The organism is Bosea sp. (in: a-proteobacteria) (genome assembly GCF_023953965.1).
Classification (GTDB): Bacteria; Pseudomonadota; Alphaproteobacteria; order Rhizobiales; family Beijerinckiaceae; genus Allobosea.
Genome location: NZ_JAMLIX010000001.1, coordinates 1014527 through 1242969, shown reverse-complemented (window position 1 = coordinate 1242969; position 228443 = coordinate 1014527). Strand labels below are relative to the sequence as shown.

The following is a 228443-nucleotide window of genomic DNA, read 5'->3' as shown; positions in this document are numbered from 1 at the left end:
GGTCGCGGTCGCGGTCGTCTGGTGCGGCGTCGGCTCCTTCGTCCTGTTCAAGATCGTCGACGCGGTCATCGGCCTGCGCGTCACCTGCGATGAGGAGCGCGAGGGCCTCGATATCGCCGAGCACGGCGAGCGCGCCTACAACATGTGATTGCTTCGCGCGCTTCACCTGAAGCAGGCCCCGGCGGGCGACCGCCGGGGCTCTTTCATGCCCGCCTGCCGGCAAGGTTAAGCGGGTCTTAACCTGCGCTTCCTAAGCTTTCGCGGATGGCCGGAACGATGCGGCCCTGAAGCCCGGACAGACCTCGTAAACCGCATGCGCACGATCCGCCGCTCCCAATCGCTCATGGACCGCCTGCCCGACCCGCTGCGCGATTTCCTGTCGCGCCGCGCCTCGGAGCTGACGGGGCTCGGCATCCTCGCCATGATGGTCGCGATCTCGGCGGCGCTGGCGAGCTGGTCGGTCGACGATCCCAGCCTCAACAACGCCACCAGCGGCGCCGTCCGCAACTGGCTCGGCCGGCCGGGCGCGATGGTCGCCGATCTCCTGATGCAGCTCATCGGGCTCGGCGTCATCGCGCTGCTGTTCCCGCCGGTGATCTGGGCGCTCCGGCTCGTGCGCTTCCACCTCTTCGATCGCGGCGCGCTGAAGCTCGGCCTCTGGGTCGTCGGCGTCGCCGCGGCCGCCGCCGTCGCCAGCGCGCTGCCCGCGACGCCGCGCTGGCCCTTGCCCACCGGCATGGGCGGCGTGATCGGCGACGGCCTGCTCTTCGGCAGCCGCAACATCGCGGGCATCGCCGGCAGCGCGGTCGGCAGCCTCGTCGGCTTCCTCTATGCCGGCATCGCGATCCTCGCCGTCACCGCCGCCGCCGGCTTCGGCTTCGTCACCGACGAGGACCCGGCCCTCGACGGCGACGAGAGCGAGGACAGCTGGTCCGACGGCGAGGAACGCCGCGACGACGAGCCCGGCATCACCGTCATCCTGATCGGCTGGCTGGCGCATGGCGCGATGGCGCTGCGCGCCGCGATCCTGCGCCGCCTGCCGCAGCCGCCGGAACCGGTCGTCGACACTGGCCCGATGCCCGCGCGCGACGGCGGCCGCGTCCGCCGCGAGCCGCAGTTCGGCGAGGCCCCGGCCGCCCGCCGCGGCCTGCCCGATTTCGATCCGCCGCCGCTTCCCGCCGCGGCCTCCGACGATGGCGACGCCCCCTTCGACCTCGACGACGAGCCGCAGGACCTGCGCGATCTCAATGCCCCGCGCGTGACCATGCCGCGCCCCGCGCCCAAGCCCGGCAAGCGCATGCAGCGCGAGGCCCAGCCCTCCCTGCTCGACCGCGACACGTTCGAGCTGCCGCCGCTGACCTATCTGGCCGAGCCGAAGAAGGTCGCGGCCCACACCGTCTCGACCGACGCGCTGGAGCAGAACGCCACGCTGCTCGAGGGCGTGCTCGAGGATTTCGGCGTGCGCGGCGAAATCTCGCAGGTGCGCCCCGGCCCTGTTGTGACGCTTTACGAGCTGGAGCCTGCGCCTGGGACGAAGAGTTCGCGTGTGATCTCGTTGGCGGACGACATCGCGCGGTCGATGAGCGCGGTCTCGGCGCGGGTGGCTGTGGTTCAGGGCAAGAACGCCATCGGCATCGAACTGCCCAACGCACGGCGCGAGACCGTCTTCCTGCGCGAGCTCCTCGCCAGCCAGGACTTCGAGACCACCCGCCACAAGCTTGCGCTCTGCCTCGGCAAGACCATCGGCGGCGAGCCCGTCATCGCAGACCTCGCCCGCATGCCCCACCTCCTCGTCGCCGGCACCACCGGTTCGGGCAAGTCCGTCGCCATCAACACCATGATCCTGTCGATCCTCTACCGGCTCAAGCCCGAGGAATGCCGCCTGATCATGGTCGACCCCAAGATGCTCGAACTCTCCGTCTATGACGGCATCCCGCATCTGCTCACCCCCGTCGTCACCGATCCCAAGAAGGCCGTCGTCGCCCTCAAATGGGCCGTGCGCGAGATGGAGGAGCGCTACAAGAAGATGTCGAAGCTCTCGGTGCGCAACATCGACGGCTTCAATGCCCGCGTCCAGGAGGCGAAAGCCGCCGGAGAGGTCATCACCCGCACCGTCCAGACCGGCTTCGACAGGCACTCGGGCGAGGCGATCTACGAAGACGAGGTCATGGACCTCGAGCCTCTGCCCTATATCGTCGTCATCGTCGACGAGATGGCCGACCTGATGATGGTCGCCGGCAAGGAGATCGAGGGCACGATCCAGAGGCTCGCCCAGATGGCGCGCGCCGCCGGCATCCATGTCGTGCTGGCGACGCAGCGCCCCTCGGTCGACGTCATCACCGGCACGATCAAGGCGAACTTCCCGACCCGCATCTCCTTCCAGGTGACGAGCAAGATCGACTCGCGCACCATCCTCGGCGAGATGGGCGCCGAGCAGCTGCTCGGCCAGGGCGACATGCTCTACATGGCCGGCGGCGGGCGCATCACCCGCGTCCACGGGCCCTTCGTCTCCGACGCAGAGGTCGAGAAGGTCGTGGCTCACCTCAAGACGCAAGGCCGGCCGCAATACCTCGACGCCGTCACCTGCGAGGACGAGGACGGCGCCGACGACGAGGGCGGCGCGGTCTTCGACAAGACCGGCATGGGCGCCTGCGACTCGGACGACCCTTACGAGCAGGCCGTCGCCGTCGTGCTGCGCGACCGCAAGGCCTCGACATCCTACATCCAGCGCCGCCTCCAGATCGGCTACAACCGCGCCGCCTCCATCATGGAGCGCATGGAGAACGAGGGTATCGTCGGGCCAGCTAACCACGCAGGTAAACGCGAGATCCTGGTCGAAGGCCAGAATCAGCACGACGAATGAACCTCCAGGCCACCGCGCGCCCTTGCGGCGGCCGGCGCCGATCCTCAAATTGCCATGACGATGCTGCAACCTTGAGCCCGGATCGGGCCTTGGGCGAGGGCGCGGCAGAAGGAATGGATGAGCCTTGCGCGACAGATTGACCCCGGCCGTTCGGACTTCGGTTCTGGTGGCGATGTGTGCCGGCTTCGCGCTCGCGGCCGGCCCGCTCGCGGCCCAGCCCCTGCAGCTCCAGCCGCCCAAGCCCATCGCCGCCAAACCCGCCCCGCGCCTCGTGCTGCCGCCGCCCCGGCCCCCGGGCCTCGGCCAGCCGCGCGCCGCTGCGGCCGAGACGGCGCCCGCCCCGCCGGCCGCGGCCGGCCCCGCGGCGGCGGCTGCACCGGCCCCGGCGGCGCCCGTCAGGAGCAAGCCCGCCCCGCCCGCGACCCAGGAAGAGGCGATCGAGCGGCTGAACGCCTATCTCAACAGCTTCACCACCCTGCAGGGCAACTTCATCCAGCACGCCGCCAACGGCAAGCGGCTGGAGGGGCGCATCTATATCCAGCGCCCCGGCAAGATGCGCTTCGAATACGAGCCGCCGGCGACCACGGAGGTGATCGCGGACGGCACCTCGGTTGCCGTGCGCGACAAGCGCCTGGCGACGCAGGACATCTATGCGATCGGCCAGACGCCGCTGAAGTTCCTGCTGCGCGAGCGCATGGACCTGACGCGCGAGGGCACGCTCAAGGGCGCCAGCATCGACGGCGATCTGCTCTCGGTCAGGCTGGAGGACCGCACGACGCTGGGCGGCACCTCGAAGATCACGCTGAAATTCGACCTCGTCGCCAACGAGCTCAGGCAATGGGTCGTGGTCGACCCGCAAGGCTACGAGACCTCGATCTCGCTCTACAACCTCGACACCCGCCGCCGGCCCGATCCGGGGAATTTCGTGATCGACTACCAGCGCACGCTCTGACGCAAGGCCCACGAAACACCTTGCCTTTTGCGGCGCGACGACCCAGTTTCCGGCCTCCTTCCCGCCGGGATCCTCGCGTTGAAGCTCACCGTCACCAGTTGGAACATCAATTCCGTCCGCCTGCGCATCGGCATGGTCGGCGCGTTCCTCGAACGTCACGCCCCCGACATCCTCTGCCTGCAGGAGACCAAGACGCCGGACGAGCAGTTCCCGGCCAAGGCCTTCCACGAGCTCGGCTATGTCCATCAGGCCTTCATCGGCCAGAAGGGCTATAACGGCGTCGCCATCGTCTCGAAGCTGCCCTTCAGCGAGAAGGACGCGATGGCGATGTGCGGCCGCAACGACGCCAGGCATATGACGGTGACACTCGACAAGGCGGCCGGCGCCGCCGCCGGCATCGCCATCCATAATTTCTACATCCCGGCAGGCGGCGACATCCCCGATCCCGAAAAGAACGAGAAATTCGCCCATAAGCTCGCCTTCCTCGACGAGATCGGCGCCTGGGGCGTGGCCAAGAAGCCGACCGACCGGCCGGCGATCCTGCTCGGCGACCTCAACATCGCGCCGCTGGAGCACGATGTCTGGAGCCACAGGCAGCTTCTCGACGTGGTCAGCCACACGCCGATCGAGACGACGACGCTGGAGCGGCTGCGCAGCGAGCTCGGCTGGACCGACGCCGCCCGCGCGCTGCGCCCCGAGCCCGAAAAGCTCTATTCCTGGTGGAGCTACCGCGCCCAGGACTGGCAGGCCTCCGATCGCGGCCGCCGGCTCGACCATATCTGGCTCTCGGACGCGCTGAAGCCCGCGCTCCGCGACCTCGCCTTCCTGCGCGAGGCCCGCGGCTGGGAGCGCCCCTCCGACCATGTCCCGGTGACGGTGACGCTGGAGCTGTGAGCGCTTAACCGCGGTCGATCGCATCGAGCGCGGCCCTGACGGCCGCGAGCTCGTCGACGAAGCCGCGCAGCCGATCGCCGATCGCCGCCGCGATCGCCTCGGCCGAATCCGGCGATTCGCCGAGCACGCGCCGCATCACGCTGCGCGGCAGCCGCATCACCTGGGCCGGCTCGCGCGCGATCGCCGTGACCTGGCGCGGCACGGAGGTGAACAGCGCGAGCTCCCCGATCAGCGCGCCGGGGCCGGCGATCTCGTCCGCGGGCTTGCCATCCTCCCCCGCCGTCAGGGCGACCGACCCCGAAACCACCAGCACCGCCCCGTCCGAAGGCTCGCCGACGCGGAACAGCACGTCTCCGGCGCGCAAGGTTCGGCTTTCGGCTGCGAAGGCGAGCAGCCTCAGCGCATCGCGCTCCATCAGGTTCAGCAGCGGCTGCCGGGCGAGCAGCGCCATGTCGTCATCGAGCGCCATCCGTCAGGGATTCAGCCGGTAGCCGCCGGCATCGGTGACGAGCAGGCGGGCATTGCCGGGATCGGGCTCGATCTTCTGGCGCAGGCGGTAGATATGGGTTTCGAGCGTATGCGTCGTCACCTGGCTGTTGTAGCCCCAGACCTCCTGCAGCAAGACCTCGCGCGCGATCGGCTTGCGCCCGGCCCGGTAGAGGAAGCGCAGGATCGCCGTCTCCTTCTCGGTGAGCTTGGTCTTGGAGCCCTTCTCGCTGACGAGCAGCTTCGACCCCGGGTGGAACGTGTAGGGGCCGACCTGAAAGATCGCGTCCTCGCTCGCCTCGTATTGCCGCAAATGCGCCCGGATGCGGGCCAAGAGCACCGCGAACTTGAACGGCTTCACCACGTAATCGTTGGCGCCGGCCTCGAGCCCGAGCACGGTATCGGCATCCGAGCCCTGCGCCGTCAGCATCACGACCGGGCTCTTGAAGCCGTTCCGGCGCATCTCCTTGACGGCCTCGCGCCCGTCCATGTCGGGCAGGCCGACATCCATCACCGCAAGGTCGATACGCTCTCCCTGCACGGCTTTGATCGCCGCCGCCGCGGTCTCGGCGCTCGACAGCCGGAACTCCTCGTAGAGCGCCAGCTGCTCGCAGAGCGTGTCGCGCAGGATCTGGTCGTCATCGACCAGCAGGATATGATGCACGGCGGACATGGACGGTTCGCTCGAAAGCCAGGATTGCGGCAACATGAGCCTGCCGAGTCGTCATCGCAAGTGAGGCTGCCTGGAATTCCCGTGAGAAAGCGATCGAACCTCACTGTGCTGCGCGTCTTCGCCTCGGTCCGCGACCGGCGCAAGGGCTTCCTCGTCGCGGGCCATGCGGTGTTTCCCTGCGCGCTCGGGCGCTGCGGCATCGGCACGGTGAAGCGCGAGGGCGACGGGCGGACCCCGCGCGCCGCCCTGCCGCTGCGTGGCGTGTTCTACCGCGCCGACCGCCTGTCCCGGCCGCGCACGCTGCTGCCACTCAGGCGGATCGGGCCGCGCGACGCCTGGTGCGACGATCAGAACGACCGCCGCTACAACCGCCTGATCGACCGTCCGCCGGGCGAGGCCGAGGAGCGGCTGCAACGCGACGACCATCTCTACGACATCGTCGTCGAGCTCGGCTGGAACGACCGGCCGGTGATTCGCGGGCGCGGCAGCGCGATCTTCTGGCATCTCGCCCGCCCGGGCTTCACGCCGACCGCCGGCTGCGTCGCGATCGAGGGCCATGTCTTCGCAAAAATCCTGCCGCAGCTGGCGCGGCATTGCGTGGTGAGAGTGCGCTGAACACCGCCGTCGTTCTCAGGCGAGGCGAAACGCGGACCTGGGAATCTCCTGTCGAGCATGACGCCCGGATCAGCCCCGCTCTCCGAAGATCGCGCTGCCGACGCGCACATGCGTCGCGCCGAGCTGGATCGCCGCCTCGTAATCGGCGCTCATGCCCATCGACAGGCCGGCAAGCCCGTTCCGGGCGGCGATCTTGGCCAGCAACCCGAAATGCGGCGAGGGCGGCTCCTCTGCCGGCGGGATGCACATCAGCCCTTCGATCGCAAGACCGTGAACCGTGCGGCAGCGCGCGAGGAAGGCGTCGGTCTCGGCAGGCAGGACGCCGCCCTTCTGCGGCTCCTCGCCGGTATTGACCTGAACGAACAGGCGCGGCGCCTTGCCGGCCCGCGCGATCTCACGCGCGAGCTCCCTCGCCAGGCTCTCGCGATCGAGCGACTGGATGACGTCGAACAGCTCGACCGCCTCGCGCGCCTTGTTCGATTGCAGCGGGCCGATCATGTGCAATTCGGCATCGGGGAAGCGCGCCTTCAGCGCCGGCCATTTCGCCTTGGCCTCCTGGACGTAGTTCTCGCCGAAGATACGCTGCCCGGCCTCCAGCGCCTCGAGGATCTGCTCGGCCGGCTTCGTCTTGGAGACCGCGACCAGCGCAACCGAGCCGGCCTTGCGCCCGAAATCGCGCTCGGTGCGGCCGATCGCCGCCCGGATCCCGGCCAAACGCGTAACCGTATCGCTCATCTGCCAGCCTCTCATGCCTCACGCGCCGTTGACCGCGTGCGCGCAATGGTGTCCTAGAGCAGATTGCAAGAATCCGGCATCCGGTTTTTGCAGTGTGCCCCTGCGCCGGCCTGCCTCCGGGAGCCGGCAACACCAGGAATTGCCTGCTGACATGGCCGTCGAACGCTATAATCCGAAAGAGTCCGAGCCGAAATGGCGCGCCGTCTGGGAAGAGCGCAAGCTCTTCGAGACGCGAAACGACGACACGCGGCCGAGCTATTATGTCCTCGAGATGTTCCCCTATCCGTCGGGGCGCATCCATATGGGCCATGTCCGCAACTATGCGATGGGTGACGTGGTCGCGCGCTACAAGCGGGCCAAGGGCTTTGCGGTGCTGCACCCGATGGGCTGGGACGCCTTCGGCCTGCCGGCCGAGAACGCCGCCAAGCAGAAGAAGGTCCATCCGCGCGAATGGACCTATGAGAACATCGCGACGATGCGCAAGCAGCTCAAGTCGATGGGGCTCTCGCTCGACTGGAGCCGGGAGCTGGCCACCTGCGACCCGAGCTACTATCGCCACCAGCAGAAGATGTTCCTCGACTTCCTCGAGGCGGGGCTCGTCGACCGCAAGACCGCCAAGGTCAACTGGGACCCGGTCGACGAGACGGTGCTGGCGAACGAGCAGGTCATCGACGGCCGCGGCTGGCGCTCGGGTGCACCCGTCGAGATCCGCGAGCTGACCCAGTGGTTCTTCAAGATCACCGAGTATGGCCAGGAGCTCAACGACGCCCTCGACGGGCTGACCCGCTGGCCCGACAAGGTCCGGCTGATGCAGAAGAACTGGATCGGCCGCTCCGAGGGCCTGCTGGTTCGTTTCGCCCTCGAATCGAACACGACGGGCGAGGGCGAGGTCGAGATCTACACCACCCGCCCCGACACGCTGTTCGGTGCGAAATTCGTCGCCGTCGCGCCCGACCATCCGATCGCCAAGGCCATTGCCGCGAAGAATCCCGGGCTGCAAGCCTTCATCGAGGAGTGCAAGCGCACCGGCACGGCGCAGGAGGCGATCGACAAGGCCGAGAAGCTCGGCTTCGACACCGGCTTGCGCGCCGTCCACCCGCTCGATCCGAGCTGGACGCTGCCGGTCTATGTCGCGAACTTCATCCTGATGGAATACGGCACCGGCGCCATCTTCGGCTGCCCGGCGCATGACCAGCGCGACCTCGATTTCGTCAACAAATACGGGCTGGGCAACATCCCGGTCGTCGCGCCGGAAGGCATCGACCCGGCCGGCTTCACCATCACCGACACCGCCTATGACGGCGACGGCCGCATGATAAACTCCCGCTTCCTCGACGGCCTGACCATCGCGGAAGCCAAGGAGGAGATTGCCCGCCGCCTCGAGGGCGAGAGCCGCGGCGGCCGCCCGGTCGGCCGGCGCAAGGTCAATTTCCGCCTGCGCGACTGGGGCGTCTCGCGCCAGCGCTACTGGGGCTGCCCGATCCCCGTGATTCATTGTTCCGGCTGCGGAACGGTGTCGGTCCCGGACGCCGATTTGCCGGTGACGCTGCCCGACGACGTCTCCTTCGACAAGCCGGGCAATCCGCTCGACCATCATCCGACCTGGAAGCACGTCGCCTGCCCGCAATGCGGAAAGCCGGCGCGCCGCGAGACGGACACGATGGACACCTTCGTCGATTCGTCCTGGTATTTCGCCCGCTTCACCGATCCCTGGCGCACCGAGAGCCCGACCGACCGCAAGGCGGTCGACCGCTTCCTGCCGGTCGACCAGTATATCGGCGGCGTCGAGCACGCGATCCTGCACCTGCTCTATTCGCGCTTCTTCACCCGCGCCATGAAGAAGACCGGCCATGCCGGGCTGGACGAACCCTTCGCCGGCCTGTTCACGCAAGGCATGGTCGTGCACGAGACCTACCGCGCCGGCAACGGCGACTGGGTCGAGCCGGGCAACGTCCGCATCGAGGTCGTCGGCAACGAGCGCAAGGGCTTCGACGTCGAGACCGGCGCTCCCGTCGAGATCGGCCCGATCGAGAAGATGTCGAAGTCGAGGAAGAACGTCGTCGACCCCGACGACATCATCGCCTCCTACGGCGCCGACACCGCCCGCTGGTTCATGCTCTCCGATTCGCCGCCCGACCGCGACGTGATCTGGACCGACGAGGGCGTGCAGGGCGCCGCCCGCTTCGTCCAGCGCCTGTGGCGGCTGGTGGCGGAGATCGCCGAGCGCACCGGCGGCAAGGCAGCGAAGCCCGCCACGATCGGCGAAGCGGCCCTGGCACTGCGCAAGGCGAGCCACCGCGCGCTCGACGCCGTCGGCGCCGATATCGAGCGCCTCGCCTTCAACCGCTGCGTCGCGCATGTCTACACGCTGACCAACGCCATCGGTAAGACGCTCGACGCCGCGGCCGAAAAGCCCGCGCTCGATGCCGATATCGCCTTCGCGCTCCTTGAGGCCGCCACGATCGCCACGCAACTTGTCGCGCCGATGATGCCGCATCTGGCCGAGGAATGCTGGCATGCGCTCAGCCTCGAAGGGCTCGCCGGCGAGGCGCCTTGGCCTAAGCTCGATCCGGCGCTGCTCAAGGATGACGCGATCACGCTGCCAGTCCAGCTCAACGGCAAGAAGCGGGCGGAGGTGACGGTCGCCGCCGATGCCGATACGGTTGCGGTGGAGGCGGCCGTGCGCGCGAGCGAGGCCGTCCAGCGGGCGCTCGAAGGCCGCCCGATCCGCAAGGTCATCGTGGTTCCGGGGAGAATCGTGAATGTCGTGGTCTGAAGCCGATCTCCCCCGCCGTACAGTGCTGGCGGCCGTGCTGGCGGCCGCTGCGCTCGCCGGCGGCTGCTTCCAGCCGCTTTACTCGGATTACACCACGAGCACGGTCGGCGGCAGCGTCAAGACGGCGTTGCGCGGCATCGAGATCCCCGAGATCAAGGGCCTGATCGGCCATTATTTCCGCAACGAGCTCGTTTTCGAGCTCGACGGCAGCGGCGAGCCGGACGCCCACAAGACCCTCAGGCTCGAGGCGGCGATCACCGAATCGATCCAGGTCATCACGGTCGACTATGCGAACGGCCGCGCCGATTCGGCCGCCCTCGTCGCGACCGCGACCTGGAAGCTCACCCGACAGGGCTCCGACGAGGTCGTCTCCTCGGGAACGAACTCCGTCCGCATTCCCTATGAGCGCTCCGCCCAGCGCTTCGCCACCGTCCGCGCGGCGCGCGACGCGCAGGTCCGCGCCGCCAAGAACCTCGCCGCCATCGTCCGGGGCCAGATCGCCGCCGATCTCACCGCCTGACCGGCCATGGTCGCGATCAAGGCCCATGAGGCCGAGCGCAGCCTCGCCCGTCTCGATCCCGCCTGGCGGCTCGTCCTGATCTACGGCCCCGATGCGGGCCTCGTCTCGGAGCGGGCGGCGGGGCTTGCGCGCGCGAGCGTCGACGATCCGCAGGACGGCTTCCAGCTCGTGCGGATGGACGGCGACGCCGTCGCCGCCGACCCGCTGAAGCTCGCCGACGAAGCCAACACCATCGGCCTCTTCGGCGGCCGCCGCGCCATCCGCGTCTCGCCCACCACGAAACCGCTGCTCGCCGCCGTCGAGCCTCTGCTGGCGACGCCGTCGCAGGATGCGCTCGTCATCGTCGAGGCGGGCGACCTGCAACGCAGCAATCCGCTTCGCACCGCCTGCGAGAAGGCGAAGACGGCGCTCGCCGTTCCCTGCTATGGCGATGCGGCGCGCGATCTCGGCACGATCATAGACGAGATGGTGCGCGGCGCCGGCAAGTCGATCGACCGCGCGACGCGCGATCATCTCGCGGGGCTCCTCGGCGGCGACCGCCAGACCTCGCGCCGGGAGATCGAGAAGCTCATGCTCTATGTCGGGGCGGAGCCGGCCGTGCTGACGGAGCATGTCGAGGCGATCGTCGGCGACACCGCCCAGCGCGAGCAGGCGATGCTGGTCGATGCGGTCTTCGCCGGAAAGCTCGCGGTCCTCGACCTCGCCCAGGCCAAGCTCATGAGCGAGGGGCTCGATCCCGGCGTGATGCTCGGCGCCGTGCTGCGGCAGGCGCTGGCGCTCTTGAAAGCGCGCCAGAGCGTCGATGCCGGGCGCGGCGTCAAGGATGTCGTCGCCACGATGCGGCTGCCCTATCCGCGCATCGCCACGACGGAAGCGGCGCTCGTCGCCTGGTCGAGCCCGAAGCTGACGGAAGCCGTGACGCTGATCGGCAACGCCGTCCTCGCCACCCGCCAGGACAGCGAGATGGGCCGCGCCATCGCGACCCGCGCGCTCTGGACGCTGGCCCGGCTCGGCCGCGCCGGCCGGTCGGAGTGATCAGGCTTTCAGCCGGCGGCAGAGGGCGTCGAGCTGCTCGAGCGTCTTGTAGCCGATCCTGACCTCGCCCGAGCCGTTCGGCCGGTGCCCGATCGAGACCGTGAGGCCGAGCGCTTCCTCCAGCGCGGCTTCGAGCGCCCGCGTATCGGCGTCCTTGACCGGCTTCGGCCTGCCCGTGGCCGCGCTCTTCACCTCGCCGCGGGTCTCCTGCTGCACCACGCGCTCGATATCGCGGACGCTCAGGCCCTCGTCGACGATCTTGCGGGCCATGAATTCCGGGTCCGAAACGGAGAGCAGCGCGCGGGCATGGCCGGCGGACACCGCACCTTCGCTGACCATCCTGCGCACCGGCTCCGGCAGCTTCGACAGGCGCAGCGTATTGGCGACATGGCTGCGGCTCTTGCCGATGACGCGGGCGAGGTCGTTCTGGGTATAGCCGAATTCGGCGATCAGCCGCTCATAGCCCGCCGCTTCCTCGATCGCGTTGAGATCCGTGCGCTGCACGTTCTCGACGATGGCGATCTCCAGCGCCTCGCGGTCATCGGCCTCGACGAGCAGCACCGGCAGGTCGTGCAGCTCGGCGCGCTGCGCCGCGCGCCAGCGGCGCTCGCCGGCGATGATCTCATAGGCATCGATCATGCCGGGGATGGTGCGAACGATGATCGGCTGCAGGATGCCACGCTCGCGGATCGAGGCGGTCAGATCCTGAAGCTCCTCCTCCGCGAAGCTGCGGCGCGGATTGCGCGTGCTCGGCCGCAGGAACTCGACCGGGACCCGCCGCTGGCCGCGCGCCCGCTCGATCGCCCCGATCTCGTCGCCCACATCGCCGATCAGCGCCGCCAGACCCCGGCCAAGGCGGGACCGCCCCTGTTCTTCGGCCATCGCCATCTTCGTCAACCTCTCAAAGCATTTTCAAGCGGAGTGGATACCGGTTCGCATGAAGAAAATGCGGTAGAATAAAGAACTTCACGCGGCGGCCCTGAGCGCCCGCTCGCGCTTGATCACTTCCGAAGCCAGCCTGAGATAGGCCTGCGAGCCCGAGCAGCGCAGATCGTAGAGCAGCGCGGGCTTGCCGTAGGACGGTGCCTCGGACACCCGCACATTGCGCGGAATCACCGTGTCGTAGACCTTGTCGCCGAGGAAGCTCTTCACATCGGCCATGACCTGGCCCGACAGGTTGTTGCGCGGATCGAACATCGTCAGCACCACGCCCTGGATGATCAGGCGCGGGTTGAGCCCGGCGCGAACCTGCTCTACCGTCTTGAGGAGCTGGCTCAGCCCCTCCAGCGCGAAGAACTCGCATTGCAGCGGCACCAGCACCGCATCCGCCGCCGTCATCGCGTTGATCGTGATCAGGCTGAGCGAGGGCGGGCAATCGATCAGGATATAGGTCAGGTCCTGGCAGCGCTGGTCATAGACCAGCTCGTCGATCGCGTGCTTCAACCGATGCGCCCGGTCCTTGGCCGAGGCGATCTCCAGTTCGACACCGAGCAGATCGAGCGTCGAGGGCGCCAGCGACAGGCCCGGAACCGCCGTCGGCTGCAAGGCCTGCCCCAGCCCGACGTCGCCGCAGAGCACGTCATAGGTCGAGGATTTGCGGTTGCGCCGGTCGACGCCGAGCCCGGTCGAGGCGTTGCCCTGCGGGTCGAGGTCGACGATCAGGACTTTTTCGCCTATCGCCGCGAGCGCCGTGCCGAGATTGATCGCCGTCGTCGTCTTGCCGACGCCGCCCTTCTGGTTGGCGAGCGCGATCACGCGCGGGCGGCGCGGCATCGTCACGGATAGGGCTTGCGTCATCGATCGGCTCGTCTCTCGGCCGAGCGGACCATCAGGATTCGCGCGGCATCGTCAGTCACGGAGGAAACCGTTGTCGCCTGAATCTTCCAATATCTGGCCGAGTCGGTCAATTCCGCATCTAGATGTTGTCCCTTGGGAAAGAGAGCGAGCGTGCCGGTTCTCAACAGCTCCTCGCACCAGGCGAGCAGCTGGGGAAGCGGCGCGAGCGCCCGGGCCGTCACCACATCGACCTTGCCGGTGAAATCGCCGATCACGTCCTCGATGCGGGCGGCGTGGACCTTGACCGGCGCGCCGGTGATCCGGGCGGCATGGCGCAGGAAGGCGCATTTGCGGGCATTGCTCTCGATGAGATCGATCCGGCCTTTCCCCGCCTCCGCCAGGCAGATCCCGATCACCAACCCCGGAAAACCGCCGCCGGAACCCAGATCGAGCCAGCGCTCGCGGCCCTTCGCCAGGCTGAAGATCTGCAGCGAATCCGCGATATGGCGGGTCCAGACATCGGCGAGCGTCGCCGAGGAAACCAGATTCTTCGCCGCCTGCCAGCGCCCGAGCTCCGCGACGAGAAGGGCGAGACGCTCCTCTGTTTCACGTGAAACAGGCGTCAAGCGCAAAGCGCGCTCCCTGTCGGTTTTATCAACAGTCACGTCGCGCCTGTGGATAAAGCGGTGCGACTCTTGCGGGAATGGGCCGCGAGCAGCGTCAGCGCGGCCGGCGTCATGCCTTCGATCCGGCCCGCCTGCGCCAGATCGGCGGGGCGCTGCGCCGCAAGCTTCAGCTTCAATTCGTTCGACAGCCCGGAAATCGCGTCGAGGTCGAGATCGGCCGGAACCTTGAGGGCCTGATCGCGACGATAGGCCGCAATCTCGGCCGCCTGCCGGTCGAGATAGACCGCATAGACCGCATCCGCCGTCACCCTTGCGACCACGCCCTCGGCATAGCCGTCGAGCTCCGGCCAGAGCGCCGCCAACTGCGCGAATGAGACATCCGGATAGGACAGGATCTGGTAGGCGCTGCGGCGCAAGCCGTCCTGGTTGAGCTGTAGCCCTGCGGCCTGTGCCTGCTGCGGCGTCAGCGTGAGACCCCGAAGCCTCTCGCGCAGCGCGGCGATCTCCCGGTCGCGGACCTCGAAGGCCGCGCGGCGCGCCGCGCCGACGATGCCGAGCCGTAACCCCAGCGGGGTCAGGCGCTCATCGGCATTGTCGACCCGCAGCGACAGGCGGAACTCCGCCCGCGAGGTGAACATTCGATACGGCTCCGTAACGCCATGCGTCACGAGATCGTCGACCAGTACGCCGATATAGGATTGCGTGCGGTCGAACACGGCCGGATCCGCCCCGCCGGCCAGGCGCGCCGCGTTCAGCCCGGCGAGCAGCCCCTGCGCCCCGGCTTCCTCATAGCCGGTCGTGCCGTTGATCTGCCCGGCCAGGAACAGCCCCGCGATCGCGCGCGTCTCCAGCGTGTTCCGCAGCGCCCGCGGATCGACGAAATCATATTCGATGGCATAGCCCGGCCGCAGCATCGCCGCCCGCTCCAGGCCGGGAATGGTCTTCAGCAAGCCGAGCTGAACATCCTCCGGCAGGGAGGTCGAGATCCCGTTCGGATAGACCGTGTCGTCGTCGAGCCCTTCCGGCTCGAGAAAGACCTGATGCCCGTCGCGGTCGCCGAAGCGCCCGACCTTGTCCTCGATCGAGGGGCAATAGCGCGGCCCGCGCCCCTCGATCTGGCCGGAGAATAGCGGGGCGCGGTGAAGATTGGCCCGGATCAGATCGTGGCTCGCCAGCGTCGTGCGCGTGATCCCGCAGGCGATCTGCGGATTGGCGATTGTCGCCGTCAGAGCCGAGAACGGCTCCGGCGGATCGTCGCCCTGCTGCATCTCGAGCGCGGCCCAGTCGATGCTGCGTCCATCGAGGCGCGGCGGCGTGCCGGTCTTCAGCCGGCCGAGCGGGAAGCCGTGGCGCTCCAGCGTCGCCGATAGGCCGAGCGAGGGAGCCTCGCCGGCGCGCCCGGCCGGAATCCGATTTTCGCCGATATGGATCAGGCCGCGCAGGAAAGTCCCGGTGGTCAGCACGACCGTTCCGGCAGCGAATCGACGCCCGTCGGCCAGAACGACACCGGTGACGCGGCCGGCCTCGACCGTGAGATCGAAGACCTCCCCAGCCACGATGGCGAGGTTCGGCTCAGCCGCCAGCAGATCCTGCACGGCCAGGCGATAGAGCTTGCGGTCGGCTTGCGCGCGCGGCCCGCGCACGGCCGGGCCCTTGCGACGGTTGAGCATGCGGAACTGGATGCCGCCCAGATCGGCGGCGCGCGCCATGATGCCGTCGAGCGCATCGATCTCGCGGACGAGGTGCCCCTTGCCGAGGCCGCCGATCGCCGGGTTGCAGGACATGACGCCGATCGTCTCGGGCTTGTGCGTCACCAGGGCCGTATGCGCGCCGTAGCGCGCCGCAGCCGCGGCAGCCTCGGCACCGGCATGGCCGCCACCGACGACGATGACGTCGTAATGTTGCGTTGACATGGGCTAAGTCGCTAGCGAAGCCCGGCCGGCGGGTCAACGATCTCCTCATTTCCCGATGCAGAATCCGGCAAAGAGCCGGTCGAGCACATCCTCGACATCGATCCGGCCGACGAGCCGCTCGAGCGCGACCACGGCGAGGCGAATGTCCTCGGCCAGCAGCTCGCCTTCCTGGTGCCGCGCCGTCACCGCCCGTTGGAGCGCGGCAATGGCGTCCGCGACGGCGATGCGGTGCCGCTCCCGCGTCAGCAGGGCGGGCTCGCCCGGATCCAGCCCCCGCAGCCGCGCCGCGATCGCGTCGAGCAGCTCCGTCAGGCCAGCGCCGGTCCTCACCGAGATCGGAAGCTCCCCCGGCAGGACCGGCCCCGCGAGATCGGCTTTCGTCGCGACCGCGAGCAGCCGGGATGCGGCCTCGATTCGATACGGCTCCGAATCGACCCCGCGCAGGCCGAGAACGAGATCGGCCCGTGCGACCAAAGCGCGGGCGCGGCCGACGCCTTCCGCCTCGACCGGATCGGCGCTGTCGCGCAGGCCCGCCGTATCGATCAGGATGACCGGCAGCCCCGCCAGATCGAGCCTGACCTCCAGCGCATCGCGCGTCGTTCCCGCGACGGCCGAGACGATCGCGACATCACGCCGGGCGAGCGCGTTGAGCAGGCTCGACTTGCCGACGTTGGGCGGCCCCGCCAGCACCACGACGAAACCCTCGCGCACCCGCTCGCCCATGGCGAAGCCGCCGAGCGCCCGACGCAGCGAATCCAGAGCCTCGGCGGCCAGGCCGAGCGCCTGCTGCTGCAACGGCCCGCCGACATCGCCCTCGTCGGAGAAGTCGAGCTCGGCGGCGAGCAGGCTCATCGCCTCGATCAGCGCGGCGCGCCATCGCCCCACGAGATCGCCCAGGGCGCCGTCCATCTGGCGCAGCGCCTGCCGCCGCTGCCATTCCGTCTCCGAATCGATCAGATCGGCCAGTCCTTCGACCGCCGCGAGATCGAGCTTGCCGGCCTCGAAGGCCCGCCGGGTGAAACCGCCCGGTTCGGCCAGCCTGATGCCCGGAAAGCCGGTGAGCACGGCCAGAAGCCGCGCCAGCACGGCGCGCGCGCCATGAACATGGAACTCGGCGACATCCTCGCCGGTGAAGCTGGCGGGAGCGGCGAAGAACAGCACGAGCGCGGTGTCGATCGCTTCGCCCTGTGGATCGACGAGCCGGCGCAGCGTCGCAACGCGCGGTTCGGGAACGCCTCCCGCGACCGTTTCGAGAACGAATCGAACGCGCGGCCCCGAAATCCGGATCACCGCGACCCCGGCCTTGCCCGCCGCCGAAGACAGCGCGACGATGGTGAACTCCGTCATGCCCGTCGCAACCCTTCGGGGGAGACCCGATGAACCGTCTTGCCGAAGCCGCCAGCCCCTATCTGCTCCAGCATCGCGACAACCCCGTCGACTGGTGGGAATGGAGCCCCGAAGCCTTTGCCGAGGCGAGGCTGAGCAACCGGCCAGTCCTGCTCTCGATCGGCTACGCCGCCTGCCACTGGTGCCATGTCATGGCCCATGAGAGCTTCGAGAACCCGGCGACCGCCGCCGTCATGAACGAGCTCTTCGTGAACATCAAGGTCGACCGGGAGGAGCGGCCGGATATCGACCATGTCTATATGAGCGCGCTGCACAGCCTGGGCGAGCAGGGCGGCTGGCCCCTCACCATGTTCCTGACGCCGGAGGGCGACCCGTTCTGGGGCGGCACCTATTTTCCGCCCGAGCCGCGCCACGGCCGCCCCTCCTTCACCGGCATCCTGCGCCAGCTCGCCACGATCTGGCAGGCCGAGCCGCAGCGTATCGCCGGCAATGCCGAAGCCATCCGCGCCGCGCTGAAGCAGATGGAGACGACTGCCCCGGCCGAGGCCGGCGTGCCCGATCTCGATCAGCTCGCCGGGCGGATCGCCGCAGCCTTCGATCCCGTCGACGGCGGCTTGCGGGGCGCACCGAAATTTCCGAATGCCGGGCTGATCGAGCTTACCTGGCGGCGCGGCACGCAGGATCCCGCCGCATCCGCCAGCCTCACGGCCGCGACGCTGACGCTGCAGCGCATGGCGCGCGGCGGCATCCGCGACCATCTCGGCGGCGGCTTTGCCCGCTATGCCGTCGACGAGCACTGGCTCGTGCCGCATTTCGAGAAGATGCTCTACGACAATGCCCAGCTCCTCGGGCTCTACGCGCTGGAGGCCGGGCGCAGCGGCGATCCCTTGGCGTGGGAAGCGGCCGAGGGCATCGTCGCCTGGCTGGAACGCGAGATGCTGCTGCCGGAAGGCGCCTTCGCCGCCAGCCTCGATGCCGATTCGGAAGGGGTCGAGGGCAAGTACTACCTGTGGACCGAACAAGAAATCGTGGCACTACTCGGCCCTACCGAGGCTGCCCTCTTCGCCCGGCACTACGATGTCCGTTCCGGCGGCAACTGGGAAGGCGCCAATATCCTCAACCGGCTCGACACGCCGGACCCGGATGCCACGGAAGCCGCGCGGCTTGGCCGATCGAAGGCGCGCCTGCTCGCGGAGCGGGCGAACCGCATGGCCCCGGCACGCGACGACAAGATCCTGGCCGACTGGAACGGCCTGGCGATCGCCGCGCTGGCGCGGGCGGCCGGCCTGCTCGACAGACCTCATTGGCTCGCGCTTGCGAAAGATGCCTATCGTTTCGTTGCCGAATCGATGGCTGATGGCGAGGGGCTGGCGCATTCCTGCCGCACCCGGCGCCTGATCCGCCCCGGTTTCGCGCTCGATCACGCCGCCATGATCGATGCCGCGCTCGCGCTCCATGATGCGAGCTTCGACCCGCATTATCTGAGCGATGCACGGCGCTGGTCGCAGCATCTGTGGCGGCACTACCGCGATCCGGATTCCGGCCTGATCGGCATGACCCGGCTGGAATCCGCAGGACTACCGGTCGCGCCGAGGCCGAGCCATGACGACGCCGTGCCCAATGCGCTCGGCGTCCACGCCGCCAACCTGGTCCGGATCGCCCGCAAGACCGGCAGCGACAAGGACCGCGCCCGCGCCGAAGAGCTGATGAAAACCGCGCTCGCCGCGGCGGCCCGCGCGCCGATGGCCCATGGCTCGGTGCTCAACGCCTGTGACCTCGCCCGCAATGGCGTCGAAATCGTGCTGGCCGGCCCGAAGCGCGAAGCTCTTCATGCCGCGGCCCGCCGCTTGCCCTATACCCTGGTCACGCTGGTCGATGGCGAGGCGGGCGAGGCACTGCCCGCCGATCATCCCGCCGCGGCCATGCTCCGGCAGGCCGGCGAAGGCGCAGCCTTCATCTGCTTCGAGGGCCGCTGCCTGCCACCCGTCACGGATCCGAATCGATTGGCGGCGGCGATCGCGGCAGGGGTTTGAATCGGCCTCGACACGGCGGGTCTCAACATGATTTCGCCGCCGCACCGACCCTGGGACCGGTACGGCGGCGAATCGAATCACCGATGGGGCAGTGCCTGCCTCAGGTGTTCATCGAATCGAAGAATTCCGAGTTCTGCTTGGTCTGGCGCAGCTTGTCGATCAGGAACTCGATCGCGTCCTGCGGCCCCATCGGGTTGAGGATGCGGCGCAGCACATAGGTCTTCTGCAGGTCCGAGCGCGGCGTGATGAGCTCTTCCTTGCGCGTGCCGGATTTAAGGATGTCGATCGCCGGGAAGATGCGCTTGTCGGCAACCTTGCGGTCGAGCACGATCTCGGAGTTGCCGGTGCCCTTGAACTCCTCGAAGATCACCTCGTCCATGCGCGAGCCGGTATCGATCAGGGCGGTGGCGACGATGGTCAGCGAGCCGCCTTCCTCGATGTTTCGGGCGGCGCCGAAGAAGCGCTTCGGCCGCTGCAGGGCATTGGCGTCGACGCCGCCGGTCAGGACCTTGCCGGAGGATGGCACCACCGTGTTGTAGGCCCGGCCCAGCCGCGTGATCGAATCGAGCAGGATCACGACGTCGCGACCATGCTCGACCAGGCGCTTGGCCTTCTCGATCACCATCTCGGCGACCTGGACGTGGCGGGAGGCCGGCTCGTCGAAGGTCGAGGAGACGACCTCGCCCTTCACCGAACGCTGCATGTCGGTGACTTCCTCGGGCCGCTCGTCGATCAGCAGCACGATCAGATAGCATTCGGGATGATTGCTGGTGATCGACTGGGCGATGTTCTGGAGCAGCACGGTCTTGCCCGTGCGCGGCGGCGCGACGATCAGCGCGCGCTGGCCCTTGCCGATCGGCGCGACGATATCGATGACACGCGGCGAGAAATCCTTCTTGGTCGGATCCTGCACCTCGAGCTTCAGCCGCTCGTTCGGATAGAGCGGGGTCAGGTTGTCGAAGTGGATCTTGTGCTTGATCTTCTCCGGGTTCTCGAAATTGATCGAGTTGACCTTGAGCAGGGCGAAATAGCGCTCGCCGTCCTTCGGGCTGCGAATCGGCCCCTCGACCGTGTCGCCGGTGCGCAGGCCGAATTTACGGATCTGCGAGGGCGAGACATAGATGTCGTCCGGCCCGGGCAGATAATTCGAATCGGGCGAGCGCAGGAAGCCGAAGCCGTCCTGCAGCACCTCGACCACGCCCTCACCCAGAATCTCGGTCTCGCGCGCCGCGAGTTGCTTCAGAATGGCGAACATCAGCTCCTGCTTGCGCATGGTGCTGGCGTTCTCGACCTCGACCTGCTCGGCAAAGCCGAGAAGCTCGGTCGGCGACTTGCTCTTGAGCTCTTGGAGCTTGATTTCCCGCATGGGGCACCCGGATCGTGAACGCCCTGCCTGAAGGCAGGGTCGGGGACGGTACTGGATCTGATCGACATCGGCCCTGACCGGGCCTGCGCAGAGGTTGCGCGACATGAACCGCTGCTGGCGCAGGCCGCTCACGAACAGTCGACAACAGGGAGGACGCTGGAGAAGCGCAGCGCCCTGATAGCGGGATTTGGGTCCGGGCTCAAGCGGAAAGCGCGGAAGGCCTCAAAACGGCTTGACGATCACCAGGATGACGATGCCGACCATCAGCACCGCCGGTACCTCGTTGAGGATGCGGAAATAGCGCGGCGACTTGACGTTGCAGTCGGCGGCGAAGGCACGCACATGCTTCACCAGCATGCCGTGGATCGCCGACAGGACGAGCGCCAGCAGGATCTTGCCGTGCAGCCAGCCGCCCTTGAAGCCGAAGCCCTCCCAGGCGAGGTAGAGCCCGATCACCCAGGCGATCGTCATCGCCGGGTTGATGATGCCCTTCAGCAGCCGGCGCTCCATGATCTTGAAGGTCTCGGACTGGATCGAGCCGATCTGCGCTTCCGCATGATAGACCATCAGCCGCGGCAGATAGAGCATCCCGGCCATCCAGGAAATGACGGCCACGACATGGAAGGCCTTGATCCATTCATACATCGCCCGCTCCCTCCCGCACGCGTTTCAGCAGGCGCTCGACATGCGCGATCGGCGTATCCGGCAGGATGCCGTGGCCGAGATTGAAGATGAAGGGGCCGCCCGAGAACGCGGCCAGCACGGCATCGATCTCGCGCTCGAGCTCCACCCCGCCGGCGCGCAGCGTGAGCGGATCGAGATTGCCCTGCACCGGCACCCGCGACTGGATCGCCTCACGGGCGAAATCCCGGTCGATATCGGTTTCGAGCCCGACGGCATCGACCCCGGTTCCCGCGACGTAATCCGGGATCAGGCGCCCGGCCCCGCGCGGGAAGCCGATAATTCGCGCTTGTGGATGCGCCGCCCGCACGCCCTCGACGATCCGCCGCGTCGGCGCGATGGACCAGCGCCCGAAATCTTCCTCGCTCAGCGCGCCGGCCCAGCTGTCGAAGATCTGGACGACATCGACGCCTGCCGCGATCTGCGCATCGAGATAGGCGATAGAGGCCGTGACGATCCGGTCGATGATCGCCTGGAACAGGGCCGGATCGTTGCCGAACAGGGCCTTGGCCGGTCCCTGGTCCGGCGTCCCGCGCCCGGCGACCATATAGGTCGCAACCGTCCAGGGTGCCCCGCAGAAGCCGATGAAGCCGGTCTCCCGCGGCAGGGCGGCACGGACCCGGCGCACTGTCTCGAGGATCGGATCGAGCTTGCGCTGATCGGCTTGCGCGTCGATTTCAGCCAGCCGCCCCGCATCCGCCACCGGTTCGAGCCTGGGACCTTCGCCCTCCACGAACCAGAGCTTCTGGCCGAGCGCCTGCGGCACCACTAGGATATCGGAGAACAGGATCGCGGCATCGAAGCCGAAGCGTCGGATCGGCTGGAGCGTCACCTCGGCGGCGAGCTCGGGATCGTAGCACAGGGACAGGAAGCTGCCGGCCTTCGCTCTCAGCGCGCGATATTCCGGCAGGTAACGGCCCGCCTGCCGCATCAGCCAGATCGGCGGAACGGGCAGGGCTTCGCCATCGAGCACGCGCAGCAGGGCAGGGTTCTCGCTTTTCGTCATGCCCACCGGGCCATCCATCCCGCTTTCTTAAAAGAAACTCCTTGAAGAGAATCTTTTGTTTTGACTCCTGGGGGCAGGGAGATAGCCCGCCGCAATCGGGTCCACAACCGCTCCACAGCCGGTGGGACAGGGAGTCGCGGATCGGAGGGCCTCCCGATGGGGCGTTAAGACTCTATTAACCAATTGGAATCGGCTGCGGCCGTGGCGGCGCCCCCAATGATTCACGTGAAACACTTTCTTAACCATACACAGCCGCGCGGCTGTTGACCGCGGGAACGGCTTATACAGGCCGCCCGCCCGCGCCCCGTTTCGGGCCCGGTTGTCCACACTCCTCCCCATCGGCCGGGCCCCTTGGTTTGCTTCGCTCACCCGCGACGACGGCGCGTTTCCGGCAGGCATTTTCGCGATTCGGAGAATCGGGAAATTGCTGTAGAGGACGAGGAACCGCTTCAGGCCGGGGGATGCCGTGGTCCGCAATTATTTCCATCTGCATCTGGTCTCGGATGCGACGGGCGAAACGCTGATCGCCGTCAGCCGGGCGGCGGCCGCGCAATATGAAAGCGTCTCGGCGATCGAGCACGTCTATCCGCTGGTGCGCTCGGAAGCGCAGCTCGCCCGTGTCCTCGCCGAGATCGAGGCTTCGCCCGGCGTCGTGCTCTACACGCTGGTCGAGCCGGAATGGCAGGAGAAGCTGGAGACTTTCTGCCGCGATCTCGGCTGTCCCTGCCTCTCGGTGCTGCAGCCGGTGCTGTCGCTGTTCCAGTCCTATCTCGGCCAGGCCTCGTCCGAGAAGCCCGGCGCCCAGCATGTGCTCAACACCGAATATTTCCGCCGCATCGACGCGATGAACTACACGCTCCTGCATGACGACGGGCAGCTCGGCGGCGATCTCGACAATGCCGACGTCATCCTCGTCGGCATCAGCCGCACCTCCAAGACGCCGACGAGCATCTATCTCGCCAATCGCGGCATCAAGACCGCCAACATCCCGCTGGTGCCGAACATCCCGCTGCCGCCGGAGCTGGACAGCGCCAGGAAACCCCTGATCGTCGGGCTGATCGCCAGCCCAGACCGCATCGTCCAGATCCGCCAGAACCGCCTCCTCTCGCTGCGCGCCGACGACGACACGTCCTACGTCGATCCCGCCGCCGTCGCCGACGAGGTCACGCAGTCGCGCCGGCTCTGCACCCGCAAGGGTTGGCCGGTGATCGACGTGACGCGCCGCTCGATCGAGGAAACGGCAGCCTCGATTCTCGACCTGCTGCGCGACCACCGCATGAAATTCATCGCGACATGAGCGCCGCGTCCGGCCTCTGGCTCGCGCCCGAGCCGCTGATCCTCGCTTCCGGCAGCACGACGCGGCGCGACATGCTGATCGCCGCCGGCATCCCGGTCGAGGTGGTGAAGCCGGAGATCGACGAGCGCGCCGTCGAGAAGCCGCTCGTCGATCGCGGCGTGCCGCCCGATCAGGTCGCGGCGGCGCTCGCCTGCGCCAAGGCGCTCGCCGTCTCGCGCGAGCATCCCGGCCGCCTCGTCCTCGCCGCCGACCAGACCCTGACCTGCGGGGGCCGGGCCTTCCACAAACCGGCGGATCTCGCCGCGGCGGCGGACCAGATCGCCGCGCTCGCCGGCCGGACCCATCAGCTCCATTGCGCCTTCGTGGTCGTGCGGGATGGAACGCCGCTGGCCGAGGGGCTCGCGGTGGCGAGCCTGACCATGCGCCCGCTCCAGGCCGATATCATCGCGCGCTACCTTTCCGTCGTGGGTGCCGGCGCGCTCGCCAGCGTCGGTGGCTATCAGCTCGAAGGGCCGGGCGCGCAGCTCTTCGACAAGGTCGAGGGCGACCATTTCACCATCCTCGGCCTGCCGCTGCTGCCGGTCATCGCCGCGCTGCGCGACCTCGGCTGCCTCGCCCGCTAACGGATTCCATTTCATGGCGCCTCGCTGCTTCGTCATCGGTCACCCCATCGCGCATTCGCGCTCGCCTTTGATCCATGGCGAATGGCTGCGCGCCCATCGCCTCGCCGGTTCCTACGAGCGGATCGATGTCGCTCCCGCCGATCTGCCGGCTTTCATCGGCCGGCTGCGCGAAGGCGAATTCGCAGGCGGCAACGTCACCGTGCCGCATAAGGAAGCGGTGATGGCGCTGGTCGACGGGATCAGCGAAGCCGGCCGGGCCGTCGGCGCGGTCAACACGCTCTGGCGCGAGAACGGGCGCATCGTCGCCGACAACACCGACGTGTCCGGTTTCCTCGCTCATCTCGATGCCACCGTGCCGGGCTGGCAGGGCCGGGTCGGCACCGCGCTCGTCCTCGGTGCGGGCGGCGCGGCGCGGGGCATCTGCTATGGCCTGAAATCGCGCGGGGTCGCGCGGATCCTCGTCGCCAACCGCAGCCGCGGCCGGGCCGAGGAGCTTGCCGCGGCGCTCGGCCACCCGCTCGAAGCCGCCGACTGGGCAGGGCGCCATGCCCTGGTCGGTGAGGCCGATCTGATCGTCAACACGACCGCGCTCGGCATGCAGGGCAAGCCGCCGCTGGAGATCGATCTTTCGGCCTTGCGGCCCGGCACCATCGTCGACGACATCGTCTATGTCCCGCTGAAGACGGCGCTGCTCACCGAAGCGGCGCGGCGCGGCGGCATCCCGGTCGACGGTCTCGGCATGCTGCTGCATCAGGCCGCGCCCGGCTTCGCCCGCTGGTTCGGCGTGATGCCGGCGGTGACGCCGGCCCTGCGCGCGCTGATCGAAGCCGATATCCTGAAAGCCTGATTCGACGGGTGAGCCATGACTTTCGTGCTGGGCCTGACGGGCTCGATCGGGATGGGGAAATCGACAACGGCGGCGCTGTTCGTCCAGCGTGGCGTGCCGTTGCACGATGCCGACGCGGCGGTGCATCGCCTGCATCGCGGCCGGGCCGCGGGCCCGATCGAGGCCGCCTTTCCCGGCACGGTCGTCGATGGCGCGGTCGATCGCGCGAGGCTTGGCGCCGCCGTTCTCGGCAAGCCGGAGGCGCTCGGCCGGCTCGAGGCGATCATCCACCCGCTGGTGCGCGAGGAGAAGGACGCCTTCCTCGCCCGCTGCCGCCGGGAGGGGGCGGGGCTCGCGGTGATCGACGTGCCGCTCTTGCTCGAGACCGGGGGGCAGGCGCATTGCGACGCGGTCCTCGTCGTGACGGCGCCTGCGCAGGTGCAGCGCGCGCGCGTCCTCGCCCGGCCGGGCATGAACGCGGAGAAGCTCGACGCCATCCTGTCGCGCCAGATGCCGGATGCCGAGAAGCGCCGCCACGCCCATTTCCTTGTGGACACGTCGCGCGGTCTGATGGCCGCCGAGCGGCAGGTCGGCTCTATCCTGCGGGCGCTCGCCGGCCGTCCCGGGCGCGGCGCTGCGGCGAGGTCCTGACACGATGCGCGAGATCGTCCTCGATACCGAAACCACCGGCGTCGAAGCCAATAACGGCGACCGCATCGTCGAGATCGGCTGTGTCGAGCTGATCAATCACTGCCCGAGCGGGCGCACCTTCCACGTCTACATCAATCCCGAGCGCGCGATGCCGGTCGAGGCGTTCAACGTCCACGGCCTGTCGGAGGCGTTCCTCGCCGACAAGCCCGTCTTTGCCGCGATCGCCGACGAATTCGCCGATTTCATCGTCGGCGCGAAGCTCGTGGCCCACAACGCCGCCTTCGACGTCGGCTTCATCAACATGGAGTTCAGGCGCCTCGGCCTGCCGCCGGTCGAGCAGGCTTTCGTGGTCGATACGCTCTCGATGGCCCGCCGCAGGCATCCCGGCGCCTCCAACAGCCTGGACGCGCTCTGCACCCGCTACGGCATCGACAACAGCCGCCGCACCAGGCACGGCGCGCTGCTCGATTCCGAGATCCTGGCCGAGGTCTATATCGAGCTGATCGGCGGCAAGCAGGCCTCGCTCGGCCTCGGGGTCGAGGCGGCGGCCGGCCGTGGCGATGTCGTCATGGCGGCGGCCGAGAAGCCGCAGCGCCGCCACCCGCTGCCGCCGCGCCTGGACGAGGCGGCGTTGCAAGCGCACGAAGCCTTCGTCCTCGGCTCGCTCAAGGCGCCGCTCTGGAAGGGCTATCTCGGCATCACCGACGAGGCGGCGCAGTAGCCTTGCGCCGCGACAGCATGTTGAGCGCCTCGATCAACGCCGAGAACGCCATCGCGGCGTAGATGTAGCCCTTCGGCACATGCACGCCGAAACCCTCGGCGATCAGCGTGGCGCCGATCATCAGCAGGAAGCCCAGCGCCAGCATCACGATGGTCGGGTTCCTGTCGATGAAGCGCGCCAGTGGATCGGCGGCGAGCAGCATCGTCAGCACCGCGACGATGACGGCGACCACCATGACCGGCACATGCTCGGTCATGCCGACGGCGGTGATGATCGAATCGACCGAGAACACCAGGTCGAGCAGCAGGATCTGGAAGATCGCCGCGCCGAAGCCGAGCGCCGCAGCTTGGGTGGCACCCGGGACGAGGGCCGATTCCGGGTCGGGATCGACCTTGTGGTGGATCTCCTTCGTCGCTTTCCAGACCAGGAAGAGGCCGCCGGCGATCAGGATCAGGTCGCGCCAGGAGAAGCCCTGCCCGAAGATCGAGATGATCGGCTGGGTGAGCTTGACGATGAAGGCGACGGTACCGAGCAGGAAAAGCCGCATGATCAGCGCAAGCCCGATGCCGATCCGGCGGCCCTTCGAGCGCTGATGCTCGGGCAGCTTGTTGGTCAGGATCGAGATGAAGATCAGGTTGTCGATGCCGAGCACGACCTCCATGGCGGTGAGGGCCCCGAGCGCCGCCCAGACGGCGGGATCGGCGGCGAGCGTCAGAAGGGCGTCCATCGGGTCTCCATCGGATGAAAAAAGGCGGGCGCCCGGCCGGGGCGTCCGCCATCAATGGTTTGACATGGAGAGAGGTTCCAGCCCCACACGGACAACAATCAGGCGCAACAACGAAAAAAGGCCCCCGAGGGGGCCTTGTCCGCCGCTGTGCCGGGCTTGGCCGGTCAGTTGGTCGCTGCGCCCGGCTGGCCCTCGAGCTCCTGCATGCGCTGCTGGAACAGCGCGGCGAAGTCGATCGCCGGCACGTAGAAGGGCGGGAAGCCGCCGTTCTGCACGGCCTCGGCGATGATCTGCCGGGCGAAGGGGAAGAGCATGCGGGCGCAGTCGATCACCAGCACGGGGTGGACGTGCTCCTGCGGGACGTTCTGCAGCCGGAACACGCCGGCATAGCTCAGGTCGAAGGCGAACAGCGTCTCGCCCTTGACCTCGGCCTTGCCCTCGAGGCGCAGCACGGTCTCGTAATCGTTGTCGCCGAGAGCGGTCGAGCCGACATTGACCTGCAGCGACATCTGCGGGCCCTGCTGCGCCTCCTGCTGGGCGAGCGAGCGCGGGGCCTTCGGGTTCTCGAAGGAGAAATCCTTGGTGTACTGGATCAGGGCGTTCAAGCTCGGCGCCGTCTCGGCGCCGGTGCCATTGCCGTTGGGAAGTTCGTTGGCCATCGGTCCCATCTTGTTCTGGCAGGCTTTATCGGGAAATCCCGCGCCATCGCCGGCATTCGGGACGGCGCTCCCTGCTGTGGAGCGTCACGCGCGTCGGCTATCACGGACGCTTCCCCGGCACAAGAAGCCGCCTTCACAAGCGCGGGGGTGGATGTTACGAGCCAGTCACACCATATGAAGGTGAAGGCCCGGCGCGGGAGGCGTTGAAGGGCCACGAAACGGGGAGCCGCGGGTCAGCTTTCGATGCAGAATTCCTTCGACATGCAGACTCTGGTCTTCCTGGCGCTCGCCGTCTTCGTGGCTTGGAAGCTGCGTTCCGTGCTCGGCCAGAAGACCGGCCACGAGCAGCCGCCCAAGGACCCCTTCGCCCGCCGCGAGACGCCGCCGCTGCGGCCTGATCAGCAGGGCGCCGACAAGCGCGACAATGTGATCCGCCTGCCCGGCGCCGCTAATGACCCGGTCGCGCCCGAGCCGCTCGCCGCCGAGCGCTGGAAGGATCTCGCCCCGCCCGATTCCCCCGTCAGCGCCGGCATCGAGGCGGTGATCCGCCAGGAGCCCGGCTTCGATCCGCATGATTTCGTCAACGGCGCCAAGGCCGCCTATGAGGCGATCGTCACCGCGTTTGCCCGCGGCGACCGCAAGACGCTGAAGGGCCTGCTCGCCAAGGAGGTCTATGACGGCTTCGAGCAGGCCATCACCGAGCGCGAGAAGCGTGGCGAGAAGGCTGAATCCAATTTCGTCTCGATCGACAAGGCCGATCTCGCCGCCGTCGAGGTGAAGGGCAAGGCCGCGCAGATCACGATCGCCTTCGTGTCGCAGCTGATCAGCGTCACCCGCGACGCGCAAGGGGGCGTCGTCGACGGCAGCGCCGAGCAGGTCTCCGAGGTCAACGATATCTGGACCTTCTCGCGCCAGCTCGGCAGCCGCGATCCGAACTGGCTGCTCGTCGCCACCGAATCCGCCGCGTGAGCCGCGGCGGCGCCGGTGCCGCCCTGGCGTTCGTCGCGGCCCTGGGCCTCGCATCCGTGACCGCCGCCGCCCCATCGCCGCCCTTGCCCCCGGGAGCCCGTGCCGAGGCGCTGTCGCCGGCGGCGCTTCCGGGCTGGGCTGAGGACGATCACGCCGCCGCCTTCGCCGTCTTCGCCCGCGGCTGCGCGGCCGATCCGCCCCTGCGGCAGGGTGTGCCCGTGCCGGAACGGCTAGCCGCCGTCTGCGACGCGGCAAAGGCGCTGGTTGTGGCGGGACCGGTCGGCCGGGCTGAGGCGCGGGCTTTCTTCGAGCGGCACTTCTCCTTCTGGCGCATCCGGCCGGAAGAGGGCGCGACCGGCTTCACCACCGGCTATTTCGAGCCGGAATTCGAAGGCTCGCTCAGCCGTTCGGACGCCTTCCCGACGCCGCTCTACGGCCGGCCGAAGGATCTTGTGACGCGCTTCTCCGAGGACGACTGGCCAGGCCTCGACAAGCGGCTTTCGGCGGCGCGCCGCACCGCCGCCGGCTTCGAGCCCTTCCCCGACCGCACCGCGATCGGGACCGGCGCGCTCGACGGGCAGGGGCTCGAGATCCTCTGGCTGCGCGATCCCGTCGACCGCTTCGTCCTGCAGGTGCAGGGCTCGGGCCGCGTCAGGCTGCCGGACGGCGCGGTCACGCGGCTGACCTATTCCGGCCGCAACGGCCACCCCTACACCTCGCTCGGGCGCGTGCTCAGCCGGCGCGAGGCCATCCCGCCCGAAGAGATGACGATGGACCGGCTGATCGCGCGGCTGAAGGCCGATCCCGCCTTCGCCCGCGACCTGATCCGCCTGAACGCCTCCTTCGTCTTCTTCGCCCGCCGCGACGACCTGCCTCCCGAAAGCGGGCCGATCGGCGGCGCCGGCCTGCCGCTGACGCCGCTGCGCAGCATCGCCGTCGACCGCACCGCCTGGCCCTATGGGCTGCCGGTCTGGATCGACGCGACGATTCCCGACGGAGCCGGAGGCGACGAGCATCTGGCCCGGCTCGTGGTCGCGCAGGACACCGGCTCCGCCATCCTCGGCCCCGCCCGCATGGACCTCTTCGTCGGCTCGGGCGCGGCGGCGGGCCATCGCGCCGGGCTGATCCGCCACCCCGTCGCCTTCACCGTGCTGTGGCCGCGCTGACCATGCGCGCGCGCCGCGGAAAGACGCTGACCGAGGCCGACCTCGCGCTCTGGCGCCAGGTCGCGCGCACGGTCGCGCCCTTGCCCGGCCGGGCGCCGGTCGCGCCCGAGCCCGCCCCCGAACCCGCTGCCGCCGTGCCGACGCAAACCGCCGCGCGCGCCATCGCGGCCGCCGTGCCGGTGAAGGCGCAGGCCCCGCCGCTGGCGCCGCTCGAGCGGCGGCTGCGCACGCAGCTGCGCCGGGGCCGGCAGGATGTCGATGCCGCGATCGACCTTCACGGCCTGCGCCAGGACGAGGCGCATCTGGCGCTCGACGCCTTCCTGCGCCGCGAGCAGCGGCGCGGCTGCCGCATCGCCCTGGTGGTGACCGGCAAGGGCGGCGTCGCCCCGGCGTTGTTCGGCGACGAGCGTGGCGTGCTGCGCCGGATGGTGCCGCATTGGCTGCGCCTGCCCGAGCTTCGCCCGCTCGTCCTCGGTTTCGAGGAGGCGGAATTGCGCCATGGCGGCGCCGGCGCCCTCTATGTCCGCCTGCGCCGGCTCAGGGGAGAGGGGCCGTGACGCCGTTCGGCCGGCGCGTCAGGGCCCTGCGCGAGGCACGCGGCATGAGCCTCGCGCAGATGGCGGAGGGGCTCGGCGTCACGCCGGCCTATCTTTCGGCGCTGGAGCACGGCAAGCGCGGTCGCCCGACCTTCACCCTGGTCCAGGGCACGATCCATCTCCTCGGCGTGATCTGGGACGAGGCCGACGAGCTCGTTCGCCTCGCCGATCTGTCGCATCCGCGCGCGGTCGTCGACACCGCCGGGCTCGCGCCGGAAGCGACGCTGCTCGCCAACCGCCTGGCCCATGAGATCGCCGCGCTCGAAGGCGAGGATCTGCGGCGCCTGACGGCGATCCTCGACGAGGCGGCCCGGCGCGGTTCGGGCTGATCGGCGGGCTGTGCTTGACCCCGCGCCGGGCGGATGCGACAGGGCCGGCATCTTTCTTATCGGCCCGATCGCCGCGCAACCCGGATCCGCCCATGACCCAGACCCGTACGGACGTCCTCGCCCTCGGCAATGCCATCGTCGACGTGCTGGCCGTGGCCGAGGAGGATTTCCTCATCGCCCAGAAGCTGACCAAGGGCGCGATGATGCTGATCGACGAGGCGCGCGCCGAGGCGCTCTATGCCGCCATGGGCCCGGCCCGGATCGTCTCCGGCGGCTCGGCCGCCAACACCATCGCCGGCCTCGCCTCCTTCGGCGGCAGGGGCGCCTTCATCGGCAAGGTCCGGGCCGACGAGCTCGGCAAGCTCTATCGCCACGACCTGACCTCGCTCGGCGTCGCCTTCGGCACGGCCGACGCGGCGCAAGGCCCGGCCACGGCGCGCTCCTTCATAATCGTCACGCCGGATGGCGAGCGCACGATGAACACCTATCTCGGCGCCTGCCAGGGCCTCTCGGCCGCGGACGTCGACCCGGCCGCCGTCGAGAGCGCCGACATCGTCTATCTCGAGGGCTATCTCTGGGACCCGCCGGCGGCGAAGGAGGCCTTCCGCAAGGCTTCCGAGATCGCGCACCGGGCCGGCGGACGCGTCGCCATCACGCTGTCCGATTCCTTCTGCGTCGACCGCTATCGCGACGAGTTCGTCGGCCTGATCCGCAACCGCGTGGTCGATCTCGTCTTCGCCAACGAGCACGAGCTCAAGAGCCTTTACGAGACCTCGGATTTCGAGACCGCCCTGTCCTGGCTGCGCTCGGAGAACGTGCTCGCCGTGGTCACCCGCTCCGAGAAGGGCGCGCTCGCCGTGACGCCGGACGGCATCGTCGAGGAGCCGGTCTTCCCCGTGGAGCGCGTGGTCGACGCGACCGGCGCCGGCGACCTCTTCGCCGCGGGCTTCCTCTACGGCCTGACCACGGGCCGGGAGGCGCGCGATTCCTTGCGTCTCGGCGCGCTGGCGGCGGCCGAGGTCATCTCGCATATCGGCGCCCGGCCGGATGTCAGCCTGAAGACGCTGGCGGGGAACGAAGGGCTGCTCTGAGGCGCCTGTCCTTTGTCATTCCGGGTTCTTCGCCTAAGCGAAGCCCCGGAATGACGGATGGAGACAAAGCAAAACGCCCCGCATCGGCCGATGCGGGGCGTTTCGTTTGACATGAAGGCCGATGCTTACTCGGCCGCGCCCTGCTTCTCGCGGGCCTTCTCGGCGTCGCGCTCGGCCTTGAGCTTCTCGGTGATGTCCTCGCCGGTCTGCTGGTCGACGACCTTCATCGAGAGGCGGATCTTGCCGCGCTCGTCCTGGCCGAGGAACTTGACCTTGACCTTGTCGCCTTCCTTGACGACGTCCGAGACCTTCTGGACCCGGCGCGGGGCGAGCTCGGAGATGTGCACCAGCCCGTCCTTGGCGCCGAAGAAGTTCACGAAGGCGCCGAACTCCATGATCTTGACGACCGTGCCGTCATAGATCATGCCGACCTCGGCCTCCGAGACGATCGACTTGATCCACTTGATCGCGGCTTCGATCGACTTGCCGTCGGCCGAGGCGATCTTGATGGTGCCGTCGTCCTCGATGTTGACCTTGGCGCCGGTCTTCTCGACGATCTCGCGGATGACCTTGCCGCCCGAGCCGATGACTTCGCGGATCTTGTCGACCGGGATCTTCATCGTCTCGATGCGCGGCGCGAACTCGCCGAGCTGGCTGCGCGAGGCGCTAAGCGCCTTGGCCATCTCGCCGAGGATGTGCTCGCGCCCGCCCTTGGCCTGGTCGAGGGCGACCTTCATGATCTCCTCGGTGATGCCGGCGATCTTGATGTCCATCTGCAGCGAGGTGATGCCCGAGGCGGTGCCCGCCACCTTGAAGTCCATGTCGCCGAGATGGTCCTCGTCGCCGAGGATGTCGGAGAGCACGGCGAAGCGCTTGCCTTCCAGGATCAGGCCCATCGCGATGCCTGCGACCGGCGCGCGCAGCGGCACGCCGGCATCCATCAGCGAAAGCGACGTGCCGCAGACCGTGGCCATCGAGGAGGAGCCGTTCGACTCGGTGATCTCCGAGACGACGCGCAGCGTGTAGGGGAACTCGCTCTTGGCCGGCAGCATCGGGTGGATGGCGCGCCAGGCGAGCTTGCCATGGCCGATCTCGCGGCGGCCGGGCGAGCCCATGCGGCCGGTCTCGCCGACCGAATAGGGCGGGAAGTTGTAGTGCAGCAGGAAGGTTTCCTTGTAGGTGCCTTCCAGCGAGTCGATGAACTGCTCGTCGTCGCCGGTGCCGAGCGTGGTGACGACCAGCGCCTGCGTCTCGCCGCGGGTGAACAGGGCCGAGCCGTGGGTGCGCGGCAGGACGCCGGCTTCCGCGACGATCGGGCGCACCGTCTTGCCGTCGCGCCCGTCGATACGGATGCCGTCGTCGAGGATGTTCCAGCGCACGATCTTGGCCTGGGCCTCCTTGAACTGCGCGCCGACCTTGTCCTTGCTGAAGGTCGTGACGCCGTCCGGCGCGTCGGAGACCAGCGCGGCGACGACCTTGGCCTTGACGGCATCGACCGCCTTGTAGCGCTCGGCCTTGGCGGTGATCTTGTAGGCGGCGCGGAGTTCCGCCTCGCCCAGCTTCATGATCGCGTCGAGGATGGCCTGGTCGTCCGGCGGGTTGAAGTCGCGCGGCTCCTTGGCGGCCTTCTCGGCCAGGCGGATGATCGCCTCGATCACCGGCTGGAAATGCTTGTGGCCGAACATCACGGCGCCGAGCATGATCTCCTCGGAGAGCTCCTTGGCCTCGGACTCGACCATCATCACGGCGTCCTGCGTGCCGGCGACGACGAGGTCGAGCGCCGATTCCCTGGCCTCCTCGATCGTCGGGTTGAGCTTGTAGGCGCCGTCGATATAGCCGACGCGGGCGCCGCCGATCGGGCCCATGAAGGGCACGCCGGACAGCGTCAGCGCCGCCGAGGTCGCGACCATGGCGAGGATGTCGGGATCGTTCTCGAGGTCGTGCTGGAGCACGGTGACGACGACCTGCGTGTCGTTCTTGTAGCCTTCGACGAAGAGCGGGCGGATCGGGCGGTCGATCAGGCGCGAGACCAGCGTCTCCTTCTCGCTCGGGCGGCCTTCGCGCTTGAAGTAGCCGCCGGGGATGCGCCCGGCCGCGAAGGTCTTCTCCTGGTAGTTCACGGTCAGCGGGAAGAAGTCGAAGCCCGGCTTCGGCTCCTTGGCCGAGACCACGGTCGCGAGCACGACGGTCTCGCCATAGGTGGCCATCACGGCGCCGTCCGCCTGGCGGGCGACCTTGCCGGTTTCGAGGACGAGCTTGCGGCCGCCCCAGATCAGTTCTTCGGTTTGGATGTCGAACATGGATTTTCGTCTTTCGGTCGGATGTCGACCCGTCCGGCGCCTTCAGGCCCATGGGCAAGACGGCGGAACGCCCGGATGATGCGGATGCGCGTCCGGGCGCTCGGCGATCCTGCCATGGACGTCTCGGGCGCCCGGCGGGTCACGCGGGAGGCCGCCCCATGCGGCCGCCGCGGCAGCTCAGGCCGGCGCCCCATGGCGGCCGCGCCTGAAAAGAAGCCGCCCGGAGCAGCTCGCGCCGGGCGTAAACGAAACGGCTGTCGATCAGCGGCGGATGCCGAGCCTCTCGATCAGCGTCTTGTAGCGGGGCTGGTCCTTGCCCTTCAGGTAGTCGAGCAGCGAACGGCGCTGCGAAACCAGCTTGAGCAGGCCGCGGCGGGAATGGTTGTCCTTCGCATGCGACTTGAAGTGGCCGGTCAGGTTGGTGATGCGCTCGGTCAGGATCGCGACCTGGACTTCCGGCGAGCCGGTGTCGTTCGGCTTGGTGGCGTATTCCTTCATGAGCGCGCTCTTGCGCTCGGCAGTGATCGACATCGGGAGATCCTCGTGTTCGGGTTGATCTGGCGGGCCAGGCCGGGATGTCGTCCAGCAGGGTCCGAAGTCCGCGAGCCGCCTCATCGCGGAGGGGTCGCGCCGCCGGCTGGTTCAAGCCGGTTGACGGGGCATATACACGAAATCGGCGGAAACGCCAGCGCTCCCACGAGCGCGGCGGCGGAAACGCGAACGGCGCCCTTTCGGGCGCCGTGCCTGGCGACCGGATCGGGTCCGCGCCTTCAGAACTCTTCCCAGCCGGTATCCTGCGAGCGGCCGTTGGCGGCCCGGCGCGGCGCCGGCGCGGCCCTGGACTGGGCGAAGGCGGCCTCCGCCAGCCGGCGCAGCCGCTCCGGCTCGCCCGCCTGCGTCGCGGCAGGGGCGGGCCTGGCCGCGCGCGGCGCCTCGCGCCCGGTGCGGAAGGTCGCGACCAGCGCGTTGAGCTGCTCGATGCGGCCCGACAGCGCATTGGCCGAGGCCGCGCTCTGCTCCGACAGCGCCGCGTTCTGCTGCGTCATCTCGTCGAGATGCGCCACCGCCTGGCTCATCTCGTCGATGCCGTTGGCCTGCTCGCCCGAGGCCGCCGAGATGTCGGCGATCGTCGCCGCCACCTTCTGCGAAGCCGTCAGGATATGGGCGAGCTGCTCGCCGGCCCGGCGCACCAGCTTCACGCCCTCGCCGACCTCGGCATTGGACGAGGAGATCAGCCCGGCGATGTCCTTGGCCGCCTCGCCGGAGCGCTGCGCGAGCGTGCGCACCTCGGAGGCGACGACCGCGAAACCCTTGCCGGCCTCGCCGGCGCGCGCCGCCTCGACCGCGGCGTTGAGCGCCAGCAGGTTGGTCTGGAAGGCGATGTCGTCGATCACCCGGATGATGTCGGAGATCTTCTGCGAGGCGCTTTCGATGCGGGCCATGGCCTCGACCGCCCGGCCGGCGATGGTGCCGCCGTTCTCAGCCGCCTGCATCGCCTCGTCGGCGATCTGGGCGGCCTGCTTCGACGCCTGGGCGGAGGCCTTGACCGACGCCGCCAGCTCCTCGGTGGTCGCCGCGGTCTCCTCCAGCGAGGAGGCCTGCTCCTCGGTGCGCTTCGACAGATCGTCGGCGCCCGTGTTGATCTCGCGCGCGGCCAGGCCCACATCGGCCGATGTGGTCTGGATCGTGGCGACGGTCTCCGAGAGGCGGTCGACCGTCTCGTTGATCGCGCCCTTGAGATCGGCGAAACGGCCGCGATAGGCGGTCTCGACCCGGCTCGTCAGATCCCCGCCCGCGATCGCCGACAGGACCGCCGCGAACTCCGTCGTCGCCCCGTCCACCACCGCGTTGATCTCGTTGATGCCGCTGACCAGCCGCTGCATCTGCTCGTCGCCCTCGGCGAGCCGCAGGCGCGCCGAGAAATCCCCGGCCGCCGCGGCCGCGACCACCTCGCTGACATCGCCGACCACGGCTTCCATCGACCGCGCCCGCGCCAGATGCGCCGCCGCGGCGGCGCGTTCCTGCGCTTCCAGCTCCTTGAGCCGCAGCCCGTGCTCCTTGAAGACCTGCACGGCCTTGGCGATGCTGCCGACCTCGTCGTTCCGCTCCGTGGCGGGAACCGTGCCGGAGAAATCCCCCGAGGCGAAGCGGCCGATCACGCCCGACAGCGCCACCACCGGCGCGGTGACGTGCCGGCCGAGGCTCGTCGCGATGACGGCGTTGCCCAGGATCGCGGCGAGGGCGATGCCGATGAGCAGCATCAGCGGACCCATCAGCTTCGTGGTGGTGTCGTCGGTATAGACGCCCGAGCCGACGATCCAGCCCCAGGGCGCGAAACCCTGGACATAGGAGATCTTGCCGACGGGCTGCTCGGCGCCGAGCTTCGGCCACATATAGCTGACGAAGCCGGCGCCATCGCGTTTCACGACATCGATCATCTCGATGAACAGGCGCTTCCCGTTCGGATCGGCCATGTCGCCGATCAAGGTGCCGTCGAGCTCCGGCTTACCGGGATGCATGATCATCCGCGGTTCCATGTCGTTGATCCAGAAATACTCGCTGGTGTCGTAACGGAGCTTCCTGATGACGGCGATGGCGGCGCGTTGCGCCTCGGCCTCGGTGAGCTTTCCGGCGCGCTGTTCGGAATGAAAGTGCTCCAGGATGCCATAGGTCGACTGGACGAGCTGGCGGGTCTTCTCCGCTCGCCCGTCGGTGATCTCGCTGCGCAGGCTCGTGCCCGCGAACCAGGCCACGATCGCCATCCCGATCAGTGTCGAGATGGTGATGATCTGGATTTTCATTCCGATCTTGTTGAGGATATTGAGCCGGATGGATTTCATGAAAGACGCCCCGAGGCGGTTCCCTAACGGTGTGAACTGTTTCAGCCTTCGACTTCTGGCGGTTAATGCTGAAAAACTGCTTAAAGCGCGTCGGATAAAACGACGCCTGTTCCGCGGCTGCCGTGGGGAGCGCCCCTTTGCCGGGGTGGCATGCGGGCCCGCCCCTTGATAGAGCGGGCTTGCCTGAACATGTTGGCGTCATCCGTCCCGCCACGATCCCCGGTCAGCCACCCCATGCCCGAACCCAGCAACGCCCCCGTCATGCACGCCACCACCATCCTGATGGTGCGCAAGGGCGGCCGCGTCGTCATCGGCGGCGACGGCCAGGTCTCGCTCGGCCAGACCATCATGAAGGGCAATGCCCGCAAGGTGCGCCGCCTCGCCAAGGGGCAGGTGATCGCGGGCTTCGCCGGCGCCACCGCCGACGCCTTCACCCTGTTCGAGCGGCTGGAGAAGAAGCTCGAGCAATATCCGACCCAGTTGCTGCGCGCCTGCGTCGAGCTCGCCAAGGACTGGCGCACCGACCGCTATCTGCGCCGGCTGGAGGCGATGCTGCTCGTCGCCGACAGGGAGGTCTCGCTCCTGATCTCCGGGACCGGCGACGTGCTCGAGCCGGAGGCGAGCGAGCACGGCGCGGTGATGGCGATCGGCTCGGGCGGCAACTACGCGCTGTCGGCGGCGCGCGCGCTCATCGACGTCGAGCCCGATGCCGAGGCGATCGTGCGCAAGGCGATGAGGATCGCCGGCGACATCTGCGTCTACACCAACCATTCCCTCGTCATCGAGACGCTGGAAGCGGCGTGACCGCCGGCGCCGCCCTCCCGTTCATCCGGATGCAATTCTCTGCAATGACCAGCTTTTCCCCCCGCGAGATCGTCTCGGAGCTCGACCGCTTCGGCGCAAAGGCGAGCGGCAGCGAAGCCGTCCGATTTCGCAATCCGACGATGAAGCCCAATAGCGAGCGCCAGCTGTGACCAGTTTCTCTCCTCGCGAGATCGTCTCGGAGCTCGACCGCTTCATCGTCGGCCAGAGGGACGCCAAGCGCGCCGTCGCCATCGCGCTGCGCAACCGTTGGCGCCGCCAGCAGCTCGAAGGGCCGCTGCGCGAGGAGGTAAGCCCCAAGAACATCCTGATGATCGGGCCGACCGGCTGCGGCAAGACCGAGATCGCGCGGCGTCTCGCCAAGCTCGCCAACGCGCCTTTCATCAAGGTCGAGGCGACCAAGTTCACCGAGGTCGGCTATGTCGGCCGCGACGTCGAATCGATCGTGCGCGATCTCGTCGAGGTCGCGATCGCGCTGGTGCGCGAGAGCCGGCGCAAGGATGTCGAGGCCAAGGCCCATGTCGCGGCCGAGGAGCGCGTGCTCGACGCCCTCGTCGGCGCCAATGCCAGCCAGGCGACGCGCGATGCCTTCCGCCGCAAGCTGCGCAACAACGAGCTCGACGACAAGGAGATCGAGGTCGAGATGGCGGCGGGCGCAGGCGCTGCGACGCCGATGTTCGAACTGCCCGGCATGCCCGGCGCCTCGATCGGCGCGATCAACCTCGGCGACATGCTCGGCAAGGCCTTCGGCCAGAAGGGCAAGCCGAAGCGCGTCCTGGTCAGGGACGCCTATAAGCCGCTTCTCGCCGAGGAGAGCGACAAGCTTATCGACCAGGAGGCGATCGTCCAGGCGGCGATCCGCGAGGTCGAGGAGAACGGCATCGTCTTCCTCGACGAGATCGACAAGATCTGCGCCCGCGAGGGCAAGGGCGGCGCCGACGTCTCGCGCGAGGGCGTGCAGCGCGACCTCTTGCCGCTGATCGAGGGCACCACCGTCGCGACCAAGCACGGCGCGGTGAAGAGCGATCACATCCTCTTCATCGCGTCCGGCGCCTTCCATGTCTCGCGCCCCTCCGACCTCCTGCCGGAACTGCAGGGGCGGCTGCCGATCCGCGTCGAGCTCAATCCCCTCGACATCGAGGATTTCAAGCGCATCCTGACCGAGACGGAAGCGAGCCTGATCAAGCAGTCGGTGGCGCTGATGGCGACCGAGGAGGTCACCGTCACCTTCACGCCCGACGCGATCGACGCCATCGCCCGCATCGCGGTGGAGGTGAATGCGACCGTCGAGAACATCGGCGCCCGCCGGCTCCAGACCGTGATCGAGCGCATCCTCGACGAGATTTCCTTCACCGCGCCGGACCGCTCGGGCGAGGCGGTGACGATCGATGCGCCTTACGTCGAGGCGCGCATCGGGGACCTCGCGAAGAACGCCGATCTGAGCCGGTTCATCCTCTGATGGAGAAGCCGGCCGCATCAGGGCCGGAATCCTCCCGCCTCGCCCGCGATTCGGCGATCGTCGGCGTCGCCACGGTCGCCTCGCGGCTGCTCGGCTTCGCGCGCGACGTGCTGATCGCGCGGCTTCTCGGCGGCGGGCCGGTGGCGGACGCTTTTCTCGCGGCGCTGCGCCTGCCCAATCTCGTCCGGCGCGTGCTCGGCGAAGGCGGGCTCAACGCCCCCTTCGTGCCGCTCTATCTCGCGATCAAGGGCGAGCGCGGCGCGGCGGCGGCGCAAGACTTCGCCGGCGCGGCGGCCGGGCGGCTCAGCCTGCTGCTGCTGGTGCTGGTCGGGCTTGGCGAGCTCTTCGCGCCCTGGCTCGTGCTCGGCCTTGCCGGCGGCTTCGCGCAAGCGCCCGAAACGCTGGCGCTGGCGGCCTCCTATACGAGGCTGATGCTGCCCTTCCTCTTCCTGACCACGCTCGCGGCGATGCTGGCGGCGCTGCTCAACGCCGAGAAGCGCTTTGCCGTCGCGGCGCTGGCGCCTGCGCTGATGAACGCGATCCTGCTCGCCGTGCTCCTCATGCTGCACGCGCGCGCCACCGCGCCGGAGGTCGGCGCGCGCTGGCTCGCGCTCGCCACCAGCCTGACCGGCCTCGCCCATCTCGCCATGATCCTCATGGCGCTGCGCGGTCGCGGCCTGCCGCGCCCGAGCCTGCGCTGGTCGCCGGACATGACGCGCTTCCTGCGCACCGGCGGGGCGACGCTCATCGCCGCTTCAGCCGCGCAGCTCGTCCTCCTGGTCGCGACGCAGATCGCCTCGACCGGCCCCGGCGCGGTCGCCGCGCTCTATTATGCCGATCGCGTCTTCCAGCTCCCGCTCGGCTTCGTCGGCGTCGCGATGGGCACCGTCGTGCTCTCCGACATGGCGCTGGCAGCGGAGCGGGACGGCCCCGACGCCCTGCTCGGGCAGGCGCTGGCGCTCGGGCTCGCGCTTGCCCTGCCGGCCGCGACCGCGCTCGTGGCGCTGGCCGATCCGATCGTCTCGGTGCTGTTCGAGCATGGCCGCTTCGATGCCGCCGATCGCGCGCGTACCGCGGCAGCGCTCGCCGCTCTCGGCTGCGGCCTGCCCTTCGCCGTCGCGGCAAAAGTCTTCGGCCAGGTCTATTTCGCCCGCCGGGCGCCGTGCCTGCCGCTTCTCTCCGGCGTCGTCGCGGTCGCGGTCGCGGCCCTGTTCGGGTTTGGCCTCGCGCGGGCAGGCAATGCGGCGCGGATCGCCGCGCTGGCGGCGACGCTCGCCTTCGTGGCGCAGGCTCTCCTGCTCGGCGGCGCGCTGCTGCGCCAGCGCATCTGGCGCCCGGGCCTTTCCGGCTTGCGGCCGATCGCCGCCAGCCTCGGTGCCAGCGCGATCATGCTCGCCGTGCTCGCATTGCTCATGGCGCTGCTGGCGGGCCCCCTCGCCGTCGACCGGCCGGTCCTGCATCGGGTCGGCGCGCTCGGCCTCATCTGTCTTGGCGGGCTTGCAAGCTATGGCGCGGCCGGCTGGATGCTCGGGGCCTTCGGCGCTCTCCCCTTGCGCAAGCGGCGGGGTTGAGCCAGAAGCGCCGCTTCCCTTCTCCATCGTGACGACGGAGCGCCCCATGTCGGGTTTTCATCAGCGCGTATTCTCAGGCATGCAGCCGACCTCGACGCTGCATCTCGGCAACTATCTCGGCGCGCTGACCAACTGGGTGGCGATGCAGAAGACGCATGAATGCGTGTTTTGCGTCGTCGACATGCATGCCATCACCATGTGGCAGGACCCGGCCGACCTGAAGCGCGCCATCCGCGAGGTCACGGCGGCCTATATCGCCGCCGGCATCGATCCGAAAAGCAGCATCATCTTCAACCAGAGCCAGGTCCCGGGCCATGCCGAGCTCGCCTGGGTGTTCAACTGCGTCGCCCGCCTCGGCTGGCTCAACCGCATGACCCAGTTCAAGGAAAAGGCCGGCAAGGACCGCGAGAACGCCTCGGTCGGCTTGTACGCCTATCCGAACCTGATGGCGGCCGACATCCTGCTCTACAAGGCGACGCATGTGCCGGTCGGCGAGGACCAGAAGCAGCATCTCGAGCTTTCCCGCGACATCGCCCAGAAGTTCAACAACGATTTCGGGGCGCAGATCGCGGAGCTCGGCCTCGGCACCGGCGAAGAGGGCTTCTTCCCTCTGCCGGAGCCGATGATCCAGGGCCCGGCCCCGCGCGTGATGAGCCTGCGCGACGGCACCAGGAAGATGTCGAAATCGGATCCTTCCGATTATTCGCGCATCAACCTGACCGACGATGCCGAGGCCATCGCCCAGAAGGTCCGCAAGGCCAAGACCGATCCCGAGGCGCTGCCCTCCGAGGCGAAGGGGCTGGAGGGCCGGCCCGAGGCCGAGAACCTCGTCGGCATCTATGCCGGCCTTTCCGGCACGTCGAAGGAGGCGGTGCTGCGGGAGTTCGGCGGCGGCCAGTTCTCCGGCTTCAAGACGGCATTGGCCGATCTCGCGGTCGACAAGCTCGCTCCCATCGCCGGCGAGATGCGCCGGCTGCTGGCGGAGCCGCGGCATATCGATGCGATCCTCGGCGCGGGCGCGGACCGGGCCGATGCGATCGCGGCGCCGATCATGCGCGAGGTCAAGGACATCGTCGGCTTCGTGCGCAGCCGCTAGATCATCACGCGTCCTGTCGGACGCGATAACGATGATCTATCTCATTGTCGGAGCATCGGATCTTTCCGAAAAGTGGATTCCACTTTTCGTATCCGATGCTTAGGCCGGCGGGCTTGCGCCGGCCCCCCGGCGCAGGCCACCATGCCCGCTCCCGAAGCGGCGGCAGGACAGTTCATGGTCAAGAGACGGCGGTCCTACGAGACGGGCCATCGCCCGAAATTCCTCGCCGTGGTCGACGGCAGCGAGGAGAGCGGCAAGGCGATCCGCTTCGCGGCGCGCCGCTGCGCCCGCGTCGGTGCGGCGATCGTGCTCCTCGGCGTCGCCACCCCGCCCGAGCATGAAACCTGGCTCGGCGTCGGCGAGATGATGCAGGCCGAGGCACGCGCCGAGGCCGAGAAGCGGCTCGAGGCGGCGGCGGCGGCGGTGCGCAGCCTGGCCGGGCTCGAGCCCGAGAAGCTCGTGCGCATCGGCAACAAGGCCGACGAGCTGATCAGGCTGATCGAGGAGGACGAGGACATCTCGCTGCTCGTGCTGGCGGCCGGCACCGGGCGCGAGGGGCCGGGCCCGCTCGTCAGCGCGCTCGCCGGCAAGTCCTCGGCGAGCTTCCCGATCCCCGTCGCCATCGTGCCGGGGCATCTGGAGGACGAGGAGATCGACGCGCTGGCGTAACGATATCGCGCCGCGCTTCCATGCCGCTGGAATGATTCCGGCCGGCGGCCTATATCGGAGCCAGGAACGGCGACCTTGAATCGCCGGTACCGGAGGCAAGTCCATGTTCATCCAGACCGAAGCCACGCCGAATCCGGCGACCCTGAAATTCCTCCCCGGCCGCGCCGTCATGCAAGACGGCACGCTCGATCTGCGCGATGTCGACGAGGCCGGGCGTTCGCCGCTGGCGCAGCGCCTCTTCGGCGTCACGGGCGTCACGGGCGTCTTCCTTGGCTCCGATTTCATCACCGTCACCAAATCGGACGGCGAATGGCCGCATCTCAAGCCCGCCATCCTCGGCGCGATCATGGAGCATTTCATGTCGGGCGCCCCGGTCCTCGCCGCCGGCGAGGCCGCGGACGTGATCGAGGAGGGCGAGTTCTTCGATCCCGCCGATGCCGGGACCGTCGAGACGATCAAGGACCTGCTCGAGACCCGCATCCGCCCGGCGGTCGCCGGCGACGGCGGCGACATCACCTTCCGCGGCTATCGCGACGGCACGGTCTATCTGGCGATGAAGGGCTCCTGCTCGGGCTGCCCCTCCTCCACCGCGACGCTGAAGCACGGCATCCAGAACCTGCTGCGCCACTTCCTGCCGGACGTGCGCGAGGTCGAGGCGATTTGACGAAACGTGGAATCTTTCGCGGAATGACATCCTGATGCGCATTCTCGCGATCGACACCGCGCTCGGCGCCTGCTCGGCCTGCGTGCTGGAAGCCGGCGAGGCCGAGCCCCTGGCGAGCGAGGAACTCGCCATGGAGCGCGGCCATGCCGAGGCGCTGATGCCGCTCGTCGAGCGTGTCATGAAGGCGGTCGATGGCGGCTTCGGCTCGCTCGGGCGCGTCGCCGTCACCGTCGGCCCCGGCAGCTACACGGGCCTGCGCGTCGGCGTCAGCGCGGCGCGCGCGATTGCCTTCGCGGCGGGCATACCGGCGGTCGGCGTCACCACCGTCGCCGCTTGCGCCGCGCCCCTGATCGGGCGCGAATCGGGCCGCGTCATCGCCGCCGCGCTCGATGCCAGGCACGGCCAGGTCTGGTTCCAGGCCCTGACGGCGGAGGGCAAGCCCCTGGTCTCGCTGCGGCAGGTCTCTTATCGCGACGCCGCGCGCGCCATCGGCGCAGGCCCCGTCAGCCTCGTCGGCTCCTCGGCGCTGGCGGTCGCCAACGAAGCCTGGGCGATCGGGCTCGACGCGCTGGTGATCGACGACGCGCGCGCGCCCGACATCGCCTGGGTCGCAAGGCTCGGCCTCATCGCCGATCCCGAAAGCGCGCCGCCCCGCCCGCTCTACCTGAAGGCGCCGGAGACGACGCCGCAGGACAAAGCCCGCCTGCCGCGACGGTGAGCGCATCCTTCAAATGGTGGTCGCCCTTGCGTCAGTCTGTGCGAACAGGCGGCATGGATTGGCTCCACAGACTGCTCCACCCCGATTCGGCCCCGCCCCGGACGATGCGGCTCGATGCCGGCCAGGCCCGGCATGTCGCGGCGCTGCACCATCGCGGCGGTTTCGCCCGCGGCTGGGAGCCGGCGGAATGCGCGGCCCTCATCGCCGACCCGGCGGTCGCGGCCGATGGCGTCTTCGGCGGCGCCGGGACGGGCCCCGAGGGCTTCGTCATCTCGCGCAAGGCCGCCGACGAGGCGGAGATCCTGAGCATCGTGATCGCACCGGCCCGCCGCCGCGCCGGCTTCGGCCGCGCGCTGCTCGCCGCTCATCTCGCGCGGCTCGCCGAAGCGGGCGTGGCCCATGTCTTCCTCGAGGTCGAGGACGGCAATCTCGCGGCTGAGCGGCTCTACCGCCATTTCGGCTTCCGCGAGGTCGGGCGGCGCAAGGGCTATTACCCCAAGCCGGACGGGAGCCGCGCGACGGCGATCGCGATGCGGCTCGATCTCGCATGACCGGATTGCGCCTCGGCGCGCTGGCGCGGCTGGCGACGCTGTGCACCGGCACGCTGGCCCTCGTCCTTGCCCAGCTCGTCGTCCAGCGCGCCGCGCCGCGGCGGCGGGGCGCCCTGCCGCTGCGCTTCCACCGCCTGACCTGCTGGTGCCTGGGCGTGCGCCGGCAGGTGCGCGGCAGCCCGCCCCCGGCCGGGACGGGCGCGCTGATCGTCGCCAACCATGTCTCCTGGCTCGATATCGGTGTCATCGGCGCCGAGCGTGAGCTCGCCTTCGTCGCCAAGAGCGAGGTCGGCACATGGCCGGTGGTCGGCTTCCTCGCCGATCTGCAGCGCACGGTCTATATCGACCGGCAGCGCCGCGGCGCGACCGCCGGCGTCGCGGAGGCGATGGGCGCGCGCATCGCCGCCGGCGAGGAGGTCGTGCTCTTCGCCGAGGGCACCACCGGCGACGGCACGCGCATCCTGCCCTTCCGCTCCTCCCTGATCGGCGCCGCGCATCGGGCGATGGGCGACGAGGCGGCGGATGTGACGGTCTACCCGCTGACCATCACCTATACCGGCCGGCAGAACCTTCCGGGCGGGCGCGACGGGCGTGCCGCGCTCGCCTGGTACGGCGACACCGAGCTCTGGCCGCATCTGAAGCATGTGCTGGACTGCGGCGCGATCGACGTCGAGCTCACCTGGGGCGAGCCGATCGTGATGGGGAGGGCAACCTCGCGCAAGGAGGCCGCCCGCCTCGCCGAGGCATCGGTGCGCAAGGCGCGCCGGCAGGCGATCACCGGCCGCCCGGAGCCCCCGGCCGTTCCCAAGCCGCGCGATCCGCAGTAAAGCATGCGTTTTGGAGACCCGATCCGCGCCGATGAAGAAAGTCCACATCAAGTCCTTCGGCTGCCAGATGAACGTCTATGACGGTCAGCGCATGGCCGACATCCTGAGCCATCAGGGCTATGAGGAAACCGCCACGCCCGACGGCGCGGACCTGATCCTGCTCAACACCTGCCATATCCGCGACCGGGCGGTGCAGAAGGTCTATACCGAGCTCGGCAAGCTGCGCGAGCTGAAGCAGGCGCAAGGCGCGCAAGGCCAGGAGACCAGGATCGTCGTCGCCGGCTGCGTCGCCCAGGCCGAGGGGGGCGAGATCCAGCGCCGCCAGCCCGCCGTCGATCTCGTGGTCGGCCCGCAGGCCTATCACCGCCTGCCGGAGCTGCTGGCAGAGACGGGCAAGCGCCGCGTCGTCGATACCGACCTGCCGGCCGAGGACAAGTTCGGTTTCCTGCCGGCGCCGAAGCCGCAGGCGATCCGCGCGCGCGGCGTCTGCGCCTTCGTCACGGTGCAGGAGGGCTGCGACAAGTTCTGCGCCTTCTGCGTCGTGCCCTATACGCGCGGTGCCGAATTCTCCCGGCCCGTCTCGCAGATCATGGCCGAGGTCGAGCGGCTGGCCGAGGCCGGCGTCCGCGACGTCACCCTGATCGGCCAGAACGTCAACGCCTATCACGGGCAGGGGCCGGACGGCGCCGTCTGGAGCCTGGCGCGGCTGATGCACCGCGTCGCCGAGGTGCCGGGCATCGCCCGCATCCGCTACACCACCAGCCACCCCAGGGACATGGACGACGACCTGATCGCCGCCCATCGCGACCTGGCCGCCGTGATGCCCTTCCTGCATCTGCCGGTGCAGGCGGGCTCGGACCGCATCCTCGCCGCGATGAACCGCAGGCATACCGCCGACGAGTACCGCCGGCTGATCGCGCGTATCCGCGAGGCGAGGCCCGATATCGCGCTGTCGTCGGATTTCATCGTCGGCTTCCCCGGCGAGACCGACGCCGATTTCGAGGAGACGATCCGCCTCGTCGACGAGATCGGCTTTGCCTCCAGCTATTCCTTCAACTATTCGCCGCGCCCCGGCACGCCGGCGGCCGATCTGGAAGCGCAGATTCCGCGCGAGGTGATGAACGAGCGGCTCTACCGGCTGCAGGAGCGCATCGAGCACCACCGGCAGGCGTTCAACCGGGCCATGGTCGGGCGCACGGTGGATGTGCTTCTGGAAAAGCCCGGCCGCTATCCCGGACAGCTTGCCGGCAAGTCGCCCTATCTGCACGCTGTGCAGATCGAGAGCGAATCGAATCGGATCGGCGAGATCGTGCGGGTGGTGATCGAGAAGACCAGCACCAATTCCCTGTTCGGCCGGGTGCCTGAGCCCGGCGAGGCCGCCGGAAAGGGCCTGGCCGCTTGAGCGCGCCCCGCCTCCGCCGGGGACGGGCGGCTTCCTGTCGTCAGGTTGACATCGTTGCGTCCGGTTATGCTGGAAGACGACCCGGCCGGGCGCTCCTGCCCGGCGGCAACGGGCGCCGGGGCCGGGCGATCCGCCCCCCGGGCCGAGAGCGAGGCGACGCATTTGGCACAGGCTGATTCGACGACGCAGAGGCCGGACCGGAATCCGCGGCGCGACCTCGCGCCAGCCCGCGACGGGCTGGCGGCGGCCGAGGTGGTCCTGTCCTTCGACGACAACCGCCTCGCCAGCCTCGTCTTCGGCCAGTACGACCAGAACCTCGCCCATCTCGAGCGCCGGCTCGGGGTCGTGGTCAGCCCCAACGGCAACCACGTCACCGTCAAGGGCGCCCGCGAGACCGCCGAGCAGGCCGGGCGCGTGCTGAAGACGCTCTATGCCCGCGCCAAGGCCGGCGCGCCCGTCACGCTGGGCGAGGTCGACGGCGCGATCGAGGAAAGCAACGTGCAGCGCTCCCTCTTCCCGACGGCCGATGCCGGCAAGGCCTCCTTCGACGCGGTCGTTACGAGGAAACGTGGACCTGTAAGGGCCCGCAACGCCGCGCAGGACGCCTATCTGCGCCAGCTCAAGCGCCACGAGCTCGTGCTGGCCGAAGGCCCCGCCGGCACCGGCAAGACTTGGCTCGCGGTCGGCCACGCCGTCTCGCTGATCGAGCAGGGCGTGGTCGAGCGCATGATCCTGTCGCGCCCGGCGGTGGAGGCCGGCGAGCGGCTCGGCTTCCTGCCCGGCGACATGCGCGAGAAGGTCGATCCCTATCTCAGGCCGATCTACGATGCGCTCGGCGATTTCATGGAGGCGCGCCATGTCGAGCGGGGCCTGCAGACCGGCATGATCGAGATCGCGCCGCTCGCCTTCATGCGCGGGCGCACGCTCAGCAACGCCGTGGTGCTGCTCGACGAGGCGCAGAACGCGACCTCGATGCAGATGAAGATGTTCCTCACCCGGCTCGGCGAGGGCTCGCGCATGATCGTCACCGGCGATCCCTCGCAGATCGACTTACCCGCGGGCCAGCGTTCCGGCCTGGTCGAGGCGGTGAGGCTGCTCAAGGATGTCGAGGGCGTCGGCTATGCCCGCTTCGAGGAAGGCGACGTCGTCAGGCATGAACTGGTGCGACGCATCGTCATGGCCTATGAGGACGCTGCGCGCCACGAGCGCGCGGACCGGGAGCGCGCGCGCGATCCCGATGCGCCGCCCGATCTCCACCGGGAAGGCGACAGCGAAGGGCTGAAGCGGATGTTGGCGCGGGAGCGGCCGCGATGAACGATCGACCTCGCGGGCGGCGCCAGGCGCCGCCACCCGAGAAGACCTCTGCGGAAATCCATCTCGACGTCAGGGCGCAGTCGCGCCGCTGGCACGGGCTCGGCAGGCTGGCCGATCTCAGCGCGCTGCTGAACGAGGCGCTCGCGGCCGCCATCGCGGTCGCGCCGCGAAAGCCGATGCCGGGCGCGGAGCTCAGCCTCCTGCTCACCGATGACAGGCGCATCCGCATCGTCAACCGCGACTGGCGCGGCTTCGACAAGGCGACGAACGTGCTCTCCTTCCCGGCCGCGCCGCCCGCGCGCATCGCGCAAAGCCCGCTGCTGGGCGACATCGTCATCGCCTACGAGACGGTCGTCCGGGAGGCCGATGCCGAGGGCAAGAGCGTGGCGGACCATCTGCGCCACCTCGCCATCCACGGCCTGCTGCATCTCCTCGGCGAGGACCACGAGACCGAGGCGCAAGCCCGCCGCATGGAGGCGCTCGAGGTCGCCGCGCTCGCCCGCCTCGGCATTTCCGATCCTTACGCCGGCGCCGAGCTCGTCGCGGTGCTCAGCCCTTCTTCGACGCAACCCGCATGACCATGAGCGACGACAGTCGACAAACCCAGAACGAAACCGCCGGCCGGGGCCTCGGCCGCTGGCTCGGCCAGTTCCTCGACCGCCTCGGCCTGCGCGGCGGCGGCACCGCGCGCGAGGAGATCGTCGAGGCGCTGGCCGAGGAGAACGGCGAGCTTGCCGATCTCTCGGCCCAGGAACGCGCCATGCTCAGCAACGTTCTGAGCCTGCGCGAGCGCCGCGTCGGCGACGTGATGGTGCCGCGCGCCGACATCGTCGCCGTCCCGGCCGAGGCGACGCTGGACGAGCTGCTCGCGCATTTCCGCACCGCCGGCCATTCGCGCCTGCCGGTCTTCGACGACACGCTCGACGATCCGCGCGGCATGGTCCATATCCGCGATTTCCTCGAATACATCGCCGAGAAGGCCCATCCGGACGAAGGCGAGCCGGCGGAGGAGAACGGCAGGCCCGCCGCCCCGCATGAGCTCGCGGCGGTCGATCTCTCGACCCGGCTGTCGGAGACCAAGCTCCTGCGTCCTGTCCTCTATGTCCCGCCCTCGATGCCGGCGGTCGACCTGCTCGTGCGCATGCAGTCGACCCGCACCCATATCGCGCTGGTCATCGACGAATATGGCGGAACCGACGGCCTCGTCTCGATCGAGGACCTGGTCGAGATCGTCGTCGGCGACATCGAGGACGAGCACGATCTCGAGGAGACGCCGATCATCCCGGCCGGCGAGAACTGCTTCACGGCCGATGCCCGCGCGACGCTGGCCGAACTCAAGGATGCGACCGGCGTCGACCTCTCCGACACCGAGGTCGCCGAGGACATCGATACGCTCGGCGGCCTGATCGTGACGCTGGCCGGCCGCGTGCCGGCCCAGGGCGAGACGGTGCAGGGCCCGGACGGGCTGAGCTTCGAGATCCTCGACGCCGACCAGCGGCGGGTCAAGCGCCTGACCATCCATTGCCGGAGCGAGCCCGGCTCCGAGGACGCGGCGATGGAGCCGGGCTGATGGGTTTGCCTAAGGCCGCGGAGGCCGTCATCCTGAGCTGGGGCTGGCGCCGGCGCCTGATCGCGCTCACCGCCGGCGCGAGCGGCGCGCTCGCCCTGCCGCCGCTCGATCTGTGGCCGCTCGTGGTCGTGCCGATGACCGTCGCGGTCTGGCTGATCGACGGCGCCGTCGGCGTGAGCGCCGGCCGCCGCTTCCGGGCCGCCTTCGCCACCGGCTGGTGGTGGGGCTTCGGCTTCTTCCTCGCGGGGCTGTGGTGGCTCGGCGCCGCCTTCCTGGTCGAGGCCGACAAATTCGCCTGGGCGATGCCGCTCGGCGTCGTCGCCCTGCCGGCGTTCCTGGCGCTGTTCCCGGCCGCCGCCTTCGGCTTCGCGCGGCTGATCTGGCCGCAAGGCGCCGGGCGCATCCTGGTGCTCGCCGCGATGCTGGCGCTCACCGAATGGCTGCGCGGCCATGTCCTGACCGGTTTCCCCTGGAACCTTTACGGCGCGATGCTGACGGGCGAGATCCATCTCGCGCAATTCGCTTCCGTGGTCGGGCTCTACGGCCTGACCCTGCTCGCGGTGGCGATCGGCGCGGCCCCGGCGGTGATGGGCACGGCCGCGACGCCGGCAGGCCGGCGGCTGCCGGCGCTCCTCGCCCTGGCGGCGCTCGCCGGGCTCTTCGCCTTCGGCTATTGGCGCATCCCGGCCGGTCCTTCCCCGGTCGTGGCCGGGGTGAAGCTCAGGCTGATGCAGCCCAACCTGCCGCAGGACGCCAAGTTCAACGCCCGCAACGGCGAGGCCATCCTCAACCACTACCTCGCGCTCAGCGACCGCGCGACCAGCCCGACGACGCCGGGCCTGCAGAACGTCACCCATCTGATCTGGCCGGAATCGGCCTTCCCCTTCCTGCTCGGCCGCACGCCCGGCGCCCTGTCGCGCATCGCCGCCGCGCTCCCGCCCGACGTGACGCTGATCACGGGGGCGGCGCGCGCCGGCGAGATGCTGCCCGGCGAGAGCCGGCCGCCGATCTTCAACGCCATCCAGGTGGTCGATGACGAGGGCGTCATCGTCGCCGGCTACGACAAGGTCCATCTCGTCCCCTTCGGCGAATATCTGCCCCCGGTCCTGGATACGCTGATCCGCCGGATCGGGCTTTCCCAGTTCGTCGCGATTCCCGGCGGCTTTTCGGCCGGAAACGCGCGCGCGCCGCTGTCGATCAAGGGCCTGCCGACGGCGGCGCCGCTGGTCTGCTACGAGGCGGTTTTCCCGGGCGAGGTTTCGGTGCGCGGCCCGCGTGCCGGCTTCATCCTGAACCTGACCAATGACGGCTGGTTCGGGCGCACCAGCGGCCCCTATCAGCATTTCGCTCAGGCGCGGCTGCGCGGCATCGAGGAGGGCCTGCCGCTGGTGCGCGTCGCCAATACCGGCATCTCCGCGGTGGTCGATGCCTATGGGCGTATCCTCGCCAGCCTGCCGCTCGGGGTGGAAGGCGTGCTGGACGTAAGCCTCCCGCGCGGCGGCCCCATCACTTTCTACGCGCGGCTGGGCGATGCCGCTTTCCTGGGCCTCCTGCTGCTTTTTCTCGCATTGTCCCGTTTTCGCGCCTGGAAGTGAGATGGAGTGGAACTTTTTCGCTGCGCATGAGTGGATTAGCCTCGCAGCCTATAATACATGACGGGGTCCGCGCGCCGACCGGGATGGGTGGCTCCGGGTCATGACACGAATGCCGGAGCAGGTGAATCATGATCAAGAAGGTCCCTAATCCGATCGACCGGCATGTCGGCAGCCGCGTCCGCATGCGCAGGATGCTCGCGGGCGTCAGCCAGGAGAAGCTCGGCGAGGCGCTGGGGCTGACCTTCCAGCAGGTGCAGAAATACGAGAAGGGCGCCAACCGCATCAGCGCGAGCCGGCTGCAGCAGATCGCCAAGATGCTCGACGTGCCGGTCTCCTTCTTCTTCGAAGGCGCGCCGACGGGGGACATGCCGGAGAGCGGCTTCGCCGATGCCGCCGCGACGACCTACATCTCCGAGTTCCTCGCCACCAGCGAGGGCGTGCAGCTCACCAAGGCGTTCACGCGGATCAGGAGCGGCCGGGTGCGCCGGCGGATCATCGATCTCGTCGAGGCGCTGGCCGAGGAAGACGCCGGATCGGCGTGATTTCGCTTCGTTTTGTTCGACGAGCCGAACGATCCTCCCGATAAACGGATTTTCCCCTTGACGGCGGACGTGTCCGCTGCAATGACGCGCCGTCCGTCGGCCGGCCCCGTTCTGCCGGCCTTTTCCATGCGCCGATCCAGGGAAACCGCGACCGTGTCACGCCAGAATTACCTGTTCACCAGCGAGTCCGTCTCGGAGGGCCACCCCGACAAGGTCTGCGACCGCATCTCCGACGAGATCGTCGATCTGTTCTTCAAGGAGGCGCTCAAGGCCGGCTATGAGCCCGCCAAGGTGCGCGTCGCCGCCGAGACGCTGGCCACGACCAACCGCGTCGTCATCGCCGGCGAGGTCCGCACCCATCTCGACGAGAAGCAGATCAAGTCGAAGGTGAAGTCCGTGGCGCGCAAGGCGATCCGCAGCATCGGCTACGAGCAGGACGGCTTCCATTGGAAGAAGGCCAAGATCGACGTGCTGCTGCACCCGCAATCGGCCGATATCGCCCAGGGCGTCGACGAATCCGGCAACAAGGATGTCGGTGCCGGCGACCAGGGCATCATGTTCGGCTATGCCAGCCGCGAGACGCCGGAGCTTTTGCCCGCGCCGATCTACTACGCCCACAAGATCCTCGAGAATATCTCGCTCGCCCGCCGGAAGGGCGAGGGCGACGCCGCCAAGCTCGGCCCCGACGCCAAGAGCCAGGTCACGGTGAAGTACGAGAACGGCAAGCCGGTCGGCGTCACCCAGATCGTGCTCTCGACGCAGCATCTCGACGAGACGCTCTCCTCGGCCGACGTCCGCAGGATCGTCGAGCCCTATATTCGCCAGGCCCTGCCTGAGGGCTGGATCTCGAAGGATACCGTCTGGCACATCAACCCGACCGGCAAGTTCGTGATCGGCGGCCCTGACGGCGATGCCGGCCTCACCGGCCGCAAGATCATCGTCGACACCTATGGCGGCGCGGCGCCCCATGGCGGCGGCGCCTTCTCGGGCAAGGACCCGACCAAGGTCGACCGCTCGGCGGCCTATGCGGCGCGCTATCTCGCCAAGAACGTCGTCGCGGCCAGGCTCGCCGACCGCGCCACGATCCAGCTCTCCTATGCGATCGGCGTCGCCAAGCCCCTGTCGATCTATGTCGACCTGCACGGCACCGGCAAGGTCGACGAGGCCAAGCTCGAGGACGTGCTCGGCCGGATCGTCGATCTCTCGCCCAACGGCATCCGCAACCATCTCGGCCTCAACAAGCCGATCTACGCCAAGACCGCTGCCTACGGCCATTTCGGCCGCAAGGCCGGCCGCGACGGCTCCTTCTCCTGGGAGAAGACCGATCTCGTCGACGCGCTGAAGAAGGCCGTCGCCTGAGCGGCTTTCCCATCCGGGACGAAAGGGCCGGAGCGGATCGCTCCGGCCTTTTCATTTTTGAGACGTTTTGAATGACCCACGATCCCGACCATGACGACCGCGCCTTCTATGGCCGGCGCAAGGGCAAGGCGCTGCGCGACGGGCAGAGCGATCTGATCGCGCGCGAGCTGCCGCGCCTGCGCCTGCCCGAAGGCGGGATCGCCGATCTCGCCGCGCTCTTCCCTGGGCCGGTCGAGGCGGTCAGGCTGGAGATCGGCTTCGGCGGCGGCGAGCATCTCTTGACGCGCATGCGCGAAAGCCCCGGGATCGGCTTCATCGGCGTCGAGCCCTTCATCAACGGCATGGCCAAGTTCCTGGCGGTCGCCGCGCGTGAGGGGCTGACGAACATCCGGGTCTGGGACGGCGACGCGGCGCTCCTGCTGCCGCGGCTGCCGGCCGGCGGGCTCGAGGCGATCGACCTGCTCTATCCCGATCCCTGGCCGAAGCGCCGCCAGCGCAAGCGCCGCTTCGTCTGCGAGCGCACATTGTCCCTCATCGCCCGCGCCCTGCGGCCGGGCGGGCGCTTCCGCTTCGCCAGCGACATCGACGACTATGTCGGCTGGACGCTGGCACGGCTCCTGTCCTCGCCGGATTTCGACTGGACCGCCGAGCGGCCGGCCGACTGGCGCACGCCCTATCCCGGCTGGATCCGCACCCGCTACGAGGCGAAGGCGGTCCGCGAGGGGCGTATCTCCAGCTATCTCACGGCTTTACGTCGCGCATCCTGAGGAAGCCGAGCACGCGCTGGGCGGTGCTCTGGGCGAGGTTGCGGAAAGAGTCGCGGGCGCGGTCGAGGGCGGCCTGCGATTTTCCGAGATCGCGGCGCAGCGAGATCAGCGCCGCCGTCGTCTCCCACGACCAGCCGAGCGCGCGCGCCATCAGCAGCACCGCCTCGCGGTCGCTGCCGAGGATGATCTGCTCGCTCGCCGGCAGGCTGAGCTGCGCCAGCACGGCGACGCCGCAGATCGCATGCTCGCCCGCTCCGTCGCGGGCGAAGCTGCGCACCTTCGCCTCGTCGAGCAGCCCCGCCTCGTTCAGCTCGCGGATTTCGACCAGCGCCGCGCTGATCGCGCCGAGCTCGCCGGGCATCTGGCCCTGGGCGGCGATGGCGTCCGCGCCGCGTTCGACCGCCTCGTCGACATCGCCCGCCAGGGCCGGCTCGATCCCCTCGCTCAGCCGGCGCCGGGCGGAGTTCTTGGCGGCGACCATGAGCTGGTCGACGAGCTCGGTGGGGATGTCGCGCCTCAAGCCCAGCGTGGCCTGGAGCGCGTCGTCCTGGATCGCCCGCATCACCAGCACGCCCATGCCGTGCCGCGAGAAGCGCGCGCTCTGGTTGGCGGCGACCGCATGGGTGACGACGCGCCCGCCGCGCAGCACCAGGAAATCGGTGACCGGTTCGCCGAGATCGGGCCGCTCGGTGATGGCGAGCATGTGATCGCGCCCCTTGGAGGCGGAGATCGCCACCAGGTCCTGGTCCGAGAGGCGCGGCGACTGGACGAGCACGGCGCGCGCCACGGCGATCTCGTCGAGGGCGAGCTGGCGCACCACGCCGGCGGGCGCGTTCGGCACCGGCGCGATCCGCTCCGACAATTCGATGCGGGCCCGCAGCTCGATGGCGCGCGACAGGCGCCCGATCACCACGTCGAAGACGCCGACCTGCTCCTCGTCCATATGGACGGCAGTGGCCAGGAACAGATCCGTCAGCCGCGAGAGGATGTCGGCGCGCTCGTCGCTGGAGCCGCGCAGCATCGTCGATTCGAGGTCCCGCAACAGCGAGCCGACCGCACTCATACTTTGTCCTCAACCGCTATCCCGTCACGCAATCTGGCATGGAAGGATGACCATTGAGTTAGCGCGGTCGCAGGAAGCCTTGCATATCGCGGCGATGCGGACTAAAGCGGGTCAACAGCTCTGGTATCGGTTAACGCCGATGATCAAGAGCGGGCCTGCCGGCCCGCTCTTTTTTATTGGCCGCGAGCCGCCGGGGACAGATTGTGAACGGTCAGGGCCATGAGCGAGCCTACGCAGGCGCCGACGACAGAACCCGCTTCCGAAGCCCGCCTCGTCGTCGAGAGCGGGGTTGCGGCGCGCGTCGCCGCGATCATCGAGCCGGCGATCGTCGATCTCGGCTACCGGCTGGTGCGCGTGCGCGTCACCGGCCAGAACGGCTGCACCGTGCAGATCATGGCCGAGCGGCCGGACGGCACCATGACCGTCGAGGGCTGCGAGGCGATCAGCCAGGCGGTCTCGCCGGCGCTCGACGTCGACGATCCGGTCCAGACGGCCTATCATCTCGAGGTCTCCTCGCCCGGCATCGACCGGCCGCTGGTGCGCGTCAGCGATTTCGAGCGCTGGGCCGGCCATCTCGCCAAGATCGAGACGGGCGAGCCGGTCGCCGGTCGCAAGCGCTTCCGCGGCATCCTGCGCGGCGTTTCCGGACAGGACGCGCTGCTCGCGCGCGACGACGCCAAGAGCGAGGAGGAGCGCGACGTCGCGATCCCGATCAGGGCGATCACTGACGCCCGCCTCGTCCTGACCGACGCGCTCGTCACGGAGTCGCTGCGCCGCGGCAAGTCCGGCCTGCCGCCGCAGATGCCGGCCGCCGAAGAGATCGCCGGCCCGCCGAAGGGCCGGGGAAAATCGCTGGGACCGCGGCCGGGGAAGGCCGCCCCGAAAGCCGATAACGAACAAGACGATAGCGAAGAGGAGTGAGCGTCATGGTTGTCAGCGCCAACCGGCTCGAACTGCTGCAGATCGCCGACGCGGTCGCCCGCGAGAAGTCGATCGACCGCCAGATCGTGGTCGACGCCATGCAGGACGCCATCGCCAAGGCCGCCCGCTCGCGCTACGGCGCCGAGACCGACGTCCATGCCGAGATCAACACCAAGACCGGCGAGCTGCGCCTCGCCCGCCATCTCCAGGTCGTCGACCATGTCGAGAACCCGGCGATCGAGATCACCGTCGACGAGGCCAAGCGCCACAACCCCGCCGCCCAGGCCGGCGACGTCATCGCCGATCCGCTGCCGCCCTTCGATTTCGGCCGCATCGCCGCCCAGTCGGCCAAGCAGGTCATCGTCCAGAAGGTGCGCGAGGCCGAGCGCGACCGGCAATACGACGAGTACAAGGACCGCATCGGCGAGATCGTCAACGGCGCCGTCAAGCGCGTCGAATACGGCAACGTCTTCGTCGATCTCGGCCGCGGCGAGGCGATCATCCGCCGTGACGAGATGATCCCGCGCGAGACCTTCAAGGTCGGCGACCGCGCGCGCGCTTATCTCTACGACGTGCGCCGCGAGCCGCGGGGCCCGCAGATCTTCCTGTCGCGCACCCATCCCCAGTTCATGGCGAGGCTCTTCGGCCAGGAAGTGCCGGAGATCTATGACGGGATCGTCGAGGTCAAGGCGGTCGCCCGCGATCCGGGCTCGCGCGCCAAGATCGCCGTGATCTCGCGCGATTCCTCGATCGATCCGGTCGGCGCCTGCGTCGGCATGCGCGGCTCGCGCGTCCAGGCCGTGGTCGGCGAGCTCCAGGGCGAGAAGATCGACATCATCCCCTGGTCGCCCGACGTCGCGACCTTCGTCGTCAACGCGCTCCAGCCGGCGGAAGTCGCCAAGGTGGTGCTGGACGAGGAAGCCGACAAGATCGAGGTCGTGGTGCCCGACGAGCAGCTCTCGCTCGCCATCGGCCGGCGCGGCCAGAACGTCCGCCTCGCCTCGCAGCTCACCGGCTGGGACATCGACATCCTCACCGAGGCCGAGGAATCGGAGCGCCGCCAGAAGGAGTTCGTGCAGCGCACCGACCTGTTCATGAATGCGCTCAACGTCGACGAGACGGTCGGCCAGCTCCTCGCCTCGGAAGGCTTCCGCAACGTCGAGGAGGTCGCCTATGTCGACCTCTCCGAGCTCGCCTCGATCGAGGGCTTCGACGAGGATACCGCAGCCGAGATCCAGAGCCGCGCCCAGGAGCATCTCGCCGCCCTCGAGGCCGAGCTCGACGAGAAGCGCCGGGCGCTCGGCGTCGAGGACGCCTTGCGCGAGGTCGAGGGCGTCACCACCTCCATGATGGTCGCGCTCGGCGAGAACGAGGTGAAGACCGTCGAGGATCTCGCCGGCTGCGCGACCGACGATCTCGTCGGCTGGACCGAGCGTGCCGATGGCGAGACCACCCGCCATGCCGGCTATCTCGACGGCTTCGACCTGTCGCGCCAGGAGGCGGAAGCCATCATCATGGCCGCCCGCGTCCATGCCGGCTGGATCGAGGCGCCGGTCGGGGAGCCCGAAGGCGAGGTCGACGAGGCGGAAGGCGCCTGAGCGGGGTCCAGGAGCATTTTCGAGCGAAGTGGATACCGGTTCGCGTGAAGAAAATGCGATCGAACAGAGAAATCGAGCCTAGCCGCAATTCGGAGAAACGCGGACATGCTCCCGCGGTGAAGGCGGCGACGGGCAGGGACGGGCCGGAACGGAGCTGCGTCGTGACGCGGGCCGTGAAAGCGCCCGACGACCTGATCCGCTTCGTCGCCGGGCCCGACGGCGTGCTGGTGCCCGATCTCAGGCGCAAGCTCCCCGGGCGCGGCGTCTGGGCGAGCCTGAGCCGCAAGGCGGTGGCCGAGGCGGTTCGCCGCAAGGCTTTCGAGCGTTCGCTCAAGGCGAAGGTCACGGTTGCGCCGGACCTTGCCGAGACGGTCGAGGCGCTGATGCTGCGCGATGCGCTCCAGGCGCTGTCGATGGCGAACAAGGCGGGGCTCGTCACGGCGGGCTTCGCCAAGGTCGAGGCGCTGATCGGCTCAGGCTCCTGCCTCGCCGTCGTCGCGGCGAGCGATGGCGCCGAGGATGGCCGGCGCAAGATCGGCCAGGCCGTCCGGCGGGCCGCCGCGGCCCGGCAAGCCGCGGGGCTCAAGGCCCGCGAGATGCCCGTCGTCGCGATTTTCACGGCGGCGGATTTGGAATTGGCGTTGGGGCGCGCACATGTGATACATGCCGCCCTAGCTCCGGGACCGGCGGCCGAGGGTGTCCTCTCCCGCTGGCGTCGGCTCGTCCGTTATCGGACGGACGATACCGCCGCATCCGACCAGAACGATACCGAAGACTGAGACCGAACCGGCAGGACCGAACGCGGAATGACCGATACCAAGAATCCGGGCGACAAGACTTTGACCGTCAACCCGCCCAAGACCCTGTCGCTGAAGCGGCCTGTCGAGCAGAGCACTGTTCGCCAGAGCTTCTCGCATGGGCGCTCGAAGCAGGTCGTCGTCGAGGTCAAGCGCCGCGTCGCCGGGCACGAGACCAAGGAGCCGGCCGCCCCGCGCGCGCCGCAGCCCCCGTCTTCGCAGCCCGCTCCCGCGCGTCCCGCCCCCGCCGCGCCGCAGGCGTCCCAGCGGCCGCCGCTCGGCCTGTTGCTGCGCACCCTCTCCGACGAGGAGAAGGACGCCCGCCAGCGCGCGCTCTCGGAAGCGCGCAACAACGAGGCCGAGGCCCGCCGCGTCGCCGAGGACCAGGCGCGCCAGCGGGCGCTCGCCGCCGAGCGCGAGCGCCAGGAGCGCGAGGCCGCCGCCGCCCGCCAGCGGCAGGAGGAAGAGCGCCGCCGCCAGGAGGACGACCAGAAGCGCCGCGCCGAAAGCGCCGCCCGCCAGCGCGAGGATCAGCCCGCCCGCCCGTCCGCCCCGCCGCCGGCCCGCGAGGCCGCGCCGCAGCCGACCCAGTATTACGGCCGCCCGGCCCCCTCCGGCCCGCGCGAGTTCGGCGCGCGTCCGCCGATGCGCGATACAGGCGCGCGCCCGCCCCGGCTCGACGGCCGCCCGCCGCGCTCGGATTCGCCGCGCCCGCCCCGGATCGATGCCTCGGCCCCGTCCGAGCCGGCGGTCGCCCGCCCGGCGCGCCAGGCGCCCTCGGCCAACACCTCGCGCAACCGCTCGGACGATGTCGACGTCAAGGCCGCCTTCCGCCGCCCCGGCCTGAGCGCCGGCGCCGGCCGGGGGCCGGCTCCCGCCGCGCCCAAGACGCCGAAGACCGCCAACGACAAGCCGCGCGGCCGCCTGACGCTCGCCACCGCCACCGGCGGGGACGACGAGCGCACGCGCTCGCTCGCCTCCTTCCGCCGGCGCGTGCAGCGCATGACCGGCCACCGGGCTTCCGACGCGCAGAAGGAGCGCGTGATGCGGGAGGTGATCATCCCCGAGACGATCACCATCCAGGAGCTCGCCAACCGCATGACCGAGCGCGGCGTCGACGTCATCCGCCTGCTGATGAAGCAGGGCGCGATGCACAAGATCACCGACGTGATCGATGCCGACACCGCCCAGCTCATCGCCGAGGAGATGGGGCATACCGTCAAGCGCGTCGCCGAATCCGACGTCGAGGAGGGCCTGTTCGACACGCCCGACACCGACGAGACGCTGGAGCCGCGCCCGCCGGTCGTGACCATCATGGGCCATGTCGACCACGGCAAGACCTCGCTGCTCGACGCGATCCGCAAGACCAAGGTCGTCACCGGCGAGGCCGGCGGCATCACCCAGCATATCGGCGCCTATCAGGTGACGACGCCGCTCGGCGGCAAGGTGACCTTCATCGACACCCCCGGCCACGCCGCCTTCACGGCGATGCGCGCCCGCGGCGCCAAGGTGACCGACATCGTCGTGCTGGTGGTCGCGGCCGATGACGGCGTCATGCCGCAGACGGCCGAGGCGATCAATCACGCCAAGGCCGCCGGCGTTCCGCTGATCGTGGCGATCAACAAGGTCGACAAGGCCGACGCCAACCCCGAGCGCGTCCGCGCCGAGCTGCTGCAATACGAGATCCAGGTCGAGACGCTCGGCGGCGAGACGCTGGAGGTCGAGGTTTCCGCCAAGACCGGCCACAATCTCGACAAGCTGCTCGAGGCGATCTCGCTCCAGGCCGAGCTGCTCGACCTCAAGGCCAATCCGGAGCGCGCCGCCGAAGGCACCGTCATCGAGGGCAAGCTCGACCGCGGCCGTGGGCCCGTGGCGACCGTGCTCGTCCAGCGCGGCACGCTGCGCACCGGCGACATCGTCGTGGCCGGCGCCGAATGGGGGCGCGTGCGCGCGCTGATCGCCGATACCGGCGCGCAGGTGAAGGAGGCGCCGCCCTCCATGCCGGTCGAGGTGCTCGGCTTCAACGGCACGCCCGAGGCCGGCGACCGCGTCGCTGTGGTCGAGTCGGAAGCGCGCGCCCGCGAGATCACCGATTACCGCGAGCGTCAGCGTCGCGACCGCCTCGCCGCCCGCGGCGCGGCCTCGGGCGCCGGCCGCTCGCTCGCCGAGATGATGCGCGAGCTCAAGGAAGGCGCCGGCCGCAAGGAGTTCCCGCTCGTCGTCAAGGGCGACGTGCAGGGCTCCGTGGAAGCCATCGTCGGAGCGCTCGAGAAGGTCGGCAACGACGAGGTGAGGGCGCGGGTGCTCTCCTCCGGTGTCGGCGCGATCACCGAATCGGACATCACGCTCGCCCAGGCATCGGGCGCGGTCGTGGTCGGCTTCAACGTCCGCGCGCACAAGGAAGCGCGCGAGGCGGCGGAGCGGGCCGGCATCGAGATCCGTTACTACAACATCATCTACAACCTGATGGACGATGTGAAGGACGCGATGTCGGGCCTGCTGGCGCCGACGCTGCGCGAGACCATGCTCGGCAACGCGACGATCCTCGAGATCTTCAACGTCTCGAAGGTCGGCAAGATCGCCGGCTGCCGCGTCACCGACGGCACGATCGAGCGCGGCGCCAATGTCCGCCTGATCCGCGACAACGTCGTGGTCCACGAGGGCAAGCTCGGCCAGCTCAAGCGCTTCAAGGACGACGCCAAGGAAGTCGTGGCCGGCCAGGAATGCGGCATGGCCTTCGAGAGCTACCAGGATATGCGCGTCGGCGACGTGATCGAGTGCTATCGCGTCGAGGAGATCAAGCGCAGCCTGTAAGGGCGGCGCTTCCTTAAGCAGTGCGTCATGGCCGGGCTGCCCCGGCCATGATTTTTTTCATTCCCCCGTCCATCCGGTCCGATCCCGGAGAACGAGAGCCATGGCAAGACCAGCGAAACCCTCAGGGCCCTCCCAGCGGCAATTGCGCGTCGGCGAATTGATCCGCCACGCGCTCGCCGAGATGCTCGCGCGCGGCGACATCCATGACGAGGTGCTGGCGCGCCATGTCGTCACCGTGCCGGAGGTACGCCTTTCGCCGGATCTGAAGCTCGCCACGGCTTACGTCATGCCGCTCGGGGGTGAGGACATCGCGCCGGTCATCAAGGCGCTCGACGGGCACAAGCGCTATATCCGCGGCGAGATCGCCCACCGCGTGAACCTCAAATATGCGCCCGATATCCGCTTTCGCGCCGATGAGAGCTTCGCCGAGGCCGAGCGCATCGACGCGCTGCTCGATTCGGACGCGGTGCGCCGCGACACGCAAGCTCAGCGCCTGAAGATCGACCGGGACCAGGCAGACGATGACCGCTGAGAACCCATCCGCGACCGCCCGGGACGCCGCGCCGGCGCCGCGCCCGAAGAAGCGCGACGTCCATGGCTGGATCGTCCTCGACAAGCCGATCGGCATGACCTCGACCCATGCGGTCAGCGTCGTCAAGCGCGCGTTCTGCGCCAGGAAGGCGGGGCACGCCGGCACGCTCGATCCGCTGGCCTCGGGGCTCCTGCCGATCGCGCTCGGCGAGGCGACCAAGACCGTTCCCTTCGTGATGGACGGCCGCAAGGCCTATCAGTTCACCGTGGCCTGGGGCACGCAGACCGATACCGACGATGCCGAGGGCAGCATTATCGCGACCTCCGACGAGCGGCCCGACGCAGGCGCGATCGCGGCGCTGCTGCCGCGTTTCACCGGCACGATCCTGCAGACGCCGCCCAAGTACTCGGCGATCAAGATCGCCGGCGAGCGCGCCTACGATCTCGCCCGTGACGGCGAGGAGGTCAGGCTGGAGGCGCGCGCGGTCGAGATCGATGCGCTCTCGATCGTCGGCCATGCCGGCGCCACCACCACCTTCGAGGCCGAATGCGGCAAGGGCACCTATGTCCGCGCCATCGCGCGCGATCTGGGCCTCGCGCTCGGCTGCCTCGGCCATGTCGCGCATCTGCGCCGCACCCGCGTCGGGCCGTTCACGGTCACGGATGCGGTAAGCGTCGAGAGCCTGCGCGAGGGGGCGCAGAGCGCGCTTTCGGCGCTGCGGCCGGTCGAGGCGGCGTTGACGCTGATCCCGGAGATCGTGCTCCACCGCGATGCCGCCGCCCGCCTCAGGCGCGGCCAGAGCGCCCTGCTGCGCGGTGCCGGCGCTCCCGTCGCGCTCGAAGCGGCCTATGCCACCTGCGCCGGCACGCTGGTCGCGACCGGTTCGGTCGAGAACGGCGAGTTCGTCCCCCACCGCGTCTTCAATCTCTGAGGGGAAGCGGCCTCAGGCCGCCCGCTTCAGCCCGTCGCGGGCCCAGATCGCGCTGAGCGCCGCCACCAGCGCGTCGATGTCGGCATCGGAATGGAAGGGCAGGGGCGTGATCCGCAGGCGCTCCGTGCCGCGCGGCACGGTCGGGTAGTTGATCGGCTGGACATAGATGTCGAAGCGGGACAGCAATTCGTCGCTGATCGCCTTGCAGGCCTTCGCCTCGCCGACCATCACCGGCACGATATGGCTGGGATTGTTAAGATGCGGGATGCCGGCCAGGTCGAGCTTTGCGCGCAGCGCCGCGACGCGCTCCTGCTGCTGCTGCCGCTCGACGGAGCTTTCCTTCAGGTGCCGGATCGCCGCGATCGCGCCGGCCGCCACCGCCGGCGGCAGCGAGCTCGAGAAGATGAAGCCGGAGGCGAAGCTGCGGATGAAGTCGCACAGCGCCGCCGAGCCGGTGATGTAGCCGCCGATCACGCCATAGGCCTTCGCCAGCGTGCCCTGGATCAGGCTGAGCCGGCCGGAAAGCCCCTCCCGCTCCGCGATGCCGCCGCCATGCGGCCCGTAGAGGCCCACCGCATGGACCTCGTCGAGATAGGTCAGCGCCCCGAACTCGTCGGCGATGTCGCAGAACTCCCGGATCGGCGCGATGTCGCCGTCCATCGAATAGACCGATTCGAAGGCGATCAGCTTCGGCCGGGCCGGATCGAGCCCGGCGAGCCGGCGGCGCAGGTCGCCGGCGTCGTTATGGGCGAAGACCTGCTTCTCGGCGCGCGAATGCCGGATGCCTTCGATCATCGAGGCGTGGTTCAGCGCGTCCGTCAGCACGATGCAGCCGGGAATCTGCGCGGCCAGCGTCGAGAGCGAGGCCCAGTTCGCCATGTAGCCGGAATTGAAGATCAGCGCCGCTTCCTTGCCGTGCAGGGCGGCGAGCTCGCGCTCCAGCAGGACGTGGTAGTGGTTGGTGCCGGCGATGTTGCGGGTGCCGCCGGCGCCGGCGCCGCTGCCGTCGAGCGCCTGATGCATCGCGGCGAGCACCTTGGGATGCTGGCCCATGCCGAGATAGTCGTTCGAGCACCAGACGGTGACGTCGCGCGGGCCGCCCTCGCCATGATAGGTCGCGATCGGGAAGCGGCCGGCCTGGCGCTCCAGGTCGGCGAAGACGCGATAGCGGCCCTCGCCGCGCAGCCCGTCGAGTTCCCGGCGGAAGAACGTCTCGAAATCCATGCCCAGCCTCCTGCGGCGCGCCCCTCTCCTAAGCCCTTCCGGCCCTTGAAGACATGGTGCGCGGTGTCGCGGCTGGAATTCTTCTACTTCGAGTGCCCGGCCAGTTCCAGAACCGTTTCGAGCAGGACCCTGACGGCGGCGCCGGCATCGGCCTCGCTCAGGACGGCGGCGGAGGGGAGTGCTTGCGTCATGGCGTTCAGTAGGTTGCCCGGCCGCCGGAAAGGTCGAACACGCCGGCGGTGGTGAAGCTGTTCTCGGCCGAGGCGAGGAAGGCGACCATGGCGGCGACCTCCTGCGGCAGGAGGAAGCGCCCGCGCGGGATCTTGGCCAGCATGTAGCCGATATGCTCCTCGCTCATCTGGTCGAAGATGCGGGTGCGCGCCGCCGCGGGCGTGATGCAGTTCACCGCGATGTCCTTGTCGGCCAGTTCCTTGCCGAGCGATTTCGTCAGCGCGATCACCGCCGCCTTCGAGGCGGAATAGGCCGAGGCGTTCGGATTGCCCTCCTTGCCCGCGATCGAGGCGACGAGGACGATGCGGCCGTAATTGCGGGCGATCATGCCGGGGATCACCGAGCGGCAGCAATGCAGCGTGCCATCGACATTGAGCCGCATCACGCGCGCCCAGTCCTCCAGCGGATATTCCCAGGTCCTGTGGTTGGGGCCGGCGATGCCGGCGCTGGTGACGAGGATGTCGATGCGGCCATGCGCCGCTTCCAGCGCCGCGCCCGCCTTCCGCACGGCCTCGGCGTCGGTCACGTCGACGCCCGTGCCGATCGCGCCATGGCCGATCTCGGCGGCGGTCAGCGCGGCGAGCCTTGCGTCCACGTCCCAGATCGCGACGGTCGCGCCGCTTGCGGCGAAGCGCTCGGCGACGGCCCGGCCGATGCCCTGCGCGCCCCCGGTCACGATCGCGACGCGGTCCTTCAGGTCGATCTGGTTCATCCTCGGCGCTCCCGGCATCGCCGGGGCTACCCTAGCGGGGCGGATCGGCACCCGCCAGAGGACCATTTACCTTGCGGCCGGCTTTGCCTTGACCGGGCCGCGGGTCGACCAACACAATCGGCCCGATTTCGATCCTCGCCGCCGTGTTCCGAATCGGGAAATCCGTGTCCGCAACCGCCTCCATCCTGGTCGCCCGCGACGCCGGCCGCCGCAAGCGGCCGGGCTACGCCAAGCGCGACATCGGCGGCATCGGCATCGCGGTGATGGGGCGCGAGGCGGCGATCGCCGAGGTGATCGACGCGGTGGCGACGGGCGGCCATGTCAAGCTCGCCTTCTGCAACGCCAACCTCGTGAACGTCGCCGCGGGCGATGCCGCCTTGCAGCGCAGCCTCTCGACCTTCCTCGTGCTCGCCGACGGCATCGGCGTCGATCTCGGCAGCCTCCTGCTCTATCGCCAGCCGTTCCCGGCCAACCTCAACGGGACGGATTTCTTCCCGGCCCTGTTCGACGGGGCGGGGCGCAGCCTTCGCGTCGCCCTGCTCGGCGGCCGGCCGGGCGTCGCCGACCGGGCCGCCGCGGCTCTCGCCCGGCGCTACCCGGCGCACCGCTTCACGGTCGTCTCGCACGGCTATTTCGCCGCCGAGGAGGAAGGGGCGCTGCTGGACGGGCTGAAGCGCGCGCGGCCGGACCTGCTCCTGGTGGCGATGGGCAACCCGCTGCAGGAGCGCTTCATCGCCGACAGGCTCGGGCCCCAGCATTGCGCGGTCGCCGCCGGCGTCGGCGCGCTGTTCGATTTCTTCGCCGGCGAGGTGCCGCGCGCGCCCGAAGCCTTGCGCCGGGCGCGGCTCGAATGGATCTACCGGCTCTGGCGCGAGCCGCGCCGGCTCTGGCGGCGCTACGTGCTCGGAAATCCCGCTTTCCTGATGCAGATGGCGCGTCAATACGCCATGGGCGGCAGGCGCAGCCGGTGAGTTCGACGCGTTTCGCGCTGGCGACGCCGAGCTACCGGGGCGATATCGAGCGCTGCCGGCTGCTCTGCGCCAGCATCGACCGCTTCGTTTCCGGCCACGCGGTGCATTATCTCCTGGTCGAGGATCGCGACGTCCCGCTCTTCCGCGAGCTCGAAGGGCCGCGGCGGGCCATCCTGCCGGAATCGCAGCTGCTGCCGGGCTGGCTGAAGCCCTGGCCCGATCCTTCGAGCCTCGGCCGGCGCCGGCTCTGGACCGGGGTGCGGGCGCTGGCGCGCGGGCTTCCGCCGCTGCGGGGCTGGCATGCCCAGCAGCTCAGGAAATTCGCCCTCGCCAGGCTCTGCCCCGAGGACGTCGTCCTCTTCGCCGATTCGGACATGCTGTTCGTGCGGCCCTTCGACCTCACGCAGCTGGAACGGGACGGAGAGATCCGGCTCTACAGCAAGCCCGGCGCCATTACCGCCGACATGCGCGAGCGGCATGTGCCGTGGTGCGAGAACGCCGCTTCGCTGCTCGGGCTCGACCGGCCGGCCTTCCCCTGCCCCGACTACATCAACATGGTGAGTTGGCGCCGCGAGGTGGTGCTCGGGCTCCTCGACCGGATCGAGGCGGTCGGCGGCGAGGACTGGGTCTCGGCGCTCGCCCGCCGGCGCCGCTTCTCCGAATATGTGATCTACGGCTATTACGTCGAGCGCCTCGTCGGGATCGAGGCGGCGCGCCATTGGGCGGCGCCTGAGGAATTGTGCAAATACTACTGGTTCAGCGAGGACACGGTCGGTTTCGAGCGGCTGGAATCCTTCGAGGAGGTGTTGCAGCCCGGCCAGGTCGCGGTCGCCGTGCAGTCCTTCATCGGCCAGCCGCTCGCGCGGATCCGCCGCCTGTTCGAGCGCCAGGCCGCGCTTGCGCCAGCAGGCGATAGGTGAAGGCCGCCGAGGCCAGATAGACCGCGGCGAAGACGCCGTTCATCCAGAAGGCCCAGCTCCCGTCCGCGGAAAGCTGCGTCATCACGATGGTGATCAGCCCCGCCTTCAGGGCGGTGAGCAGGCACAGGAGCGTGATGCGCGCGCCGGTGCGCTCGCGGGCATAGAGCAGCTCGGCGTGATATTCGACGAGGTTGCGGAAGGCCGGGACCAGCAGCATCGGCGAAAACAGATAGGCGGCTTCCGAGACGTTGCGCCCGAGCAGATGCGGGAAAGGCTTCAGCGCCAGGATGACGGCGGCAAGCCCCGCGACCGAGATGAGCGCGATGCCGATCTCGTAGCCGGCGAGGCGCTTGAGCCCGCCGATGCCGCGCTCCTGCATGATCTTCTGCACCAGCATCTGGTTGAAGCTGCGCACCGGCATGGCGGTGAGGTCGATCACCCGCAGCGCGATGGCGTAGAGCCCGGCCGTGCGCTCGCCCGCGAGGCCGAGCACCAGGAGCTTGTCGAGCTCGGACTGGATGTAGAACACGATGTCGGCCGTGCCGGCGAAGACGGCATCGGCCATGCGGCGCGGATAGAGCCGGCGCACGAAGCGCCAGCGCACCCGGGGCAGGAAGACCGTAAAGGCGATCAGCGCGCTCGCCATCGTCGCGCCGCAATAGGCGAGGACCCAGATCTCGAGGTTTGCCTGGCCGAAGCCGGCGAAGGCGAGGGCCGCGAGCGTCCTGAGCGCCGAGCCGATCACGACCAGCGTCGCCGCCTGCCGGAAGCGCCTGAGCCCGTTGTTGACGATGGCGACGACCTCGACGAGCCGCCAGCCCACGACCTCGGCGAGGATGATCACCGCGAAGGGCAGGGCCGCGAGGCGGCCGGCGAAGAGCACGTGCCAGGCGCCCGCCGCCGCCGCCGCGATCAGCGGCAGCGACAGGACGGCGAGGACGGAAAAGCCGGAAAGATAGGCGCCGATCAGACGCGGCTTGACGGTGGCGACGCGGTAGAGCGGCGAGATGAAGCCGAAGGCGAGCATCCGCGACAGGATCAGCCCGGTGGCGGAGGCGGTGGCGAACAGCCCGAATTCGCCGAGGGTCAACGTATTCGCAACGATGAGGAAGTAGACAAGGGAGATCGCGAGCCGGCCGGCGGAGCCGCTCAGGATGGTGAGGTAGGCGAGGATGGTGGCGCGATCCGGCAGCATGTTCCGTTTCCGCGGCGGCTGGCCCGGCGCGTGCCTCGAGATGAAGTTGTCTTAATCCAGAGGCGTTGAACGACCCTAAACGACACGGAAGCGTCCCGATTGATCGAGCGGCACAGCCAAACGGACTGGAATGAGGCGCAGCCGACGCGCCGCGCCCTGCTGCGCGCCGCCGCCGGCGTGGCGGCGGGCACTGTCGCGGGCGCGGGCCATGCCGCCGTGGCCTCGGCCCCGATCCCGCTCGGCTCGGCGGCGGAGATCGGCGCCTTCCGCGCGGATAGCCGCTATCGCGCGGCGCTGAAGCGCCATTGCGACGTCGTCGTGCCGATGAACGACCTGAAATGGGAGGCGCTGCGGCAGGACCGGTCCCGCTTCGATTTCTCCGGCGCCGACGAGATCGTCGCCTTCGCCGAGGCGAACCGCAAGGCCCTGCGCGGCCACGCTCTGCTCTGGGGCGAGGCGCTCCCGGCCTGGGCGAAGGCGATGACGACCCGCGCCGAGGCCGAGCGCGAGCTTATCCGCCACATCGAGGTCGTGGTCGACCGCTACAAGGGCCGCATCGCCACCTGGGACGTGGTCAACGAGGCGATCCGCTGGGAGCCGAGCCCCCGCCAGCCCTATCGCGACACGATCTGGCAGCGCCTGCTCGGGCCGGAGCATGTCGAGATCGCCTTCCGCACGGCGGCGCGGGTCGATCCCAAGGCGAGGCTCGTCCTCAACGACTATCATTTCGAGGAGCCGGTCGCGGACGCCGCCGCCCGCCGCAGGATCGCGCTCGATATCTGCCGGCGCCTGAAGGACAAGGGCATCCCGGTGCACGGCATCGGCATGCAGGCCCATCTCTATGCCGAGAAGGGCATCGACGTGGACGGGGTGCAGCGCTTCATGCGCGAGCTCGACGATCTTAACCTCGATGTCGAGATCACCGAGCTCGACGTGATCGACTGGAAGATGCCAGCCGACTCAGGCAAGCGCGATGCCGCCGCCGCCGCCCTGGTCTCGACCTTTCTCGAGGCGGTCGTGGCGGTGAAGCGGCCGAAGGCGATCGTCACCTGGGGGCTGACCGATCGCTATTCCTGGATCCACGAGACCTTTCCGCGCAGGGATAGCGCCCGGGCGCGACCCCTGCCGCTCGATGCCGACTATCGGGCAAAGCCGATGCTCGCCGTGCTCGAGCGCTACCGGGCCGGGCTCAGCTGATGCGCGACCGTGAAGCCTAGCGCCATGTTCACCACCGAGCCGGCTCACAGTGAAGCTGAGGGCGCGCCGCAGCCGCCCGCGGCGGCCGGGCCCGCCCGCTTCGCCCGCCTTGCCGATCCCGCCTGGATCGCGGCTGTGCTGTGGGCGCGGCGCCGGCTGATTCTCGCCATGGCCGGGCTCGGGCTCGGGCTCGCGATCCTCGCCGGGCTGGTGATGGCGCCGAAATACGTCTCGACCGCGCAGCTCTTCATCGACCCGCGCGATTTGCGCGTCATCCAGAACGACGTCTCGCCCAGCGCCGTCGGCAGCGATCCGACCTCGATCACCGGGTATCTCGAAAGCCAGGCGCGGGTGATCGCCTCCGACAGCATCAAGTCGCGGGTGGTCGAGCGGCTCGGCCTCGACCGCGATCCCGATTTCGGCGGCGCCAGCGGCGGCCTTCTCTCCCGGCTCCTCGGAGCCGAGCCCGGCTCCTCCCCGAAGGCGCTGCTCTATGCGCTGGCGGCGCTCGACCGCACCGTCGCGGTCCGCCGCGGCGAGCGCACCTTCGTCATCGACATCTCCGCCACTGCGCGCGACCCGGACAAGGCGGCCGGAATCGCCAACGCGCTGGCGGAGACCTATCTGGAGGATCAGGCGGCCGTGCGCGCCGAGGCCGCGCAGCGGGCGACCGCCGCCCTGACCGGCCGGCTCGAGGAAATGCGCAACAGGCTGCGCATCGCCGAGGAGAAGGCGGAGAAATACAAGGAGGCCCACAACATCGTCGGCCTCGGCGGCCGTTCGCTCGGCGAGGACCAGCTCGCGCTCAACAGCGCCCAGCTCGTCGCCGCCCGCACCCGCGCGACCGAGGCCAGGGCCAAATACGAGCAGATCGCTGCCACCCGCGCCTCAGGCATCGAGGCCGGCGCCATGCCCGAGGCGATCGCCTCCAACACCATGACGGCGCTGCGCGCCCAGCTCGGCGCGGCGCTGGCGCGGGAGGCCGATCTCGTCTCCTCGCTCGGCGCCCGGCATCCGGCGCTGGCGGCGGCGCAGGCGCAGGTGCGCGACGCCCGCCGCCAGATCGCCGAGGAGCTGTCCCGCATCGCGCGCGCCGCCAAGGCCGAATACGACCGCGCGGTCGAGGCCGAGCGCGGGCTCGCCCGCCGCGTCGAGGAGCTCACGGCCGGGCAATACGCCGCGGGCCGCGCCTCGGTGCAGCTGCGCGAACTCGAACGCGAGGTCGAATCCTCGCGCGCCGTCTACGATGCCTTCCTCCGGCGCGCCCGCGAGACCGGCGAGCTCGGGGGCATCGACACCACCAATGCCCGCATCATCAGCCCGGCCATGCCGCCGCTCGAGAAGAGCGGCCTCAGCCGCAGGACGCTGGCGCTGATCGGCGCGGTCGGCGGCGGCGGCGCGGGCGCCCTGCTGGCGCTGGCGCTCGCCCTCTTCGCCGCCCCGCCTGCGCCGGAGGGCGCGCCGGCCCCCGCGCGCAAGCCGTTCTGGCGCCGCGCGCCCCGCCCCGGCCCGGTCGAGGCGAAGGAAGACGGGCCGCCCTCTCCCGCCGCTCCCCAGCAGCCGCCTTCGCCGCCTGCGTCGGCGCCCGCTGCCGCGCTGGGGCCTTCGGGCTGGCGCCGCCTCATGGCGATCCAGGGCGGGCGGGCCGAGCCGCTGCGCCGCTCCGTCCCCGCGACGATCCCCGCGCCCGAACCCGTTCCCCTGCCGAAGCTCGGCACCCTGCCGGCGGTGCGCCACCGCCGCTGGCGGCGCGAGGCGGCGGAGCTTCGCTCGGTCTTCCAGGGGCAGGCGCATCTGGTCGACGTCATCGACAAGCCGAAGGCCGGCTTCGCCGCGGCCGTCGCCGGCATCCGCCGCGCGCTCGCCGAGGCGGCCGGGGGCGACGAGCGGCGCCGGATCCTCGTCCTCGCCCTGGAGCCGCAGGCGGGCGCGACGACGCTCGCGCTCAACCTCGCCCTGGATGCCGCGCTCGCCGGGCTGCCGGCCCTGCTCGTCGATGCCGGCGGCGGCGCGCGCGGCCTGACCGCGGTCTTCGCGGCGGGCGCGCCGATCGGCTTCGGCGACGTCATCGCCGGGCAGGCGCCGCTGGCGCGCGCGAGACTGACCGACGAGGGCACCGGCCTGACCTTCCTGCCGCGTTCGGGGGCCCTGCCCTCGGCGGAAACGGGCTCGTTCCGCACCGGCCCCTTCGCCGCCGCGCATCGCTTCGCGCCGATGATCGTCGACGGCGGCAGCCTGCCGGTGGCCGGGCTGATCGCCCGCTTCGCCGAGGCGGTGGACGATATCGTGCTGGTCACGCGCCAGGACAGCCTCGCCAAGGCAGAAGGCGGACGCTGGCTGGAGGAGCTCGGGCCGCATGCGGCGAAGCTGCGCGGCCTCGTGGTCAACGCCGCCTGAGCGCCCGGCTCAGTTTTTCTCGGGCTTGCGGTACTGCTCGTTGGCGACGCCGAATTCCGACAGCAGCCGGCCGATCGCGACCTGGGCGTGGTAGAGGCCGATCAGCCCCGAGCCCGTGCGCAGGCCGAGGACGAGCCCGCGCGGGCCGGCGGCGGCGAGCAGGGCGAGCGATTTCGCCAGCACCCGCACCCGCCCGGCGAGGCCGGGGTTCCGGCGCCTTTCGATCGCGGCCGAGATCGCCCCGTTGCGCAGGCCCCGCGCCGCGATCCAGCCGGATTCGCTGCGCCGCGCCGGCATGGTCTCGCGCTGGGCCGCCTCCTGCACCCACCAGAAGCGGAAGCCCGCAGCCTTCGCGCGGCTGAAGAAATCCGTGTCGCCGCCGCCGGTGAAGTCGAAGCTCTCGTCGAGGAAGGGGAAGCCGAGCCGCGCGAGCACCTCGCGCCGGATCAGGTAGTTGGCGCTCGAATAGAGCATCGGCACCGGCCCGGAGGCGTCGTAGTGCGAGCGGAACACCGGATGCGCGCTAAGCCAGGCGCGCGCGTGATCGGCGAAGACCGGCGTGACCGAGCCGCCGAACAGCTCGGCCGGGGCCGTGCGGGCGGCCGTGACGAAGGCGTCGAGCCAGCCGGGCTCGGCTTCCTCGTCGTCGTCGATGCCGAGGATTTGCTCCAGCCTGGGAAAGCGCGTCAGCGCGCAGCGCCAGGCGGCGTTGTAGGCCTTGCAGTTGCCCTGGCGCGGCTCGACGATGACGAGCCCCTTGAACAGCCCGGCCGCGAGCAGCGCACTGGCGCGTAGCGCGCCCGCGCGCTCGATCCCCTCGTTCTCGACCACGATCACCGCGAAGTCGTGGCCGCCGCGCTGGCGGGAAAGCGAGCGCAGCGTCGCCTCCAGCATGTCGGGGCGCCTGAAGGTCGGGACGCAGACGACGCTGACGATCTCCGCCAGCGCCTCCGGCGCCGAACTCGCCATGACCTCGAAGCTTTCGGGCGTGTCGAAGCCCGGCGGGGCGACATGCTTCGCTCCCGTCCTGTTCGCGCTTCCCTGCCCGGCCGTCGTCATCGCGCCGCAGGCTAGGCCGCGGCGGCTTAAGGTTCGGTGTTCGCCGTCGTCGAAACCGGGGTCTGTTCCATGAGGTCGCGTTGATCATGGCCGGCGATGTGGCTTGACCTCCCCCGGCAATGGGGCGAGTGGAGGATTTTCCCCCCGGGCCCGATCTCTTGCGCCTCGCTTTCCTGACCTCGCTCATTCCGGTCGGCCGGCCGCAGACCGGCTTCGAGATCGCCAATGCCGCGATCCTGTCGGCCTTGCGCGAGGCCGGGCACGATGTCGTCGCGATCGGCTTCCTGCGCCCCGGCGAGGTGCCGGACGAACCCGAGCAGGCGGTCGTCGTCGCTAAGGCCGATATCGAGAATGCCGTGGTGCCGGCCGCGCGGAAGCTGCGCTGGCTGATCGCGGCCTTCCGGTTCGGGCTGCCGGTGGCCTGCGCCAAGCTCAGGCTCGCCGGGGCGGGCAGCCTGCTCGAGGCCGTGGCGGCGCGGGGGCCCTTCGATGCGCTGGTGCTGAATTCGGTGCTCCTGCCCGGCGCCTTCCCGGATTTGATGCGGATCGCGCCCTGCATCCTGGTCGAGCACAATATCGAGCATGTCTCGGCCGGGCAGAACGCCGCCCATGCCGCAAACCCGCTCCTGCGCCGGCTCTACCGGCGCGAGGCGCGGCTGCTGGAAGCGCTCGAGCGGCGGCTCTGGGACGAGGCGCGTTTCGTCTGGACGCTCTCCGAGGAGGACCGGCAGGTGCTGGGCGCGGGCCGTCAGGCGAAATCCTGCGTGCTGCCGCTGGTCTCCGGCCGGCCGGAAACCGCGCCCGAGGACGCGGACGGGCGGCCTGCCTTCGATGTCGGCCTGATCGGCACCTGGACCTGGGGCCCCAATCTCATCGGCCTCGAATGGTTCCTGCGCGAGGTCTGCCCGCTTCTGCCGGCGGATATCCGGATCGCCGTCGCCGGCCGCGTGCCGCCGGAGCTTGCCGCGCCGCCGGGCGTGACGCTCGTCGGGCGCGTGCCCTCGGCCGGTGAGTTCCTGCGTTCCTGCCGGCTCGTCGCCCTGTCGAGCCGGGCCGGGACCGGCGTGCAGCTCAAGACGATCGAGGCGATCGAGCTCGGCCTGCCGGCGGTCGCGACGGCCTGGTCCTGCCGCGGCTTCACGGCGTTGCCGGCCAATTTCATCCTCGCCGATACGGCGGCCGATTTCGCCCGGGCCGTGACGGAGGCGGTCGCCGCGATCCGCGCCGGCGACCGGCGCCGCCTCGACGGCGCGGCCTTCATGGCCGGCCAGCGCGCGGCGCTGGCGGAAGGGCTCGCCCGCGGGCTTGCCGCCGCCCTGGCCTGAAGGCGGGCGGGATTGCGCCGGCCCCGCTCCGATGCTCTATGACTGGGCGCACGCCTCTCCGCGCGCAGCGAGATCCGGAAGGCCCGATCATGCGCATCGAAAACGACCCGAAGCTCGATTTCCGCGATGTGCTGATCCGGCCCAAGCGCTCGACGCTGGGCAGCCGCGCCGAGGTCGATGTCGAGCGCTCTTTCCGCTTCGCCCATACCGGCCGGGAGTGGACGGGCTTTCCGCTGATCGCCGCCAACATGGACGTCGTCGGCACCATGGCGATGGCGCGCGCGCTTTTGAAGCACGGCGCCATGGTCGCGCTGCACAAGCATTACGGCGTCGAGGAGCTTGCCGCCTTCTTCCGCGAGCCGGGCGCGGCCAACGCCTTCTATTCGCTCGGCACGACCGAGGCCGACCATGACAAGCTGAAGGCGGTGCATGCCCGCTCGCCGATCGACAAGATCTGCCTCGACGTCGCCAACGGCTATACCGAGAAGTTCGTCGACACGGTCAAGGCGACGCGTGCCGCCTTCCCGGATGCGGCGATCATGGCCGGCAACGTCGTCACCGGCGACATGACCGAGGCGCTGATCCTGGCCGGCGCCGACATCGTCAAGGTCGGCATCGGCCCGGGCTCGGTCTGCACCACGCGCAAGATGACCGGCGTCGGCTATCCGCAGCTCTCCGCCATCATCGAATGCGCCGACGCGGCCCATGGCCTCAAGGGCCTCGTCTGCGGCGACGGCGGCCTGACCGTGCCGGGCGACGTCGCCAAGGCCTATGGCGGCGGCGCCGATTTCGTGATGATGGGCGGCATGCTCGCCGGCCACGACGAATGCGAGGGCGAGATCCGCTACGAGGAGCGCGCCGGCGAGAAGGTGCCGGTGGCGATGACCTTCTACGGCATGTCCTCCGACACGGCGATGAACAAATATTCCGGCGGCGTCGCCAAATACCGCGCCTCCGAGGGCAAGACCGTCGAGGTGCCCTATCGCGGCCCGGTCGAGGGCACGATGCAGGAGCTGATCGGCGGGGTCCGCTCGGCGATGACCTATATCGGCGCGGTCCGCCTGAAGGAGATGTCGAAGCGCACCACCTTCATCATGGTGGGCAGCCAGCTCAACACCGTGTTCGGCAGCTGATTCGGCGGCCGTTCCGCCCGGCCGTCCACTCGTCTTTCGACGTGCTATCGCTTTCCGATCGGCTGTTGCATAGTTGCCCCTGCAACGGAGAAAGCCGCCGACGGCTTCGGGGAGACGGACAGATGACCTTCAGGATCTTGGGTGCGGTGGCGCTGCTCGCCGCGGGGACTTCGATGGCGCAGGCGCAGCAGTTGACGCCGAGCCCGACGCTGGACGCCGTCAAGGCGCGCGGCAATCTCGAATGCGGCGTGCATCTGGGCCTGCCCGGCTTCTCCTTCGCCGACGACAAGGGCGAATGGACCGGGCTCGACGTCGAATACTGCCGGGCGCTCGCCGCCGCCGTTCTCGGCGACGCCAAGAAGGTGAAGTTCACCCCGACCTCGGTGCAGCAGCGCTGGCCGATCCTGCAATCGGGCCAGGTCGACGTGCTCTCGCGCAACTCGACCATCACCTTCTCGCGCAACGCCACGCTCGGCCTCAATTTCCAGGGCATCAATTTCTACGAGGGCCAGACCTTCATCGTCCGCAAATCGGCCAACGCCAAGACGGCGGCCGATCTCGACGGCGCCTCGGTCTGCGTCGCCGCCGGCTCGACCGAGGAGAAGAACGCCGCCGACTGGTTCCGCGAGCGCAACCTCAAGGTCACCATCACCAACTTCCAGAAGAACGACGACGCCATCGCCGCCTATGACGCGGGCCGCTGCGACGCCTACACCGCCGGCGTCGGCGCGCTCGCCGGCCAGCGCGCCAAGCTCAAGACTCCCGACGAGCACGTCATCCTGACCCAGCCGATCTCGAACGATCCGCAGGGCCCGGTGACGCGCTGGGGCGACGAGCGCTGGCAGCTCATCGTGCGCTGGGTGCTGAACGGCACGATCGCGGCGGAGGCGCTCGGCGTCACCTCCAAGAACGTCGACGAGATGAAGGCCAACTCCAAGAATTCGGAAGTGCGCCGCCTGCTCGGCGCCGAGGGTGGCTTCGGCGCGATGATGGGCCTCTCGGACGACTGGATGTACAACGCGATCAAGCAGGTCGGGAACTATGGCGAGAGCTACGAGCGCAATGTCGGCATGGGCTCCGGCCTGAAGCTGGAGCGCGGCCAGAACCAGCTCTGGACCAAGGGCGGCCTGCTCTTCACCCCGCCCTTCCAGTGAGCGCGGGAAAGGCTCGCCGCCCGTGAGATGAAACGCTCCCGCCATTCCGGATGAGCTGCGCAGCGGCGCTGATCCGGAATCCATCGTAGAGCCTATCGCCCTATGATGGATTCCGGGCCTGCGCTTCGCTTCGCCCGGAATGACGGATGGACCTTTCCTCCCAGCCTTTCGCCGGAGGACTACCTTGGCCAAAGCTCTCGCCCTCATCAACGACAAGCGCGTCCGGGACTGGCTCTACCAGATCGGCCTGATCGTCCTGCTCGTCGGCCTCACCGTGTTCTTCGTGCGCAACGCCTCGGAGAACATGGTCAAGGCCGGCATCGCCTCGGGCTTCGACTTCCTCTGGCGCACCTCTGGCATCGAGGTGCCCTTCGTGCTCACCAGCTATACCCAGGCCGACAATATCCTGAGCCTGTTCTGGGTCGGCGTCGCCAACACCATGCTGGTGACCGTGATCGCGATCGTGCTGGCCACGCTGCTCGGCTTCGCGGTCGGCATCGCGCGGCTGTCCTCGCACTGGCTGCTCTCGACCATCGCCGGCGCCTATATCGAATTCGTCCGCAACATCCCGCTCCTGTTCTTCGTGCTGTTCTGGTATTTCGGCGTCATCGCCGCCCTGCCGCAGCCGCGCCAGAGCATCGGCCTGTTCGGCGTCGCCTTTCTCAACAACCGCGGCATCACCATCCCGTTGCCGGATCAGCCGGGCAATTTCCGCTGGGCGGCGCTGGCGATCCTGATCTCCTGGGCGGGCTACTGGCTCGTCAGCGCCTGGGCGCGCCGGCGCAAGGAGGCCACCGGGCAGGACGCGCCGCTGCTCGCCATCGGGCTTGCGCTGATCGTCGCCGTGCCGGCGCTCGCGCTCGCCTGGGCGAGCCTCGCCACGGCCTGGGACATTCCGGTGCTGCGCGGCTTCAACTATCGCGGCGGCTTCGTCGTCATCCCGGAATTCGTCGCGCTGCTGGCAGCCCTCGTCACCTATACCGCCGGCTTCATCGCCGAGATCGTGCGCGGCGGCATCGAATCGGTGGCGAAGGGCCAGACCGAGGCCGCCGCGGCGCTGGGCCTGCGGCCCCGCCGGATCCTCAGCCTCGTCGTCATCCCGCAGGCCTTGCGCGTGATGACCCCGCCGCTGACCAACCAGTATCTCAACGTGCTGAAGAACTCCTCCTTCGGCGCGGCGATCGCCTATCCCGACGTGGTCAGCCTGTTCATGGGCTCGGCGCTCAACAACACCGGCCAGGCGATCGAGATCATCGCCATGACGCTCGCGGTCTATCTCGTCATCGGGCTTGCCGTCTCGGCCCTGATGAACTGGTACAACGCCCGCATCGCCTTGGTGACGCGATGAACCGCGCTTCCTCCCTCTCGCTCTGGCGCGAGCGCCTCTTCGCCACGCCCTCCACCGGCCTCGTCAGCATCGCGCTGGGGGTGCTGATCGCCTGGATCGCGGTGCCGCTGATCCGCTGGGCGCTGATCGATGCGAACTGGGTCGGCTCGACGCGGGCCGATTGCACCGGCGGCGGCGCCTGCTGGGTCTTCATCCGCGCCCGCTTCGGCCAGTTCATGTACGGGCTCTACCCGCTCGACCAGCGCTGGCGCGTCGACATCGCCGGGATTCTCGCGCTTGCCGGCGTGCTGGCGGTGGTCTTCGCGCCGCGGCGCCTGCGGCTGAAGCTCGCGCTCGTGATGCTCGTCGTGCTGCCGCCGCTCGGCATCTGGCTGCTCTCCGGCGGCTTCGGGCTCAGCTATATCGAGACGCGCGACTGGGGCGGGCTGATGCTGACCCTGTTCATCTCGATCTATTCCGCCCTGATCGCGATCCCGCTCGGCATCCTCTTCGCGCTCGGCCGGCAATCGGAATTGCGCATCGTCCGGCTGATCAGCGTGATCTTCATCGAGTTCTGGCGCGGTGTGCCGATCATCGCCGTGATCTTCCTAGCCTCGCTCCTGCTGCCGCTGATCCTGCCCGGCGGCATCGGCATCGACCGGCTGGCGCGCGCCGTCATCGGGCTCGGCTTCGTCATCGCCGCCTATATGGCCGAAGCGGTGCGCGGCGGCCTGCAGGCTCTGCCCAGGGGCCAGCGCGAGGCTGCGACCGCGCTCGGCCTCAACTACTGGAAGGCGACGGGGCTGATCATCCTGCCGCAGGCTTTGCGCATCTCGCTGCCGGCGATGACCAACGAGTTCATCGCGCTGATCAAGAACACGACGCTGGTGCTGGTCGTCTCGATTCTCGACCTGCTCGGCATCGCGCAAGCCTCGCTCGCAGATCCCAACTGGGTCGGCATGACGATGGAGGCCTATGCCTTCTCGGGCGCGATCTACTGGCTGATCTGCTTTGCGCTCTCGCGCTGGAGCCGCGCGCTGGAGAAGAAGCGCAGGCTGTAAGTGTTGCTGGCGAAGATGCTCTACCGGAACGGCGGCTCGTCGAAGCTCCTGAGCTTGCGCGAATGGATCGTCGCGCCGGCCTCCTTGAGCTTCTCCAGTGCGTCGAGCCCGATGCGCAAGTGCTCGCCCACCGCCCGCTCGTAGAAGGCGTTGGCCGCGCCGGGCAGCTTGATCTCGCCGTGCAGCGGCTTGTCGGAGACGCAGAGCAGCGTGCCGTAGGGCACGCGCAGCCGATACCCTTGAGCCGCGATCGTGCCCGATTCCATGTCGACCGCGATGGCGCGCGAGAGGTTGATGCGCCGCCGCTCCTTGGTCCATTGCAGCTCCCAGTTGCGGTCGTCCTGCGTCACCACGGTGCCGGTGCGCAGCCGCTGCTTCAGCCGGTCGCCCTTCTCGCCGGTGATGTCGGCCGCCGCCTGCTGCAGCGCGACCTGCACCTCCGCCAGCGCAGGGATAGGGATATCGGGCGGGACGAGCTCGTCGAGAATGCGGTCCTGCCTGAGATAGGCATGGGCGAGCACGTAGTCGCCGATGATCTGGGTCTGGCGCAGGCCCCCGCAATGGCCGACCATCAGCCAGCAATTCGGTCTCAGAACGGCCAGATGATCGGTGATGTTCTTGGCGTTGGAGGGGCCGACGCCGATATTGACCAGGGTGACGCCCTCGCCGCCCGCCCGGATCAGGTGATAGGCCGGCATCTGGAAGCGGTGCCAGGGCGCCGTCATCACCCGCTCTGCGGCCGTGACGTCGATGCCGTCGCGGTCGATGCGGATGCCGCCGGGCGCGACCAGCGCCTGCGCCGTCCCGGCCTCGATCTCGGCGAGGCCGAGCCGGACGAACTGATCGACATAGCGATGGTAGTTGGTCAGCAGCACCCAGGGCTGCACGGCGCGCCAGTCGGTGCCGGTATAGTGCACCAGCCGCCGCAGCGAATAATCGACCCGGACCGCGTCGAACAGCGAAAGCGGGCGCGGCTCGCCCTCGACCAGCGCATAGGTGCCGTCGGCGATCTCGTCGCCGACCAGCGCGAGCAGCGGCGTCGGGAAATGGCGCGCGAGCTCGGCGGCGGTGATCTTGCCGCGCCCGAGCTCGTCGCCGCCGTCGAGGGCATAGGGGTAGGGGATCTCCTGCGTGCTGATCCCGGTTTCGATCGTCGCGCCGTATTCGGCGACGAGCGGCCTGAGCTGGTCGAGGAGATAGCCGCGGAACTCGGCCGGATGCGTCACCGTGGTCGAATAGACGCCGGGGACGGCGAATTTGGCGTAGCCGCGCCGCGTCGCCGCCGGCAGCTTCGCCGGCTCGTAGGTGACGCGCAGCATCGGGTAGCGATAGCGCTCCCGCTCCTCCGGCGTCGGCGCCGTGCCGCTCTCGAAGAAGCGCTGCAGGTCGCCGCGGAGCGCCGAGCGGGCCGCGTCATAGAGCCGGTCGAGCCGGTCGACGGCGGCCTCGGGGGTCTCTGCGATCTCGAAGCTCATGAATCCATCCCTGTCCTTCGCCCGGTTCTAGAGCATTTTCGCACGAAGTGGTCACCGCTTCGCGCGAAGGCCATGCGACAAACGATGGCGGCGGCAGGTGAAAGAAGCTCTCGACAAGGGCGGTGCCATCCCTCTAGCTCGGCGCGATGAAGCGCATGAACCACAGCCTCGACGGCGCCCGCGTCGCCGCGATCCTCGCAGCGGTGGGCAGGCTGCGCCCGCGCGTCCATTGCCTGACCAACACGGTCGCGCAGAACATCACCGCCAACATGCTGCTCGCCTGCGGCGCCGTGCCCTCGATGGCGAGCCATCCCGGCGAGGTCGGCGCGGTGGCCGCCGGCGCCGGCGCGATCCTGATCAATCTCGGCACGATCAGCCCCGAGGGCGAGCGCGCCATCCCCGCGCTCGTCGCCGTCGCCCGCGAACGCGGCATCCCGCTGGTGCTCGATCCCGTCTTCGTCGAGCTCTCGCCGCTCAGGCTGCGCCTGGCCGAAGCGGTGCTGGGCCTGCCCGGCGTGACGGTGCGCGGCAATGCCACGGAAATGGCCGCGCTCGCCGGTCTCGTCGGCGAGGCGCAAGGCGTCTTGCGCGTGACGACCGGCAAGATCGACCGGATCGAGGGCGAGGGCCGCATGTTCGCGGTTGCCCATGGCCATGAATGGATGACGAAGGTCACCGGGCTCGGCTGTGCCGCGAGCGCGCTCGTCGCGGCTTGCCGGGCGGTCGAGCCGGACGCGGCCGTCGCGGCGGCGGCGGCGCTCACGGCCTATGGCATCGCCGGCGAGATCGCGGCCGGGCAGGCCGCCGGCCCCGGCAGCTTCGCGATGCATCTGATCGATGCGCTCGCCGGGCTGAATGAGGCCGCGCTCACCGCGCGGATCGGATAGCGGCTACTGCGTCGGTGCCGGCGGCAGCGCGGCGGGCTTGGCAGCCGCCGGGCGTGGGCGCGGCTTGGCGGCGGGCTTCGGCTCGGCATCGAGGCCGAGCCGGGCGCGTAAGGAAGCGGCGCGGGCCTCCGTGATCCGGGCGGCGCAGAAGCCGAGCTGGCCCTCGCGCTGGAAGTCGCGGCAGATCATCTCGCGCTCGGCCGAGAAGCCCGCCTGCTCGCGCGCGATCGTGCGCTGCTCGACCGCGTCGGATTTCGCCGTCAGCGTCCGGTAGCCCTCGCGCACGGCGCGCTCGGCGCTGCCGCGTGCCTTCTCGATCTCCTTGGCCTGGCCGGCGAGGGTGCGCGCATCGGGGCCCCACAGCCCGCGCGGGTCGATCCGGCATTGCGCCGCCTCGACGATGCAGGGCTCGGCCGGCTCGACCACGAGGAAGGCGCCGTCGAGCACGTCGAGGACGATCGGGCAGACCGGCGCCTCGAGGCGATAGCGCGGCACGCCGTCCGGACGGCCGAGCGGGGTGACCGGAACCGGCGTCTCGCCGAAGGAGACCGCGCAGGACTCGATCAGATTGGCGCTCTGGAAGCCGTCGAGCGCGAGCCTGAGGCCGTAGCCCGCCGCCGTCTTCGAGAAGACCGCCTCGCCGCGATGGCCGTGGCGGTGCAGGACCTTGCCGAGGATGGCGTCCTCGCCGGCGACCCTGATCGCGGGCATGGCGGGCGGCTTCGGCCCCGCCGGGGCGCCGGGCTGGGCGGGGGCGGCCTGCTGGGTTCCGGGCGGGTTGAACGGCTGGGCGCCCGGCAGCTGCAGCGGCTGCGCGAACGCGGCCGTCATGGTGGCGGCGAGCGCCGCCGGGGCGAGGATGAGGCGCGTCGGTCGTATCATGTCGATCGTGTCGTGGCGGCCTGGCAAAACCGGGACGGCCTTTCTGCATGGCGGGATGAGCCGGGTCGCGCAAGGACGGGAAGGCCACACCCGGGCGGAAAACGCAGCGCGCCCGCCTTTGCGGCGATTCCGCGACTCTAATCGGCGCGCCTGTCTTGCAAGGGCGGGAACACCCTCACTATATACCCGGCCAAGGGGCGGTTTCACATGCCGCCCGACGTGGAATGCCGGTTCGTTCGCCGCTGGAGCGGGGGCGGGCCGGTCCATGGGCCGGCAGGCGGGGCGAAGGCGCCGCAGGCCGGCGATCTGCTCAATCGAAAGGGATCCCATCCATGGGTAAAGTCATCGGCATCGACCTCGGCACGACCAATAGCTGCGTCGCAGTGATGGAAGGCACCACGCCGAAGGTCATCGAGAACTCGGAAGGCGCGCGCACCACGCCCTCCATCGTCGCCATCACGGATGACGGCGAGCGTCTGGTCGGCCAGCCGGCGAAGCGTCAGGCCGTCACCAATCCGGAGCGCACCTTCTTCGCCATCAAGCGCCTCATCGGCCGCACCTTCGACGACCCGATGACGCAGAAGGACCTGTCGCTCGTTCCCTACAAGATCACCAAGGCGGCCAACGGCGACGCCTGGGTTTCCGCCGACGGCAAGGATTATTCACCCTCGCAGATCTCGGCCTTCACGCTCACCAAGATGAAGGAGACGGCGGAGTCCTATCTCGGCCAGCCCGTCACCCAGGCCGTCATCACGGTTCCCGCCTATTTCAACGACGCCCAGCGCCAGGCCACCAAGGACGCCGGTAAGATCGCCGGTCTCGAGGTGCTGCGCATCATCAACGAGCCGACGGCGGCGGCCCTCGCCTATGGCCTCGACAAGAAGCAGGCCGGCACCATCGCGGTCTACGACCTCGGCGGCGGCACCTTCGACGTCTCGATCCTCGAGATCGGCGACGGCGTCTTCGAGGTGAAGTCTACCAATGGCGACACCTTCCTCGGCGGCGAGGACTTCGACATGCGCCTGGTCGAGTACCTGGCGGACGAGTTCAAGCGCGAGCAGGGCATCGACCTGAAGAAGGACAAGCTCGCGCTCCAGCGCCTGAAGGAGGCGGCCGAGAAAGCCAAGATCGAACTGTCGAGCGCGGCCCAGACCGAGATCAACCTGCCCTACATCACGGCGGATGCCTCGGGCCCGAAGCACCTCGCCATCAAGCTCTCGCGCGCCAAGTTCGAGAGCCTGGTCGACGATCTGATCCAGCGCACCATCGAGCCCTGCAAGAAGGCGCTCAAGGATGCGGGCCTGTCGGCCGGCCAGATCGACGAGGTCGTCCTCGTCGGCGGCATGACCCGCATGCCCAAGGTGCAGGAGGTGGTGAAGCAGTTCTTCGGCAAGGAGCCGCACAAGGGCGTCAACCCCGACGAGGTCGTCGCCATCGGCGCCGCGATCCAGGCCGGCGTCCTCCAGGGCGACGTCAAGGACGTGCTGCTGCTGGACGTGACCCCGCTCTCGCTCGGCATCGAGACGCTGGGCGGCGTGTTCACGCGCCTGATCGACCGCAACACCACGATCCCGACCAAGAAGAGCCAGGTCTTCTCCACCGCCGAGGACAACCAGAACGCGGTGACGATCCGGGTCTTCCAGGGCGAGCGCGAGATGGCGGCCGACAACAAGCTGCTCGGCCAGTTCGACCTGATGGGCATTCCGCCGGCCCCGCGCGGCATGCCGCAGATCGAGGTGACCTTCGACATCGACGCCAACGGCATCGTCTCGGTGACGGCGAAGGACAAGGCCACCAACAAGGAGCAGCAGATCAAGATCCAGGCTTCGGGCGGCCTCAGCGAGGCCGATATCCAGAAGATGGTGAAGGATGCCGAGGCCAACGCCGCCGAGGACAAGAAGCGCCGCGAGCTGGTCGAGGCCAGGAACCAGGGCGAGAGCCTCGTGCACTCGACCGAGAAGTCTCTGAAGGACTATGGCGACAAGGTTGCCGCCGCCGACAAATCGGCGATCGAGGCCGCCGTCGAGGCGCTGAAGACCGCGCTTGGGGCTGAGGACGCCGAGGCCATCCAGGCACGCACCAACGAGCTGATGCAGGCTTCGATGAAGCTCGGCGAGGCGATGTATGCGGCAAGTCAGGCCGAGGCCGGTGCCGAGGGCGCTGAGCCCGAGGAGGCCGCGAAGGACGACGTCATCGACGCCGACTTCAAGGACGTCTCGGACGACAAGAAGAAGAGCGCTTAATCCGCGCTCGCCTTTCATCGGCATGTCATGGCCGGGCTTGCCCGGCCATGATGCGCATGGGAAGGCGCAGGGGCTGTTCGGTCGATGTCGAAACGCGATTACTACGAGATTCTGGGCGTCAGCCGGACCGTCACGGAGGTCGAGCTCAAGAGCTCCTTCCGCAGGCTCGCGATGCAGCACCATCCGGACAAGAATCCCGGCGACAAGGAAGCCGAGATCAAGTTCAAGGAAATCAACGAAGCCTATCAGATCCTCTCGGACGGGCAGAAGCGCGCGGCCTATGACCGCTTCGGCCACCAGGCCTTCGAGAACGGCGGCGGCGCCGGCGGCAACGCCGATTTCTCCGACTTCATGTCGGACATCTTCGATTCCTTTTTCGGCGATGCCCGCCGCGGCGGCCCGCGCGGCGCCAATACCCGCGAGCGCGGTGCCGATCTGCGCTACAACCTCGAGGTCGGGCTGGAGGAAGCCTTCACCGGCAAGAACGCCTCGATCCGGGTGCCGACCTCGGTCTCCTGCGAATCGTGCTCGGGCACGGGCGCCAAGCCCGGCTCGAAGTCGCGGCCCTGCCCGACCTGCGGGGGGCACGGCCGCGTGCGCGCCAATCAGGGCTTCTTCTCGGTCGAGCGCACCTGCCCGACCTGCTCCGGCCGCGGCGAGGTGATCGACGACCCTTGCAAGAACTGCCAGGGCGCCGGCCGCGTCACCCGCGAGCGCACGCTCTCGGTCGCGATCCCCGCCGGCGTCGAGGACGGCACGCGCATCAGGCTCGCCGGCGAGGGCGAGGCCGGCCTGCGCGGCGGGCCGGCGGGCGATCTCTACATCTTCCTGTCGATCAAGCCGCATGCGATCTTCCAGCGCGACGGCGCCGACCTGTTCTGCCGCGTGCCGATCGGCCTGGTCTCGGCGGCTTTGGGCGGCGAGATCGAGGTGCCGACGCTGTCGGGCGAGCAGGCGCGGGTGAAGATCCCGGAAGGCACCCAGACCGGCAAGCAGTTCCGCCTCAAGGGCAAGGGCATGAGCGTGCTGCGCTCGCGCGAGGTCGGCGATCTCTACATCCAGGTCGTGGTCGAGACCCCGCAGAAGCTGACGGCGCGCCAGCGCGAGCTGCTCGAGGAGTTCGAGCGCGAGAGCTCGAACAGCAACCATCCCGAGACGGCGGGCTTCTTCGGCCGGGTCAAGGATTTCCTCGGCGGGCTCGGCGGCACGGCCTGAGCCTCGCCTGGAAAAGGGCCGCCTGCGCGGTCCTTTCCCGTCTTGGCTGCTTGGCCGGTGTCAGACCTTGTCGACGGCCTTCTTGACCGCGTCCTTGCCCTTGCCCAGCGCCTGCTGGGCTTCGCCCTTCAGCTCCTGGGCCTTGCCCTCGGCTTCGAGCCCCGGCTTGCCGAGCGCCTTGCCGGCGGCCTGTTTGACGTTGCCGGCGGCCTCGTTGGCCATGCCCTTGATCTTGTCGGTGGTGCTGCCCATCGTCTTCGGCTCCTGAAGGTTCGGCCCCCCAGCCGTTCGCCGGACGGAAAACCGGCGCGGTGCGGAAAGGTTCCGCCCGCGAGGCCCGCCTCACGAATCCAGCCGCGCGGAGCGGCGCCGGGGCCGGCCGGCGAGCCGGCGCGCGGCGGCTTCCGCGGCGATGGGCGTGGCGAAACGCCGCCCGTCCAGGGAGCGAAAGGCGGCGCAGGCGGAGACGAAGGTGAAGTCGCGCTCGTCGGCGCGCCGGTTCACCAGCCCGATCTGGGCCTCGCCGAGCTCGATGACATAGGCTTGCTGCGCCGGGCGGGCCCGGCCGGAAACGGAATGAAGCTCAGACATGGTTCTGCCTTTCGCCGCCCGGGCGGCGTTCGTCGAAACGGTTGGATGGAAACGGCCTTGCGGCCCAACTCAGCGTCGACAACGGCAGAGGGTGCGGAAGCGGGTTCGGCTTCGGCGGGAATGCGGAACGGTCATAGCGGTCTCCTCGATCCGGAGCCCACGACCTAGTCGTGGCGCTTTAGCGTTTGATGACGCGGCGCAAGCTGCTCGCTCAAATCTCCGCGGCTCCCCGAGCGTTCCGGGAACGAAAGCCAATCTGAGGGGGATCGTCCTTTCTGTCAACCAAACTGTTCTTTTAAAGAAACGACAGGATGGAGCGAAATCGCCTCCGGCTGTTCTTTGCGCCGCGGCAAAGCCGCGGCGAGGGGTGGCTTGACGAAGCGGCGAAAGCGGCGCCATCTGCGACCATGCCGGCTCCCGCCACCCTTCTCGATCGTCTTCGCCGCTCCGGGCTCGGGGCCTGGGCGGCGACGCTCTATGCGCTAGGCGTCCTGACGCTCGCGCTCGCGCCGGCTCCGGCCCTGGCGACGCTCGGCGGCCATGACGGCGCGGTGCTCTGCTCGGGTGCGCCGGTCCCGGGCGAGGACCCGCCGGCGCCCGCAGGCGACGTCCTCCACTGCAAGGGCTGCCCGCTCAACCCCGTCCTCGCCGGCCCGCCGGCCGAGGCAACGCCCGAACCGGCGCGGCTTGCCGTATACCTGCCCTCGAGCCGGCCGCCGGCCGCGGGGCTGCCGCATCGTTTCGCGACCGGGCTTGCGCAATCGCGCGCGCCGCCGGCGGGCTGAAGCTTTCGCCCGTCCATCCGCATCGTCATCCGGCCTGTCCGCTCCGCCATGGGGCGAGGGCCCTTTCTCACGAGTCTGCCATGAAGCTTTCCCATTCGCTCGCCGCCGCCGTGGCGCTGGCGCTGTCGGCCACCCTCGCCTGCGCCCACGGCTCCAAGCTCGGCGCGCTCACGATCGTCCATCCCTGGGCGCGCGCCACGCCTGCCGGCGCCAAGGTCGGTGGCGGCTATCTCGTGATCGAGAACACCGGAACTGCGGACGACCGGCTCGTCTCGGTCTCGGCGCCCTTCGCCGCCCGTACCGAGATCCACGAGATGGCGGTGAAGGACGGCATCATGACGATGCGGCCGCTGGAGCAGGGCGTCGCGCTGCCGGCGGGCGCCAAGGTCGTGTTCAAGCCCGGCGGCTACCACATCATGTTCATGGAGCTGAGGGAGCCGCTGAAGCAGGGCGAGATGGTGAAGGGCACGCTGACCTTCGAGAAGGCCGGCAGCGTCGAGGTCGAGTTCAAGGTCGGCGCGATCGGGGCCAAGGACGGCGGCGAGCACGCGGGGCATTGAGCCCCGCACCCATCAGGCGATGCGGGTACGCACGCTGCCGACGCCGGCGATCGCGCCCTCCAGCACGTCGCCCTTGTTCACGGCGCCGACGCCTTCGGGCGTGCCGGTGAAGATCAGGTCGCCCGGCTTCAGCGCGACGAGGCCGGAGAGATAGGCGATCGTCTCGGCGACGTTCCAGATCTGCCTGGAAAGGTCGGAGCTCTGGCGCACCGCGCCGTTGACGGAAAGCTCGATCTTGCCGGCGGCGGGATGGCCGGCCCGGCTAGCCGGCACGATCTCGCCGATCGGCCCGGAGAGGTCGAAGCCCTTGGCCATGTCCCAGGGCCGCCCGGCCTTCTTGGCCGCGGCCTGCAGGTCGCGCCGTGTCATGTCGAGCCCGGCGGCATAGCCGTAGACATGGGCGAGCGCCTGCGCTTCGGGGATGTCCCGGCCGCCGGTGCCGATCGCGACGACGAGCTCCATCTCGTGATGGAGGTCCCGGGTCTTCGCCGGATAGGGCATGTCGGCGCCGTTGATCACCAGCGCATCGGCCGGCTTGGTGAAGAAGAACGGCTCCTCGCGGTCGGGATCATGGCCCATCTCGCGGGCGTGCTCGGCATAGTTGCGCCCGACGCAGAAGACGCGCCTGACCGGGAAGGAGCCGCCGCCTGCGACCGGAACGGCCGTCACGGCCGGCGCTTCGATCACGAAATTACTCATCCTGCTCATTCCTCGCTCATGGGCTCGCCCCGTTCATGAGCGAGTGGCGGGCGAACCGCAAGCGGATCGTGTCGCCGGCAGGGCTCAGCGGCAGGCATCGCGCGCTTTATTTCGCAGGCGCGGCAAAGGTTGTGCGGCGCGTCGTTGCAAGCAGGGCGCTTTGCTCCCTACAGTGCCGGGCCGGACATAACCGGCGAGCCAGAGAAGGAACGGCATGTGAGTACGGGAACCGTGAAGTGGTTCAACGAGACCAAGGGCTATGGCTTCATCACCCCGGATGGCGGCGGCAATGACGTCTTCGTCCATATCAGCGCGGTGACGCGCGCCGGTTTGCGCAGCCTGAACGAGGGCCAGAAGATCAGCTACGATCTCGAGCCGGACCGCAAGACCGGCAAGAACTCGGCGGTGAACCTGCAGACGAGTTGAGCGCCGTCGCGCTTGCGGGAGGGCGGGCGAGCGCCCTCCTCAGCCCCGGCCCGGCGCCGGATGGAACAGCCGGCCTCTCTCCACGATGAGCACGGTGGCGAGGGCCGCGATGCCGCAGAGCGCGAAACCCATCGTCAGCGGCACGACGCTCCCGTCGAAATGCTGGCCGATGAAGAAGCCGAGCAGCGCGCCGACGACGGTGGTGACGAAGCCCTGCACGGAGGAGGCCGTGCCGGCGACATGGCCGAGCGGTTCCATCGCCATCGCGCCGAAATTCGGGCCGATCAGCCCGAAGCAGAACATCGCCGCGCCTTGCAGGATCGCGAAGATCCACAGCGTCTCGTGGCCGGTGAGCGCCACGAGCGCATGAACGCTGGTGAACCCGATATAGCCGATCAGCGCGCCGTGCGAGACCCGGCGCATGCCGAGCCGGCCGACGATGCGCGAGTTCAGCAGCGAGGCCGCCACCATGAACAGCGCGATCAGCGCGAAGATGGTGGTGAACAGCTCCGGCGTATGGAAGACGTCGACGAAGACCTGCTGCGCCGAGTTGATGAAGCCGAACAGCCCGCCGAGCATGAAGGCCATCGCCAGCATGTAGCCGACGCCGATGCGGCTGGTCAGCGCCGTGCGGAAGGCGCCGAGCACGCTCGCCGGATCGATCGGCTTGCGGTCCTGCGGGTGCTGGGTCTCCGGCAGCCTGATGAAGACCCATACCATCAGGAAGGCGCCGAAGACGGTGAGCAGGCCGAAGATCCAGCGCCAGGGCGCGACCCACAGGATCGCCTGCCCGATCGAGGGCGCCAGGATCGGCACGGCCAGGAAGACGATCATCGCCAGCGACATCACCCGCGCCATCTCGCGCCCGGCATAGCAGTCGCGCACGATCGAGACGACGAGCACGCGGGTCGCGGCCGCGCCGATGCCCTGCAGCACGCGCGCCGCCATCATCGCCTCGAAGGAGCCGGCGAAGGCCGCGGCGATGCTGGCGACGACGTAGATCGCAAGGCCCGCCAGCAGGACCGGGCGCCGGCCGTAGCGGTCCGAGAGCGTGCCGTAGACGATCTGCGCGACGCCGAAGCCGAGCAGATAGGCGGTGATGATCCATTGCCGCTGGTTGGCCTCGGCGATGCCGAGCGCCTCGCCCATCTGGGGCAGGGCCGGCAGCATCGAATCGATCGCCAGCGCATTCGTCCCCATCAGGGCGGCGGCCAGGGTGACGAAGGGATAGAAGCCCATGCCGTGGCGCGGCCGGGCGGTGGCGGTCATGTCGTTCATGGTGATCGTGGTGGTTGCGGCCAAGCCCGGCGGCTGCCGCGGGCGGAATTCGGGCCGCAGCATTAGACGCCCCCGTCGCCAGCGGCAACCGGCCTGGCCGGCCATGTGCCATGCGTCGGGCGCGTTTGCGGGTGGCGGGCGCCACCGAGGCTGTTATCGTCGCCGCGAACAGGAACGGGACATGGACGAATCAGACGTGGCGCGCAGCCGGTCCGCCGGCGACGAGGGGATGTCGACCCGTTACGTGCAGGATGCGACCCGGCGCTTCGGGCTGTCGGCCGCGGGCTTGCGCTTCGTCGGCGGCTTCGAGAGCCGCGACGGCAGGCTCGAGGACGCCCGCCGCGTCCTGGCCGAGGCGACCGTGACGGACGGCGCCCTGCGCCGGGCCGGGATCGCGGGCGAGGCGGGCCGGATCGGCCTGACGCTGCGCCCCCTGGCGCCGGCGGAGGGGCCGCCGCGCCTGCTGCTGATGCTCGGCTATCGCGGCGAGGGCGATGCGGAACAGCCCTTCGCCGAAGCCTTCCTGCCGCCGGCGGTCTTCGAGGTGCTGGCAGCCGATCTGCTGTCGGGCCTGGCGCGGGAGCTTTCGCTGACCGCCACGACGAGCCTGTGGATCCGCGCCGAGGATCGCGGGCGCCGGGAGGGCGAGCCGCTCGACTGGTATCTGGGCCTCGACGCCGACGGCAGCACCGTCCTGCCCGCCCGCGGCTTCATCGAGACGATCGCATGGCAGCCCCCGCCGCCGGCCGCCGGGGCGGCGCCCGCTCCCGCCCCCGCATCGGAGAGCGCGCCTGTCGCCGAGGAGGACTGGCCGGAAAGCGGTGCCGACGAGCTGCGCGGGATCAATGGCAGCTTCCGGCTGCTTCTGGTGATGCTCGCCTTCCTGCTGATCATCGTCGCCCTGAAATAGACGGGTCTACGGCTCGCGGTGGCGGATGCGGCGGATCATCTCGTTCAGCGCCAGGAGGACGAGCGCCAGGATGAAGGGCAGGATGTAGTAGACCACCCGGAAAATCAGCAGGGCGCCGAGCACCTGCTCGTAGGGAAAGCGGTTGAGCGCGACCAGCATCGTCGCCTCGAAGACGCCGAGCCCTCCGGGCGCGTGGCTCGCGATGCCGATCAGGCAGGCGAAGATATAGGCGGCGAGGAAGGTCGGATATTCGAGGCCGTAGCCGCCGGGCAGAAGCACGAAGAGCACGGCGGCCGCCGCGCAGACCTCGCAGGCGCCGAGCGTCATCTGGCCGAGCGTGGTGGCAAGCCCCGGCAGGCGCAGGTTCCAGCCGCGCACCCTGAGCGTCCGCTCGTCCGTGCCGATCCAGACGAGATAGCCGAGGATGCCGAGGCCCACGAGGCCGCCCGCGACCTGGACGACGAGGGGCGAGGTCCGCGCCAGCATCGCGACGGCGTCGGCGGCGTAGATCAGGCTGGCGCAGAGGATCACGCCGAGCCCGAGCCAGAAGGTGAGGCCCGCAATCACGGTGAGGCTGGCGACCTCGGAGGCCCGCACCCCCTTCGGCGAATAGATCCAGTAGCGCACCGTGCCGGCGGTCACGATCGGGAAGCCGAGCGTGAACGAGACCGAATAGCTGGTGAAGGAGGCGAGCGCCGTGGTGCGGTAGGGGATCGACAGGCCGAGCCGGCGCAGCGCCAGCGCGTCGTAGCCGGTGAGCAGCAGATAGCTCAGCCCGGTGAAGGCCGCGGCGAGCCCGAGCTGGCGCAGGCTCGCATTGGCGAAGGCGCCGGCGAGCTGGCCCGGCTCCATCCCGCTGACGATGTGCCAGAGCACGACGAGCGAGGTGCCGAAGATGGCGGTGCTCGCCAGCGGGCCGAGCCACCACCAGCGGCTGCGTCTGCGCAGGGGCATTCCTGGCTCGTGCGGGCCGAACGACATGCGCTCTCGGGGTTGCGCGCCGCGCGTGGGTCGCGGCGGCGCGGTGGCAGGCGAGGTCTTATCCGCCCGACAGATAGCGCCTCGGCGGCAATGCACAAGCCGCGGCAGTGAATGAGCCCCATGACGCGAGCCGGGGTCTCGGGCCCTGCCGGGCGCGAAAAGTGGATTCCCCTTTCCCGCCCGATGCTTTAGGACCGTTCGACGTCCGCTACCGCACGAGGAGCCGCCTTGTCCGCTTCCCGCTCCGTCCTGCTGATCATCGGCGGCGGCATCGCCGCCTACAAGGTGCTCGAGCTGATCCGCCGGCTGAAGGATCGCGGCATCGCCGCGCGCTGCATCCTGACCAGGGCGGGCGCTGAGTTCGTCACCCCGCTCTCGGTCTCGTCGCTCGCCGGCGAACGCTGCTTCGGCGATCTGTTCTCGCTGACCGACGAGGCCGATATCGGCCATATCCAGCTCTCGCGCTCGACCGACCTGATCGTGGTCGCGCCCGCCACCGCCGACCTGATCGCCAAGATGGCGAACGGCTTGGCCGACGACCTCGCCTCGACCGCGCTTCTCGCCACCGACAAGCGCGTGCTGATCGCGCCGGCGATGAATCCGCGCATGTGGCAGCATCCGGCGACGCGGCGCAACATGGCGCAGCTCGAAAAGGACGGCATCCTCGTCGTCGGTCCCAATACCGGCGCCATGGCCGAGCGCGGCGAGAGCGGGCCCGGCCGCATGGCCGAGCCGCCCGAGATCCTGGCCGCGATCGAGCTCGCGCTCGCCGGCGAGGCGCCGGCCGCCCAGCGCGCCATCGGCTTCGTCGGCAGGCTGCCTGCGACCGGCGCGCTCGCCGGGCGGCATGTGCTGATCACCTCCGGCCCGACGCATGAGCCGATCGACCCGGTGCGCTACATCGCCAACCGCTCCTCCGGCAAGCAGGGCCATGCCATCGCGGCAGCGGCGGCGGCGGCCGGGGCGCGGGTGACGCTCATCAGCGGGCCGGTCGGCCTGCCCGATCCGGCCGGCGTCGAGACGGTCCATGTCGAATCGGCGCGCGAGATGCTCGCCGCGGTCGAGAGGGCGCTGCCGGCCGAGATCGCGATCTTCGCCGCAGCCGTCGCCGACTGGCGCGTGGCGGACGCCGCGCCCGACAAGCTGAAGAAGGACGGCAAGGCGCTGCCCCCGCTCGCGCTGGTCGAGAACCCCGACATCCTCGCCAGCGTCGCGCGGATGAAGAGCGGACGCCCGCCGCTCGTCGTCGGCTTCGCCGCCGAGACGCGCGACGTCATCGACCATGCCCGCGCCAAGCTCGCCCGCAAGGGCTGCGACCTGATCGTCGCCAACGATGTCGGCGGCACCGGCGTGATGGGCGGCGACGCCAACACCGTGCATCTGGTGACGAGCGCAGGCGTCGAGACCTGGCCGACCCTGCCGAAGGACGAGGTCGCGGCGCGGCTGATCGCCCATGTCGCGGGGCTGGCGCCGGCCCGGCCGGCGGATTGAGCGATATGGTCACGGTCCTGCTGCAGCGGCTCGCGCATGGCGCGGACCTGCCCCTGCCGGCCTATGAGACGGCAGGGGCCGCCGGGCTCGACCTGCGCGCCGCCGTCGACGCGACCGTCGTGCTGGCGCCGGGCGAGCGGGCGCTCGTCCCCACCGGCCTCGCGATCGAATTGCCCGAAGGCTTCGAGGGGCAGGTGCGGCCGCGCTCGGGGCTCGCCGTCAGGCACGGCGTCACCGTGCTGAACGCGCCGGGCACGGTCGACAGCGATTATCGCGGCGAGGTCAGGGTGCCGCTTATCAACCATGGCCGCGAGCCCTTCGCGATCACGCGCGGAGACCGCATCGCGCAGCTGGTGATCGCGCCGGTGACCCAGGTCCTGCTGGCCGAGGCCGCGACGCTGACGCCCACAGCGCGCGGCGCCGGCGGCTTCGGCTCGACCGGGACGGGCGACAGCGGGCGCAAGGGGAACGGGCCATGATGCTGCTCTCGCGCCGCAGCCTGCTCGCCATCGCCGCCGTGGTCGACATCGCGCTGCATGCCAGGCCCCAGCCGGTCGCGGCGAAGCTCCTGGCCGCGCGCCACGCCTTGCCGCCGCGCCATCTCGAAACCCTGCTCCAGACGCTGGTGCGCGTCGGCATCCTGAAGGGCGTGCGCGGGCCGCGCGGCGGCTACGAGCTCGCCCGCGAGCGGCGCCGGATCACCGCCGGCGACATCGCGCGCGCCGCGATGCAGGAGGCGATCGAGGACGGGCTCGGGCCGGCACCGCGATCGCGGCTGGTGGACGAGGTCGTGGGCCCCGAGGTGGAGCAGGCCTCGGCCGCCTTCCTGGCGGCGCTGGACACGATCACGGTCGAGGAATTGTGCCGGCGCGCCCAGAAGAGGGCGGTGTTCGGCGAGCCGGGCACGAAGGCAGATTTCACCATATAAAAATGTGATTTATTTCTTTACTCGACAAATTCTGTGAATTGATCTAGCCTCGCGGCGAACAGTCCCGCTGAGGAGTAAGGCCGTGGCCGAAGCACAAAAACCGACGAAGGCGCCCGGGCGCGGACGCGTCTACGATTCGATCACCGACACGATCGGCGATACGCCGCTGGTCAGGCTCAACCGCCTGCCGGCCGAGCGCGGCGTCAAGGCGACGATCCTGGCCAAGCTCGAGTTCTTCAACCCGATCGCGAGCGTGAAGGACCGCATCGGGGTGAGCATGATCGATGCGCTGGAGGCTTCCGGAGCGCTGAAGCCCGGCGGCACGCTGATCGAGCCGACCTCGGGCAACACCGGCATCGCGCTCGCCTTCGTGGCGGCGGCGCGCGGCTATCGCCTGATTCTGGTCATGCCGGAGACGATGTCGCTGGAGCGGCGCAAGATGCTCCTTTTGCTCGGCGCCGAACTCGTGCTGACGCCGGGGCCGGGCGGCATGCGCGGCGCCATCGCCAAGGCCGAGGAGCTCCGGAACGAGATTCCGGGCGCGATCATCCCGCAGCAGTTCGAGAACCCGAACAACGCCGAGATCCACCGCAGGACCACGGCCGAGGAGATCTGGAACGACACGGCCGGCGGGGTCGACATCGTCGTCTCCGGCGTCGGCACCGGCGGCACCATCACCGGCGTCGGCCAGGTGCTGAAGCCGCGCAAGCCGGGCCTCAGGATGGTCGCGGTCGAGCCGGAGGATTCGCCCGTCCTCTCCGGCGGCCAGGCCGGCCCGCACAAGATCCAGGGCCTCGGCGCCGGCTTCGTGCCGGGCGTGCTCGATCGCGGCGTCATCGACGAGGTCGTCACCGTCGGCAACCAGACGGCGTTCGAGACGGCGCGTGCGCTCGCCAAAGCCGAGGGCATTCCCGCCGGCATCTCCTCGGGCGCGGCGGTCGCGGCGGCGCTCGAACTCGGCGCCAGGCCCGAGAACGCCGGCAAGACCATCGTGGTGGTCATCCCCTCCTTCGCCGAGCGCTACATCTCCAGCGCCCTGTTCGAGGGGCTTTGAGCGGAACCACCCTTGTCATTCCGGGTTCGTGCCTGCGGCGCGCCCCGGAATGACGGTCGTCGTGCCTAACGCACCAGCACCAGCCGGTTGCCCCAGGGATCGGCGATCGCCGGCACGCCGCCGGCCTCGTCGCCGCCCGCCGCCAGGATGCGCTCACGAACGCCGGCGAAATCCGCCGCATCGGGCGCGATCAGCTCGAAACGGTCGAGCCCCGCCTCGCCCGGCCGGCGCGGGCCGGCGCCGCGGCTGCCCCAGATATTGCCGGCGATATGGTGGTGATAGCCGCCGGTCGCGAGGAAGCTCGCGCCGGGATAGCGCACCATCAGCTCGAAGCCGATGAGGTCGCGATAGAAGGCTTCCGCCGCCGCCGTGTCACCGACGCGCAGATGGACATGGCCCATGCCGGTTCCCGCCGGCATGCCGGCATAAGGTCCGGCATCGGCTTCGCCGATGAGCGCGTCGAGATCGAGCCGCTCCGTCGCCATGGCGATGCCGCCATCGGGCCGGAGCGGCCATTCGGCACGCTTGCGGTCGCGGTAGATCTCGATGCCGTTGCCCTCGGGATCGGTGAGATAGAGCGCCTCGCTGACGAGATGGTCGGAGGCGCCGTCGAGCGGCAGGCGCATCTGAGCGGCATGCCTCAGCCAGTTGGCGAGATCGTGCCGCGAGGGCAGCAGGATCGCTAGGTGGAACAGGCCGGCGGTCGATGTCGGCTGGCCTGCGCCCGCTTCCAGCCGGACGAGCACGCGCCCGCCGACGCCGAGATCGGCGCTTCCGGCATCCTGGTGCAGCACCCGCAGGCCGATCGCGTCGCGGTACCAGGCGGTCAGCGCCGGCAGGTCGTGCACCCTGAGCGTCACCGCGCCGATGAAGACGGGCGCGTCATGGGCTTCGAGAGGGGCGGGCATGGGAGATCCTTTCGCCGGCGGCCGTTTCGGCTGGTCCCGGCAAGATGGTGACCGCTGGCCGCCTTGTCGCCCACCCCGCCGGCAAGGGCGCGGTTGCACGCTTGCAATGATGCGCGGCCCTCAGCCGGGGAGCGGCCGGTCGATGGCGAAATGCCGGAACCAGCCCTCCTCGCGCCCCTCGACCAGCGCGCCGATCAGCCGTGAGGCGAGGAAGCTGAAGGTGATGCCGTTGCCGCCATAGCCGTAAGCCGCGAGCAGGCGCGGGTCGCCCGGCACGCGCCCGATCAGCGGCAGCCCGTCCTGCGTCTGGCCGAAGGCGCCCGACCAGGCGTGGTCGATCGCGAGGCCGGCCTGCGGGATCAGGGCGTGGAGCCGGTCTCGCAGGGCCTCGGTCTTCGCCGGGCCGAGCGCCTCGCGCCGGTCGGGGTCGTCGAAATCCTCGTCCTCGCCGCCGAAGACGATGCGGCCATCGGTGGTCGTGCGGCAGTAGCAGTAATCCTCCGAGGCCTCCCAGACCAGCGCCGGGCCGGGCCAGAGCGCCTGCGGCGGCTGCGGCACCGTCGCGATCGCCCAGCTCGAGGCGACGCGGTGCAGATCGCTGCGGACGCAATCGGGCATGACATAGCCGGTCGCGAGCACGATCCGCCCGGCCTCGACGACCCGCCCGCTGGCGAGGGTGACGGCGGCCGAGCGGCCGGCGCCGTCGAAAGCCACCGCCTCGTCGCGGACGAGCCGCGCGCCGCGCCGGGCGCAAAGCGCGAGCAGCCCGTGGCAGAGGCTGAGCGGATCGGCCTCGGCCGAGCCCGGCGAGACGATGGCTCCCGCCCGGTCGAAGCCGAAGGCGGTGAGGAGGGCCGCATGCGCGACGAAGCTGCCGGGCAGCCCGGCCCGCTCGCGCAAGGCGGCCTCGTCGCGCAGCGCGCGCGGGCCGTCCGCGCCCGCCGCGAGATAGACGCTCTGGCGGGCCGAGAAGCCGCAGGGCAGCGCGAGCGTGCCGACCAGGCCACGCAGGCCCTCGACGGCCTTGAAGCTCAGCCGGTAGACCTCCGCGGCGGCGGGAAAGCCGTAGAGCGCCGCGAGCTCGGCGAGCCTCAGGTCGATCTCCCATTGCAGCATCGCGGTCGATGCCGCCGTGCTGCCGAAACCCTCGCGCTCCCGGTCGATCAGCACCACGTCGCGGCCCATCGCCGTCAGGTGCTCGGCGACGAGCGCGCCGGTGATGCCGCCGCCGACGACCGCGACGTCGCAGCGCGTATCGGCTTCGAGCGGCCGGCCGGCCGGACGTTGCAGGACCGTGCGCCAGGGCCCCTTGCCGGTGCGCAGCTCGTCCTGGCGCGTGCTTTCGGGATCGAGCGTCATTCCGCCCTCGCCGGGCCGACCCGGTCGGCCATGGCGGCGCCGCGGCTGCCCAGCGGCAAGGGCCGCCCGGTCGTGGTGTCGTGCGCCGTCTGGTGCTCCAGCTCGGCATTGAGCTCGGCCCCGGCCAGCACGATCGTCGCCGACAGCCACAGCCAGGTCATGAACACCACCACGGTCGAGAGCGAGCCATAGGCCGCCGTGTAGTTGCCGAGCGTGCTGACATACCAGGAGAACAGATAGGATGCCGCACCCCACAAAAGCGCCGCCGCGACGGCGCCCGGCATCACCCAGACGAAGCGCATCGGCTCGCGGCTCGGGCCGATCCAGTAGAGCACCGCGATCGAGAACGTCGCCACGACGAAGAAGGCCGGCCAGCGGATCAGGCGGATCAGCCGCTCGAGCTCGATATGGAAGGGAAACAGCGCCGTCACCACCGGCAGACTGGCGATGATGGTGAGCGCGACGACGAGCAGGACGACGCCGCTCAGCGTGGTGACGAGCGAGATCGCGTTGAGCTTGAGGAAGCTGCGCTTCTCGGCCTCGCGATAGATGATGTTCAGCGCGTCGAAGAGGGCCTTCACCGCCGCGTTGGCCGACCAGGCCGCGACGGCGAGGCTGACATAGAAGGTCAGCGACAGAGCGACGCCGGATTGCGCCGAAAGCCGCATCGCCTGCTCGTGGATCAGCTCGCGCGCGGCCTGCGGCAGCATCGTCGTCACCGTGTCGAGCTGGCCTGCGATGGTCGCCGGGTCGGTGAAGTAGCGGTAGATCGTGACGAGCAGCGACAGCGCCGGCACGAGCGAGAGCAGGGTGAAGAAGGCGACCGCACCGGCGAGCGAGGACAGGCGGTTTTCGGCGACGTTGCCGCCGAAGCGCAGGAGCACGTCCTTCCAGCCGAGCCAGGTCATCTGCAGCGGCGTCTTCGCGAGCCGCCCGCGCACCGCCTCCCTCCGGCGCCGGCCGAGCCTCTCGGTCACCAGCCCCGAGAGATAGCCGAACGCGACCCCGATCCCGGCGGCGCCCGTGATCCGTTTCAGGAAAGCCATGTCGGACCCGCTTCTCCGCAGCCATTCGCCCCCGGCGAGCTTGCGGGCAACCGGCCAGTTTCGCAATCGTTCCGGCGGGCGAGCGGCCAAAGGGCGGTTTAGCCGATTGTTAACCTTAATGCTTCGTTATGGCGGGGCGCGGCTTGAAGCGGCCGGCGCTGCCCAGATCCAGCGGAAAGCCGATGACGAAGCTCACCAGAACCGGCCTGACGGGCCTGGCCATCCTGCTGTCGGGAGCGGCGATCGCCGCCGACCCGCGCGGGATCGCGCTGCCGCCGGCCCCGGAACTGCCGGCGCTCTATTCCTGGACCGGCTTCCATGCCGGCCTCCAGGGCGGCTATGGCTGGGGCAGCGACCGGGTGCGGATCGGCGGCGCTTTCGCAGCCCTCGGCTTCCGTGCCGACGCGGACGGCGCCTTCGGCGGCGCCCATGCCGGTTTCGACTACCAGCTCGGCGGCATCGTGCTGGGAATCGAAGGCGATGTCGAAGCGCTCGACAGCCGTGGCCGCTTCGATGGGCTCGGCCTTTCCGCCCGCGTCGGCCGGGACTGGCAGGGCTCGGCGCGGGCGCGGCTCGGCCTCGCCTTCGACCGGCTGATGGTCTACGGCACCGGCGGCCTCGCCTTCACCGAATATGAGCGGCGGGTCTTCGCGCCCGGCGGCCTCAGCGAGCGGCTGACCAGCGCCCGCACCGGCTGGACCATCGGCGCCGGCGTCAATTTCGCCCTCACCGACCATCTGATCCTCGGCGCCGAATACCGCTATGCCGATTTCGGCCGCAACCGCTTCACGAGCTCCGGCGCCTTTCCGGGCCTGACCGGCGCGCAGGAGCTGACGAGCCACTCGGCCCGCGCCAGCATCGCCTACAAGTTCTGACTCAAAACCCCGTGCGCTGGCGGATGGCGGCGGCCAGCGTCCCGTCGTCGAGATAATCGAGCTCGCCGCCGACCGGCACGCCATGGGCGAGCTTCGTCACCTTGACCGGCAGATGCGCCAGGAGATCGGTGACGAAATGCGCCGTGGTCTGGCCGTCGACCGTGGCGTTGAGCGCGAGGATGACCTCCTTCACCGCAGGCTCGGAGGCGCGCGCCACCAGCTGGTCGAGCGTCAGGTGCTCGGGCCTGACGCCGTCGAGCGCCGAGAGCACGCCGCCGAGCACGTGATAGCGGCCTGAGACAGCCCCCGAGCGCTCCAGCGCCCAGAGATCGGCGATGTCGGCGACGACGACGATCAGCCCGTCGTCGCGGCGCGGATCGGTGCACAGGCCGCAGGGGTCGCTGGTGTCGATATTGCCGCAGGCCGTGCAGACGACGATGCGCTCGCGCGCCAGCGCCATCGCCTCGGCGAGCGGGCCGAGCAGCTGCTCGCGCTTCTTGACGAGGTGCAGCGCCGCGCGCCGGGCCGAGCGCGGCCCGAGCCCCGGCAGGCGGGCCAGGAGCTGGATCAGCCTTTCGATCTCGGGGCCGGCAATGGTGCGGGACATGGCGCTACCCTGTCATTCCGGGGCTTCGCGCAGCGAAGAACCCGGAACCCACGACCGGGCTGTACCGCCAGCGTGACATGCGTTGAAAGGGCTCGCCCGGTCGTGGGTTCCGGGTTCGGCCTGCGGCCGCCCCGGAATGACGGAGGGTTGTTTGCGGCACGCTCAGAACAGCTTCATGCCCGGCGGAATCGGCAGGCCCTTGGTGATCTCGGCCATGCGCTCCTGCATGACGCGCTCGCCGCGGCTGCGCGCATCGCTGGCGGCGGCGACGATCAGGTCCTCGAGGATCTCGCGCTCGTCCGGCACCATCAGGCTCGGATCGATCCTGACGCCCTTGAGCGCGCCCTTGGCCGTCATCGTCACCGTGACCATGCCGCCGCCGGCCGCGCCCTCGACCGTAATCGAATCGAGCTCGGCCTGCATGTCGGCCATCTTCTGCTGCATCGCCTGAGCCTGCTTCATCAGGCCCATCATGTCGCGCATGGGAAATCCTCCTCGAGAATCAGAAATCGACGCCGTCGAAATCCGGCTCGGCATCGTCGAACAGCGGCTCGGCATCGGGCAGGTAGTCGTCCGAGGGCGGCGCGGCGTCGCTCTCAGCCGCCTCGACGGCGCGGGGATCGCGGACATCGACGATGCGCGCGCCCGGAAACCGCTCCAGCACCGCCTTGACGGACGGGTGGGCGGCGGCATCGCTCTCGCGCCGGTCCTTCGCGGCGGCCGCCTGCTCGCGGATGGTGGCGCCGCCCTCCTCGTTGACCACGGCGACCATCCAGGTCTGGCCGGTCCATTCCTTGAGGCGGCGCGACAGATCCTGCGCCAGGGTGCGCGAGGCGCCGGCGGCGAGCGAGAACTCGACACGGCCGGGCTCGAAGCGCACGGGCCGGATATCGCGCTCCAGCGCGAGCTTGAGGGGCAGGTCGCGATGCTGCGAGGCGAGCGCGACGACATCCTCCAGCGAGGCAACGATCGCCATCGGCGCGGCCGCGGCCCGGACGACCGGGGCTGGCGCGGGATTGGCGCTGGCGAGGATCGGGCGCGCCGCGAGCGCGGTGTTGCCGCCGCCGGAGGGCGGGCGGGGCATGCCGCCGCCGCTATTGCCGCCGCCATGGCCGTTGCCGTCGCGCAAGAGCTTCAGCGCCTCGTCCGGCGTCGGCAGGTCGGCGGCATGGGCGAGGCGCACCAGCACCATCTCGGCCGCCATCACCGGCCGGTCCGCCTGCTTCACCTCGCCGATGCCCTTCAGCAGCATCTGCCAGCTGCGGGCGAGGACGCGCACCGACAGCCGCTGGGCGAAATCGCCGCCGCGCACCCGCTCGGCCTGGGCGAGGCCATTGTCCTTCACCGCCTCGGGCACGAGCTTGAGTCGCGTCACCAGATGGGTGAATTCGGCGAGGTCGTTCAGCACCACGACCGGGTCGGCGCCGGCATCGTACTGCGCCCGCAATTCGCTAAGCGCGGCGGCGATGTCGCCCTTCATCACCGCTTCGAACAGGTCGATGACGCGGGCCCGGTCGGCGAGGCCGAGCATGGCGCGGATGTCGTCGAGCGTGATCCTGCCCGCCGCATGGGCGATCGCCTGGTCGAGGATCGAAAGCGAATCGCGCACCGAGCCCTCGGCGGCGCGCGCGATCGCGGCGAGCGCCTCACGCTCGGCATCGACGCTCTCGGCCCGGCAGATGCCGGCAAGGTGCTCGACCAGGAGGTCGGCCTCGACGCGGCGCAGGTCGAAGCGCTGGCAGCGCGAGAGCACCGTGATCGGCACCTTGCGGATCTCCGTCGTCGCGAAGATGAACTTCGCATGCGGCGGCGGCTCCTCCAGCGTCTTCAGGAAGGCGTTGAAGGCGCCGGTCGAGAGCATGTGCACCTCGTCGACGATATAGACCTTGTAGCGCGCCGAGACGGGGGCATAGCGCACCGCGTCGTTGATCTGGCGGATGTTGTCGACGCTGTTGTTGGAGGCGGCGTCGATCTCCATCACGTCGATATGGCGGCCCTCGATGATCTCGCGGCAATGCACGCCGAATGCGCTGAGATCGGTGGTCGGGCCGCCGCCGCCATCGGCGGTCTGGTAGTTCAGGGCACGCGCCAGGATGCGGGCGGTGGTGGTCTTGCCGACGCCGCGCACGCCGGTCAGCATCCAGGCCTGCGGGATGCGGCCCGCCGCGAAGGCGTTGCTCAGGGTGCGCACCATGGCGTCCTGGCCGATCAGGTCGCCGAAATGCGCCGGCCGGTATTTGCGGGCGAGCACGCGATAGGGCGCCGGCGCCGCCGCCTGCGGCGCGGGCGCCGGATCGAAGCCGGCGAATCCCGGTTCGTCGGCTGAAGCGGCGTCGTTCGGATCGGTCATGGAAACTGGTTTCGCCAATCGCAGGGCGAGGGTCAATGGCGCCGCGCCGGTTCGGCGCTTTTCTAAAAAGGCGCGAGAGGTGGGAGGCTGGACGAAGACCCGTTCGGTCTCGTTAGGGCTGCTTCCTTCCGGACCTGACCCGGTTGGCGAGTGAGACGTCCCTCGCCAACCTCCCGCCCGCTATATCGGGGATGTCGGCGGGAATCGCAAGCCGGGATCGCAGGCCGCCGCCGTCAGTTCGGCATTGACTTGGCCGCGCCCATCCGTCATAAGCCCGCGACCTGCGCAGCTGACAAGGCCGCGCCGACCCCTATCGCACGACAGGCGCGGCTGGCCATGCTTTCCTGAAGGGAAGCCGCGGCTGCCATGCCGATGAAGGCCCCGGAGACGGACCGTGAAGAGAACCTATCAACCCAGCAAGCTGGTTCGCAAGCGCCGCCACGGCTATCGCGCCCGCATGGCGACGAAGGGTGGCCGCAAGGTCATCGCCGCCCGCCGCGCGCATGGCCGCAAGCGCCTGTCGGCCTGACGAGCTCCCCGCGCGTGACGACGGCGCGCCGGTTCCGGAAGACTGGCCCATCGCCATGCGCCTCGCCCGTCTGACGCAACGCAGAGACTTCCTGGCGGCGGCCGAGCACGGCCGCCGTTTTCGTTCGCCCGTCTTCATGGCGCAGGTGCGCGACGCCGCGCCCGGCGAGACGCGTGAAGGCGGCGAGCCCGCGCGCTTGAGGCTCGGCCTCACCGCCTCGCGCAAGACCGGCAACGCCGTGAAGCGCAACCGCATCCGCCGGCGCCTGCGCGCCGCTGCGGCTCAGGCGCTGGCCGACCGGGCGCAGTGCCCCTGCGACATCGTGATCGTCGCCCGTGCCGAGGTGCTCGTCGCCGATTTTCGCGCCCTCGTCGCCGATCTTTCGATTGCCATCGACCGGGCAAAGCCTCACAAGCCGCATGCTGATCGGCGCCGCCCGCATCCCAAGCGCGGCGCGCCGTCGCAAGCCTGACCCCGCCGCGCCACTGCCGGACCAAGCGAGATCCGTTTCCGACCATGATGAAAGAAGACAACCGCAATCTGCTTCTCGCGATCGTCATGTCCGTGGTCGTGCTGCTCGGCTGGCAGTTCTTCTACGGCATGCCGCAGATGGAAAAGCAGAAGCAGATCGCGCAGCAGAACCAGCAGGCACAGAGCCAGCAGGCGCCCGCCGGCTCCGCCCCGGCGCCCGCCACGCCCGGCCAGCCCGCCGGCTCCGCCGCGCCCGGCACGGCTGCCGCGCAGGCCGTCGGCTCCCGCGAGCAGGCGCTGGCGCTAAGTCCCCGCGTCAGGATCGACACGCCCAGGATCGCCGGCTCGCTGGCGCTGACCGGCGCGCGCATCGACGACGTCTCGCTCAAGGCCTATCACGAGACCGTCGATCCGAAGAGCCCGAACATCGTCCTGTTCTCGCCGCCCGGCGGCCCCGACGCCTATTATTCCGATTTCGGCTGGGTCGCGGCGCCGGGCACCGCGGTCGCCCTGCCCAATGCGACCACGGTCTGGCGCGCCGACGGCGAGGTTTTGAGCCCGGGCAAGCCCGTCACCCTGAGCTGGGACAACGGCCAGGGTCTCGTCTTCACGCGCGTCGTCAGCGTCGACGAGAACGCCATGTTCACGATCCGCGACTCGGTTGAGAACAAGGGCGCCGCCGCCGTGACGCTGTTCCCCTACGGCCAGATCGTCCGCCAGGGCCGGCCGCATACGCTGGGCTACTACGTGCTGCACGAGGGCCTGGTCGGCTATCTCGGCGAGCAGGGCCTGCAGGAATACACCTACGACAAGCTCGAGAAGGAGCCGCTGCTCTCGCCGGGCACCACCGGCAAGGCCTGGAAGGACGCTGTCGGCGGCTTCGTCGGCATCACCGACAAATACTGGGCCGCCGCCGTCGTCCCCGACCAGCAGCGCAAATATGACGGCCGCTATTCCGCGGTCCAGACCGGCTCCGGCCACACCTACCAGGCCGATTTCCTGGGCGAGGGCGTCGCGGTCGCGCCGGGCGCGACGACGACCGCCAATGCCCGCCTCTTCGCCGGCGCCAAGGAAGTCGCGGCGATCAACGGCTATGAGAAGAGCCAGCAGATCGAGCGCTTCGACCTGCTGATCGACTGGGGCTGGTTCTATTTCATCACCAAGCCGCTCTTCTTCGTGCTCGACTGGATCTACAAGCACATCGGCAATTTCGGCGTCGCGATCCTGATCGTCACGGTGCTGCTCAAGGGCCTGTTCTTCCCGCTCGCCAACAAATCCTACGCCTCGATGGCGAAGATGAAGGCGATGCAGCCGGAAATGACCGCGATCCGCGAGCGCTACGCCGACGACAAGATGAAGCAGCAGCAGGCGCTGATGGAGCTCTACAAGGCGCAGAAGATCAATCCGGTCGCCGGCTGCTGGCCGGTGCTGCTGCAGATCCCGGTGTTCTTCGCGCTCTACAAGATCCTGTTCATCACCATCGAGATGCGGCACGCGCCGTTCTTCGGCTGGATCCACGATCTCGCGGCGCCGGACCCGACCAACCTGTTCAACCTGTTCGGGCTCCTGCCCTTCACCCCGCCGGCCATGCTGCATCTCGGCATCTGGCCGATCATCATGGGCGTGACGATGTTCATCCAGATGAAGATGAACCCGGAGCCGCCGGACCCGGTGCAGAAGATGATGTTCACCTGGATGCCGGTGTTCTTCACCTTCCTGCTCGGCTCGTTCCCGGCCGGCCTGGTGATCTACTGGAGCTGGAACAACCTGCTCTCGGTGATCCAGCAGGGCTACATCATGCGCAAGAACGGGGTGAAGATCGAGCTGTTCGACAACCTCAGGGGCATGTTCCGCAAGAAGCCGGCGCCCGCCGCCGCAGCGCCCAAGCCCGCCAACGGCAACAAGAAGTGAGGCAGCCGCAGTCGCGCGGCGCCCGGCTGCCCTCAGAGGATCATGACCACCTCCACGACCAGGCCATACGACGCCGAGGAGATCGAGGCCGCCCGCAAGCTCTTCGAGGGGCCGTGGGATTTCGTCTGGGCCTCGACGAAGATCGACGACCTGCCGCCGATGGTCGGGCAGGAGATCGCCTTCGCCGGGCGCTCCAATGTCGGCAAGTCGAGCCTGATCAACGCGCTGACGCGGCGCAACGCGCTGGCGCGCACCTCGCATACGCCGGGCCGCACGCAGCAGCTCAACTTCTTCCGCCAGGCCGGGCATGACGAGCGCATCGATCACGCGAAAAGCGTGATCGGCTCTCGAAATTCGGAGCATGGCTTAAGCGAAAAGCCGGTTCCCACTTTTTCGCGCCATGCTCTGACCATCGTCGACATGCCCGGCTACGGCTATGCCGCGGTCGGCAAGGAGAAGGTCGCGGCCTGGACGCGGCTGATCCACGACTATCTGCGCGGCCGCTCCAATCTGATGCGCGTCTATGTGCTGATCGACGCCCGCCACGGCATCAAGGACGTCGACGGCGCCGTGCTGGAGACGCTCGACAAGGCCGCCGTCTCCTATCAGGTCGTGCTGACCAAGGGCGATGCGCTCAAAGCCGCCGACAAGCAGTTCATGACCGAGGCGACCTATGACGAGATCAAGCGCCGGCCGGCCGCCTTCCCCGAGGTGCTGCTGACCTCCAGCGAGAAGGGCGAGGGCATCCCGGAGCTGCGCGCCGCGATCGGCCGCGTCCTGGCGGAGCATGGCTGAGCCGCCGATGACCGCGACGCGCATCCACCTCGTCCTCGCCGCCCTGATCGGCCTGACAGGGGTCGCGCTGATGGCCGCCGCCGCCCATGCCGCGCCCGATCCCGGCCCCATCCAGATGGCCGGGCAGATGCTGCTGTTCCACGCTTCCGCCGTCATCGGCGCGACCGCGGCGCGCAAGAGCGGGCATCTCCACGACACGCTGGCGCGGATCGCGCTTTCGGCGATCCTGTTCGGCGCGGCGCTGTTCGCGGCGGACCTCGCCCGGCGCGGCTTCGCCGGGGCGGCGCTGTTCCCGCGCGCCGCGCCGACCGGCGGCTGGTTCATGCTCACCGGCTGGCTCGGGCTTGCCGTCGCCGCCGCGACCGCCAGGCGCGGCTGAGCTTCGCAAGGCGTCCTTCCGCCGCCGGGCAAGTTCGGCTAGAAGCGCGGCCGTCCCTTCCTGCGGCCGCGCGGAGCCTGCCGACATGACCGACCATCCCCATCTGACGCCGTCGCAATCCGCCGAGCTCCTGGTTCAGGCCCTGCCGCATATGCAGCGCTACGACCAGGAGATCATCGTCATCAAATACGGCGGCAACGCCATGGGCGACGCGGCGACCGCCGAGGATTTCGCCGAGGACATCGTGCTGCTCGAGCAATCCGGCCTGAAGCCGGTCGTCTGCCATGGCGGCGGCCCGCAGATCGCGGCGATGCTGAAGAAGCTCGGCATCCGCTCCGAGTTCAAGCAGGGCCTGCGCGTCACCGACGCGGCCACCGTCGAGGTGGTCGAGATGGTGCTGGCGGGCTCGGTCAACAAGGAGATCGTCGGCTACGTCACCCGCGAGGGCGGGCGCGCCATCGGCTTGTGCGGCAAGGACGGCAACATGGTCACCGCCCGCAAGGTGACGCGCACCGTCGTCGACCCCGATTCCAAGATCGAGGAGGTGCTGGACCTCGGCTTCGTCGGCGAGCCGGAGACAGTCGACACCGCCGTGCTCGACGCCGTGCTGAAGGCCGAGCTGATCCCCGTTCTCGCGCCGGTCTGCGCCGCCGCGGACGGCCAGACCTACAACGTCAACGCCGACACCTTCGCCGGCGCGATCGCCGGCGCCCTCAACGCCAAGCGCCTCCTGTTGCTGACCGACGTGCCGGGCGTGCTGAACAAGGACAGAGAGCTCATTTCCGAGCTGACGATCGAGGAATGCCGCCACCTGATCGCCGACGGCACGATCTCGGGCGGCATGATCCCGAAGATCGAGACCTGCATCTACGCGCTGGAGAAGGGCGTCGAGGCGGTCGTCATCCTCGACGGCAAGGTGCCGCACGCCGCGCTGATCGAGCTCTTCACCGATACCGGCGCCGGCACGATCATCCGGCGGTGAGGCCATCTCTCCTCGCGCCGTCGTCCCGGATCGGCGCCGCTTCGCGGCTTGCCCGGGATGACGGCGGAGGAGGGGCGAGCGCCGCCACCGTTAAGCCTTGGCCAAGGACTTGCGGCGCAGACTTCGGCTCGCCACATTCCAGAGTCCGATGACAATGCCCGCCGACACACAAGCTGCGCCCCCGCCCCTGACGGCGGATGCCTTCGCCCATGTCGATCACTGGATCTTCGACCTCGACAACACGCTCTATTCGCACGAGGCCCGGGTCTGGCCGCAGGTCGATGCGCGCATCACGCTGTTCCTCGCCGAGATGTTCGGCCTCGACGGCCTGTCCTCGCGCGCGCTCCAGAAATATTATTACCAGCGCTACGGCACGACCCTGAAGGGGCTGATGGAGGAGTACGGCATCGATCCGGCTGATTTCCTCGATTTCGCCCACCGGATCGACCTGACGCTGCTCGACCCCAACCCTGCCCTCGGCGACGCGATCGCGGCCCTGCCCGGCCGCAAGCTGATCCTCACCAACGGCTCGCGCGGCCATGCCGAGAACGTCGCCGGCAAGCTCGGCATCCTCCAGCATTTCGAGGATATCTTCGACATCGTCGAGGCCGGCTTCACCCCCAAGCCCGAGCGCTCGACCTACGAGCATTTCCTCTTGAAGCACGCCGTCGATCCCGGCCGGGCGGCGATGTTCGAGGATATCGAGAAGAACCTTCTCGTGCCGAGCGCGCTCGGCATGCAGACCGTCCTGATCGTGCCGAGCACGCCCGATCCCTTCCGCGAAGCCTGGGAGCAGGCCGCAATCGAGGGGCGCCACGTCCACCACGTCACCGCCGACCTCGCCGGCTTCCTCGCGCCGCTTGGACGGCCTGACGAACGCCCGGCCTGAAGCCGGAGAATTTTTCTCTCGCGCGGGTTTTCGAAGAAGGACAATTCGTTCTTCTTTACGAATTTAGCCGGAGCTGTTACCAGTCTTGTTCGTTATAAAGAACGGACAAGAGCCCCATGCCGGCATCGGACACCGCCGCAGCCAAGCTGCATCTCGAAACCCGCCTCGTCCATGACGGCATCCTGCGCTCCCAGTTCGGTGAGACCTCGGAGGCGCTGTTCCTGACGCAGGGCCATGTCTATGACAGCGCCGCCCAGGCCGAGGGCCGGTTCACGAACACCGATCCCGGCTTCCAGTACGGCCGGCTCTCCAACCCGACCACCTCGATGCTGGAGGAGCGCATGGCCGCGCTCGAGGGCGCCGAGACCTGCCGCGCCACCGCGACCGGCATGGCGGCCGTGACGGCGGCGATGATGGCGCCGGTTGCAGCCGGCGACCATGTCGTGGCGGCGAGCGCGCTCTTCGGCTCCTGTCGCTACATCATCGAGAACCATCTGCCGCGCTACGGTGTCGAATCGACGCTGGTCGACGGCACCGACATCGAGGCGTGGCGCCGGGCGGTCAGGCCGAACACCAAGCTGTTCTTCCTCGAATCGCCCGCGAATCCGACGCTGGAAGTGATCGACATCGCCGCCGTCGCCGCGGTGGCGAAGGAGGCCGGCGCCAGGCTCGTCGTCGACAACGTCTTCGCCACGCCGCTTTTCCAGCGCCCGCTCGAACTCGGCGCCGACATCGTCGTCTATTCCGCGACCAAGCATATCGACGGCCAGGGCCGCTGCCTCGGCGGGCTCGTCCTCGGTTCGAAGGCGCTGATCGAGGCCGATATCCAGAATTTCCTGCGCCAGACCGGCCCGGTGCTCTCGCCCTTCAACGCCTGGGTGATGCTGAAGGCGCTGGAGACGCTGCCGCTGCGCGTCGGCAAGGCGGCGCAGAACGCGATGAAGGTCGCCGATTGGCTGGCCGACCACGCCAGGCCGACCAAAGTGATCTTCCCCGGTCACAAGAGCCATCCGCAGGCCGGGATCATCGCCCGCCAGATGAGCGGCCCCTCGACGATGATCGCCTTCGAGGTTCCCGGCGGCCGGGAAGGCGCCTATCGCCTGCTCGACGCCTGCAGGCTCATCCGCATCTCCAACAATCTCGGCGACGCCAAGAGCCTGATCGTCCATCCGGCGACGACGACGCATCAGCGCTTCACCCCGGAGGTGCGCGCCGCCATGGGCATCAGCGACGGGCTGATCCGCCTCTCGATCGGGCTGGAGCACCCCGACGACCTGATCGCCGATCTGGATCGGGCGCTGGCGAAGGTGTGAGCGCGCCAGTGGCCATCCCCGTCCGCCCCTGCTAAAGCGGTGCCGTTTTCCAACGAGCCCCGAGAGGCCAGCATGCGTTCGGGCGAAGTGAAGCGCCGCACCAACGAGACCGACATCGCGGTCTCGCTCGTCATCGACGGCACCGGCAAGGCCGAGATCAAGACCGGCGTCGGCTTCTTCGACCATATGCTCGAGCTGTTCGCCCGCCATGCGCTGATCGACCTCTCGGTCACGGTGAAGGGCGACACCCATATCGACGACCACCATTCGGTCGAGGATGCCGGCATCGCCATGGGCGAGGCCCTGAAACAGGCGCTCGGCTCGAAGAAGGGCATCCGCCGCTATGCCGACGTGCATCTGCCGATGGACGAGACGCTGACCCGCGTCGCCGTCGACGTCTCCGGCCGCCCCTTCCTGGTCTTCCGCACCGCCTTCGCGGCGCAGAAGATCGGCTCGTTCGATACCGAGCTGGTGCGCGAGTTCTTCCAGGCTTTCGCCATCAACGCCGGCATCACGCTGCATGTCGAGACGCTCTATGGCGACAACGCCCACCACATCGCCGAGAGCTGCTTCAAGGGGCTGGCGCGGGCGCTCAGGCAGGCGCTGGCGCTGGATCCGCGCGAGGGCGACCGCGTCCCCTCGACCAAGGGCGCGCTGTAAGCTTTTGTTTTATCGCATTTTCTTCACGCGAGCCGGTACCCGCTTCGCTTGAAAATGCTCTAGGAGGTCCGCATGGCGTTCTACACCGTCATGACGCCGCCGCCCGATGGGGGCGACCGGCGCGAGGAGATCGAACGGGCGCGGCTCATCCCCGAGAGCTTCGCCTGGGGCGCCTTCCTGCTCACGGGGCTGTGGCTCATCGGCAAGCGGCTGTGGCTGGCGACGCTGCTGTTCGTGCTGCTCTGGGCGGGGCTGATCTGGCTGACCAGTCGCTTCGGCCTGCATCCGAGCGCGCTCCCGCTGGTCTACTGGGCGATCGCGCTGTTCCTCGGCATCGAGGGCAACGAGCTCACCCGGCGCAAGCTCGCCCGCAAGGGCTGGCGGCTCGCCGACGTGGTCGAGGCGCGCAGCCTGCCCGAGGCCGAGCGCCGCTATTTCGAGCGGGCGCTCGCCGGCGAGGCGATCGCGCCGCGCATCGAGGCCACAGCCCCCGCCGTGGCGCGGCCGAGCGGGCCGCTGCCGATCATCGGCCTCTTCCCGGAGGCGCAGGGGCGATGAGCCAAAGCGTCGCGATCATCGATTACGGCTCGGGCAACCTGCACTCAGCCGCCAAGGCGTTCGAGCGGGCGGCTGAGGAGAGCGGCGTCGCCGCCGTGATCCGCGTCACCAGCGACACCGCCGTGGTCAGCGCCGCCGACCGGATCGTGTTGCCGGGCGTCGGCGCCTTCGCCGATTGCCGGCGGGGGCTCGATGCCGTCCCCGGCATGGTCGAGACGCTGGAGGAGGTGGTGATGGCCAAGGGCCGGCCCTTCCTCGGCATCTGCGTCGGCATGCAGCTCCTCGCCACGCGCGGGCTCGAGCACACGATCACGCCGGGCCTCGGCTGGATTCCGGGCGATGTTTCGCCGATCCGGCCGCAGGACCCCAGCCTGAAGATCCCGCATATGGGCTGGAACACGCTGCACAAGCAGGACGAGCACCCGCTGCTTGCCGGCATCGAGACCGGCCCGCAGGGCTTGCACGCCTATTTCGTGCACTCCTATGCGCTGGTGCCGCAGCGGGCCGAGGACGTGCTGGCGCTCACCGAGCATGGCGGGCCGGTGACGGCGATGGTCGCGCGCGGCAACATCGCCGGCACGCAGTTCCACCCCGAGAAGAGCCAGACGCTGGGGCTGAAGCTGATCGCCAATTTCCTGGGCTGGGCGCCATGATCCTGTTTCCCGCGATCGACCTGAAGCAAGGCCGCTGCGTCCGGCTGAAGCAGGGCGACATGGCGCAGGCCACCGTCTTCAACGACGATCCGGCGGCGCAGGCGGCATCCTTCGAGCGCCAGGGCTTCCGCTGGCTGCACGTCGTCGATCTCGACGGCGCCTTCGCCGGCAAGCCGATGAACGCGGCGGCGGTCGAGGCGATCCTTGAGCGCGTCGCCTTCCCGGTGCAGCTCGGCGGCGGCATCCGCGACATGAAGACCGTCGCCGGCTGGCTGGAGAAGGGCGTCGCGCGCGTCATCATCGGCACGGCGGCGGTGCGCGATCCGGGCTTCGTGCGCGCGGCGGCGAAGGCGTTTCCGGGCCGGGTCGCGGTCGGCATCGACGCGCGTGACGGCTTCGTCGCGGTCGAGGGCTGGGCCGAGACCTCGACGCTGGCCGCCGCCGATCTCGGCCGGCGTTTCGAGGATGCCGGCGTCGCCGCGATCATCTACACCGACATCGCCCGCGACGGCATGCTTCAGGGCATCAACTGGGAGGGCACGATCGCGCTGGCGAAAGCGGTATCCCTTCCCGTCATCGCCTCGGGGGGGCTCGCCTCGATGGCCGATATCGAGCGGCTTTGCGCGCCCGATGCCGTAATCCTCGAAGGTGCGATCACGGGGCGCGCGCTCTATGACGGGCGCATCGATCCCGCGCTCGCGCTGAAGCGTCTGGCGGCCGGCACGGGAGCGGCGGCATGACGCTCAAGACCCGCATCATCCCCTGCCTCGACGTCAAGGACGGGCGCGTCGTCAAGGGCGTGAAGTTCCTCGATCTCGTCGATGCCGGCGATCCGGTCGAGGCCGCCAAGGCCTATGACGCGGCCGGCGCCGACGAGCTGTGCTTTCTCGACATCACCGCGAGCCACGAGGATCGCGGCATCCTGCTCGACGTGGTGACGCGCACGGCCGAGGCCTGCTTCATGCCGCTCACCGTCGGCGGCGGGGTGCGCAAGGTCGAGGATATCCGCGCGCTGCTGCTCGCCGGGGCCGACAAGGTCTCGATCAACACGGCTGCCGTCACCAACCGGCTCTTCGTCCGCGAGGCGGCCGAGAAGTTCGGCGGCCAATGCGTCGTCGTCGCGATCGACGCCAAGCAGGTCTCCCCCGGCCGCTGGGAGATCTTCACCCATGGCGGGCGCAACGCCACCGGCATCGAGGCCGTCGCCTTCGCGCGCGAGGTCGTCTCGCTCGGCGCGGGCGAACTCCTGGTCACCTCGATGGACCGCGACGGCACCAAGGTCGGCTACGATCTCAGCCTGACGCGGGCGATCGCCGATGCGGTCCCGGTCCCGGTCATCGCGTCGGGCGGCGTCGGCGATCTCGACGATCTCGTCGCCGGCGTCCGTGAGGGCCATGCCTCGGCCGTGCTCGCCGCCTCGATCTTCCATTTCGGCACCTATACGATCGGGCAGGCCAAGGCGCATATGGCGCAGGCGGGTCTCAGGATGCGGCTGGTCTGAGGCGTGGCGGGGCTCCTTCTCCCTGTCATTGCGGGGCTTCGCGTGAGCCGAAGAACCCGGAACCCACGACCGGGCGAGCCGTCAGCCAGCGGGTGACGGATGTCTCACGCAATCATGGGTTCCGGGTTCGCGCCTGCGGCACGCCCCGGAATGACAGAGGTTCAGACAAAGGTTCAGGAACATGACCTTCACCCTCGCCGACCTCGAAGCCCGCGTCGCCGAGCGCGCAGGCGCCTCGCCCGATGAATCCTGGACGGCGAAGCTTCTCGCCGCCGGGCCGGAGCGGGCCGCCAGGAAGCTCGGTGAGGAGGCGCTCGAGGCCGTGATCGCCGCCGTGAAGGGCGACCGGGCCGAGCTGATCGCCGAAAGCGCCGACCTCCTCTATCATCTTTTGGTTGTCCTCAGGAGCCGTGATGTTGCATTGCAAGACGTCTTGAGCCAGCTTGAGGCGCGCACGGCCCGCTCCGGACTGGCGGAAAAGGCGGCCCGGCCCGGTTGAGCATCGCGAGAATTCGCCAGGATGACCCTTCCTTGAACCTCGAAACCCGGATTGTGGGCCGCGTCATGGACCAGCCCCCCGTCACCCCGGTCGAACGCGATCTGGTCTCGCCCTATCGCACCTTCTCGCGGGACGAGTGGGCGCATCTGCGCGCCGACCAGCCGCTGACGCTCTCGGTCGACGACCTCGCCAAGCTGCAATCGCTCAACGACCCGATCTCGCTCGACGAGATCGTGGCGATCTACCTGCCGCTGTCGCGGCTGCTCTCGCTCTATGTCGCGGCGACGCAGGGGCTGTTCAAGGCGACGCAGCGCTTCCTGATGGCCGAATCCGAGGCCAAGGTGCCTTATGTCATCGGCGTCGCGGGCTCGGTCGCGGTCGGCAAGTCGACCACGGCGCGCGTGCTGAAGGCCCTGCTCTCGCGCTGGCCGAACACGCCGAAGGTCGAGCTCGTCACCACCGACGGCTTCCTTTTGCCCAATGCCGAGCTCGAGCGGCGCGGGCTGATGCAGCGCAAGGGTTTTCCCGAGAGCTATGACGGCACGGCGATCCTGCGCTTCCTTTCCGACGTCAAGGCCGGCAAGCCGACGGTGTCGGCCCCGGTCTATTCGCACCTCGTCTACGACGTGGTGCCGGGCGGGAGCGTGACGGTCGAGCGGCCGGACATCCTGATCCTGGAAGGGCTCAACGTCCTGCAACCCAGCCGGATGCCGAAGGACGGCACGGTGATCCCCTTCGTCTCCGATTATTTCGATTTCTCGGTCTATCTCGACGCCGACGAGAACGACCTGCACCGCTGGTACGTCAACCGCTTCATGACGCTGCGCCAGACGGCCTTCCGCGACCCGCGCTCCTTCTTCCGCAAATATGCCGAGATCGGCGAGGAGGAGGCGCTCGCCATCGCCGAGACGCTCTGGACCGGCATCAACCTGCCGAACCTCACGGAGAACATCCTGCCGACGCGCCAGCGCGCCAGCCTGATCCTGACCAAGGGCGCGAGCCACCGCATCCAGCAGGTCTCCCTGCGGCGGCTGTGAGGGCGTTGCCGGCCGGCGCGGTAGCGATCCCGATGGAAGCCTTCTCCTCCCTCGTCCTGATGGCGGGCGCGGCCTTCGTCGCGGCGACGCTGCTGCCGGCGCAGTCGGAGGCCGTCTTCCTCGGGCTCGTCGCGGCCGGGAGCGCCGATCCGCTCGCCCTGTTCCTGACCGCGAGCCTGGCGAACACCGCCGGATCGATCGTCAACTGGTGGCTCGGCCGGCTGATCGCGCGCCACGGCGCCGGGCGGCTGCCGGCGCGGCTGCGGCCGGGTCCCGCGCGCTTCGCGCAGGCGCAGGCGCTCTTCGCCCGCTTCGGCTGGCCCGCCCTGCTCTTCGCCTGGCTGCCGCTGGTCGGCGATCCGCTGACCTTCGTCGCAGGCTGGCTGAATTATCCCTTCGCGCGTTTTTCCCTCATCGTCCTCCTCGGCAAGGCCGGGCGCTATGCGGCGCTCTGGGCGGGCTGGGCGAGCCTCGCCTGAGCCTCGGCCCGGCTGGCGCCATGCCGAAAACTTGACCCGGACCCGGCGCATACCATTTGCGAAACCGGCCGGGCCGGGCTACCAGCGACGAAGCCCGTTCGAGGAGATTTGACGATGAGCATCCAGCGTATCCAGCCCGGTCCGCGCATGTCCAAGGCCGTGGTCCACGGCGACACCGTCTATCTGGCCGGGCAGGTCGCGAACAAGACCGCCGGCAAGAGCGTCGGCGAGCAGACCCGGGAGATCCTGGACATCATCGACGGCCTCCTGGCCGAGGCCGGCTCCGACAAGTCGAAGCTCTTGATGGTCAATATCTGGCTTGCCGACATGGCGACCTTCGCCGAGATGAACGCCGTCTGGGACAAGTGGGTCGTCGCCGGCGCGACGCCCGGCCGCGCCACGGTCGAGGCCAGGCTCGCGGGGCCGCAGGTCACGGTCGAGATCGCGGCCATCGCCGCGAAGTAAGCCGAACCGGCAATCCGGGCCGGAGCGGGAGGCTCCCATCAGCCAGTCCGACCAGATCGCTCCGCTCCTGGCACGCGCCGCAGGGCGCTGCGGCGCCCCGCCGGTCGTTCTGGCGGCGATGGTCGCCGATTGGCTGCGCCGCCCCGACGCCGGCTTGCCGGACGAAGCGCTGCTCGACCGCAAGGCGGCCGATTTCCTGGCGCTGGCGCGGCGCCTCACCGCGCCCATGGGCGAGGCGGCGATCCGGCGCTTGCGCGGCGAGGCGGCGAAGGCCATCGCCGCCGGCCGCTTCACCGATGCCGACAAGGCCCTCGCCCAGGCCGAGCTCAGCGCCATCGGCGGCTCCACCGACCTGTCGGCGCTTCCGCTCGAACGCCGGCTGCTGATCGGCGAGAACCGGGCCGACCGGGCGGCGCTCAGCTTCCTGCGCACGACGCCCGAGGCCTATCGCGAAGCCGCCGCCCGCTATGGCGAGGCCTCCGCCCTGATCGGCCTCGCCGATATCGGCCGCAGCCGGCATGTCGCGCACGAACAGGCGAAGGCCCTGCGGCGGATCAGCGAGGATTTCGGTGGCCGCGACGGCTATGACGCCGCCATCGCCAGCTTGCGCCGCCTGCTCGAGGGGCTGGGCAGCCTGGCGGACGCCGTCGCCTTCGCCACGGCCCAGGAGGCGCTCTCCGCCGCGCTCGACGGGCTTGCCGCCCTCGGCGGCGAGGCGAAGCTCAGCCGCGAGGCCCTGAGGCATTGCCGGGCCGGCCTCGAGAATTTGCGCCACGACGAGGCGCCGGCGCTGTGGCGCGCGCTGAAGCTCAGGCGCGGCCGGCTGGCCGTGGCGCTGGGCATCGCCGAGATGGACGAAAGCCTGCTCGAGGAGGCGATCCTGAGCTATGCCGGGGCGCTCGCCCTCTGGCAGCGCAGCGACGACGAGGCCGGCTGGCTCGAGGCCGAGCACATGATCGCGCGGGCGCGCGCCGCTCTCGGCGGGCAGCGCGGCGATCTCGCTTTGCTCGAGCGCGCCTTCAACGGCCTCGACCGCGTCGCCAGGGCGACCGACCGCAGCCGCGACCCGATGCGCTGGGCCGCGCTCCAGGACCAGATGGGCGGCGTCCTCGCCGCGATGGGCGAGCGCTACAGCGAATCCGTGGTGATCGAGGAAGCGATCGCCGCCTTCGCCGCGGCGCTGGAGGAGCACCGCCAGGACCGGGTCCCGCTGCTCTGGGCGCAGACGCTGGCCAATCAGGCCGAGGCCATGCTCCAGCTCGCGCGGCGCAACAAGGATACGCGGCTGACGCAGCAGGCGCTCGGCCAGCTGATGACGGCGACCGAGACGGCGCGCGGCGCGGCCGATGGCGGCGCGGTCGCGGCCGATCTGCAGAAGCGGCTCGCGGCCGCCGGCGCCGCCGTGGCCAAGATGGTCGGCGGCTGAAGGTTCAGCGCGGCCGCCGGGCCGAGAGCCGCTCCAGCGCCGCATCCAGCGTCGCGTCGCGCTTGGCGAAGCAGAAGCGGACGACATTGCGGACCGCGCTTTCAGCATAGAAGGCGCTGACGGGGATCGCGGCGACGCCGGTCTCGGTCACCAGCCGGCGGCAGAAATCGACGTCGTCGCTTTCGCCGAGCGGGGCGATGTCGACGTTGAGGAAATAGGTGCCGGCGCTCGGCAGCACCGAAAAGCCCAAACCCCGCAATCCGGCGGCGAAGCGGTCGCGCGAGCGCTGGAAATCGGCGCGCATGCCGTCGAAATAGCCGTCCTCCTTGCTTAAGCCGTAGGCGACCGCGCTCTGCAGGTTCGGCGGGGTGGTGAAGGTGATGAACTGATGCGCCTTGGCCAGCACGCGCATGATCGCCGGTGCCGCCATCACGAGCCCGACCTTCCAGCCGGTCAGCGAGAAGATCTTGCCGGCCGAGGCGATCTTGACGGTGCGCTCGCGCATGTCGGGCCGCCCGATGACCGAGGCATGGCGGTGCCCGTCGAAGACGACATGCTCCCAGACCTCGTCGCAGACCGCTATGCAATCGTGGCGCACGCAGAAATCGGCGAGCAGGTCGAGATCGGCCCGGCTGAAGATCGTCGCCGTCGGGTTGAGGGGGTTGTTGAACAGCACGACCTTCGTCTTCGGCGAGAAGGCCTTCGCCAGCGCCTCCTCGGTCAGGCCGAAATGCGGCGGGGTCAGCGTCACGAATTTCGGGATGCCGCCGGCGCGCTGCACCAGCGGCAGATAGGCGTCGTACATCGGCTCGAACAGCACGACCTCGTCGCCCGGCGTGACCAGCGCCATCAGCGCGCCGGCGATGGCCTCGGTCGCGCCCGACGTCACCATGATCTCGCTGCCGGGATCGAGGTCGAGGCCCTGCCAGTGCCTGTAATGGGCGGCCGCGGCCTCACGCAGCTCGGGCAGGCCCATCATCGGCGGATACTGGTTCCAGCCGTCGAGCACCGCCTCGGCCGCCTTGCGGCGCACGTCGAGCGGGCCGGGGTCGTCCGGAAACCCCTGCCCGAGATTGACCGCCCCGGTCTCGCGGGCGAGCTGGGACATCACCTCGAAGACGGTGGTGGGAAGCGCGGAAAGGATCGGATTCATCGTGGCCGGCCGGTTCGAGAAGGGCGGGAAGCCCGGCTGTAGCACGCGCCGCCGGCCCGGTCATATTGCGGCGAGTGATGAATATTGACATTCGTCACAAATCAGTATTCATTGGGTTGCAGCCGGCCCCGGCGGACGCCCGTTGCGACTTCGCCCCTTTGGCGCAGCAGGCTGCCGCAGCGGGCCGGCGAACCGTTTGACGGCGCGGTTCCGTCACGGCACGCCTTGCTCTAAGCAGGCGCATGGCCCGCTCCTCCGTTCCCGCGCTCATGATCCTCGGCACCGGCTCCAATGTCGGCAAGTCGCTGATCGTCGCGGGGCTGTGCCGCCTCTTCGCCGATCGCGGCCTGAAGGTGCGTCCGTTCAAGCCGCAGAACATGTCGAACAACGCCGCGGCGACGGGCGCGGGCGAGATCGGCCGGGCGCAGGCGCTGCAGGCGCGCGCCGCCCGCGTCGAGCCCCATCCCGACATGAACCCGGTGCTGCTCAAGCCCGAAGGCGATGAGGGCAGCCAGATCATCCTGCAAGGTCGGGTCGCCGGCCGCCTCGCCTCGCGCGATTTCGCCCGGCGCGGCGATTTCCTGCCGCGGGTCCTCGACAGCTTCGCACGCCTCGGCGAGGGCGCCGACCTCGTCGTCGTCGAGGGCGCGGGATCGCCGGCCGAGACAAACTTACGCGCCCGCGACATCGCCAATCTCGGCTTCGCCCGCGCCGCGGACGTGCCGGCCATGCTGGTCGGCGACATCGACCGCGGCGGCGTGATCGCGAGCCTCGTCGGCACCCATGCGGTGCTCGACGCCGATGACAGGGCGATGATCCGCGCCTTCGCGATCAACCGCTTCCGGGGAAACGTCGAACTCTTCGCGCCCGGCGTCGCCACGATCGCCGCCGCCACAGGCTGGCCCTGCCTCGGCGTCGTGCCCTGGTTTGCCGAGGCCGCGCGCCTGCCGGCCGAGGACGGGCTCGACCTCCGCTCAGGCCGCAAGCCCGGGGCCCGGATCAGGATCGCCGTCCCCGTCCTGCCTGGCATCGCCAATTTCGACGATCTCGATCCGCTGAAGCTCGAGGACGATGTCGATCTCGCCATGATCGGGCCGGGGCGGCCCTTGCCGGGCGATGCCGACCTCGTCGTCCTGCCCGGCTCCAAGACGACGCTGCGCGACCTTTCGGCGCTGCGCCGGGAAGGCTGGGACATCGATATCCTCAGCCATCGCCGCCGGGGCGGCCATGTGCTGGGGCTGTGCGGCGGCTACCAGATGCTCGGCCGGGTGGTGCGCGATCCGCTCGGGCTCGAAGGCCCGGCCGGAGAGGCGCCGGGCCTTGCCCTGCTCGACGTCGAGACCACGCTCGACGCCGAAAAGACGGTGCGCGAGGTCGCTTTCCTCGATTCCCGCAGCGCAGCCGAAGGCCGGGCCTACGAGATCCATCTCGGCCGGACCGAGGGTGCCGATACGATCCGCGCCCCCTTCCGGGTCGAGGGCCGCGCGGAAGGCGCGGCGAGCCCGGATGGGCGCGTCGTCGGCAGCTATCTGCACGGCCTCTTCGGCTGCGATGCAGTGCGCGCCGGCAGGCTTGCCGCCATCGTGGGTCGGCGGGGCGCCTCGGGGCTCGTCTACGAGGAGACGATCGAGCGCACGCTGGACGCGCTCGCCGGCCATCTCGAACGCCATCTCGACACCCAGGCGCTGCTCGCTCTCGCCCGGACGCGGGCTTCCGCAAGGTAATGCATCAGGGATGCCGCCCGCGGCATCCCGGCCTGCTTCTGCGCGACGTTTGATGCATATCAAGGTAAAAGTCTTTATTCACCATAACATTGACGAATGACGAAATTCGTCATAACGACAACCTTGCTTCCATTCGCAACAACCCAGCCGGCGACGCCGTGAGTCATCCCGAACGCGATACCAGGCAGATCATCGTCGATACGGCCGAGCGCTTCTTCCGCGATATCGGCTATCAGAAGACGACCGTGGCGGATATCGCCAAATCCCTGCGGATGAGCCCGGCCAATGTCTACCGTTTCTTCGAGTCCAAGAAGGCCATCAACGAGGCCGTGCTGGAGCGCTACAAGCGCGAGCAGGAGGAGGCGATCGCCGCGATCGCCGCCGAGGACAGGCCCGCCGCCGGCCGGCTTCGCGACATCCTGATGATCTCCCACCGGCTGAACGCCGCGCGCTTTGCCGGCCATGCCCGGATGCAGGAGATGGTCTGCGCCGCGATGGAGGAGAGCTGGGACGCGATCATCGCGCATATCGAGCGCTTCGATGCGGTGCTGCGCCGCGTGGTCGCCGACGGCATCGCGCGCGGCGAGTTCCGGCCGATGGAGCCGGCCGACGCCACCGGCTGCATCCGCACGGCGATGATCCGCTTCATGCACCCGCTCCTGATCACGCAATGCGAGTGCATTCCCGGCCCGACGCCGGAGAAGATGATCGGCTTCGTGCTCGCCGCGCTGGAGGCCCGCCCGCCGCGTTGACAAGCCGCCGAGGGAGCGGGATACCGCGCGGACATGGCCATCCTGCCCAAACAGAATCTCAAGAAGCTCGCCGTCGTCCTGCATGACCTCACGGTCACGGCGCTGGCGATCTGGCTCGTCTTCGTCGTGCGCTTCGAAGGGCCGCAGCTTGCCGAGCATCTGCGCTATCTGCCGCGCTTCCTGCCCTTCTTCGTGGCCTATGCCGGGCTGGTCTACCGGCTGTTCTCGCTCTACCGCTCGAAATGGCGCTTCGCCTCGCTGCCGGACCTGTCCAACATCGTCAAGGCGGTCACGGTCCTGACGGTGACGCTGCTGGTGGTCGACTATGTGCTGGTCGCGCCGAATTTCTACGGCGCCTTCTATTTCGGCAAGATCTCGATCGCGCTCTACTGGCTGGTGCAGGTCTCCCTGCTCGGCGGCCCGCGCATCGCCTATCGCTATTTCAAATATGCCCGCTCGCGCACCAGCGCGGTGCGCGAGGCGAACCTGCCGGCGCTGCTGCTCGGGCGCGGCGTCGAGGTCGAGATGGTGATCCGCGCCATGGAAGCGGGCACGATGCGGCGCCTGCGGCCGGCCGGCATCCTGTCGCCGCGCCAGGACGATCTCGGCCAGTCGATCCGCGGTGTGCCGGTGCTCGGGCTGCTTTCGGATATCGAGCAGATCGCCGACGAGGCGGCCGAGCGCGGCGAAGCCTATCGGCGCATCGTCGCCACGCCCTCGGCCCTGCTGCCGGAGGCGCAGCCGGAGAAATGGCTGGCGCGCACGCGCAGGCTCGCCTTGCCGATCTCGCGCATCGAGGCCCTCGGCGAGGGCGTGCGCGACACCGAGGTCGCCCCGCTCGAGATCGAGGACCTGCTGGTGCGCTCGACCGTCGCGATCGACCGCGACAGGCTGGGCTCCTTCCTGAAGGGCAAGCGCGTCATCGTCACCGGCGGCGGCGGCTCGATCGGCTCCGAGATCTGCCTGCGCTGCGCCGCCTTCGGCGCGGCCGAGCTGCTCGTCGTCGAAAGCTCGGAGCCGGCCCTGTTCCAGATCACCGAGCAGCTTTCCGTGCAGGCGCCGGAGACCGCCGTCACCGGCGTGCTGGCCGATGTGCGCGATCGCGAGCGGATCATGCCGCTGTTTTCCGGCTTCAGGCCCGACATCGTCGTCCATGCGGCGGCGCTCAAGCATGTGCCCTATCTCGAGGCCGACTGGAGCGAGGGCATCAAGACCAACGTCTTCGGCTCGGTCAACGTCACCGACGCGGCGGTTGGCGCCGGCGCCCGGACCTTCGTGCTGATCTCGACCGACAAGGCGATCGAGCCGGTCTCGATGCTCGGCGCCACCAAGCGCTTCGCCGAGATCTACGCCCAGTCGCGCGATGCCGAGCTCGCCGCCGCCGATTCCGGCATCAGGCTCGTCGCCGTGCGCTTCGGCAACGTGCTGGGCTCGGCCGGCTCGGTGGTGCCGAAGTTCAAGGCGCAGATCGCCCGCGGCGGGCCGGTCACGGTGACCAGCCCCGAGATGATCCGCTACTTCATGACGATCCGCGAGGCTTGCGACCTCGTGCTGACCGCCGCCTCCCATGCCCGCGCCGGCGAGACGCAAGCGGAGCGGGCGGCCGTCTACGTGCTCAAGATGGGCCAGCCGATGCGGATCATGGACCTCGCCGAGCGGATGATCCGGCTCGCCGGCTTCGAGCCTGGCGAGGACATCGAGATCGTCCTCTCCGGCGTCAGGCCGGGCGAGCGGCTGAACGAGATCCTGTTCGCCCGCGACGAGCCGATGGCCGAGACCGGCCTCGACGGCGTCATGGCCGCCAAGCCGAGCTTCGCCGGCCGCGCCAGGATCGAGGGCTGGCTTACGCGGCTCGCGGCGGCGGTGAAGGCCAACGACCGGGCGGCGGCCGATGCCGTGCTCGACGAGGCGATCCCCGATTTCAGCCGGCGCGATTCGCGGCGGCCAGACGCGCCAGCGCCGCCTTCGTCTCGACCCGCGGCCGCCAGCCGGCCCTGATGAGCCGCTCAGGCCGGGCGACGAGGCTTCCTGCCAGCTTCAGGAAGGTCTCCTCGCGGCCGGCGAGCCGCGCCAGGGCGCTGAGCCAGCCTTCCGGCACGGGCAGGAGGCCGGGCCTGCGCCCGAGCCCGGCGCGCATCGCCGTGAGCATTCCGGCGACACTGAGCGGCTCGGGATCGGAAACCGCATAGGCCTGCCGGGCCGGGCAGGACGGGGTCAGCGCAAACAGCACGGCCGCCGCGAGGTTCTCCACCGCGAGCAGCGAGCGCGGCGCCGTCAACCCGCCGAAGGGCAAGGGCACGGGCAGCCGCGCGAGCCGGAGCAGCGCCGCCATGTTCGCCTTCACGCCGGGCCCGTAGATCAGCACCGGGCGCAAGGCGACCCAGTCGATATCGAGCGCCGCGAGCCCCTGTTCCGCCGCGAGCTTGGAGCGGCCGTAAGGGTCGCCGGGCGTGGGCTGCATATCCTCCCGCAGGGGCGGGCCGTCGGCGGCGTCGGTCAGCGCCTTGATCGAGGAGAGATAGACGAAACGGCCAATCCCCGCCGCCTCGGCCGCGGCCGCGAGCTCCAGCGTCGCCTGCGTATTGATGCGCCGGTAGAGCGCCTCGTCGAGGCCCGGCCCGGCATGGGCGAGACCGGCCATGTGCACGACATGGTCGACGCCTTCCAGGGCGGCGCGCCAGTCGTTCGCGGCCGCGAGATCGCCGATCGCGACGGCTTCCGCTCCGGCAGGGACGGCTTGCGGCCGGCGCTGGGCGAGGCGGGGACGATAGCCCGCCTCGATCAGCGCCGCGACCACATGCGGGCCGACGAAGCCGCCGGCGCCGGTGACGAGGACGCGTTCGCTAGCCATGCCGGGGGCCTGTCGCGAAACGGCGCAGCAGCAGGCCGGTCATGAGGGCGGCGAGCGCCAGACAGGCGAGCTGGACCCATGGCGCCGGCCAGATCACCGTAATGCCGGCGATCGCCGCGAGCGCGAGGTTGAGCAGGGCGACCCGGCCGACCACCGCGATCACGCTGAAGCCGTTCGCCGTCGCCTGCTGGTAGAAATGCGAGCGATGCGCCTGCCAGACCTTCTCGCCCCGGGCGAGGCGGCGCAGCAGCGTGATCGTCGCGTCAGTGATGTGATAGAGCGGCAGGATCAGCGCGGCGGTGAAAGCGCCGGCTCCCGCGAGGCGGTAGAGCAGATAGGCGGTGACGAGGCCGATCGGCAGCGAGCCGACATCGCCGAGGAAGAGCCGGGCGACCGGCCGGTTGAAAGGCGCAAAGCCGATGAGGCCGCCGCAGAGCGCGGCGGCAAGCCAGCCCGTCACCGGGTCGATCACACCCGCCATGCCGGCGAGCGCCAGCGCCCCCGTCAGCGGCACGATGCCGGCGGCGGTGATCCAGTCGAGCCCGTCCATGAAGTTGACGAGGTTGACGAACCACAGCCCCGCCAGAAGCGCGAGCCCCCGCTCGACCGGAAGCGGCAGCACCTCCGGGAACAGGCGTAAGCCCGGCGCGACGCGCAGCAGCACGAAACCGACGCAGGCCGCCTGCAGGACGAGCCGGAGGCTCGCCGGCAGCGGCCTGATGTCGTCCCAGGCGCCGACGACGGCGAGCCCCGCCGTGGCGAGCGCGAGCGCGAGCACGGCGCGGGCCGCCTCGCCCTCGACCGGGGTGAGCCAGAGCGCGGCGCCGAGCGCGGCGAAGGCGCCGATCAGGACGGCGATGCCGCCGCCCTGCGGCGTCGGAATCTTATGGCTGGAGCGGGCGTTCGGCCGGGCGAGCGCATAGCGCTGGAGCAGCGGGCGCAGGCCCATGCACAGCACCGCCGCCAGAACGGCGGCGGCGATGCAGATCATCACAGGGTGAAGCGGGCTGTCCAAAGTGCCCGCACCATAGTCGAGACGGCGTCGCCTTTGCTACTGCCTGAAACCGATCAGCACGCCATCGGCGCCGAGCTGGAGCTGAAGCCCCTGGCGGCGGGTGGCGAGCCGGAGCGTCACGCCCTTGTCGTTGCGCAGCCAGGTGGTGCCGCGCCCGGCGTTGCCCACGGCCCAGCCTTCCTTGAGCTGGACATAGGCGCCGGGGAAATCGGAGACGCGCCTCAGCCCGTAGACCGTGCCCGAGGCGACCGAGCGCGCGGCGCCGATCGAGCCGATGCCGAGCCCGCCGACCGTGATCGGGTAGGACTTGCCGCGAAAGCGCAGCGTCCCGCCGCCGGCCTCGCCGGAGGCGATGAAGCCGGCCTGGACCTGCTCGAGCCGCACGGTTCCGGTCGCCGGGCCGAGCGAGCGCGATTGCGCCATGGCGGGCGTCGCCAGCATCAGAACGGCGGCGATGGTGGTGGTGGTCTGTTTGATCGTCATCATGTCCTGCTCCTTTCCGCCGGTTCGGCGGCGTGGCGGATCAACCCGCGAGACGCGGATTCGATCCCGCCGCGGAGCGGGTCAGCCGCTCCCCGTCTCCCGGCGCAGGGCGTCGGCGACCTGATCGACGAGGCGGCGCGGATCGGGGTGGCCGTCATATTCGATGACGCCGACATTCAGCGTGTTCTCGAGAAGCGTCTGGCCGTCGATCGAGAAATGGGTCGCCGCATAGCGCTCGACGATGCCGCGGGCGAAGGCCGTCGCCTCCTGGGCATCCGCGCCGACGCGCAGGATCAGGAAGGTTTCCCGGCCCATGCTGAAGACGGAGTCGCTCGATCGCACGGCATTGAGCAGCATCGCGGCCGTCTGCTGGACGAGTGTGTCGGCGCCCGTTTCGCCGAGACGTTCCCGCAGCGCGCGAAACTGCGAGATCTCGAGCATGATCACCGAGAAGGCCCGGCCCGTCCTGCGGCGCAGCGCGACCTCGCGCGAAATCGCGGCGCGCAGGAAGCGCCGGTTCAACAGCCGCGACAGCGGGTCCCGGGCGTTGCCGATGTCGAAGGCATGGCTGAACTGGAGGCTCAGCAGGTTGTTGATCTGCCCGGTGATCTGCCTGATCTCCCTGAGATGGCCGTGGCGGCCGGGGCCGTCCTCGCCATCGCCGAGCTGCCGGACATGGGCGTCGGCCTCCTCGACCAGTCCCGCGATCGCGGCATATTCGCTCGAGCGGCCAAAGAGCAGCTGCGCGCGATGGAAAAACCACAGGCCGAATTCGGAGCGGCTCAGCGGCAGCATGCCGTCGCCGCCATCAGCGCGATGGGCTTCGAGGAAGACGCCTTGAGCCCATTCGGCCAGCGAGGCCTTCTGCTTTTCCCGTTCGGCCCGGAAATCGTCGTCGATCGAAACCTCGCGGAGCGCTTCCTCCGCCCGCAGCGCGCGTTCCAGCCCGCCTATATGGGCGATCGCTATCGCCGCGCTCGCGACGTCGAGGACGCCGGACACATACAGGATCGCCTGCACGAATTCGTCTTGCGACAGCCGCGTGTGCTGGAGGTTGCCGCAGATGCCGCGCTTGAGCGCGCGGGTGACGTGCAGGCTCAGCCACATCGGGATCTGCATGCGCGCATGCAGCGCCCCGACCTCGGACTGGCGCAAGAGGAATAGCGCCGGATCGACGGGCTCCCTGGGAAAGAGTTCGACGAGCCATTGCGACAGGGCGGCGCGAAACTGCCCGGCGTCGATCTCATCGCCGAGCCGGCCCCGCGCGCGCGCGTCTCGCATGAGGTCGCGCCAGAAATCCTCGACCACGCCGCCGCCCAAGCGTTTGGCGGTGAGCGCCACCATCGCGCGGATCGTCGCCGAGGTGTTGCAACCCAAGGTGGTTATTTCAACTTTTAGTTGTAGTAGATCGTCTTCTCCTGAGAAGGTTGTATTCAGCATCTTGCCTCATCCGGCAGAGGAAACAGGCCCCATGAAGTCAAATGGCAGTATATCATATTTACCGGATACCAATATAACTTAGAATGTCGTGTTATCAGATGATTAACTTATTTTAATGCGTTAACGAGTAGCAGCGTAACGAGAGGCCGGGATATAGGAAAAATCCGGCGAGTCGAGCAAAAAATGCCGCAGAAGCAGCCTTCAAATTATGAATATGGAAATGGCGTTAAAAGCAGTTAGCGATTTATTATCATATCTATTAACAAGGATAATCTGTTATTTAACTTCGTTGGAGCTTTCTCCGCTGCGTCACATCGTGCGGGGAACGCAACATGGCTTTCAGCCTCTTCAACCGGGATTCCGCTTCTGCACAGCTCGAGGCGATCCATCGCTCGCAAGCGGTGATCGAGTTCGACACGTCGGGTACGATCCTCGCAGCGAACGGGAATTTCCTCGCGGCGACGGGTTATCAGCTTTCGGAGATCGTCGGCCGCCACCATGCCATCTTCCTGCCCAAGGAGCAGACCGAGACGCCGGACTACAAGGCGTTCTGGACCGCGCTGCGCCAGGGCGAGCCGCAGGAAGGCCAGTTCCTGCGCATCGGCAAGGATGGCGAGCCGGTCTGGCTCCAGGCGATCTACGCGCCCGTGCTGGGACATGGCGGCAAGCCGGTCAAGATCGTGAAGTTCGCGACCGACATCACGGCCCAGAAGGCCGAGATCGCCAATTCGGAAGCCCAGATCGCCGCGATCCGTAAATCGCAGGCGGTGATCGAGTTCGATCTCGACGGCATCGTCCTCGACGCCAACGACAATTTCCTGAATACGCTCGGCTACCGCCTCGAAGAGATCAAGGGCCAGCATCACCGCCTGTTCGTCGCGCGCGAGCAGCATGATTCGGACGAATACAGGCGCTTCTGGGCCAAGCTCGGCCGCGGCGAATATGACGAGGGCCAGTATCTGCGGATCGGCAAGGGCGGCCGCCGGGTCTGGATCCAGGCGACCTACAGCCCGATCCTCGATTCGGCCGGCCGGCCCTACAAGGTCGTCAAGTTCGCCTCCGACATCACCGAGCGCCGCCGCGAGCAGGAAGCGCTGCAGCAGACGGTCGCGGAGACGCAGCAGGTCGTGGCCGCGGCGAAGCAGCGCGACCTCAACCCGCGCATCGGCCTTTCGGACAAGAACGGCGACCTGCGCGATCTCTGCGAAGGCGTGAATGCGCTGATCGAAACGCTCTGCGACGTCGTGACGACGACCGCCGACATCTCCGGCAAGCTCGCCACCGGCTCGTCGGCGATCAACCAGGACAGCCGCAACCTCGCCCAGCGCACCGAGGAGCAGGCCAGCAGCCTGGAGGAGACGGCCGCGACGACCGAGGAGCTCGCAGCCTCCGTCAAGCAGAGCGCGGCGCGGGCGCAGGATGCCACCGAGCTCGGCGATAAGGCCAATGCCGTCGCCAATCGCGGCGGCGACATCGTCACCTCGGCGATCTCGGCGATGGAACGCATCGAGCGGGCCTCCTCCAACATCGCCGAGATCATCAACGTCATCGACACGATCGCCTTCCAGACCAATCTGCTGGCCCTCAACGCTGCGGTCGAGGCGGCGCGCGCCGGCGATGCGGGCCGTGGCTTCGCGGTCGTCGCCTCTGAGGTCAGGGCGCTCGCCCAGCGCTCCAGCGATTCCGCCAACGACATCAAGAAGCTGATCACGGATTCGGCCGAGGAGGTCGCTGCCGGTGTCAAGCTGGTGCAGGAAGCCGGTGCCGCGCTGACCGACATCATGCAGTCGTCCCAGCAGGTCTCGACCGCGCTCGCCGACATCTCGATCGCCTCGCAGGAGCAGGCGAACGGGATCGACGAGGTCGCCAAGGTCGTGGCTCATCTCGACGAGATGACGCAGCAGAACGCCACGATGGTCGAGCAGAGCCAAAGCGTCGCCGGGACGCTCGAGGAATCCGCCAAGCGGCTGCAGGCGCTGGTCACCTCTTTCCAGATCCCGAACGAGCGGCTGGCCGGGCCGGCCGAGGCGGAGCCGGCGCCGACCGCTCCCGCCAGGCTGCAGCGGAAGGTCCTGCGCGCGATGAGCGGCGGCCGCGACGAGTGGTCGGAATTCTGAAAGCGCGCCTTTCCGCCTTCGCCTTAAGCGTTTCAACCGGCGGGCCGCTCCCCACTGCGCGTGGGGTGCGGCGCCGACCGGAGCATCCGAGGACGAGCCGATGAACCAGGACCTCAACCGCTGCATCACCGGGCTGGCCAGCACGCAGATCAGCCTGTTCGGCATTCTGTTCAAGCATCTCGGGGCTCATCTCGGCGACGGGATCAAGCGTGATTTCGCCGCCGAGCTCAGCCGGATTCTCGACGTCTCCGCGCAGAGCGGGGAGCCGATCGAGCCTTGTCAGCGCGTCGTCTTCGAGCAGATCATCGACTGGCTGCAATCCTCCGAGCGTGGCTGGACGCCGGTGGTGATCGAAGGCGCGCGGGCCGCGCCCGCCCCGGCGCAGCACGCCTGACGACGCGGTTGCGATGGCATCCGGACTTCTCGAGGGAAGGTTGGAGCGGGCGATCGGGATCGAACCGACGACATTCAGCTTGGGAAGCTGACGTTCTACCACTGAACTACGCCCGCATGCCCTACGCGCTGGCAAAGCAGCGCGGCAGGCCCGCGTTCATAGCCGGTCCCGGGGCGGGTGTCATCCGGGAATCGCCGCGCTCAGCTCTTGAAGTGCTTGGACAGCTTTAGGGCCTGGCCCTGGTAGTTGGAGGTTCCGATCGCCCCGTAGAGGGCGTCGGGCTCGGCCGCCATCCGCTCGAAGGCGAGGCGTCCGACGACCTGCCCGTCTTCCAGGACGAACGGCACCTCGTGGCTGCGCACCTCGAGCACGCCGCGGCTGCCGGGCATGCCGCCCGCCCCCACGCCGAAGCCCGGATCGAAGAAGCCGGCATAATGCACGCGGAACTCGCCCATGGTCGGGTCGATCGGCGCCATCTCGGCCGCGTATCCCGACGGAATATGCAGCTTCTCCTTCGAGGCCAGGATGTAGAACTGGTGCGGATCGAGGATGAGGCGCTTGTTGGCCTTGGCGGTGATCGGCGTCCAGAAATCGTCGATCGCATAGGCGCCGACGCGGTCGACGTCGATGACGTCGGTGTAGCGCTGGGCCTGGTAGCCGATGGTGTCGCCGGCATGGGCGCCGGCGAGGTGGATGCTGAAGACGAGCCCGTTGCGGATCGTCGCGGGGCCGTCGACGAGCGGCGTTTCGTCGTGAACCTTCTGGAGCTCCTTGTCGCTCAGGCGAAAGCCGGTCGCCTCCTCCTGCATCGAGCCGCGCCGGCGGAAGCGCAGCTGGTTGAGGCGGCTGCCCTTGCGCACCCTGATCGAGAAGCTCGACGGCGAGATCTCGGCATAGAGCTTGCCGGAATAGCCGCCGGGGATCGTGTCGAAAACCTCGCTGCGGTCGGCGATCAGCCGGGTGAAGACGTCGAGGCGGCCGGTCGAGCTCTTCGGATTGGCGAAGGCGGAGATCGTCGCCGGCAGGTCCTCGAGCGATTCCATCAGCTCGACGACATAGACGCAGTTCTTTTCGAGGATCGCGCTGTTTTCCAGCGACATTTCGTCCTGGGTCAGCTCGCCGAGCACCTGCGCGACGCTCTTCTGCGGCCCCGGCAGGAAGCTGGCGCGGACGCGATAGGCCTTGTGGCCGAGACGCAGATCGAGGCTCGCCGGCTGGTACTGGCTCTCGGCGAATTCCCCCGAGATCGAGCGGACCATGCCGCGCTTGACCAGGATGCGGATGTCCTGGCGTGGCAGCACGCCGGCCTTGCCCGCCAGGGAGCCCGTCTCTCCGGCGATCTCGGCCAGCATGTCGGGGGATGTCGCCATCGGATCGGAAACCCTTCCATAGGGGCCGCCAGTTTACAGCGCGGCCGCGGCGGCGTCGCGCCCGCGGGCGCCGGCGCGAAAGTTGTCCACGCCAGAAACGCGGGCGCCGGGCGCTCGCGCCCGTATGCGCGCTTGAGCATCGGCTCGTCTGCGCGCCATAACGGGACATCGAGATCTTGCCGGATGATCGGCCCGACGGCGCATGGAGCCCCGACGATGTATCAGGCCCAGACGCATGGCGTGCGCGTGAGCGCGGCGCCGCGCTTCATGGAGGCGGAATCCTCGCCCGCGCAGGGCCGCTATTTCTGGGCCTATGCGATCGAGATCGTGAATCTCTCGACGCGGACCGTGCAGCTGATGACGCGGCATTGGTTCATCACCGACGGGCGCGGCGAGGTCCATGAGGTGCGCGGCGAGGGCGTCGTCGGCAAGCAGCCGGTGCTGCGGCCGGGCGAGAGCTTCAGCTACACCTCCGGCTGCCCGCTGACGACGCCGGATGGCTCGATGCACGGCTTCTACGCCATGCAGGACGAGAGCGGCGAAATCTTCGATGTCGAGGTGCCGCTCTTCCCGCTCGATTCCCCCTATGTGAAGAAGGTTCTGCATTGACCGCCTCCGCCCAAGCCGGGCAGCGCTTGACGCCGCTCGAGATGCTCGCCCGCCTCGTCGCCTTCGACACGGTGAGCGACAGGTCGAACCTGCCGCTGATCGCTTTCGTCGAGGATTATCTCGCCGGCTGGGGCGTCCCCTCCCGGCGCTTCCCGAACGCTGCCGGCGACAAGGCGGCGCTCTTCGCCACCATCGGCCCGCAGGATCGCGGCGGCATCGTGCTCTCCGGCCATACCGACGTCGTGCCGGTGGCAGGCCAGGCCTGGAGCCGCGATCCCTTCACGCTGCATGTCGCGGAGGGCCGCGCCTATGGCCGCGGCGCCGTCGACATGAAGGGCTTCCTCGCGCTCGCGCTGGCGCTGGTGCCGGATTTCCTGGCAGCGGACCTCCAGACGCCGATCCACCTCTTCCTGTCCTATGACGAGGAGGTCACCTGCCTCGGCGTCGTTGACGGCATCGCCGCGATGGGCAGGACCCTGCCGCGGCCGCGCGCCGTCATCGTCGGCGAACCGACGATGCTCGACATCTGCGACGCGCATAAGGGCGTGCGCACCTTCCACACGGTGGTCAGGGGCGTCGCGGCGCATTCCTCCAAGCCCGAGCGCGGCGCCAGCGCCGTCCATGCCGGAGCGCTGCTCGCAGCCGAGCTCGACCGGATGGCCGAGGAGGCGAGAGCGCGGCCGGACCGGAACGCGCGCTTCGACCCGCCCTACGATACGATCCATGTCGGCACCTTCCATGGCGGCATCGCCCGTAACATTCTGGCCGACCGCGCCGAGATGTCCTGGGAGATCCGCACCCTGCCTGCTTCCGATCCGCAGGCCGGCCCGGCCCGTTTCGCGGCGCTGGCCGACAAGGTCGTGGCCCGCATGCGCAGGACGGCGCCGGGCGCGGCGATCGAGACGGCGATGACCTCGGACGTTCCGGGCCTGGCGCCCGATCCGGGCTCCGAGGCCGAGCGGCTGGCCATGCGGCTTTCGGGCCGCAACCACACCATCGCGGTCGCCTATGCCACCGAGGCCGGGCATTTCCAGCAGGCGGGGCTGCCGACCGTGGTCTGCGGCCCCGGCTCGATCGACCAGGCGCATCAGCCGGACGAATACATCACGCTGGACGAGCTCGCGGCGGGCGAGGCCTTCATGCGCAGGCTGATGGCGGAGTGCCGGGCGGGGTAGAGGCCCGTGCCTACGATCCCGCAAGCCCGTCCTCGACCTCGGCCGGGTCGAAGGAATAGCGCCGCGAGCAGAACTCGCAGGTGACGCCGAGCTTGCCGTCGTCGGCGATCATCGCCCGGCGATCATCCGCAGAGAAGCCCCGCAGCATCGCCAGCACGCGCTCGCGCGAGCAGCTGCAATCCTCGCGCACGCGAACCGGCTCGAAGACGCGGGCGCCGCGCTCGTGGAACAGGCGGTAGAGCAGCCGTTCGCTCTCCAGCGTCGGATCGAGCAATTCGTGGTCCTCGACCGTCTCGACGAGCGAGCGCGCCTCCATCCAGGCGTCGTCGGCGATACCGTCCGGGTCGCCGCCGGCGAGGATCTCGTGGCCCTCGGGCGCGTCGCCGGGGTGGATGTCGGCGGCGCGCAGGCGCTCCGGCGAATGCGGCATGAACTGGACCAGGATGCCGCCGGCGCGCCATTGCGGGCGCCCGCCCGTGCTGAGCGTGCCGACGCCGAGCCGGACCCGCGTCGGGATCTGCTCCGATTGGCGGAAATACTGGTGCGCCGCCTCCTCCAGGCTCTGGCCCTTCAGCGCGACGATGCCCTGGTAGCGGGTCGCGGCCGTGCCCTGGTCGACCGTCATGGCGAGATGGCCCTCTCCCAGGAGCTCACCGGTCGAGACCTTGTCGAGCGCGATCGACTCGACGAGCCTGGCCTCGTCGATCCGGGCGACGGCGCGGAAATTGTCGGGCGCGTTGAAGTCGACCACCATCATCGGGATGGCGCCGTCGCTCTTGGTCTGGAGCTGGAAGCGGCCCTCGAACTTCAGCGCCGTGCCGAGCAGCACGGTGAGCGCCGCAGCCTCCCCCAGCACGCGCGAGACCGGCTCGGGGTAACCATGGCGATCGAGGATCGTGTCGATCGCAGGCCCCAGCCTGACGACGCGGCCGCGCACGTCGAGCTCGGGCACGGCGAAGGGCAGGACCCGGTCGTCGGACCCGGCTGTGTCGGCGGCCATCAGGCCGCCACCGCGCCGAAGCACCACGCCAGGATGCCCTTCTGCGCATGCAGCCGGTTCTCGGCCTCGTCGAACACCGCCGATTGCGGGCCGTCCATCACCGCATCCGTCACCTCCTCGCCGCGCGAGGCCGGCAGGCAGTGCATGAAGATCGCCTCCTTCCCGGTGCGCTCCATCAGCCGGTCGTCGACCTGATAGGGCCGCAGCAGGTTGTGGCGGGTGCCTTCCTCGTCGCCCATCGAGACCCAGCAATCGGTGATGACGCAATCGGCGCCTTCCACCGCCTCCTCGGGCCGGTGGGTCAGCTTGATCCTGGCGCCCTGTTTCTCGGCCCAGGCGATCAGGGCGGGCGGCGGCGAAAGCTCCTCGGGCGTCGCGACGGCAAGCTCGAAATCGAGCCGGCCGGCGGCATGGATCCAGGAGGTCAGCACATTGTTGGTGTCGCCGGTCCAGGCGATGCGCTTGCCCTCGATCGGGCCCTTGCGCTGCTCGAAGGTCATGACGTCGGCCATGACCTGGCAGGGGTGTTGGCGCTTGGTCAGCCCGTTGATCACCGGGACGGTGGCATATCTCGCCATCTCGACCAGCGAAGCATGGTCGAGGATGCGGATCACGATCGCGTCGACATAGCGCGAGAGCACGCGGGCGGTATCGGCGATGGTCTCGCGCTCGCCGAGCTCGATCTCGTGGCCGGTGACCATCATCGGCGAGCCGCCGAGCTCGCGGATGCCGACATCGAAGGAGACGCGCGTGCGTAGCGAAGGCTGCTCGAAGATGGTCGCGACGACCTTGCCCTCGAGCAGCCGGTCTCCGGCGGCGGCGGGCGTGCGGCGTCGCGCCTTGATCTCCTCGCCCGCGCGCAGGATCGCGCGCAGCTCGGTGCCGGAGAAATCGGAAAGATCGAGGAAATGGCGCGTCACGGGCGCTTCCTTCGCGTCGCAGGGTGGAGATCGAGAGGATAAGCTTATTCGGCGGCGGGACGCTTCAGCCCGGCCTCGATGGCGGAAGCCGCCTTGTCGAGGCGTGACACGGCTTCCACGACCTCGGCCTCGCCGATGATCAGCGGCGGCAGGAGGCGCACCACATTGTCCCCGGCGCCGACGACGAGCAGGCCCTGGGCGCGGGCCTCGTCGATGAAGTCCGTGTTCGGCGTGTTGAGCTTGAGGCCGAGCATCAGCCCCTCGCCGCGGATCTCGGCGATGATTTCGGGATGCCGGTCCTTGAGCTCGGCCAGCGACTGCTTCAGCCGAAGCGCGACCTGCCCGACGGTCTCGATGAAGCCCGGCGCCAGCACCACGTCGAGCACGGCGTTGCCGACCGCCATGGCGAGCGGGTTGCCGCCGAAGGTGGTGCCGTGGGTGCCCAGCGTCATCCCCGAGGCCGCCTCCTCGGTCGCCAGGCACGCGCCCATCGGGAAGCCGCCGCCGATGCCCTTGGCGATCGACATGATGTCCGGGGTCACGCCGGACCTCTCATGGGCGAAGAACGCGCCGGTGCGGCCGACGCCGGTCTGGATCTCGTCGAAGATCAGGATGAGCCCGTGCTCGTCGCAAAGCTCGCGCAGGAGCTTGAGGAAGCGGGCCGGCACCACGCGCAGGCCGCCCTCGCCCTGGACCGGCTCGATCATCAGCGCCGCGGTTTCGGGCGTGATCGCGGCGCGCAGCGCCTTTTCGTCGTCGAAGGGCACGTGGTCGAAGCCCTCGACCTTGGGGCCGAAGCCGTCGATGTATTTCTGCTGGCCGCCGGCGGCGATGGTCGCCAGCGTCCGGCCATGGAAGGCGCCTTCGAAGGTGATGATGCGGAAGCGCTCGGGATGGCCCTTCGCGGCGTGGTATTTCCGCGCCATCTTGATGGCGCATTCATTCGCCTCGGCGCCCGAATTGGTGAAGAACACGCGCTCTGCGAAGGTCGCCTCGCAGAGCCTGCGCGCCAGCCGCTCGCCGTCGGGCGCGCCGTAGAGGTTCGAGGTGTGCCAGATCTTGCCGGCCTGGCGCGTCAGCGTCTCGACCAGATGCGGATGGGCATGGCCGAGCGCGTTGACCGCGATGCCGGCGCCGAAATCGAGATAGCGCGTCCCGTCCGTGGCGATCACCCAGGGGCCTTCGCCGCGCTCGAAGGCGACGGGGGCGCGGGCATAGGTCGGCACGAGCACGGACTGGCTGGCGGAAACGGGGGCGGGAGCCATGGGGCGAAGATCCTCGCGAAGGGAGACGGGGTGAGAACGGATGGACGCTGGGTCGGGAACGACGATCCGGGATGAACGCTGCAGGATGCAGGCATGATACGACCCGGCGACGACGTTATCGTCGCACCCGGCCCCTGACCTCTCGTCGCGCCGTCATCCGCATCGCTTTGGCCTTGATCCACCAAGCACAAGCGCCGCCCGGTCGGGGCGGCGTCACCTTGTGGATAAATATGCTGAAAGCCGCCGGGGCTGTCAATTCGATGCCGGCGCGGCCTGCCGCCGGGCAGTGTTGCCGAAAAGATTCGCCTTGCCGCGCAATCGCGAATCGCCTGGGGAAAAGCCCAATTCGGATTCGCCGACTCTTGTTCGCGAGTCACCGCAGCTTGTATGGTCGCTCGCGTCAGATACGACATTTCGTGCGGCGTCTCCTGTACCGTCTGTTGCGGCAGCAACGGCTTTGTCCCCTGCGACGAAGCCGCCGGTCTCGGATTCCGTCACGAAGCGCCCTTGAAGCGGGCTCTGCCAGGAGCCCGCCGGACGAGACAGGTGATGCCGATGAACGAAGCCGGAGCATGGACGGACGAACGCGTCGAGCTGCTCAAGAAACTCTGGAGCGACGGGCTGAGCGCCAGCCAGATCGCCGCCGAGCTCGGCAGCGTCACGCGCAACGCGGTGATCGGCAAGGTCCACCGCCTCGGCCTCTCGGGCCGTGCCAAGAGCACGGCGCAGCCGGCCGCGGCGCGCGCCAGCGCCCCCCGCAAGCCTGCGGCACGCCCGCCGAGCCATCCGATGGGCGGCGCGGCTTCGGCCGCGACGCGCGGCGCCCATGCGCTGGCGCCCGATTTCGCGCCCGCGGCGGAGATCGCAGCCGAAGCCCCGCCGCTACCCGAGGATGTGGTGATCCCGTTCTCGGAGCGGGTCACCATCATGGATCTGCGCGAATACATGTGCCGCTGGCCGATGGGCGACCCGACGCGGCCGGATTTCCGCTTCTGCGGCGCCCGCGCCCAGACCGGCATGCCCTATTGCGGCCACCACGCCCGCATCGCCTACCAGCCCGCCGCCGACCGCCGGCGCGACCGCGGCCGGGTCCGGGCCTGAGCTCGATTCTGAAAGGTTCGCAGGAAGCCGGCCGGAAGGCCGGTTTTTTGTTGGCCGTTCAGCCGAACACCGCGTAAGCCATCAGCGCCGCGATCAGCCACAGCGCGGCGCTGCCCCAGCGGTTGCGGCGCGCCTCGGCCCGTCCGATCGCCTCGACGCTGCGCTCGTCGAGCGAAAAGCCGTGGCGGGACGCCTCCTCGAGCTGGCCGAGCACGCGTTCGGCCCGGCCGAGCGTGTCGGGCAGGTTCGCCAGCGAGCCGATCAGCGCCCGGGCGCCGCGCCCGGCCTCCTCCAGCCGGCCGATCGGCCCGAGGTTGTGGGTGATCCAGTCGCGCACCACCGGATCGGCCGTGCCCCACATGTCGAGATGGGGATCGAGCGTGCGGGCCACGCCCTCGACCACCACCATGGTCTTCTGCAGCATGACGAGCTCGGTGCGCGTCGCCATGTCGAACATGCCGGTGATCTCGAAGAGCAGGGTCAGGACCTTGGCCATCGAGATCTGGTCGGCGCGCCTGTCGTGGATCGGCTCGCCGACGGCGCGGATCGCCTGGGCGAAATCGGCGACGTCGTGATGGGCCGGGACATAGCCAGCCTCGAAATGCACCTGCGCGACGCGGGTATAGTCGCGGGTGATGAAGCCGAGCAGGATCTCGGCCAGGAAGCGCCGCTCCTTCAGGCCGAGCCGGCCCATGATGCCGCCGTCGACCGCGACGAGACGCCCCTCAGCGTCGACGAACAGGTTCCCGGGGTGCATGTCGGCATGGAAGAAGCCGTCGCGGATCGCGTGCTTCAGGAAGGACTGGATGATCTTGCGCGCGAGCTCCGGCAGGTCGTGGCCGGCGGCGCTGAGGCCCTCGACGTCGGAGAGCCGGACGCCGTCGATCCATTCGTCGACCAGCATCTCGCGCGCGGTGAGCTGCCAGTCCGGCTCCGGCACGCGGAAATCGGGATCGTCCCTGGTGTTCTCGGCGAATTCGGAGAGGGCGGCGGCTTCGAGCCTGAGGTCCATCTCCATCGCGACCGAGCGCGCCAAGGTCTCGACCACGCCGGTGAAGCGCAGGCGCCGCGCCTCGGCCGAGCGCGCCTCGGCCATCTCGGCGCCGAAGCGCATCGCCGCGAGGTCGCGGTTGAAGCGGTCGCGGATGCCGGGCCGTAGCAGCTTGACCGCGACCTCCCGCCCGTCCTTCAGCCGGGCGCGATGCACCTGCGCGATCGAGGCGGCGGCGACCGGCTCGCTGAAGGCGGGGAAGATCTCCTCCAGCTTCTCGCCATGGGCCGCCTCGACGATGGCGCGCGCCTGCGCCATCGGGAAGGCGGGCATCCGGTCCTGGAGCGCCGAGAGGTCCTGCGCGATCTTCATGCCGACGACGTCGGGCCGCGTCGCCAGGAACTGGCCGAACTTGACGTAAGAAGGGCCGAGCCGGGTCAGCGCCGCCGCGAGCCGGGTCGCGGAGGAGCCGGCGCCGCGCCGCTCGATCAGCCGGCCGAGCCGGATCAACCCGCGCGCCAGCGGCGGCAGCACGGAAGGGTCGACCAGCGCGAGCGCCCCCTCGCGCGCCAGCACGAAGCCGACGCGCAGCCCCCGCAGCATATGGAAGAAGGAGGAGATCATGCCGGGGCGCAGGTCGCGTCGGGCATCACAGCTTCCAGCCGGAATGCAGCGCCACGACCCCGCCGGTCATCGCCGTGAACTTCGCCCGGCGGAAGCCGGCATCCTCGATCATCCCGGCGAAGGCCTGCGGCTTGGGGAACTTGCGGATCGATTCGACGAGGTACCGGTAGGGCTCGGCATCGCCCGTCACCATCCGCCCCAGCGGCGGGATGACCCGGAAGGAATAACTCTCGTAGATCTTGTCGATGAGCGGCACGTCGACATGGCTGAACTCGAGGCACAGGAACCGCCCGCCGCGCTTCAGCACGCGAAAAGCCTCGGCCAGCGCCATGTCGATGCGCGGCACGTTCCGGATGCCGAAAGCGATGGTGTAGCAGTCGAAATACCCGTCCGGCAGGCCGAGCGCCTCGGCATTGCCCTGGACGAAGCGGATGCGCTCGTCTTCGGGGAAGCGCTTCCCGGCCCGCTCGCGCCCGACGCGCAGCATGTCGGCGTTGATGTCGAGCACCGTCACCTCGGTCTCGGGGCCGCCGGCGTCCAGCACGGAGAAGGCGACGTCGCCGGTGCCGCCGGCGACGTCGAGATGATGGAAGGGGCGGTCCTTCGCCGGGTTGACCGCGGTGAGGAGCGCGCTCTTCCAGGCCCGGTGCAGCCCCCCCGACATCAGGTCGTTCATCAGGTCGTAGCGTTCGGCGACCTTGTGGAAGACATCGTCGACCTTGGCCTGCTTCTCGGCGAGCCTCACCGTCTCGAAGCCGAAATGGGTGGTGTCGGAAGCTGCTGTCACGTTTCGGGCCGCTCTTGTGTTCGCCTGTCGCGATGAATAGCCAAAGGCGAGGGTCTTGTCGCGGGCCCTCTCGACGCAGGCTTTACGAAGGTCTTGTTTCATGCCCGAGCTCCCCGAGGTCGAAACCGTCCGGCGCGGGCTCGAGCCCGCCATGGCGGGCGAGCGCTTCGCCCGCGTCGAGCTGCGCCGGCCGGACCTGCGCTTTCCCCTGCCGGAGCGTTTCGCCGCGCGCCTGACCGGCCGGCGCATCGAGGCGCTGTCGCGGCGGGCGAAATACCTGATCGCCGATCTCGACGACGGCAACGCGCTCGTCATGCATCTGGGCATGAGCGGGCGCTTCGTCGTCGAGGCCCCCGGCACGAAGCCGGTCGAGCCCGGCGCCTATTACAACGAGATCGGCCGCCACCTGATCCACGACCATGTCGTGTTCGAGATGGGGTCCGGCGCGCGCGTCACCTATAACGACGTGCGCCGCTTCGGCTTCATGGACCTGCTGCCGCGCGCCGATCTCGCGACCTCGAAGCATTTCGCCGGCATGGGCATCGAGCCGCTCGGCAACGCGCTCTCGGGCGAGGCGCTTGCCGCGCTGTTTTGCGGCAAGATCGCGCCGCTGAAGGCCGCGCTGCTCGACCAGCGACTCGTGGCGGGCCTGGGCAACATCTATGTCTGCGAGGCGCTGTTCCGGGCGCGGCTCCACCCGCAAGCCGAGGCCGGCAGCATCGCGACGCCGACCGGCCGCCCGCGCGAAAAGGCGCATGAGCTTGCCCGCATCATCCGTGAGGTGCTGGAGGAGGCGGTCGCCGCCGGCGGCTCGACGCTGCGCGATTTCGCCCATGCCGACGGCTCGCTCGGCTATTTCCAGCATCGTTTCAAGGTCTATGACCGCGAGGACGAGCCTTGCGTCACGCCGGGCTGCGGCGGGCTGGTGAAGCGGCTGGTGCAGTCGGGCCGCTCGACCTTCTATTGCGAAAGCTGCCAGAGGCGCGGGTAGCCTCTTCTCCGCACGGTCGTCCCGGACAAGCCGCGAAGCGGCGCCGATCCCGGGTCTCCCTGCGGTCGCCCTGGGATGACGGCGCGCCTGTGGGACGGCACAGATGCGCGCAAGCTGGCATGGACTTCGCCGCCCCGCCCCCGCTAAAGCTGGCGGCACAGGACCATCCGGAGGCCGCCATGGCGTATGAGACCATTCTCGTCGAGACGAAGGGCAGGGTCGGGCTGATCACGCTGAACCGCCCCGAGGCGCTGAATGCGCTGAACGGCCGGCTCATCGGCGAGATCGACGCGGCGCTCGATCGCTTCGAGGCCGAGGCGAGCATCGGCTGCATCGTCCTGACCGGCTCGGAGAAGGCTTTCGCCGCCGGCGCCGATATCAAGGAGATGCAGAGCCGCAGCTTCCCCGGCACCTATCTCGACGACAGATTCACCGTCTGGGATCGCATCGGCCAGCGCCGCAAGCCGATCGTCGCGGCGGTGGCGGGTTTCGCGCTCGGCGGCGGCTGCGAGCTCGCCATGATGTGCGATCTCATCATCGCCGCCGACAATGCCAGGTTCGGCCAGCCCGAGATCAATCTCGGCGTCATCCCCGGCGCCGGCGGCACGCAGCGCCTGACCAGGGCGGTCGGCAAGGCCAAGGCGATGGACCTGATTCTCACGGGCCGGATGATGGGTGCCGAGGAAGCGGAGCGTTCCGGCCTCGTCGCCCGCGTCGTGCCGCTCGCCGACCTCGCGGCCGAGGCGCTGAAGGCGGCCGAGGCGATCGCCTCGAAATCGCTGCCCTCCGTGCTGATGGCCAAGGAATCGGTCGAGCGCGCCTTCGAGGTGACGCTCCGGGAAGGCCTGCGCTTCGAGCGCCGCCTCTTCGCCTCGCTCTTCGCCACCGCCGACCAGAAGGAAGGCATGGCCGCCTTCGCCGGGAAGCGGAAGCCGGATTTCACCAACGGCTGAACGGCCGCCGCCCTCCCTTCGTTCCAGCCCGTGAGCGCTTCCATGACCGATACGACCCTGCCCACCTATGCCGATGTCGAGGCGGCGGCCGCGCGGCTGAACGGCGTCGCCCATCGCACGCCGGCGATGACCTCCGCCACCGCCAACCGGCGCACGGGGGCGAGCCTCGTCTTCAAGCCGGAGAATCTGCAGCGCATGGGCGCCTTCAAGTTCCGCGGCGGCTACAATGCGATCGCCCGGCTCGCGGCCCCGCAGAAGAAGGCCGGCGTCGTCACCTTCTCCTCGGGCAACCACGCCCAGGCCATCGCCTATGCCGGGCGGCTGCTCGGCGTGCCGACCACGATCATCATGCCGCACGACGCGCCGGCCGCGAAGGTCGCGGCGACGCAAGGCTATGGCGGCGAGGTCGTGCGCTACGACCGCTATACCGAGAACCGCCTCGCGATCGGCGAGCGCCTCGCCGCCGAGCGCGGGCTGACGATCATCCCGCCCTACGATCACCCCGACGTCATCGCCGGCCAGGGCACCGCGGCGAAGGAGCTGATCGAGGATGCGGGCCCGCTCGACATCCTGCTCGTGCCGCTCGGCGGCGGCGGCCTGCTCGCCGGCGCGGCCTTGGCCGCCCGGGCGCTCAACCCGGCCTGCCGGGTCTTCGGCGTCGAGCCGGAGGCCGGCAACGACGGGCAGCAATCGCTTCGCCAGGGCAAGATCGTCACGATCGGCGTGCCGAAGACGATCGCCGATGGGGCGCAGACCAGCTTCCTCGGCGAGATGACCTTCCCGATCATCCAGAGCGTGGTCGAGGATATCGTCACCGTCGGCGACGCCGCCCTCGTCGAGGCCATGCGCTTCTTCGCCGAGCGGATGAAGCTCGTGGTCGAGCCGACCGGCTGCCTTGCCGCCGCTGCCGCCTTCACCGGCGCGGTTCCGGTCGCCGGCAAGCGGGTCGGCGTCGTCCTCTCCGGCGGCAATGTCGATCTGGCGAGCTTCGCCCGCTTCATCGCGCCGCCGGCGTGAGGGCCGAGCCCGCGCCGATTCCGGCGTTGACGGCGGGTTCGCGAGCGACTATAGCCACGCCATTCGCGGCGGCCCGCGCAAGCTCGGCCGCCGCGCGCCTTTTTCCAGCAGGGATGCGGCCAGGCCCGCCGGCAATGACGCCGGGCGACCGGACGCGATGAAGACGAGGACGTATTCGATGGCCAATACGACGTCGGCCAAGAAGGCTGCGCGCAAGATCGCGCGGCGCACCGAGGTCAACAAGGCGCGCCGCTCGCGGATGCGCACCTTCCTGCGCAAGGTCGAGGAGGCGATCGCCTCCGGCGACAAGTCCGGCGCCGCCGCGGCGCTGAAGGCCGCCCAGCCGGAGATCATGCGCGCCGCCCAGAAGGGCGTGGTCCACAAGAACACCGCCTCGCGCAAGGTCTCGCGCCTGGCACACCGGATCGGCGCCCTGGCTTCCTGAGCCTGACGTCTCGATCGTTCCGAGACGAAAAAGCCCGGCCGTGAGGCCGGGCTTTTTCGTTGGTCCCGGACGCTCCGCCGCCGCCCTGCCGGGAGCGTTGCAAATCTGCCCGCAAGTTAATTTTGCGAGATTTCCACAGCTTTGCAGGCTTGACTCCGGAGCGCCTCTCAGGGTGCGGAATCGGGCTCCGGGGCGGACTCCACCGCACATGAAAAGGCCATGTTTTTCATTATCTTAGCAGGCAAAGGATTTTGGGCCGCGGAATCGTGATGACTCTGCGACGGGCTTTCCGGTGGCCTGAAAAAAAAGATTCGGGCGTGCCCGCGCGCCGGGGCATCAAGAAAATCTTAAGTTCCCCAACCAATTGCGGCGGGCCCTCGCGCCGGCTGCGGCGGCTGGGAGGGGGCCAATCCGCAATGGCGTATTGCAGCCCGTCGAGGGCGCCTTGTAAGGTCCCTCTCGTCGCCGGGCGGACAGCAATGACCGCCCCGCGATTTCCGAAAGATGACCAGCGTTTTGGCTCGCGACCATGGGGGTTGGAGGATGTGATCCCTTTGTCTTTTTCAATCGGGATGAAGGGTGGCGTCGTCCTGCGGCGAGCCTTCCAGGCGTAATCGACAGTACCGGAGCCGGAGCCTGCCGGAGCGCGTTCGCGCCCGCCGGGACTCAGGACCGTTTTGGCCGGATGGCGGCGCCGGAACGGCGGCCGTGCTGCGGCTCTCATGCATTTTCAAGGACGAGGCCATTGATGTTCGAACGGCAGGATTTCGGGGATGCGGTCGAGACGACGCCGGTGGTGACGATCGTCGCGGAGGACACCGCCTGCGTCGCGGTGGAGGAGGTTGCGATTCAGGAGGCATGGGAGCGCGTGCGCCGGCGCCTGCGGGCCGAGCTCGGCGAGGATGTCTTCTCGAGCTGGTTCGGGCGGCTCGAGCTCGCCGACATCGCCGGCGGCGTCGCCTGCCTGACCGTGCCGACCCGTTTCCTGAAGAGCTGGCTCGAGGCGCATTACACCGAGCGCCTGCGGGTGAACTGCATGGCCGAGCTGCCGGCGCCGAACGGCGTCATGCTTTCGGTGCGCACGGTCTCGCGCGATGCCGCGTCGGGACCGCGCGGCGAGGCCGGCGTGCTGAGCCGCCCCGCCGTGGCGAGCTCCGCCCCGGCCGAGGCCGGCCTCGCCGCGCGGACCGGCGGGTCGCAAGCCGGCGAGGGCGACCTCGTCGATGCCTGCGGCACCGCGCTCGACCGGCGGCTGAGCTTCCTGAGCTTCGTCGTCGGCAAGTCGAACCAGCTCGCCTTCGCGGCGGCCGAGCGCATCGCCGCCGCGCCCGCCGGCCAGAGCCCCTATAACCCGCTCTATCTCCATGCCGGCGTCGGTCTCGGCAAGACGCATCTCCTGCAGGCGATCGCGCAGGAAGCCCGCCGCCAGGGCAAGCGCGTCGCCTATTTCACCGCCGACCGCTTCATGTACGGCTTCGTCGCGGCGCTGAAGTCGCAGACCGCGCTCGCCTTCAAGGAGAAGCTGCGCGGCATCGACCTGCTCGTCGTCGACGACGTGCAGTTCATCCAGGGCAAGTCTATCCAGCAGGAATTCGGCCACACCATCAACGCGCTGCTCGATGCCGGCAAGCAGATCGTCGTCGCCGGCGACCGGCTGGCCGGGGAGCTCGAGGCGCTCGACGAGCGCATCCGTTCGCGGCTCGGCGGCGGGCTCGTGGTCGAGGTCGGCGCGCTCGACGAGGCGCTCAGGGCCAGGATCCTGGCGAGCCGGCTCGAGGCGCTGCACGGCGCCCATCCGAGCTTCCAGGTCGGCCCGGACGTCGTCGCCTATGTCGCCCGCGTCGTCGCAACCAATGGCCGCGACCTCGACGGCGCCGCCAACCGCCTGCTCGCCCACGCCACGCTCTCCGGCCAGCCGGTGACGCTGGAGACGGCGGAGGCGGCGATCCGCGATCTGGTCCGGACGCGCGAGCCGCGCCGCGTCAAGATCGAGGACATCCAGAAGCTGGTGGCGACGCGCTACAATGTCAGCCGCGCCGACATCCTCTCCGAGCGGCGCACCGCGGCGGTGGTGAAGCCGCGCCAGATCGCGATGTATCTGTCGAAGGCGCTGACGCCGCGCTCGCTGCCCGAGATCGGCCGCCGCTTCGGCGGGCGCGACCACACCACGGTGCTGCACGCCGTGCGCAAGATCGAGAAGGCGATCAGCGAGGACCGCTCGCTGCATGACGAGGTCGACCTGCTGAAGCGCATGCTCCAGGAGTGAACGCCCCCGGGGAGCGCTGTTTCCGTCAAATCATTATGGTTGCCCGGGCGCGCGGCCCTTGCGCCCGCGCGCGGGCTCCGGCAATGTCGCCGGCCACTCATGCGGCCCGCATGCGGGCGGCCAGCGCCAGAAGACTAGGCAATCATGAAGGTCACGGTCGAACGTTCCACGCTGCTCAAGTCGCTCGGCCACGTCCATCGCGTGGTGGAGCGCCGCAACACCATCCCGATCCTGTCGAACCTGCTGCTCGGGGCCGGCGACGCGGGCCTGCGCCTCAAGGCGACCGATCTCGACATCGAGGTGGTGGAGACGATCCCCGCCGATGTGGCCGAGCCCGGCGCGACGACCGTTCCGGCCCACACCCTCTACGACATCGTCCGCAAGCTGCCCGACGGCGCCCAGATCTCGCTGGAGACCACCGGCGACACCGGGCTCACGCTGCGCTCCGGGCGCTCGCGCTTCCAGCTCCAGACGCTGCCCGAAAGCGATTTCCCCGACATCACCGCCGGCGAGATGGCGCATCGCTTCGTGCTGCCGGCCGGCGAGCTCAAGCGCCTGATCGACAAGACCCAGTTCGCGATCTCGACCGAGGAGACGCGCTACTATCTCAACGGCATCTATCTCCACACCGTCGATGTCGACGGCCGCCCGGTGCTGCGCGCTGTCGCGACCGACGGCCACCGGCTCGCCCGCGTCGACACCGCCGCCCCGCAGGGCTCGGTCGGCATGCCGGGCGTCATCGTGCCGCGCAAGGCCGTCGCCGAGATCCAGAAGCTGCTGGAGGACGGCGAGAGCGAGGTCGCGGTCGAGCTCTCGGCGTCCAAGATCCGCGTCGCCACCGCCGGAGTCGTGCTGACCTCGAAGCTGATCGACGGCACCTTCCCGGATTACCAGCGCGTCATCCCGAGCGGCAACGACAAGCGGCTCACCGTCGACAAGGGCGATTTCGCCGCATCCGTCGACCGCGTCTCGACGATCTCCTCCGAGCGCGGCCGGGCGGTGAAGCTCTCCATGGCCGACCGGCGCATGACGCTCTCCGTCACCAACCCGGATTCGGGCTCCGCGACCGAGGAGATCGAGGTCGATTACGAGGCAAGCCCGCTCGATATCGGCTTCAACGCCCGCTATCTCATGGACATCGCCGCCCAGCTCGATGGCGATACCGCGTTGCTCAAGCTCGCCGATCCGGGCTCGCCGACCGTGATCCAGGATCGCGAAGGCGCCTCCGCGCTCTATGTGCTGATGCCGATGCGCGTCTGATCAAGTGGCCGCCGTCGCGCGCCTGATCCTCCAGGATTTCCGCTCCTACGAGACCCTCGACCTGCCGGTCGGGGGTCAAATCGTCGCGCTCGTCGGCGAGAACGGGGCGGGCAAGACCAATATCCTCGAAGCGCTCTCGCTGTTCACGCCGGGCCGCGGCCTGCGCCGCGCCGAGCTTACGGCGATGGCGCGCCAGGGCGGCGGCGGCGCCTTCGCCGCCTCGGTCACGCTGGCCGAGGAGGCCGGCCGGCTCGGCTTCGGCCTCGGGCCCGCCGACCCCGAGGGCCGCCGGCCGCGGCTTGCCCGCATCGACGGTGCCAGCGTCGGCTCGGCGCTCGCCTTCAGCGATCATCTGCGCGTGGTCTGGCTGACGCCCGATCTCGACGGGCTGTTCCGCGGCGCCGCCGGCGAGCGCCGCCGCTTCCTCGACCGGCTGGTGCTGGCGATCGACCCCGGCCACGCCACCCGCTCGAACGCGCTCGAACGGGCGCTGCGCTCGCGCAACCGCATCCTCGAGGAAAGCCCCGGCCAGGGCCAGTGGCTCGACGCTGTCGAGCGCGAGGTCGCCGAGCTCGGCGTCGCCGTCGCCGCCGCCCGCGCCGAGACGGTGGCGAGGCTTTCCGCCATCATCGCCGAGACGCGCGACGACGCCTCGCCCTTCCCGCACGCCCTGATCACGCTCGTGGGCGAGATCGACGGCCTCGTCGCGCGCCTGCCGGCGCTCGATGCCGAGGACGCCTACCGCGGCCTGCTGCGCCAGGGACGCAACCGCGACCGGGCGGCGGGGCGCACGCTCGCCGGCCCGCAAGCCTCCGATCTCGAGGTCCGGCACGGCCTCAAGCACATCCCGGCAGGCCAAGGCTCGACCGGCGAGCAGAAGGCGCTGCTGATCGGGCTCGTGCTCGCCCATGCGCGGCTCGTCGCTGCGATGAGCGGCATCGCGCCGCTGGTGCTGCTCGACGAGATCGCCGCCCATCTCGATCCGCGCCGGCGCGCGGCGCTCTATGAGGGGCTGACGGGGCTCGGCTGCCAAATCTGGATGACCGGCGCCGATGCGGCGCTGTTCGCCGACCTGCCGATGGGCGCGGAGCGCGTCCGCGTCGAGCCGGGGCGCGCGGTCGTGGAATAGGGCGCGGGCAGCGCCGCGCAATCCGCACTGGCCTTGCCGGCAAAGCTGCGGCACATCCTTCCTCATGTCGCCATCCCGCGAATCAGACGCCCGCGCCATCCTCAAAACGGTGTGGGGCTACGATGATTTCCGCCCCGGCCAGTGGGAGGTGATCGAAGCCGCGCTCGCCGGCGAGGACGTCTTCGCCGTGATGCCGACCGGCTCCGGCAAATCGATGTGCTACCAGCTGCCGGCGCTGGTCGCGGGCGGTCTCACCCTCGTCGTTTCGCCGCTGATCGCGTTGATGCGCGACCAGGTCGGCCAGCTCGTGCGGGCCGGCGTGCCGGCAGCCTCGCTCAACTCGATGAACAGCGAGGAGGAGGCCGCGCGGGCCTGGGACAAGCTCAACGCGGGCGATCTCAGGCTGCTCTTCGTCTCGCCCGAGCGGCTGGCAGGGGAGGGCCTGATCGGCCGGCTGCAGCGCCTCGGCGTCAACCGGCTCGCCATCGACGAGGCGCATTGCGTCTCGCAATGGGGCCATGACTTCCGGCCGGAATACCGCCTGCTCGCCAAGGCGCGCGAGGCCTTGGGCGGCGTGCCGGTGACGGCGCTGACCGCGACCGCCGACCGGCAGACCCAGGCAGATATCGCCCAGCAGCTCTTCCCCCGGCCGCCGCGCATGGTGGTGCATTCCTTCGACCGGCCGAACCTGAAGCTAGCTTTCGCGCCGAAGGAGCAGCCGCGCCGCCAGATCGACGATTTCCTGCGCCGCCACCGCTCGGGCTCCGGCATCGTCTACTGCGCTTCGCGCAGCAAGACCGAGCGCCTCGCCGCGGGCTTAAGCGAGAAGGGCTGGAACGCCCTGCCCTACCATGCCGGGCTGGAGCAGGCGGAGCGCAACCGCAACCAGGACGTCTTCCTGCAGGAGGACGGCGTCGTCGTCTGCGCCACCATCGCCTTCGGCATGGGCATCAACAAGCCCGATGTCCGCTTCGTCGTCCATGCCGACATGCCCGGCTCGATCGAGGGCTATTACCAGGAGATCGGGCGGGCCGGCCGCGACGGCTTGCCGGCCGATACGCTCACCCTCTACGGCGTCGACGACATGGCGCTCAGGCGCCGCCAGATCGACGAGAAGCCGATCGACGACGAGCGCCGGCGCATTGAGCACAAGCGCCTCAACGCGATGATCGATCTCTGCGAGAACGCGCTCTGCCGGCGCAGCGCGCTGCTCGCCTATTTCGGCGAGGAGACGCCGCCCTGCCGGCATGGCGACGCGCCCTTCCGGTGCGATCTCTGCGGCACCGAGGCGCCGGCGCTCAACGACGCGACGCTCGATGCGCGAAAGCTGCTCTCGGCGGTGATCCGCACCGGCCAGCGCTTCGGCGCCGGCCATCTCGCCGACATCCTGACCGGCTCGGTGACCGAGGCGATCCGCCGCCAGAACCATGACGGGCTGAAGACCTTCGGCGTAGGCACGGACAAGCCGAAGACCGCCTGGATGGGGCTGGCGCGCAAGCTCTTCGCGGCCGGAGCGCTGGCGGAGGCGAGCATCGAGCACGGCGGCTTCAAATTGACGCCGAGGGGCGAGGACATCCTGTTCGGGCGCGAGAGCATTTCGCTGAGGGCCGATCCCTTCGCGGAGAGGCGCGCCCGCCGCGGCGAGCGTGAGCCGGCCCGCGCCGACGGGCTCGACGAGGACACGGCGGCGCTGTTCGAGCATCTGCGCAAGCTCAGGCTCCAGCTCGCCCGCGACGAGGGCGTGGCGGCCTATATCATCTTCACCGACCGGACGCTCATCGCCATGGCGCGCGAGCGTCCGCTCGGCCTCGACGAGATGCGTGCGATCGAAGGCGTCGGCGAGCGCAAGCTCGCGCAGTACGGTGAGACCTTCATCGAGGCGATCGCGGCGTTTCGCGGCTAGAGCGTCGGATGCGAAAAGTGGAATCCACTTTTCGGAAAAATCCGATGCTCCAGCAATGAGATAGAGCATCGCTGCCGCGTCCGGTAGGACGCGCGATGATCTGGGAGAGAGATGCCTGCGCCCCACGCACGCGCACACGCGTATGCGCGTGAAAAAGCCATCGTCCCATCCTATATTGTCGTTTCGAATCAGCATCATCGCGGGCGCTCGCTCGCCCGTCCAAGGACCGTTTCATGACCGATGCCGCGCTCAGCGCCCAGCCCGACGACTACGGCGCCGATTCCATCAAGGTTCTCAAGGGCCTGGACGCCGTCCGCAAGCGGCCCGGCATGTATATCGGCGACACCGACGACGGCTCCGGCCTGCACCACATGGTCTACGAGGTCGTCGACAACGCCATCGACGAGGCGCTGGCCGGCCATGCCGATCGCGTCACCGTGACGCTGAACGCCGACGGCTCGGTCACCGTGACCGACAACGGACGCGGCATCCCCACCGATATCCACAGCGAGGAAGGCATCTCGGCCGCCGAGGTCATCATGACCCAGCTCCATGCCGGCGGTAAGTTCGACCAGAACTCCTACAAGGTCTCCGGCGGCCTGCACGGCGTCGGCGTCTCGGTCGTCAACGCGCTCTCGGTCTCGCTCAAGCTCAGGATCTGGCGCGGCGGGCACGAGCACTTCATGGAATTCCGCCATGGCGAGGCGCTGGCGCCGCTTTCCGTCGTCGGCCCGCAGGGCGACAGGCGCGGCACCGAGGTGACCTTCCTGCCCTCGCAGGAGACCTTCACCATGGTGGAGTTCGACTACAAGACGCTGGAGCATCGCCTGCGCGAGCTCGCCTTCCTGAATTCGGGCGTGCGCATCGTCCTGACCGATGCCCGCCGTGCCGAGATCGTGCGCGAGGAATTGATGTACGAGGGCGGCGTCGAAGCCTTCGTGCGCTATCTCGACCGGGCCAAGACGGCGGTGATCGAGAAGCCGATCATGCTCGTCGCGGTGAAGGACGGCATCACCGTCGACGTCGCGCTCTGGTGGAACGACAGCTACCACGAGAACGTGCTCTGCTTCACCAACAACATCCCGCAACGCGACGGCGGCACGCATCTGGCGGGCTTCCGCGCCGCGCTGACGCGCCAGATCACCGGCTATGCCGAAAGCTCGGGGATAGCCAAGAAGGAGAAGGTCTCGCTCACCGGCGACGATTGCCGCGAGGGGCTGACCGCGATCGTCTCGGTCAAGGTGCCCGATCCGAAATTCTCCTCGCAGACCAAGGACAAGCTGGTCTCCTCCGAGGTGCGGCCCGTGGTCGAGAACATCGTCAACCAGGCGCTCTCCGAATGGCTGGAGGAGCATCCGAACGAGGCCAGGACCATCGTCGGCAAGGTCGCCGAAGCCGCCGCCGCCCGCGAGGCCGCCCGCAAGGCGCGCGACCTGACCCGCCGCAAGGGCGCGCTCGACATCGCCTCGCTGCCGGGCAAGCTCGCGGATTGTCAGGAGCGCGACCCGGCCAAGTCCGAGCTCTTCATCGTCGAGGGCGATTCGGCCGGCGGCTCGGCCAAGCAGGGCCGTGCGCGCGAGTATCAGGCGGTGCTGCCGCTGCGCGGAAAAATCCTCAATGTCGAGCGGGCGCGCTTCGACAAGATGCTGTCCTCCGACCAGGTCGGCACGCTGATCACGGCTCTGGGCGCCGGGATCGGGCGGGCCGATGCCGAGCAGGGCGGCTTCAACCTCCAGAAGCTGCGTTACCACAAGATCATCATCATGACCGACGCCGATGTCGACGGCGCCCATATCCGCACGCTGCTCTTGACCTTCTTCTTCCGGCAGATGCCGGAGCTGATCGATGCCGGCCATCTCTTCATCGCCCAGCCGCCGCTCTACAAGGCGACGCGCGGCAAGAGCCATGTCTACCTCAAGGACGAACGGGCGCTGGAGGAATACCTGATCGATTCCACGCTCGACGGCGCCGTCTTCCGCACCAGCGAGGGCGTCGAGCGCGCCGGCGCCGATCTGCGCGTCCTGATCGAGGAGGCCCGCGCCGTCCGCAATGCGCTGGCGCAGCTGCATTCGCGCTATGATCGCCGCATCGTCGAGCAGATGGCGATCGCCGGCGTGCTGCATCCGGTCAACGAGGACGATGCGGGAGAGGCGAACGCGGCGGCGGCGCAGATCGCGCGCCGGCTCGACACGATCTCCGACGAGCTGGAGCGCGGCTGGGAGGGCAAGGTCAGCGAGGGCGGCTTCGTCTTCTCGCGCATGATCCGCGGCGTGAAGCAGGCGGCGACGATCGATGCGGGCCTCCTCGCCAGCACCGACGCCCGCAAGCTCGACGCGGCGGCGGCCTCGCTGCAGGAAGCCTATGCCAAGCCCGGCGTGCTCACCCGCAAGGGCGACGATTTCACCGTCAATGGTCCCAGCGACCTGTTCGAGGCGGTCTCGGCCATCGGCCGGAAGGGCGTCTCGCTGCAGCGCTACAAGGGGCTCGGCGAGATGAACCCCGACCAGCTCTGGGAGACCACGCTCGACCGCGACGTGCGCTCGCTCCTGCGCGTCAAGAACGACCAGAACGACGAGGCCGACGATCTCTTCGTCAAGCTGATGGGCGACGTGGTCGAGCCGCGGCGCGAATTCATCCAGACCAATGCGCTCAACGCCACGGTCGATATCTGATCGGCCCGGGCTGTCGGGCCGCTATGCCGCGCTTCCGCTGGAAGGTGGCGCGCAGATGATCTCGAGCAAGGCGGGTGATTCCGCATCGAGAACGAAGGCGTCGATCGCGGCGAGATTGTCGCCTTCGCGAATCGACATGCTGCGGATTCCAAGAGCGTCCGCAACGCCTTGGATCGGCCTGGACCGGCTGAACGCGGCCGGTTCGAGCGAGGCGCCCAGCGCGATCAGATGCGGATACTCCGCTCCATAGACGCCGTCGTTGACGACGACCGCGAGGACGTTGGTTCCGCTGCGGGCGAGCGTGTCGATTTCCGGCAGCGACATCATCAGGCCGCCATCGCCGAGGATCGCCACTGTGCGCCGCTTCGGGTGGGCGGTCGCGGCCCCGATCGCCGCGGCGACCGCAAGCCCGAGGCTGCCGAAATCCGTCATGAAGATCGACTGCGAGGGGTCGTTGGCGTGGAAATGCGACAGCGCGGCGGTTGCGTGGTCGCCGTGATCGAACACGACGGTCCGCTCGCCGGGAACGAGCCGATCCAGCAGCTCGAAAATCGGCGTCGGCCATTCGACGGATTTTGCCGGGTTCGGCTGAAAGGAGCCGATTTCCCAGGGCGCGAGCTCCGAAACGGCAGGCCCGCACAAGGCCTCGATCGCCCGCAGCGTGGACGCCGGATCGCCGGGCAGGCTCAGCGCGATGCCGATCGTCGCCGGGGCTTGCGGGTTTATGTCGAGGCGGATCACCCTGGACGAGGACAGGAGCGTGCCATGCTCGGTCGTGTACCCGTTCAGGCTCGCGCCGACGACGAGCGCGACATCGCAGTCGCGGCACGCCGCCACGCTCTCCGGACCGGCGAGGCCGCCGATGATGCCGACATCGCCCGCCACGCCGTGGAAATACCCCTTCGCCGCCAGCGTCGTACCGAACCGCGCGCCATGCCGGCGGCCGAGCGCGATCAGCCGCTCGCGCAGGTTCGAGCGGGCTGCGCCACGGCCGGCCACGATCATCAGCCGCTCGGCCTGGGTGAGCCATTGGGCCGCCCGGGTGACGGCCGCGAGCTCGGGAGCCGGCAAAACGGGATGAGGGGCGGCCGGGACCGGCTGGGTGCTTGCGGGGCGGCGCATCGCTTCGGCCGGCAGATCCAGAAGCACCGCCCCCTCCGACGCCTGCCGCAGGGCTTCGCTGGCCGCCGCCGCCCAGTCGCCGTCGGGCGCGGGCGCGATCACCGGAACACCCAATGCCGCCGCCACCTTGCCGTGATCGAGGCGTTGCGTGCTGCGCTGCGTGTAGCCCATCGCGCTGCCGGTGATCAGGACCAGCGGGGTCGCCGCCCGGCGCGCGGTCACGAGCGCGGTCAGGGCGTTGGTGAAGCCGGGGCCATGGGTCACGGTCGCGAGCCCGATGCCGCCGCCGGCGCGCGCATAGCCGTCGGCGGCGGCGACGGCGGCGCTTTCATGGCGCACGCTGACATAGCGGATGCCGCAGCGGTCGATCATGTCGGCGATGAAATCGAGATTGCCATTGCCCATCAGCCCGAACAGGGCCGAGGCTCCGTTCGCGATCAGGACATCCGATACCGCCTGAATATTGCTGGTCATGTCTGGGCCGATCTCAGGATCACGATGATCTCAGGGGCCGGCTTTCGAACCGCGGCCCTGGTTTCGCCCGGCGAAGGCCGACAAGGCCTCGGCGCGTCCTTCCAGCGTGTAGGACAGGGCGCCGAGCTCCTTCTCGTAGAGCAATCCGATGTCGGAGCCCGCCCGTTCGGCCATGCGAAGCGCTGCCTTCGCGAGGACGAGCGCGCCGAGCCGATGCCTGGCGATGTCCGCCGCCAGCGTCCGCGCCCCGGCCTCGAATTCGGCATCGGCGAAAACCGCGTTGACGAGCCCGCTCGCCAGCGCTTCCGGCGCCGCCATCCGGCGGCCGGTCAGGATCATCTCCATCGCCTTGCCCATGCCGACCAGGCGGGGCAGGGCCTGCGTGCCGCCGGCTGCGGGAAACCAGCCATGCGTTATCTCGGGAAAGCAGAAGACGGCGTTGTCCGCCGCGACCCTGAGGTCGCAGGCCAGGGCGATTTCCAGCCCGCCGCCGAAGGCATAGCCGCGGATCGCCGCGATGACCGGCTTCGGGAAGGCGCGGACGACGGCCGACGGCTCCTCGGCGGCGACCTCCCGGCGCTGCATCGGCGTCCGGTTGCCGATCTCCTTCAGATCCGCGCCGGTCGAGAAGGCGCGCGGCCCCGCGCCGGTGATCATGGCGCATTTGACGCTCTGATCGGCTTCGATCCGCTGAAAGGCCTCCCGAAAGGCGGCTCGCATCGCCCGGTTGATCGCGTTCAGCTGGTTGGGACGGTTCAGGACGACGGTTGCCAGGCCGTCCTCGATCGTCAGCAGAACGGGAGAAGCGTCGCTTTCGGCCATCGATCATTGTCTCCAGTCGTGACGTCACCAGCCGGCGCGAGGCGCTCAGGACGCGGCCTTCAGCGGCGCGCGCCTGCGGCCGGCCGGCAGATAGGCCGGATCGTCGAGCCCGTGCGCTTCGAAGCAGCGGTCGATCGCGTCGCGGTCGGCTTGCGTGATCGCGGGTTGCGGCTTGCGGGCGACGCAATTGGGCAGGATGCCCTGGCGCATCAGCACGTATTTCATCCGCACCCGATAGTCGCGCAGCGGTGCCGTCCAGCATAGCCGGGCCAGGGGCCCGAGCTTGAACCAGATGGCGTAGGCTTCCGTGATGGCGCCCTTTGCCGCGAGCTCCTGCATCCGCACCAGTGCTGCGGTTGCCGTCCCGGCGAAGCCGATCAGCGCGCCTGACGCACCCAGCAGCATGTTTTCGAGGATGAAGGTGTCGTTGCCGGTCAGGACGGCGATGCGCCCGTTCAGCCCCTTGACCTCGTCGACGATCGCCGAGGCCTTCTCGAAGCTGAAGGCGGCGTCCTTGACCGCGACGAGATTCGGGATCTTCGCCAGCTCCGTCAGGGTCCCCTGCGGATAGTCCGAATTGGAGGTCTGGAAGGCGATGACGGGCACATCGACCGCGGCCGCGATATCGGCATGAAACTCGACGAGCATGTCGATCGGGATCGGCTTGGGAATGAAGGTCGGCAAGCTCGGGAAGATCACGAGGCCGTCGGCCCCGGCATCGACCATGCGCTTCGCCGTGGCGACCGCTCCGATCGTGTAGCCGGACAGCACGCCCGAAATCACCGGGCAGGCGCCGTCGAGAACGGATTTCGTGCGGCGGATGACCTGCGACTGCTCGTCGGGTGTCAGGGAACCGCCTTCGCTGGCCGCCATGTTCATGGCGATCGCCCGCGCGCCGCCTTCGGCCACTTGCGCGATATAGGTTTCATAGCTCGGCCAATCGATGGTGCCGTCGTCGTGAAACGGCAGAACCGGCGCTGCGATGACCCCGGACGTAAAATCGTTGGACATCGTTTCTTTCCCTGGGAAAGGCGGCGTCTGCCGCGCTGAGGCCGATCCTGACGAAGTCAGTATCGGCGCCCGTCGACCGTTGTCAACAACCGCTTACATGCATCGCGGGAAAGCCGATGCCTGCCGCATCTGGGATAATTCGCGTGGAAATCGGCGAAAGAAACTGTCAAAACGGCTGTCAAGATGATGCGCGCTTACATTGCCGAGCACGCGCTTGCCGGCCGGCAGGCAGCCTCAATCCCAGACCGGTGCCAGGTCGCGGAACTCCTGGACGCTGCCGTCTGGCCGCCGTGCCCGTGGAAACGGGATCATCCGCCCGTCGGGCCGTGCCAGCGCGGAGATCGCCGCCATATCCTCCGGCGACAGCACGAAATCGAACAGCGCGAGGTTCTCGCGCATGCGCTGCGGATCGGTGCTCTTGGGGATCGCGGCCACGCCGTCCTGCTGCAGGAGCCAGCGCAGCGCGACCTGGGCCGGCGACTTGCCGACGCGCCGGCCGATCTCGCCCAGCAGCGGCAGCGCGAGCACCTCGCACCGGCCGAGCGGCATGTAGGAGACGAAGGCCATGCCCCGGCCGCGGCAGGCCGCGATCACGGCACTCTGGTCGAGGCCCGGGTGATATTCGCATTGATTGGCGACGAGCGGAGCTTCCGTCGCCGCCCAGGCCTGCGCCAGCAACGCGGTCGTGAAATTCGAGACGCCGATATGCCGGGTCAGGCCCCGCCGGGCGATTCCGTTCAGGGCGCGGATCGTGTCCGGGAGAGCGACGGCGGGATCCGGCCAATGCAGCAGGAAGAGATCGACCCGGTCGACGCCGAGCGCTTTCAGGCTGGCTTCCGCGGCTTTGATCATGTCGGCTTCGCGGAACTGCCCGGGCCAGACCTTCGTCGTCAGGAACAGCTCCTCGCGCGGCAGGCCGGAGGCCTTGATCGCCTGCCCGACCTGCGCCTCATTGCCGTAGCTCGCGGCGCAGTCGAGATGCCGGTAGCCGGCTTTAAGCGCCTGCCCCACGGCCTCGATGCAGGCTTGCCCCGGCAGCGAGCCCGTGCCGAAGCCGATGGCCGGAATCCGCGCGCCATGGGCGTCCAGAATCTTCATGAGCCGGCTCCCGGTCGCGCGGCAGCTTCGGAACGATGATGACGCATCATAGGGCCCGCATATGCTTTGAAAGCAAGAAAGTTGTCTGACATATTCTTATCCCGATAAGGATTGACCTGGATAATCTGTCAATACATACAACTGGCGACTATACGCATGCCGGGGCGGCCGATGAAGCACAGAATCAGGAAGCTCGACGTCCATCTGGTCTCGACGCCGGTGACCGGCGGCTTCGCGGATGCGACGCGCAAGGTCGAAACCATTGGCTATCTCGTGGTCCGCGTGACGACCGATAGCGGTCTCGAAGGCATCGGCATCACCTATCACGAGGTCGGCGGCGAAGCGACCTCAGCGCTCATCAACCGCAACATGGCGCCGCGGCTGATCGGCCGCGATCCGCTCGAGACGGACGCGATCTGGCACGAGTTCTTCCACTATCTGCGCGGCGTCGGTCGCAAGGGCTTGATGTATTGCGCGCTCAGCGCGGTCGACATCGCGCTCTGGGATCTGAAGGGAAAGATCACGGGCCTGCCGCTCTACAGGCTGCTCGGCGGAAACCGGACCAGGGTGCCGGTCTATGCCAGCGGCGGCTGGACGTCCTACTCCGACGAGGAGCTCGTCGCGGAGATGAAGGGCATGGTCTCGCGCGGCTTCAGGACGATCAAGTTCAAGCTCGGCTACGAGGGCGGGCGAAACCCGCGCCGCGATGTCCAGCGCGTCCGCAAGGTGCGCGAGGCGGTCGGCCCCGACATCGACCTGCTGGTCGACGCCAACAACTGCTTCGATGCCGCGACGGCGATCCAGCTCGCGAACAATATTCGCGAATACGACATCATGCTGTTCGAGGAGCCGGTTTTCGCCGACGACATCCCCGGGCTCGCCCGCTTCAAGCGCGGCACCGACATTCCGCTGGGAACCGGCGAGCACGAATACACCAAGTTCGGCCTGCGCGACCTGCTGATCCATGACGCCGTCGATATCGTCCAGGTCGATGGCGCGCGCGTCGGCGGATATACCGAAATGCTGAAATGCGCGGCGCTGACCGAAGCCTGGAACGTGAAATTCGCGCCGCATGCGATGGAGAACATCCATCTCCACCTCGTCGCCGCGGTGCCCAACGGCTTGTTCCTCGAGCGTCTGCTGATGTTCGAGGACATCACGGCGAAGCTCTTCAAGGACGCGCCCGTCCCGGTCGACGGCTACATGCACGTGCCGGATCTGCCCGGCCTCGGCCTGGCGCTCGACATGGATTTCATCCACGAGCATGACGAGACCTCGCCGCTCAGCCACGGCTGACCGGCTTCACCGGATGAAGGCGGAGGATTTGCGATAGGGGCGCAGGCCCGCGAAGCTTCGGCCGGCCTCAAGGCAGCGTCGGCGCGCAAGCGCTTCCATCGCCGGAAGATGCTGCTCCGGCACGTCCTCGACCTCGATCGTCACGCCCTCCCGGCGCAGCCGGCAGCGCAGCGTCGCCCGGCGCTCGACCAGCGCGGAAAGCGCCGCCTCCGTCGCTTCGATGAAAGCGAGGTCTTTCGCATCGATGGCGATGCCGGTCTCGACGCGGCTCGACAGGCAGGGCTGGGCCGGCAGCTCGGCGACATCGCCGAGACCTTCATGCCGCGCCAGCTCGCGGATCTGCGCCTTCGCGATCCCGGCGATCACGAAAGGATGGATGACGCCGTGCTCGTCGGCGGCCTTCAGCCCGGGGCGGAAGTCGCCGAGATCGTCGAGATTGGTGCCCGAGGCGATCGTCAGCGCCGTCACCGAGCGGATTCGCCCGTAGAGATTGGTCTTACAGAAATAGCAGCGGTTTACCGGGTTGGCGCGATAGGCGGGATCGTCGAACTCCCGCGCGTCCAGAACGGTCAGGTCCCAGCCTTCGCCGGCTGCGAAACGCCGCACCAGCGCCGTGGCCGCCGCCGGCACCGCCGGCGACACCGCATGGAACAGGGCCGGCGGCGTCCGCGCGCGGCGATGCGCGACGGTCGCCAGCGTCATGCTGTCGACGCCGCCGCTCAAGGCGATCGCGATACGGCCCCGCTGGTCCAAGGCTTCGAGCAATCGCTCTGCGTTCGTCATGGAAGTGGCACCGCTTACGGTGGCTGCGTTCTGCGCCACGCGCTGATAGGGCTCATGAAAGGCGCAATGAACCGGCGCGGTCAACCGCGTTCTTGACCGTTCCGGGTCCGAAGAGTAAGCGGTTACATAGCGGACGCGACAAGGCCGAAGGGTGAGGCGAAGTGAAAGTCATCGAAGCGCGCGAGGCCGTCTCCGTCATCAGGCCCGGCATGACCGTCGCCATTTCCGGCGGGGGCTACCGCGTCGTTCCGGAAACGCTGATCGCGGCGCTGGCGGAGGAATTCGCGCGAAGCGGATCGCCGCGCGATCTGACCATCATCGCGGTTGCGATGCTCGAGCGCGGCCGCAGCGGCAAGGGCGGCGAGGGCACCGGCCTCAACCGCATCGCGAGAGCCGGGCTGATGAAGCGCATCATCGTGTCGAGTTTCAGCCGTTCCGCCACGCGCGAGCTCAATCAGGCGATCGTCGGCAATGAGGTGGCGGCCTACAACTTCCCGATGGGGACGATCGTGCAGTGGCTGCGCGCGATCGGCGCCGGCCGGCCGGGGCTTTTGACCGAGGTCGGGCTCGGCACCTATGTCGACCCCCGCGACGAAGCCGGGCGGGTCAATGCCGCCGCCGCCGAGCCCTTGAGCCGGATCGTCGAGGTCGCCGGCCACGAGATGATCTTCTATCCGCGCCTTCCGGTCGACGTCGCCTTGATCAAGGCGAGCGCGGCCGACGCGCGCGGCAATCTCTTCTTCGACCGGGAAGCCTTCGACCATGGCGTCTTCGAGATCGCGCTGGCGGCGCGCGGCTGCGGCGGCAAGGTGATCGCCGAGGTCAACCGCATCGTGCCCGTCGGCGAGATCCATCCCCGGATGGGCCGGATTCCGGGCGCCTTCGTCGACGCCGTCGTCGTCCAGCCCGAGGCCTGGGAGGACGAGCAGGACCCGATCCTGACCGGCGCCCGGCGCGAGGCCTTGCCCGCGCCGGTCGATCGCGGTCTGGCGCGCGACGTCATCGCGCGCGCGGTGGTCGCCGATCTGCCCCAGGGCGCGATGGTCAATCTCGGCGCCGGGATACCGATGTACGACGTGCCCGAAGCGGCGCGGCTGATGGGGCGCGACGACATCTATTTCAGCGTCGAGCAGGGGCCGATGGGCGGCTGGCCGCAGGTCGGCGGCGTCTCGCGCAATGTCGAGATGATCCTCGAGCAGCACGAGGTCTTCCAGATCTACGAGGGCGGCGCCGCCGATGTCTCGGTTTTGTCCTTCGGCGAGGTCGACCGGCACGGCAACGTCAATGTCAGCCGTTTCGCAGGCATGCTTCCCGGCAGCGGCGGCTTCATCAACATCACCCACGGCATCCGCAACCTGATCTTCTGCGGAACCCTGACGACCGGGGGCCTCGCCGAAAGCTTTTCGCGCGACGGCGTCTCGATCCAGGCGGAAGGGCGGATCAAGCGTTTCGTTCCGAAGGTCGAGCAGGTGACCTTCAACGGTCCGCGCGCCTTCGCGCAGGGTCGCTCGATCACGCTGGTGACCGAGCGCGGCATCTTCGTCGTCGACGGCGACGGTTTCCGCCTGGTCCGGATCGCGCCGGGCATTCGCCTCGACGAGGACATCCGCGCCCAGATCCTGTTCCCGATCACGATCGCGCCCGAGCTGAAGATCATGCCCCCGGAGCTGTTCGGCTGGGCCGCGGCCTGAGCGGCGCCTCCCGCCGTCAGCGGATCGTCATCGCGCGTATCAGCTCGCGCACGTCGCGGAGCTCCTCGATCCGCGCGGTCAGCGCGACGACCTCGCGCGCCTGCGCGGCCGGAAGCGCCGTCACCAAGAGCTCCAGCGCCTTTGCCTCGACCTGAGCGCGCGTCATCGGGTTTTCGAAGCGGCCCAGGACGTTGCGGTCCTGGAAGGCGCGATAGGTCCTGCCGCCGGCATCGACCTCGACCTCGACGGCGAAGCGTTCGAGCCCCGGCGTCGGGCCGAGGAACTGGATCCGGCGCCCCATCGCGACGACATCGTCATCGTGCATCCGGGCCGCGTCATGCGAGGCGTCGAAGGTCAGGCGCCCGTCCAGCATGGTGATCGCCAGGCAATAGCGCATGTTGACGTCGGGCATCAGGGTCTTGTCGCCGACGACCTTGTACCAGTCCTCGTTGTAATAAGTCCGGATCGCGGTGACGTCGGCCGGGCGGGGCGCATGCTCGGCGATGATCGTCTCGAGCGCCGCCACGGGCGCCGCGATCGGATAGCCGATCGGGTATTTCTTGATGTCGGTTTCCAGAATGGTGAAGAGCGTGCCGAGGCCCTCGGTCAGGGCCTCGGGGCGCGGCGACGGGCAGATCGCGTCGAGCATGTTGCGGTCGCTCATATCGAGCGCGTCGCCGCCGCCGGTGAAGCCGGCGCGCACCAGGGCTGCGGCCTTCGCCCCGTTCATCGCCGGCATGCCGGCGAAGACATAGCTCTTCAGGGTATGGGCCTTGTCGAGCCGCCAGGTCGTCAGGCCGGAGGCTTCCTGGGCGAGATAGTTCAGCAGCGCCGCGAAATCCTGCTCCTCGAAGCCCATCAGCGCGCCGGCGGCATAGCCCGCGCCGAACAGCGGGCCATAGGCATGGCTCGACATCGACGAGCTCTTGAACGTCATGCCGCTGCCGAAGGCGCGCGCGAAGCGGATCGTCATCTCATACCCCAGCACGACCGACCGCAGCAGGGCTTCGCCGGAGCTCGCCAACTCGTCGGCGACGCTGATGGCGGCCGGAACCACGCCGCATCCCGGATGCGTCTGGCTGTCCTCGTGGGAATCGTCGGATTCGTCGGCATGGGCGGCCATGCCGTTGGCCAGGACGGCCTCGGCGAGCGGCGCGCGCAACGCCGTGCCGAGGATGGCCGCGACCGGCGGACCCTGCAGCCCCTGCGCATAGCGCTGCCCGGCCATGCCCGCCTCGAGCCGGGCGCCCGAGACGATCGCGGCGAGCGTATCGAGCAGATGAAGCCGGGCTTTTTCCCGGACCTCCTCGGGCAGGGGCCGGCTCATCGCGGTCGCCGCATGATCGGCGACGCGCGGGCCATACCGATTCGCAAGCTCTGTCGTCGTCATCGCCGTCTCTCCATCGCTGCCTGCCGGCCGCTCTCGCGGCGCGATGCTGCCTCTCGCCTCGGCGGTTGGTCTGCAAAGGGCTGCTCTTCGACAGGACGCAGGCGAACAAGCGATTGACGCCCGGCATTGCCGGTCTCTAACATGAGAGCGCTTACATCATTCCCTGTCAAGTCTTGGCGCGGATCGCGCCCGGCCGCGGCATCGCTCTAGGAACCTTGCAGCATGGCACCCCGCTTCGGCGTCGTCGGCACGGCCCATTGGGCGCGGCATGTGCATCTCCCCGGGCTGCTGGATGCCGGGGCGGATGTCGTCGGCATCTGGGGGCGCAATGCCGCCGTCGCCCGGGAGATCGCGGCCGAGAAGGGGGTCCGGGCTTTCGCGAGCTTCGAGGATCTGCTCGCTTCATGCGACGCGCTGACCATGGCCGTGCCGCCGGACGTTCAGGCGGGTCTCGCCTTGCAGGCGGCGCGGGCGGGCAGGCACATGATCGTGGAGAAGCCACTGTCGCGCGACCTCACGAGCGCCCGGCTGATCGAAAAGGAAGTGACTGAAAACCGGCTCGTGGCGCTGGTGTTCTTCATGCGCCGCTTCATCCCCGAGATCGCCGCCATGATCGAACGGGAGAGCGGGCACGCCTGGACGAAAGCCCTCGTCAGGGTGCATTCGGGCGCCATGGCCGGGGCCGGCCCCTATGCGAATTCGCAATGGCGCCGGGAGCCGGGCGCGGCGCTCTGGGATATCGCGCCCCATGTCCTGTCCGTCCTGATTCCGATGCTGGGCGAGGTCGAGGCCGTCGAGGCCGAGGCGGAAACGGGTGGGGTCACCCGCCTGAAGACCTGGCACCGTCGCGGGGGCACCGCCGATATCTCGGTCTCGCTGCAGAGCAAGCCGGAGGACATCGCGAATTCCTATCGATTCGTCTCGCCGACGCGGTCGATCAGCCTGCCGGAGCCGGAATTTTCGCGCAGCCGCGTCTTCGGCCATGCCGTGGGCGCGCTGAGCGAGGCGATCCGGTCGGGCCGGCGTGACTTGCCCTGCGGCGTGGCCCTGGGGCGCGAAGTCGTCGACTGGCTTCAGAAAGCAGAACTGAGCCAGAAACACGATCAGAAAGTTGTCTGACAAATATTCGCCCAGGAATCTGACTTCTTCAGTTGACGACATTAAAATAGACGGCAAAATCGGAGCAACAAGAAACGGTAGGGAAGAGATGTCTGGCAACTTGCGGGAGACGCTGACCAGTCGAGTCATGCGTGTCATTCACGAGAAGCAGATTCTGCCGGGGCAGAGGCTTCCGACCGAGGCGGAATTCTGTTCGATTCTCGGCATCAGCCGTCCGGTCGTGCGCGAGGCTCTCAGCGTGCTGGAGATGCTGGGCGCCGTCGTCACGCGCCAGGGCAGCGGCCGGGTCCTGATGCCGCTGAACTTCAGCTCGCTGATCGGCAGCCTCGGCGGCATTTTCGCTTTGTCCGACAGCCGGATTCTCGACCTGCTCGCGGTCCGCCAGGCGCTTGAGGTCTCTATTCTCCCGATCGCGATGCACAAGATCGGGCCGCAGACCATGCTCGCGCTCGAGGACACGGTGACGCGGATGGAGGAGCGTGCGGCCGCCGGCGAGCACTTCTACGAGGAAGACCGCCGCTTCCATGCGCTGCTCTATCAGGACCACGGCAACGAAGCCCTCAGCGGCCTGCTGGACCTGTTCTGGCAGATGTTCTGCGCGATCGATCCCGAAGTGCTGCCCCATCACGAACGGCTGGAGGAGACCGCCGGACATCACCGGCGGATCTTCGATGCCATCGCCTGCGGGGACATGCGCAAGGCGCAGTATCACATGGAGACGCATTTCTACGACATCGCCTTCGCGCTCTCGCAGGATCGCGGCCCTGCCTCCTCCAGGCATTAGCATCGCGCCGGGAAGCATCGATGACCGCGATCGCATCCGCAGACTCGACCAGCACGGCAGGCGCCGGCCGATATTCAGGCTGGAGCCTGGGCTGGCTCGCCTGGGCCGCGGCGCTGATCTGGCTGCTCTATCTCGTCGCTTTGCCGATCGGTTACATGGTCATCGACGGGCTGACCGACGAGGACGGCGCGCTGACGCTGGCCAATGTCGCCGCGTTCTGGTCGGAGCGGCGCCTCGTGCTGGCAGCGCTCAACAGCCTCGGCGTCGCGGCCGGGGTCGCCGTCCTCAGCGTCCTGATCGGCGTCCCGCTGGCTTACGGCGTCGCCCGGACGACGATGAAGGGCAAGCGGCTCGTTCAGGCGACGATCATCATTTCCCTCGTCAGCCCCGATTTCCTGCTGGCGATGGCCTATATCGCGCTGGCCGGCCCGAATGCGGGCTATCTTAACGTCCTCCTGCGCGCCTCCTTCGGCATCCGGGAGGCGGGTCCGCTCAACATCTTCTCGCTCTGGGGGCTCGTCTTCACGGCCCTGCCGCATGGCGTGTCCTTCGTCTTCCTCACCATGGTGCCGGCTCTGCGCAATCTCGATCCGGCGCTCGACGAGGCGGCGCGCGTCCAGGGCGCCAGCATCCGCAGCACCATCTTCGACATCACGCTGCCGCTGATGCGTCCGGCGCTGCTGTCGGGCGCGCTGCTCGCCTTCGCCGGAAGCCTAGCCATGTACGGCCCGCCGCACATGCTGCGCCTGAACGTGCTGACGATCTCGATCCGCGAGGCGCTGCTGCGGCTCGATTTCAAGGCGGCATCGGTCGCCTCGCTGATCCTGATCCTGATGTCCCTGGTCGCGCTGGCCTTCTATCGCCGCAGCACGCAGCAGGCGGAGCGCTTCCGCACGATGGGCGGAAAATCCTTCAACCATCGCCCGTTCGATCTCGGAGCCGGCACCGTCGTGCTGACGGTGTTCGGCGCGGTCTACTGCCTGCTGGCCCTGATCGTGCCTTATGGCGCGATGCTGGCGGTCTCGCTGATGAAGTCGGTCGGCGAGGGCTTTTCCGCCGGAAACTGGACGCTCCAGAACTATGCGGTCGTCTTCGCCAATCCCGCGGTGCGCTCGGCCGCGCGGCTGAGCGTCACCCTGGCGGCGGTGAGCGCGACGGCGGTCGTCGTCATGGGTTTCCTCGTCGCCTATCTGCTCGTTCGCTCGAGGGCGCCGGGGCGCGCGGTGCTGGACTATCTCTCGATCCTGCCACTCGCGGTGCCGGGCACCGCGCTCGGAATCGCGCTGATCGTCGTCTACCTCAACCCGCCCTTCAACGTGCTCGGGTTCTACGGCTCCTTCGGCATCCTGCTGGTCGCCTATCTCACCCGCTTCATCACCTTCGGCGTGAGGACCAACCAGAGCACGCTCGTGCAGTTGCCGCCCGAGCTCGAGGAAGCCTCGCGCGTCTCGGGGGCCGGCCCCCTGCGCACCGTCTTCCTGATCACCGCGCCGTTGATGCGGCACGGGCTGATCTACGCCTGGATCCTCGTCTTCATCCTGGCGCTTCCGGAACTGAGCGCCTCGGTCATCCTGAAGGGCTTGCAGACGCAGACGCTGTCGATCGTGCTGCTCGACATCTGGAACGGCAATGGCGGCCTGGCCTCCGCCAGCGCCTTCGGCATCACGATGTTCGTCTGCGTCAGCTCACTTTTGTTCATCGCCGCAGCAATCGGCAAACGGGCGGGCTTCGGCTTCACCGGCTGAGGCCCGCATAACAGGGAGGATAGGCACATGGCTGGACTATCGACGATGCGCCGGGGGCTCATGGCCGGCGGATTTTGCCTCGCGCTGGCTGCCCTGGCGCCGGCGGGCGCCGGGGCGCAGACGCCGCTGGTGCTCTACACCGCCTATGAGAACGGCCAGATGAAGCCGCTCATCGACGCGTTCGAGAAGCAGAACCCCGGCCTCAAGATCAGCCACTTCCACCAGCCCGGCGAGGAGCTCGTCGCGACGCTCGAGCTGGAATTGCGGGCCGGCAGCCCCAAGGCCGATGCGGTCGGCCTCAACGATGCGTCGCTGAACTATCTCCAGACGCGGCATTCCGCCTTCGAGCCCTACGCCGCCAAGGGCGTCGAGAAGGTCAAGGCCGAGCTCCAGAACAAGGCGCACATCTTCACGCCGGCCTTCGTCAACCTCTACCTGATCCACTACAACACCAAGAAGATCACCGCCGCCGACGCGCCGAAAAGCTGGGCCGACCTGACCGATCCGAAATGGAAGGGGCAGATCGCGCTGGCCGATCCGGCCAGCTCGCAATCCGTCCAGTCCTTCATCTGGTTCATCGCCGACCACCTCGGCAAGACCGATCCGGCGAAATTCGGCTGGGACTATTTCAAGCGCCTCGCGGCGAACGAGCCGCGGCTCGAATCCTCGCACGGCACGATTCGCGACCTGACCGTGAGCGGCGAGCGGCCGGTCGCCGTCCAGCTCCTCGCCAACGCCCAGACCGCCGCCAATCGCGGCGAGCCGACGAGCAATGTCTGGCCGACGGAGGGAGCGCCCGGCGAGCTTTCGGCCTTCGCCGTCGTCAAGGGCGCCAAGAACGCGGCCGGCGCCAAGCTCTGGCTCGATTTCCTGCTGTCGCCGGAAGGACAGGCGCTGATGCCGAAATCGCTCGGGGGCGCCCCGGTCCGCACCGACGTGGCCTATAAATACCCGGATGGCACGCCGCTCGATCAGGTGAGGATCGTTCCCGTCGATTCCGCCTTCATCTCCGCCAATCGCAAGGCGCAGGCGAAGAAGTTCCATGACGCGATCGGGCGATAGGTCATGAAAGCGTCCGGCGATGCGGGGACGGAGCTGCGGCTGATCGGGCTGAAGAAGTCCTATGGCACGGCGCCGGCGGTCCGCGGCATCAGCCTGGACGTGGCGGCGGGCACGATCATGTCCCTGATCGGCCCGTCGGGCTGCGGCAAGACCACGACGCTGCGCATGATCGCCGGCCTCGAAAAGCCCAATGAGGGGCAGATCGTCGCCGGCGGCCGCCTGCTGACCGACGGGCCGAAGGGCGCGCCGCCCGAGCAGCGCGACCTCGGCATGGTGTTTCAGACCTACGCCCTGTGGCCGCATATGACGGTGACGCAGAACGTCGCCTATGGCCTGAAGCAGCGGAAACGTCCCAGCGCCGAGATCGCCGGCAAGGTTGCCGAGGTCCTGGCGATCACCGGCATGGCGCAATACGCGCAACGCTACCCGGGCCAGCTCTCGGGGGGCCAGCAGCAGCGCGTCGCGCTCGCGCGCGCGATCGCCACCGAACCGAGCATCCTTCTGTTCGACGAGCCCTTGAGCAATCTCGATGCCGTGCTGCGCGAGCAGATGCGCTTCGAGATCCGTGCGCTGCAACAGCGGCTCGGCATCACCAGCGTCTACGTCACGCACAGTCAGGACGAGGCGCTGGCGCTGTCGGACGAGATCGCGGTGATGCAAGACGGCGTCATCGTCCAGCGCGGGCCGCCGCTCGCGATCTACGAGAAGCCGCGCAACGCCTTCGTGGCGGGCTTCATCGGGCTCGCCAACATCCTGACGCTCGCGGATGCGGCGGCCCGGGGCGATGGCGTCGGCGGGCGGCTGGCCGGCGGCGATGCGCTGCTGAGCGCGACCGGGGGCGAGAGCCTCAAGGGACGCGGCGACGCGCGCATCTGCATCCGCCCGGTCGATATCCGCCTGGAGCCGGGCACCGCTGCGCCCTCCGGCGCCGCCAACGTGATCGCCGGCGAGGTCCGCTCGATGTCGTTCACCGGCGGGCTGGTCGATTATTTCGTCGCCACGGCGGGCGGCCACGATATCCGCGTCCAGGCGACGCCCCCCATCATCGCGCAGGCGGGGACGAAGGTCGTGCTGACCGTTCCGCCCGAGCGCATCGCCATCCTCGAAGATTGACGGAAAGCAGCCTGGATGACCATCAAGACCGCCACGAGCTGGATGCTGCGCTTTCCTTCCGATCGCGTCAGGGCCGAACGCGCCGACGAGATGTTCGAGCTGATCGGCGTCACCGTCGAGGACAGCGCCGGCGAGCGCGGGACGGGCTGGACCTTCACCTCCGACTATGGCGGCGGCGAAGCGGTCAAGGCGCTCCTCGACGTCGTGCTGCTGCCGCGCATCGCCGGCCGCGAGGCGATCGAGGTCGAGACCATCACCGATGAGCTGTTCCATTTCACCCATCGTCTCGGCCACGGCATCGCCTCGATGGCGATCGCCGCGATCGACACCGCGCTGTGGGACCTGAAGGCGCGCATGATGGGCGTGTCGCTGGCGCGCGCGCTCGGCCGGGTTCGCGACCGCGTGCCCTGCTATGGCAGCGGCAAGGCCAGCCCGTCGCTGCCCATCGACGATCTCGTCGAGCTCTCGGCCGGCTACATCGCGGATGGCTTCGATGCGGTGAAGCTTCGGGTCGGGCGCGAGCCCGATCGCGACATGGAGCGCGTCAGGGCGGTGCGCGAGGCCATCGGTTCCGGGCCGCGCATCCTGTGCGACGCCAATGAGCGCCTGAGCCTGCCGACCGCGCTCTGGCTCGGCAAGCAGCTCTGCGATCAGGACGTCTACTGGTTCGAGGAGCCGATCCTCTCGCAGGATATCGAAGGCTACAAGCGCTTGCGCCAGGCCTTGCCGATGGCGATCGCGATGGGAGAGCATGTCCATTCGCGGCGCGATTTCATCCCCTATATCCAGGGCGGCGCGATCGACGTCGTCCAGCCTGACATGTGCTTCGTCGGCGGCGTCACCGAAGCGATGCGCATCGGCCGGATCGCCGACAGTTTCGGCCTGGCGCTCGCCCCGCATTTCATGACGGTGCTCCATATCCATGTCGCCGCCGCGCTGCCGCGCTCGACCTATGTCGAGTTCTACCCGTTCATGGACGATCTCCTGGTCGAGGGCCTGACGGTCGAGAAGGGCGAACTGCTCGTGCCGGACCGGCCCGGCCACGGCGTCGCTTTCACCGAGGAGGCGTGGAAGCGCTATCGGGTCGCATGATCCCGCCCGATGACCGCATGATCTTCGACTATCTCATCGTCGGCGGCGGCTCCGCCGGGGCCGTGCTCGCCAATCGCCTGTCATCCGCCAGCGCCAGCCATGTGCTTCTGATCGAGGCGGGCATGGATATCCGCGACGGCGCGACGCCCGAGGCGATCCTCGACAGCTATGCCGGCACCGCCTATCTCGACAAGCGCTTCCTCTGGAACGATCTCAAGGTCACCACCGAGGTCCGCTCGCGCAACGATCCCGGCGCGCCGGCGCCGCGCCTGCGAAAATACGAGCAGGGCAGGGTCCTCGGCGGCGGTTCCTCGATCAACGGGCAGCTCGCCAGCCGCGGCCTGCCGGCCGACTACGACGCCTGGGGCGCGCTCGGCGCCAGGGGCTGGAATTGGGATGCCGTCCTTCCCTATTTCCGCAAGCTCGAGCGCGATATCGACTTTGACGGTCCGCTCCATGGCCGCGACGGGCCGATTCCCGTGCGCCGCATCTTCCAGGATCTCTGGCCCGAACACGCCAAGGCCACGGCGCAGGCTTTCGCCGAGCTCGGCTTCGACTATATCGCCGACCAGAACGGCGATTTCCGCGACGGCTACTACCCCTCGGCCATCACCAATCTCTACGACCGGCGCGTGCCGACGGCGATCGGCTATCTCGATGCGATGACGCGGGCGCGGCCCAATCTGACGATCCTTTGCGAGACGGAGGTCGTCGGGCTGCTGTTCGAGGAAGAGCGCTGCACCGGCGTCAGGGCGCGCGGGCCGGACGGGCGGGAGCTGCGCTTTTCAGCGCATGAGGTGATCCTTTCCTGCGGCGCGATCCATTCTCCGACGCAGCTCCTGCGCGCCGGCATCGGCCATGCGGCGGCGCTGAAGGATCTCGGCATCGCGGTGCGGGCGCATGTCCCCGGCGTCGGCCAGAACCTGATGGACCATCCGTCGATCTCGGTCGCGGCCTTCGTCAAGCCGCATGCGCGCATCAACGGCCGCACCCGGCGCCATCTGATGCTGGGCATGCGGTTCTCCTCGGGGCTCGATGGAGCCCCGCAGGGCGACATGGGCGCGACGATCGCGACGAAGACGGCCTGGCACGCCGTCGGGGACCGCATCTGCTCGATCTCGATGTGGGTCAACAAGACCTATTCCTGCGCCGGCGAGGTGAAGCTGCGCAGCGCCGACCCGTCCGTCCAGCCGAGCGTCGATTTCAACCTGATGGCGGACTACCGCGATCTGCAGCGCCTGATGAGCGCGTTCAGGCGGATGGCGGCGGTTTTCGCGATGCCGGTGATGCAGGCCGTCACGGCCGATCCCTTCCCGGCGAGCTTCAGCGAGAAGGTGCGCCAGGTCGGCGAGATCAACGCGAAGAACAGGCTGCTCACGGCTTTCCTCGCCCGGCTTCTCGACGGGCCGGACTGGCTGCGCCGGCGGCTGATGTCGTCGCTGATCCTCGAAGGCGATCCGCTCACGGTGCTGCTCAGGGACGACGCGGCTCTCGAGGCCTATATCCGGCGTTCGGCCATCGGCGTCTGGCATGCCTCCTGCTCCTGCCGGATGGGCGCGCCGGACGATCCCCAGGCCGTGACGGACGAGGCGGGCCGCGTCCGCGGCGTCGAGGGCCTGCGCGTCGTCGACGCCTCGATCTTCCCGGCGATCCCGTGCTCGAACACGAACCTGCCCACCATCATGGTCGCGGAAAAGATCGCCGACGACATCCTCGCCGAGGCGGCGGCATCCGCTGCCTAGAGCATTTTCAAGCGAAGCGGGTACCGGTTCGCGTGAAGAAAATGCGATAAAACAAAGGCCTGGAGCAATTCCGCGATTCGGAGAAACGCGGAATTGCTCTAGCCCCTTTCAACTCCGGAAGCGCCATGTCCATCGCCCCCGCAGCACCGCGCGCCAGCCTGCCCTCGACTCCGACCGACTATGCAAGCCTGATCGGCGGAAACCGCGTGGGCGCCGCCGGGCACGTTTCGATCGAGCGGCGCAATCCCGCTCACGGCGTGGTCGTCAGCCGCTACCCGCAAGCGACGGCCCGGGATGTCGCGGCGGCGGTGGAGGCGGCGCGCAAGGCGGCCGACAGCCGCGTCTGGAGCGGCATGCCGGGGGCCGAGCGGGCGCGGATCATCGCGCGGGTCGCGCAGCTGATCGACCGGGACCGGGCCGGGCTTGGCCTGATCGAAAGCCTGGAGGTCGGCAAGCCGATCGGCCTGATCGACCGCGAGATCGGCGGCTCGGTCGCGCTGTGGGAATACGCCGCGACGCTGGCGCGCCACACCTATGGCGACAGCTATGACCAGCTCGGCGCGCAGACGATGGCGCTCGTCCTGCGCCAGCCCGTCGGCGTGGTCGGCATGATCACGCCGTGGAACTATCCGCTGCTGATCGTCAGCCAGAAACTGCCCTTCGCGCTGGCGGTGGGATGCTGCGCCGTGGTCAAGCCGAGCGAGCTGACCTCGGGAACGGCGCTGCGGCTCGCGGACATCCTGATCGAGGCGGGCGTGCCGCCCGGCGTCGTCAATATCGTCGCCGGATACGGTAACGACACCGGGCGGGCGATCACCGAGCACCCCGCCCTCGACATGATCTCCTTCACCGGCTCGACCCGGGTCGGCCGCGAGATCGGCCGCCTGGGGGGCGAGGCGTTGAAGAAGGTCTCGCTGGAGCTCGGCGGCAAATCCGCCCATATCGTCTGCGCCGATGCCGATCTCGACGCGGCGGCGGAGAAGGTGGTGCTCGGCTTCACCCGCAATGCCGGGCAGGCCTGCGTCAGCGGATCGCGCCTGCTGGTCGAGCGCAGCGTCGCGACGCGCTTCACCGAGGCGGTGATCGCCCATGCCAAGGCGCTGAAGGTCGGCGATCCCCTCGATCCGCAGACCCAGATGGGTCCCCTCGTCAGCGAGGCCCAGCGCGATCGCGTCACCGGCTATATCACCGCCGGGTCGGATGCCGGCGCCAAAGGCTGGTCGCGCGAAGCCGGCCCCGAAGCGGCCCTGCCGGGGCATTTCGTGCAGCCGACCGTGTTCACTGAGGTGGCGCCGTCGATGTCGATCGCGCAGGAGGAGATTTTCGGCCCGGTGCTCTGCGTCATGCCGTTCGACAGTGTGGCCGAGGCGGTCGGCATCGCCAACGGCACGATCTACGGATTGGCGGCGGGCATCTGGACACGGGATCTCGACAAGGCCTTCCTGTTCGGGCGCAGCCTGAAGGCGGGCACGATCGAGGTGAACACCTTCCTGGCGGGCGCGCCGGAACTGCCGCTGACCGGCCATGGCCAAAGCGGCGTCGGCCACGAGAAGGGCCGCTATGCCATCGAGGAATTCACCGAGCTGAAGACGATCCAGCTGCAATTCGGCTCCGCTCCGCTTTAGCATGGCGCCCGCGCGCCGCGTCGCGGACGAAAAAGGACGAGCCGAACGATGCCGAGGACCATCCTGCTCGAGGCCGTCGGCGGCATCGCCGGCGACATGTTCGTCGCGGCCATGCTCGACGCCTGTCCCGATCTCAGCGCCCAGGTTCTCGCCGACGCCAACGCCGTGCTGCCGGACGGTATCGGCGAGGCATGGCTCGAGCCCGGCCAGAGCAACGGCATCAGGGTGCTGCGTCTGAAGCTCGGCCGTCTGCAGGAGGTCCGGCAGACGCCGCACAGCCATGACCATGGCGGCGATGGCCATCACCACCACCACGCGGCCGACGGGGCGACCGAGGCCGGTCATGGGGAGCCCCGATTGACCCGCTATCGCGACCTCGTCGCGCGGATCGAGGGCGCGCGGCTTGGTGCCGGGACGGCGCGCCATGCGATCGCGATCCTGACGATCCTGGCCGAGGCCGAGGCGCATATTCACGGCGTCCCGCTCGCGGAGGTGCATTTCCACGAGATCGCCGACTGGGATTCGCTGCTCGATGTCGTGGCGGCCGGCAGCATAGCGGCGGCGCTCGCGGGCGCGGTCTGGCGGGTCGGGGACCTTCCGCGCGGGGCCGGGCTGGTCAGGACGCAGCACGGGCTCCTGCCCGTGCCGGCGCCGGCGACGGCGGCGATCCTGCGCGGCTTCTCCTGGCGCGACGACGGCGTCGGGGGCGAACGCGTCACGCCGACGGGCGCCGCGATCCTGCGCCATCTGATCGGGGATCCGGCCGCGCCCGCCGCGATCGGCGGCCGGCTGGCGGCCTGCGGCTATGGCGCGGGCACGCGCACGCTCACGGCCATGCCCAACATCCTGAGGGCGAGCCTGTTCGACAGCGCGGAGCAGGCGGCGACGCCGGACAATGTCGTCGTCACCGAATTCGAGGTCGACGACATGACCGGCGAGGAGATCGCCGTGGCCTGCGATCGCCTGCGCGCGCATCCGGGCGTCCTCGACGTCTCGCTCGAAACCCGGATCGGCAAGAAGGGGCGCACCCTGCACGGCTTCCGGATCCTGTCCGACAACAGCGCGACGATGACCTCCGTCCATGCCGAGTGCTTCCGCGAGACGGCGACGATCGGCCTGCGCTGGCGCCTGGAGCAGAGGGAGATCCTGCCCCGGACACACGATGTCAGCGCGACCGAGCCCGCCCTGCGGCGCAAGATCGTGCGCCGGCCGGGCGACGTCGCGACCGTCAAGGTCGAGAGCGACGATCTGGCGCCGGTGGCGACCCTGGCGGAACGACGCTTGCTGAAGCAGGCCGGCGAGGCGGGCCCCGCCTCATGAGCGCGGTCGAGCCGTGCTGCCGCGGATGATCAGCTCGGCCTCGATCCGATCGGGCAGCTTCGCCTCGCCATGCTCGAGCCGGTCGAGGATGTAATGCGCGATGGTATGGCCGATATGCCGGGCCGGAATCCGGATCGTCGTCAGCGGGGGCTCGATCTGGGCCGCGAGCTCGACATCGTCGAACCCGACGATGCTGACGTCGTCGGGCACTGAAAGACCCGCGGCGCGCGCTTCGATCAGGGCGCCGGCGGCGAGATAGTCGTTCGCGCAGACCACGGCCGTGGGAGGCCTGTCGGTGGCCAGCATCCGCTGCATCCCCTCGCGGCCGGAGCCGATCAGGAAGTGCGAAACCTCGATGAAATGCTGCGGGCGGACCGCCAGCCCTTCCTGGGCGAGCGTCGCGTTGACCCCCTCGATCCGCTGGCGGATGCGGTCGTTGTTCCTGAAGCCGCGGGTGATGATGCCGAAGCGGGTATGGCCGAGATCGAGCAGATGGCGCGCCAGCTTCGACATCTCGATGAAATTGTCGAAGCCGATGCAGTTTTGGGTGCCGTAACGTCCGCTGGTATAGGCGATGACGTAGAAGATGTTGCGCCGCTGCAGCAGCTCCATGAGCTCGGGCGGCTGGTCCTCGCCCATCAGGATCAGGCATTCGACGCCGCGCTCGATCATGTTGAAGGCCTGCTTCAGCGTCGTCTGCACGACCGGATCGGGCCAGCCCATCAGCAGGGTGTAATCGGCCAGGGCCAGCTCGCGCTGGAGCGATTCGATCATGGCCGCGATCGTCTGGTGCCCGAAAGTGGGGATCAGCACCCCGATCGTGCGCGTCCGCAGCGAGGCCAGGGCCTTGGCGGCGCCATGGGGAATCCAGTTGAGCGCCCGGATCGCGGCCTCGACCTTCTCGCGGGCTTCGGGCGAGACGAGGCGCGGCGTGTTGATCGCGCGCGATGCGGTGGCGGTCGAGACCCCGGCATGGCGCGCCACGTCGGAAAGCTTGGTGCCCTGGTGAAACGGCTTGCGCATCCTGCGTTGTTTCGCATCCGGTGCGTCCGGAATGGCTGAAGCGGCTTCAACGGGTTTCTTCGCCATGGAACTGATTTTACCGGATGAGGTGCGGACCGAGTGCGTTGCAGGCACGCCGCAAGCAAGTTGCGCGTTAGCTAGGCCGGCGTCCAGCCTTCGTAAAGGGGATGCCCGAGGCCGATCGGCAGCTCGACGACGCTGCGCGTTTCATCGGCATGGAACAGGGCCGTGATCAGCTCCAGCGAGCGGCGGGCATCCGCCAACGTCACCGGGAAGGGCAGATCCCGGGCGATCGCCGCGTGGAACAGCGCGAACTGGCGTGCGAAACCGAGCTCAGCCGGCGCCGTGACCTCGGCGGCCTTCGCCGCGAGCGCCTGGGCGAGCTCGGGGCGCTGCGGAATGATCTGCCAGGGGTCGTCGCCGGGGCGGATAGCGTCGGCGTCATGGCCGAGCCTCTCGAAGGTGGCGTGCTCGAAGCACAGCCTGATCCGCGTGACCGGCCGGGCCGAGCCCAGCGTCGCGGTCAGCGAGGCGAGCGAGCCGTTTTCCATGACGAGCGCGGCGACGGCGCAATCCTCGACCTCGATGGGGTTGACCCGCGTCGCCTTGAACGCGGCGGCGCGCGCCACGGGCCCCATCAGCCACATGAACAGGTCATGGATATGGATCGACTGCGTCAGCAGCACGCCGCCGAGCTCGGTTGCGAATTTCCCGCGCCACGGCACCTTGTAGTAGTCCGCCCCGCGCTTCCAGGCGGTCTCGACCGAGGAGATGAAGGGGCGCCCGGCGAGGCCTGAATCGATCATATGTTTGATGCGGGCGATGCCGGCGCCGAAGCGGTACTGGAAGATCGGCATCACCCGCGCGCTCGCCTCGGCTTCAGCCGCGATGACCGCGTCCATCAGGCGAAGCGAGCTGGTGAAGGGCTTCTCGCAAATCGCATGCTTGCCGGCTTTAAGCGCGGCCATCACCATCGCGTAGTGCAGGGACGGCGGCGTGCAGATCGAGACGACGTCGATATCCGGGCTTTCCAGAAGCGCGGCATAGTCGGTGAAGCGCCGCGCTATCCCGAATTCGGCCGCGAAACCCACGGCGCGGGCGGCGTCGACGTCGCAGCAGGCCGCGACCTCGAACAGCTCCGGCAGCAGCCCGAAGCCGGCCGCGACATGCAAGCCGCCGACCCATCCGCAACCGACGATCGCGACCCTCAACCGCCGCATGGCACGTCCTTCCCGGTTGCTCAGCGGGTCTCGTCGGCGGCGTAGGCGCGCGTCAGCAGCGCTCCGGTTTCGTCGAAGCGCAGCGCGAAGGGGTCGCCGATGAAGCCCGCCCGGCCGCTGGCCTTCAGATCCGGCAGCAGCGCCTCGGAGATCAGGATCTCGTCGAGATGGAGGGTGGAGCGGATCAGGCAAAGCCGCGTCGCCGCGTCGGTCGCGGACCATGAGGTCGAGACCGTCGCCCGCAAGGCGTCGAGATCATGCGGCAGGACGATCGGCAGGCGCGACTTCTCGACCAGCGTCGAGGTCAGCGAGTTCATGTAGATCATCTGCAGGTCGATCTGGCCGACGACGCCGACGGTGGTGAAATCGGCGAGCCCGATGCCGAGCCCGTTGCCGCCGGTCGCCTTGCTAAGGCCGAGCACCGCGATCCGCGAGACGAAGGGCGGGGGGTTGGGGATCGAGCGCAGATCCGCCCGCCCCATCACGGCATGGTCCATTCCGGCGCCGCTGATGTTCTTGCCGATCTGCTCGACGACGAGCGCGTCGATCGGATCGAAGGGCAGGCGCGCGGTCAGCGCCTTGGCCGCGACCAGGAGCCGCTCGTCGGAGGCGAAGAAATCCTCAGGCTCGACGCCCTCGATCCGGACCATCTCCTTCGCGGCGTTCTCGACCAGCGCGATGCCGTAGGCGACCGGCGACTTCTGCAGCGCCAGCCGGGCGAGCGCCGGCAGCGTGTCGCTCAGCCCCGGAGGGCCGATGCGGTGGACCTGCTGGGCGCCCTCGGCTTTGCCCAAGCCGACGGCGACCATCTTGCACAGGCCGCTTTCGACCGGCCGGTCGAAGGTGGTGTGCGACTTGACCCGGTTGATGACGAGCACGGCATCCGCCGCGGCGGCGTGGCGGTCGAACTTGCAGCGCGCGCCATCGGCCGTCACGCCATAGTCGACGACCTCCATCGTCGCGCGGATCGGCGCGCCGAGGTAATCCTCGGTCATGCCGAGGCTGGCGAGAACCTTGACCTGCCCCTCGGCGGTGCCGCCGCCATGGCTGCCCATGGCGGGGACCACGAAGGGAAACAGCCCCATCGCCTTCAGCTCGGCGATCGCCTCGCGCCCGATCAGCGCGATATGCGATATGCCGCGGCTGCCGAGCCCGACCGCGACGCTGGCGCCGGGCTTCAGAGCCGCCAGGCGCCGGCTTGCGCGCACGGCCCGCCGGACGCTGCCCGCGATATCGCTCACCGGCGTGCCGCGCGGATGATCGAGCCCGACCCTGCGGACCCGAGGGATGTCGACCTTCGCCAGAAAGGGAAAGTCGATGGCGGGGAAAGAGGCGCTGGCCATGGGCTTCCTCCGCTAGAAAATCGGTCCGGGCGGCGGGGACTTGCGCAGGAAGGCGAAGTCGCAGCCATGCTCGGCCTGCGTGACCTGCTCGGCATAGAGCTTGTAGTAGCCGCGCTCGGAGCCCGCCATCACCGGAGCGGTCCAGGAAGCCTTGCGCCGCGCCAGCTCCGCATCGTCGACGAGGAGCTGCAATTCCCCCTTCGCCACGTCGAGCCGGATTCTGTCGCCGTCGCGGATCAGGCCGATCGGCCCGCCGATGGCGGCTTCGGGGCTGGCATGCAGCACGATCGTGCCGAAGGCCGTTCCGCTCATGCGCGCGTCGGAAATCCGCACCATGTCCTTGACGCCCTGCGCCGCGAGCTTCCTGGGGATCGGCAGATAGCCGGCTTCCGGCATGCCGGGCGCGCCCTTGGGGCCGGCATTCTGCAGCACCAGGACATCGTCGGCGGTGACGTCGAGATCGGGGCTGTCGACCCGCTCGGCCAGGTCCTGGAGCGAGGTGAACACGACTGCCCGGCCGGTATGCGAGAGCAGCGCAGGCGTCGCCGCCGACTGCTTGATGATCGCGCCATTGGGAGCGAGGTTGCCGCGGAGCACCCTGAGGCCGCCGCCCCGGTGGATCGGGTCGCCGAGGCTGCGCACCACGGTCTGCGGCCAGCCGGGCTCGGCGTCCGCGATGTTCTCGCCAAGGGTCTTGCCGGTCACGGTCAGGCAGCCGGTGTCGAGCACCTCGACGATCTCGCGCATGATCGTGATCAGGCCGCCGGCCTTGTGCAGGTCTTCCATATAGTGCTGGCCGGACGGCTTGAGGTCGACCAGGACCGGGGTTTCCGCGCCCATCCGGTCGAACGCCTCCATATCGAGATCGACGCCGATCCGCCCGGCGATCGCCGCCAGATGGACGAGGCCATTGGTCGATCCGCCCGTCGCCTGCAGGATGCGAAGCGCGTTCTTCAGGGAACGCTCCGTGATGATCTGGCTCGGGCGGAGCTTCTCGCGGGCCATCGCCACGGCGCGCGCGCCGGTCGCCTCCGCATGGCGAAGGCGGTCGGCCGCGACGGCGGGGATGGCCGCCCCGCCCGGCAGCATCATGCCCATCGCCTCCGACATCAGCGCCATGGTGCTGGCGGTCCCCATCACCATGCAGGTGCCCGGCCCCGGGGCGAGACGGCCGCTGATCGCCTCGATCTCGGTCTCGTCGATCGCCCCGGCCCGGTGCTGGGCCCAGAGCCGCCGGCAATCCGTGCAGGCGCCGAGACGCTCGCCCTTGTGGTGGCCGGTGATCATCGGGCCGGTCACGGTCAGGATCGCCGGCACATCGGCGCTGACCGCGCCCATCAGCAGGGCCGGCACGGTCTTGTCGCAACCGCCGATCAGCACGACGGCGTCCATCGGCTGCGCCCGCACCAGCTCCTCGGCATCCATCGCCATCAGGTTGCGCAGGAACATCGAGGTCGGATGCGAGAAGGACTCGGCGATCGAGACGACGGGAAACTCGATCGGCAGCCCCCCGGCCAGCATGACGCCGCGCTTGATCGCCTCGATCATGTCGGGAACGTTCTTGTGGCAGGCGTTGTAGCCCGAGAAGGTGTTGGTGATGCCGATGATCGTGCGGTCGAGCGCGTCGTCGGAATAGCCCATCGCCTTGATGAAGGCCTTGCGCAGGAACAGGGAAAAGCCGGCATCCCCGTAATTGGCCAAGCCCTTGCGCATCCCGCTACGCTCTTCCGCCATCGCCTTGCCCTTCCTTGGACCGTGTCTACGCTATAAGAGCTCGGCAAACGCAATGAAAGCGCTTTCGTGGCGTTTCAGGGCCGCGGGAGACTGTGATGAGCGGTGAGATCAGGATGGATTGGGACAGGGCCTCCCGGACCGGCGTCGCGGAGGCCGTGCTCTGCGCCGGCAAGTCTGGCGCGCAGATCGAGGCGATCCTGTCCGAGGCGATGGAAGCGGGCCGGGGCCTGCTGCTGACGCGCCTCGAGGAGGATCGCTTCGGCGTCCTGTCGCCTTCGACCCGCGCACGCATCGATTACGATCCGGTCTCGCGCACGGCCATCCTGCCGGCGCCGGAATCCGGCGAGCGGTTGACGATCTCCGTCGCGATCGTGGCGGCGGGCTCGTCCGACCTGCCCGTCGCGCGGGAGGCGGCGCGCACCTTGCAGTTCCATGGCGTCGAGCCGACCGGCATCCACGATGTCGGGGTGGCCGGGCTCTGGCGGCTGATGGAGGCCCTGCCCGAGATCAGGCGCCATGACGTCGTCATCGCCGTCGCCGGCATGGAGGGCGCCCTGTTCAGCGTGCTCGCCGGTCTCGTCCGGGCTCCCGTCATCGCCGTGCCGACCTCGGTCGGATACGGGGTGGGGGCCGGCGGCCGGATCGCTCTCGGCTCCGCGCTGTCGAGCTGCGCGGCCGGACTGGTGACCGTCAACATCGACAACGGCTTCGGCGCCGCCTGCGCGGCGTTGAAGATCGCCGGATTGATGCGCCAGGGAAGGTAACGGCTCGTCCTCTCCGGCTTGAGCAAAGATTTGTCAGGCAAATACAGCTGTTGCTGCTGCGAAATCCATTGCGTATGAGCGATCGACGCGTGCTGGAGACGCCCAGGCAGCCGGCGACAGCAGGTCTCGGGGACGACGCCATGAGTAGGTTTATCGGCAAGGTCGCCTTCGTGACGGGCGCGGGGCAGGGCATCGGTCGCGCCACGGCGCTGCGCCTCGCCTCCGAAGGCGCCGACGTGATGGCGGTGGATCTCAATCCGGCGGGGCTTGAAACCCTGGCCGGCCCGCGGATTTCGGTCAGTGCCTTCGATGCCGGCGATCCCGCGCGGCTGACGGGCGCGATCGGCGCTTTGCCGCGCCTGGATATCCTGGTGAACTGCGTCGGCTGGGTTCCCGTCGGGTCGATCCTGGACGGCGAGGCCGAGGACTGGCAGCGCGCCTTTCGCATCAATGTCGACACGGTCTTCACCGCGACGCGCGCGGCGCTGCCGGCCATGCTGGCGGCGGGCCGCGGCAGCATCGTCAACATCGCCTCCGTGGCGGGCCTGCGCTGTGTCGCGCAGCGTGCCGCCTATTCCGCGACGAAGGCCGCGGTGATCGGGCTGACCCGATCGGTATCGGCCGATTTCGCGCCCAGAGGCATCCGCTGCAACGCGATCTGCCCGGCCATGATCGAGAGCCCTTCGCTGGAAGAGCGCATCGCCGCGATGCCGGACCCGGGCGCGGCGCGGGCGCTGTTCATGTCGCGCCATCCCGTCGGCCGGCTGGGGACGGCGGACGAGGTCGCGGCCGCGGTCGCCTATCTCGCCGCCGACGAAAGCGGGTTCACCACTGGCACGACCCTTTCGCTCGACGGCGGCACCGGGTGACCGTGGCGCTCGTCTCCGCTACGGTCGAGGCCGTGTGGTTCGATTCTGACCAGCAGCCGCGTGTGACCGATAATGAGTGAATTCATGGCCGATCGCTATGATCATATGCCCTATGGCCGCTGCGGCCGCAGCGGCTTGAAGCTGCCGGCGCTGTCGCTCGGGCTCTGGCACAATTTCGGCGAGCAGGCCCCGTTCGAGCGGGCGAGGGCGATGTGCCGCACCGCCTTCGATCTCGGCATCACGCATTTCGATCTCGCCAATAACTACGGCCCGCCCGGCGGCAGCGCCGAGGTGACGTTCGGCGAGATCCTGGCCCAGGACTTCCGCGCCCACCGCGACGAGCTGCTGATCGCCACCAAGGCGGGCTATCGGATGTGGCCGGGTCCCTATGGCGAGTGGGGCAGCCGGAAATACCTGCTCTCCAGCCTCGACCAGAGCCTCAGGCGGATGAAGCTCGACTATGTCGACATCTTCTACTCGCATCGCTTCGACCCGGACACGCCGCTCGAGGAAACCATGGGCGCACTCGATGCGGCCGTGAGGCAGGGGAAGGCGCTCTATGTCGGCATCTCCTCCTATGATTCCCGACAGACCCGCGCGGCGGCCAGGATCCTGCGCGATCTCGGCACGCCCTGCCTGATCCACCAGCCCAGCTACTCGCTGCTCAATCGCTGGATCGAGGAGGACGGGCTGCTCGGCACCCTGGATGACGAGGGCATCGGCGCGATCGTGTTTTCGCCGCTGGCGCAGGGCATGCTGACCACGAAGTACCTCGACGGAGTTCCCGCGGACAGCCGGGGCGGGGTCGGCGATTCGCCGCGTCTCAACCGGGCCTTGGCCAGGCAGGACAATCTCCCGCGGATCCGGGCGCTCGATGCGATCGCGCGGCGGCGCGGTCAGTCGCTGGCGCAGATGGCGCTGGCCTGGGTGCTCCGCGACCGGCGCGTCACCTCGGCGCTGATCGGGGCAAGCCGTCCGGAGCAGATCATCGATTGCGCCGGAGCCCTGGCCAATCGCCGGTTCGACAGCGCCGAGCTCGCGGAAATCGACCTCCACGCCCGCGATGGCGGCTTCGACATGCGGCCCCCTTCCTCGCGCGGCCAGCCGGCGTGACGCAGCGTCGCGAGTCAGTCCAAGCCGAGGAAGCCCAGTATCGCGTTTGCCTGACCCTGGACCATCGTGGCGCCGCCGACATGCGGGCAGCCGCGCAGCGCCGCCTCTCTGAGCAAGGCCGTCTGCGGCTTTGTGACGATGTCGATGACCGCGGTGCGTGCCGTTAACCCCTCGATATCGATGGCGATCCCGTCGCTCGCATTCATGCCGAGCGGCGTTGCGTGGACCAGCAGGTCGATCTGCCCAACATCGATCGGCTGAGCGGTCGGGTTCAGCGGGCCATAGCGGGCCACGCGCGTGCAGAGCTGTTCCGCGCGCGCCTGATCCCGGTCATTGATCACGAGCGTGGCGGCGCCCGCGTCGGCCAGGGCGAAGGCTATGGCCGATCCGGCTCCGCCCGCCCCGATGAGGCCCACGCTCAAACCGCGCGGATCGACGCCGATCGTTTCAGCCGCGGCCACGAGACCGGCGCCATCGAAAATGTCGCCCTCCCAGCTTCCGTCGGCTTTCCGCCTGGCCGCGTTGATGGCACCGACGGCGCGCGCCCGTCCGCTCGCCTCATGCATGCGTGCCAGAAGCTTCTCCTTGAACGGCATCGTCACGATGATCCCGTCGAGATTGGCGATGGACAAAACGCCCCCGATCGCGTCGTCGAAGTTCTCCTGGAGAATATGGACCGGGACGACAATCGCGTCATGGCCTGCTTTGCTGATCAGTGGATTGATGTTTTGTGGTGATTTTGCATAAATCACCGGGTCTCCGATGAATCCAATAAGTCTCGTTGATCCTGTGATCGTGGTATGAGGTTGAGTTGTTGACATTATAAGCTCATCGTCGCGTGAGTATGTCTCTAGCTGTCTTTCGGAGGCGGGCCGGATGAACTCCGAATAACAATTTCGGCTTCAGCCTCCAGGGGCTCGGAGAAGGGCTTGTTCTCGAGCCTCGAAACCAGCAGCCGGGCAGCCGTCGCACCGATCCTGTCGCCCGGAACCCGGACGGTGGTGACGGGTACGGGCAGATGGCTCATGACCTCGATGTCGTCGTAGCCGACGATCGAGACGTCGTCCGGAAGCCGCAGCCCCATCGCCAAGGCTTCCAGGACCGCGCCGACGGTGAGGTGTGCATTGCCACAGATGATCGCTGTCGGCCGGGGATCGGTCTGCATCAGCTTGCGGAACAGGGCTCGGCCTTCGCCGATCGTCCATTTGCCGATCAGGACATGCTGCGGCCTGGCCGCGAGGCCGCGCAAGGCCAGGGCGTGGCGCATGCCTTCGAGGCGCGCGCCGGCCCGGTCGTTGTTGAGCGTCGACTGGGCAATGGCGGCAAACCGCACATGACCCAGATCAGCGAGATGATCGGTCATCATCTGCAGCGCTCGATGGTTGTCGGGGCCGACGCAGGTGCCTGGCTGGCTGCGATCGTAGACGAAGGTGTTCACATAGGGGATTTTGCGCTGATGGAGCAGGCGCTCGGTGTCCGGGTGGTGAGCCTGCCCGACGAGGATCAGCCCATCGACCCCTCGTTCGACGAACTTCCGGACCTGGCTGAGCTCCTGAGCCGGGTCGTATTCGGAACAGGCGAGAAGGAGCGTGTAGCCGAGCCGTGCGAGTTCCGACTGAATGGCGTGGGTCGCCCGGGCGAATTCGCCGATCGAAAGCGCCGGGAAGACCGCGCCGATCGTCTGGGAACGGCGCGTGCTCAAGGCGCGTGCCGCCCCGTCCGGAACCCAGCCCAGCTGCTGGACCGCCGCATCGATGCGCGCGCGCAGATCGGCCGAGACGATTTCGGGATTGTTCATGGCGCGCGAAACCGTCGCCGTCGAAACGCCGGCAACGCGGGCCACCTCCCTCAGTCCGACACTGCGGCGATCAGAGGCTGCAGCCCTGCCCTGCGATGTGTCAGTTTTCGGCCCTGATCTGCTTTGCCGCATGCTGCTTTCCGTCCGCTCCACGGATCGGTCGAAGGCTCATGCGAGCTGAGCCTTCGACAGGCCGTACTGGAGACGATAGATGCCATAATCCGCGTCAGGTTCGAAGCCGGCTCCGAGGCGTGCCGCGACGTCGGGCGGCAAGTGCTCGGCGACCGCTGCCTCGAGGGCCGCGCGATCGACGGCCTCGATGATGAGCAGCCAGTCCACGGTCGCGTCAGGCTGCTTTCTGAGGTCCTTCTCCGCGGTCTGTCCGTTGCTTCCCCCTCCCTGCCCTTCCAGCAGGTGGACGGCCACGACCGAGGGGGCGTCGTGCAAGGCGGAAAGGACGGGTTCGACACGGTGGAGAAATTCCGCGCGCGGCCCGCGCAGATCGAACTTCAACGTGCCGACATAGCCGCCGTCCCCGACGCCCCGGCTCGATACGACGTGACAGATGGTGCGTGAGGTATCCAGGAAATGCCTGACGACGCGCTTCGTCCATGCCGAGGGGGCATTGAGCCGCGCCACATAGTCCGGGGAAACCAGCGTTTGCGTGGAATCGACCTCGTAGAAGTTGAAGTACTTCGGTCGCCCGCGCTCGGCAATGTACCGGCGGCCCCGGTTGAATCCGGCGACCGCGACGCGCTCGGGGATGTGCTCTCGGATATGCCAGGCGAGAAAGTCGGCCTCGGCCGCCGCCTCGATACCGTTCCAGATCGCCAGCACGCCATCGCCTGCCAGTGCCATCGTCAGCCCTTCCTTCTAGACTCTATGGAGTTGCAGCCCCCCGCCGACATCGATGTGGATGCCGGTCGCGTAGGGGATCGCGCCGCTTGCGAGGGTGGCGACGGTCCGGCCGATATCGGCCGGCTCGCCCCAGCGCTCCATCGGAACCCCGCCGCCGGCGATCAGCGCGTCGTATTTTGCGGTGGCCGGCTCCGTCATCGGCGTCCGGATGATTCCCGGCCGAATCTCGAAGACGCAGATTCCGGCCGAGGCCAAGCGCGCCGCGAACAATTTCGACATCATGGCGACGGCTGCCTTGCTCATGCAATAGTCGCCACGGTTCTCGCCGATGATCTCGGCATTGGCGGAGCCGATGAAGATGATCGTTCCGTCTCGCCCGGGCGCCAGCGCCAGGCGCCGGCGCGCGAAAGCTTGCGTGAGGAAAAAGCCCGCCCTGAGATTGATGGCCAGGGTCCGGTCAAAGCTTTCAGGCGAAAGCGCGAGCAGATCGCCGCGGTGCATCGAGCTGACCCCCGCATTGTTCACCAGGCATTCGGGCTCGCCCAAATCCTGCGCGATCCGTTCGAGCAGGTCTTCGTGCTGGGCGATGTCCGTAAGATCGCAGCGATAATAGGCTCCGCCCGCAGGGGAACCGGGCGGGGCCTCGGGCGCCGCTTCCAGGCTGACGCGCGCGACGATGAAGCCCGCTTGCGTCAAGGCATCGGCTATCGCCGCGCCGATGCCGCGGCCGGCGCCGGTGACGATCGCGACGCGGGTCACGGGCCCGGCTCGCTGGCGGACGGGGCAAATCCAGGGTTCATCTCGACGCAATCCATTGCGTTGCAAACGGTTACAGCCGACGGCCTCGTTGTCAATCGGATTATAGCCGAACTCCCATCGGCGATCCGCGAAATACGCATGTCAGCCGTGCCATATTCCGCATCGGCGCCGCGGCCGTTGCGATCGCAGATTCGATTCGGGATCGCAACGCGCAGGAATCGAATGTAAACGGCTACATTCATCTTGTCATCGCCCTGGAGTCGGAATAGCGTTCAACAAACCCCGCGTTCGAGCTCGCTTGCATGGATTTCCGCTCCTTCCGAAGGCAGACGGCCGCTATGGCCATCGTCACGAGGCCGCCCGCGTCGACGGTCCCTGCTCTTTTGCAGGGGCGGGTGGACGCCATTCCGGGCTCCATCGACTTGGACGGTATCCCCGCCGGCAAGCCCGCCGTGAAGTGGAAGACAGCCAGGAGTTTCGAATGCTTCTCGGGGTGATTGCCGATGATTACACCGGCGCCTCCGACATCGCCAACACCCTGGCCAAGGGTTATGGCGGGGCCAGTCTCGCGACGACGCAATATCTGGGCGTGCCGAAGCGTGACGCGGCCCCTGAATGCGAAGCGGGAGTCGTCGCGCTCAAGACCCGCTCGATTCCGGCCGACGAGGCCATCGCCCAGTCGCTGGCGGCCTTGAGCTGGCTGAAACGGCAGGGATGCCGGCAGTTCGTTTTCAAGTATTGCTCGACGTTCGATTCGACTCCGGAAGGCAATATCGGCCCGGTCGGCGAGGCGCTTGCCGCGGCGTTGGGTGTGAAGGGCGTCGTGGCTTGTCCCGCATTTCCGGCGGCGGGCCGGACGCTCTATCAGGGCCATCTGTTCGTGGGAGACCGCCTCCTCAGCGAATCCAGCCTGGCGACGCACCCGCTGAATCCGATGACCGACGCGGATCTGCGCCGCTGGCTCGCAAGGCAATGCGCCGCGCCTGTCGGCCACATCCCCTGGCGCGACGTCTCGCAGGGAAGCGATCGCGTGCGTGAGGCGTTGGCGAGAGCCCGCGATCAGGGGCAGGTTCTGACGATCGTCGATGCGCTGTCCGAGGCGGATCTCGTCGCGATCGGCGGCGCTTGCGCCGGGGACCTCCTGGTTACCGGCGGCTCGGGCGTCGCCCTGGCGTTGCCGCTGAACTTTCGCCGGGCGGGCCTCCCGGTCGGGGGGAGCGCGACATTCAAGCCGCAGCCCGGCCCGGAAGCCGTCCTCGCCGGAAGCTGCTCCGCGGCGACGCTGGAACAGATCGCGCGGCATGCGAGGCGCCACCCGCTGCGCCATATCGGTGTCGATCAGATCCTGGAAGGTGACGTCGAGGCGCTGATCGGGGAGCTGGCCGCCTTCGTTCGCGAGCACGAAGGCCAGGCGCCGCTGATCGCCTCGTCCGATACGCCCGATCGCGTCAAGGCGGTTCAAGCCCGATTCGGCGCCGAGGCGGCTTCGCACGCGCTGGATCGATTCTTCGGGTTGCTGGCGGCTCGCCTCGTCGCCGAGGGGGTGACGCGCTGCGTCGTCGCCGGCGGCGAAACCTCGGGGGCGGTGGTGTCCGCCCTGGACATCGATGCCTTCGCGATCGGGCCCGAGATCGCGCCCGGAGTGCCGGCCGTCTCGACCGTCGCAGCGCCGCCGCTCGCGATGGCCCTGAAGTCGGGAAACTTCGGCGAGCCGGATTTTTTCGAGAATGCGCTGGCTGTTCTGAAGGGCTAGGCCGGCCAATGGGATTGGGGAGTGTGACGTGAAGGTTCTGGTTCTCGGCGCGGCCGGCATGATCGGCTGCAAGTTGACGGAGAGGCTCGTTCGGGATGGTGAGGTCGGGGGTAAGAAAATCGCGCATCTCGCGCTCGCCGACATCGTGCAGGCTCCGGCTCCGCCGGCTTCGTTCCCGATCGCGAGCGGCGTTTTCGATCTCTCCCGGCGGGGAACCGCCGAAGAACTGATCGCGGATCGCCCCGAGCTGATCTTTCATCTGGCGGCGATCGTCTCGGGCGAGGCCGAAGCCGATCTGGAGAAGGGCTATCGCATCAATTTCGACGGCACGCGCGACCTGTTCGAGGCGATCCGGCGGGTGGATGACTACGTTCCCAGGGTGGTCTTCACCTCGTCTCTGGCGGTCTATGGCGCTCCGTTCCCCGGCGTCATTCCCGATGATTTCCATCTCACGCCGCTGACGAGCTACGGCACGCAGAAGGCGATGGGCGAGCTCATCCTGTCGGACTATTCCCGCCGGGGTTTCCTCGATGGCGTCGGCATCCGCCTGCCGACGATCTGCGTGCGGCCGGGCAAGCCCAATCGGGCCGCTTCGGGCTTCTTCTCGGGCATCATCCGTGAGCCCCTCAATGGCCAGAAGGCCGTCCTGCCGGTGCCGCCGACGGTCCGGCACTGGTTTGCCTCGCCGCGTGCCGCGATCGGATTTCTCATCCAGGCCGCCGGCCTCGATGCTTCGCGCCTCGGCGCCAAACGGAACCTGACGATGCCCGGGCTGTCGGCGACGGTCGAAGAACAGATCGAAGCGCTGCGCGACGTCGCCGGCAACGAGGCGGTGGCGCTGATCGAAACCCAACCCGATCCGGCCATCGCGGCCATCGTCGGCGGCTGGCCGGAGGCGTTCGAAGCCGGGCGGGCCCGCGATCTCGGCTTCCGCGGCGATGCCAGCTTCGCCGAGATCATCGAGATCTACCGTCGGGACGACATGCCCGGCGCCCGCGCGTCTGAAGCGGCCGGCATGGCTTCTTGACGGCGGCTTTCATCGGGACGTATGAAATCGGTTACAATTATGCGGCTGCACCTGCCTGTCAGGCCCGCCGTCTTGAGGAACCAGGAGTGAAACGATGCAGGTGATCAGCGCTGCCGAGGCAGCTTCGCTCATCGAATCCGGGGATAGCGTGCTGGTCAGTGGCTCCGGGGGCGGGCACTGCGTGCCCGAGGCCATTCTCGAAGCGGTCGAGGCGCGTTTCCTCGAAGCCGGCACCCCGCGCGACCTGTGCCTGATCCATGCCGTCGGCATCGGCGATCGCAAGCTGAAGGGCGCGGCGCGCTTCCGTCATCCGGGCATGCTCAAGCGCAGCATCACGGGTGCCCTCGTCGATTCCCCGCCGCTGATCGAGCTCGTCCAGAAGGACCTGATCGAATCCTACACCCTGCCGCAGGGCGTCATCGCGCAGCTCGCGCGCGAGATGGCGGCCGGGCGGCCCGGCCTCGTCACCAAGACGGGCCTGCATACCTTCGTCGATCCCCGCCAGCTCGGCGCCCGCCAGAGCCCCAGCGCCCGCGAGGATCTCGTCGAGCTGCTCGAGGTCGACGGCGAGGAGTGGCTGCGCTTCAAGCCGTTCCCCATCGATGTCGTTCTGCTGCGCGGAACGACCGCCGACGAGGATGGCAACATCAGCATGGAGCAGGAGGCGATCCCCGGCGAGATGCTGTCCTCGGCCCAGGCCGGGCGGCGCCTGGGCGCCGCGGTCGTCGTCCAGGTCAAGCGCCTGGCCAAGCGCGGCACGCTTCCGCAGCGCAGCGTGAAGATCCCCGGCGTTCTCGTGGATTACGTGGTCGTCGACGAGAACCAGCGGCAGACCTACTGGAGCGACTACAACCCCAGCTATTCCGGCGAGATGCGGATTCCGCTCGAAGGCATGCGCAAGCTGCCCTTCACCGAGCGCAAGATCGTCGCGCGTCGCGCCGCGATGGAAATTCAGCCGGGCGCGATCTGCAATCTCGGCTCCGGCATCTCGACGGGCGTTTCGGCCGTCGCCGCGGAGGAAGGTTTCCTCGGTGAGATCGTGCTCTCCAACGAGCAGGGCTTCATCGGCGGCGCCCCGCTCACCGGCCCGGATTCAGGCGCCGCGCAGAATTACGACGCGATGGTCGATCAACCCTACCAGTTCGACTTCTACGACGGCGGCGGCCTCGACATCGCCTTTCTGTCCTTCGCCGAGGTCGATTCCGCAGGGCACGTCAATGTCAGCCGCTTCGGCAACACGATCGTCGGCATCGGCGGCTTCGTGAACATCAGCCAGAACGCGCGCAAGGTCGTGTTCAGCGGAACCTTCACGGCGGGCGGCCTGCAGATTGCGGTAACCGACGGCCAGCTGCGGATCCTGCAGGAGGGGCGCAGCCGCAAGTTCGTCAAGGCCGTCGAGCAGATCTGCTACAATGGCAGTTTCGCGCGCCAGCAGGGTCGCCAGGCCGTCTTCGTCACCGAGCGCGCGGTTTTCCGCGTCGGCGCGGCCGGCCTCGAGCTCTGCGAGATCGCGCCGGGTATCGACTTCGAGCGTGATATCGCCGCACATATGGATTTCCGGCCGATGGTCGCCGCCGATCTGAAGACGATGGACGCGCGGCTGTTCCTGTCGGAACCGATGGGGCTGAAGCACGACATCAATGCGCGCGGCTCGCAGGCCCGCCGGCCGCGCCGTCAGCTCGCCAGATCCGGGCTCAAGCGGATCGCCGAGCCCGCCTGAGCCGGCTTGTCAGGCCGAGGCCGCCGCCTGCGCGGCCTCGACGCCGAGAATAAGCGCGGCGAACGCCTCGAGCGTCGGCGTCGCAATGCCCGTCGCACGTCCGCGCGCGACGATGCTCATGTAGATCGCTTCGACCTCGGTCGGTCGCGCCGCCTCGATGTCGCGCCGCATGCTCGTCTTGTTGCGCGCGGCTCCGCTGGTGACGATCGTGTCGAAGACCGCGTAACGCGTGGCGGGGGGCAGCGCGACGCCGCAAGCTTCGGCCACGGCCGCGGCTTCGTCGATGGCGCGCCGGGCGACCGCCGCCAGCGCCGGCAGGCCCGCGACCTCGCCGATGGTCAGCCCGGTCAGGCCGCTCGTCGCGGACATCGCGACATTGAGCATCAGCTTTCGCCACTTCTCGGTCATGATCTCCGCCGTCGCCGTGGTCGGGATGCCATGAGCCGACATCAGGGACGCGAACGCCGTGGCGCGGGCCGAGAGGCCGCCGGTGAGCTCGCCGACGATCGTCGGCAGGCTGGCGTAGTTGCGCACGACGCCGGGCGCCTCGCGGGTCGCGCCCAATGAGGTCAGGCCGCCGAGCACGACGTCCGGGCCCAGCGCCGCGGCGATGATCTCTTCATTGCCGAGGCCGTTCTGAAAGCTCACCGCGACCGAGCCACGATGCATCAGCGGCGCGATCGCCTGCGCGACCTCATGCGTCGCATCGGCCTTGCACTGGAAGAGCACGAAGTCGGCCGGGGCGATCTCCGCCACGCTCGCCGCCGCATGGACGGCGACCCTGCGCTCGCCGCCGACGCCGACGAGCAGCAAGCCGCGCTCCCTGATCGCCGCGATGTGATCGGACCGGCGCGCATACAGCGAAACCGCCAGTCCTGCTTCCGCCAACAGGCCGCCGAACAGGCTGCCCATGGCGCCCGCTCCTGCGATGACGACGTGCGGGTTCTTCAACTCTGCCTCCCGGATTGGCGCGACTCGGGTGTCCGCGATTTGCCAATGTAAACGGCTACATTTTGCTTGTCATCGGCTTCGAGCTGGAATAGCGTTCAACCTACGACGTGGCGGGCTCGCGAGGCGCGCCATCGGGCCAAGAAAGAGTGCCGCCCCTCGGGGGTATGCACCTCCAGCACTCGGGGAGAGCCAAGGGATGGCTTCGCAGCTGACGTCGCAGGCGGCGCCCAACTTCGCCGTGTCCGGTTCCCAGGAGGATACGTGGGAAGCGCCGCTGCGCCGCTCGCCGACCGTGCGGCGCCTGAAGCGCGTCGGCTGGAACCTGATCCCCCCGCTGACCTTCGTCGCGATCGTGGCGCTCTGGTCGATTTCGATCATCGCCTTCAAGATTCCGGGCTACCTCCTGCCGGGGCCCGGCGCGGTGTTCGAGCGGCTCGTCAGTGACGCGCCGATGCTCTGGCTCAACGCCAAGGTCACCTTGAGCGAAATCATCCTGGGCTTTGGATTGACCGTGGTGACGGCGATACCGCTTGGATTGCTGATCGCCCTGTCGCCGCTGGCGCGGCAGACGCTCTATCCGCCGATCATGCTGCTGCAGCTCGTCCCGAAAATCGCCGTCGCGCCGCTTTTCCTCGTCTGGCTCGGGTTCGGCATGGAGTCGAAGGTCCTGCTGACCGTGCTGATGACGTTCTTTCCGCTCCTGCTGGCGAGCATCAGCGGCTTCCAGATCCTCGATACGCGCCTGTTGTACCTGACCCAGTCGATGGGCGCCGGCACCTGGCAGACATTCTGGTATCTGCGCTTTCCCGCCGCGCTGCCGGTGATCTTCTCCGGGATCAAGTCTTCGGCGACCATCGCCGCGACCGCCGCCATCGTGGCTGAATTCGTCGGCGCCAATCAGGGCCTGGGCTATGTTCTCCTCAGGGGCACGAGCACGCTCGATATCGAGCTGACCTTTGCGGTGCTGGTGGTTCTGACGATCATCGGCATCCTCATCAACTATGTCGTCGAGTTCAGCGAGTGGCTGATGACGCCCTGGCAGCGTGCCGGCGGCCGGTAACAACTCGGACTATGAACACTTCAGGGAGAGGTCTCATGAAAGCTTGGATTAAGCAGTCTCTGGCTATCACCGCACTTGCCGCGGGCCTGGGCTTTGCGGTTGGCGCAACGGCGCAGACGCCCGTCACTTTCCAGCTGAACTGGACCGCGGGCGGCCCGAACGCCGGCTTCGCGGCGGCGGTCGGCGAGGGCTACTACAAGGCGGCGGGGCTCGATGTCACGATCGTCCAGGGCAACGGCTCCGGCAATACGGCCCAGCTCGTCGCCAGCGGCCGGTCGGAGCTCGCTTATGCGGACGCGGTCGCGGTCGCCCAGCTGATCGCCAAGGGCGCCCCGATGAAGATGGTCTCGACGATCTATCAGTCGAACCCGAACGCGGTGAATGCCCTCAAGAAGACCGGCATCAAGTCGATCGCGGATCTGAAGGGCAAGAAGATCGGTGTTCCCGCCGGCGGCTCCCAGGGTCCGATGCTGCCCTTGCTGCTGGAGGCCAACGGGCTGAAGGAATCCGACATGACCCTTCTGAACATGCCCGTGGCGGCCATGGTTCCCTCGCTGCTGCAGGGGCAGGTCGATGCCATCCTCGGATCGACGGACTCCTACCAGATCCAGCTGGAGCAGCAGGGCGCCGAGCTCACGAACTTCCCCTTCGCCGATCACGGCGTGCCGACGGTCGCGACCTCGATCTTCGCGTCCAACGAATACGCCAAGAAGAACCCGGACGTCATCAAGAAGTTCATCGCGGCGAGCCTGAAGGGATGGTCGTTCGCGCTCGACAACCCCGCCAAGGCGATCGAGCATACCAAAGCCCTGTTCCCGGATATGAACGTCAAGCTGGCGACCGCCGAGCTCGCGGCCATCACGCCGCTGTTCTGCAGCGGCGGTGCGAAGTTCATCGGGAAGGCCGAGGACGCGCACTGGGCGCGCACCCAGAAGCTTCTTTCCGAGGTGAAGCTCTTGCCGGCGGGACAGGACCCGAAGAGCTACTACACCAACGAGTTTCTTCCGGCGGATGGCGAAATGCGCGCCTGCAAGTAAGCGTCGCAAGTCGCGTTGATCGAAACATGCCGAATGCGAGGGCGGGCGCCGCGATGAAAGACAAGCCGCGACTGGGCTACCGTTTTGAGGATCTGTTCGTTGGGATGCGCTTTCGCAGCCCGGGGCGCACGATCACCGATGCGGACCTTGTTGGGTTCGCCGGGCTGACCGGCGACTTCTCCGAGCTCCACACCAGCGATGTCTATGCGCAGAGCAGCCAGTTCGGCCGCAAAGTCGCGCACGGCATGCTCGGCCTCGCTTATGCCCATGGGCTGATGTGGGCGCGGACGGGTGAATTGCGGGAAACCGCCATCGCCTTCCTCGGCATCGATGGCTGGAAGTTCGTCGGTCCCGTCTTCGTCGGCGACACGATCTTCGTCGATTATGAGCTCGCCGAGCTGCGCGACAGCCGCTCCCGGCCGACGCAGGCGATCGCGACCTTCGAGGTCAAGGTCGTCAAGCAGGATGGCTCGGTCGTCCAGCAGGGCCGCAAGGCCCTGCTCGTCTCCAAGGTTCCTTTGGAAGCCGTGGCGGCCTCGACCGCCACTGTCTGATGGATCAGCACATGAACAGCACCGATCAGAAGTCCGGCGTCCCGATCGTCATTCGCAACGTTTCGAAGGTCTTCGGAGAGGACAGCGACAAGCCCTTCCGGGCGCTCAAGCGTGTCGACGTCGAAATCCCCGCCGGCCAGTTCATCTCGGTCGTGGGCGCTTCAGGCTGTGGCAAGAGCACGCTGATGCTGATGGTGGCGGGCCTGCTGAAGCGCACGACCGGCGAGATCACGGTCGATGGGCGCTCGGTCACCAAGCCGATCACCGATGTCGGCATCGCCTTCCAGGATCATCTTCTGCTCGAGTTCCGCACCGCCTTCGAGAACGTGATGTTGCATGCCGACATCCGCGGGCTCGATCGCGAGATGCTGGCGAGCCGCGCGAAGGATCTCTTCACGCAGCTGCGGCTGACGCATGCCATGGACAAGTATCCGCGCCAGCTTTCCGGCGGCATGCGCCAGCGTGTCTCGCTGATCAGGACGCTGGTGCACGAGCCCCCGGTCATCCTGATGGACGAGCCGTTCGGCGCGCTGGACGCTCTCACCAGGCTCCAGGTGCGGACCGATCTCGAAAACCTCTGGCTTCGCAAGCGCCCCACGGTGATCTTCATCACCCACAGCGTCGAGGAGGCGGTCGGCCTTTCGGATCGCATCCTGGTGATGAGCCCCAGCCCCGGCGAGGTGATCGACGATATCACGGTCGAGTTGCCGCGCCCGCGCCCGATCGTCCTGGGCGATGCGCCCGAATTCGCCGCTTATGTCGATCGAATCCATCGCCAGTTCGAGCGCATGGGCGTGCTGCATGGGATTTCGCTTCAACCCCCGGCGGCAGCCTGAGCCGATGAACGCGACCGTAGCGGATGGTGGTCGGCCGAGCGGCTCGGCCAGGGTCGTGGAAGACGGCTTCGTCGCGGAGCTCGTCTTGGAGAATGGGCCGCTCAACCTGGTGACGCGGCCGCTTTTGCGCGCGTTCAATCGCATCCTCGCCGATCTCGCCAGGCGTCAGGATGTGCGCTGCGTGATCGTCCATGGCGGCGCGGCGAAGGCTTTCTGTGCCGGCAGCGACATCAAGGAGTTCGGCCCGGTCCGCCACGACGCGAGCGAGCAGAAAATCCTGTTCGAGGACATGGTCCTGCGCAATCTCGCGCGTCTGCCGATGCCGACGATCGCGGCGATCGATGGCCCGGCGCTGGGCGGCGGGCTCGAGATCGCCTTGTCCTGCGACATCCGGATCCTCAGGGACGGCGTCAGGATCGGCCTGCCGGAATGCCAGCTCGGTGGGCTGGCCGGCAGCGGCTCGGTCAGGTTGTCGCGCCTGATCGGCCCCTCCCGCGCCAAGCAGATGCTGTTCACGGGCGAACCGATCTCCAGTGATCAGGCCCTCGCCTGGGGCGTCGTCAACGAGATCGCGCGGGACGGCAGCGCGCTCGCGGCGGCCCGCCTGATGGCGGCGACGATCTGCAAGCGAGGCCCGATCTCGAACCGGCTGGCCAAGGAATTGGCCGATATGGCCGGGGATCTTCCCCTCGACGCCGGTCTGTTGCATTCGACCGTTTCGCAGCAGCGCATCTTTGATTCGGATGACCTTCAGGAAGGCGCGGCCGCTTTCTTCGGCAAGCGGGCTCCCACCTTCGTTGGCCGCTAACTCTTTGAGCCTTTAGAACAATGGCCCAGATTCCCGCAGAACGTTGCTTGTCGATCATCGAGCTCCTCGTGAAGGAGGAAGGCGAGATGCAGCTTGGCGAGCTGGCGACCAAGCTCAATCTTCCCAAGAGTGGCGTGCACCGGCTGCTGGGTGCGCTGATCGCCCAGGGCTGGGTCGAGCAAGATGCGCAGACGAGCGCATACCGGCTCACGATGCGGCTCACGATCCTTGGCCAGAGCCTGTATAATTCGACCGGCATTCCCGATATATGCCAGCCTCTGCTGGATTCATTGGCCCGGGAGACCCAGGAATTCGTGCGGCTTGCCGTGATCGATGCGCATGCGCTCGTCTGGGTCGCCGATGCGCAGGGTGCGCGCGGCGGCCTGATGTACCAACCGCGTCTCACCACCAACACCGTGCCGCTGCATGCGACGGCGAGCGGCAAGTCCTGGCTGGCGAAACTGCCGCGTACCCAGGTTCACGAGCTCATCGCGCAGAACGGGGGTTTCGGCGAGCCGGGACAATTCGGACCGAACGCGGTCCATTCATTCGATGCGTTGTTCGAAGAGCTCGAGCGAACGCGCGAAAGGGGCTTCGGAACCGCTTTCAGCGAGGCCGAGCCCGGCGTCACGGCGGTTGCCGCGGCCTTCAGGTCAGGTACGAGCGGCCCCCCGGTCGGCACGATCAGCGTGGCCGGGCCGACCATTCGCATGGGTGAGATGCGCGTCGCCGAGCTTTCACGCCTCGTGATCCGATGCGCACAGGACCTCTCGGCTATCTGGCCCATCCGGCGTCGGCAGCGCTTCGTCCGTCAGCCGACCTCCTCTGCCGCCTAGGATTCCCGAGACTTGGAGCATTTTCGAGCGAAGCGGACACCGGTTCGCGTGAAGAAAATGCGATGAAACAAAGACTTGGAGCAATTCCCGATTCGGGGAATTGCGGAATTGCTCTAGCGGCAGGCGCCGCGGAATTCGCTTGAACCAATGGAGACCGAGCCATGAAACTTGTCCGATTTGGACCCTTGGGCCAGGAACGGCCTGGTGCGATCGATGCGGACGGGCAGCTGAGGGACCTGTCGCAGATCGTTGCGGATATCGACGCGACGGCCGTGAGCCCCGAGGGGCTGGCCAAGCTCCGCAGCGTCGATCTGAAGTCCCTTCCTGTCGTCCACGGCAAGGTGCGGTTCGGCGTTCCGGTCGGAAATGTCCCCAACCTGGTTTGCATCGGCTTGAATTATACCGATCATGCCGAGGAAACGAACGCGCCGATCCCCAAGCAGCCGATCATCTTCAACAAGCATACCGGTGCTCTCTGCGGTCCCAACGATCAGGTGATCTTGCCGCCCGGGTCAAGAAAACTGGATTGGGAGGTCGAGCTTGCCTTTGTCATCGGCAAGACATGCTGGCACGTTTCCGAAGAAGAGGCCCTGGATTACGTTGCTGGTTATACGATACTGAACGATATTTCCGAGCGCGAATATCAAATCGAGTGGGAAGGCCAGTGGACAAAGGGGAAAAGCTACCCGACCTTTGCCCCTTGCGGGCCGTGGCTCGTGACGAGCGACGAGGTCGCGGACCCGCAGAAGCTCGACCTGTGGCTCGATCTGAATGGTGAGCGGGTGCAGACGGGCACCACGATCCGCATGATCTTCAGCATCAGGACGCTGGTCGCCTATTTGAGCCGCTTCATGCGCCTCGTTCCCGGCGACATCGTCACGACCGGGACGCCGCCCGGCGTGGGGCTGGGCATGAAACCCAATCGCTTCATGAAGGACGGCGATGTGATGAAGCTGGGCATCACCGGCCTGGGCGAGCAGGAGCAGCTCCTGAAAGCCCGGTAAGCCGGTCCTGGACGCGCGTTCTGGAGGATCGAAACAAGCGACGCGCGCCGCTCGGAACGATCAGGCTTTTCTTGCCGATGCGGTTTCCTGCGGCGCGCTATGCCAATGGCCGGCGGCGGACATATTTCAGCCCGGAAACGAGGTGCTCCCTGACGTGATAGATGTAGCCGATCGCGTCACGTTGCTCGAGTGCATGGATGATGTTCCGATGCTCCGCGGCAATATCCCGACGGTCCTCGCGTTTCTTTTTTCCCGATTCAAGCAATCGGACGATGATCGGTTTAAGGACGCTGTATATATCCGCGGCTGTTCTGATTCCGGATTGCGATACGATCTGAAAATGGAATTCGAAATCGAGCAGGGCGGCGTCATTGATATCAGTGGCTTTTGCCATTCTGTCGTTGATGTCATTAAGCAATTCAATATCTTCAATTGTCGTGCGATCAATGATCTGGTCGACGATGCCCTGTTCGACGAGCCGCCGGAAGCCCTGAATATCCCTGAAGACCTCCTCTGAAATCTCCAGCCCGAAGGCAAAGAGCTTCATCAGGATCATCTGCCGGTTGTCCGCGAGCACGGCTCCCAGACGCGGGCGGGCATCGATGATGCCGTACGCCTTCAGCGTGCGCATCGCCTCGCGAACCGTGTTGCGGCTGGTCCCGAGCTGCCTGGCAATATCGTTCTCGGTGGGCAGCCCGTCGCCCACGCGCAGACCTTCCTCCCTTATGATGCGCTCGATTTCGACCAGAACGCGATCAACCGCCGATTCACTCATGATAGAGCCGTGACCCTCCAAGGGGAGTTGCTTCTAGCCGATCTCCGGAACGATATTCAACGTGACCCCGAAGGCTTGACCGGAACGGGTTGCGGCACGCGGCGCCATTCCGAATGGGCCGCGGGCATCGGGCAGCCGGCGGTCAGATCGTCGATGCATCGAACCTCCGGTGCTCGAGCGTATTGGCCTCGATGAACGCCCAGTCATAGCTTACGCCCAATCCCGGCCCTTCGGGAACGGGGAAGGTTCCGTCGGATCGCACGGCCGTCAGGGCATCGGAGTAGCCGCAGCTATAGACCGGTGGCGTCATCGGATTTCCGGCTTTCGGGTGAACCAGCCCGAGCTCGTAGAAATTCGTATTGCGGATCGAGGCAACGGCCTGACGATGGGCGGGACCCGCCCCATGGACCTCGACATCCAGGCCGAGCGCCTCCGCCATATGGGCGATCTTCATGGTGCCCGTGATCCCCATGTCGATTTCAGGGTCCGCGCGGACGATGTCGGTTCCGCCGGCCAGCACGAAGTCGGCCTTGGGCTCGACGCCCCGCAGGTGCTCGGTGATCAGCAGGGGGGTCTTGACGAATTCTTTCAGCTTCCTGTTGCCGAATGCCGATGTTCCGCAGTCGGCATAGGGGTCCTCGTACCAAAGGAATTCGGCCTCGTCGCAGGCCTTGCCGACATAGATCGCGTCGGCCAGCGTCATGAACTCCGACGAGGGATCCGACATCAGGGCCATCCTGCCCCCGACGCGTTGCGCCACCGCCGTGATGGTCGCCGCCTCCTCGCGGGGATCGGCGCTGTGCTGGTGGATCTTGTAGCCGCGATAGCCGTATCCGAGGCATTCCTCGGCGAAATCCGCATATTGCTCGGGGCTTCCGAGGCCGCCATTGGGGTCGCCTTGCGTGGTGCTCGCATAGGCGGGCAGGTCGGACCGGTAGCGGCCGAGCATCTTGCTGATGGATGCGTTGCATTCCTTTCCGGCAAGGTCCCAAAGGCAGATATCGATCACGCCATAGCCGATATGATCGAACTTGCGCAGCGTGCGCTTGCAGCGGTCGTAGATCAGCTCGCGCGCGTCGGCGTCCTCGCCGATCAGCAGGGCGGCCAGCGCATGGGTCTGCCGGATCGCCAGCACCGGCGACGCCCAGGTCGACACGTATTCGCCACGGCTGCCGGACTCGGTTTCGATCGAAATGGCGAGCTTTGAAATCTTGCCCGTCTGTCCGGGCTTGTATATCGCCGCGCGATTGTGATCGTATCCGAGATCGTTCACGTCGAATTTGAATTCATAGACATCTATGGCGCGAATCTTGTTCATCAATGTCTCCGGAGTATCTGCCTTGGCCTGCGCCGATCAGGGCGTCAGTTGGCCGCCGTTAATCTCGATGACTTGCCCGGTGATGTATCCGCTCATCACGTCGCTTCCGAGAAACAGGTAAGCTCCGACGCAGTCCTCGGCCCGGCCGAGACGCTTCAGCGGAATCGCGTTCCGAAACGTTTCCAGCGTCTCCGGTGGTGTCGATTTGTGGAAATCCGTGAGGATGACGCCCGGCGCCACGGCGTTGAAGCGCACGCCGCGATCCGAGAACTCCTTGGCGCCCGTCCTGACCAGGCTCTGCACGGCGGCCTTCGCGGCGGCGTAGAGGCTCACGCCCGCCGATCCGCCGTTGCGTGCCGCGATCGAGCCGGTGAGGATCACATTGCCCCTGGACTGCACGAGGTGAGGCATGGCCGCGGCGCAGGTCGCCACGACCGAGCGGAAATTCAGGTTGATGACGTCGTCGAAAAAGGCGTCGGTCGTCTGCTCGAGCGGCGTGCGGGCAACGAGGCCGCCGGCATTGCAGATCAGCACGTCGAGCCGGCCGAAATCCCTCACGACATCTTCAACCAGCGCCGCCGCAGCGCCCTCCCTTACCAGGTCGGCCCGATAGATGCGCGCTTCCGTGCCGTGTTCGCGCGCCTCTTTCGAAAGCTGCTCCGCCCGGGTGGAGCTTGACCGGTAGTGGATGGCGCAACGCGCGCCGGCAGCGGCATAGGCTGATGTAACCGCTGCTCCAATTCCGCTTGCCGCGCCGGTAATCAGGGTTACCTTGCCTCTGAGGTCCTCGAAGGGACGCATCGGATTTTCTCCTAATTGTAGGGCGTATGGCAATCGATACGGGCAGCTGAAGCGATGTGGAAGCTAGACAATCGCCGCCGCCGGCTTGTGTCAAGCCTAATTGTCCAACAAATGAGTTGACATCCCGTTCTCCGGCGGGAATCATTGCCCGTGCTCGAGAGCCATGTAAGCGGATGACGGCATCGTTCTCGGGCCCATGGGAATGTAATGCAAAAGGTCCAGGGTAGCAGGCGCCGATGGCGTCGATCCGGAGGTGCCCAGGTGCGTTTCCGGCTCGCTTATCTGCCCGTGGTCTCGAACGAACGATCGTGCTGCAGGATAAGGGTGTCAGATGAAACGCCGTCGATCAGAGTCATCATCAGTCAGTGTTCTGATTTCCCTGGCGATCCTGATGGTGATTTGGGAGGGGGCGGTTCGGGTGTTTTCGATACCGGCATTCCTGCTGCCGCCGCCGACCTTGATATTCGCGGAGATCGTGAAGAATCACCGCATATTGCTCATCCATGCTCAAGCGACGTTAAGCGTTATTCTGACTGGTTTTCTCTGCTCCGCCGTGATCGGCATTCCCCTGGCCTTCGCTATTTCTTTCTCCGGATTCTTTCGACGCACGGTTTATCCCATGATCGTGTTCTCGCAGCTGATACCGAAGATCGCGCTCGCTCCAATCTTCGTCATCTGGTTCGGATTCGGTTTCCTGCCGAAGGTGCTGATCGCATTCCTCGTTTCGTTCTTCGGCGTGGTGATCCAGTCGATTGTCGGCTTCACATCGCTCCGGCCCGAAGCGGTTCGCGTCGCGCAGTCGATGGGTGCCAACACGTTCGATCTGTTTCGGAAGGTCCGGCTGCCGCATGCTCTTCCGAATATTTTCGCCGGCCTCAAGCTGGCGATCGCCTCTGCTTCGATCGGCGCGATCGTCGGAGAGTTCATCGCTTCGCAGCAGGGTCTCGGCTATCTGGTTCTGATCGCGAACGCCGAGCTGAATACGCCACTATCCTTCGCCGGGATGCTGCTGCTTAGCTTGATGGGTGTTGGATTATATTTCATCGTCGAAACAGCTGAGCGGTTTTTTACCGGATGGCATGTTTCACAAAGACTTGGAAATGCATGATGCGAAGTCCGTCTGTCGGACGAAGCCGCTATAGCTGCCGAAGATTGCGCAAAATCTGTTCTCTAGGCGCCTTCAATTGACCGCCCGCTATGGAAATGTGTGACAGATGCCAGAAACCAATAAACGCTCGTCAGAAATTTCCTTCTCATCGATCCGAAAAGTATATGAAACGGCCGATGGCGAGCTCGTCGCGCTGGACGACGTCTCCTTCGATGTCGGAAAGGGAGAGTTCGTCGCGGTCCTGGGGCCGAGCGGCTGCGGCAAGAGCACCCTGATGCTGCTGGCCGCCGGTCTCGATCCGATCACCGGCGGGACGCTGAAGGTCGGCGGCAAGGTCGTCGATCGGCCGCTGACCGACATCGGGATCGTATTCCAGGATCACGCGCTCTACGACTGGCGAACAATTCTCGACAACATCATGCTGCAGGCCGAGCTGCGTCGCTTGCCGGCCGCGTCCATGCGCGCCCGCGCGCTCGAGCTGCTCGAGCGCACCGGATTGTCCGACTTTGCGACGAAGCTCCCTCATGAGCTTTCGGGGGGAATGCGGCAGCGCGCGTCGATTTGCCGGGCGCTCGTGCACGATCCGTCGTTCCTGTTCTTCGACGAGCCGTTTGGTGCTCTCGATGCGCTGACGCGCGAGCAGATGCGGATCGATCTCGAGAAGCTCTGGCTCGAGCGCAGGCCCACCGTGCTGTTCATCACGCACGGCATCGGCGAGGCGGTCGCCCTGTCCGACCGGATCGTGATCATGACGGCGAGACCGGGAAAGGTCGATACGATCATCAATATCGATCTTCCAAGACCAAGAACAAAGGATGTTCTGCAAAGCGCGGCGTACGATGAGTATGTCGAGATGATAACCGATCGCTTTATATCGAGTGGTGTTCTAAAATACTAAGGGAGGAAATAGATGATCAATCGTCGTATTTTTGTCAGCGGGGCAGGGGCGTTGGCCATGCCGGCGGTCCTGCGCTCGATTACGGCCAACGCCCAGTCGCTCGAACCCGTCACGTTCCGGTTCAACTGGTCCTGGGTCGGCAATTATGCGCCCGTGGTTCTGGGCTTCACGCGAGGTTATTTCAAGGAGCAGGGAATCGACCTCAAGATCGGCCAGGGCAAGGGCTCGGGCGCGACGGTGCGCCAGGTCGGCACCAAGAACGATCAATTCGTCTGGGCCGATACCTCGGCCTTGCTGGTCGGTGCGGCACAGGGCATTCCCGTCACCGGGATCATGGTCATCGCATACAGCAATCTCGGAATTCTGTGGGTCGATGGCAAGACCAGGATCGACAGCCCCAAGGATATCATCGGGAAAAAGATCTCCGCGACACCCGGAGATGGCAACACGCAGATGTGGCCCGCGGTTCTGGCGGCCAACAACATCAAGCCGGATCAGGTCGAGATGGTTTTTCTGGACGGATCGGCCGCGATCGCGGCGCTGCGCGAAGGCCGCGTCGACGTGGCGCTCGGCGGCGTCTCCGATCAGCCGGTCACGCTTCGCAATGCCGGCGTCAATGCCAAATCGATGTCGTTTGCGGATATGGGCGTGAAGACGCTCGGTTCCGGCGTGATGGCGCATCCCGACACTGTCAAGGACAAGCCCGATCTTTGCGCCAGAATGGTCAGGGCCGTGCAAAAATCCTGGGAAGCCGGGCTGAAGGAGCCCCAGGCCGCTGTCGACGCGCTGACGGGATTCGCCGAGACCCCGCTCAACGGAAACATCATCAAGAATGGTCTTGCGGTCTTTCAGGGGCTGCGGACCGGGGAGACCCCGACCGGCTTCATCAACCCCGCTTCGATGGAATCGACGCTCGCTGTGTTGAAGCAGTATGGCGGGGTCAAGACCGATCTTCCGGCGACGGCCTTCTACACGAACCAGTTCGTCAAGAGCTAGCGGGGTGGAGCGTTGACGGATGGCTCTCGGTCGGCGCCGCCGCTGTCATTCCGGGTTCTTCGCTGACGCGAAGCCCCGGAATGACGATCCTATGGCAAGTGTCCACACCGCCTAAGGCATCGGACCGACAAGTGTTTCTCACACTTGTCGGACAAATCCGATGCCGGATCGCCGGGCGTGCGGCGATCCGGCTCAAGCTTCGCGGGCGAGCCGCAGTTCGGCCGATGCCGTGCGTGCGGCGTGAACGGAGTCGACAAGGACGGTGATGAGCTCGAAACCGGCGCGTCGATAGCGCGCCGACATATTGCCTTCGATGCAGTGAATGCCGGATGCGATGTTGTTGTCCGCGCAAACCTTGCGGATCCGTTCAATTCTTGTCGCCATGCTCTTGTGGCAATCGGGATGGCTTGGCGATTCGCCATAGGCCAAAGCGAGATCGCTCGGCCCGATATAGATCCCGTCGACGCCCGGGGTTGCGGCGATCGCCTCGACATTGTCCATGCCGGCGGCCGTTTCGACCTGGACGATGCACGCGACGTTGTTCAGCTCATCGAGCGACGGGCCCTGGCTGTAGCGCGCGCGGATCGGGCCGAACGACCTCGTGCCGGTCGGCGGGTAGCGGCACGCCTCGGCGGCGCGCTGGGCCTCGGCCTGGTTGTTGACCAGCGGCACGACCACCGCGCGGGCGCCGGCGTCGAGCGCCTTCATGATATCGGCGGGATTGTTCGACGGCACCCGCACGAAGGGGATGACGCCCCGCAGCCCGATGGCGCGCACCAGGTCCGGCATCCGATCGGGGCCGATCAGGCCATGCTGGGTATCGACGCAGAGATAGTCGAAGCCCTGATGCGCCAATATCTCCGCCAGGAACGGATCGGGGATGCTGAGCCACGCGCCCATGAGCTGGCCCGTCTTTGCCCATTTGCGTTCTGACATGCCGTTTTTCTCCCGATCCCAGCTCGCGCGGCTGCCGGGCGGTCACGCGCCGCCTTGCCGAGCCGGGCGTGAGGTTAGCAACAAGGTCCTCTAATTGTCCAACAAATAAATTGACGAAGCCGGTTACATCGTCGAATTATTGCGGCAGATGTCGGGCTGTCGCCTGCGATCTGTCAAATTTGCCCAACAGGAGTTGGTTATGCTGCAAAGCTGGCGCTGGTACGGTCCCGAGGATCCGGTCACCCTCAGGCATGTGCGACAAGCCGGGGCGGCGGGCATCGTCACCGCGCTTCACCACATCTATGACGGCCGGGCCTGGTCGCTCGACGATGTCCTCGCCCATAAGGCCCTGGTCGAGAAGGAGGGCCTGACATGGACCGTTTGCGAGAGCATTCCCGTCTCGACCGCGATCAAGATCCGGGACGGGGCCTCCCGCGCCGCGATCGACGCCTGGAAGGCGAGCCTCGTCAGCCTGGGGCGCGCCGGCATTCCGGTCGTCTGCTTCAACTTCATGCCGGTGCTGGATTGGACGCGGACCGACCTGCGCTTTGAAGTGGCCAGCACCGGCCTCGCCCTTCGCTTCGATATGGTCGATTTCGCCGCCTATGACGTTTTCGTCCTGAAGCGTCCGCTGGCGGAGGGGGATTACCCGGCGGATATCCTGCAGGCCGCAAAACGGCGCTTCGCGTCGTTTCGGCCGGGCTTCGCGGAGGAGCTGGAGTTCAACATCATCAGCGGCCTGCCGGGCGGCGAGGGCAAGCACGATCGCGCCGGCCTGCTCGCCGAGATCGGCAAATATGCCGATGTGGACGCGGCGGCGCTGCGCGCCAATCTGATCGCGTTTCTGGCTGAGATTGCGCCTGTCGCGGAAGATGTCGGCGTCAAGCTCTCGATTCACCCGGACGACCCGCCCTTCTCGTTGCTGGGCCTGCCGCGCGTCGTCTCCTGCGCCTCGGATGTGCGTGCGTTGTTCGACGCGGTTCCGAACCCGGCGAACGGCATGGTCATCTGTACCGGCTCCTATGGCGTTCGCGAGGACAACGACATCGTCGCCATGGTCGAGGAGTTCGGCCCCCGGGTTCATTTCGCGCATCTGAGGAATGTCCAGCGCGAGGGTTCCTCCGGCTCGTTCCATGAATCCGATCATCTCGACGGCAGCGTCGACATGATCGCCGTCGTCGACGCTCTCCTGAAGGAGGAGGCGGCCCGAAGGGCGAATGGCCACGCCCTGCCGCAGATCCCGATGCGTCCGGACCACGGTCATCTGCTGATCGACGACCAGCACAAGCCGACGAATCCAGGCTACTCCTGTATCGGACGGTTGCGCGGCCTGGCCGAACTGCGCGGTGTGATGCAAGCGCTGGAATATGCCTCCTGGAATGGATCAAGGCCGCTATGAGCACGTCGCGGAAGCTCAACGTTGCGATCATAGGCTGTGGATGGGTGTCCGACTGGCATCTCCGCGACGGCCTCGCGCATTTGCCGGAGCAGTTCGCGGTTCTCGCCTGCTGCGACCCCGATCCCGGCAAGCGGCAGGATTTCGCCCGCAGATATGGCGTGCCGCGCGCCGTCGGCGAGATCGGCGAGGTTCTCGCCATTGAGGACGTCGATGTCGTCACGATCTGCACGCCGCCATCCAGTCATTATGGCCTGATCGTCCAGGCCCTGGCCGCCGGGAAATCGGTCGTCTGTGAAAAGCCGCTGACGAGCTCGCTCGAACTCGTGGACCGGATCATCGAGGCGCAGGCCCGCTCGCCGGGGCGCGTCATGCCCATCTTCCAGAACCGGTTCGGCAGCGGCGTCGCCAGGGCGCGGCACATCATCCAGTCGGGGCTGGCGGGGCGCCCTTATCTTGCGACCGTCGAAACCGCCAAGCTGCGCGGCAGCGATTACTACGCCGTCCCCTGGCGCGGGAAATTCGCCACCGAGCTGGGCGGCGTCCTGCTCACGCAGGCCATTCACAACCATGACCTCCTGGTCTGGCTGCTGGGACCCGTCGCCGCGGTGAGCGCCTATACGACCACGCTGGTCAACCCGGTCGAGACGGAGGATTGCGCGGCGGCGAGCCTCGTCATGCGGAACGGATCGCTTGCGACCCTGGCCGCGACGCAAGGCTCGGTTCGCGAGCTCGCCCGTTTCAGATTGTGCTTCGAGCACGTCGTCATCGAACGGACCGCCTACGACGCCTCTTCCGCCAGGCCGGGCGACGAGCCCTGGCACTTTATCCCGGCAAACGACAGGATCGGGCGCGAGATCGACGCGCTCGTGGCCGGGATGCCGGCGACGAGCAGCGGCTTCGTCAGGCAGTACGAGCTATTCCACGAAGCCCTGATCAACGGGACCGACCTGCCGGTCACGCTCGAGGATGCGCGCCGTTCCCTGGAGCTGATCACCGCCCTGTATGATTCCGCCGAGCATGGTCGCCCGGTGACGCTGCCCATCGACGGGGCGCATCCGCGCTATGGCGGCTGGTTGCCGTCTTCCGCGGCGGCGGATCACCGCATCTGCCGGTAGACCCAGACCCGGGCCGGCGGGATGTTGCGCAGCACCCAGTCCGATACGAAGGCCTTGAGCCCCGAGCCCTTGCGCGGAATCGGCGAGATCACCGAATAGGTGAACTGGATGAAGGGCGCGCCGTCGATCAGGAGCGGGAACGCCGCCCGCGCCAGCGCCGCGCGGGTGGCGGGCGGGCGGTTGAACAGCGGCAGGCTCGAGACCAGCGCGATCGCCTTCTCGTCGAGATGGCCCGCCAGCGTCACCGGCAGCGCATAGGCATCGCCCTGCACCACCCTCGCCCGGGGAAAGCGCTTGCGCAGCAATTCGCAGAATTCGGGGCTGTATTCGACCAGGATGAGCCGGCTTTCGTCGATGCCGCGCTCGATCAGCGCTTCGGTGACGGGGCCGGTGCCGGGGCCGATCTCGATCACCGGGCCGGCTTGCGCGGGATCGACGAACGAGGCCATCCGCCGCGCCAGCGCCGGGCCGGACGGCGTGACCGAGCCGGTCCGGCGCGGATCGTCGATCCAGGATTTGATGAAGCGCGCCTCGTCGCCGAGCTTCGCCTTGGCTTCGCTGACCCGGCTCTTGAATTTCTCCGCCGTGCTGCGGACCTCGTCCTCGACCTTGTAGCGGGCGGCCGCCACCTTCAGCTTCGCCTCGGCCACGCGGTCGACGAGATCGGCGGCGGTGACGCGCACCTCGCCCTCGATCCGCGTCGCGACGCGGGATTGCCCGAGACGGCTCGCCAGCGAGGGGGCGCGCGGTGGGCGATGACGAACCGTCGAAGACATAAAACCCCTTGAACGCCACGCGGACGGCGCATCTGGCGCGAATCCACGTTACTCGCGCGCCATATGGGGTCAAGAGCGTGTCCGCGCCAAGCCCCTATCCGCAGCGGTCCGGGAACCGAAGCGACGATCGCGGCGTTTTTCATCCGAAAGCCGGCCGAATTCAGCCGGTGAGCCCCGGGAGACATTCATGCCGAAGTCCAGCCTTGCGCCGGCCCTGCGCGCCATCGTCTTCTTCGGCCTGATGGGCGCTGCCGTATCGTGCCTGACGCTCGGAGCCGGGCTTCAGATGCCGACCGATACAAGCTCGACGAGCGTCGCCCTCGCCAGGGGCGAGCCCACCGTCGCGCCGCAGCCGGTGGGCGAAAGCCCGCCGGGTCGCAAGCATGCCGGCTGACCCGGCCCTGATTCAAGCGTGGTCGATGCGCCAGCGGCCGAGGACCCGGCCGTGAGGCTGCTGCGTCTGCACGGCCTCGATCTGGGCCAATAGCCCGACGAAAAGCCGCGGCGGCTCGCTGTGCCGGATCTCGCGGTCGACCTCGAGGCTGACCTCGATCGCGCCGTCGGCGACATCCACGACCTCCAGCACGATCCGCACGCCGGGCGTTCCCCTGAGCGCGCGTGAGGCGACGTCCGCCACCAGGAAGCCGAGCGGAATGATCCGGTCGACCGAAAGCGTCGCGGCCGTCTCGATCCGGCTCGTCACGCGCTGGTCGCGGCTGCGGATGAGGTTGGAAATCATCGTGACGACGTCGTCGAGGAACAGGTCGACGCGCACCGGCTGCATCTCGCCGTCGGCGAGCGTGAAGCGATAGGCCGCCGACAGCACATGCACCCGGCATTCGGCGTCGGCGAGCGCGAGCCTCGCCTCGTCGCGATGATCGCGCTTGCTCAGGCCGATATAGCTCTGCACCACCTGCAGGCTGTTCTTGACCCGGTGGTGCAGTTCGCGGACGAGGAAGCGGTTGTCGTCGAGCGCGGTCTGGAGTCGGCGTTGCCGGACCTCCTGCTCCTCGACCATGGCGTTGAACGCTTCCGCGACGCTGCGGATGTCGCTGGGCATGCCCTCCGCCACCGAGGCGCGAGCCCGGTTGGCCGCGGTTCTCGTCCGCGCCGCCGTCTCGATGCCGCGCAGCCAGCGCAGGCAGTGCTTGTCGATCGCCCGGAGCCAGACGAGGCATAGAAGGGCGAGCGTCAGCAGCGGCGCGAGGAACAGCACGACGAATTGCAGCCTGGCCGCCCGGGCCGGCCGATCGTCGAAGCTCGCGACGATGTAGAAGTCCGGCCCGGCGACGGTGCGGGCGGCGTAGACGCTCTCGTCCCCGGCGCGGCTCGGCGCGGTCCAGCGCGCGTGGACCTGCGGGATGCGAGGCGCCCGCGGCAGCCATGTGACGTTGCCCTCGTTGCCGCGGCTGGCGATGACGGCGGCGTCCCGCCCCACCAGCGCGACGTTCAGGACCTGGCCGTCGTCGCCGAGATCGAAGACGTTCTCGAGCAGTTGCGGCGCGGTGAGCAGCAGCGCCTGCCTGAGGCTGCCGCGCGCCGAAGGCGGCGGCGAGACCAGCACGGTGAGATAGCGCTGGGCGCCCAGCGTCACCTGATCGTAATGCATCGTGCCGAGATCGGCCCCGTTCCAGGTCGGGACCGCGAGCCGGGTGGAAAGCTGTCCGGCGACGGCGGCGAGCATCTCGGCGGTGACGCCGGCATCGAGCGATCCGGCGCAGATGCGCCCCTCGGCATCGCGCAGCAGGAAGGCGCGGAAACCGTCGGACCGCTCCATCGCCTGGAGGCCGGCATCCGTGCAGTCTGCCCCGTCGAGCCCGCGCTCGCTCGCCATGGCGCCGAAGGTGAGGAGCGCGCGCGCGGCGCCCCGGTACCAGACGCGGGTGCGCACCGCGAAATCATCGACCGCCCTGACCTGCGCCGCCGCGATCGCGGCGGTCGCCGCCCGATAGGTCGCATAGGCCGCGAAGGCCGAAGCGCAGGCGATCGGCACGACGATCGCGACCAGCAGAGCCAACAGCCTTGCCCTGACGGTGCTGAAGCGCTGCAAGGGCATCAGGAGCCAACGGGTTCGGAACCGGCTCTCTGCATCGCGGCCGCGTTGGTGCGGCCCGGCCCGAGATCGTCGACGCTGCCGATGGACAGAAGCTCGGCCAGTTTCGTGCGGGCGCGGTTGACCCGGCTCTTGATCGTGCCGATCGCCACGCCGCAGATATCCGCAGCCTCCTCGTAGGACAAACCCGTGGCGCCGACCATGATCAGGACCTCGCGCTGCTCCTCCGGCAGCTTCGCCAGAGCCTTGCGGAAATCGGCGAGATCGAGATGGCTTTCCTGGTTGCCATGGGTCGCCATGCGCTCGGCATAGGTCCCCTCGCTGTCCTGCACCTCGCGGCCGCGCTTGCGGTAGAGCGAGTAATAGGTGTTGCGCAGGATGGTGAAGAGCCAGGCGCGCAGGCTGGTGCCGGGCTCGAACTTGTCGGAATTGCCCCAGGCTTTCAGGAGCGTGTCCTGGACCAGGTCGTCGGCGAGCTGCATCGAGCCCGAGAGCGAGGCGGCGAAGGCCCGCAGATTGGGAATCTCGCGGATCAGCCCGTCCTTGAACGCCTCTGTCCTGCGTTCCTGCGCCAGCTGTCCGGTTGGGTCGGCGGGAGCGGTCTTACTGACACTCATCGCGCGACACTCCAGATGCTCTGAGCTCGGTCGCCTCGAGCTGCGCCAGCAGAACCAGGAACTTGTCCGGCACGGGCGCATTCGCGATGTCGTCGTAATGGGCCTTGAGCGAGCGGCCGATGGATTCCTGCACCTTGGGATCGAGAACCGGTTCGTCGTCGGGCTCGTCCGGTTCGCTCATCGCTGCATCCAGCCTGTTCATCTCAGCCCTCGCACCCGCCGGGCCTGCTTTTCCAGCCGATCCCGCACCGTCACGTCCTGCTCGTCGTCCTGGCCTGTGGTGCCGTAAGCCACATCGCGATGGCGACACCAATACGCCTCAATAACGGCAATTGCGCTGAAAGGTTCCCGGCTGCCGAAAAAATAAATTTCTTGTCTCGCGCGGAGCCTAAGCCATTATCATCGCGTAGTAAAAGGGACGCGTTCATGACGATTGCGAAGGAAATTGCGCCTCATCTGCCCTATCTGCGCCGCTTCGCGCGCGCGCTCTGCGGCAGCCAGCCCAGCGGTGACGCTTATGTCGTCGCCATGCTGGAAGCCCTCGTCGCGGACCCTTCCGGATTCCCGCGCGACCTCGATCCCCGCATCGGCCTTTACAGGACCTTCCTGAAGCTGTGGTCCTCTGCCAGCGTCGAGCCGCCCGCCCCGGTGATGGAGCTTGCGCGCGCGCCGGCTGAGCGCAATCTCGGCGCGCTGACCCCGCGCCCGCGCCAGGCGTTCCTGCTCAGGGCGGTGGAAGGCTTCGCGATCGACGACGTCGCCAGGGTCATGGACATCCCGGCGGCGGATGCCGCGGCGCTGATCCAGGTCGCCGGGCAGGAGATCGCGGAGCAGGTCGCGACCGAGGTGCTGATCATCGAGGACGAGCCGATCATCGCGCTCGACATCGAGACGATGGTGGAGGAGCTTGGCCACAGCGTCACCGGCATCGCCCGCACCCAACGCGAGGCGCTCGCCCTCGTCGCCCAGAAGCGGCCGGGCCTCGTGCTCGCCGATATCCAGCTCGCCGATGGCAGCTCCGGGCTCGACGCCGTCAACGAGATCCTGTCGTCGATCGACGTGCCGGTGATCTTCATCACCGCCTATCCGGAGCGGCTTCTCACCGGCGACCGGCCGGAGCCGGCCTTCCTGATCACCAAGCCCTTCCAGCCCGAGGCGGTGAAGGCTGCGATCAGCCAGGCGCTGTTCTTCGACCGCCGCGCCGGACGCAAGGCGGCCTGACGCGGACCCGTCCCGCGCGGCCTGCGTGGCTTTTTCGCTGGCGTCCGCAAGCGGCAGCGGGAATGATGTCGTGGGTATGACGGTTTCGTTTGCAGTTGAGGAGGGCGTGGACCATGGCGACGACCTGCTTCTCGGCCGCGATAGCGGCGCTATCGATCGCGACGGCGCTTTTTTCCGGGATCGTGCCACCGGGGGCGCCGAGCGCGGAGATCCTGTCCCTCGTGCTCGCCGGCCTGACCGGCATCACGATCGCGGGCGCCTCGGCGCTGGACAGCTAGAATTCAAAAGCACGGAGCTCGTCCCGGCCAAGGCGGATCCTCAGGCTCCGGAACGGCGGCGGCGCGACGATTGTTGGGGGTTTCCCGCGGGGCCGACTCGCGGGGCTCGCCCTTCCCATGCCAGGATGAGATATCGATGCCGCGAAGCCGGGGTGTTCGTGCCGCAAGCCCACCAGGAGCATTCGCGATGAGCCGCAAGGCGTCCCGGTTCTGCCTAGCCGTCCTTGCCCTCGCCGGCCTCATCGGAATGCACGAGCCCGCCGCGGCGCAGGCCGCCGGCCCGCCGGCTGGGCGCCTGTCATGCACGGTGGGCACGGGCTTCGCCGCGATCACCCGCGCGCAGCGCCCGACCGAGTGCCGCTTCCGGCCGCGCCGCGGCCCGCTGCAGCACTATACCGGGGTCGTCCGCGGCTTCAGCCTCGATCTCGGCGCCGTCCGGACCGCAAGCATGGTCTGGCGCGTCTACGGCCCCTATGCGCGCGCGCCCCTGGGTGCGCTGAGCGGCCAGTACAGGAGCGGCAACGCCAACGCCCCCTCGACCGCCGGCAACGCGCTCTCCGGCGTCCGGGGCAACAAGGTGACCCTGCTGCCGCTGCCGCTCCAGGGCAGCGGCAACATCAACGTCGCCTTCGGCGTCACCGCCCTCGATCTCGACCTCGTTCCGCCCGGGCGCCGGCGCTGAAGCGCGCGAGGGCGCCAAGATTACCATTTGCTAACCTCGACCGGACAAGATCGATTCAAATCCCGCGCTTTCGGGCAGCCGGCGGCGCCGGTACAGGAACATCGCCGATCCTGTCACGTTGAGATCGCGTGACAGGTCGCAGTGAGTGAGAAAGCCGGTCGATGGTCGACATCCGCGTACTCATCGTCGAGGACGATCCCTTCATTGCGATGGACATCGAGACGGCGGTCGCCGATGAGCTCGGCGACGGTGTCGAACTGATCGTCGTCGAATCCGTGGCGGAGGCGCGGCGGATGACCGGGCAGCGGCTCGACTGCGCCCTGCTCGACATCAATGTGGTCGATGGCGAGACCTTCGAGGTGGCGCGCGTCCTTCAGGACACCGGCACGCCTTTCGCCTTCGTTTCCGGTTCGGCTCCGCATGACGTGCCGGCCCCGCTGCGTGGGGCCCGCTTCCTGCGCAAGCCCTTCTCGACGCGCGAGGTGGCCGCCTTCGTCACGAGCGCGGTCGGCCTCGCCGCGCCCAAGGCGGCGCCGGGCTGAGCTGTCAGAGCCGCTTCCGGTCCGTTTGAGGCGATCTGCGCTTCCGTTAGCTCGAGATTGCCCTAATCCTGCGCGGCAGGGCTCGTCCGTTTCGGAAACACGATCGTCACCCGCGTGCCGGGGCGATCGCTCCGTTGCGGATCGAGCGGCCCGGAGGACATCGTCGCCCGCATGCTGCGCAGCAGGCTCGCGATCACGGTCTGGCCGAGGCCCTGGCTCGCGGCTTCCGCCGGCATGCCGACGCCGTCATCCTCGATCGACAGGGAGAGCGCCGGCTCCCCCTGGTTTCCGGTCCGCGCGAAGCGGATGACGATCCGTCCCGGGATGCCGTCGGGGAAGGCGTGCTTGATCGCGTTGGTCACCAGCTCGTTGACGATGACGACGAAGGACACCGCATCGCGGCCCGGCAGGCGGATCGATTCCATCTCGAGCTCGATCCGGATCGGCCGGCCCTCCGCCGCCTTGCCGATCTCGGCGAGCAGATCCTCCATATAGGGGCGGGCATCGATCTCGTCGGTCTCTATGTCCAGGCGCAGCCGCCGCTGCCCGGCCGCGATCGCCTGGATGCGCGCCTGCGCCTGCGCCAGCGCAGCCTTCACCGCCGGCTCCCGTGTCTGCCGGCTCTGGACGTTGAGCAGGGCCGAGACCATGGCGAGGTTGTTGCCGACGCGGTGGTTGACGTCGCGCAGCAGCGCCTCGATGCGCAGGCGCTCGCTTTCGAGCTGCCGGGTGCGCTCGCCGACGATCCGCTCGAGCTCCGCGTTGCTGATCGCGAGCGCGGCGCTGCGGCGCTGGCGGCTGCGCAATTGCAGCCAGGCGGCGAAGGCGAGCCCGGCAAGGGCGATGACGACGCCGGAGCTGCCCCACAGGCGCCGCCGCTCCTCCCGGCGGTAGAGCGACATCAGGCGGATGTTCTCGCCCTGCTGGATCGCCTGGACCGTGTCGCGCAGCCGGTCCATCGCGGCGACGCCGGCCTCGCCGCGGATCAGCGCCAGCGCCTCCTGGCGCCGTCCCGCCTGTTCGAGCGTGATCGTCCGGTCGAGCTCGGCGAGTTTGGCGGCCATGTCCGTGCGCAAGGATACGATCCGCTCCTTCTGGATGGGATCGGCATCGACCAGTGCCGCCAGGATGTCGAGCTCCGGCCCGGCCGCAGCCCGGCCTTCCGTGAACGGTTCGAGATAATCCGCCTCGCCGGTGAGCAGATAGCCGCGCTGGCCGGTCTCGGCATCGCGCATCCGGCCGAGGAAGCGCTCGGCGCGCTCGCGGATCTCGATCGCATGGGAGACGCGGTCGGCCGTCTGCCGCGCCTGCCGGTTGACCCAGGCGGCCAGAAGGATGGCGACCGCGACCACGCCGATCGCGACGATCGTCGTCGTCGCGGAGCGGAAGCGCTGGCCGACGACGGGAAGGGCCGGGATCTGAAAGCGGCTGCGGGGCCTCACCTGAGCAGACATGTCGCTCGTATCAAGGGATGCATCGCGACATCCGTAGAGCATCGGACCGGAAAGTGAAATTCACTTTGATGTCTCGCCCGTGGGTGTGGCCTGGCAAGGCCTCAGCTTTCCGCGTCGTCGCGCTCGCCGCCGGCGACGATCTGGCGGCCGAGAATCGCGCCGAGCACGACGATGCCACCGGCCGCCGCCATGCGCCAGCTCAGCCGCGAGCCGATCAGCTTCGCCGCCAGCGGCGCCGCCGCGAGCGCGGCCGTCGCCGCCGGGCGCGGTGGCCTGCGCCGGCCCTTGACGATGAGCGCGGTGGCGAAGGCCAGCACGGAGGCGCCGAGCAGGCCGCCGGCGATCCACAGGCTGGCGGCGACGGCGCCGTGGCGAAGCTCCAGCACGGTATGGAGCGCGCTGAGCGCATAGCCGCCGGCGCAGAGCAGGAGCAGCGCGGCGAGGCCGAACAGGCCGTAGACGGTGACATTGCGCTTCACCACCCCGGACACCTCCGAGGAAATGAAGGACCCGAGCCCCCCGAGCATGGTCAGCGCGCCGTGAGAAAGCCGACGAACAGGCCGATCGCCGCCGCCAGCCCGAGCGCGCGCAGCGGCCGTTCGCGGATCTCGGCCTCGATCAGCTGCTGGAGCTCGCTCGCCTGTTCCTTGGCGACGTCGACCATGCGGTCGGTATCGACGCCGACGGCGCGAAGCCGCTCGCTGACATTGGCGGCGATATCCTCGGCGCTGCGCGTCAGCGTGTCCTCGAGCGCGCTCGCCTGGCGCTTGGCGCGGGCTCCGGCCTGGCGCACCCCTGCGGCCACATCCTCGGCGCCGGCTTCGGCTTCGGCCTTCGCGGCCCTGGCGGCGGCCGCTGCCTGACGTTTCGCGGATGTCGTGTTGGCCATGGCGGTGTCGTCCTGTCCTGAAGAGGTTTCGATGGTGGCGGGGAGAAGCGGCGGGCGCAAGGGCGCCTTTCCCGGCAACGCGCCTGCCGCTTATCTGTTCCGGCTCAGGCGGCGGGGCTGGCGCTGGCCTCCTCGGCCTCCTCCCTGGCCTTCTGGCGGCGATAGCGCGCGAATTCCTCCTGCGCCACCATGGCGACGATCAGGATCGGCGTCGAGAGCACTGCGCCCACCGGCCCCCACAGCCAGAGCCAGAAGATGAAGGCGATGAAGACGAGGAAGGGCGAGATCGTCAGCCGGTTGCCGACGAAGACGGGCGTGACCGCGTTGCCCTCGATCAGATGCAGGACGTAATAGGCCGCCGCCGGCCACAGCGCCGCGGGCAGGGAGGGGGCGTCGATCAGCGCGCCCGCGAAGAGCAGGACCGCGACGATGATCGGGCCGATGAAGGCGAGATAGTTGAGCAGGAAGGCGAGCGCGCCCCAGAACACCGGGAAGGGCAGGCCGGCGAGCCAGGCGATCGCCATGGCCAGCGCGCCCATGCCGAGATTGATCACCGTCACCAGGCCGAAATAGCGCGCGACCCGTGCCTCGATCTCCTCGAAGAAGGAGCCGGCTGAACGGCGCGCCCCGCGGCCGAGGCACAGCCTCAGCACCCGCGCCTTGAGGTGGCGGCGCGTCGCCAGCCAGAAATAGATCGTCGCGACGAAGACGAGCAGGCCGCCCGCCGCCGCCGACGAGGTCAGCGCGATGTCGAACAGCGGATTGCCCTGCGAGACGTTGAGCGCGGCGCTCTTGCCGGTGATCGAGGCGAGGCCGCGCTTGAACTCGTCCATCAGGGCGAAGACGCCGGAAAGCTTGCTCTGCAGCGCCGCCATCATGGCCGGCGCCTGGTCGCTCCAGCCGGCGACCGGCACGGCGAGGATGGCGACCGCACCTGCGATGAGGCCGATGAACATGAGCACGACGAGCGCCGCCGCCGCATGTTGCGGCACGCCCTGGCGCACCAGCCAGTCGACGAAGGGGCCGAGCACGAGCCCGAAGATGACGCCCGCCACCACCGGCATGGCGACGACCTTGGTCAAGGCGAGCGACGCCGTCGCCAGGATGACGAAGATGCCGACGATGGCGTAGCGGAGGATGAGGTCGTGCTCATAGGGCGTGACCTCTTCGGTGTCTTCCACCGGCTCCGGCTCCGGCTCCGCCCTGTAGCGCGGAAACGGCCGCCAGGCCGACGAATCGAGCATGTTCATGGGTCCAGGCGTCCCGCAGCGCCCCGTCGGGCGCACCGAAAGCGTCAACGCCGGAAGGGTCGGCCGGGTTCCGCTGGGTTAGCGGTCCTCAATGCGCCTCGTCCCAATTGCCGGCGGCCCTCGCCTCGACCGCGAGCGGAACCCGCAGCTCGACGGCCGGGAGCGGGGCGTCGACCATCACCCGCTCGATCACCGGCAGGGTCTTTTCCACCTCCTCCTCCGGCACCTCGAAGACGAGCTCGTCATGGACCTGCAGCAGCATGCGGGCATTGAGCCGCTCGGCGGCGAGCGCTGAATCCATCCGGATCATGGCGCGGCGGATGATGTCGGCGGCCGAGCCCTGGATCGGCGCGTTGATCGCCTGGCGCTCGACGAAGGCGCGCTCGGAGGGGTTCTTCGAGGCGACCGCCGGAAAATGGCAGACCCGGCCGAAGATCGTGGTGACCAGGCCATGGGCGCGCACCTGCGTCTTGGTCTGGTCCATATAGTCGCGGATGCCGGGGAAGCGCTCGAAATATTTGCGGATATAGGCGCTCGCCTCCTCGCGGCCGATGCCGAGCTGGTTGGCGAGGCCGAAGGCCGAAATGCCGTAGATGATGCCGAAATTGATCGCCTTGGCGCGGCGGCGCACCTCGCTCGGCATGCCCTGGACCGGCACGCCGAAGATCTCGGAGGCCGTCATCGCATGGATGTCGATGCCGTCGGCGAAAGCCTGCCTGAGCTGCGGAATCTCGGCGATATGGGCGAGGATGCGCAATTCGATCTGGCTGTAGTCGGCCGAGACCAGCTTGTAGCCCTTTTCCGGCACGAAGGCGGTGCGGATCTTGCGGCCGGCCTCGGTGCGGATCGGGATGTTCTGCAGGTTCGGCTCCGAGGAGGAGAGCCGGCCCGTCGTCGTCGCCGCCAGCGCATAGGAGGTGTGGACCCGGTTGGTCTGAGGGTTCACATGGCCCGGCAGCGAATCCGTATAGGTCGATTTCAGCTTGGCGAGCTGGCGCCAGTCGAGGATCTTCGCCGGCAGCGCATGGCCCTGCTCGGCCAGCTCCTCCAGCACGCCGGCGCCGGTCGCCCATTGCCCGGTCGCGGTCTTCCTGGCGCCTTCCAGCCCCATCTTGCCGAACAGGATGTCGCCGAGCTGCTTGGGGCTGCCGATGGTGAATTTCTCGCCGGCGAGCGCGTAGATCTCGTCCTCCAGCCGTGCCAGCCCCTGCGCGAAATCGCCGGAGAGGCGCGACAGGATCTGGCGGTCGATGGCGATGCCGCGCTTCTCCATCTGGGCGAGCACGGCGACCATCGGCCGTTCCAGCACCTCGTAGACGGTGGTCTTCTTCTCGGCGGGCAGGCGCGGCTTCAGCGTAAGCCAGAGCCTCAGCGTGACGTCGGCGTCCTCGGCGGCATAGTCGGTCGCCCGGTCGAGCGGCACCTTGTCGAAGGTGACCTGCGCCTTGCCGGTGCCGGCGACCTGCCCGTAGGGGATCGTCTCATGGCCGAGATGCAGCGCGGCGAGCCGGTCCATGCCGTGGCTGTTGGAGCCGGCATCGAGCGCATAGGAGATCAGCATCGTGTCCTCGATCGGGGATATCGTGAGCCCGTGGCGCTCCAGCACGATGAGGTCGTATTTCAGGTTCTGGCCGATCTTGAGCACGCTGGCGTCGGCGAGCAGCGGCTTCAGCGCCGCCACGGCCTCTGCCAGCGGGATCTGGCCGGCGAGCAGCCCCTCGTCGAACAGCCCGCCGTCGCCGCCGCGATGCTGCAGCGGGACATAGCAGGCGCGGCCGGGCGCGACCGCAAGCGAGATGCCGCAGAGATCGGCCTGCATCGCGTCGAGCGAGGTGGTCTCGGTGTCGAGCGCGACATGGCCGGTCTCATAGGACCAGGCGATCCAGCGTTCGAGATCGGTGAGCGTGCGCACGCATTCATAGGTCGAGCGGTCGATCTTGGCCGCGAGCGCCTCGTTCCTGCGGGAGGCTGCGAGATCGGCGGGCTTCAGCCAGCCGGCTTCCCCGCCCGTCGCCTCGGCCAGGGTCGCGGCGGCAGCGGGGGCGGCCGGGGTCGTGTCGGAGACGGCGTCCTCGATCGTGTCGGCACCGGCATGAAGCGCCTTCAGCTCGGCCGTGCGCGAACCGCCCGGCGCCAGCGCCGGATCGGCCTCGATCGCGCCGACATCGGCCTCGTAGGCCTCGCCGACGCGCCTGGTGATGGTGGTGAACTCCATCGCCTTGAGGAAGGCGACGAGCTTCACCGGGTCGGGCTCGACCAGCGTCAGCTCTTCGAGCGGCGTCTCGACCTTAACGTCGTCGACGAGGCTGACGAGCTTGTGCGAGAGGCGCACCTTCTCGACCACCTCCGGGTTGGTCAGCGTCTCGCGGCGCTTCGGCTGCTTGATCTCGCCGGCCCGCGCCAGCAGGGTTTCGAGGTCGCCGTATTCGCCGATGAGCTGGGCGGCCGTCTTGATGCCGATGCCGGGCGCGCCCGGCACGTTGTCGGTGGCGTCGCCCGCCAGCGCCTGGACATCGGTGACCCTGTCGGGCGTCACGCCGAAATACTCGACCACCTCCGGCTCGCCGATGCGGCGCTCGGCCCGGAAGCCTGAGCCCTTCTTCTGGTCGCCGGAGGCGGGGTCGTACATGGCGACGCCCAGCCGCACGAGCTGCATCAGGTCCTTGTCGGCCGAGACGATCAGCACGTCGGCGCCGGCCTCGCGCGCCTGCCTGGCATAGGTCGCGATCAGGTCGTCGGCCTCGTAGACGTCCTGCTCGACCGGGATCAGGCCGAAGGCGCGCACCGCCTCGCGCATCAGCGGGAATTGCGGGATGAGATCGGCCGGCGGATCGGAGCGGTTGCCCTTGTAGGCCGGGTAGATCGCCTTGCGGAACGAGTTCTCCGACTTGTCGAAGACGATGGCGAGATGGGTCGGCTTCACGCCGAGCACGCCCTCGCGCACGAACTGGAACAGCTTCGTCGCGAAGAGACGGACCGCGCCGGAGGGCAGCCCGTCCGAGCGCGACAGATATTTCCGATCCTGGTTGATCGACTGGAAATAGGCCCGGAAGATGAAGTTCGAGCCGTCGACCAGGAAGAGATGGTCGCCGGGCTTCAGGGCGGGCGCGGTCTTGGTTGTCTCGCTCATGGCGCGGACCATAAGCGGGCCGGCGCGGCCGGTCCATCGCGATGCCCCGGCGGCGCGCAAGAAGCTGTCAGGAACGGCGCGCCTACTTCACGATGGTATCGATCTCGGCGAGCTCCTCGGCCGTCAGCGCCCAGTCGGCCGCCTTGACGTTCACCGCGATCTGCTCGGGCTTGGTCGCGCCGGCGATGACGCTCGACACCACCGGCTGCGCCGCGAGCCACGAGAAGGCGAGCTCGACCAGCGTCCTGCCGCGCGCCTCGGCGAAGGCGCCGAGCCCCTCGATCCGGCGCCAGTTGTCCTCGCTGAGGATCTGGCCGGCGCGCTCCGGCTGCTTGGTGAGGCGCGCGCCTTCCGGCATCGCCGCGCCGCGCTTGTACTTGCCGGTGAGCGCGCCGTTGGCGAGCGGGAAATAAGGCAGAAGCCCCATGCCGTAATGGGCGATGGCCGGGATCAGATGCTTCTCGGCGCCGCGCTTCAGCAGGCTGTACTCGTCCTGGGCCGAGGCGAAGCCCGGGATGCCGAGGTCGCGCGCCGTCCATCGCGCGTCGGCAACCTGCCAGGCGACCAGGTTCGAGCAGCCGATATAGCGGACCTTGCCCTGGGTCACGAGGTCGTCCATCGCGCGCAGCGTCTCCTCGATCGGGGTCAGCGGGTCCGGCCGGTGGAACTGGTAGAGGTCGATCCAGTCGGTCCTGAGTCGCTGGAGCGATGCCTCGACGGCGCTCATGATGTAGCGGCGCGAGCCGCCCTTCTTCATGCCCTCGGCATCCATGTCCATGCCGAACTTGCTGGCGAGCACGATCTCCTTGCGCCGCGCGCCCAAAACCTCGCCCAGCGCCGCCTCGGAGCCGCCGCGCTCGCCATAGACGTCGGCGGTGTCGAAGAGCGTGATGCCGTGCGCGATGGCGGCGTCGACGACCTTGCGGGTCGCCTCGAGATCGATGCGGCCGCCGAAATTGTTGCAGCCGAGCCCGACGAGCGAGACGCGCAGGCCCGAGCGGCCGAGATTGCGGAATTGCATGGCGGTGGTCCTCCTCCGGAATCCGCTTACAGGACCAGAGCCGGCCCGGCTCGACAAGCGCGGCCACCGTCATCCGCGCACTGCATCGGGCGCAGGGCAAAGCCGCCGGCCGCGACAGCCGTATTTGACTTTGCGCAAGGCGCGAGGCCGGTGTTTCGGCCACGATGTTCCGAACAACTCAACCACCGGAGACCGCGATGGCCTCATCGATCAAGAGCATCTTCACCGCCTATACCGAGGAAGGCCAGGGCGAGCAGGAGTCGGCGCTCGGCTACGCTCTGTCGCTCGCGCAGCAGGCGGCCGCGCATCTGACGATCCAGGCCGCGGCGATGCGCTATGCCATACCGGCTTCCTTCGTCGGGGATTTCGGCGTCGCCTTCGTCCATGCCGAGAACCGCCGCATCGGCGTGCTGGCGGAGCGTTTCGCGGAGCTCGCGCGCACCAGCGCCGACCTCGCCGGCGTGACCAGCACGATCGAAACGCCGCGGCTGGTCTATGCCGAGCTCGGCGAGCGGCTGGTGAACCATGCCCGCGTCCACGATCTGAGCGTGCTCGACCTGGAGAAGGACGCCGCCGAGCGCGACCGCGGCCTGATCGAGGCGGCGCTGTTCGAGAGCGGCCGGCCGGTGATCATCGTGCCGCCGGGCTGCGAGACCTTCGCCGCCGGGCGCATCCTGATCGCCTGGGACGGCAGCGCCGGCGCCGCCCGCACGGTGGCCGAGGCCCGGCCGTTCCTGCCGGGCGCGGAGGTGGAGATCCTCTCCGTCATCGGCGAGAAGGACCTGTCGCGGATCGTCGCGGGGGCGGAGCTCGCGCCGCATCTGGCGCGGCACGGCGCCAAGGTCGGCGTGCGCAACCTCGCTCTTCCGGGCGGCAGCGACGTGGCCGAGGCGATCCGGCAGGCGGCGACGGAATTCCGCGCCGATCTGATCGTCTGCGGCGCCTACAAGCATTCGCGGCTGCGCGAATGGCTGCTCGGCGGCGTCACGCAGTCGCTCTTGAAGGCGACGCCGCTGCCGCTCCTGATGAGCCGTTGAGGATAAAGCCGCCGGCGGCCGCGCGGGCTGCCGGCGTTCCGCTTCAGGCCACTTCGGCCCTGAGCTTCTGCGAGCGCTTGCGCTCGTTCGGGTCGAGGATGCCCTTGCGCAGGCGGATCGATTTCGGCGTCACCTCGACCAGCTCGTCGTCGTCGATCCAGGCGAGCGAGCGTTCCAGCGTCATCCGGATCGGCGGGGTCAGGCGCACCGCTTCGTCCTTCGAGGTCGTTCGGATATTGGTGAGCTTCTTGCCCTTGAGCACGTTCACCTCGAGATCGTTCTCGCGGGTGTGCTCGCCGACGATCATGCCCTGATAGACCTTCCAGCCCGGTTCGATCATCATCGGGCCGCGGTCTTCCAGATTCCAGAGCGCGTAGGCGACCGCCTCGCCGGTCTCCATCGCGATCAGCACGCCGTTGCGGCGCCCGGCGATCTCGCCCTTGTAGGGCATGTAGGCGTGGAACAGCCGGTTCATGATCGCGGTGCCGCGGGTATCGGTCAGGAGCTCGCCCTGATAGCCGATCAGGCCCCGCGTCGGCGCATGGAAGACGAGGCGCAGGCGGTTGCCGCCCGAGGGCTTCATCTCCAGCATGTCGGCCTTGCGCTCGGACATCTTCTGCACGACGACGCCGGAATGCTCCTCGTCGACGTCGATCACGACCTCCTCGATCGGTTCGAGCAGCTGGCCGGCCTCGTCGCGGGCGAAGACGACGCGCGGGCGCGAGACGCCGAGCTCGAAGCCCTCGCGGCGCATCGTCTCGATCAGGATGGCGAGCTGCAATTCGCCGCGGCCCGAGACGACGAACGAATCCTTGTCGGAGGATTCCTCGACCTTGAGCGCGACGTTGCCTTCCGCTTCCTTGAACAGGCGGTCGCGGATCATCCGGCTCGTCACCTTGTCGCCCTCGGTGCCGGCGAGCGGGGAATCGTTGACCGAGAAGGTCATCGAGACGGTCGGCGGGTCGATCGGCTGGGCCTTGATCGGCTCGGTGACGGCGGGGTCGCAGAAGGTGTCGGCGACGGTGCCCTTCACCAGGCCCGCGATCGAGACGATGTCGCCGGCGACCGCTTCCTCGATCGGCTGGCGCTCGATGCCGCGGAAGGCGAGGATCTTCGAGATGCGGCCGGTCTCGACGGTCGTGCCGTCGCCGGAGAGCACCTTGATCGCCTGGTTCGGCTTCGCCGTGCCGGAGGTGACGCGGCCGGTGATGATGCGGCCGAGATAGGGGTTGGCCTCGAGCAGCGTGCCGATCATGCTGAACGGGCCGTCCTCGACCTTGGGCGCCGGGACGTGCTTGAGGATGAGGTCGTAGAGCGGGGCGAGCCCCTGGTCCTGCGGGCCTTCCGGCGAGGGCGCCATCCAGCCCTGCTTGCCCGAGCCGTAGAGGATCGGGAAATCGAGCTGCTCGTCGCTGGCGTCGAGCGCGGCGAAGAGGTCGAAGACCTCGTTGATGACCTCCTGCGTGCGCGCGTCGGGCTTGTCGACCTTGTTGATCGCGACGATCGGGCGAAGGCCGAGCTTCAGCGCCTTGGAGACCACGAACTTGGTCTGCGGCATCGGGCCTTCGGCGGCGTCGACCAGCACGATGGCGGAATCGACCATGTTCAGGATGCGCTCGACCTCGCCGCCGAAATCGGCGTGGCCGGGGGTATCGACGATGTTGATGCGCGTATCCTTCCAGACGACCGAGGTCGCCTTGGCCAGGATGGTGATGCCGCGCTCCTTCTCGATGTCGTTGGAATCCATGACGCGCTCGGCGACGCGCTGGTTCTCCCGGAAGGCGCCGGATTGCTGCAGGAGCTTGTCGACGAGGGTGGTCTTGCCATGGTCGACGTGCGCGATGATGGCGATGTTGCGCATGGGCATGCGGGGTCGGGCCTTGCTTTCAAGGCCACGAGCCGGTCTGGGGCGATGCCCCGCCGGCGCAGCCTGTTTCATCTGAAACTGGAGTTCGTTGCGCTGCACATAAACCGTGGCGGGCGTTTCGGCAACCGCCGCGGCTGCTGAAAGGTGAGTGCGGTCAGCTCTCCGCCAGCGCCCGCTGGCGCTCGGCCACCGCCCGGCCGACCTGGTCGATGGCGAGGCGGTAGGCGGTGAGCGCGGCGGTGTCGAGGTCGCCCGTGGCGTAGTCGGCGAGCACGCGGGTCAGGATCTGGTCCGCCTCATGGCCGAGCCGCATCAGTTCCGCCTCGTCCTCGCAGGAGCGGATGACGGCAAGCAGCGCGAGCAGTTCGTCGAGCCCCGCCATGGCGCGCCGGCGCCGGTTGGCGCTCTCGCGGCCGAGCAGCGCCGCCCCGCCCGTGCCCAGCGCCGAGAGCGCCATGGCGCCGATATAGAACCAGTCGCCGTAACGGTCGAAGAAGCTCTCCTGCTCGCCGTCGATATAGGCGGCCGCGCCCGTATGGACCGGGAGCGGCGCGTCCTTGTCGGTCGAGGGCGTCTCCAGCGCCTGCACGGCCGGCAGCTCCGCCGCCAGCGTCAGCCGGAGGTCGAGGATGTCCTTGGTCAATTCGCCGATGAGATTGTCGTCGAGCCTGCGCGCCGCGACGAGGCGCGAGGTGATCGAGATGGTCGGCAGGCTTTCGGAGGGGCGCGGCGGGTCGCCCCCCAGCGCCCCGCGGACGATCTCGCCGGTCTCGATCGCGCGGTAATGCGCGGCGAGCGCGTCGGCCTCGCGGATGGGGATCAGCACGGGATCGCCGCCCCAGGCATCGCGCAGCCGGCGCAGCGCGTCGTTGTTGGTGTGGGAGCCGACGGCGTTGATCGCGAAGAAGACGTCGATGCGCTTCTCCTTCGCCGCCGGGACGATCTCCTCCTGGTTCAACGCGACGATCTCGACCTCCTCGGGCCGGACCTCGTATTGCGTCAGCACCCGCTTCAGCAGCGCCGTGTTGCCGGCGGGCTTTTGGGCGACCCCGACCTTGCGGCCGCGCAGATCGGCGATGCGGCCGATCGCCGTCTCGGCCCGGGTGATGAAGAAGGGGAAGCTCCGGCGCGTGATCAGCACCGTGTCGGCGGTCGCGGGCATGGCGATGTCGGCGCGCAGCATGGCGAGATCGGCCTGGCCCGCATCGATCCGCTTCGCGCTGTCCTCCGACCCTTCCGTCAGGACGAGGCGCAGCCGCACCGGCGCCTTGTCGCGGGTGAGGCCCTGGACGAAGGCGGCCGCCATGCGGGCATCCTCCGAGCCGAGCGGCCCGACGGCGAGTCGCAAGCTGTGCGGCTGGCCGATATAGTAGAACACCGCTGCGGCAAGCCCGGTGAGCGCGAGCAGAACCGCCACCGCCGCCAGCCCGCGCCTGCCGATGCCCAGCCGGTTCAATCCAACCCCCCTCTTCGCCCGTCCAGCATGGCTTCCTTCGCCATCATGTCGCAAGTACGGCATGCGCCGGCGGACCGAGCGTGCTAAACGCGCGCCATGCCCATCGGTTCTCATCTCGCGATCAAGATCTGCGGCCTCTCCACGCCCGAGACGCTCGCGGCGGCGTTGGCCGGCGGGGCCGACATGGTCGGCTTCGTCTTCCATCCGAGAAGCCCGCGCTTCGTCGCGCCAGAGCGCGCCGCGCAGCTTGCCGCAACCGCGCGCGGCAAGGCGGAAATCGTCGCGCTGATCGTCGACTGGGACGAAAAGCGCGCGGCCGATCTGGTGGAGACCCTGAAGCCCGACTGGCTGCAACTGCACGGCACGGAAACGCCCGAGCACGCGGCCGCCATCGCGGCAGCGGCCGGCCGGCCGGTGATGAAGGCGCTCGGCATCGCGGGCGCGGCCGATCTCGAGGCCATCGCGCGCTATGCCGGCGCGGTCGAGCGCATCCTGCTCGACGCCAAGCCGCCGAAGGACGCCGCCTTCCCCGGCGGCCATGGCCGGCCCTTCGACTGGAGCCTGCTCGCCGGCCTCGACCCTCGGCAGCCCTTCATGCTATCGGGCGGCCTCGATCCGGCGAATGTCGCGGAGGCGATCCGCATCGCGCGGCCGGCGGGGGTCGATGTCTCCTCCGGCGTCGAAAGCGCGCCGGGGATCAAGGATCCGCTGCGGATCGCGGAATTCATCGCGGCGGCGCGCAAGGCCGCCGCGGCCATGCAGGAAGGTTTGCGCGCATGAACGCCCCCGCCAGTCCCAACAGCTACCGCAACGGCCCCGACGAGAACGGCCGCTTCGGCCTGTTCGGCGGCCGCTTCGTCGCCGAGACGCTGATGCCGCTGATCCTGGAGCTGGAGCAGGCTTATAATGCGGCCAAGGCCGATCCTGCCTATCACGCCGAGATGGCGGCGGGCTTGAAGCATTATGTCGGGCGGCCCTCGCCGCTTTATTTCGCCGAGCGCCTGACCGAGCATTTCGCCGGCGCGAAGATCTACCTGAAGCGCGAGGAGCTGAACCACACCGGCTCCCACAAGGTGAACAACGTGCTCGGCCAGATTCTGCTGGCGCGGCGGATGGGCAAGAAGCGCATCATCGCCGAGACCGGCGCCGGCCAGCACGGCGTCGCGACCGCGACGCTGTGCGCCCGCTACGGGCTCGAATGCATTGTCTACATGGGCGCCGTCGACGTCGCCCGTCAGGCGCCCAACGTCTTCCGCATGCAGATGCTCGGCGCGAAGGTCGTGCCCGTCGAATCCGGCACCAGGACGCTGAAGGACGCGATGAACGAGGCGCTGCGCGACTGGGTGACCAACGTCGCGACGACCTTCTACTGCATCGGCACGGTCGCCGGTCCCCATCCCTATCCGGCGATGGTGCGCGACTTCCAGTCAATCATCGGCAGGGAGACGCGCGAGCAGATGCAAGAGGCCGAAGGCCGCCTTCCCGATTCACTGATCGCCTGCATCGGCGGCGGCTCGAACGCGATGGGCCTGTTCCACCCCTTCCTCGACGATGCTTCGGTCGAGATCTACGGCGTCGAGGCGGCCGGCCACGGCATCGAAAGCGGGCTGCACGCCGCCTCGCTCACCGGCGGACGCCCCGGCGTGCTGCACGGCAACCGCACCTTCCTGCTGATGGACGAGGACGGGCAGATCAAGGACGCCCATTCGATCTCGGCCGGGCTCGACTATCCCGGCATCGGCCCCGAGCATTCCTGGCTGCACGATATCGGCCGGGTGAAATATCTCTCCGCGACCGACGAGGAGGCGCTCGATGCGTTCCAGCTCATCTCCCGGCTGGAAGGCATCATCCCGGCGCTGGAAAGCGCCCATGCGCTCGCTCGCGTCGCCGAGCTCGCTCCGCAAAAGTCGAAAGACCATCTGATGGTGGTCAATCTCTCCGGCCGCGGCGACAAGGACATCCCGCAGGTCGCGGAGATTCTGGCGGCGCGCTGAAATTGCACGGACGGCCTTTTGACTTCCGCTGCGGCAATTGCAAGCATCGGTGCCGGAGTGACGTTGAGAGAACGGGGCCGGGGCCATGGGGGGCAGCGGTAACGATCGCCGGCCGGGTGAAACCGGGCCAGGCCCGGTCGGCTTGCCGGTCGAACTTGCTTTCCTGGGCCGGCACGGCCTGGCGCCCTCGCATCTCGCCCGCGCCGCCGAAAGAGCCGCCCGCGGCCGCACCGAGCCCGCCCGTGAGGCGATCGCGCTCGGCCTGATCGACGAGGCCGGCTTCTATCGCGCGCTCGCCGCCGAGATGGGGCTTGCCTTCGTCGCGCGGCCGCCGCGCCTCAGACCCGGCGGCGGCCATGACGCGATCCTGCGCCAGGGCATCGCGCCGACCGCCGGCGATCCCCGCTTCCGCTTCGTCCTCGCGCCCGAGGGGGCGGCGCTTCGGCGCCTCATCGAAGCCGGGCCGCGCAACCGTGGCGACATCGCGGTGACGACGCCGAGCCGCTTCGCCGGAGTGTTGCGCCAGAGCAATGCGGGCGCGCTCGCCGAGCATGCGGCCGGCCTCGATCCTGCCGGGCTCGCGCGCGTCAGCGCCCGCACCGGGGCGAGCCGCGGCCAGGTCGTCGCGGCCGGCTGCGGCACGGCGCTTGCCGCGATCGGCGGCGCCTTCGCCCCGCTTCCCACCTTCTCCGTGCTCGCGCTTCTGCTCGGCCCGTTCTTCCTCGGCCTGATCCTGCTGCGGCTGGCGGCGGCGATCGAGCGGGCGGCGCCCGATCTCTGGCGCGGCCATCGCTGGCGGATCGACGATTCCCGCCTGCCCGTCTACACCGTCGCCGTGCCGCTCTACCGGGAGCTTAAGGTCCTGCGGCAGCTGATCGACGCGCTCGGCGCGCTCGATTATCCGCCGGCCAAGCTCGATATCCGGCTGCTGATCGAGGCCGACGACACCGCCATGCGCGATGTGCTGGATGAGATGGCGCTGCCGTCGCATTTCAGGGTGGCGGTCGTGCCGCCCGGCCTGCCGCGCACCAAGCCGCGCGCGCTCAACCTGGCGCTGCTCGAAGCGCGCGGCTCGCTCTTCACGATCTTCGACGCGGAGGATATTCCCGACCCGCAGCAGCTGCGCATGGCGGCGGCGCGCTTCCTCGCCGGTCCCGACGATCTCGGCTGCCTGCAGGCGAGGCTGGTGATCGACCATGCCGAGGAAGGCGTGCTGCCCGGCCTGTTCGCGCTCGAATATGCCGGCCTGTTCGAGGTGCTCAATCCCGGCCTGCTGCAATGGCGGCTGCCGATCATGCTGGGCGGGACCTCGAACCATTTCCGCACCGCGGCGCTGCGCGCGGTCGGGGGCTGGGACGCCTGGAACGTCACCGAGGACGCCGATCTCGGCCTCAGGCTGGTGCGCGCCGGCTATCGCATCGGCGATCTGCCCTCGCGCACCCGCGAGGAGGCGCCGGTCTCAGTCCCGGCCTGGCTCCGGCAGCGCTCGCGCTGGATCAAGGGCTATATCCAGACGCTGGTGACGCATTCGCGCGCGCCGCTCAGCCTCCTGCGCGAGGCCGGCTTCGGGGCGGCCTTCACCTTCCTGTCGCTCGCCTTCGGCACGGTCGCGACGGCGCTCGGCTTTCCGGTCTTCGCCGCAGCCGCGCTCTGCGCCTGGTGGGACGGCGCGCTGCTCGCGCCGGTCGGCGTCTTCGCCACCCTGAGCGCGACGCTCGCGCTCGGAACCTGGGTCCTGGGCATGGTCGCGCTGTTCGTGCCGCCGATCGTGGGCGCGCTGCGCCGGGACGCGCCGGAGCTCCTGCTGCTCGTCCCGCTGCTGCCCTTGTATTACGCGCTGATCTCGGTCGCGGCCTGGATGGCGCTCTACGACTATTTCAACCGCCGCTTCGTCTGGAACAAGACCGAGCACGGGCTGGCGCGCCGGCGCCCGCCGTCCTGACCGTCACGAATGCCGCAGCCATTCGGCGGCGGCATCGGCCGGCGGCTGCTCCATGTTGAAGGAGCCGATGAAGCGGCCGTCCTTGCCCATCAGATAGACGAGCGCGGTGTGGTCCATGGTGTAGTCGCCGTCCTTCAGCGGGACTTTCTTGGCATAGGCGCGATAGGCCTTGATCACCGCGTCGATCGCGGCCCGGTCGCCGCTGAGCCCGACGATGCGCGGATCGAAGGAGCCAAGATAGCTCTTCATCGCGTCGGGCGTATCGCGCTCGGGATCGACCGTGATGAACAGCGCCCTGAGCCGCTGCGCCTTGTCGCTCTCGCCCGCGGCCCTCAGCGCCTCGGAGATCTCGAAGAGCTTGGTCGGGCAGATGTCCGGGCAATGGGTGAAGCCGAAGAAGACCAGGAAGGGCGCGCCCTTCAGATCGCCGTCCGACAGCGGCTTGCCGTCCTGCGTGACGAGCGTGAAGGCCCCCCCGACGCTCGCCGTGCCGTTTCCGCCGCCCCGGCCGGGCGAGAAGGTCAGGATCGCGGCGGCGGCGAGCGCCAGCGCGCCCACCAGGAAGACGACGAGAGGCAGGACGAGACGGCGGTTCACGGTAAGGCGCTTCCCCAGGGGCTTCCAGAGCATTTTCGAGCGAAGTGGGTACCGGTTCGCGTGAAGAAAATGCGACAAAATAAAAGGTTAGAGCATTTTCGCGATTCGAAGAAACGCGGAAATGCTCTAGAAACAGGCGACGATGGCGGCGATCAGACCGTCGGTGAAGAGCCGGTCGCCCTCGCGCCACCACAGGAGCAGGCCGGCGATGAGCAGGCCGAGGAAGCCCGCGCCGATGAGCGCGAGGCCAGCCCGGCTCATGGCGCCGGTTTCGACCTGCGGTGTCGGGTCTGCCTGTGACATGGCGTCATCTTATCGCCGGACGCTTTCCGGCGGAAGCGGGCGGCGTGACGCAGGCCTGTGCGGCGGTTGCATTATGCCTGGACTCGGATGAAGTAGGGGCCGGTTCGGTGCGGGTGGCGGAGCGGCCGTGGACGGTTCGATGGAAGGGGCGCCCGGCGCGGAGAACGAGACGCTCGTCGCCGACGACAAGGTCCGGGCGGCCTGGCTCTATTATGTCGAGGGCCTGACCCAGGAACAGATCGCCGAGACGCTGGGCCTCAACCGCATCAAGATCATCCGCATGCTCGCCGCGGCGCGCACCGAAGGCCTGATCAGGATCAGGATCGATGGACGCGCGGCCCGGCAGGTCGCGCTGGAGCGCGGCCTGATCGGGCGTTTCGGCCTCGCGGAGGCTGTGGTGGTGCCGCGCGCGCGCGATCCCGACAGCACGGCCGCGCTCGTCGGCCATGCGGCGGGAACCTGGCTCTCCGACAGGCTGCGCGACGGCCTGTCGGTCGCCGTCGGCTGGGGCCAGACCCTGCATCTGGCGCTGCGTGGCATGCAGCCGC

General features: G+C 68.6%; 216 protein-coding genes, 1 tRNA gene and 1 other RNA gene (2 of these 218 running past the window's edge). 138 read left to right on the top strand and 80 right to left on the bottom strand.

The genetic code is table 11. From position 1 onward, the window contains the following. The 4 genes from M9917_RS05860 to xth form a co-directional block, all read left to right on the top strand. Positions 1-148, top strand: partial view of an ammonium transporter gene (locus M9917_RS05860; protein ID WP_297251747.1) — the end only. Its footprint begins 1184 nt before the window's first position; 148 of the gene's 1332 nt are visible here — the last part of the coding sequence; its start codon lies off the left edge, out of view; it ends in the stop codon at positions 146-148. Between the two features lie 165 nt (positions 149-313). After that, positions 314-2863, top strand: coding sequence for a DNA translocase FtsK (locus M9917_RS05855; RefSeq protein ID WP_297251745.1), 2550 nt, complete (start codon positions 314-316; stop codon positions 2861-2863). Positions 2864-2987: 124 nt separating this feature from the next. Further along, positions 2988-3815 carry a LolA family protein gene (locus M9917_RS05850; RefSeq protein ID WP_297251743.1) on the top strand — a complete coding sequence of 276 codons (828 nt, stop codon included), beginning with the start codon at positions 2988-2990 and terminating at the stop codon, positions 3813-3815. Between the two features lie 78 nt (positions 3816-3893). Next, positions 3894-4709, top strand: a complete 816-nt coding sequence (gene xth / locus M9917_RS05845) for an exodeoxyribonuclease III (RefSeq protein WP_297251741.1) — start codon at positions 3894-3896, stop codon at positions 4707-4709. 4 nt (positions 4710-4713) lie between these two features. Here the strand turns inward: xth and M9917_RS05840 are convergent, their stop codons facing one another. Together M9917_RS05840 and M9917_RS05835 are read right to left on the bottom strand one after the other, a co-directional pair. Next, the gene (locus M9917_RS05840; protein WP_297251739.1) at positions 4714-5178 is read right to left on the bottom strand and encodes a cyclic nucleotide-binding domain-containing protein; all 465 of its coding nucleotides are present in this window, start codon (positions 5176-5178) and stop codon (positions 4714-4716) included. Between the two features lie 3 nt (positions 5179-5181). Then, complete coding sequence (locus M9917_RS05835; RefSeq protein ID WP_297251737.1) at positions 5182-5868, bottom strand: response regulator transcription factor; 687 nt, start codon at positions 5866-5868, stop codon at positions 5182-5184. An 81-nt stretch (positions 5869-5949) separates the two neighbouring features. Here M9917_RS05835 and M9917_RS05830 point away from each other — a divergent pair, with 81 nt between their 5' ends. Further along, on the top strand, positions 5950-6483 hold the full coding sequence (locus M9917_RS05830; RefSeq protein ID WP_297251735.1) for a L,D-transpeptidase family protein: 534 nt from the start codon (positions 5950-5952) through the stop codon (positions 6481-6483). 69 nt (positions 6484-6552) lie between these two features. Here the strand turns inward: M9917_RS05830 and M9917_RS05825 are convergent, their stop codons facing one another. After that, positions 6553-7218, bottom strand: a complete 666-nt coding sequence (locus M9917_RS05825) for a YggS family pyridoxal phosphate-dependent enzyme (protein WP_297251733.1) — start codon at positions 7216-7218, stop codon at positions 6553-6555. Between the two features lie 151 nt (positions 7219-7369). Here M9917_RS05825 and leuS point away from each other — a divergent pair, with 151 nt between their 5' ends. Genes leuS through holA form a run of 3 tightly spaced genes read left to right on the top strand, consistent with a single transcriptional unit; the run spans position 7370 to position 11549 of the window. After that, positions 7370-9994, top strand: a complete 2625-nt coding sequence (gene leuS / locus M9917_RS05820; protein WP_297251731.1) for a leucine--tRNA ligase — start codon at positions 7370-7372, stop codon at positions 9992-9994. Next, positions 9981-10514 (top strand): LPS assembly lipoprotein LptE, encoded by a 534-nt coding sequence (locus M9917_RS05815; protein WP_297251729.1) that lies wholly within the window; start codon positions 9981-9983, stop codon positions 10512-10514. The genes leuS and M9917_RS05815 overlap by 14 nt, the downstream gene beginning before the upstream one ends. Before the next feature lie 6 nt (positions 10515-10520). Beyond that, a complete protein-coding gene (holA, locus tag M9917_RS05810) occupies positions 10521-11549 on the top strand; it encodes a DNA polymerase III subunit delta (RefSeq protein ID WP_297251727.1) in 1029 nt (342 codons plus the stop codon). Here holA and M9917_RS05805 read toward each other — a convergent pair whose 3' ends face one another. The 5 genes from M9917_RS05805 to mnmE form a co-directional block, all read right to left on the bottom strand. Beyond that, on the bottom strand, positions 11550-12431 hold the full coding sequence (locus tag M9917_RS05805) for a ParB/RepB/Spo0J family partition protein (RefSeq protein WP_297251725.1): 882 nt from the start codon (positions 12429-12431) through the stop codon (positions 11550-11552). It abuts the gene before it with no gap. A gap of 84 nt (positions 12432-12515) precedes the next feature. Continuing rightward, positions 12516-13346 carry a ParA family protein gene (locus M9917_RS05800; RefSeq protein WP_297251723.1) on the bottom strand — a complete coding sequence of 277 codons (831 nt, stop codon included), beginning with the start codon at positions 13344-13346 and terminating at the stop codon, positions 12516-12518. Next, positions 13343-13951, bottom strand: coding sequence for a 16S rRNA (guanine(527)-N(7))-methyltransferase RsmG (rsmG, locus tag M9917_RS05795; protein ID WP_297251721.1), 609 nt, complete (start codon positions 13949-13951; stop codon positions 13343-13345). Before rsmG ends, M9917_RS05800 begins: the two co-directional genes overlap by 4 nt. A gap of 35 nt (positions 13952-13986) precedes the next feature. Beyond that, positions 13987-15864 (bottom strand): tRNA uridine-5-carboxymethylaminomethyl(34) synthesis enzyme MnmG, encoded by a 1878-nt coding sequence (gene mnmG, locus M9917_RS05790; protein ID WP_297251719.1) that lies wholly within the window; start codon positions 15862-15864, stop codon positions 13987-13989. A 45-nt stretch (positions 15865-15909) separates the two neighbouring features. Beyond that, a complete protein-coding gene (mnmE, locus tag M9917_RS05785) occupies positions 15910-17211 on the bottom strand; it encodes a tRNA uridine-5-carboxymethylaminomethyl(34) synthesis GTPase MnmE (RefSeq protein WP_297251717.1) in 1302 nt (433 codons plus the stop codon). Positions 17212-17240: 29 nt separating this feature from the next. On the opposite strand from mnmE, the gene M9917_RS05780 reads away from it, so the two are divergent. Continuing rightward, positions 17241-19244, top strand: a complete 2004-nt coding sequence (locus M9917_RS05780; RefSeq protein ID WP_297251715.1) for a thioredoxin domain-containing protein — start codon at positions 17241-17243, stop codon at positions 19242-19244. Positions 19245-19344: 100 nt separating this feature from the next. Here the strand turns inward: M9917_RS05780 and rho are convergent, their stop codons facing one another. The 3 genes from rho to hemE all read right to left on the bottom strand — a co-directional run bounded on the left by rho (position 19345) and on the right by hemE (position 22297). Next, complete coding sequence (gene rho / locus M9917_RS05775) at positions 19345-20610, bottom strand: transcription termination factor Rho (protein WP_297251713.1); 1266 nt, start codon at positions 20608-20610, stop codon at positions 19345-19347. 222 nt (positions 20611-20832) lie between these two features. Continuing rightward, on the bottom strand, positions 20833-21255 hold the full coding sequence (gene hemJ, locus M9917_RS05770; RefSeq protein WP_297251711.1) for a protoporphyrinogen oxidase HemJ: 423 nt from the start codon (positions 21253-21255) through the stop codon (positions 20833-20835). Next, positions 21248-22297 (bottom strand): uroporphyrinogen decarboxylase, encoded by a 1050-nt coding sequence (hemE, locus tag M9917_RS05765; protein ID WP_297251709.1) that lies wholly within the window; start codon positions 22295-22297, stop codon positions 21248-21250. Before hemE ends, hemJ begins: the two co-directional genes overlap by 8 nt. 466 nt (positions 22298-22763) lie before the next feature. On the opposite strand from hemE, the gene M9917_RS05760 reads away from it, so the two are divergent. Genes M9917_RS05760 through dnaQ form a run of 5 tightly spaced genes read left to right on the top strand, consistent with a single transcriptional unit; the run spans position 22764 to position 26415 of the window. Beyond that, on the top strand, positions 22764-23594 hold the full coding sequence (locus M9917_RS05760) for a pyruvate, water dikinase regulatory protein (protein ID WP_297251708.1): 831 nt from the start codon (positions 22764-22766) through the stop codon (positions 23592-23594). Continuing rightward, the gene (locus tag M9917_RS05755) at positions 23591-24217 is read left to right on the top strand and encodes a Maf family protein (protein ID WP_297251706.1); all 627 of its coding nucleotides are present in this window, start codon (positions 23591-23593) and stop codon (positions 24215-24217) included. Before M9917_RS05760 ends, M9917_RS05755 begins: the two co-directional genes overlap by 4 nt. Before the next feature lie 13 nt (positions 24218-24230). Next, positions 24231-25064: a shikimate dehydrogenase gene (locus M9917_RS05750; RefSeq protein WP_297251704.1), complete on the top strand. Its 834-nt coding sequence runs from the start codon at positions 24231-24233 to the stop codon at positions 25062-25064. 15 nt (positions 25065-25079) lie between these two features. After that, complete coding sequence (coaE, locus tag M9917_RS05745) at positions 25080-25694, top strand: dephospho-CoA kinase (protein WP_297251703.1); 615 nt, start codon at positions 25080-25082, stop codon at positions 25692-25694. A 4-nt stretch (positions 25695-25698) separates the two neighbouring features. Next, entirely contained in the window at positions 25699-26415 is a 717-nt protein-coding gene (gene dnaQ, locus M9917_RS05740) for a DNA polymerase III subunit epsilon (RefSeq protein WP_297251701.1), read from the top strand. Here dnaQ and M9917_RS05735 read toward each other — a convergent pair. Next, positions 26393-27142: a TerC family protein gene (locus M9917_RS05735; RefSeq protein WP_297251698.1), complete on the bottom strand. Its 750-nt coding sequence runs from the start codon at positions 27140-27142 to the stop codon at positions 26393-26395. The two genes, dnaQ and M9917_RS05735, sit on opposite strands and share 23 nt — an antisense overlap. 164 nt (positions 27143-27306) lie before the next feature. Continuing rightward, positions 27307-27801 carry a protein-export chaperone SecB gene (secB, locus tag M9917_RS05730; protein WP_297251696.1) on the bottom strand — a complete coding sequence of 165 codons (495 nt, stop codon included), beginning with the start codon at positions 27799-27801 and terminating at the stop codon, positions 27307-27309. 243 nt (positions 27802-28044) lie between these two features. Here secB and M9917_RS05725 point away from each other — a divergent pair, with 243 nt between their 5' ends. The 5 genes from M9917_RS05725 (at position 28045) to M9917_RS05705 (ending at position 31952) form a co-directional block, all read left to right on the top strand. Beyond that, complete coding sequence (locus tag M9917_RS05725; RefSeq protein WP_297251695.1) at positions 28045-28770, top strand: Tim44/TimA family putative adaptor protein; 726 nt, start codon at positions 28045-28047, stop codon at positions 28768-28770. Then, entirely contained in the window at positions 28767-29936 is a 1170-nt protein-coding gene (gene mltA / locus M9917_RS05720) for a murein transglycosylase A (protein ID WP_297251693.1), read from the top strand. Before M9917_RS05725 ends, mltA begins: the two co-directional genes overlap by 4 nt. Positions 29937-29938: 2 nt before the next feature. After that, on the top strand, positions 29939-30493 hold the full coding sequence (locus M9917_RS05715) for a Smr/MutS family protein (RefSeq protein WP_297251692.1): 555 nt from the start codon (positions 29939-29941) through the stop codon (positions 30491-30493). Next, positions 30490-30861, top strand: coding sequence for a helix-turn-helix domain-containing protein (locus M9917_RS05710; RefSeq protein ID WP_297251689.1), 372 nt, complete (start codon positions 30490-30492; stop codon positions 30859-30861). Before M9917_RS05715 ends, M9917_RS05710 begins: the two co-directional genes overlap by 4 nt. Positions 30862-30953: 92 nt before the next feature. After that, on the top strand, positions 30954-31952 hold the full coding sequence (locus tag M9917_RS05705) for an adenosine kinase (RefSeq protein WP_297251688.1): 999 nt from the start codon (positions 30954-30956) through the stop codon (positions 31950-31952). A 125-nt stretch (positions 31953-32077) separates the two neighbouring features. On the opposite strand, the gene pnp is transcribed toward M9917_RS05705, so the two are convergent. From pnp to M9917_RS05690, 3 genes are all read right to left on the bottom strand, one after another. Further along, a complete protein-coding gene (gene pnp, locus M9917_RS05700; protein ID WP_297251686.1) occupies positions 32078-34252 on the bottom strand; it encodes a polyribonucleotide nucleotidyltransferase in 2175 nt (724 codons plus the stop codon). 261 nt (positions 34253-34513) lie between these two features. Continuing rightward, the gene (gene rpsO / locus M9917_RS05695; RefSeq protein WP_297251684.1) at positions 34514-34783 is read right to left on the bottom strand and encodes a 30S ribosomal protein S15; all 270 of its coding nucleotides are present in this window, start codon (positions 34781-34783) and stop codon (positions 34514-34516) included. Between the two features lie 239 nt (positions 34784-35022). Further along, positions 35023-37053 (bottom strand): methyl-accepting chemotaxis protein, encoded by a 2031-nt coding sequence (locus tag M9917_RS05690; protein WP_297251682.1) that lies wholly within the window; start codon positions 37051-37053, stop codon positions 35023-35025. A gap of 273 nt (positions 37054-37326) precedes the next feature. On the opposite strand from M9917_RS05690, the gene hslV reads away from it, so the two are divergent. From hslV to trmB, 18 genes are all read left to right on the top strand, one after another. Continuing rightward, positions 37327-37896 (top strand): ATP-dependent protease subunit HslV, encoded by a 570-nt coding sequence (hslV, locus tag M9917_RS05685; protein ID WP_465246327.1) that lies wholly within the window; start codon positions 37327-37329, stop codon positions 37894-37896. Further along, entirely contained in the window at positions 37893-38066 is a 174-nt protein-coding gene (locus M9917_RS05680; RefSeq protein ID WP_297251680.1) for a hypothetical protein, read from the top strand. Before hslV ends, M9917_RS05680 begins: the two co-directional genes overlap by 4 nt. Next, positions 38063-39373 (top strand): ATP-dependent protease ATPase subunit HslU, encoded by a 1311-nt coding sequence (hslU, locus tag M9917_RS05675; protein ID WP_297251678.1) that lies wholly within the window; start codon positions 38063-38065, stop codon positions 39371-39373. The genes M9917_RS05680 and hslU overlap by 4 nt, the downstream gene beginning before the upstream one ends. Continuing rightward, a complete protein-coding gene (gene murJ / locus M9917_RS05670; protein ID WP_297251676.1) occupies positions 39373-40944 on the top strand; it encodes a murein biosynthesis integral membrane protein MurJ in 1572 nt (523 codons plus the stop codon). The genes hslU and murJ overlap by 1 nt, the downstream gene beginning before the upstream one ends. A gap of 46 nt (positions 40945-40990) precedes the next feature. Next, entirely contained in the window at positions 40991-42040 is a 1050-nt protein-coding gene (gene trpS, locus M9917_RS05665) for a tryptophan--tRNA ligase (protein ID WP_297251674.1), read from the top strand. Between the two features lie 141 nt (positions 42041-42181). After that, positions 42182-42709 carry a universal stress protein gene (locus M9917_RS05660; protein WP_297251672.1) on the top strand — a complete coding sequence of 176 codons (528 nt, stop codon included), beginning with the start codon at positions 42182-42184 and terminating at the stop codon, positions 42707-42709. 103 nt (positions 42710-42812) lie between these two features. Beyond that, positions 42813-43373 carry a NifU family protein gene (locus tag M9917_RS05655; protein ID WP_297251671.1) on the top strand — a complete coding sequence of 187 codons (561 nt, stop codon included), beginning with the start codon at positions 42813-42815 and terminating at the stop codon, positions 43371-43373. 34 nt (positions 43374-43407) lie between these two features. Continuing rightward, positions 43408-44091 (top strand): tRNA (adenosine(37)-N6)-threonylcarbamoyltransferase complex dimerization subunit type 1 TsaB, encoded by a 684-nt coding sequence (gene tsaB, locus M9917_RS05650; protein ID WP_297251669.1) that lies wholly within the window; start codon positions 43408-43410, stop codon positions 44089-44091. Positions 44092-44144: 53 nt separating this feature from the next. Continuing rightward, entirely contained in the window at positions 44145-44642 is a 498-nt protein-coding gene (locus M9917_RS05645; RefSeq protein ID WP_297251667.1) for a GNAT family N-acetyltransferase, read from the top strand. After that, positions 44639-45469, top strand: a complete 831-nt coding sequence (locus tag M9917_RS05640; protein WP_297251665.1) for a lysophospholipid acyltransferase family protein — start codon at positions 44639-44641, stop codon at positions 45467-45469. The genes M9917_RS05645 and M9917_RS05640 overlap by 4 nt, the downstream gene beginning before the upstream one ends. Positions 45470-45500: 31 nt before the next feature. Next, entirely contained in the window at positions 45501-46871 is a 1371-nt protein-coding gene (gene miaB, locus M9917_RS05635) for a tRNA (N6-isopentenyl adenosine(37)-C2)-methylthiotransferase MiaB (RefSeq protein ID WP_297251663.1), read from the top strand. Between the two features lie 162 nt (positions 46872-47033). Next, positions 47034-48185, top strand: coding sequence for a PhoH family protein (locus M9917_RS05630; RefSeq protein WP_465246326.1), 1152 nt, complete (start codon positions 47034-47036; stop codon positions 48183-48185). After that, entirely contained in the window at positions 48182-48763 is a 582-nt protein-coding gene (ybeY, locus tag M9917_RS05625; protein ID WP_297251660.1) for an rRNA maturation RNase YbeY, read from the top strand. The genes M9917_RS05630 and ybeY overlap by 4 nt, the downstream gene beginning before the upstream one ends. Next, positions 48760-49755 carry a hemolysin family protein gene (locus M9917_RS05620; protein WP_297251658.1) on the top strand — a complete coding sequence of 332 codons (996 nt, stop codon included), beginning with the start codon at positions 48760-48762 and terminating at the stop codon, positions 49753-49755. The genes ybeY and M9917_RS05620 overlap by 4 nt, the downstream gene beginning before the upstream one ends. Further along, a complete protein-coding gene (gene lnt / locus M9917_RS05615; RefSeq protein WP_297251655.1) occupies positions 49755-51350 on the top strand; it encodes an apolipoprotein N-acyltransferase in 1596 nt (531 codons plus the stop codon). The genes M9917_RS05620 and lnt overlap by 1 nt, the downstream gene beginning before the upstream one ends. Before the next feature lie 128 nt (positions 51351-51478). Then, positions 51479-51892: a helix-turn-helix domain-containing protein gene (locus M9917_RS05610; RefSeq protein ID WP_297251653.1), complete on the top strand. Its 414-nt coding sequence runs from the start codon at positions 51479-51481 to the stop codon at positions 51890-51892. A 153-nt stretch (positions 51893-52045) separates the two neighbouring features. Next, positions 52046-53251: a methionine adenosyltransferase gene (gene metK / locus M9917_RS05605; protein WP_297251650.1), complete on the top strand. Its 1206-nt coding sequence runs from the start codon at positions 52046-52048 to the stop codon at positions 53249-53251. A 71-nt stretch (positions 53252-53322) separates the two neighbouring features. Then, complete coding sequence (trmB, locus tag M9917_RS05600) at positions 53323-54018, top strand: tRNA (guanine(46)-N(7))-methyltransferase TrmB (RefSeq protein WP_297251648.1); 696 nt, start codon at positions 53323-53325, stop codon at positions 54016-54018. On the opposite strand, the gene M9917_RS05595 is transcribed toward trmB, so the two are convergent. Beyond that, positions 53993-55081, bottom strand: coding sequence for a DUF2336 domain-containing protein (locus M9917_RS05595; RefSeq protein ID WP_297251645.1), 1089 nt, complete (start codon positions 55079-55081; stop codon positions 53993-53995). The genes trmB and M9917_RS05595 overlap by 26 nt on opposite strands. 219 nt (positions 55082-55300) lie before the next feature. Between M9917_RS05595 and rimP the strand changes: the two genes are divergently transcribed. From rimP to truB, 6 genes are all read left to right on the top strand, one after another. Beyond that, positions 55301-56002, top strand: coding sequence for a ribosome maturation factor RimP (rimP, locus tag M9917_RS05590; RefSeq protein WP_367273908.1), 702 nt, complete (start codon positions 55301-55303; stop codon positions 56000-56002). Positions 56003-56007: 5 nt separating this feature from the next. Next, entirely contained in the window at positions 56008-57600 is a 1593-nt protein-coding gene (gene nusA / locus M9917_RS05585) for a transcription termination factor NusA (protein WP_297251643.1), read from the top strand. Positions 57601-57653: 53 nt separating this feature from the next. Continuing rightward, entirely contained in the window at positions 57654-58379 is a 726-nt protein-coding gene (locus M9917_RS05580) for an RNA-binding protein (RefSeq protein ID WP_297251641.1), read from the top strand. 27 nt (positions 58380-58406) lie between these two features. Beyond that, positions 58407-61211, top strand: coding sequence for a translation initiation factor IF-2 (infB, locus tag M9917_RS05575; RefSeq protein ID WP_297251639.1), 2805 nt, complete (start codon positions 58407-58409; stop codon positions 61209-61211). A 100-nt stretch (positions 61212-61311) separates the two neighbouring features. Beyond that, positions 61312-61743, top strand: coding sequence for a 30S ribosome-binding factor RbfA (gene rbfA, locus M9917_RS05570; protein WP_297251637.1), 432 nt, complete (start codon positions 61312-61314; stop codon positions 61741-61743). Next, entirely contained in the window at positions 61733-62674 is a 942-nt protein-coding gene (gene truB, locus M9917_RS05565) for a tRNA pseudouridine(55) synthase TruB (protein WP_297251635.1), read from the top strand. Before rbfA ends, truB begins: the two co-directional genes overlap by 11 nt. A gap of 12 nt (positions 62675-62686) precedes the next feature. Here the strand turns inward: truB and hemA are convergent, their stop codons facing one another. Together hemA and M9917_RS05555 are read right to left on the bottom strand one after the other, a co-directional pair. Then, entirely contained in the window at positions 62687-63898 is a 1212-nt protein-coding gene (hemA, locus tag M9917_RS05560) for a 5-aminolevulinate synthase (protein WP_297251633.1), read from the bottom strand. A gap of 196 nt (positions 63899-64094) precedes the next feature. After that, complete coding sequence (locus M9917_RS05555; RefSeq protein WP_297251631.1) at positions 64095-64841, bottom strand: SDR family NAD(P)-dependent oxidoreductase; 747 nt, start codon at positions 64839-64841, stop codon at positions 64095-64097. Positions 64842-65005: 164 nt separating this feature from the next. Here M9917_RS05555 and M9917_RS05550 point away from each other — a divergent pair, with 164 nt between their 5' ends. After that, complete coding sequence (locus M9917_RS05550; RefSeq protein ID WP_297251629.1) at positions 65006-65812, top strand: WecB/TagA/CpsF family glycosyltransferase; 807 nt, start codon at positions 65006-65008, stop codon at positions 65810-65812. Further along, complete coding sequence (locus M9917_RS05545) at positions 65809-66732, top strand: DUF6492 family protein (RefSeq protein ID WP_297251627.1); 924 nt, start codon at positions 65809-65811, stop codon at positions 66730-66732. Before M9917_RS05550 ends, M9917_RS05545 begins: the two co-directional genes overlap by 4 nt. Here the strand turns inward: M9917_RS05545 and M9917_RS05540 are convergent. After that, the gene (locus tag M9917_RS05540) at positions 66656-67927 is read right to left on the bottom strand and encodes a lipopolysaccharide biosynthesis protein (RefSeq protein ID WP_297251625.1); all 1272 of its coding nucleotides are present in this window, start codon (positions 67925-67927) and stop codon (positions 66656-66658) included. The genes M9917_RS05545 and M9917_RS05540 overlap by 77 nt on opposite strands. Before the next feature lie 99 nt (positions 67928-68026). On the opposite strand from M9917_RS05540, the gene M9917_RS05535 reads away from it, so the two are divergent. Then, positions 68027-69124: an endo-1,4-beta-xylanase gene (locus M9917_RS05535; RefSeq protein ID WP_297251623.1), complete on the top strand. Its 1098-nt coding sequence runs from the start codon at positions 68027-68029 to the stop codon at positions 69122-69124. Between the two features lie 24 nt (positions 69125-69148). Continuing rightward, positions 69149-71521 (top strand): exopolysaccharide transport family protein, encoded by a 2373-nt coding sequence (locus M9917_RS05530; protein WP_297251621.1) that lies wholly within the window; start codon positions 69149-69151, stop codon positions 71519-71521. 9 nt (positions 71522-71530) lie between these two features. Here M9917_RS05530 and M9917_RS05525 read toward each other — a convergent pair whose 3' ends face one another. Next, complete coding sequence (locus tag M9917_RS05525; protein WP_297251619.1) at positions 71531-72580, bottom strand: glycosyltransferase family 2 protein; 1050 nt, start codon at positions 72578-72580, stop codon at positions 71531-71533. Between the two features lie 128 nt (positions 72581-72708). Here M9917_RS05525 and M9917_RS05520 point away from each other — a divergent pair, with 128 nt between their 5' ends. The 5 genes from M9917_RS05520 (at position 72709) to M9917_RS05500 (ending at position 78580) form a co-directional block, all read left to right on the top strand. Continuing rightward, on the top strand, positions 72709-73905 hold the full coding sequence (locus M9917_RS05520) for a glycosyltransferase (RefSeq protein WP_297251617.1): 1197 nt from the start codon (positions 72709-72711) through the stop codon (positions 73903-73905). A gap of 89 nt (positions 73906-73994) precedes the next feature. Next, the gene (locus M9917_RS05515) at positions 73995-75038 is read left to right on the top strand and encodes a GMP reductase (RefSeq protein WP_297251614.1); all 1044 of its coding nucleotides are present in this window, start codon (positions 73995-73997) and stop codon (positions 75036-75038) included. A 122-nt stretch (positions 75039-75160) separates the two neighbouring features. Continuing rightward, a complete protein-coding gene (locus M9917_RS05510; RefSeq protein ID WP_297251612.1) occupies positions 75161-76192 on the top strand; it encodes an amino acid ABC transporter substrate-binding protein in 1032 nt (343 codons plus the stop codon). Between the two features lie 184 nt (positions 76193-76376). Further along, on the top strand, positions 76377-77540 hold the full coding sequence (locus M9917_RS05505) for an amino acid ABC transporter permease (RefSeq protein ID WP_297251610.1): 1164 nt from the start codon (positions 76377-76379) through the stop codon (positions 77538-77540). Continuing rightward, on the top strand, positions 77537-78580 hold the full coding sequence (locus tag M9917_RS05500; protein WP_297251609.1) for an amino acid ABC transporter permease: 1044 nt from the start codon (positions 77537-77539) through the stop codon (positions 78578-78580). The genes M9917_RS05505 and M9917_RS05500 overlap by 4 nt, the downstream gene beginning before the upstream one ends. 20 nt (positions 78581-78600) lie before the next feature. Here M9917_RS05500 and M9917_RS05495 read toward each other — a convergent pair whose 3' ends face one another. Continuing rightward, positions 78601-80055 carry an AMP nucleosidase gene (locus M9917_RS05495; RefSeq protein ID WP_297251607.1) on the bottom strand — a complete coding sequence of 485 codons (1455 nt, stop codon included), beginning with the start codon at positions 80053-80055 and terminating at the stop codon, positions 78601-78603. A 155-nt stretch (positions 80056-80210) separates the two neighbouring features. Here M9917_RS05495 and M9917_RS05490 point away from each other — a divergent pair, with 155 nt between their 5' ends. Next, complete coding sequence (locus M9917_RS05490) at positions 80211-80942, top strand: hydroxyethylthiazole kinase (protein ID WP_297251606.1); 732 nt, start codon at positions 80211-80213, stop codon at positions 80940-80942. Positions 80943-80945: 3 nt separating this feature from the next. Here the strand turns inward: M9917_RS05490 and M9917_RS05485 are convergent, their stop codons facing one another. Next, positions 80946-81824 carry a hypothetical protein gene (locus M9917_RS05485; RefSeq protein ID WP_297251604.1) on the bottom strand — a complete coding sequence of 293 codons (879 nt, stop codon included), beginning with the start codon at positions 81822-81824 and terminating at the stop codon, positions 80946-80948. Positions 81825-82156: 332 nt separating this feature from the next. Here M9917_RS05485 and dnaK point away from each other — a divergent pair, with 332 nt between their 5' ends. Together dnaK and dnaJ are read left to right on the top strand one after the other, a co-directional pair. Continuing rightward, positions 82157-84067, top strand: a complete 1911-nt coding sequence (gene dnaK / locus M9917_RS05480; RefSeq protein WP_297251602.1) for a molecular chaperone DnaK — start codon at positions 82157-82159, stop codon at positions 84065-84067. Between the two features lie 84 nt (positions 84068-84151). Then, a complete protein-coding gene (gene dnaJ / locus M9917_RS05475; protein ID WP_297251600.1) occupies positions 84152-85282 on the top strand; it encodes a molecular chaperone DnaJ in 1131 nt (376 codons plus the stop codon). A 60-nt stretch (positions 85283-85342) separates the two neighbouring features. Here the strand turns inward: dnaJ and M9917_RS05470 are convergent, their stop codons facing one another. Both M9917_RS05470 and M9917_RS05465 read right to left on the bottom strand, forming a co-directional pair. Beyond that, entirely contained in the window at positions 85343-85534 is a 192-nt protein-coding gene (locus M9917_RS05470) for a CsbD family protein (protein WP_297251598.1), read from the bottom strand. 90 nt (positions 85535-85624) lie between these two features. Further along, a complete protein-coding gene (locus M9917_RS05465) occupies positions 85625-85873 on the bottom strand; it encodes a hypothetical protein (RefSeq protein ID WP_297251596.1) in 249 nt (82 codons plus the stop codon). 407 nt (positions 85874-86280) lie between these two features. On the opposite strand from M9917_RS05465, the gene M9917_RS05460 reads away from it, so the two are divergent. Next, on the top strand, positions 86281-86658 hold the full coding sequence (locus M9917_RS05460) for a hypothetical protein (RefSeq protein ID WP_297251594.1): 378 nt from the start codon (positions 86281-86283) through the stop codon (positions 86656-86658). Between the two features lie 80 nt (positions 86659-86738). Continuing rightward, positions 86739-87218, top strand: coding sequence for a copper chaperone PCu(A)C (locus tag M9917_RS05455; protein ID WP_297251592.1), 480 nt, complete (start codon positions 86739-86741; stop codon positions 87216-87218). 12 nt (positions 87219-87230) lie between these two features. On the opposite strand, the gene M9917_RS05450 is transcribed toward M9917_RS05455, so the two are convergent. Then, on the bottom strand, positions 87231-87917 hold the full coding sequence (locus M9917_RS05450) for a fumarylacetoacetate hydrolase family protein (RefSeq protein ID WP_297254724.1): 687 nt from the start codon (positions 87915-87917) through the stop codon (positions 87231-87233). Positions 87918-88133: 216 nt separating this feature from the next. Here M9917_RS05450 and M9917_RS05445 point away from each other — a divergent pair, with 216 nt between their 5' ends. Next, positions 88134-88343, top strand: coding sequence for a cold-shock protein (locus tag M9917_RS05445; RefSeq protein WP_297251590.1), 210 nt, complete (start codon positions 88134-88136; stop codon positions 88341-88343). A 39-nt stretch (positions 88344-88382) separates the two neighbouring features. Here M9917_RS05445 and M9917_RS05440 read toward each other — a convergent pair whose 3' ends face one another. Continuing rightward, entirely contained in the window at positions 88383-89645 is a 1263-nt protein-coding gene (locus M9917_RS05440) for a multidrug effflux MFS transporter (protein ID WP_367273907.1), read from the bottom strand. A gap of 157 nt (positions 89646-89802) precedes the next feature. Between M9917_RS05440 and M9917_RS05435 the strand changes: the two genes are divergently transcribed. Further along, positions 89803-90531 (top strand): hypothetical protein, encoded by a 729-nt coding sequence (locus M9917_RS05435; RefSeq protein WP_297251588.1) that lies wholly within the window; start codon positions 89803-89805, stop codon positions 90529-90531. Between the two features lie 6 nt (positions 90532-90537). Here M9917_RS05435 and M9917_RS05430 read toward each other — a convergent pair whose 3' ends face one another. Next, positions 90538-91485: a lysylphosphatidylglycerol synthase domain-containing protein gene (locus M9917_RS05430; protein WP_297251586.1), complete on the bottom strand. Its 948-nt coding sequence runs from the start codon at positions 91483-91485 to the stop codon at positions 90538-90540. 255 nt (positions 91486-91740) lie between these two features. Here M9917_RS05430 and coaBC point away from each other — a divergent pair, with 255 nt between their 5' ends. From coaBC to cysK, 4 genes are all read left to right on the top strand, one after another. Then, positions 91741-93003 (top strand): bifunctional phosphopantothenoylcysteine decarboxylase/phosphopantothenate--cysteine ligase CoaBC, encoded by a 1263-nt coding sequence (gene coaBC, locus M9917_RS05425; RefSeq protein ID WP_297251584.1) that lies wholly within the window; start codon positions 91741-91743, stop codon positions 93001-93003. 5 nt (positions 93004-93008) lie between these two features. Beyond that, positions 93009-93482, top strand: a complete 474-nt coding sequence (gene dut / locus M9917_RS05420; protein ID WP_297251581.1) for a dUTP diphosphatase — start codon at positions 93009-93011, stop codon at positions 93480-93482. Beyond that, positions 93479-93931 (top strand): RrF2 family transcriptional regulator, encoded by a 453-nt coding sequence (locus M9917_RS05415; protein ID WP_297251579.1) that lies wholly within the window; start codon positions 93479-93481, stop codon positions 93929-93931. Before dut ends, M9917_RS05415 begins: the two co-directional genes overlap by 4 nt. Positions 93932-94013: 82 nt before the next feature. Next, a complete protein-coding gene (gene cysK / locus M9917_RS05410) occupies positions 94014-94985 on the top strand; it encodes a cysteine synthase A (protein WP_297251577.1) in 972 nt (323 codons plus the stop codon). A 65-nt stretch (positions 94986-95050) separates the two neighbouring features. On the opposite strand, the gene M9917_RS05405 is transcribed toward cysK, so the two are convergent. From M9917_RS05405 to M9917_RS05395, 3 genes are all read right to left on the bottom strand, one after another. Further along, complete coding sequence (locus M9917_RS05405; protein WP_297251574.1) at positions 95051-95893, bottom strand: VOC family protein; 843 nt, start codon at positions 95891-95893, stop codon at positions 95051-95053. A 120-nt stretch (positions 95894-96013) separates the two neighbouring features. Beyond that, positions 96014-97252 carry an NAD(P)/FAD-dependent oxidoreductase gene (locus M9917_RS05400; protein ID WP_297251572.1) on the bottom strand — a complete coding sequence of 413 codons (1239 nt, stop codon included), beginning with the start codon at positions 97250-97252 and terminating at the stop codon, positions 96014-96016. Continuing rightward, entirely contained in the window at positions 97249-98298 is a 1050-nt protein-coding gene (locus tag M9917_RS05395) for a YihY/virulence factor BrkB family protein (RefSeq protein ID WP_297251570.1), read from the bottom strand. The genes M9917_RS05400 and M9917_RS05395 overlap by 4 nt, the downstream gene beginning before the upstream one ends. A 182-nt stretch (positions 98299-98480) precedes the next feature. Between M9917_RS05395 and M9917_RS05390 the strand changes: the two genes are divergently transcribed. Continuing rightward, complete coding sequence (locus M9917_RS05390; RefSeq protein ID WP_297251568.1) at positions 98481-99173, top strand: outer membrane protein; 693 nt, start codon at positions 98481-98483, stop codon at positions 99171-99173. 1 nt (position 99174) lies between these two features. Here the strand turns inward: M9917_RS05390 and recR are convergent, their stop codons facing one another. The 4 genes from recR to ffs form a co-directional block, all read right to left on the bottom strand. Continuing rightward, positions 99175-99780, bottom strand: coding sequence for a recombination mediator RecR (gene recR, locus M9917_RS05385; RefSeq protein ID WP_297251566.1), 606 nt, complete (start codon positions 99778-99780; stop codon positions 99175-99177). 162 nt (positions 99781-99942) lie between these two features. Continuing rightward, positions 99943-100263: a YbaB/EbfC family nucleoid-associated protein gene (locus tag M9917_RS05380; protein WP_297251564.1), complete on the bottom strand. Its 321-nt coding sequence runs from the start codon at positions 100261-100263 to the stop codon at positions 99943-99945. Between the two features lie 19 nt (positions 100264-100282). After that, entirely contained in the window at positions 100283-102130 is a 1848-nt protein-coding gene (locus tag M9917_RS05375; protein WP_297251562.1) for a DNA polymerase III subunit gamma/tau, read from the bottom strand. 78 nt (positions 102131-102208) lie between these two features. Further along, an RNA gene (gene ffs, locus M9917_RS05370) (signal recognition particle sRNA small type) lies at positions 102209-102305 on the bottom strand. A 219-nt stretch (positions 102306-102524) separates the two neighbouring features. Here ffs and rpmH point away from each other — a divergent pair. The 18 genes from rpmH to M9917_RS05280 all read left to right on the top strand — a co-directional run bounded on the left by rpmH (position 102525) and on the right by M9917_RS05280 (position 116677). Next, positions 102525-102659: a 50S ribosomal protein L34 gene (rpmH, locus tag M9917_RS05365; protein WP_038364779.1), complete on the top strand. Its 135-nt coding sequence runs from the start codon at positions 102525-102527 to the stop codon at positions 102657-102659. A 55-nt stretch (positions 102660-102714) separates the two neighbouring features. After that, complete coding sequence (rnpA, locus tag M9917_RS05360) at positions 102715-103131, top strand: ribonuclease P protein component (protein WP_297251555.1); 417 nt, start codon at positions 102715-102717, stop codon at positions 103129-103131. 47 nt (positions 103132-103178) lie between these two features. Then, complete coding sequence (gene yidC, locus M9917_RS05355) at positions 103179-105041, top strand: membrane protein insertase YidC (protein WP_297254720.1); 1863 nt, start codon at positions 103179-103181, stop codon at positions 105039-105041. Between the two features lie 42 nt (positions 105042-105083). Then, the gene (locus M9917_RS05350; RefSeq protein ID WP_297251553.1) at positions 105084-105836 is read left to right on the top strand and encodes a GTP-binding protein; all 753 of its coding nucleotides are present in this window, start codon (positions 105084-105086) and stop codon (positions 105834-105836) included. Positions 105837-105843: 7 nt separating this feature from the next. Then, complete coding sequence (locus M9917_RS05345; RefSeq protein ID WP_297251552.1) at positions 105844-106215, top strand: DUF423 domain-containing protein; 372 nt, start codon at positions 105844-105846, stop codon at positions 106213-106215. 85 nt (positions 106216-106300) lie between these two features. Further along, a complete protein-coding gene (argB, locus tag M9917_RS05340) occupies positions 106301-107197 on the top strand; it encodes an acetylglutamate kinase (protein WP_297251550.1) in 897 nt (298 codons plus the stop codon). A gap of 148 nt (positions 107198-107345) precedes the next feature. Next, positions 107346-108086 (top strand): pyrimidine 5'-nucleotidase, encoded by a 741-nt coding sequence (locus tag M9917_RS05335; protein WP_297251548.1) that lies wholly within the window; start codon positions 107346-107348, stop codon positions 108084-108086. Between the two features lie 116 nt (positions 108087-108202). Further along, positions 108203-109399: an O-succinylhomoserine sulfhydrylase gene (metZ, locus tag M9917_RS05330; protein ID WP_297251546.1), complete on the top strand. Its 1197-nt coding sequence runs from the start codon at positions 108203-108205 to the stop codon at positions 109397-109399. A gap of 72 nt (positions 109400-109471) precedes the next feature. Beyond that, a complete protein-coding gene (gene hisB / locus M9917_RS05325; protein WP_297251545.1) occupies positions 109472-110059 on the top strand; it encodes an imidazoleglycerol-phosphate dehydratase HisB in 588 nt (195 codons plus the stop codon). 72 nt (positions 110060-110131) lie between these two features. Next, positions 110132-110617, top strand: a complete 486-nt coding sequence (locus M9917_RS05320) for a DUF2628 domain-containing protein (protein ID WP_297251543.1) — start codon at positions 110132-110134, stop codon at positions 110615-110617. Continuing rightward, positions 110614-111270, top strand: coding sequence for an imidazole glycerol phosphate synthase subunit HisH (gene hisH / locus M9917_RS05315; protein ID WP_297251542.1), 657 nt, complete (start codon positions 110614-110616; stop codon positions 111268-111270). Before M9917_RS05320 ends, hisH begins: the two co-directional genes overlap by 4 nt. Further along, positions 111258-112010, top strand: coding sequence for a 1-(5-phosphoribosyl)-5-[(5-phosphoribosylamino)methylideneamino]imidazole-4-carboxamide isomerase (gene hisA / locus M9917_RS05310; protein ID WP_297254718.1), 753 nt, complete (start codon positions 111258-111260; stop codon positions 112008-112010). Before hisH ends, hisA begins: the two co-directional genes overlap by 13 nt. After that, positions 112007-112771 carry an imidazole glycerol phosphate synthase subunit HisF gene (gene hisF, locus M9917_RS05305; RefSeq protein WP_297251540.1) on the top strand — a complete coding sequence of 255 codons (765 nt, stop codon included), beginning with the start codon at positions 112007-112009 and terminating at the stop codon, positions 112769-112771. The genes hisA and hisF overlap by 4 nt, the downstream gene beginning before the upstream one ends. Before the next feature lie 181 nt (positions 112772-112952). Next, positions 112953-113270, top strand: a complete 318-nt coding sequence (locus M9917_RS05300) for a phosphoribosyl-ATP diphosphatase (RefSeq protein WP_297251538.1) — start codon at positions 112953-112955, stop codon at positions 113268-113270. 32 nt (positions 113271-113302) lie between these two features. Beyond that, the gene (coaA, locus tag M9917_RS05295; protein ID WP_465246325.1) at positions 113303-114307 is read left to right on the top strand and encodes a type I pantothenate kinase; all 1005 of its coding nucleotides are present in this window, start codon (positions 113303-113305) and stop codon (positions 114305-114307) included. Between the two features lie 32 nt (positions 114308-114339). Further along, positions 114340-114786 carry a YqaA family protein gene (locus M9917_RS05290; RefSeq protein WP_297251536.1) on the top strand — a complete coding sequence of 149 codons (447 nt, stop codon included), beginning with the start codon at positions 114340-114342 and terminating at the stop codon, positions 114784-114786. 114 nt (positions 114787-114900) lie between these two features. Further along, the gene (locus M9917_RS05285) at positions 114901-115251 is read left to right on the top strand and encodes a RidA family protein (protein WP_297251534.1); all 351 of its coding nucleotides are present in this window, start codon (positions 114901-114903) and stop codon (positions 115249-115251) included. Between the two features lie 118 nt (positions 115252-115369). Next, positions 115370-116677 carry a hypothetical protein gene (locus tag M9917_RS05280; RefSeq protein WP_297251532.1) on the top strand — a complete coding sequence of 436 codons (1308 nt, stop codon included), beginning with the start codon at positions 115370-115372 and terminating at the stop codon, positions 116675-116677. A gap of 4 nt (positions 116678-116681) precedes the next feature. Here M9917_RS05280 and M9917_RS05275 read toward each other — a convergent pair whose 3' ends face one another. Then, a complete protein-coding gene (locus M9917_RS05275) occupies positions 116682-117830 on the bottom strand; it encodes an aminotransferase (RefSeq protein WP_297251530.1) in 1149 nt (382 codons plus the stop codon). 242 nt (positions 117831-118072) lie between these two features. On the opposite strand from M9917_RS05275, the gene M9917_RS05270 reads away from it, so the two are divergent. The 3 genes from M9917_RS05270 to M9917_RS05260 all read left to right on the top strand — a co-directional run bounded on the left by M9917_RS05270 (position 118073) and on the right by M9917_RS05260 (position 122304). Beyond that, positions 118073-119554 carry a cobyric acid synthase gene (locus M9917_RS05270; RefSeq protein WP_297251528.1) on the top strand — a complete coding sequence of 494 codons (1482 nt, stop codon included), beginning with the start codon at positions 118073-118075 and terminating at the stop codon, positions 119552-119554. A gap of 158 nt (positions 119555-119712) precedes the next feature. Continuing rightward, positions 119713-120306: a TetR/AcrR family transcriptional regulator gene (locus tag M9917_RS05265; protein WP_297251527.1), complete on the top strand. Its 594-nt coding sequence runs from the start codon at positions 119713-119715 to the stop codon at positions 120304-120306. A gap of 42 nt (positions 120307-120348) precedes the next feature. Then, positions 120349-122304: a nucleoside-diphosphate sugar epimerase/dehydratase gene (locus M9917_RS05260; protein WP_297254713.1), complete on the top strand. Its 1956-nt coding sequence runs from the start codon at positions 120349-120351 to the stop codon at positions 122302-122304. Here the strand turns inward: M9917_RS05260 and M9917_RS05255 are convergent. The 4 genes from M9917_RS05255 to M9917_RS05240 form a co-directional block, all read right to left on the bottom strand. After that, entirely contained in the window at positions 122228-123157 is a 930-nt protein-coding gene (locus tag M9917_RS05255) for an NAD-dependent epimerase/dehydratase family protein (protein WP_297251525.1), read from the bottom strand. The genes M9917_RS05260 and M9917_RS05255 overlap by 77 nt on opposite strands. Continuing rightward, a complete protein-coding gene (locus M9917_RS05250) occupies positions 123150-124148 on the bottom strand; it encodes an MraY family glycosyltransferase (RefSeq protein ID WP_297254711.1) in 999 nt (332 codons plus the stop codon). Before M9917_RS05250 ends, M9917_RS05255 begins: the two co-directional genes overlap by 8 nt. Before the next feature lie 60 nt (positions 124149-124208). Further along, positions 124209-124658 carry a hypothetical protein gene (locus tag M9917_RS05245; RefSeq protein WP_297251523.1) on the bottom strand — a complete coding sequence of 150 codons (450 nt, stop codon included), beginning with the start codon at positions 124656-124658 and terminating at the stop codon, positions 124209-124211. A 78-nt stretch (positions 124659-124736) separates the two neighbouring features. Further along, positions 124737-126095, bottom strand: a complete 1359-nt coding sequence (locus M9917_RS05240; RefSeq protein ID WP_297251520.1) for a GGDEF domain-containing protein — start codon at positions 126093-126095, stop codon at positions 124737-124739. Positions 126096-126427: 332 nt separating this feature from the next. Between M9917_RS05240 and M9917_RS05235 the strand changes: the two genes are divergently transcribed. Together M9917_RS05235 and M9917_RS05230 are read left to right on the top strand one after the other, a co-directional pair. Then, complete coding sequence (locus M9917_RS05235) at positions 126428-128212, top strand: methyl-accepting chemotaxis protein (protein ID WP_297251519.1); 1785 nt, start codon at positions 126428-126430, stop codon at positions 128210-128212. 100 nt (positions 128213-128312) lie between these two features. Beyond that, entirely contained in the window at positions 128313-128606 is a 294-nt protein-coding gene (locus M9917_RS05230) for a hypothetical protein (RefSeq protein WP_297251517.1), read from the top strand. 41 nt (positions 128607-128647) lie between these two features. Here M9917_RS05230 and M9917_RS05225 read toward each other — a convergent pair. Together M9917_RS05225 and M9917_RS05220 are read right to left on the bottom strand one after the other, a co-directional pair. Then, positions 128648-128722 (bottom strand) — tRNA-Gly (locus M9917_RS05225). A gap of 84 nt (positions 128723-128806) precedes the next feature. Then, positions 128807-129976 (bottom strand): 2'-deoxycytidine 5'-triphosphate deaminase, encoded by a 1170-nt coding sequence (locus M9917_RS05220; protein WP_297251515.1) that lies wholly within the window; start codon positions 129974-129976, stop codon positions 128807-128809. 216 nt (positions 129977-130192) lie between these two features. Between M9917_RS05220 and apaG the strand changes: the two genes are divergently transcribed. Together apaG and argE are read left to right on the top strand one after the other, a co-directional pair. Continuing rightward, positions 130193-130585, top strand: a complete 393-nt coding sequence (apaG, locus tag M9917_RS05215) for a Co2+/Mg2+ efflux protein ApaG (protein WP_297251513.1) — start codon at positions 130193-130195, stop codon at positions 130583-130585. Next, entirely contained in the window at positions 130582-131760 is a 1179-nt protein-coding gene (gene argE, locus M9917_RS05210) for an acetylornithine deacetylase (protein ID WP_297251511.1), read from the top strand. The genes apaG and argE overlap by 4 nt, the downstream gene beginning before the upstream one ends. Positions 131761-131770: 10 nt before the next feature. Here the strand turns inward: argE and M9917_RS05205 are convergent, their stop codons facing one another. Genes M9917_RS05205 through M9917_RS05195 form a run of 3 tightly spaced genes read right to left on the bottom strand, consistent with a single transcriptional unit; the run spans position 131771 to position 134945 of the window. Continuing rightward, a complete protein-coding gene (locus tag M9917_RS05205) occupies positions 131771-132760 on the bottom strand; it encodes an Hsp33 family molecular chaperone (protein WP_297251509.1) in 990 nt (329 codons plus the stop codon). Continuing rightward, positions 132760-133680, bottom strand: a complete 921-nt coding sequence (argF, locus tag M9917_RS05200) for an ornithine carbamoyltransferase (RefSeq protein WP_297251507.1) — start codon at positions 133678-133680, stop codon at positions 132760-132762. The genes M9917_RS05205 and argF overlap by 1 nt, the downstream gene beginning before the upstream one ends. 44 nt (positions 133681-133724) lie before the next feature. Continuing rightward, a complete protein-coding gene (locus M9917_RS05195; protein ID WP_297251505.1) occupies positions 133725-134945 on the bottom strand; it encodes an aspartate aminotransferase family protein in 1221 nt (406 codons plus the stop codon). Between the two features lie 555 nt (positions 134946-135500). Here M9917_RS05195 and M9917_RS05190 point away from each other — a divergent pair. Continuing rightward, positions 135501-136046 (top strand): GcrA family cell cycle regulator, encoded by a 546-nt coding sequence (locus tag M9917_RS05190; protein ID WP_297254709.1) that lies wholly within the window; start codon positions 135501-135503, stop codon positions 136044-136046. Between the two features lie 58 nt (positions 136047-136104). Here M9917_RS05190 and ubiB read toward each other — a convergent pair whose 3' ends face one another. After that, a complete protein-coding gene (gene ubiB, locus M9917_RS05185) occupies positions 136105-137661 on the bottom strand; it encodes a 2-polyprenylphenol 6-hydroxylase (RefSeq protein WP_297251503.1) in 1557 nt (518 codons plus the stop codon). 25 nt (positions 137662-137686) lie between these two features. Then, entirely contained in the window at positions 137687-138448 is a 762-nt protein-coding gene (gene ubiE, locus M9917_RS05180) for a bifunctional demethylmenaquinone methyltransferase/2-methoxy-6-polyprenyl-1,4-benzoquinol methylase UbiE (RefSeq protein ID WP_297251501.1), read from the bottom strand. A gap of 100 nt (positions 138449-138548) precedes the next feature. Between ubiE and mutM the strand changes: the two genes are divergently transcribed. The 9 genes from mutM to gyrB all read left to right on the top strand — a co-directional run bounded on the left by mutM (position 138549) and on the right by gyrB (position 151084). After that, a complete protein-coding gene (mutM, locus tag M9917_RS05175; protein WP_297251499.1) occupies positions 138549-139439 on the top strand; it encodes a bifunctional DNA-formamidopyrimidine glycosylase/DNA-(apurinic or apyrimidinic site) lyase in 891 nt (296 codons plus the stop codon). 179 nt (positions 139440-139618) lie between these two features. Continuing rightward, complete coding sequence (locus M9917_RS05170) at positions 139619-140392, top strand: enoyl-CoA hydratase (RefSeq protein ID WP_297251497.1); 774 nt, start codon at positions 139619-139621, stop codon at positions 140390-140392. Between the two features lie 42 nt (positions 140393-140434). Then, on the top strand, positions 140435-141409 hold the full coding sequence (locus M9917_RS05165; protein WP_297251495.1) for a threo-3-hydroxy-L-aspartate ammonia-lyase: 975 nt from the start codon (positions 140435-140437) through the stop codon (positions 141407-141409). 178 nt (positions 141410-141587) lie between these two features. Beyond that, a complete protein-coding gene (gene rpsT / locus M9917_RS05160) occupies positions 141588-141854 on the top strand; it encodes a 30S ribosomal protein S20 (RefSeq protein WP_297251493.1) in 267 nt (88 codons plus the stop codon). Between the two features lie 748 nt (positions 141855-142602). Further along, positions 142603-144120: a chromosomal replication initiator protein DnaA gene (dnaA, locus tag M9917_RS05155; protein WP_297251490.1), complete on the top strand. Its 1518-nt coding sequence runs from the start codon at positions 142603-142605 to the stop codon at positions 144118-144120. 144 nt (positions 144121-144264) lie between these two features. Then, entirely contained in the window at positions 144265-145380 is a 1116-nt protein-coding gene (dnaN, locus tag M9917_RS05150; RefSeq protein ID WP_297251488.1) for a DNA polymerase III subunit beta, read from the top strand. 4 nt (positions 145381-145384) lie between these two features. Continuing rightward, positions 145385-146509 carry a DNA replication/repair protein RecF gene (recF, locus tag M9917_RS05145; protein ID WP_297251486.1) on the top strand — a complete coding sequence of 375 codons (1125 nt, stop codon included), beginning with the start codon at positions 145385-145387 and terminating at the stop codon, positions 146507-146509. 64 nt (positions 146510-146573) lie between these two features. Further along, complete coding sequence (gene recQ / locus M9917_RS05140; RefSeq protein ID WP_297251484.1) at positions 146574-148412, top strand: DNA helicase RecQ; 1839 nt, start codon at positions 146574-146576, stop codon at positions 148410-148412. Between the two features lie 233 nt (positions 148413-148645). Continuing rightward, complete coding sequence (gene gyrB / locus M9917_RS05135; RefSeq protein WP_297251482.1) at positions 148646-151084, top strand: DNA topoisomerase (ATP-hydrolyzing) subunit B; 2439 nt, start codon at positions 148646-148648, stop codon at positions 151082-151084. Between the two features lie 21 nt (positions 151085-151105). On the opposite strand, the gene M9917_RS05130 is transcribed toward gyrB, so the two are convergent. The 4 genes from M9917_RS05130 to M9917_RS05115 all read right to left on the bottom strand — a co-directional run bounded on the left by M9917_RS05130 (position 151106) and on the right by M9917_RS05115 (position 155611). Continuing rightward, complete coding sequence (locus tag M9917_RS05130) at positions 151106-152680, bottom strand: thiamine pyrophosphate-binding protein (protein ID WP_297251480.1); 1575 nt, start codon at positions 152678-152680, stop codon at positions 151106-151108. Positions 152681-152710: 30 nt separating this feature from the next. Next, positions 152711-153502, bottom strand: coding sequence for an enoyl-CoA hydratase/isomerase family protein (locus M9917_RS05125; protein WP_297251478.1), 792 nt, complete (start codon positions 153500-153502; stop codon positions 152711-152713). Positions 153503-153547: 45 nt separating this feature from the next. Further along, on the bottom strand, positions 153548-154513 hold the full coding sequence (locus M9917_RS05120; protein WP_297251476.1) for a dihydrodipicolinate synthase family protein: 966 nt from the start codon (positions 154511-154513) through the stop codon (positions 153548-153550). A 234-nt stretch (positions 154514-154747) separates the two neighbouring features. Then, positions 154748-155611, bottom strand: coding sequence for an aldo/keto reductase (locus M9917_RS05115; RefSeq protein WP_297251473.1), 864 nt, complete (start codon positions 155609-155611; stop codon positions 154748-154750). Between the two features lie 171 nt (positions 155612-155782). On the opposite strand from M9917_RS05115, the gene M9917_RS05110 reads away from it, so the two are divergent. Then, complete coding sequence (locus M9917_RS05110) at positions 155783-156907, top strand: mandelate racemase/muconate lactonizing enzyme family protein (RefSeq protein WP_297251471.1); 1125 nt, start codon at positions 155783-155785, stop codon at positions 156905-156907. Between the two features lie 6 nt (positions 156908-156913). Here M9917_RS05110 and larE read toward each other — a convergent pair whose 3' ends face one another. Beyond that, on the bottom strand, positions 156914-157690 hold the full coding sequence (gene larE, locus M9917_RS05105; protein ID WP_297251469.1) for an ATP-dependent sacrificial sulfur transferase LarE: 777 nt from the start codon (positions 157688-157690) through the stop codon (positions 156914-156916). Between the two features lie 161 nt (positions 157691-157851). Between larE and M9917_RS05100 the strand changes: the two genes are divergently transcribed. Further along, entirely contained in the window at positions 157852-159381 is a 1530-nt protein-coding gene (locus M9917_RS05100; protein ID WP_297251468.1) for a CoA-transferase, read from the top strand. Between the two features lie 16 nt (positions 159382-159397). Here the strand turns inward: M9917_RS05100 and M9917_RS05095 are convergent, their stop codons facing one another. Continuing rightward, complete coding sequence (locus M9917_RS05095; protein WP_297251466.1) at positions 159398-160771, bottom strand: MmgE/PrpD family protein; 1374 nt, start codon at positions 160769-160771, stop codon at positions 159398-159400. Between the two features lie 222 nt (positions 160772-160993). On the opposite strand from M9917_RS05095, the gene M9917_RS05090 reads away from it, so the two are divergent. From M9917_RS05090 to larC, 9 genes are all read left to right on the top strand, one after another. Continuing rightward, complete coding sequence (locus M9917_RS05090) at positions 160994-161890, top strand: Gfo/Idh/MocA family protein (RefSeq protein WP_297251464.1); 897 nt, start codon at positions 160994-160996, stop codon at positions 161888-161890. Beyond that, positions 161883-162674, top strand: a complete 792-nt coding sequence (locus M9917_RS05085) for a FadR/GntR family transcriptional regulator (RefSeq protein ID WP_297251463.1) — start codon at positions 161883-161885, stop codon at positions 162672-162674. The genes M9917_RS05090 and M9917_RS05085 overlap by 8 nt, the downstream gene beginning before the upstream one ends. A 20-nt stretch (positions 162675-162694) precedes the next feature. After that, the gene (locus M9917_RS05080; protein ID WP_297251461.1) at positions 162695-164419 is read left to right on the top strand and encodes an ABC transporter permease; all 1725 of its coding nucleotides are present in this window, start codon (positions 162695-162697) and stop codon (positions 164417-164419) included. A gap of 27 nt (positions 164420-164446) precedes the next feature. Then, entirely contained in the window at positions 164447-165481 is a 1035-nt protein-coding gene (locus M9917_RS05075) for an ABC transporter substrate-binding protein (protein ID WP_297251459.1), read from the top strand. Between the two features lie 3 nt (positions 165482-165484). Next, positions 165485-166594, top strand: a complete 1110-nt coding sequence (locus M9917_RS05070; RefSeq protein WP_297251457.1) for an ABC transporter ATP-binding protein — start codon at positions 165485-165487, stop codon at positions 166592-166594. A gap of 15 nt (positions 166595-166609) precedes the next feature. Next, positions 166610-167686 carry a mandelate racemase/muconate lactonizing enzyme family protein gene (locus tag M9917_RS05065; protein ID WP_297251455.1) on the top strand — a complete coding sequence of 359 codons (1077 nt, stop codon included), beginning with the start codon at positions 166610-166612 and terminating at the stop codon, positions 167684-167686. A gap of 20 nt (positions 167687-167706) precedes the next feature. Beyond that, positions 167707-169428, top strand: coding sequence for a GMC family oxidoreductase (locus M9917_RS05060; RefSeq protein ID WP_465246366.1), 1722 nt, complete (start codon positions 167707-167709; stop codon positions 169426-169428). 125 nt (positions 169429-169553) lie between these two features. After that, positions 169554-171053 carry an aldehyde dehydrogenase family protein gene (locus tag M9917_RS05055; RefSeq protein WP_297251451.1) on the top strand — a complete coding sequence of 500 codons (1500 nt, stop codon included), beginning with the start codon at positions 169554-169556 and terminating at the stop codon, positions 171051-171053. 48 nt (positions 171054-171101) lie between these two features. Beyond that, complete coding sequence (gene larC / locus M9917_RS05050) at positions 171102-172373, top strand: nickel pincer cofactor biosynthesis protein LarC (RefSeq protein ID WP_297251449.1); 1272 nt, start codon at positions 171102-171104, stop codon at positions 172371-172373. Here larC and M9917_RS05045 read toward each other — a convergent pair. From M9917_RS05045 to M9917_RS05030, 4 genes are all read right to left on the bottom strand, one after another. Beyond that, complete coding sequence (locus M9917_RS05045) at positions 172368-173396, bottom strand: LacI family DNA-binding transcriptional regulator (RefSeq protein ID WP_297251448.1); 1029 nt, start codon at positions 173394-173396, stop codon at positions 172368-172370. The genes larC and M9917_RS05045 overlap by 6 nt on opposite strands. A 137-nt stretch (positions 173397-173533) precedes the next feature. Then, complete coding sequence (locus M9917_RS05040) at positions 173534-174616, bottom strand: Gfo/Idh/MocA family protein (RefSeq protein WP_297251446.1); 1083 nt, start codon at positions 174614-174616, stop codon at positions 173534-173536. A gap of 20 nt (positions 174617-174636) precedes the next feature. Next, positions 174637-175959, bottom strand: coding sequence for a nickel pincer cofactor-dependent isomerase, group 22 (locus M9917_RS05035; RefSeq protein ID WP_297251444.1), 1323 nt, complete (start codon positions 175957-175959; stop codon positions 174637-174639). 12 nt (positions 175960-175971) lie between these two features. Then, positions 175972-177693: an IlvD/Edd family dehydratase gene (locus M9917_RS05030; protein WP_297251442.1), complete on the bottom strand. Its 1722-nt coding sequence runs from the start codon at positions 177691-177693 to the stop codon at positions 175972-175974. Positions 177694-177788: 95 nt separating this feature from the next. On the opposite strand from M9917_RS05030, the gene larB reads away from it, so the two are divergent. The 3 genes from larB to mgrA all read left to right on the top strand — a co-directional run bounded on the left by larB (position 177789) and on the right by mgrA (position 180439). Then, the gene (larB, locus tag M9917_RS05025; RefSeq protein WP_297251439.1) at positions 177789-178457 is read left to right on the top strand and encodes a nickel pincer cofactor biosynthesis protein LarB; all 669 of its coding nucleotides are present in this window, start codon (positions 177789-177791) and stop codon (positions 178455-178457) included. 140 nt (positions 178458-178597) lie between these two features. Next, positions 178598-179326 (top strand): SDR family oxidoreductase, encoded by a 729-nt coding sequence (locus tag M9917_RS05020; protein WP_297251437.1) that lies wholly within the window; start codon positions 178598-178600, stop codon positions 179324-179326. A gap of 84 nt (positions 179327-179410) precedes the next feature. Continuing rightward, positions 179411-180439 (top strand): L-glyceraldehyde 3-phosphate reductase, encoded by a 1029-nt coding sequence (mgrA, locus tag M9917_RS05015; RefSeq protein WP_465246324.1) that lies wholly within the window; start codon positions 179411-179413, stop codon positions 180437-180439. Positions 180440-180453: 14 nt separating this feature from the next. Here mgrA and M9917_RS05010 read toward each other — a convergent pair whose 3' ends face one another. The 4 genes from M9917_RS05010 to M9917_RS04995 form a co-directional block, all read right to left on the bottom strand. Continuing rightward, positions 180454-181191, bottom strand: a complete 738-nt coding sequence (locus M9917_RS05010) for a shikimate dehydrogenase family protein (protein ID WP_297251433.1) — start codon at positions 181189-181191, stop codon at positions 180454-180456. 98 nt (positions 181192-181289) lie between these two features. Continuing rightward, the gene (locus M9917_RS05005; RefSeq protein ID WP_297251431.1) at positions 181290-182369 is read right to left on the bottom strand and encodes a LacI family DNA-binding transcriptional regulator; all 1080 of its coding nucleotides are present in this window, start codon (positions 182367-182369) and stop codon (positions 181290-181292) included. Positions 182370-182405: 36 nt separating this feature from the next. Then, positions 182406-183095, bottom strand: coding sequence for a DUF4286 family protein (locus M9917_RS05000; RefSeq protein ID WP_297251429.1), 690 nt, complete (start codon positions 183093-183095; stop codon positions 182406-182408). A 15-nt stretch (positions 183096-183110) separates the two neighbouring features. After that, positions 183111-183854 carry a 3-ketoacyl-ACP reductase gene (locus tag M9917_RS04995; protein WP_297251427.1) on the bottom strand — a complete coding sequence of 248 codons (744 nt, stop codon included), beginning with the start codon at positions 183852-183854 and terminating at the stop codon, positions 183111-183113. A gap of 481 nt (positions 183855-184335) precedes the next feature. Between M9917_RS04995 and otnK the strand changes: the two genes are divergently transcribed. The 3 genes from otnK (at position 184336) to M9917_RS04980 (ending at position 188354) form a co-directional block, all read left to right on the top strand. After that, the gene (gene otnK, locus M9917_RS04990; protein WP_297251425.1) at positions 184336-185607 is read left to right on the top strand and encodes a 3-oxo-tetronate kinase; all 1272 of its coding nucleotides are present in this window, start codon (positions 184336-184338) and stop codon (positions 185605-185607) included. Positions 185608-185635: 28 nt separating this feature from the next. Then, positions 185636-186634 carry a D-erythronate dehydrogenase gene (denD, locus tag M9917_RS04985; RefSeq protein ID WP_297251423.1) on the top strand — a complete coding sequence of 333 codons (999 nt, stop codon included), beginning with the start codon at positions 185636-185638 and terminating at the stop codon, positions 186632-186634. 94 nt (positions 186635-186728) lie between these two features. Continuing rightward, entirely contained in the window at positions 186729-188354 is a 1626-nt protein-coding gene (locus M9917_RS04980; protein WP_297251421.1) for an acyl CoA:acetate/3-ketoacid CoA transferase, read from the top strand. Positions 188355-188363: 9 nt separating this feature from the next. Here the strand turns inward: M9917_RS04980 and M9917_RS04975 are convergent, their stop codons facing one another. Then, positions 188364-189305: a ketopantoate reductase family protein gene (locus tag M9917_RS04975; RefSeq protein ID WP_297251420.1), complete on the bottom strand. Its 942-nt coding sequence runs from the start codon at positions 189303-189305 to the stop codon at positions 188364-188366. A 196-nt stretch (positions 189306-189501) separates the two neighbouring features. Between M9917_RS04975 and M9917_RS04970 the strand changes: the two genes are divergently transcribed. The 7 genes from M9917_RS04970 (at position 189502) to M9917_RS04940 (ending at position 195440) form a co-directional block, all read left to right on the top strand. Next, a complete protein-coding gene (locus M9917_RS04970; RefSeq protein ID WP_297251418.1) occupies positions 189502-190365 on the top strand; it encodes an ABC transporter permease in 864 nt (287 codons plus the stop codon). After that, the gene (locus tag M9917_RS04965; protein ID WP_297251416.1) at positions 190326-191402 is read left to right on the top strand and encodes an ABC transporter substrate-binding protein; all 1077 of its coding nucleotides are present in this window, start codon (positions 190326-190328) and stop codon (positions 191400-191402) included. The genes M9917_RS04970 and M9917_RS04965 overlap by 40 nt, the downstream gene beginning before the upstream one ends. Before the next feature lie 104 nt (positions 191403-191506). After that, on the top strand, positions 191507-191956 hold the full coding sequence (locus tag M9917_RS04960; RefSeq protein WP_297251414.1) for a MaoC/PaaZ C-terminal domain-containing protein: 450 nt from the start codon (positions 191507-191509) through the stop codon (positions 191954-191956). Positions 191957-191967: 11 nt separating this feature from the next. Further along, positions 191968-192792 carry an ABC transporter ATP-binding protein gene (locus M9917_RS04955; protein WP_297251412.1) on the top strand — a complete coding sequence of 275 codons (825 nt, stop codon included), beginning with the start codon at positions 191968-191970 and terminating at the stop codon, positions 192790-192792. Positions 192793-192796: 4 nt separating this feature from the next. After that, positions 192797-193600 (top strand): enoyl-CoA hydratase/isomerase family protein, encoded by an 804-nt coding sequence (locus M9917_RS04950; protein WP_297251410.1) that lies wholly within the window; start codon positions 192797-192799, stop codon positions 193598-193600. 47 nt (positions 193601-193647) lie between these two features. Then, complete coding sequence (locus tag M9917_RS04945; protein ID WP_297251408.1) at positions 193648-194436, top strand: IclR family transcriptional regulator; 789 nt, start codon at positions 193648-193650, stop codon at positions 194434-194436. Positions 194437-194597: 161 nt separating this feature from the next. Next, positions 194598-195440 carry a fumarylacetoacetate hydrolase family protein gene (locus M9917_RS04940; RefSeq protein ID WP_297251407.1) on the top strand — a complete coding sequence of 281 codons (843 nt, stop codon included), beginning with the start codon at positions 194598-194600 and terminating at the stop codon, positions 195438-195440. Between the two features lie 97 nt (positions 195441-195537). Here M9917_RS04940 and M9917_RS04935 read toward each other — a convergent pair whose 3' ends face one another. The 3 genes from M9917_RS04935 to M9917_RS04925 form a co-directional block, all read right to left on the bottom strand. Then, a complete protein-coding gene (locus M9917_RS04935; RefSeq protein ID WP_297251405.1) occupies positions 195538-196215 on the bottom strand; it encodes a FadR/GntR family transcriptional regulator in 678 nt (225 codons plus the stop codon). 142 nt (positions 196216-196357) lie between these two features. After that, on the bottom strand, positions 196358-197533 hold the full coding sequence (locus M9917_RS04930; protein ID WP_297251403.1) for an enolase C-terminal domain-like protein: 1176 nt from the start codon (positions 197531-197533) through the stop codon (positions 196358-196360). A gap of 36 nt (positions 197534-197569) precedes the next feature. Continuing rightward, complete coding sequence (locus M9917_RS04925; protein ID WP_297251401.1) at positions 197570-198334, bottom strand: SDR family NAD(P)-dependent oxidoreductase; 765 nt, start codon at positions 198332-198334, stop codon at positions 197570-197572. Between the two features lie 331 nt (positions 198335-198665). Here M9917_RS04925 and M9917_RS04920 point away from each other — a divergent pair, with 331 nt between their 5' ends. From M9917_RS04920 to M9917_RS04910, 3 genes are all read left to right on the top strand, one after another. Beyond that, complete coding sequence (locus M9917_RS04920; protein WP_297251400.1) at positions 198666-199442, top strand: ABC transporter permease; 777 nt, start codon at positions 198666-198668, stop codon at positions 199440-199442. Between the two features lie 106 nt (positions 199443-199548). After that, a complete protein-coding gene (locus M9917_RS04915; RefSeq protein ID WP_297251398.1) occupies positions 199549-200340 on the top strand; it encodes an ABC transporter ATP-binding protein in 792 nt (263 codons plus the stop codon). A 12-nt stretch (positions 200341-200352) separates the two neighbouring features. After that, positions 200353-201336 (top strand): ABC transporter substrate-binding protein, encoded by a 984-nt coding sequence (locus M9917_RS04910; protein ID WP_297251396.1) that lies wholly within the window; start codon positions 200353-200355, stop codon positions 201334-201336. A 192-nt stretch (positions 201337-201528) separates the two neighbouring features. Here the strand turns inward: M9917_RS04910 and M9917_RS04905 are convergent, their stop codons facing one another. Then, complete coding sequence (locus M9917_RS04905) at positions 201529-202236, bottom strand: HpcH/HpaI aldolase family protein (RefSeq protein ID WP_297254707.1); 708 nt, start codon at positions 202234-202236, stop codon at positions 201529-201531. A gap of 235 nt (positions 202237-202471) precedes the next feature. On the opposite strand from M9917_RS04905, the gene uxuA reads away from it, so the two are divergent. Next, a complete protein-coding gene (uxuA, locus tag M9917_RS04900; protein WP_297251394.1) occupies positions 202472-203671 on the top strand; it encodes a mannonate dehydratase in 1200 nt (399 codons plus the stop codon). Next, positions 203668-204786: a Gfo/Idh/MocA family protein gene (locus M9917_RS04895; RefSeq protein ID WP_297251392.1), complete on the top strand. Its 1119-nt coding sequence runs from the start codon at positions 203668-203670 to the stop codon at positions 204784-204786. Before uxuA ends, M9917_RS04895 begins: the two co-directional genes overlap by 4 nt. Here M9917_RS04895 and M9917_RS04890 read toward each other — a convergent pair. Beyond that, a complete protein-coding gene (locus tag M9917_RS04890) occupies positions 204768-205562 on the bottom strand; it encodes a class I SAM-dependent methyltransferase (RefSeq protein ID WP_297251390.1) in 795 nt (264 codons plus the stop codon). The genes M9917_RS04895 and M9917_RS04890 overlap by 19 nt on opposite strands. 187 nt (positions 205563-205749) lie before the next feature. On the opposite strand from M9917_RS04890, the gene M9917_RS04885 reads away from it, so the two are divergent. Continuing rightward, on the top strand, positions 205750-205956 hold the full coding sequence (locus M9917_RS04885) for a hypothetical protein (RefSeq protein ID WP_297251389.1): 207 nt from the start codon (positions 205750-205752) through the stop codon (positions 205954-205956). 12 nt (positions 205957-205968) lie between these two features. On the opposite strand, the gene M9917_RS04880 is transcribed toward M9917_RS04885, so the two are convergent. Genes M9917_RS04880 through M9917_RS04870 form a run of 3 tightly spaced genes read right to left on the bottom strand, consistent with a single transcriptional unit; the run spans position 205969 to position 208413 of the window. Next, positions 205969-207579: a sensor histidine kinase gene (locus tag M9917_RS04880; protein ID WP_297251387.1), complete on the bottom strand. Its 1611-nt coding sequence runs from the start codon at positions 207577-207579 to the stop codon at positions 205969-205971. Between the two features lie 38 nt (positions 207580-207617). Continuing rightward, the gene (locus M9917_RS04875; RefSeq protein WP_297251385.1) at positions 207618-208232 is read right to left on the bottom strand and encodes a sigma-70 family RNA polymerase sigma factor; all 615 of its coding nucleotides are present in this window, start codon (positions 208230-208232) and stop codon (positions 207618-207620) included. Beyond that, positions 208219-208413, bottom strand: a complete 195-nt coding sequence (locus tag M9917_RS04870) for a NepR family anti-sigma factor (RefSeq protein ID WP_297251383.1) — start codon at positions 208411-208413, stop codon at positions 208219-208221. The genes M9917_RS04875 and M9917_RS04870 overlap by 14 nt, the downstream gene beginning before the upstream one ends. A 245-nt stretch (positions 208414-208658) precedes the next feature. Here M9917_RS04870 and M9917_RS04865 point away from each other — a divergent pair, with 245 nt between their 5' ends. The 4 genes from M9917_RS04865 (at position 208659) to M9917_RS04850 (ending at position 210955) form a co-directional block, all read left to right on the top strand. Beyond that, the gene (locus M9917_RS04865; protein ID WP_297251380.1) at positions 208659-209453 is read left to right on the top strand and encodes a response regulator; all 795 of its coding nucleotides are present in this window, start codon (positions 208659-208661) and stop codon (positions 209451-209453) included. 113 nt (positions 209454-209566) lie between these two features. Continuing rightward, a complete protein-coding gene (locus M9917_RS04860; RefSeq protein WP_297251378.1) occupies positions 209567-209731 on the top strand; it encodes a hypothetical protein in 165 nt (54 codons plus the stop codon). Between the two features lie 187 nt (positions 209732-209918). Then, a complete protein-coding gene (locus tag M9917_RS04855) occupies positions 209919-210413 on the top strand; it encodes a DUF992 domain-containing protein (protein WP_297251376.1) in 495 nt (164 codons plus the stop codon). A 161-nt stretch (positions 210414-210574) separates the two neighbouring features. After that, the gene (locus M9917_RS04850; RefSeq protein WP_297251373.1) at positions 210575-210955 is read left to right on the top strand and encodes a response regulator; all 381 of its coding nucleotides are present in this window, start codon (positions 210575-210577) and stop codon (positions 210953-210955) included. Between the two features lie 62 nt (positions 210956-211017). On the opposite strand, the gene M9917_RS04845 is transcribed toward M9917_RS04850, so the two are convergent. The 6 genes from M9917_RS04845 to M9917_RS04820 all read right to left on the bottom strand — a co-directional run bounded on the left by M9917_RS04845 (position 211018) and on the right by M9917_RS04820 (position 218699). Further along, on the bottom strand, positions 211018-212409 hold the full coding sequence (locus M9917_RS04845; protein WP_297251371.1) for a sensor histidine kinase: 1392 nt from the start codon (positions 212407-212409) through the stop codon (positions 211018-211020). Positions 212410-212510: 101 nt separating this feature from the next. Continuing rightward, positions 212511-212891: a hypothetical protein gene (locus M9917_RS04840; protein WP_297251369.1), complete on the bottom strand. Its 381-nt coding sequence runs from the start codon at positions 212889-212891 to the stop codon at positions 212511-212513. Positions 212892-212938: 47 nt separating this feature from the next. Continuing rightward, positions 212939-213298, bottom strand: coding sequence for a hypothetical protein (locus M9917_RS04835; protein WP_297251367.1), 360 nt, complete (start codon positions 213296-213298; stop codon positions 212939-212941). Positions 213299-213402: 104 nt separating this feature from the next. Further along, the gene (locus M9917_RS04830) at positions 213403-214548 is read right to left on the bottom strand and encodes an AI-2E family transporter (protein ID WP_297251366.1); all 1146 of its coding nucleotides are present in this window, start codon (positions 214546-214548) and stop codon (positions 213403-213405) included. Positions 214549-214636: 88 nt separating this feature from the next. Next, the gene (gene polA / locus M9917_RS04825) at positions 214637-217678 is read right to left on the bottom strand and encodes a DNA polymerase I (protein ID WP_297251364.1); all 3042 of its coding nucleotides are present in this window, start codon (positions 217676-217678) and stop codon (positions 214637-214639) included. An 82-nt stretch (positions 217679-217760) separates the two neighbouring features. After that, positions 217761-218699: an aldo/keto reductase gene (locus tag M9917_RS04820; protein ID WP_297251362.1), complete on the bottom strand. Its 939-nt coding sequence runs from the start codon at positions 218697-218699 to the stop codon at positions 217761-217763. Between the two features lie 197 nt (positions 218700-218896). Here M9917_RS04820 and M9917_RS04815 point away from each other — a divergent pair, with 197 nt between their 5' ends. Beyond that, a complete protein-coding gene (locus M9917_RS04815) occupies positions 218897-219736 on the top strand; it encodes a universal stress protein (RefSeq protein WP_297251359.1) in 840 nt (279 codons plus the stop codon). Between the two features lie 43 nt (positions 219737-219779). On the opposite strand, the gene typA is transcribed toward M9917_RS04815, so the two are convergent. After that, positions 219780-221603, bottom strand: coding sequence for a translational GTPase TypA (typA, locus tag M9917_RS04810; protein WP_297251357.1), 1824 nt, complete (start codon positions 221601-221603; stop codon positions 219780-219782). Between the two features lie 154 nt (positions 221604-221757). Then, positions 221758-223059 (bottom strand): TAXI family TRAP transporter solute-binding subunit, encoded by a 1302-nt coding sequence (locus tag M9917_RS04805; protein ID WP_297251355.1) that lies wholly within the window; start codon positions 223057-223059, stop codon positions 221758-221760. A 96-nt stretch (positions 223060-223155) separates the two neighbouring features. Here M9917_RS04805 and M9917_RS04800 point away from each other — a divergent pair, with 96 nt between their 5' ends. The 3 genes from M9917_RS04800 to M9917_RS04790 all read left to right on the top strand — a co-directional run bounded on the left by M9917_RS04800 (position 223156) and on the right by M9917_RS04790 (position 226995). Beyond that, on the top strand, positions 223156-223839 hold the full coding sequence (locus tag M9917_RS04800) for a phosphoribosylanthranilate isomerase (protein WP_297251353.1): 684 nt from the start codon (positions 223156-223158) through the stop codon (positions 223837-223839). Next, positions 223836-225053 (top strand): tryptophan synthase subunit beta, encoded by a 1218-nt coding sequence (gene trpB, locus M9917_RS04795; RefSeq protein ID WP_297251351.1) that lies wholly within the window; start codon positions 223836-223838, stop codon positions 225051-225053. Before M9917_RS04800 ends, trpB begins: the two co-directional genes overlap by 4 nt. Positions 225054-225195: 142 nt before the next feature. Then, positions 225196-226995, top strand: a complete 1800-nt coding sequence (locus M9917_RS04790; protein WP_297251349.1) for a glycosyltransferase — start codon at positions 225196-225198, stop codon at positions 226993-226995. A 3-nt stretch (positions 226996-226998) separates the two neighbouring features. Here M9917_RS04790 and M9917_RS04785 read toward each other — a convergent pair whose 3' ends face one another. Continuing rightward, the gene (locus M9917_RS04785; RefSeq protein WP_297251347.1) at positions 226999-227625 is read right to left on the bottom strand and encodes an SCO family protein; all 627 of its coding nucleotides are present in this window, start codon (positions 227623-227625) and stop codon (positions 226999-227001) included. A 93-nt stretch (positions 227626-227718) separates the two neighbouring features. Then, the gene (locus tag M9917_RS04780) at positions 227719-227895 is read right to left on the bottom strand and encodes a hypothetical protein (protein WP_297251345.1); all 177 of its coding nucleotides are present in this window, start codon (positions 227893-227895) and stop codon (positions 227719-227721) included. Positions 227896-228022: 127 nt separating this feature from the next. On the opposite strand from M9917_RS04780, the gene M9917_RS04775 reads away from it, so the two are divergent. After that, positions 228023-228443 carry the 5' end (the start) of a sugar-binding transcriptional regulator gene (locus tag M9917_RS04775; protein ID WP_297251343.1) on the top strand. 554 nt of this gene lie beyond the right edge of the window, so the window shows 421 of its 975 coding nt (coding positions 1-421); it begins with the start codon at positions 228023-228025; its stop codon lies off the right edge, out of view.

Coding starts and splice junctions, on each gene's coding strand:
- M9917_RS05240 (WP_297251520.1), bottom strand. CDS start 126,095: ATGCTGAATACAACCTTCTCAGGAGAAGACGATCTACTACAACTAAAA.
- M9917_RS05805 (WP_297251725.1), bottom strand. CDS start 12,431: ATGGCCGAAGAACAGGGGCGGTCCCGCCTTGGCCGGGGTCTGGCGGCG.
- M9917_RS05195 (WP_297251505.1), bottom strand. CDS start 134,945: ATGGCTCCCGCCCCCGTTTCCGCCAGCCAGTCCGTGCTCGTGCCGACC.
- M9917_RS04950 (WP_297251410.1), top strand. CDS start 192,797: ATGAACGCGACCGTAGCGGATGGTGGTCGGCCGAGCGGCTCGGCCAGG.
- M9917_RS05280 (WP_297251532.1), top strand. CDS start 115,370: ATGGTCGCCGATTGGCTGCGCCGCCCCGACGCCGGCTTGCCGGACGAA.
- ubiB (WP_297251503.1), bottom strand. CDS start 137,661: ATGATCTCCTCCTTCTTCCATATGCTGCGGGGGCTGCGCGTCGGCTTC.
- infB (WP_297251639.1), top strand. CDS start 58,407: ATGACCGATACCAAGAATCCGGGCGACAAGACTTTGACCGTCAACCCG.
- M9917_RS05270 (WP_297251528.1), top strand. CDS start 118,073: ATGGCCCGCTCCTCCGTTCCCGCGCTCATGATCCTCGGCACCGGCTCC.
- M9917_RS04925 (WP_297251401.1), bottom strand. CDS start 198,334: ATGCGTCCCTTCGAGGACCTCAGAGGCAAGGTAACCCTGATTACCGGC.
- M9917_RS05430 (WP_297251586.1), bottom strand. CDS start 91,485: ATGCCCCTGCGCAGACGCAGCCGCTGGTGGTGGCTCGGCCCGCTGGCG.
- M9917_RS05075 (WP_297251459.1), top strand. CDS start 164,447: ATGGCTGGACTATCGACGATGCGCCGGGGGCTCATGGCCGGCGGATTT.
- M9917_RS05130 (WP_297251480.1), bottom strand. CDS start 152,680: ATGACCAGCAATATTCAGGCGGTATCGGATGTCCTGATCGCGAACGGA.
- M9917_RS05620 (WP_297251658.1), top strand. CDS start 48,760: ATGACCATGAGCGACGACAGTCGACAAACCCAGAACGAAACCGCCGGC.
- M9917_RS05750 (WP_297251704.1), top strand. CDS start 24,231: ATGGCGCCTCGCTGCTTCGTCATCGGTCACCCCATCGCGCATTCGCGC.
- uxuA (WP_297251394.1), top strand. CDS start 202,472: ATGCTGCAAAGCTGGCGCTGGTACGGTCCCGAGGATCCGGTCACCCTC.
- M9917_RS04885 (WP_297251389.1), top strand. CDS start 205,750: ATGCCGAAGTCCAGCCTTGCGCCGGCCCTGCGCGCCATCGTCTTCTTC.
- M9917_RS05525 (WP_297251619.1), bottom strand. CDS start 72,580: ATGACGACGGCCGGGCAGGGAAGCGCGAACAGGACGGGAGCGAAGCAT.
- M9917_RS04830 (WP_297251366.1), bottom strand. CDS start 214,548: ATGAACATGCTCGATTCGTCGGCCTGGCGGCCGTTTCCGCGCTACAGG.
- M9917_RS05780 (WP_297251715.1), top strand. CDS start 17,241: ATGAACCGTCTTGCCGAAGCCGCCAGCCCCTATCTGCTCCAGCATCGC.
- rimP (WP_367273908.1), top strand. CDS start 55,301: ATGAGCGAGCCTACGCAGGCGCCGACGACAGAACCCGCTTCCGAAGCC.
- M9917_RS05080 (WP_297251461.1), top strand. CDS start 162,695: ATGACCGCGATCGCATCCGCAGACTCGACCAGCACGGCAGGCGCCGGC.
- M9917_RS04780 (WP_297251345.1), bottom strand. CDS start 227,895: ATGTCACAGGCAGACCCGACACCGCAGGTCGAAACCGGCGCCATGAGC.
- hslV (WP_465246327.1), top strand. CDS start 37,327: ATGCCCGAACCCAGCAACGCCCCCGTCATGCACGCCACCACCATCCTG.
- M9917_RS05090 (WP_297251464.1), top strand. CDS start 160,994: ATGGCACCCCGCTTCGGCGTCGTCGGCACGGCCCATTGGGCGCGGCAT.
- M9917_RS05020 (WP_297251437.1), top strand. CDS start 178,598: ATGAGTAGGTTTATCGGCAAGGTCGCCTTCGTGACGGGCGCGGGGCAG.
- M9917_RS05335 (WP_297251548.1), top strand. CDS start 107,346: ATGACAATGCCCGCCGACACACAAGCTGCGCCCCCGCCCCTGACGGCG.
- M9917_RS04845 (WP_297251371.1), bottom strand. CDS start 212,409: ATGTCTGCTCAGGTGAGGCCCCGCAGCCGCTTTCAGATCCCGGCCCTT.
- M9917_RS05245 (WP_297251523.1), bottom strand. CDS start 124,658: ATGATGACGATCAAACAGACCACCACCACCATCGCCGCCGTTCTGATG.
- M9917_RS05255 (WP_297251525.1), bottom strand. CDS start 123,157: ATGGCTAGCGAACGCGTCCTCGTCACCGGCGCCGGCGGCTTCGTCGGC.
- truB (WP_297251635.1), top strand. CDS start 61,733: ATGACCGCTGAGAACCCATCCGCGACCGCCCGGGACGCCGCGCCGGCG.
- M9917_RS05705 (WP_297251688.1), top strand. CDS start 30,954: ATGACCCAGACCCGTACGGACGTCCTCGCCCTCGGCAATGCCATCGTC.
- M9917_RS05485 (WP_297251604.1), bottom strand. CDS start 81,824: ATGATACGACCGACGCGCCTCATCCTCGCCCCGGCGGCGCTCGCCGCC.
- M9917_RS04865 (WP_297251380.1), top strand. CDS start 208,659: ATGACGATTGCGAAGGAAATTGCGCCTCATCTGCCCTATCTGCGCCGC.
- dnaJ (WP_297251600.1), top strand. CDS start 84,152: ATGTCGAAACGCGATTACTACGAGATTCTGGGCGTCAGCCGGACCGTC.
- M9917_RS05205 (WP_297251509.1), bottom strand. CDS start 132,760: ATGGCCGCCGACACAGCCGGGTCCGACGACCGGGTCCTGCCCTTCGCC.
- M9917_RS04955 (WP_297251412.1), top strand. CDS start 191,968: ATGAACAGCACCGATCAGAAGTCCGGCGTCCCGATCGTCATTCGCAAC.
- secB (WP_297251696.1), bottom strand. CDS start 27,801: ATGGCCAACGAACTTCCCAACGGCAATGGCACCGGCGCCGAGACGGCG.
- coaE (WP_297251703.1), top strand. CDS start 25,080: ATGACTTTCGTGCTGGGCCTGACGGGCTCGATCGGGATGGGGAAATCG.
- M9917_RS05230 (WP_297251517.1), top strand. CDS start 128,313: ATGAACCAGGACCTCAACCGCTGCATCACCGGGCTGGCCAGCACGCAG.
- M9917_RS05285 (WP_297251534.1), top strand. CDS start 114,901: ATGAGCATCCAGCGTATCCAGCCCGGTCCGCGCATGTCCAAGGCCGTG.
- M9917_RS05110 (WP_297251471.1), top strand. CDS start 155,783: ATGAAGCACAGAATCAGGAAGCTCGACGTCCATCTGGTCTCGACGCCG.
- tsaB (WP_297251669.1), top strand. CDS start 43,408: ATGCGCATTCTCGCGATCGACACCGCGCTCGGCGCCTGCTCGGCCTGC.
- dnaN (WP_297251488.1), top strand. CDS start 144,265: ATGAAGGTCACGGTCGAACGTTCCACGCTGCTCAAGTCGCTCGGCCAC.
- M9917_RS05390 (WP_297251568.1), top strand. CDS start 98,481: ATGACGAAGCTCACCAGAACCGGCCTGACGGGCCTGGCCATCCTGCTG.
- M9917_RS05450 (WP_297254724.1), bottom strand. CDS start 87,917: ATGAGTAATTTCGTGATCGAAGCGCCGGCCGTGACGGCCGTTCCGGTC.
- dnaA (WP_297251490.1), top strand. CDS start 142,603: ATGTTCGAACGGCAGGATTTCGGGGATGCGGTCGAGACGACGCCGGTG.
- M9917_RS05165 (WP_297251495.1), top strand. CDS start 140,435: ATGACCGATACGACCCTGCCCACCTATGCCGATGTCGAGGCGGCGGCC.
- M9917_RS05065 (WP_297251455.1), top strand. CDS start 166,610: ATGACCATCAAGACCGCCACGAGCTGGATGCTGCGCTTTCCTTCCGAT.
- M9917_RS04970 (WP_297251418.1), top strand. CDS start 189,502: ATGGCTTCGCAGCTGACGTCGCAGGCGGCGCCCAACTTCGCCGTGTCC.
- M9917_RS05170 (WP_297251497.1), top strand. CDS start 139,619: ATGGCGTATGAGACCATTCTCGTCGAGACGAAGGGCAGGGTCGGGCTG.
- M9917_RS05120 (WP_297251476.1), bottom strand. CDS start 154,513: ATGTCCAACGATTTTACGTCCGGGGTCATCGCAGCGCCGGTTCTGCCG.
- hisH (WP_297251542.1), top strand. CDS start 110,614: ATGAGCCAAAGCGTCGCGATCATCGATTACGGCTCGGGCAACCTGCAC.
- recQ (WP_297251484.1), top strand. CDS start 146,574: ATGTCGCCATCCCGCGAATCAGACGCCCGCGCCATCCTCAAAACGGTG.
- M9917_RS05070 (WP_297251457.1), top strand. CDS start 165,485: ATGAAAGCGTCCGGCGATGCGGGGACGGAGCTGCGGCTGATCGGGCTG.
- M9917_RS04940 (WP_297251407.1), top strand. CDS start 194,598: ATGAAACTTGTCCGATTTGGACCCTTGGGCCAGGAACGGCCTGGTGCG.
- M9917_RS05540 (WP_297251625.1), bottom strand. CDS start 67,927: ATGCTGCCGGATCGCGCCACCATCCTCGCCTACCTCACCATCCTGAGC.
- miaB (WP_297251663.1), top strand. CDS start 45,501: ATGAAGAAAGTCCACATCAAGTCCTTCGGCTGCCAGATGAACGTCTAT.
- M9917_RS05250 (WP_297254711.1), bottom strand. CDS start 124,148: ATGATCTGCATCGCCGCCGCCGTTCTGGCGGCGGTGCTGTGCATGGGC.
- M9917_RS05835 (WP_297251737.1), bottom strand. CDS start 5,868: ATGTCCGCCGTGCATCATATCCTGCTGGTCGATGACGACCAGATCCTG.
- mutM (WP_297251499.1), top strand. CDS start 138,549: ATGCCCGAGCTCCCCGAGGTCGAAACCGTCCGGCGCGGGCTCGAGCCC.
- M9917_RS05490 (WP_297251606.1), top strand. CDS start 80,211: ATGAACCACAGCCTCGACGGCGCCCGCGTCGCCGCGATCCTCGCAGCG.
- M9917_RS04860 (WP_297251378.1), top strand. CDS start 209,567: ATGGCGACGACCTGCTTCTCGGCCGCGATAGCGGCGCTATCGATCGCG.
- trpS (WP_297251674.1), top strand. CDS start 40,991: ATGTCGGGTTTTCATCAGCGCGTATTCTCAGGCATGCAGCCGACCTCG.
- M9917_RS05800 (WP_297251723.1), bottom strand. CDS start 13,346: ATGACGCAAGCCCTATCCGTGACGATGCCGCGCCGCCCGCGCGTGATC.
- M9917_RS05435 (WP_297251588.1), top strand. CDS start 89,803: ATGGACGAATCAGACGTGGCGCGCAGCCGGTCCGCCGGCGACGAGGGG.
- M9917_RS04815 (WP_297251359.1), top strand. CDS start 218,897: ATGGCCTCATCGATCAAGAGCATCTTCACCGCCTATACCGAGGAAGGC.
- M9917_RS05595 (WP_297251645.1), bottom strand. CDS start 55,081: ATGAGTGCGGTCGGCTCGCTGTTGCGGGACCTCGAATCGACGATGCTG.
- M9917_RS05460 (WP_297251594.1), top strand. CDS start 86,281: ATGCCGGCTCCCGCCACCCTTCTCGATCGTCTTCGCCGCTCCGGGCTC.
- mgrA (WP_465246324.1), top strand. CDS start 179,411: ATGGCCGATCGCTATGATCATATGCCCTATGGCCGCTGCGGCCGCAGC.
- dnaK (WP_297251602.1), top strand. CDS start 82,157: ATGGGTAAAGTCATCGGCATCGACCTCGGCACGACCAATAGCTGCGTC.
- larC (WP_297251449.1), top strand. CDS start 171,102: ATGCCGAGGACCATCCTGCTCGAGGCCGTCGGCGGCATCGCCGGCGAC.
- M9917_RS04800 (WP_297251353.1), top strand. CDS start 223,156: ATGCCCATCGGTTCTCATCTCGCGATCAAGATCTGCGGCCTCTCCACG.
- M9917_RS05470 (WP_297251598.1), bottom strand. CDS start 85,534: ATGGGCAGCACCACCGACAAGATCAAGGGCATGGCCAACGAGGCCGCC.
- M9917_RS04895 (WP_297251392.1), top strand. CDS start 203,668: ATGAGCACGTCGCGGAAGCTCAACGTTGCGATCATAGGCTGTGGATGG.
- M9917_RS04915 (WP_297251398.1), top strand. CDS start 199,549: ATGCCAGAAACCAATAAACGCTCGTCAGAAATTTCCTTCTCATCGATC.
- M9917_RS05840 (WP_297251739.1), bottom strand. CDS start 5,178: ATGGCGCTCGATGACGACATGGCGCTGCTCGCCCGGCAGCCGCTGCTG.
- M9917_RS04980 (WP_297251421.1), top strand. CDS start 186,729: ATGCAGGTGATCAGCGCTGCCGAGGCAGCTTCGCTCATCGAATCCGGG.
- recR (WP_297251566.1), bottom strand. CDS start 99,780: ATGTCCCGCACCATTGCCGGCCCCGAGATCGAAAGGCTGATCCAGCTC.
- M9917_RS05715 (WP_297251692.1), top strand. CDS start 29,939: ATGCGCGCGCGCCGCGGAAAGACGCTGACCGAGGCCGACCTCGCGCTC.
- M9917_RS05405 (WP_297251574.1), bottom strand. CDS start 95,893: ATGCCCGCCCCTCTCGAAGCCCATGACGCGCCCGTCTTCATCGGCGCG.
- hemJ (WP_297251711.1), bottom strand. CDS start 21,255: ATGTATGAATGGATCAAGGCCTTCCATGTCGTGGCCGTCATTTCCTGG.
- M9917_RS05115 (WP_297251473.1), bottom strand. CDS start 155,611: ATGAAGATTCTGGACGCCCATGGCGCGCGGATTCCGGCCATCGGCTTC.
- M9917_RS05655 (WP_297251671.1), top strand. CDS start 42,813: ATGTTCATCCAGACCGAAGCCACGCCGAATCCGGCGACCCTGAAATTC.
- M9917_RS05290 (WP_297251536.1), top strand. CDS start 114,340: ATGGAAGCCTTCTCCTCCCTCGTCCTGATGGCGGGCGCGGCCTTCGTC.
- metZ (WP_297251546.1), top strand. CDS start 108,203: ATGCCGGCATCGGACACCGCCGCAGCCAAGCTGCATCTCGAAACCCGC.
- nusA (WP_297251643.1), top strand. CDS start 56,008: ATGGTTGTCAGCGCCAACCGGCTCGAACTGCTGCAGATCGCCGACGCG.
- M9917_RS05040 (WP_297251446.1), bottom strand. CDS start 174,616: ATGCGGCGGTTGAGGGTCGCGATCGTCGGTTGCGGATGGGTCGGCGGC.
- M9917_RS05400 (WP_297251572.1), bottom strand. CDS start 97,252: ATGACGCTCGATCCCGAAAGCACGCGCCAGGACGAGCTGCGCACCGGC.
- M9917_RS05735 (WP_297251698.1), bottom strand. CDS start 27,142: ATGGACGCCCTTCTGACGCTCGCCGCCGATCCCGCCGTCTGGGCGGCG.
- rnpA (WP_297251555.1), top strand. CDS start 102,715: ATGCGCCTCGCCCGTCTGACGCAACGCAGAGACTTCCTGGCGGCGGCC.
- M9917_RS05530 (WP_297251621.1), top strand. CDS start 69,149: ATGTTCACCACCGAGCCGGCTCACAGTGAAGCTGAGGGCGCGCCGCAG.
- rho (WP_297251713.1), bottom strand. CDS start 20,610: ATGCGGGAAATCAAGCTCCAAGAGCTCAAGAGCAAGTCGCCGACCGAG.
- dut (WP_297251581.1), top strand. CDS start 93,009: ATGGTCACGGTCCTGCTGCAGCGGCTCGCGCATGGCGCGGACCTGCCC.
- M9917_RS04835 (WP_297251367.1), bottom strand. CDS start 213,298: ATGGCCAACACGACATCCGCGAAACGTCAGGCAGCGGCCGCCGCCAGG.
- M9917_RS05725 (WP_297251695.1), top strand. CDS start 28,045: ATGCAGAATTCCTTCGACATGCAGACTCTGGTCTTCCTGGCGCTCGCC.
- M9917_RS05555 (WP_297251631.1), bottom strand. CDS start 64,841: ATGAACCAGATCGACCTGAAGGACCGCGTCGCGATCGTGACCGGGGGC.
- M9917_RS05825 (WP_297251733.1), bottom strand. CDS start 7,218: ATGAGCGATACGGTTACGCGTTTGGCCGGGATCCGGGCGGCGATCGGC.
- M9917_RS05055 (WP_297251451.1), top strand. CDS start 169,554: ATGTCCATCGCCCCCGCAGCACCGCGCGCCAGCCTGCCCTCGACTCCG.
- M9917_RS04960 (WP_297251414.1), top strand. CDS start 191,507: ATGCGCTTTCGCAGCCCGGGGCGCACGATCACCGATGCGGACCTTGTT.
- hemE (WP_297251709.1), bottom strand. CDS start 22,297: ATGACGAAAAGCGAGAACCCTGCCCTGCTGCGCGTGCTCGATGGCGAA.
- M9917_RS05510 (WP_297251612.1), top strand. CDS start 75,161: ATGACCTTCAGGATCTTGGGTGCGGTGGCGCTGCTCGCCGCGGGGACT.
- M9917_RS05515 (WP_297251614.1), top strand. CDS start 73,995: ATGCGCATCGAAAACGACCCGAAGCTCGATTTCCGCGATGTGCTGATC.
- typA (WP_297251357.1), bottom strand. CDS start 221,603: ATGCCCATGCGCAACATCGCCATCATCGCGCACGTCGACCATGGCAAG.
- M9917_RS05095 (WP_297251466.1), bottom strand. CDS start 160,771: ATGACGACGACAGAGCTTGCGAATCGGTATGGCCCGCGCGTCGCCGAT.
- trpB (WP_297251351.1), top strand. CDS start 223,836: ATGAACGCCCCCGCCAGTCCCAACAGCTACCGCAACGGCCCCGACGAG.
- M9917_RS05005 (WP_297251431.1), bottom strand. CDS start 182,369: ATGCGGCAAAGCAGATCAGGGCCGAAAACTGACACATCGCAGGGCAGG.
- M9917_RS04850 (WP_297251373.1), top strand. CDS start 210,575: ATGGTCGACATCCGCGTACTCATCGTCGAGGACGATCCCTTCATTGCG.
- mnmG (WP_297251719.1), bottom strand. CDS start 15,864: ATGTCAACGCAACATTACGACGTCATCGTCGTCGGTGGCGGCCATGCC.
- M9917_RS04935 (WP_297251405.1), bottom strand. CDS start 196,215: ATGAGTGAATCGGCGGTTGATCGCGTTCTGGTCGAAATCGAGCGCATC.
- M9917_RS04910 (WP_297251396.1), top strand. CDS start 200,353: ATGATCAATCGTCGTATTTTTGTCAGCGGGGCAGGGGCGTTGGCCATG.
- M9917_RS05275 (WP_297251530.1), bottom strand. CDS start 117,830: ATGAATCCGATCCTTTCCGCGCTTCCCACCACCGTCTTCGAGGTGATG.
- trmB (WP_297251648.1), top strand. CDS start 53,323: ATGACCCACGATCCCGACCATGACGACCGCGCCTTCTATGGCCGGCGC.
- M9917_RS05045 (WP_297251448.1), bottom strand. CDS start 173,396: ATGCGCAAGCCGTTTCACCAGGGCACCAAGCTTTCCGACGTGGCGCGC.
- M9917_RS05000 (WP_297251429.1), bottom strand. CDS start 183,095: ATGGCACTGGCAGGCGATGGCGTGCTGGCGATCTGGAACGGTATCGAG.
- M9917_RS05500 (WP_297251609.1), top strand. CDS start 77,537: ATGAACCGCGCTTCCTCCCTCTCGCTCTGGCGCGAGCGCCTCTTCGCC.
- yidC (WP_297254720.1), top strand. CDS start 103,179: ATGAAAGAAGACAACCGCAATCTGCTTCTCGCGATCGTCATGTCCGTG.
- leuS (WP_297251731.1), top strand. CDS start 7,370: ATGGCCGTCGAACGCTATAATCCGAAAGAGTCCGAGCCGAAATGGCGC.
- pnp (WP_297251686.1), bottom strand. CDS start 34,252: ATGTTCGACATCCAAACCGAAGAACTGATCTGGGGCGGCCGCAAGCTC.
- M9917_RS05660 (WP_297251672.1), top strand. CDS start 42,182: ATGCCCGCTCCCGAAGCGGCGGCAGGACAGTTCATGGTCAAGAGACGG.
- M9917_RS05610 (WP_297251653.1), top strand. CDS start 51,479: ATGATCAAGAAGGTCCCTAATCCGATCGACCGGCATGTCGGCAGCCGC.
- rbfA (WP_297251637.1), top strand. CDS start 61,312: ATGGCAAGACCAGCGAAACCCTCAGGGCCCTCCCAGCGGCAATTGCGC.
- mnmE (WP_297251717.1), bottom strand. CDS start 17,211: ATGACGGAGTTCACCATCGTCGCGCTGTCTTCGGCGGCGGGCAAGGCC.
- M9917_RS05035 (WP_297251444.1), bottom strand. CDS start 175,959: ATGGCCAGCGCCTCTTTCCCCGCCATCGACTTTCCCTTTCTGGCGAAG.
- larE (WP_297251469.1), bottom strand. CDS start 157,690: ATGACGAACGCAGAGCGATTGCTCGAAGCCTTGGACCAGCGGGGCCGT.
- M9917_RS04875 (WP_297251385.1), bottom strand. CDS start 208,232: ATGAGTGTCAGTAAGACCGCTCCCGCCGACCCAACCGGACAGCTGGCG.
- M9917_RS05125 (WP_297251478.1), bottom strand. CDS start 153,502: ATGGCCGAAAGCGACGCTTCTCCCGTTCTGCTGACGATCGAGGACGGC.
- larB (WP_297251439.1), top strand. CDS start 177,789: ATGAGCGGTGAGATCAGGATGGATTGGGACAGGGCCTCCCGGACCGGC.
- hemA (WP_297251633.1), bottom strand. CDS start 63,898: ATGGATTTCGAGACGTTCTTCCGCCGGGAACTCGACGGGCTGCGCGGC.
- M9917_RS04855 (WP_297251376.1), top strand. CDS start 209,919: ATGAGCCGCAAGGCGTCCCGGTTCTGCCTAGCCGTCCTTGCCCTCGCC.
- rpsT (WP_297251493.1), top strand. CDS start 141,588: ATGGCCAATACGACGTCGGCCAAGAAGGCTGCGCGCAAGATCGCGCGG.
- M9917_RS05640 (WP_297251665.1), top strand. CDS start 44,639: ATGACCGGATTGCGCCTCGGCGCGCTGGCGCGGCTGGCGACGCTGTGC.
- M9917_RS04930 (WP_297251403.1), bottom strand. CDS start 197,533: ATGAACAAGATTCGCGCCATAGATGTCTATGAATTCAAATTCGACGTG.
- M9917_RS05235 (WP_297251519.1), top strand. CDS start 126,428: ATGGCTTTCAGCCTCTTCAACCGGGATTCCGCTTCTGCACAGCTCGAG.
- M9917_RS04820 (WP_297251362.1), bottom strand. CDS start 218,699: ATGCAATTCCGCAATCTCGGCCGCTCGGGCCTGCGCGTCTCGCTCGTC.
- rpsO (WP_297251684.1), bottom strand. CDS start 34,783: ATGTCGATCACTGCCGAGCGCAAGAGCGCGCTCATGAAGGAATACGCC.
- M9917_RS05300 (WP_297251538.1), top strand. CDS start 112,953: ATGACCTTCACCCTCGCCGACCTCGAAGCCCGCGTCGCCGAGCGCGCA.
- apaG (WP_297251513.1), top strand. CDS start 130,193: ATGTATCAGGCCCAGACGCATGGCGTGCGCGTGAGCGCGGCGCCGCGC.
- M9917_RS05380 (WP_297251564.1), bottom strand. CDS start 100,263: ATGCGCGACATGATGGGCCTGATGAAGCAGGCTCAGGCGATGCAGCAG.
- otnK (WP_297251425.1), top strand. CDS start 184,336: ATGCTTCTCGGGGTGATTGCCGATGATTACACCGGCGCCTCCGACATC.
- argB (WP_297251550.1), top strand. CDS start 106,301: ATGACCGACCATCCCCATCTGACGCCGTCGCAATCCGCCGAGCTCCTG.
- M9917_RS05755 (WP_297251706.1), top strand. CDS start 23,591: ATGAGCGCCGCGTCCGGCCTCTGGCTCGCGCCCGAGCCGCTGATCCTC.
- M9917_RS05690 (WP_297251682.1), bottom strand. CDS start 37,053: ATGAAAATCCAGATCATCACCATCTCGACACTGATCGGGATGGCGATC.
- M9917_RS05465 (WP_297251596.1), bottom strand. CDS start 85,873: ATGTCTGAGCTTCATTCCGTTTCCGGCCGGGCCCGCCCGGCGCAGCAA.
- M9917_RS05030 (WP_297251442.1), bottom strand. CDS start 177,693: ATGGCGGAAGAGCGTAGCGGGATGCGCAAGGGCTTGGCCAATTACGGG.
- M9917_RS05190 (WP_297254709.1), top strand. CDS start 135,501: ATGAACGAAGCCGGAGCATGGACGGACGAACGCGTCGAGCTGCTCAAG.
- M9917_RS05815 (WP_297251729.1), top strand. CDS start 9,981: ATGTCGTGGTCTGAAGCCGATCTCCCCCGCCGTACAGTGCTGGCGGCC.
- M9917_RS05645 (WP_297251667.1), top strand. CDS start 44,145: ATGGATTGGCTCCACAGACTGCTCCACCCCGATTCGGCCCCGCCCCGG.
- M9917_RS04870 (WP_297251383.1), bottom strand. CDS start 208,413: ATGAGCGAACCGGACGAGCCCGACGACGAACCGGTTCTCGATCCCAAG.
- M9917_RS05855 (WP_297251745.1), top strand. CDS start 314: ATGCGCACGATCCGCCGCTCCCAATCGCTCATGGACCGCCTGCCCGAC.
- M9917_RS05415 (WP_297251579.1), top strand. CDS start 93,479: ATGATGCTGCTCTCGCGCCGCAGCCTGCTCGCCATCGCCGCCGTGGTC.
- polA (WP_297251364.1), bottom strand. CDS start 217,678: ATGAGCGAGACAACCAAGACCGCGCCCGCCCTGAAGCCCGGCGACCAT.
- lnt (WP_297251655.1), top strand. CDS start 49,755: ATGGGTTTGCCTAAGGCCGCGGAGGCCGTCATCCTGAGCTGGGGCTGG.
- holA (WP_297251727.1), top strand. CDS start 10,521: ATGGTCGCGATCAAGGCCCATGAGGCCGAGCGCAGCCTCGCCCGTCTC.
- M9917_RS04890 (WP_297251390.1), bottom strand. CDS start 205,562: ATGTCTTCGACGGTTCGTCATCGCCCACCGCGCGCCCCCTCGCTGGCG.
- hisF (WP_297251540.1), top strand. CDS start 112,007: ATGACGCTCAAGACCCGCATCATCCCCTGCCTCGACGTCAAGGACGGG.
- M9917_RS05395 (WP_297251570.1), bottom strand. CDS start 98,298: ATGGCTTTCCTGAAACGGATCACGGGCGCCGCCGGGATCGGGGTCGCG.
- M9917_RS05375 (WP_297251562.1), bottom strand. CDS start 102,130: ATGACCGATCCGAACGACGCCGCTTCAGCCGACGAACCGGGATTCGCC.
- M9917_RS04785 (WP_297251347.1), bottom strand. CDS start 227,625: ATGCTCTGGAAGCCCCTGGGGAAGCGCCTTACCGTGAACCGCCGTCTC.
- M9917_RS05220 (WP_297251515.1), bottom strand. CDS start 129,976: ATGGCGACATCCCCCGACATGCTGGCCGAGATCGCCGGAGAGACGGGC.
- M9917_RS05455 (WP_297251592.1), top strand. CDS start 86,739: ATGAAGCTTTCCCATTCGCTCGCCGCCGCCGTGGCGCTGGCGCTGTCG.
- M9917_RS05495 (WP_297251607.1), bottom strand. CDS start 80,055: ATGAGCTTCGAGATCGCAGAGACCCCCGAGGCCGCCGTCGACCGGCTC.
- M9917_RS05350 (WP_297251553.1), top strand. CDS start 105,084: ATGACCACCTCCACGACCAGGCCATACGACGCCGAGGAGATCGAGGCC.
- gyrB (WP_297251482.1), top strand. CDS start 148,646: ATGACCGATGCCGCGCTCAGCGCCCAGCCCGACGACTACGGCGCCGAT.
- M9917_RS04905 (WP_297254707.1), bottom strand. CDS start 202,236: ATGGGCGCGTGGCTCAGCATCCCCGATCCGTTCCTGGCGGAGATATTG.
- hisB (WP_297251545.1), top strand. CDS start 109,472: ATGCGTTCGGGCGAAGTGAAGCGCCGCACCAACGAGACCGACATCGCG.
- murJ (WP_297251676.1), top strand. CDS start 39,373: ATGGAGAAGCCGGCCGCATCAGGGCCGGAATCCTCCCGCCTCGCCCGC.
- M9917_RS05320 (WP_297251543.1), top strand. CDS start 110,132: ATGGCGTTCTACACCGTCATGACGCCGCCGCCCGATGGGGGCGACCGG.
- M9917_RS04920 (WP_297251400.1), top strand. CDS start 198,666: ATGAAACGCCGTCGATCAGAGTCATCATCAGTCAGTGTTCTGATTTCC.
- dnaQ (WP_297251701.1), top strand. CDS start 25,699: ATGCGCGAGATCGTCCTCGATACCGAAACCACCGGCGTCGAAGCCAAT.
- ybeY (WP_297251660.1), top strand. CDS start 48,182: ATGAACGATCGACCTCGCGGGCGGCGCCAGGCGCCGCCACCCGAGAAG.
- M9917_RS05345 (WP_297251552.1), top strand. CDS start 105,844: ATGACCGCGACGCGCATCCACCTCGTCCTCGCCGCCCTGATCGGCCTG.
- M9917_RS05580 (WP_297251641.1), top strand. CDS start 57,654: ATGCGATCGAACAGAGAAATCGAGCCTAGCCGCAATTCGGAGAAACGC.